This is a genomic window from Pseudomonas sp. GX19020, from assembly GCF_023371075.1.
GTDB lineage: Bacteria > Pseudomonadota > Alphaproteobacteria > Rhodobacterales > Rhodobacteraceae > Pseudogemmobacter.
On the sequence record NZ_JAMCCR010000001.1, the window covers coordinates 279603 to 508832 of the forward strand.

A 229230-nucleotide genomic window follows, 5' to 3' on the forward strand; every position below is an offset into this window, starting at 1 on the left:
TCGTCAAAGCCGAGGAACTGCGCCGCCCACATCTGATGCTGACCGACCTCGGTGGTGATATAGCGGTCCATGCCTTTGGTCAGCGCTTCGAGCCGCTCCAGCGCATATTGCGGTTTGATCGTGCTCGAAGACGGCGTGTAGGAAAGGCAATTGACCGCCCGCCATTCATTAAGCTGCTTCCACCATTTCGCGAGGCCCTCTTTATTGACCTTGCGCCCGCGCGCCTTCCAGATCTTCAGCGCATCTTCCAGGATATGGCCGACATCGCCCAGGATCGGCACATCGACCCGGATCACCTTATTGATGGATGACGGATCAATATCGATATGCACTTTCTTCGATTTCGGCGAGAAATCGGCGACGCGACCGGTGATACGGTCATCGAAACGGGCGCCGACATTGATCATCAGATCGCAGCCATGCATCGCCAGATTGGCCTCATAAAGACCATGCATCCCCAACATCCCGAGCCAGGCCTTACCGCTGGCCGGATAGGCGCCAAGCCCCATCAGCGTCGAGGTGATCGGGAAGCCGGTCGCTTCGACAAATTCACACAGCAGCTGGCTCGCGCCCTTGCCGGAATTGATCACGCCGCCACCGGTATAGAACAAAGGCCGCTCGGCGGTTTCCATGAGTTCCACCATCCGGGTGATGGCGTCGATATCGCCCTTCACCCGCGGCTGGTAATGCGAGACCTTTGCTTTCTCCGGCGCGGTATAGGGGCCGGTTGCGAATTGCACATCCTTGGGGATATCCACCAGCACCGGGCCCGGACGGCCCGATTTCGCGACATGGAAAGCCTGGTGGATCGTGTCCGAGAGCTTTTCAGTCTCTTTCACCAGCCAGTTCATCTTGGTGCAGGGACGGGTGATGCCGACGGTATCAGCCTCCTGGAACCCATCGGTTCCGATCATGAAGGTCGGCACCTGGCCCGACAGGACGAGGATCGGGATCGAATCCATCAGCGCATCGGTCAGCCCGGTCACGGCATTGGTCGCACCCGGCCCCGAGGTCACCAGCGCCACGCCCACCTTACCGGTGGACCGCGCATAGCCTTCGGCCATATGGACCGCGCCCTGTTCGTGACGGACAAGAATATGACGGATGTCGTTTTGCTGGAAAATCTCGTCATAGATCGGCAGGACTGCACCGCCGGGATAGCCAAACACCACCTCGACGCCCTGATCCTTCAGAGCCTGCACCACCATCTTCGCGCCGGTCATCACCTTTGCCGTCATCGCTGCACCGTCATCCTCTCGCCGGCTCCTGCCGGCCGTTCCAAAACAAAAAGCCCCCGAGGGTTAATCCGGGGGCGCATGGGAGACCATTATGGCAACCGTTACCGGCCCATGCGCCTGTCCCTTACTACGACAATAATCCTGCCCATACGCATCTCCTCAGCGCAGCGGCCTGTGAAAGCCCGCGCGACTGACGGGAACCTAAGGCAAGCTGTTAAGGGGCGTCAACCGTAAATCTGCACTGAATATGTCTCGGTTGGTGTGAAAATCGCAATATTATTTCGGCCGCTTGTCGCGGCGGGCAATTTTCGTGTTTTACTGCCCCGAATCTTTGGCGGTTCGCGCTTATGACAGAGAGCAGAGTGCACCGCTTTGCAGTTTCGCGCGGCAGTTTTATCCTCCAGGCTGAAAGCTCATTCGCAACAGGTAGTCGCAACAGGGCACAGAAGCGGACGGGTGACCGCCGGTTTCCTCATGGCACTGATACGCCCGGCTGATGCAGGTGCGATCAGGCGAAGGCGCGAGGTCTGTTCAGGCACCACGCGCCTCCGGCAGACTGATCTTTGCGACCTGTTCGGCGATCGGATCAACCGAGAGCGGGTGAAGCTCGGCCTGGTGATCAGCGGGCGAGCCCAGATCGGTCCATTGCCCGCCCTTGAAAATCTCCAGCGCGTCAAAGCTGGCCTTATACCCCATCTTGCGGCTGCCAGGCACCCAATAGCCAAGATAGACATAGGGCAACCCGGCCTCGCGCGCGATCTCGACATGATCAAGGATGATATAGCTGCCGAGCGAGCGCGCGTTCATCGCGGGGTCGTAAAAGGAATAGACCATCGAAAGCCCGTCATCGAACACATCGGTCAGGCAGACGGCCGCGAGACGGCTGTCGCGGTCCGAGCCATAGCGATCCGACCTGCCAGGATCCGCGCGGTCTGCGGGGTGGGTGTATTCGATCACCCGCGACCGGATCGGGGTTTCCTCGATCATGGCGGCGAATTCGAAAATATCCATATCGGCCATCCCCCCATCGGCGTGACGGGTGTCGAGATAGCGGCGGAACAGCTGGAACTGGTCTTCCGTCGCCCAGGGGCTGGTTGCGTTGCGGGTCAGATCCTCGTTCTTTTTCAGAACCCGCTTCTGGGTGCGCGAGGGTTTGAAATCGGCAACCCGGATCCGTGCCGAGAGACAGGCTGAACATTCCGCGCAGGACGGGCGGTAAAGCACATTCTGGCTGCGCCGGAAGCCCTGTTTCGACAGCGCGTCATTCAGCCTCTGCGCATGTTCGCCCTGCAATGCCGTGAACAGTTTGCGCTCCATCCGCCCGTCGAGATAGGGGCATGGCTGCGGAGCGGTCACATAAAATTGTGGGGCGATGGGAAGGGTATGGCGCATCTGGCTGTCGGGGGCGTTACGGGTCTCTGTCGGTTGGCTTGTCTCAGTCAGGGTATGGGAAGGGCGCCCGTTTGGGGAATCTTATGCAGGACGCAGGCAATTTTGCTGGCAGGCCTGGCGGGTCGGGAAAGAAACCCGAACGCGCCAACGGTGGTCAGGCGAGACCCTAGCAAGGGCAATCCCATCCGACAACAGCACATATTCGGCAAAACGGCGCCCCGGCCACTGGCCGGAGCGCTCATGTTTTCCTGCATGTCATGCGGTGGAAACCCTTCGCCGGGCACCAATCAGCAGCCACCGTTCAGCGGGTACGGCTCACCGGCTGCGGCTTTGCTAAGGGCGGCTTTGGTAGCGCGGGGCCTCAGTATTCGCCACGTCGCGGCGCTTCGCCGGTTTCCGGCCCGGGTTTTGGCGCGGTTTCAGCGGCGGCTTCAGATCGGGCTGCGGCGGCCTCCGAGACGCCCCGGGCGCGTTCTTCCATGAAATGGTCGAATTCCTGCTTGTCGCGGGCATCGCGCAGGCGTTGCAGGAAGGATTCAAATGCGCCCTGTTCATCTTCCAGGCGGCGCAGGGTCTCATCGCGGTAAGAGTCGAAGGCCGCATTGCCGGTGGTGCGGAACGGCGCGTGACGGTCAAAGCCCCGGTGGCCAAAGCCATTGCGGGCGCTGCGGTTATGTCTGCGGTTGCTGCAGGCGAATCCGAACATCTGTTTTCCCCAGATCATCCAGGCCAGAATTGCGAGGCCAAGCGGAAAGAAAATCACGAACCCCGCCACCATGGCGACAATCCAGGCCCATTTGCCACGGGCATCAAGCCAGGCCTCAACCTGGCAAAGCCGGTCGGTAATCCCGCGAAAGGCCATCATGCCAGTGCGGGAACCAGCTGTGCTGTTCATCTCGAAATCACTCCCTGTTCAGATGTAAATGTCGTTCACATGGATAATTTGCGGCCGGCTTCCGGTTCTTTCAAGGGGGATGTGAATGATATTTACATGGCCGGAGCCGCGCAGCCCGGCGGTTCAGCGGCTTTTCGCCTGGGCCAGTCGGGACAGTCCGGGCAGCCCCGGGCGGGGCCTGATGGCCGGAAAGGCGGAATTCTTTGTCAAAGCCGCGCCGCCCGTAATCAGGGGAATTGACCCCCCCGTCACCGCGCCGCATTTTGCGCCCATGTCAGATCACGCCTTTGCCGCCCGCATCACCCGACAGCCCATCGCCTTTGATCCCGCAGCCGGGGCCGGGGCCATGGCTGAATTTGCCGATCTCGGGCCTCTGGTCGCGGGGCTGATCGGGGGCATAGCGGGCTGCTCGCCCTATCTCGGCGGCCTGCTGGAACGCGAGGCCGTCTGGATCCGTCAGGCGCTCGCGGGCGCACCGGAACATGCGCTTGCCTCACTTCTGGCCGAGCCGCGAGAGGCCGGGCTTGATACTCTGGGCGCGGCGCTGCGCCAGGCCAAGCGTCGTGCCGCGCTCCTGACGGCGCTCTGTGATCTGGGCGGCGTCTGGCAGCTGAATGAGGTGACGGGTGCGCTGACCGCCCTTGCCGATCTCGCCGTCGATCTCAGTGTCAAATGGCTGGTGGCCGAGGAAATCCGGCGGGGTAAACTGCCGGGCGCTGGCCCGCAGGATGCGGAAACCGCCGGTGGCATGACCGTGCTTGCCATGGGCAAAATGGGCGCGGGAGAGCTGAACTACTCCTCGGATATCGACCTCATCTGCCTTTTCGACCAGGAGCGCTATGGCGAGGACCAGGCCGAGGCCCGCGCCAGTTTTATCCGCGTGACCAAGAAGATGACGGCGATCCTCTCGGATGTGACCTCCGAAGGCTATGTTTTCCGCACCGATCTGCGGCTTCGGCCCGATGCTTCGGTGATGCCGGTCTGCCTCTCGATGGGGGCGGCGTATAATTACTATGAGGCCGAAGGCCGAACCTGGGAACGTGCCGCCTATATCAAGGCGCGGCCCTGTGGCGGCGATCTGGAGGCCGGGCGGCGCTTTTTGCAGTCGCTGACGCCCTTTGTCTGGCGCAAACATCTCGACTATGCCGCGATCCAGGACGCACATGACATGCGGCTGAGGATCCGCGAACATCGCGGGCTGAACGGGCCGCTGACGGTCGAAAACCACAATATCAAGCTCGGCCTTGGCGGCATCCGCGAGATCGAGTTTTTCACCCAGACCCGCCAGCTGATCGCAGGGGGGCGTGACCCGGATCTGCGCGATCCCACAACTGAAGGCGGTCTTGCCGCGCTGGCGGAAAAGGGCTGGATCCCGGGCGCTGTGGCCACCGAACTGACCATGCTTTACCGCGCGCATCGCGAGCTGGAGCACCGGCTGCAGATGGTCGGCGATGCGCAGACCCAGACCATGCCGCCGACTCCCGCGGGCGTCGCGCGGATCGCCGCCTTTATGGGCGAAAGCGAGGACCAGTTCCGCGAGGGGCTGATCACGCGTCTGCAACGCACCGATGATCTGACCGAGGGCTTCTTTGCCCCCGACGAGCCGGTGGAAGAGGGGCCACAGCTTTCCGATCACGCCCGCTCGATCGTCGAAGGCTGGCAGCATTATCCGTGTCTGCGCTCGGATCGCGCCCAGACCATTTTCCGCCGCCTCCGTCCGCAATTCCTGAAATCGCTGACCGCAGCCGCCAATCCGGATGAGGCGCTGGTGGCGCTGGACGGGTTTCTGGCGGGCCTGCCCTCGGGCGTGCAGATCTTCTCGCTCTTCGAGGCCAATCCGCAGCTGGTGGATCTGATCATCGACATTGCGGGCACCGCGCCGGAGCTTGCCCGGTATCTTTCACGCAATGCGGCGGTCCTTGATGCGGTGATCGGGGGGGCGTTCTTCGAGCCCTGGCCCGGCGCGCGCGGCCTGACGGCGGCGCTGTCGCAACGGCTTGGGGACCTCGCCGATTACGAACGTCAGCTCGACGAGGCGCGGCGCTGGATGAAGGAATGGCATTTCCGCGTCGGCGTCCATCATCTGCGCGGGCTGATCGACAGTTTCGAGGCCGGCAAACAATATTCCGACCTCGCCGAGGCAGTGGTGGCCGCGCTCTGGCCCCGGGTCGTGGCCGAATTCGCGACCAAGCATGGTGAGCCGCCGGGCCGGGGGGCGGTGCTGCTGGGCATGGGGAGCCTTGGGGCAGGGCGGCTCAATGCCTGTTCAGACCTTGACCTGATCCTGATCTATGATGCCTTTGGTGAAGGGGGCGAGGCCGAGCAATCCGAAGGACGCCGCCCGCTGCCGGTGCGCACCTATTATGCGCGGCTGACCCAGGCGATGGTGACGGCGCTGTCGGCCCAGACCGCGGGGGGCAGGCTTTACGAGGTCGATGTGCGGCTGCGCCCCTCGGGCCGCCAGGGGCCGGTTGCGACCGCGCTGGCGAGCTGGCGCGACTATCAGATGACCGAGGCCTGGACCTGGGAACATCTCGCGCTCACGCGGGCGCGGGTGTTGGCCGGCGATCCGACGCTGGCCGTCGCGGTCGAAGAGGCCCGACGCGAAGTGATCGCGCTGAAAGGCGCGGGGGGGGGCGTGGTCGCCGATGTCGCCTCGATGCGGGCGCGGCTGCAGGAGGCCAAGCCCGCGCGCGGCGAGTGGGAGACCAAGAACGGGCCCGGCCGGCTGATGGATATCGAGCTTGTCGCCGAAATGGCGGCGCTGATCAGCGCGAACCCGGCCCGAACCATTGAACGCCAGCTTGCCGGCGCGAAACAGGTGCTGGAGAAGTCCGATCAGGAGAGCCTGGCAAAGGCCTGGCGTTTCCTCTGGTCGCTCCATTGCGCGGCGCGGCTCCTGAGCGAAGGGCCACTTGATCCGGCCATGATCGGCGAAGGCGGGCGCGCGTTTTTGCTGCGCGAGACCGGGGAAAGCGACATGGAGACGCTTCTGGCACAGCTTCGGTCGGTGGTGGTGCTTGCAGACGGGGTCTGCGCGCGGCAATTTGCGGCAAAACAGAACGGGTAAGGCGATGGGGAGGCTGGCAGTGCGGCTGGAAGAGGCAGATCCGAAAGGGCTGGTGCGGGAAAGCTACCGGATCGAAGGGATTTCGCCGGGCGAATGCCGGTCGATCTTCATGGACTGGGCGCTGAGTGTCGCGGATAATCGCAAGATCCCCGATGCGCTGCGCACGCTGATCGCGGAATACAGCGCCGGCGCGCCGGATCATCCGATGAACGACGTTCTGGCCGCCGGGCTGATGCCCGCCGCAGAGCCAAAGCGCCGCGGCGGTCGTCTTGGAAGGTCAGCCTGAGAAGTCAGCGGCGGGCGAGACCTGTGGCTTCAGCGGCCAGCCGGGTGACCTCGGCCCAGGCGCCGGCCGCAAGCGCGTCTTTCGGCGCAACCCAGCTGCCGCCCACGCAAAGCACATTCGGCAGGGCAAGATAATCGGCGGCGTTTTTCAGGCTGATGCCGCCGGTCGGGCAAAACCGCACCTGGGGCAATGGCGATGAAAGTGCCTTGAGAAACCCGGCGCCGCCGGCCTGTTCGGCGGGAAAGAATTTCTGCACCGTATAGCCGCGTTCAAGCAAAGCCATGGCCTCCGAGGCCGAAGCCGCGCCGGGCAGCAGCGGCAGCCCTTCATCTTCGCAGGCCTCAATCAGCGCCGGAGTGGCCCCGGGCGAAACCCCGAACCGCGCGCCGGCCGCCTTGGCCGCCTTCACATCCGCACGGGTCAGGAGCGTTCCGGCCCCGACCACACCGCCCTCGATCTCGGCCATGGCGCGGATCACATCGAGCGCGGCCTTCGTGCGCAGGGTCACTTCAAGCGCGGGCAGGCCGCCCGCGACCAGGGCTTTCGCCAGCGGCGCAGCCTGGGCGACATCTTCTACGACCAGAACCGGCACAACCGGCGCCAGTCGGCAGATTTGTTCAGCGGCAATGGATTGCTCTGCAGGGGTCATGTCTTTTCCTCGGACAGGGATCTGCCAGCGGCAGTGTTAAGATCTGAGTATTCAGATCAGGGGGAACAAAGCGCCGTCCTCCTGACCTGAACACTCCCGCCGGAGATATCCGGCAAAAGTCGGGGGCGCGGCGGCGGATCAGACGACCACTGCCGCACCATGTTCTGCATTGCCGACCGAGCGGCGGAACATCTCGAAAAGCTCCCGCCCGGTGCCAAAGCCGTTGGCGCTCAGATCGGCCACGACCGGGGCGCGGGTCGCAAAATCGGGGGCGAGGCAGGTCAGCTCCCCCCTGACCGCGTCAAGGCGCAACAGATCACCATCCTGCAACCGCGCGAGCGGGCCGCCACAGGCGGCTTCGGGTGAGACATGGATTGCAGCCGGCACCTTGCCACTGGCGCCCGACATGCGGCCATCGGTCACCAGCGCCACTTTCAGCCCGCGATCCTGCAACACGGTCAGCACCGGCGTAAGCGAATGCAGCTCTGGCATGCCATTGGCCTGCGGCCCCTGGAAACGCAGCACCACGATCATATCGCTGGTGAACTCGCCGCGTTTGAACGCCGCTTTAACGCTTTCCTGGTCATGGAACACCCGCGCAGGCGCTTCGATCACATGGCGCTCGGGCGCCACGGCAGAGATCTTGATCACCGCACGCCCAAGATTGCCCTCCAGCTGCCGTAACCCGCCGGTCTGCGCGAAGGGATCGGCGGCCGGGCGCAGGATCCTGTCGTTCAGTGTTTTCACCGGGCCTTCGCGGTAGCGGAAGGTGCCCTCATGCAATTCGGGCTCGCGAGTGTAATGTGTCAGCCCGTCGCCTGCGACCGTCTTCACATCCTCATGCAAAAGCCCCGCGCCCAGCAGATCGCGGATCAGGAACTGCAAGCCCCCCGCCGCGTGGAAATGGTTCACATCCGCCAGCCCGTTCGGGTAAACCCGTGCCATCAGCGGGACGGCGCCCGACAGATCGTCAAAATCCTCAAGATCGAGCAGCACCCCCGAGGCCCGCGCCATCGCCGGCAGATGCAGCACAAGATTGGTCGATCCGCCTGTGGCCATCAGCCCGACGATCCCGTTCACATAGGCGCGCTCGTCAAGGATCTCGCCCGCCGGGCGGAAGTCATTGCCCAAAGCGGTGATCGCCGCTGCACGCGCCACGGCGGCCTCTGTCAGAGCCTCGCGCAAAGGGGTGCCTGGATTGACAAAAGTGGCGCCGGGGAGGTGGAGGCCCATCACCTCCATCAGCATCTGATTGGTATTGGCGGTGCCGTAAAAGGTGCAGGTGCCCGGCCCGTGGTAAGAGGCCATCTCGGCCGCCATCAGCTCTTCGCGCGTTGCCTTGCCTTCTGCGAAAGCGGCGCGGGTTTTGGCTTTCTGGTCATTGCCAATGCCGCTGGTCATCGGGCCTGCGGGGATGAAAATCGACGGCATATGACCAAAAGTGGCGGCGGCCATGATCAGCCCGGGCACGATCTTGTCGCAGACCCCGAGCCACAGCGCCGAGTCGTAACAGTCATGGCTGAGTGACACGCCGGCCGCCAGCGCGATCACATCACGCGAGAAGAGCGACAGCTCCATCCCGGGCTGGCCCTGGGTTACGCCGTCACACATCGCGGGTACACCGCCTGCGACCTGGGCCGTGGCGCCGAACCTGCGCGCGGTCTCACGGATGATCTTCGGGTAATCCTCATAGGGTTGATGCGCCGAGAGCATGTCATTATAGGCGGTGATCACCCCGATATTCGGCGCCCGGCCAAGCGCGAGATCTGTCTTATCAGCGCCCATCGCCGCATAGGCATGGGCCTGGTTGGAACAGCTCAGATGCGCGCGGACCGGGCCTTTGGCGACTGCCGCCGCCATCCGCGCCAGATAGGCGGAGCGCGAATGCTCTGAGCGCCTGCGGATCCGGTCGGTGACGCGGGCGATGATCGGGTTCAGGTCTGGCCTCGATGTCATGTTGGTCTCTCGGTCCTGGCTTTGGGGATCTCCGTGGCGGGGGTCTGGGGCCTGCCTGTCGGAGAAGCTGGGGCGGAAATCGGGGTCGGCAGGGATATTCTGTCTGAAGATAGATCTGTTAGCGCTAACATTAAAGGGGGAAACCCCATTTTGCAAGAGCTTTGCCATGGGAACAGCACAAAACGGCGGTGGCGTCAAAGGCCGCGTATCGCGATCCTGCGCGAGAGCCGGGCGATACGTTATTCCGCTGCCGCAAAGAGACCATGCCACTTTCACAAAGCAGCCGGGTTGAGTAAGAGAAGGGCATGACAGAGACAGATATCCCCACCGCCGCGTATAAATATCCAACTGTGCGGCTGCGGCCCAAAGCCGAGGCCCGTGCGATCCGCCACGGCTACCCCTGGGTCTATGCCGACGAGCTGGTGATGGACCGCCGGACCTCCGCGCTGGCGCCGGGTGCGCTCGCGGTGCTGGAAGATGCCGAGCGCCGGCCGCTTGGCCTTGTGACCATAAACCCCGCATCGAAGATCGTGGCGCGGATGCTCGACCGCGATCCGGAGGCGGCGATTGATGAGGCCTGGTTCAAAACGCGTCTGACGCGGGCGCTGGCTGCGCGGGCGCGGCTTTACCCCGAGCCCTTCTACCGCCTGGTTCATGCCGAGGCCGACGGGCTTCCCGGCGTGGTGATCGACCGCTTCGGCGATGTGGCGGTGGTGCAGCCCAATGCCGCCTGGGCCGAAGGGCATTTCGCGACCCTCGTCTCGGCACTGGCAGCGGTCACCGGCGTGACAACCGTGATCAAGAACGGCTCGGGCCGGGCACGGGGGCTCGAGGGCCTTTCCGAAGAGATCGTGACCGTGCTGGGCACAACGCCTGCCGCGCCGATTGCTGTACCGATGAACGGTGCGACCTATCTTGCCGACCTGACCGGGGGGCAAAAGACCGGGCTCTTCTTTGACCAGCGCGAGAACCATGCATTCACGGCGCGGCTGGCGCGCGGGGCGCGGGTGCTCGATGTGTTCAGCCATGTCGGTGGCTTCGCGCTGGCGGCTTTGGCCGGGGGCGCAGAAAGCGCGCTGGCAGTAGACGGATCGGCGCCGGCGCTGGCGCTGGCTGAGGGCGGTGCAAAGGCCTCCGGCGTTGCTGACCGGTTTTCGACGCGGCAGGGCGATGCGTTCCAGGTGCTCGAAGCGCTTGGTGCGGAAGGGGCGCAGTTCGATCTGGTGATCTGCGACCCGCCGGCCTTTGCGCCGGCCAAACCGGCGCTTGAGGCGGGGCTCCGGGCCTATGAACGGGTGGCAAAACTGGCAGCTGCCCTGGTTGCGCCCGGCGGCTTCCTGGTCCTCTGTTCCTGTTCCCATGCCGCGGATCTCTCGTCCTTCCGCAATGCTTCGGCACGCGGGATCGGGCGCGGCGGGCGGCGCGGGCAGCTGATCTATACCGGCTTTGCCGGTCCCGACCATCCGGTGCTGCCGCAGCTTGCGGAAACGGGCTATCTCAAGGCGCTGGCCTTCCGTCTGGACGGCTGAGGTGAAGGCCGTTCTCGACGCCTGTGTCCTTTTCCCGACGGTTTTGCGGGAGATTTTGCAGGGCGCAGGCGAGGCGGGCCTTTATGAGCCGGTCTGGTCGGACCGGATCCTCGGGGAATGGACGCATTCATCGGCCAAACTCGGCCCCGGTATGCAGGTCGTGGCCGAGGGCGAGGCCGCGCTGTTTCGCGCGGCTTTCCCGCGCGGGCGGGTTGCGCCACAACCGGCCATCGAGGCGCGTCTGGTGCTGCCGGATTCCGGCGATCTGCATGTGCTGGCGACGGGTATCGCCGGCCATGCCGATGCGATCGTGACCTTCAATGCCTCGGATTTTCCCGGTCACGTTCTGGCCGCAGAAGGCATTTCCCGAAGAGATCCGGACGGCTTTCTCTGGGAGCTGCAATCGCGTGCGCCGGAAAAGATGGCGGCGATTGTCGGGCGGGTGCGCGCAAAGGCCGAAAGCCTGTCGGGCCAGCCGGTCGACCTGAAACCGCTTTTGAAACGCGTGCGGCTCTTTCGTCTCGCCAAGGCACTGGCCGGCTGATCCTGCATCAAAACGGGCGCCCTGAGGCGCCCGCAAATTTCGTCTGCGAAATTTGAGCCGGATTTTTTCTGAAAAATCCGGCTTCTGGCCGAGGTCAGCCCTTCAGGATCGAACGTCCCGCATATTCTGCGGTTTCGCCCAGCATTTCTTCGATACGGATCAGCTGGTTGTATTTCGCCATCCGGTCCGAGCGCGACAGCGAGCCGGTCTTGATCTGACCGCAATTCGTGGCCACGGCGAGATCAGCGATGGTGCTGTCTTCGGTCTCGCCCGAACGATGCGACATCACATTGGTATAGCGCGCACGATGCGCCATATCGACGGCCTCAAGCGTCTCGGTCAGGGTGCCAATCTGATTGACCTTCACCAGCATCGAATTGGCGATGCCCTTGCTGATCCCCTCGGCCAGGCGGCGCGGATTGGTCACGAAAAGATCGTCGCCGACCAGCTGCACCTTATTGCCGATCTTGTCGGTCAGCAGTTTCCAGCCCGCCCAGTCATCCTCGGCCATGCCGTCTTCGATCGAGATGATCGGATAATCCGCCGCCAGTTTCGCCAGGTATTCGGCATTTTCTTCCGAGGAAAGCGAAATGCCTTCGCCCTTCATCTCGTATTTGCCACCCTTGAAATATTCGGTCGCGGCGCAGTCGAGGGCGAGATAGATATCTTCACCCGGTTTGTATCCGGCCTTTTCAATGGCCTTCAGGATGAAATCCAGTGCCACGCGGCTCGAAGACAGATTCGGCGCAAAGCCACCCTCATCGCCGACATTGGTGCCGTAGCCCGCCGCCGAGAGCTCTTTTTTCAGCGTGTGGAAGACTTCCGATCCCATGCGGACCGCGTCACGGATGTCATCCGCGCCGACCGGCATGATCATGAATTCCTGGATGTCGATCGGGTTATCGGCATGTTCGCCGCCATTGATGATGTTCATCATCGGCACCGGCAAGACACGCGCCGAGGTGCCGCCGATATAGCGGTAAAGCGGCTGGGTCGTGTATTCCGCCGCAGCCTTTGCCACCGCCAGCGAGACGCCGAGGATCGCATTGGCGCCAAGGCGGGATTTGTTCGGCGTGCCATCCATCTCGATCATGGTGCGGTCGATGCCGGTCTGCTCGGTGGCATCATAGCCGACCAGCTCTTCGGCGATCTCGCCATTGACGGCAGCCACCGCCTCCAGCACGCCTTTGCCGAAATAGCGGGATTTGTCGCCATCGCGGCGCTCATTCGCCTCATGGGCGCCGGTCGAGGCTCCCGAGGGCACTGCGGCGCGGCCCATGGCGCCGCTTTCCAGCACCACATCGACCTCTACGGTCGGGTTGCCGCGGCTGTCGAGAATTTCGCGGGCGTGAATGTCAATGATCGTGCTCATCGTAAGCTCCGGGTCAGACGTTTCTGTTTCAGTCGGGCGGGATGGGCCGATCCCGATCTCCGTTTAGCGGGAGCGGCCGCCCTGGGGAAGGGCGGCAATCCCAGGACCTGCGTGTTTTTTGTCGGGCTAGGTCTGCACCCGCTTTCTGGCGCGGCCGAACATATAGAGACCGGACAGGATCACGAGGCCCGATCCGATCACCACATTGACGCTCAGATCTTCGCCAAGGAAAAGCACCGCCAGTATGAAAGCGAATACCAGGCGCGTGTAACGGAATGGTGCCACGGCCGAGACTTCGCCGATCCGCATCGACTCGACCACCATGTAATAGCCGATCAGCCCGGCCAAGACCGCGCAGACCAGCACCACACCCTGTTCGGGGGCGGGTGCCTGAAAACCCTCGCCGCGCACCAGCATCAGAAGCACGCCCGCCGGGACCGAGGCCAGCACCCCCCAGGAGGAAAGGCTCATCGTTCCCAGATGCGGCGGCAACCGGCGCGTCACAAGGTCGCGTACCGACAGCGCGAGGACACAGCCGACCATGGCGAGGCCGGCAATGTCGATCCCGGTCTTCCAGGGTTCCAGAATGATCATCACACCGACAAAGCCGGTCAGGATCGATATCCAGCGCCGCCAGCCGACGGTCTCGCCCAGAAACAGCGCGGCACCTGCAGTGATCATCAGGGGCGACGCCTGCAACAGCGCCGAGGCCATCGCCATCGGCACCAAGGCAAGCGCCAGCAGATAGGTGAAAGCCGCCACCCCTTCCGAGACATTGCGAATCAGCGCCATGCCGCGCAAAGCGGCCATGCTGAACACCGCCTCGCCACGACGCAGCGCCAGGAGCGCGAAAATACCGCCCCCCGCAAGGCCGTTGATCACCAGGACCTGACCCGGCGGCATCGAGACTGCGGCATGTTTGAGAAAGGTATCCTCGATGGCAAAAGCGGCCATGGCGCTGACCATCAGGACAGCGGCCCTGCGGTTTTCAGTCACGCTTGCGGCCGCGCGTTCTGCGGCGCTGTCCGGGGCGGCATTCGGGGCACTCATTCGCTAAACTCCTTCACACCGCCTGCCGGCCCCTGGGCCGGTTTTGCCATCAGGGACGCGCTTGCGCCCGGCATATGGTGGTGACTTTCCTGCTCTTAGCCGGAGTTTTACGCAGGGGAAAGTGACACAGCCGTCTCACCTGCGACAGAATGAGGCAGCGGCGACCCCTGTTTGCGATTTCGCGCGGTTGCGACATTTTTGCCCGACAGCACATACGGCGTTTTGGGGAATCGGTCGCAGGACTGTTTTCCACAGGGGAACGCAGTGCCCCGCATATCTGGCCAGGCTTCATCCGCAATGTGAAGCTTTCGGGCCAAACCGCCCGGATCGGAGGGAAAAGCCGGCGCAGGCCAGAATACATCCCTGGATCGTCCACAGATTTGCCCACATCTGTACGCTGCAAAACCCGGGCCGGAACTGGCCCGGTCCCGGCGCATGGCCCCGTGACGTCAAGATGACATTGCGGAAAGGGGCCGAAATAAATCCGTTGAAACTGCCGTTTTCCTACGACACGTTGCTCGCGAGGCAAGTCAGGCCACCATATGTTGTATCCTTTGCACCAATACCTTTCGACGCCGGCTCTTGTCGGCTGAACCGGTCCCGGTGTGGTGGTTCAGGCCCGGGATGTCACGACCAGTGCTGCATCCGCAAAAACAAGGGCCGCAAATGGCCCACAGGGGACAGAGCAATGAAAATCGAGCGCAGATTTACCAATGCCACCGGCGGTGCCTGGGGCGCGGTGCATTTCACCACCACCACTTCTGAAATCCGCAATCCCGATGGCCGCATTGTCTTTCGCAATGACGCGGTCGAGGTGCCCGAGGGCTGGAGCCAGGTTGCATCGGATGTGATCGCCCAGAAATACTTCCGCCGCGCAGGCGTTCCGGTGCGGCTGAAGCGGGTCAAAGAAAAGGGCATGCCCGAATTTCTCTGGCGCTCGGTCGCTGACGAAGAGGCGCTGGCCCTTTTGCCTGAGGGCGAGCGCTATACCGGCGAGACCTCGGCAAAGCAGGTCTTCGACCGCCTTGCCGGCGCCTGGGCCTATTGGGGCTGGAAGGGCGGCTATTTCACCCGTGAGGAAGACGCGCAGCATTATCTTGACGAGATGCGCTATATGCTGGCGCGGCAGATGTCCGCGCCGAATTCACCGCAATGGTTCAATACCGGGCTGCATTGGGCCTATGGGATCGACGGGCCGGGGCAGGGCCATTTCTATGTCGATCATGTCAGCGGCAAACTGGTGCAATCCACCAGCGCCTATGAACACCCGCAGCCGCATGCCTGTTTCATCCAGTCGGTCTCGGATGATCTGGTGAAAGAGGGCGGCATCATGGATCTCTGGGTCCGCGAGGCGCGTCTGTTCAAATATGGATCTGGCACCGGCACCAATTTTTCGTCGCTCAGGGGCGAGAATGAAAAGCTGTCGGGCGGCGGCAAATCTTCGGGGCTGATGGGGTTCCTCAGGATCGGCGACCGCGCGGCAGGGGCGATCAGATCCGGTGGCACCACACGGCGCGCGGCCAAGATGGTGATCTGCGACATGGATCACCCCGATGTCGAGCAGTTCATCAACTGGAAGGTGATCGAGGAGCAAAAGGTTGCTTCGCTGGTCGCCGGATCCAAAGCGCATGAGCGCGAGCTGAACGGCATTTTCGCCGCCATCCGTGCCTGGGACGGGTCCGAAGCCGATGCCTTTGATCCCGCCAGGAATGCGCGTCTGAAAGCCGCGATCCGTTCGGCAAAAAAGGCTCTGATCCCCGATACATACACCAATCGCGTGCTGCAATATGCAGCCCAGGGCTTCGACAGTATCGAATTCCCCACCTATGACACCGACTGGGATTCCGAGGCCTATTCCACCGTCTCGGGCCAGAATTCGAACAATTCGGTGCGGGTGACGGATGCCTTCCTCGCGGCGGTGCGCGACGATCTGCCATGGGAGCTGGTGCGCCGTACCGACGGGACGGTGGCGAAAACCGTTTCGGCCCGCGATCTCTGGGATCAGGTCGGCCATGCCGCCTGGGCCTGTGCCGATCCCGGGATCCAGTTCCATGACACGATCAATGCCTGGCATACCTGTCCGGAAGATGGGCCGATCCGGGGCTCGAACCCGTGCTCGGAATATATGTTCCTGGATGATACCGCCTGCAATCTGGCGTCTTTGAACCTTCTGACCTTCTGGAAAGGCCGGAGGTTCCAGGCCGAGGCCTTTGTCCATGCCTGCCGGCTCTGGACGCTGACGCTGGAAATCTCGGTGATGATGGCGCAGTTCCCGTCGAAGGAAATTGCGCAAAGATCGTATGAATTCCGCACCCTGGGTCTGGGCTATGCCAATATCGGCGGGCTTCTGATGACCATGGGGCTTGGTTACGATTCCGCCGAGGGCCGCGCGCTCTGCGGTGCGCTGACTGCGATCATGACCGGCATTTCCTACGCGACATCGGCCGAGATGGCGGCAGAACTGGGGGCTTTCCCCGGCTATGCGAAGAACCGTGACGCCATGCTGCGGGTCATCCGCAACCACCGCGCGGCGGCGCAGGGCGGCGGGGGGTATTCCGGGCTGAACGTGGCGCCGGTCCCGCTTGATCATGCGAATTGCCCCGATGCCGCACTGGTTGCGCTGGCCCGGCTCGCCTGGGATGAGGCTCTGTCACTGGGCGAGGTGCATGGCTTCCGCAACGCCCAGGTTTCGGTCATCGCGCCCACCGGGACGATCGGACTGGTGATGGATTGCGACACCACCGGCATCGAGCCAGATTTCGCGCTGGTCAAATTCAAGAAACTCGCCGGCGGCGGTTACTTCAAGATCATCAACCAGTCGGTGCCGGCGGCGCTTGAGGCCCTGGGCTATCCCGCGCATCAGGCGGCCGAAATTGTGGCTTACGCGGTCGGGCATGGCAGCCTCGCCCAGGCACCCGCAATCAACCATACCGCCCTGATCGGTCATGGCTTTGGTGCCGCCGAAATCGCGAAAGTCGAGGCGGCTTTGCCGACGGCTTTCGATATCCGCTTTGTCTTCAACCAATGGACGCTTGGCGAAGAGTTCTGCAAGGGCACGCTTGGCATTCCGGAAACCGAGCTGATGGATCCGGGTTTCGATCTGCTGAAACATCTGGGCTTTACCCGCGCTCAGGTCGAGGCGGCGAATGACCATGTCTGCGGCACCATGACGCTGGAAGGCGCGCCGCATCTGAACGCGGCGCATCTTGCGGTCTTCGACTGCGCCAGCCCCTGTGGCCGCAAGGGAGATCGTCTGCTCGGCGTCGAAAGCCATATCCTCATGATGGCCGCCGCGCAGAGCTTTATCTCGGGCGCGATTTCCAAGACGATCAACATGCCGTCCTCGGCCAGGATCGATGAGGTGCTGGCGGCTTACGCACTGTCCCACAGCCTCGGCGTCAAGGCCAATGCGATCTATCGCGACGGATCCAAACTGTCGCAGCCGCTGGCAGCGGCACTGATCGAAGGCGATGACGAGGCCGAAGAGGTGCTGGAAACAGGCTCACCGCAGGAAAAGGCGCGGGTGATCGCTGAAAAGATCATCGAGAAAGTGGTGGTCAAAGAGATCGTCCGCAGCCATCGCGAGAAACTTCCCGAGCGGCGCAAGGGCTATACCCAGAAGGCGCTGATCGGCGGCCATAAGGTCTATCTCAGGACCGGCGAATATGCCGATGGGGCGCTTGGCGAGATTTTCATCGACATGCATAAGGAAGGTGCGGGCTTCCGTGCCATGATGAACAACTTCGCAATCGCTGTGAGCGTCGGCCTGCAATATGGTGTTCCGCTTGAGGAATTTGTTGATGCCTTCACCTTCACCCGGTTTGAACCGGCGGGGATGGTGCAGGGCAATGATTCAATCCGTAACGCGACCTCGATCCTCGACTACATCTTCCGCGAACTGGCGATTTCCTATCTTGATCGCACCGATCTGGCGCATGTCGCCCCGAAAGGCACGGCTTTCGATGATCTCGGCCGTGGTGATGATGAGGGCAAGCCCGACCAGCGCGCTGCAGCCGCGCCGGTGACGCGTTCGGTAGAGCTTCTGAAATCGATCAGTTCGACCGGCTATCTGAGAAATCGCCTGCCGCAGGATCTCCTTCCCGGTAATGACAAGGCAGCCGCCGGGATCGATCCGGTGACGGCGCTGAATATGCTGATCCCGGGCACCAGAACGCCCGGCAGCAGCCTTGCTGCGCTGAATGCCGGGTCAGATGCGCGGAGCCGCGCGAAACTGCAGGGCTATACCGGGGATTCCTGCACTGAATGTGGCAATTACACGCTGGTCCGCAACGGAACCTGCCTGAAATGCACCACCTGCGGCGGCACAACCGGCTGCAGCTGAGAGCGCGGCGGGGTGTCGTTGGAGCATAAGAGCCAGGGGCTTACCCCTAAGCCTGCACCGAACCTGTCAGGACCTGCGTTCCTGCACATGAGCCGACATTGAATGGAAGGGCGCGGATCGACATGGATCCGCGACTTTCCTTTTCCAGATCAGTTAGTTGCATCGCTTTTCTGCTTCAGGGTCTGAGCAATCGCATCCGATCCCCCATCCCGCTGCCGTTCCATTATTGCCCGAGGAGACAATGCTGCCCTTTGCCTCGCGTCTTCCGGCGGCGAATGGCGTGGGTCGGATGGGCAGCCCGGGCTGGATCTGAAGGCCCTGGTTCGCGGTGATGCAGATCAGACAGACCGCCTGGCCGGTTGTGGTGGCGCAGAAGCGTGCGATCTCTTCCGGCCTTCGGAGGATGGGTTCGTCCGGCTCGGGTCAGAACGGCAAGCTCGTTCGGAGATATAGCGGCGGTGGATGCGCGCCTGCCCGGAATGCGTTTCTCAGGATCGCGCCCCGGGGGGCGGGCAGCGTCTCGACCGCTATGAGCCCTTGTTAAGGCCAGGCGCTTTTGCTGCCACGGCCTGCATCTGGCCGATGCCTCGCCATGCCTACCCCATGATTTTTCGGCAACCTGGCACGAGCATGACGGCCGGGCACAGCTGGCAGCCGGCCCCCATATTTCGGGATCTGGGCGCGAGACCGCCTCAAAGAACGGACCTGCAACGCATGGATCGACGAGCTTGATATTGATGTGGTGGGGGAATGTGCGGGGATGATCGCTGTCTCCCTGCTGTTCGGCAAGAACCGAGGCGTCTGCTTCGCAAGGGCAACGCCGCGGGGCGAAACCACGTTCTTACCGGTTTCTCCCGATTCTGTCCGGATCACTGTGGCTCATAAGTGCTGTCAGGAGAGGCGAGCCAGGCGATCATCACTGATCGGTCGCTGTATCAGATCAGTCGCGCATCCGGCCGCCATCATCCCAGACCGGTGCCAGATGTACCCGGGCCGGGCGGCGCTCGCCGAGGATTTCGACCTCCAGCTCCAGCCCGTCTTCGACGCGATGGGCGGGGATGAAGCCCAGTGCCAGTGACTTTCCGGTCCAGTGGCTGTAGCCGCCCGAGGTACACCAGCCGACGACCTTGCCGTCCAGCCAGACCGGTTCCCAGGCCACGACATCGGCATCGCTGACATCGACTTCCATCGTCACGAGGCGGCGAGACGGGCCGGTTTCGCGTTCCTTCAGCGCGGCCTCTTTGCCGATCCAGTCGACAGGTTTGGTCCAGGCGATAAACCGGTCAAGCCCGGTCTCGGCAGGGGTGTAATCGGGCGAGAATTCGCGCCCCCAGGAGCCGAACCATTTGTCGAGCCGGAGGCTCATCATCGCCCGCATCCCGAAGGGGGTGATGCCCAGATCCGCGCCGGCCTTCATCAGCACGTCCCAGAGATGGCGCACAGACATCTGGTCGCAGAAGATTTCGTAGCCCAGATCGGCGGTGTAGCTGACGCGCTGCACAAGGCAATTCGCCATGCCGACGGTCATCGGCTTTACATCCATGAATTTGAACGATTTCGCCGAGACATCCGTGCGGGTGACGCGCGCCAGCAGCTTGCGGGCATTCGGCCCGGCGATGGTGAAGCCGGATCGCGTATCCGAGATGTTCTCAACAGTGACACCGGGCGTGGCATGGTCCTGGAACCAGCGCAGATGCCAGCCCTGCGCGCCATAGCTGGCGGTCAGCTGGAACTCGGTCTCAGACAGGCAGGAGACCGTGAAATCGCCGATGATCTTGCCCGAGACCGCCAGCATCGGGGTCAGCGAAATGCGGCCCGGTTTCGGGATGCGGCCTGCCATAATCCGGTCGAGCCAGGCACGGGCGCCCTGGCCTTTCACCAGATATTTTCCGAAATTCTGCAATTCATTGATGCCGACGCCTTCGCGCAGGCCTTTGACCTCGCGCGCGGTGGCCTCCCAGGCGTTGGAGCGTTTGAAGGTCGGCGTCTCATAGCGCGGCTCGCCGGGCAGGGCGAAGTAATTCACCACCTCAAGCCCGTATTGGCTCCCCCAGACTGCGCCCATCCCGTCAAACACGTCATACATTGGCGTGGTGCGGAAGGGCCGGGCCGCCGGGCGTTCCTCGTTCGGGTATGAGACGTTGAAGCGCATCTGGTAGTTTTCGATCACCTTCGGCACGGTATAGCCGGGGCTGGTCCAGGTGCCGAAACGCGCCACGTCAAAGCCGCGCGGGTCACGTTCGACCTCGCCTTCGATCATCCATTGCGCCAGGGCGAGACCCATGCCGCCGCCCTGGCTGAAGCCCGCCATCACCGCGCAGGCCGACCAGTAATTCTTCAGGCCCGGCACCGGCCCGATCAGCGGGTTGCCGTCCGGGGCGAAGGTGAAGGGCCCGTGGATCACGCGTTTCACGCCCGAGCGTTCCAGCACCGGGAAGCGGCGCCAGGCAAAGGCGATGGATTCTTCGATCTTGTCGTAATTCTCGTTCAGAAGCTCATGGCCGAATGTCCAGGGCGTGCCGTCCAGCGCCCAGGGCTCGCAGGGCTTCTCATAGAATCCGATACACAAACCGCGCCCTTCCTGGCGCAGATAGCTCTCGCCGCCCGGATCCATCACATGCGGGAATTCGCGGCCCTGGGCCAGGATATCCATGATCTCGGGGATGTCCTCGGTCACCAGATACTGATGCGCCATCGGCAAAAGCGGCAGGTAAACCCCGGCCATGGCGCCGATTTCCCGCGCCCAGAGGCCGCCGGCGTTCACCAGATGCTCGCAGGTCACGGTGCCTTTCTCGGTCACAACTTCCCAGCCGTCTTTCACCGGGCGGGTCTCCAGCACGCGATTGTGCAACACGATTTCAGCCCCTGCCATGCGGGCGGCTTTGGCATAGGCATGGGTGGTGCCGGAAGGGTCGAGGTGGCCGTCCAGCGGATCGTAAAGACCGCCGATGATGCCGTCGAGATTGACCATACCATCGGTCAGCTTCGAAATCTCGGCCGGTGAGAGGATCTCGGTATCGAGCCCCATATAGCGGTGTTTCGCACGCTCGGCCTTCAGCTGTTCAAACCGCGCCGGGTTGTCGGCCAAAGTCACGCCGCCGACATGGTGCAGCCCGCAGGACATGCCGGTGATCTCTTCGAGTTCCTTGTAGAGCCGGATCGTATAGCTCTGCAGCGCCGCCATATTGGTGTCGCCGTTCATAGTGTGGAACCCGCCCGCCGCGTGCCAGGTCGATCCGGAGGTCAGGTCAGAGCGCTCGATCAGCATCACATCCGACCAGCCGAGCTTTGTCAGGTGGTAAAGCACCGAACAGCCAACCACCCCGCCGCCAATCACTACAACCCGGACAGATGTGCGCATAGCCAACCCTTTCAGATCATATCTGGATTATCGGGCGCACCTGGCGGGATTCTTGTTCACGGGCGACTTTGAGTGTCGTTTATACTGCTGGTCTCGGCGATACGGCGGCAGGCGCGGGCCAGTTCCGGCCAGACCGCGCCGATTGTCGCAGGAGACCAGACCCCTTTGCGGCCGCGCCCGTCGCGGATCGGGCTGCCCGTTTCCAGCCGGCCCAGTTGTTCGGATTTGACCTCTGGCCCGTTCATCGTCACCACCGCGATATGGCGGCGCCGGGCGGCGATCCAGGGCAAAGCGGCCTTTATCCCGGGCCAGAAGGGCAGTTTTGACATGAATTCGCGCCGCAACATCACGGCGCAATCCTCTGGCACCGCCCGGATGATGTCGCGTGCGAGTGAGGAGATGATGACATCATCAATATACATGTCGCCTGCGGTCCTATCCTGCGGATCTTGCAAACTGGCCGCGTAGAGGCAGGCCGGATTGGGGGTGACGCCTGCATGAAACGCAAGGACCGAGGAATTCCCGACCGGGAAATGCGCCCCCGGGCGCAGCCGGTCGATCAGCCGGCGCAACCGCGAAAAGCCAAGCCCGGTGGGGGGCAGCATGAAGAGGCTGGTTTCATCCCTGACCAGGGCAGCCAGCCGTCCCAGATCACCGATCACCGCAGAATCGAGGTCAATATAGATGCAGCGCAAATCGCGGGGCGTGATTTCGGGCGAGAGCACTGCGACCTTTGCGCGGTAGCCGCGCGAAAAGAAATCCGGCTGGTTGAAGGGGGCAGGGAACAGGCATTGACGGATTCGGGGATCCAGATCCGGGCGCGGGCGGTCGCTGACCAGCACCGCCTCGCGCATCCCGGGCGAGTGATCAAAAGCTCCCCGGACGATGCCATTGATATGTGCGGCACCATAGCGCTCTCCCCAGATGGCCAGGATGAGCGCGAAGGGCAAAGGGCCGGGTTCCGGGTTCATTTCTCGGGGATCAGCCCGCGCGGCGCAAAACGCAGCACCAGGAGCAGTATCACCCCAAGCATCAGAAGCCGCATATGAGCCGCAGATTCCGCCAGCTGGGTTTTCACCGAACCTGCCGGCAGAACCGAGGTCAGCCAGCCCATGATCATCGGCCCAAAGGATTCCGCTGCAAGATAGAGCCAGCCGATCAGGATACCGCCCAGAATGGCGCCCTTGTTATTGCCCGAACCGCCGACGATCACCATCACCCAGATCAGGAAGGTAAAGCGCAAAGGCGCATAGCTTGAGGGTGTCAGCTGACCATCGAGCGAGGTCATCATCGCCCCGGCCAGACCGACCACGGCAGAGCCGAGGATGAAGATCTGCAAATGGCGGTATTTGACATTCTTGCCCATTGCCGCGGCCGAGATTTCATTGTCGCGGATCGCGCGGGTCATGCGGCCCCAGGGGCTGTTGAGCGCGCGCTCACACAGCCACAACAATACCAGCACAATGATGGCAAACAGGCCCGCATAAAGCAGTTTCACCGCAATGGCCGAGGCCGGAACCGGATCGGCATTCACCAGCCCGATCCAGTCAGCGAAATCCGGATTGCGCTGCAGTTCCAGCTCATAGGGCACCGGCCAGGGCCGGGGCAGGTCGATCAGGTTCTTTACCCCGCGCGCCAGCCAGTCCTCATTCCTCAGCGCGGCGATGATGATCTCGCCGATCCCCAGCGTTGCAATGGCGAGATAATCCTCTCGCAGACCAAGCGCCACTTTGCCGATCACCCAGGCCACGGCCCCTGCCAGAACCGCACCCACCGGCCAGGCCCAGAGCGAATTGATCCCGAGACCGCCGATATGCCCGGCTTTCGACGAGTCATTCGCTTCGACCGCCATGACGGCGGGGTCAAGCAGCGCGCGGTAGATGAAGAAGCAGACCAGCAGGAAAGCGATGGTCGCCAGCGTTCGCGTGCTGCCCTTTGGCAGCTTTTTCTGCATCCAGACCGCCAGCACGATTGCAATGGCGCCAAAGACCAGCGCCGAGAGGATCTCGGGTGTGCCGGCTTCCCAGGCGCCGGCGACGGGTTTGCCCGAGACCAGCGCTACCCCGACGCCGCCAAGGGCGACAAAGCCGACGATCCCCGCCGAGAACAGCCCGGCCCAGCCCCATTGGATATTCACGCCAATCGCCATCACCGCCGAGATCAGTGCAAGGTTCAGGATATTGAGCGCGAGGTTCCAGCTTTGAAAGAAGCCGGTCAGCAGGAAGAGAGCCGCGACGCCGGCAAAGAGAAGGGTATTGCGCATCTTATTTGCTCCCCATGATGCCATTGGGCTTCACCAGAAGCACGATGATCAGGATCACGAAACTCACCGCCACTTTGTAATCGGTCGAGAGCGCCTGGTAGAGCCCGTCTCCGAGCCAGCCCTCCGGCGTCAGATAGCCGAGGATCTTGCTCCAGGCGTTGGTGATCAGAATTTCCGAAAAAGCGATGACAAAGCCACCGATGATCGCGCCGATGGGCGAGCCGAGCCCTCCGACAATGGCGCTTGCGAAGATCGGCAGCAGCATCCCGAAATAGACGAAGACACGGTAGTTTTTATCAAGCCCGTAAAGCGTGCCGGCAATGGTCGCCAGCGCCGCCGCGATGATCCAGGTCACCGTCACCACGCGGTCCGGATTGATCCCGGACAGAAGCGCCAGATCTTCATTGTCGGAAAAGGCCCGCATCGACTTGCCGGTGCGGGTGCGGTTCAGAAACCAGAACAGCGCCACAACGCAGATCACCGCCACGATCACGGAAACCGCCTGCGAGGTGCGGATCGCCAGGGGCTCGGCCAGACCGGTCGCGGCGCGGAAGGCGGCGGGCGGCAGCAGGAAACGCTCGCCATCGGCAAATTGAATCTCACGTGTGCCGAGGATCATCCGCACCAGGCCATTCATCACGAACATGACGCCGATCGAGGCGATCATCAGGATGATCGGTTTCGCTTTGGCGCGGCGGTAAAAGCGGTAGACGGCGATATCAGAGCCCAGCACCAGAGCCGAGGTCGCGATGATCGCGAAAGGCAGCGCGATCAGTGCTGTCGGCAGCGGGCCGGCCGAGACGCCCCAGCTTTGCAGCATCCAGGTGAAAAGGATCGCCATCACCGTGCCAAGCGCCATCGTATCGCCATGCGCGAAATTCGAAAACCTCAGCACCGCGAAAACCAGCGAGACCCCGAGCGCGCCAAGCGCCAGCTGGCTGCCATAGGTCAGCCCCGGCACCAGTATGAAATTGGCAAAAGCCACGAAGGCATTCAGAATATCCATCAGCCCGTGGCCTCCGTGCAAATCAGCATTTCGGTCTTGTTTTCCGACCAGCCATTGACGCCCTGCAACATCAGCTGCGCGCCATTCGACGGGGCAAGAAAGAAGACACCATAGAAATTCGGGCCGATCTGGCCCCCGTAAACAAGATCGCCGCTCGAAGTTTTGTCGAGCATCACAAGATCGGTCGCGTAGCCCTGGCTCTGGACCCCGATCTTTTCCGGGCCGGCATGGGTGCGGTAATGGCGGCTCGTTTCCTTGCAGCTTCCGCCGGAACATTCATACCGGACGACGCAGTCGAGATTGCGCGCGCTTACACTTAGGGGGGACAGGGTGCAAAGGACTGCGATAAACACCACCGCCTTCCTAATTGACAGGGGCAGAGCGGCGAGGGACGCGCGCATATAGGTCATCAGCTGATCCCTTCCGAAGCACATGTGCCACTGAACGCAATCGATGTGGACTGACCTGCATCAGTTTCTGTGTGAAAGGACAAAGAGAAGCCGCCATCAGACGCAAAGGTCACGAGGCCAACAGCGCCGCCGGGGTCCTCGACCTGAAACCTCCGCCCGAACCGGGGCATGGCCCTTGTCAGAGCGATCAGCTTCGCCTGCGGAGGCTCAGGCCCAAGCACGCCCCCGCTGCCGTCATCTGAAAGACGGAAATCGAATATGTGATGCTCGAGCTTTTCGCAAAAATGCGCGAAAGTATCACATCTGAAAACCGCATTGCAGCTGAGATGCTCGACCGCCAAAGCGGGGCCGGGAGAAAGCAGCATAAGGACCAGCGGAGGGATGCTGCGCACCGTTTCAGCCCCCGAGGAAGGACTTGCGGACTTCGGGATCCGCCAGCAGCGCCGCACCGGTGTCGGTATAGCGGTTCGCGCCCTGGACCAGCACAAAGCCCTTGTCCGCGATCTCCAGCGCCTGGCGGGCATTCTGTTCAACCATCAGGATCGAGATGCCGGTGCGGGCGATCTCGATGATCCGGTCGAACAGCTCGTCCATCACGATGGGCGAGACCCCGGCGGTCGGCTCGTCAAGCATCAGCACCTTCGGCTGCGTCATCAGCGCGCGCCCGACCGCGACCTGCTGGCGCTGGCCGCCCGAAAGCTCGCCCGCCGCCTGATTGCGCTTTTCCTTCAGGATCGGGAAGAGGTCATAGATCTGCGCCATTGTATTGCGGATCCCCTCATCCTCGCGGATGAAGGCGCCCATTTCGAGGTTCTCTTCCACCGTCATCGTGGTGAAGATGTTATGGGTCTGCGGCACGAACCCCATCCCTTTGCGCACCCGCGCTTGGGGGGAGAGCTTCGTGATATCCTCGCCATCCAGCCGCACCGTGCCCGAGCGTAAGGACAGCATGCCGAACACCGCCTTCATCGCGGTGGATTTTCCGGCGCCATTCGGGCCGACGATCACCGCGATCTCGCCCTTTTCCACGGCCAGCGTGCAGGAATGAAGGATATCAACCGGGCCATAGCCGCCGGTCATGTTTTCGCCGATCAGAAAAGGATGCGCCATTACGCCTCCCCGAAAGTAAGAATGTTGAAATTACCCTGATGCGCGGGGGAGATCCCGACCCACCGCCTCATGCGCCGGCCTTCAGCTTGTTCTTCAGGCCGCGGCCCAGATAGGCCTCGATCACGCGCTCATCGGCGCGGATCTCGGCTGCGCTGCCTTCGGCCAGAACTTTGCCCTCGGCCATGACGATCACCGGGTCGCAGAAGCGGCCGATGAAATCCATATCATGCTCGATGACGCAGAACGTATAGCCGCGTTCCCTGTTCAGTCGCAGGATCGCATCGCCGATCGTGTTCAGAAGCGTGCGGTTCACCCCGGCGCCGACCTCATCCAGAAAGACGACTTTCGCGTCGACCATCATGGTGCGGCCCAGCTCCACAAGCTTTTTCTGACCGCCGGAAATCTGGCTCGCCTTGTTATCGGCGATATGGCTGATGGTCAGGAAGTCCAGCACCTCATCTGCTTTGGCGCGAAGCCGCTCTTCCTCTTCGCGGATCTTGCCGCGTGAGAAGAGGGCGTTCCAGAGATGCTCGCCATGTTGGCTCCCCGGAACCATCATCAGGTTCTCGCGCACCGTCATCGAGCCGAATTCATGGGCAATCTGGAAGGTGCGCAGAAGGCCTTTGTGGAACAGCTCATGCGGCGCAAGGCCGGTGATCTCTTCGCCATCCATGAAGACCTTGCCCGATGTCGGCGGCAGCCGGCCGGCGATCACATTGAACAGGGTGGATTTCCCGGCGCCGTTCGGACCGATCAGCCCGGTGATCGTGCCCTTGCGGATCTCAAGACTGGCGCCATCGACAGCATGAAAGCCGCCAAAATGCCGGTGAAGGTTCTCGACCCGGATCATGCACTTCCCCTGATTGCCCCCGCTGATACTGCCGTCAGACGCGGCCGGGTGGCGCTTTGTTTGTCACAGGCCCGCGCGGATGCACGGGCCTGCAGGGCCTGTCAAGGCAGAGACCGGGGCAATTGCCCCTACGTCAGCCGGAAATCAGTGATATTTCACCGTTTCCCACTTGCCGTCCTTGATTTCATATTCGCGGTAGCGCCCGGTGACATCGCCATTCTCCAGGAAGGTCACGCCGGTGGCGCCTTCATAGTTGATGGCTTTGCCGGCCGCGATCAGCTCCAGCGCCTTGCCCAGCTCGCCGGGGTTGATCACCTCGCCCGAGCCATCGGCGGGGCCATTGGCGACTTCCATGATCTTGTCTTTGTAGACCTTGGGGTCGGTCGACCCGGCGGCCTGCATGGCAAGGATCATGATCGCAGTCGCGTCATAGGTGTTCGGCGCAAAGTTGGTGGTGCCGTCAAAACTCGGGTCATTGGCGGTGGCCAGGTCCAGATAGGTCTGGTAGCCGGCCGCGTCTGACGACGGGTGCTGGCCGTAAGACCCTTCCAGCGGGGCGCCAATGGCTTCCGTCAGGGATTCCCCGAACATACCGCCCGGCAGGCCGAAGGTCGTGAAGGCGCCGGTATCGACTGCGGCCTGGATGATGCCTTTGCCGCCCTGGTCGACATAGCCCGCAACCACGAGCACATCGCCGCCCGCTGCTGCCAGTGCCGCGACTTCGGCCGAGTAATCGGCTTTGCCGTCATCATGCGATGCGTTGATGGTGACCTTGATCCCCTTGGCTTCGGCAGCCGCAGCAATCGCATCGGCCTGGCCCTTGCCGTAATCCGAGTTGGAATAGGAAATCGCGATCGACTTCACGCCACGCTCGGCCAGGATGTCGCCCATGATGATGCCTTCGCGGGCATCCGAGGGCACGGTGCGGAAGAAGAGACCTTCATCCGGATCATCCGACAAGGCCGGCGAGGTGGCCGAAGGCGAGATCATCACGATCCCGTTCGGGATGGCCACATTGGTCAGAACGGCGCGGGTCACACCCGAGCAGTCGGCACCGATGATGCCCTTGACGCTTTCCGAAGTGATCAGGCGTTCGGCTGCTGCCGTCGCGAGAGCCGCGTCAATGCAGCTGCTGTCTGCGCGCACGCCCGAGAAAACCCAGCCATTGGCGGCCTTGCCGGAGTCGTTCACTTCTTTGATCGCCATTTCCGACGCCAGCGCCATATTCGGCGCGATGGTTTCGATGGGGCCGGTAAAGCCGAGCAGGATGCCGAGTTTCACATCCTCAGCCGAGGCCGAGCCAGCCGCCAGCGCGCAGGCCGCAGTGGCCAGCAGAAACTTTTTCATTGATATCTCCCTGATTGGACCGAGATCCTTTCCCGACCCTAGCCGGGCCGATTTCAAAAGAAAAGCGCCGAAAAATCCAGTTATGAGGGATAAATTCCTTATCCGCCCTCGCAGCGCGGGAGAGCCGCCCCTATCTTTTCTCCCGGAGACTTAATCTGGAGATCTGGCCGGAGATTCTGCCCGGGGCTTTGGCGGCAGCCTTGCCCGAAGCTCTGGCAGTGGGACGCGGAAGCAAGGGGCGCGTGATGATCAAATCCGTAGTGAAGACGGCTCTGACCGGCCTGGCGTTTGCGCTGCTGGCCGGTGCGGGCGCCGCCGGGGCGCAGGGCAGGGTTGAGACCTCGGCTGGCCCGATGGAGATCACCCGGGTGGCAGCGGGGCTAGATATGCCATGGGGCTTTGCCTTTTTGCCCGATGGCAGCCTGCTGGTTACCGAAAAGGGCGGCAGGCTTTTGCGCCTTGCCGAAGGCGGGACGCAGGCGATCAGTGGCCTGCCGGAGGTGGCCGTGCTGGGGCAGGGCGGGCTCCTGGATGTGATGGTTCCCGCCGATTTCGCCACCAGTCGTGAGGTCTGGCTGACCTGGGCCGGCCGGAGCGGCGAGGGACTTGCGACCATGGCCGGGCGGGGGCGGCTCTCTGCGGATAACAGCCGGCTTGAAGATTTCGAGACCCTGTTCACCGGCGATACAGCCGCCGCAAGCCGGCATTTTGGTGCGCGTATCGTCGAGGGGGCCAGGGGCAATATCTTCATCACCACCGGCGACCGAGGCACCGGCCCGGCGGGGCTTGAGGCGCAGGACCCGGCCCTGAGCCATGGCAAGGTGATCAGCATCGCGCGCGATGGCAGCCCCGATGTCACGCAGACCGGCTGGCGGGAAGGGATCTTCTCGATCGGGCACCGCAATATCCAGGGCGCCGCAGCCATGCCCGATGGTGGCCTGCTGGTCTCGGAACATGGGGCGAAGGGCGGGGACGAGATCAACCTGTCACAGCCGGGCGAGAATTTCGGCTGGCCGGTGATTTCCTACGGGGTGAATTACAATGGCACGAAAATCGGCAGCGGCACCCATGCGGATGGTATGAACCAGCCTTTGCATTACTGGGATCCCTCGATCGCGCCTTCGGGTCTGATGGTCTATTCGGGTGCGCTGATCCCTGCATGGAAGGGCGATGTCTTCACAGGCTCGCTCAAGCTCGATTTCATCTCGCGCCTTGATCCCGAAACGCCCGCCGCCACCGGTTGGGCGGAAGAACGCATCACCGCCCCCGAGACCGGCCGGGTGCGCGACATCCGGGAGGGGCCGGATGGGGCGATCTGGTTCCTGGCGGAAACGGCAGGCGCGATCTATCGCCTGGCTCCCGCCGACCAGGGGTAAATCCCGGCAAAACAGGGCTACTGGCGGTCCCGCGCCCCTTGCGCCGGGACCGGGCAGTTCAGGGTCGTCGCTTTTTCCCGCCGCGTCACATCATGTTGAAAAATGGCGGAGCCATAGCCCCTGTCGGCGACCAGAATGGCGGGCTGTGTCAGGTTGTAGGCCCTTACGAAATCATAAACTGGGCAATCGGCTTCTTGCCCGTGCGTGATCTCGGCCCCCATCGGGCGGCCAGCGCCATTGACGAAGGGCGAAGGATCCTGGTCGATAAGCCACCTCCCGAACGTACAGGAGCCTCCTGTCAGCAGCACCACTTTTACACCCGCTGCATGAGGTTCGGCGCGAATTATGGTGCTTTCGACCATCCGGAGCTTGTCCGGTGTGATCCCAGCCTGGGTCGGGCACCGGTTCTTGCGATCCGGAAAATATCCTCCGGAACAAGGCGATGATCCGCTGGATTCCGCAAATTCGGGTGTCAGACGGCACGAATGAATCCCTTCTGTCAACACGACCTGGCGATGCAGTGACAGCATTGGCGCGGGTGAGGCTGGGCTGGAAAACACCCTTTGGCGCCATAAGATGCATCTGTGTTATCCGATTTCAGATTAATGCTGCTGGACCTGTCCCCAATCCAGAAAGACCCTGCGATAGAAACCGCCCGCGATACTGGGATCGCGGAGAAATTTGTGCCGGTCGCGGCTGATCTGAAAATTGTGTGCCGGGCCGTAAATTCGGGGGCATGATGGCGCCACGGAATGTTGTTGCACTTATCGGTAAGACGGATTTATGCTGTGAAACCTGAATCTTAGCATTGCTTCAGGCTCGCGCCGCCCCCATCCGTATCGCCATCCTGCATGAGACGCGGCGCCTGGCACGGGCCAGCTGCAAGCGTTCAGCCGGCTGTCATATCCGTAACAGGGGCGACGCATGCATGCATTGCCTCAAGGCCAACGCCAAGGGCATCGCCTCGCGCAACTCCGATCGGCGGACCGCAGAAATCCTGATCCGGATCGCCATCACGAACAGATAAAACGCCCTCGGAAGCATCGGGAGTAAAGCCGTCGGCCGAACGAATAGCAAAAAGAGAGCATATCGTTCTGCCGGATCGCGCAATGGAACAGGCCCATTCTCTTCGGGGCGAGGAGTATCACTGGTTCAACAAGCTCGTGTCAATCTCTGCCAATAGGATCCGGGGCGGCGGCAAGGTCCTTTCTTCACCTGCAGGGCACGGGCTCCGGAAGGGCTTGAAGCAGGCCCCGCCTCCGGGATAGGGTTCGGGCAGATGCCAGCCATCCGGCAAGCCGACCGACCTGCCGGAGAGTGAACCATGGGCGCCAGCGCCATCACCCCGCGCCGCGTGCCGATCAATCAGACCGCCGCCGCGCCTTTCGATGCCCGCCAGATGGCGCGTGATCTCTTGCGCAGCTGCCGCAGCATTGCGCTGGCGACGCTGGATCAGCACAGCGGCTATCCTTACAGCACGGTGACCAATCTCTCGATCGAACCCGATGGCAGCCCGCTGTTCTATGCGGCCGGGATCTCGCTGCATGCACGCAATATCCTCGCCGATCCGCGGATCTCGATGACGCTGGCGCAGGCCGAGGGGCTGGATGTGGTCAGCGAAAGGCGGATGACGCTGGTCGGGCGCGCGCTGCGGCTGGAGGGCGAGGCCGCGCGCATCGCGGGGGAACGCTACCGGCGCCGCTTTGCCAAGGCCTCGGCCTATATCCCTCTGAAAGATACCATGTTTTTCCGGGTGGCGGTCGAGGGGATCCATTTCAATGGCGGGGCTGCGCGCAATACCGATCTGCTGACGGTGGCGGATCTGCGCTGCGACCTCACCGGTGCCGATGATCTGATGCGCCATGAGGCCGAAGAGATCATCCGCCTCCAGGCCGACCGCGAGAGTTTTGCCTTTCTGACCGCGAAGGCGGGCGGCGCGCGCGGGCGCTGGCGGATCGCGACCATAGACCCCGAGGGGATCGACCTGGCGGCTGAACGCGCCCTGCACCGGACCTGGTTTCCGCAGCGCGTCACCAGCCGGGCAGAGCTGCGCGCGATGCTCGCGGGGCTGAGCGTCCAGGCCCGGGGGGTACTGCCTGCCGTGGCAGCGATGCCGCAATTTCGGGGGAAACCTTAATCTCTGTTTAATAATTGCACGCTGCCGCATTGCCCCGGGCGTGACTATTTCCTAAAACGCTGGCGCCCGGGCGTGATGCGCCGGGCATCCGACCAGATCCGAGACAGTTGGGCCAGGATATCCGTGGCTCCGGCGATCCAGGGGACGTCATTTCCCTGAGACAGATCCGGAGACAGCAATGTCCTATCATCATGGCGCATATCCGCGCCTTTTCTCGACCCGATTCCTCGCGCTTTTGTTGGGCAGCAGCATACTGGCGCATTACCCGCTTTCCGTCACCGCGCAGACCACAGGTGAAGACGAGACCAGCACGGCAACGCCGCATAACCTGGGCACCATCTTCCTGACCGGCGAAGGTCTCACGCTCGGCGTCGCGGGTGATGCGGTCTATGACACGCCCGCGCCGGTCAGCGCGATTTCCGGTGCCGATATCCTCGGCCGCTATTCCGGCAATGCCCAGACAGCCTTGCGCGCAATCCCAGGCGTTTTTTCCCGCCAGCAGGCCAACCAGCCGGGGATCGAGGTCAATATTCGTGGCATGAGCGGCTATGGCCGGGTCACCGCCATGATCGACGGCGTGCCGCAGACCTTCAAGAATATCGGCGGCCATGAGGCGTCTGGCGGCTCGATGCTCTATGTTCACCCCGAGCTGACCGGCGCGGTCGAAGTGGTGCGCGGCCCCGTTTCGGGGGCGCATGGTTCGGGCACCCTGTCCGGGGCTGCGAATTTCCGCACGCTCGCGATTGATGATGTCGTGCTTGAGGGCGAGACGCGGGGCGGGATGCTGCGGCTCAAGGGCGGCTCGAACGGCTATGACCAGTCGGGGATGCTGGCTTACGGGCAGCGCTTTACCGGCCTCTGGGGCGGCGAGGGTGAGGTCAATGTGATGGCCGCGATCGCCCATACCTCGCAAAGCGATTACGAGAATGGCGACGGGATCGTGGTCGCGGGCAAGGGCGCCTCGAATTCGCCGAAGGGCGGGCTGGTGAAATTCGAGGTCAAGCCGAATTCCGAACATACATTCGCGTTCGGCACCCGCTGGTATCGCAACCAGTTCATCAACTCGAATTACAATTGGGATATCGACAATCAGACCGACACGCTGTCCTGGAAATGGCGGCCGGACAATCAGTGGATCAACCTTGATCTCGAGCTGTTCCATAATGAGGAAGAGCTGAATTACCGCCCCGGCTCGACTGGTGGCTATACCGGGCGGCGCACCGCGGATGTCACCAAAGGCGCGAGCCTGACGAACCACGCCAATGTCGATCTGTCGAATGGCGTGAACCTTGATCTGACCTTCGGCGTCAGCTGGCAGCAAAACGACTTCAGAACCTATGAGCGGCGCGGTGGCAACCATCCGGGAACGCTCGATAAATCTTCGCTGTTTTCCGAAGCGGTGACCGATTTTGGCCGCTGGAGCCTGATCGGTGGTCTGCGCTATGACCATTGGGAAGTTTCGGGCACCCGGACGGCGCCGGCGAATGAATATGTTGAACGCTCGGGCGGTGAAGTGCTGCCGAAGCTCGGGCTCTCCTTCGATCTGACGCCGGAGATCGAGCTTTACGGCACCTATTCCCACACCTTCCGGCCGCCAAGCTCGCATGAGGTGTTCTATGCCAATGTGCCGTTCAACACGGGTGTCGGCAGCTCGAACAATAACAATCTGGATCTGAAGCCGGAACTGTCGAAAGGCGTTGATCTGGGCGTGAACTGGCGGCGTGACGGGCTGTTCAGCGCCGACGATCAGGTGCGGCTGAAGGTTGGTTACTTCAACAACCGGATCAAAAACTACATCGTCAATGATCTGCAGGGCGGCGTGGTTCGCTGGGTGAACACCGATGGCACGGTGAAAAGCCATGGCGTCGAAATTGAGGGCTCTTATGATGCCGGGCTCTATTACGCCAATATCGGCTATTCCGACAGCAAGACCGATGATGTGCCGACGGGCTTCGGCACCGGTGGCGGCAATGGGGAGGGCTCGATCCAGCCTGACCGCGTGGCGACCGTCGATTTCGGCGTGCGGCTTCTGGATCAGCGGCTGCAACTGGGGGCGCAATATCGCTATGTCGGCACCGGCAAAGAGGCCGAGTTCTTCAATGGCTGGCAGGAGACCGCTGCCTATGACCTCTGGGATCTCTATGGCAGCTATAAGATCAATGACACGGTTCAGGCCTTCTTCTCGGTCGAGAATATCACCGACAAGACCTATGGCTATGCCGGTTCGGGGCTGAACAATTACCGGTCTGAATCCGGGCGTGGCCGGACCTTTATCGTGGGGATGACCGCGCGGTTCTGATCAGTTTTCAGGACAGAAAACGGGCCGGCCCTGTCATGCGGGGCCGGCCTTTTCACAGGCTGGTATCAGCCCAGCGTCAGGCGCTGACAGGTTCCAAGCGCCTTTGGTTCATCATGTGAGACACAAAGGATCGTCGCCTCCGGCAATTCACGGCACAAAAGCGCCAGCATCTCCTCGGCTGCGGCCGCATCAAGGGCGCTGGTCGCCTCGTCCAGGATGACAAAACCAGGCCGCGCCAACAAAAGCCGCGCAAAGCCGAGCCGCTGCCGCTCGCCGCCCGACAGCGCCTTTAGGGGCAGCTCGGGCGCGACAGTGCCAAGCCCGGTCAGGCGCAGTGCGGCTTCGATCTGCACAGGGTCGCACTTTGCCGGGTCCAGCGGGTAGCAGGCGGCGGCAGCGAGGCTTTCCGGGAAGAGGCGCGGTTCTTGCGACAGGACGGTCGGGGCATCGGCGGGCAGCCCGATCTGCCCTTCGCCATATGGCCAGAGGCCGGTGATCGCGGCGACGAGTGTGCTTTTGCCCTGGCCGGACGCCCCCGTGATCCAAAGCCGTTCCCCGCGTGTAAGCGTCAGATCCGGAACCGGTGCCAGCGCGCGTCCCTCAGGGGTGAAAAGGCGCAGCCCGCGCAGATGCAACGTGCCATCCTCTGTTGCGGCGCGGGTGATCGCCTGGGGTGGTTCCGGGCGCAGTTCTGGCTGCGCCGTTGCGGCGAAAAGGCCATCAAGACGCTCGGATACGGCCACGAACTGCGCCAGATCGCGGTAGGAAAAGATGAACCAGCTCAGCGTTGTGACGACATTCGAGAACGCCGCCGCAAGTTGCATCAGCCCGCCAAGGGTCACCGCCCCCGCGAAATAGGCCGGCAGGGCAAAGAATGTCGGCACCCGCAGCACGGTCTGGAAATAGCTGCGCGAGAAAAGGCCGAAGATGAATTCGCGCCGGATCAGCTGGTTCCAGTTGACACGCAATACGCCGAAAAGCCGCAAGAGCCGCCGCGTCTCTGCCGCTTCGCCCCCCGATTGCGCGATCGGGCTGGCCTCTTCCCGCAGCTGGACCAGGGCATGGCGGAAATCGGCCTCGCGTTTTTCCTGGGTGAAAAGCAGGGTCTTCAGCGGCCTTCCAAGGAAATGCGTCGCAAGCGAAGAAATGGCCACATAGAGAAAGGCAAGAATTACCATATATCTATGAAGTTCAATATCATATCCGGCGATGCTGAAGCTGAGAGTGAAGTCTGAAAGGGTCCAGAGCAGGGCGACATAAGAGACCAGCGCCACGATGTTCGAGATCAGATCAAGCGTCTCGATCAGCAGCTTCTCGGCGAAAAGCCGGCAATCTTCGGCCACGCGCTGGTCAGGGTTGTCGACCGGCACTGCCGAAAATCCCGGCCTCAGATACCAATAGGCACGGCGCCCGACCCAGAGGTCCAGGGCGCGCGCGGTCAGCCGGCTGCGCAGCCGCATCAAAAGCCGTTTGCGCAGCCATTCTCCGACGAGGAAAATCGCAACCGAAGTCATGGTGAGCGCGAAGAACACCCCGATCTGACGCATCGCCTCGGGGGCGTTCATCTGTTCGAGCGCATCGAAAAAGGCCTTGTTCCAGGCGATGGTCCGGAGCGAGATCCAGACGCCGAAAAATTGCAGCCCCAGAACGATGGAATAGGTGAAAAGGGCAATCGATGTCCCCGGGCCGGAGAGCGCGATTTTGGTCAGCCGCCAGATGCGGCCTGCGAGCTTTTTCATATTTGTCCGCTTTATATGCGCGCCGCAGGTCTCAACGTTGGCGCGGCAGGGCGTCAGCGCGAGAGGATGCGGATCTGTTGCAGGGGCCGCTCGGGGCTCGCGCTTATGTCGCGGTCACGGGGGCTTCGTTTCCCGAAGACCCCGCCCGGACCGGCTGGCGGCAAGGGACTGGCTCTGCGCTAGCAATTTGTCGCAGGGGTCGCAATATGGTCTTTCACCTGTGGCGCAGGCTGGCTATCGTCCGCCGCGCCGTAGCCCGAGTTCCAGCCAGCGGATTTGTGACCAAAGGCTATGCGGAGACCTCCAATGCCAGCCAGTGAAGCCGCCATCACCCCGCGTGATATCGAAATCAATCCGGCCGCAGCTGCGGAATTCGATCCGCGAAGGGCGGGCCAGGGGCTTTTGCAGGAAAGCCGCAATGCCGCGCTCTCGACGCTGGATCCCGGCGGTTTTCCTTATGGCGTGGTGACCAATATCCTGCCCGATTACGATGGCAGCCCGGTGTTTTTCACGGCGCGGCTGGCGCTTCATGCAAGAAATATCGCAGCCGATGACCGGATCTCGCTGGCGCTGGCGGGGTTTGACAGGCCGGATGCGCTGACGCAGCCGAGGATGACGCTTGTGGGTCATGCAAAGCGGGTCGGGCCGGACCGGATGGAGGCCTTGAGCGCGCGCTACGCGGCGCGGTTTCCGAAAGCGAAGCTCTATCTGCAGCTCCCCGATGCGGCGCTGTTCCGGATCGAGGTTCTGGGCGTCACTGTCGGCGGCGGTCCCGGGCGCAATGCCTCGGATATCGGGTTCGACGCCTATCGCATTGATCTTGCCGGGGCAGAGGGGCTGATCGCGGCTGAGGGCGCGGTTCTGGCGGAGCTGAATGCCGTGCCGTCCCGGCTTGGCGCGCTGGCGGTTGGCGTCGGGGCAGCGGCAGGGCGCTGGAAGGCGATTGCGCTGGATCCGGCGGGGCTGGTCCTCGCCTCGGGCGAGCGGCTTTTGCGGCTCGACCTCCCGGAGCGGGCGGTGACGGCAGAGGCCTTATTGGCCGCAGTCGCGCGGATGGCCGGCGGCTGACCTGCGAGGCCGGTCGAGGGTGAAGGGGCCAGCCCCCTAAAACCCCGGGCGCGTTCAGATCCGAAGGAAGATCACAGCGCGAGAAGCGTATTCGTGAGCGCGGATCCCGGGTCGGCGAGGGCGTCGAGCACGTTGAAATGGTGTTTGCCCCCGCCTGTGGACCAGGGGCAGGACCATTCCTCTGCGAGCATACGGGCTTGGGCGAGGAAGGCGGGGCGCTCATCTGCGCCGACATGGATATGGGCAGAGATGCCGGGGGCGAGCCGGAGGCGCGCGGGGCTTTCGCGGGCGGCCTCGTCTTCGGTGATCCGCAGCGTCTCATTCATTTTCGTGGCCATCAGCGGGCCGAGTTCGCTGAGAGGCGAGATCGGGACAGTGCGGGCGATGGGCAAAGCGAGATCGGTGCAGGCGAGGCGTGCGGCAAGCTGCCCGCCGGCGGAATGACCGGTTGCGATGAGCGGGCCGGGATGGTCTTGCAGTATCAGCCGGGTGAGATCGGCCATCTCCTGCACCATCTGTGTGATGCTTGCATCGGGGGCGAGGCTGTAGGACGGCATGACCACGCGCCAGCCCCGTGCAAGCGGGCCGGCGGCCAGATGCGACCAGCTCTCGCGGCCAAAGGCCATCCAGTAACCGCCATGAATGAAGAGGACGGTACCCCGTGCCGTGCCTTCCGGTTCGAAGAAATCATAGAACTGGCGTGGCCCGGTTCCATAGGGCAGATCAGGGTGTGCCCGGGCGCCAAGGCTGTCGCGGAAGGCACGGGCCATTTCTGTCCAGCGGGCGGGGAAGAGCGCGGCATCTGCGATAAAGGCACCATTGGCATAATCACGGTCAGGATCGGGCCAGGCATAGGGCGGGCGCGTCATTCAGCTCATCCTCTCCGGAGCTCTGCCCGTTATCGGGCGAAAGGCGTTTTCTCCGGTATAGACTGGCTGTTGCAGCAGGGACAGGAGATCGTCGGGTGCATGCTGCCGCCGATTAACGCCATCTGGTCGGAGCAGCCCGTCTGGTCGGGGGCGACAGCAGTCCGGCCCCGCTTCGTGGCGCGGTGTATGAGAAAAGGGGCAGGGCGTCTGGCCCTGCCCCTTTGGGAGTGGATTTACCGATACTCAGGCGCAAGCCCGCGATCAGTCTTTCGCGCGTTCCACATAGGAATTGTCATCGGTATTGATGACGATGCGGGTCTCGGCGCCGATATGGGCCGGCACCATCACCCGCAGCCCCGAGGTGGTCATCGCAGGCTTATAGGAGGAAGAGGCGGTCTGGCCTTTGACCACCGGCTCGGTCTCGGCGATTTCGACGGTGATTTTTTGCGGCACTTCGATGGCGATAGGCGCGCCTTCATAGGTCTTGACGTAGCAGCGCATGCCTTCGGTCAGATAGACCTTGCTGTCGCCCATGACATCGGCGCTGACCACGACCTGGTCATAGCTTTCGGGCTGCATGAAATGGAAGCCTTCGCCATCCTCATAGAGGAAGTCGTAATCGCGCTCGTCCACGGTGGCCTTTTCGACCTGGTCGGTGGTCTTCCAGCGTTCCGAGACCTTCACCCCGTCCGAGATGCGGCGCATATCGACGGAGGTGGTGGGGGTGCCTTTGCCGGGGCGGTAGGTTTCGGCCGAAAGGACGGCGTAGAGCTTGCCGTCTACCTCAACCACATTGCCCTTGCGGAGCGATGACGCGATGACTTTCACGGGTGAATATCCTTTGATATGCGGATGCGCGACCGGGAAGGCTGAAGGCTCCGGCCAGCGATTGCGCTCCGGTTAGCGCATGATGTGTCAGATTTCCAGCAGGAATGGCGAAGATGGGCGGCAGAGACGGCGAAATGCGTAATCCGGGCCAGGATCAGTGGTGGCAGCCGTTGCATCATGCGGACCGGCGCCCGGCCTTGCTGGAGCGCAACCGCATTCAGGCGCGGATCAGGTCCTGGCTGGCGGAGGAGGGGTTTACCGAGATTGACCCGGCGGGCCTGCAGGTCAGCCCGGGAAATGAGGCGCATCTGCACGCGTTCCGCACCACCGCCATCGGCAATGATGGCGGCATGCGCGAGATGTATCTGCATACCTCGCCGGAATTTGCGATGAAGCGGCTGCTGGCGGCCGGTGAAACCCGCATTCACGCCTTTTCGCATGTCTGGCGCAATCGCGAACGCGGGCCATTGCATGAGCCGGAATTCACCATGCTGGAATGGTACCGGGTCGGCGAGGATTACACCCGGCTCATGGAGGATATCGCGGCCTGGGTGCGGCTTGCGCAGCCGGACGGGGTTTTGCGGTTTCGCGACCGGGTCTGTGATCCGGCACTGCCCTTTGAGCGCCTGAGCGTCGCTGAAGCGTTTTCGCGCCATGCCGGGATTGAGCTCATGGCGACGATGGATGCCGCTGGCGTCACCAATGCCGCGGCATTGGCGGCGCAGATGGACCGCGCAGGGATCCGCCATATGGCCGGCGAGACCTGGTCGGATCTGTTCAGCCGGGTGCTTTCGGAGCGGGTCGAGCCGAATCTGGGGCTGGGGCGGCTGACGGTTCTCGATCATTATCCGGCCTGTGAGGCGGCGCTGGCACGGCGGGTGCCGGGGGATGCGCGGCTGGCCGAGCGGTTCGAGGTCTATGCCTGCGGGGTGGAACTGGCCAACGGGTTCGGCGAGCTGACCGATCCGGTCGAACAGCGCGCGCGCTTTGAGGAAGAGATGGCGATCAAGGCGCGGGTTTACGGCGAGACCTATCCGATTGACGAGGATTTTCTGGCGGCGCTGGCATTGATGCCGCCGGCCGCGGGCTGCGCGCTTGGGTTTGACCGGCTGGTGATGCTGGCCCTGGGCGCGCCGCGGATAAGGGATGTGATATGGGTTCCGGCGGGGTGATCCCCGGCTGGCCGGGTCAGGGGGGCGCTGCCCCCGTCTGCCTGCGGCAGCCCCCCCGGGATATTTTTGGACAGTTGAAAGCGGCAGTTGGCGCGTGGAAGGGCCGCGTCGCTTGAGGTGGGGGCACTTCTCCTGTATCGGCGGAGGGAAAGTGCCATACGCCCGTTCGGAAAGATGCCCAGATGAAATTCCTCGATCTTGCCAAAGTCTATATCCGCTCGGGCGGCGGCGGCGCGGGCTGTGTCTCGTTCCGGCGCGAGAAGTTCATCGAATTCGGTGGGCCGGATGGCGGCGATGGCGGGCGCGGTGGTTCGGTCTGGGCGGTGGCGGTAGAGGGGCTGAACACGCTTATCGATTATCGTTACCAGCAGCATTTCTTTGCGAAGAATGGCCAGCATGGCATGGGCAGTCAGAAGACCGGCAAATCCGGCGATGATATTATCCTGAAAGTGCCGCTGGGGACCGAGATCCTTGACGAGGATGAGGAAACCGTGCTCGCGGATCTGACCGAGCCGGGGCAGCGCGTGCTGCTGGCCCAGGGCGGCAATGGCGGCTGGGGCAATCTGCAGTTCAAATCCTCGACCAACCGCTCGCCGAACCGGGCCAATCCGGGGATTCCCGGGGTGGAGCGGACGATCTGGCTCAGGCTGAAGCTGATCGCGGATGCGGGGCTGGTGGGATTGCCCAACGCGGGCAAGTCGACATTCCTCGCCGCCGTGTCGAATGCGCGACCAAAAATCGCGGATTACCCGTTCACGACCCTGGTGCCGAACCTTGGTGTGGTTGGCATTGACGGGCGCGAATTCGTGATGGCCGATATTCCGGGGCTGATCGAGGGGGCGTCAGAAGGACGTGGCCTTGGGACGCAGTTCCTCGCCCATGTCGAGCGCTGCAAAGTGCTGCTGCATCTGGTCGATGGCACGTCATCGACCATCACCAAGGATTACCGCACGATCGTCACCGAGCTGGAGGCCTATTCCGAAATCCTCGGCGACAAGCCCCGTATTCTGGCGCTGAACAAGACCGATGCGATGGATACAAAGCAGATCTCGGATCGCAGGCGTGCGCTGGAAAAAGCGAGCGGCGGCCCGGTCTATGTGATTTCGGGCGCAGCACAGAAGGGGATCACCGAAGTTCTGCGGGCGCTGATGGCAGAGATCCGGATGACCGGCGTGGAAGAAGAGGAAAGCGGGCCGTGGCAGCCCTGAACGACAGAGTGAGCGTTTTGCAGGCGCCCGATATCCGGGCCGCGCGTCGTCTTGTGGTGAAGATCGGCTCGGCCTTGCTGGTCGACCGCGCCAAAGGGCTGCGCCAGGCCTGGTTGTCTGCGCTGGCGCTGGATGTGGCAGAGGCGCGGGTTCGCGGCACCCAGGTTGTGCTGGTGTCATCGGGCTCGATCGCGCTTGGGCGGATGGTTCTGGGGCTGCCGGCCTCGGGCGAGCTGTCGCTGGAACAGGCCCAGGCGGCGGCGGCGGTCGGGCAGATCCGGCTGGCGCGCGCTTATGAAGAGGTACTGGCACCGCATGGCATCACCACGGCGCAGATCCTTGTGACGCTGGAAGATACCGCCGACCGGCGCCGTTATCTGAATTCCCGCGCGACGATGGAGACGTTGCTCGGGCTTGGCGTCGTGCCGATTGTCAATGAAAACGACACAGTCGCGACCGATGAGATCCGGTTTGGCGACAATGATCGGCTGGCGGCGCAGATCGCGGTAACGGCCGGCGCGGATCAGCTGGTGCTTTTGTCGGATGTGGACGGGTTCTATTCCGCCAATCCGAAAGAGGATCCGACGGCGGTGCGCTTTGATCTGGTCGATCACATCACGCCCGCGATTGAAGCGATGGCAGGGGATCCGATTTCGGGCCTTTCCAAAGGCGGCATGAAGACAAAGCTGATGGCGGCGAAGACTGCCGTTGCCGGGGGCTGCGCCATGGCGATCATGGAGGGCTCGCCCTTGCGACCGCTGAAAGCGCTGGCCGAAGGGGCGAACCGGACCTGGTTTGTCGCCGAGGCCGATCCGCAGGCGGCGCGCAAGCGCTGGATCAATGCGATGAAGGAAAAGGGCCGGGTCCGCGTGGATGAGGGCGCGGTGAAGGCGCTGCGTCTGGGCAAGAGCCTGCTCCCCGCCGGGGTGGTTGCGGTTGAGGGGCGGTTCGGGCGCGGGGAGCCAGTGGGGATCATCGGGCCCTCGGGCGAAGCGCTTGGCAAGGGCCTGATCCGCTATACATCTGACGAGGCGCGGGCGATTGCCGGGCATCGCTCGGGCGAGATTGAGGCGATACTTGGCTATCAGGGCCGGGCGGCTCTGGTGCATCGCGATGATATGGTGATGTAACACGGTGCGGGGAAGCCGGGGGCTCTGCCCCGATGCCGCCGCTGCGTTGGATCGGCGGCGGAAACGGCGGCAGACCCGGTTTTTGCGTCAAAAGGAAGAGCTTAAGGCGAAGAGGTGAGGCGATGGATGGTCAGTTTTCGGATCTGATGACACAGATTGGATCGGCGGCGCGTGAGGCTGCGGCGGAACTGGCATTTGCTCCACCAGAGCAGAAGGCGGCGGGTTTGTTTGCGGCTGCCGATGCGATTGACGCAGGCGTTGACCTGATCCTGGCGGCCAATGCGAAAGATATGGATTTCGCCCGCGAGAAGGGGATTTCACCCGCCATGCTTGACCGGCTGCGGCTGGACAGCGCCCGCGTGGCGGGGATCGCCGCCGCGCTGCGCGAGGTGGCACAGCAGCCGGATCCGGTGGGCCGCGTGCTTGAGGAATGGGAAAGGCCCAACGGGCTGCAGATCCGGCGGGTGGCGACGCCTTTGGGTGTTGTCGGCGTGATCTATGAAAGCCGGCCCAATGTCACTGCGGATGCAGGGGCCTTATGTCTGAAGGCCGGCAATGCCGTCATTCTGCGCGGCGGATCCGAGAGCTTTCATTCCTCGGGCGCGATTCATGCCTGTATGGTCCTCGGGCTGAAAAAGGCCGGTCTGCCGGAGGCCGCGATCCAGCTGGTGCCGGTCAGGGACCGCGATATGGTTTCTGCCATGCTGACGGCGGTGGACTATATCGACGTGATTGTGCCGCGGGGCGGCAAGGGTCTTGTCGGGCTTGTGCAGCGTGAGGCACGAGTGCCGGTTTTCGCGCATCTTGAAGGCATTTGCCATGTCTATGCCGATGGCGCGGCGGATCTGGAAAAGGCGCGGCGTGTGGTGCTGAACGCGAAGACCAGGCGGACGGGGATCTGTGGCTCGGCTGAATGCCTGCTGATCGACCGGGCGTTTTACGCGAAACACGGGCCGGTGCTGATCGAGGATCTGGTGAAGGCCGGGGTCGAGGTCAGAACCGAGGGTGAATTGCTGCAGGTCACTGGCACGGTCGCGGCGCAAGCCGATGATTTCGGGCGTGAATTCCTTGATATGATCATCGCGGCCAAACTGGTTGACGGGGTGGACGGCGCTATTGCCCATATCCGTCGCTATGGATCGAACCATACCGAAGCGGTTCTGACCGAGGATGATGCCGTGGCCGCGCGGTTCTTCCAGCGGCTCGATTCGGCGATCCTGATGCGCAATGCCTCGACCCAGTTCGCCGATGGCGGTGAGTTCGGGATGGGCGGCGAGATCGGGATTGCCACCGGCAAGATGCATGCGCGCGGGCCAGTCGGGGCCGCACAATTGTGCAGCTTCAAATATCTTGTGACCGGCGACGGCACCATTCGCGCCTGACCGGCTGGCGACGGGCGCTCTGTGGGCGTCAGCCTGCCGGAAGAGCCCTGGCATTACGGCAACATATTGCCCGCATACCCTGGTATGCGGGCTTTGTGCTGGCGGTATCGGTTCTCCCGGGCGTAACCCGGCCTGATCTCAACTTATGAGCGAAGATATGCCTCCTGTGACCGACCATCCGCTCCGTTATGCCACGGTGAATGAGCTTCATGCCCGGCCTTTCCCGGCGCTGGATCTGCCCTGTACCGCTGTGATGATGGCCTTCAAGGAGCCGGTGGAAGCTGCAGGGCGCGACCGGGCCCGCGACCGGGATCACCTGATCGACCTGATCGACCGCAATGGCGGCGCGCATCCGCAGCCGGACGCCACGCATTTTTCGGGCCCGATTGGCCGGACCGAGCTGAAATGGGAAAGCCATACTGAATTCGTGACCTATTCGGCCTTTACGCCCGGTGTCTCGTCGCGCCCCTTTGACCCGGTCGAGACGGAAGTTTTCCCGGAGGACTGGGTGCAGGCGGCGCCGGGCGGGCGGATTGCCTCGGTGCTGATCCGCATCGAGCATATGCCCGCGAGCATGGGGGAGCTTTTCGCCCGCTGCGAGGACTGGTTCGTGCCGGAAAGCCTTGCCTTGTCGAAAGTGGTTGACGGGGCTGCGGTGATCGCCGGTGATTTCCGCATCGATCCGGCGGGCAATATGCGCTTCGCGGTCTTCATCCGCCCCGGCACCGGGCGTCGGCGCATCGGGCGGATCGTGCAGCGTCTGTGCGAGATCGAGGTCTACCGCGCCATGTCGATGCTGGGGCTTTTGCGGGCGCGTGATCTGTCGGGCAAGCTCAACCAACTGGATCCGCGGCTTTCCGCGCTGGTCTCGGGGCTGGATACGACCGGGGGCAAGGGGCCGGCGCCTGAGGCGGCTTTGCATGATCTGTTGTCGATTTCCTCCGAGCTGGAGCGGCTGGCGGTACGGGTCTCATTCCGCTTTGGCGCGACCGCCGCCTATGAGGCGATCCTGAACCAGCGCATCCAGGTGTTGCGCGAAGAGCGGCTTGAAGGGCGGCAGACCTTTGGCGAGTTCATGATGCGCCGCTATGATCCGGCGATGCGGACGGTGAAATCGGCCCAGGCACGGCTGGAAACGCTGTCGACCCGGGCGGAACGCGCCGCAGAGCTTTTGCGCACAAGGGTTGATGTTGATCGTTCGGCGCAGAACCAGCGGCTTTTGGAAAGCATGGACCGCCGCGCGGATCTGGCGCTCCGGTTGCAGCATACGGTCGAGGGGCTTTCGGTGGTGGCGATCAGCTATTACGCGGTGAGCCTTGCGTCTTACGCACTCTATCCGTTGGGGAAACTCGCCGGGCTGTCGAAAGAGATGATGACGGCTGTGCTGGTTGTGCCGGTGCTTGCGCTGGTCTGGCTGGGCCTGCGCCGGATCCGGAAGAGCTTTCACTGAAACCAGGCTGGCCCGGATCAAGGCAGCCATCCCGGGGGCGCGGTTGAAATCAGTGATGAGGTGGGGTCACGCCGTCCATTTTCCGGAACATGAACCTGTCGGCGCCAGTACCATCGCAGATCGTGTCATTCCCGGCGCTGCAGATCACCGCTTCCAATGCACAGATGTTGACCAGGTCACGTTCCGTGGATTTGGTCCGGCCGCCAGGTAAATCGATCCACAGATCGCTGGTGAAGGCCGTCCTGGTGGTGACCTGCCTCCTGTCTGCGGGAGCGGTCAGGATGACGGTATCTGCGTTATGACCGCGCCTGAACATCGAGGTTTCGCCTGAACCGAGGGTCACGGTGTCATTACCGCGCCCGGTGTCTGTGGCGCCGAGCCACGCGGTGTTGCCCCTGACCCGGTCATTGTTCTGTCTTTCTATGCGCCTCTGAACCGGGTGCCATCATAGCCCCGGTCAACAAGCGACAATTCCGCCTTCGATAAATTGCCGACGAGCGCAGCAGCTCCCGTATAGTCGCTGAGCCTTTCCAGCGATCATGAAGAGGCGGGCAGGGCGGATATCGGCATCAACGGCTTCGGAACCGCCGCACTGGACTTCCGAGCGTGCATCATCGGGAAAATACACTTTTCTCGCTCCATCGCTGCCAGCAAGTGCAGAGGGGCCCAGGTCCGTCACTGTGAGGGAGTTCTGAAAACCAGAACGCCCCCTTTCCTGGCTTCGAAAATGCGGTCCTGTGGATTAGGTCCGGGGTCAGCTTCAGATGCCTTGCACAAAATCGATCAGGCAGGGATGAATTCGTCTGGTGCTGCCGGAGGAATTGAAATCTTGTGCGATTCTGAGGATCGATTGCCGGACCTGCAGATCCGGAATAAAGGCGCATCGCATTTCTCGTCATTTCTGTGGCCGGCGGATAGGCGGTGCAGAACTCCGGCCCGGGCATTGCCGCAAAGGCGCCCGCCGGAACACCTGGGTCTGGACGTTTGCGGAGAAGCAGAATGAGTTTTCCCATCCACGAAAACAGCCCCCTCCGGCATCGGGGCCGGTTGCCTGCGGGCTGTGATACGGTGGTGATCGGAGGCGGTATCATCGGGGTGATGACCGCGTGGGCGCTGGCGAAAAAGGGCCAGCGGGTGGTTCTGTGTGAAAAGGGGCTGATCGCGGGCGAGCAGTCCAGCCGCAACTGGGGCTGGATCCGCCAGCAGGGGCGCGATCCGGCGGAACTGCCGATCATGATGGAAAGCCTCGCGCTGTGGCGCGAGCTTGCGGCCGGGACGGGCGGGCGGCTCGGGTTCCGGCAAACCGGTGTTCTGTATCTCGCCAATAAAGAAGGCGACATGGCGGGGTTCCGGTCCTGGCTCGATTCGGTCGCGGGCTCGGGCGTGGACAGCCGGATGCTGAGCGCGCGCGAGGTGGCGGATCTGGTCCCGTCGGCCAGAGCGGGCTGGACCGGCGGTCTCTGGACGGCCTCGGATGCGCGGGCCGAGCCATGGGTTGCGGTGCCGGTGCTGGCAGATCTGGCGGCCGAGGCGGGGGTGGTGATCGTTGAGCATTGCGCAGTCCGCTGCCTTGATCTTTCGGCGGGCCGGGTCGCGGGCGTGGTGACCGAGGCCGGGCGCATCGCCTGTGATCAGGTCGTGGTTGCCGCCGGCGCCTGGTCGCGGCTTTTCCTTGGCGCGCATGGTGTCAGGATCCCGCAGCTTTCCGTCCGCGCGACCGTGGCGGCGACCGAGCCTCTCCCGGATCTTTTCCCGGGCGCGGCTGTGGACAGCCATTTCGCCTTTCGCCGCCGCGAGGATGGCGGCTATACGCTCGCCCCCGGTGACCACCAGAATTTCTGGATCGGCCCCGATGCCTTCCGCGAATTCGGCACCTATTGGCCACTGCTGAAACGCACTTTCGGCCAGACCAGCCTGCAACCGATGGCGCCGAAGGGCTATCCCGACGCCTGGTCGACGCCACGCTGGCTGAAGGGCGATGTCGAAACCCCGTTCGAGCGGATGCGGATCCTGAACCCCGCGCCCGATCGCAGGGCGCTGGAGCGGCTGCGGACCCGCTTTGCCGAAGCCTTCCCGCAGATCGGCAAGCCGCGCCTGACCGCCAGCTGGGCCGGGATGATCGAGACCATGCCCGATGTTGTTCCGGTGATTGACCGGACCGAGAAGCTGCCGGGCCTGGTGATCGCGACCGGGCTTTGCGGTCATGGATTCGGCATCGGGCCGGGCATGGGCCGGGTGATCGCCAGCATGGTTCTTGGCGAAGAGATCGGCCATGACATGCGCCGCTTCCGTCTGTCGCGGTTTACTGACGGATCGAAACTGGTGCCGGGCCCCAGTCTCTGACGGATCCCGGTCCTGATCTGCCCCGGTCTTTGGACAGTGGCGGAATGGCACGCGGCGGGGGCTTGCCCTTCTGCGCGCCGGAGATCAGACTCCGCGCCGAAGGAGACGCATATGCCCGTCAAGAACCGTTTCGCCGAACTCGCCCCCGAGATCAAAGCCTGGCGCCAGGATTTTCACCGGCACCCCGAGCTGAATTATGACCTGCCGCGCACCGCCGGGCGTGTGGCAGAGCTGTGCCGGGCCTTTGGCTGCGACGAGGTGACCGAGGGGATCGGCCGTTCTGGCGTCGTCGCCGTGATCCGGGGGCGCTCGGACAGTGCGGGCCGGGTGGTAGGTCTGCGCGCCGATATGGATGCGCTGCCGATCCATGAAAAAACCGGCCTCGAATATGCCTCGGCGACACCCGGGATCATGCATGCCTGCGGTCATGACGGCCATACCGCCATGCTGCTCGGCGCTGCGAAATACCTTGCCGGGACGCGCAATTTCGATGGGTCGGTGGTCTGTATCTTCCAGCCGGCTGAAGAGGGCGGTGGCGGCGGTCTTGCTATGGTCAAAGACGGACTGATGGAGCGCTGGAGCATCCAGGAAGTCTACGGGCTCCATAATATGCCGGGGATCCCGGTTGGCCGTTTCGCGATCCGCCCCGGCGCGATCATGGCGGCGTCGGATGAATTCTCGCTGACCCTGACCGGGCGCGGCGGTCATGCCGCAAAACCGCAGGAGGCGATTGATACCACAGTGGTCGCGTCGCATCTGGTGCTGGCGCTGCAAAGCATCGTGTCCCGGAACACCGATCCGCTGCAATCGGCGGTGGTCTCGGTCGCGACGATCCACAGCGATTCGACCGCCTATAATGTGCTGGCCGAAGAGGTGGTGATGAAGGGCACCGTGCGTACGCTGGACGAGGGCGTCCGGGCGATGATCGAAGCGCGGCTGCGCCAGATCTGCGCGGGCGTGGCCGGGACCTATGGCGCGACGGTCGATGTCCATTTCCGTCGTGGCTATCCGGTGACGGTGAACCATGAGGATGCCACCGCCCATGCGGCGGCGGTGGCACGGGCGATCTCACCCGAAGTTGATACTGAAACCGCGCCTTTGATGGCGGCAGAGGACTTCTCCTATATGCTGCAGGAGCGCCCGGGTGCCTATATCTTCCTCGGCAATGGCAATACCGCGCCGCTGCACCAGGCCGGGTATAATTTCGACGATGAGGCCGCGCCCTTTGGTGCAAGCTGGCTTGCCGGCATGGCCGAGGCGCGGATGCCGGTCGCGTGACATATCGCGCGTGAAAGGAGAGACAGATGACTGAGGAACGTGCCGTTCTGGCCGGGGGCTGCTTCTGGGGGATGCAGCAGCTGCTCCGCCGCCTGCCGGGGGTGGTGAACACCCGTGTCGGCTATACCGGCGGTGAGGTGCCCAATGCCACCTACCGCAATCATGGCCGCCATGCCGAGGCGATCGAGGTGATTTTCGACCCCGCCCGGATCAGCTACCGCCAGATTTTGGAGGCGTTTTTCCAGATCCATGACCCGACCACCCGCGACCGCCAGGGGAATGACCTTGGCCCGAGCTACCGCTCGGCGATCTATTGGGCGAGCGAGGATCAGCGCGCGGTGGCGCTTGAGACGATCAAAGATGTCGATGCCTCCGGCCTCTGGCCCGGCCCGGTGGTGACCGAGGTGGAGCGCGTCTCGGAGTTCTGGGAGGCCGAGCCCGAACATCAGGATTATCTGGAACGTCAGCCGAACGGCTATACCTGCCATTTTCCGCGCCCGGGCTGGGTCCTGCCAAAACGCGCGGCTGAGTGATCCGCCCGGTCTTTATCTGGCGCGGGGCCGATCCCAGACCATGCCGCTCAACCGTGGGTCCGTGAAGCTTTCCCGTGGAAAATCAATCCCCTGGCGCGGATGTTCGCGCAAGGCCATCGCGCCGGTGGGGCTGAGGCGGATGCGCCATGTCTGGCGGTCCTGGATCCCGGGTGCAGCAAAGGCGCTGCAGCTGAGCACCGCCAGATTGGCGCCGCCTTTCGGGTCGCGCACCGATCTGTAGCGGATGATCTCTGCCCCGGCCTCGCGGGCCGCCTCGGCCAGCGTCTGGCAGGGCACGTAATCGATCGGATGGCTCCAGGCCGGGTCGGCCATCGGCGGCGCTGTCAGATCAACCGCCCTTGCGGTCGCGAGTTTGGCCGCAAATGCGGTATATTCCGCCGGCCCGTCGGGAAAGGGCGTCGCCGGGCTCTCGGCGTAAAACAGGAAACGGTAGAATACCATTTCCGCCAGGGCGGTCTGCACTTTCTCGGCGCCATACCAGACACCCGGCGTCAGCCCGGCGCGACGAAAGCGCGAGCCATGCGGGTAGGGGCGGTAGCGAAAGGGTGTGGCCAGCAGGTAATCAAGCCCCTGACAGGCGGCGGGCATCGGCGGTTTGGTGGTTTCCAGAATGTCTTCCAGCAGCGCCTGTTCCGCGAGGCTGTCCACCAGTTTCAGGGTCGAGACCAGGTGCTGTGCTTCGACCAGGCGCCAGCCGCGCCCCTGAAAACCCCGGCATTCAGAGCCGAGCGCGGCGGCTGTCCAGATAGGCGCAGACATCAACAAGTCCCTGAACTGAGGTAATCTTTTCTGCCGGTGTCGCGCCGAGCACGTCATTCGGGGCCGAAATCCAGGCCCGCGCCACCGCTTCATCGCCGCCAGTGATCGCATCAAGCGAGCGGTAGAGCCGCACGAGCATCGCCGCGAGTTCAAAGGACTTGCTGCCTTCCTCGATCCCGGCAGCGCCGCGTTTCAGCCGCGATACACCCGGTTCTGAAAGGCCGGTCACCCGGGCGAATTGCCGCGCCGAAAGACCAAGACGTTCGGCTGCGCGCAGGGCGGCTTTGCCAAGCACCTGACCCCGCGAGGGCTGGCCCGGCGTGAGAACGGGGAATGAAATCATCTGCCATCTCCTTTCATGTGAAAATATAGGTGCACTTGATTTCATATGAAAGGGGGGTCCTGCCAGACAGTATCGAAACATCGGGCCTTATTGAAGCAAAGCCCGGCAATACCTATAGTCTGTAGAGATATCGGAGGCGCGCATGCTCACCATCGGCAAACTCGGGGACCGTACCGGCGTCAAGGTGCCCACAATCCGCTATTACGAACAGATCGGCCTCTTGCCCGAGGCGGAACGGTCCTCCGGCAATCAGCGCCTTTATAGCCAGGTCGCCGAAGAACGGCTGCGCTTTATCCGCCATGCGCGCGATCTGGGCTTCCCGCTTGAGGCGATCCGCGACCTGCTTTCGCTTTCCGATCAGCCGGATCAGTCCTGTGCCGCCGCAGACAGCATCGCGCGTACCCAGCTTGGGGCGGTGCGCGAACGGATCTCGCGGCTGAAAGCGCTGGAACATGAGCTTGAGCGGATGATCGTACAATGCGCCCATGGCACCATCGGCGATTGCCGGGTGATCGGGGTCTTGGGGGATCACAGCCTGTGCAATAACGATCACCGCGTGGCGGAAGGCGAGACGGGACCGGGACAGCGTGAGACGGCGGTCACCGGAAAAATCGACAATTTCTGAAGACCTTAACCAGAAGATGCGCCCGCCTGGCCAGGGCCTTGCAGGGCCGGAGCGCCTGGTCGCTGCCCCCGGGGACCAGGGAGCCGAGATGTAACCGCGCTGTCAGAAAGAGAATCCTCTTCCTTTCCTGGAGGCATCTTTAGAATCCTCAATCACGATAAATCATGTAGTCTTTTCCTGTGAGCTCGGGAAAGGAGCATGGTAATGATCAACACTCTTATCGTTCCGGGCCTTGACGGGTCGGCTGCACCCCATTGGCAACATTGGTGGGCGGCCAGTGACCCTCATGCGCTGACAGTGGATCTCTCGAACCCGCATCGCCCTGTAGCGGCGCTTTGGGAAGTAGAGCTGGCCTCGATGATCATTGCGCATCCCGATTGCGTTCTTGTTGGTCACTCGCTGGGGGCGATTTTGATCGCGCGGCTTCTGACGCAATGGCCGCATCTGCGGGTGGCAGGCGCCCTGCTGGTTGCCCCGGCCGAGACCGCAGGTGCCGACCGTATCGGCCATTTCGGCCCGATCCCGGAAGAGGTGCTTGACCTGCCGGTGATCGTCGCGGCCAGCCGCAACGACCCCTGGATGGGCTTTTCGCGCGCGGCGCAACTTTCCCGCGCCTGGGGGGCGGAGCTGGTCGATCTCGGATTCGCGGGCCATGTGAATGCCGCAGCCGGCTTCGGTCCCTGGGAAGAGGGCCGCGGTTTGCGCAATCGTCTTCTGGCGGGGGCGCTGCCGGAGGCTGCCGCACCATCGCGGTTTCGCAGGCCTGACGGCTATGAGACGCCGGACGCGCGCAAGCGTGCAGCCCGGACCAGGACGGGAGCGGTGCTGTGAGCGCGCGGGACACCTCGCGCGTGACGCTGCGCCGGGGGCAGGAAAGGGCGGCGATCCTGCTGGCCAGCCTCGCGATGGCGGCTGTGCTGGCGCTGACCCTGACGCCGAAAGATACGCTCGGCTTCCTCTCCGCCACACCGGCACATGCCTATGACGGCCTGCCGGTCGAGGAACCCGCCCGCTGAGGCAGGGCAGAGGTCGCTGGGGCGACACATAACCGGAATGGTGCGGCGATGCTGCTGCCCGACAATCTGCCGTGATCCGGCCTCTGACGGGGGCATCCAGAGAACCACGGGCATCCAGAAAACGGAGAGACAGATGATTTATAATGGCTTTGATCCGGGCGTGCTGGCGGTCCTGGCAGGCGAAGACCGAATGGTACAGGGCGCAATGGCGAAAGGCGGGGCAACAGAGGAGAGTGACGAAAACGCACAGGCGAACCCGGGCCCCGGCGATGGCATTCTGATCTGTGTCGCAGCGACTGTCTTGCTGGCAGCGGCGATTCTTCTCAGTGGAATCGGGGCCTGAACAGATATCCTGACGGAGGCGCGAACCGGCGCGGGGCCGGATAAATTCGCCGCCTGAGCTGACGTAGAGCGGTGCGCGCGCCCCGGATCACGCGGCGGTTCAGTGCGGAAACGGCGCAAGCCATGCCTGTCTTTGGCGGTATTTCACTTTCTCGCGCAGCTGTGTGACGGCGGGGCTTGACCAGGCCCTTCGGATCATGGCGCATGGCCGGATTGGTTCCTCGTGTCTGGTGCTCTGGCATCTCAGCACGGCGGAGATGTGCAAAGCCGGCGGCAAGCATCCCGTGATCCTGCCAGATCCGGGGCGTGTCTGCTCCTTCCCGCCGGCGGGAAAGGACAGTTTTATGAGCGTTGTGGTCAGTCGTCGTGCGGCTCTTCTGATGACTCTTTCGGGGTTGGTGTCGGCCTGTGGACCAAAGGTGCCCGAGTCCGGATCGCAACCTGATCCTGCCGCCAATGTCCCTCCGGAAATCCTCGCGATGTATGGCGAGCTCGAGGATAACGGGTTCCACATCCCGGCCGTGAACCCGCGCTATCTGATTGCCGAAAACACCCGCACCGAAGTGGATCTTGCGATCACCGAAGCGCCCGGCGCGATCATCGTCGATCCCTGGCAGCGCTATCTCTATCTGATACGGGGCGGCAATCGCGCGCTGCGCTACCGGGTCGCGGTGGGCGATCAGGGCCGGTCCTTTGAGGGCGCCGCTGTTGCGCAATATGACCGGGTCTGGCCGAGCTGGCGTCCAACCGACAATATGATCCGCGAGCGTCCGGATATGTATGCCGCCTATGCCGCCGGTCTGCCGGGCGGGCCGCAAAACCCTCTGGGCGCGCGGGCGATCTATCTGTTTCGGGGCGGACGTGACACCTATTACCGCATCCATGGCACCAATGAGGTCGCCTCGATCGGCCATGCCACATCGGCGGGCTGTATCCGCATGTACAACCAGGACGCCATTCATCTGGCGGCGAACTATGTCAAAGGCGGGAAAGTCCTGGTCCTGAGCCCGGAACAAAGCGCCGGTGCCTTCGGCTCCTTTGTGCCCGCGACCACGCCCTATAGCGGCGCCTCGTTCAACCAGCCGGCGACAGCGCCGGAGGTTGCGGGCGCCGATCCGGCCTATGGCTATCCGACCGGCTTTCCCGAAAGCCCTTACACCAGCAGCCTGAACTGAGACAGCGATGAAAAGACGCGATCTGATCAGGGGCTCTCTCGGGAGTTCGCTTGGGGCATTGATGCTGGCAGGGGCTGCGCTTCCCGTTCAGGCTGAAGAGATGCTGGCGGGGGAAGCCCCGCACGAGCTGACACATGACCCAGATCAGCCTGTGCTGGGCAATCCCGATGGCTCGGTGACCATCGTAGAATACTACGATTACCAGTGCCCCTTTTGCCGCGACTCGCATCCGGCATTGCTGGATTATGTGCGCTCTGACGGTGATATCCGTCTGGTGATGAAAGACTGGCCGATCTTTGGCGCGGCTTCTGTGCGCGGCGTGCAGCTTGGCCTCGGTTCGGTGGCCCTTGGCCGCTATGCGGAGGTCAATGCCGCGCTGATGGCCGGAAAAGGACGCCGGGTCGATGCGTTGCGAATGGATGCGGCCGTGCGCGACGCCGGGCTGGATCCTGAGGCTGCCATCGCGAGCTTTGAGCGTGAACGCGACAAATGGGTCGCCCTGATTGACCGCACCAGGGCCGAGGCCGATTTCTTCGGCCTGCCCGGCACACCCGCCTATCTGGTCGGGCTGAACCTTTTCCCACGTGTCACCGAAATCGCGGAACTGCGCGCGGCCGTCGGGGCAGTCCGGCGGGGGTGAGCGGTGAGGGTGACCGGCGGGCCGGGGCAATGGCCGGGAAAGGACGCCTCCGGGAGGGGGCGGACGGAACAGCGGGCAGGGGCCGCGTGCGCCGTTCCGTCATGACCGCTCTCGACACTGGCGGCGGGATCGGCAAAATGGGCGGGCACCCGGAACCTTTGAAGCGGCAATGCCACCGGGCTGCAAGCTGCCCTGATTTCGGACCTGATCCTTGACTTCCCTCCTGTCCTATCTGCCCGCGCTCGGTCTCGGCACTGCCGGAGGCTTAGTCGCCTGGGGGCTTGGCCTCCCGTTGCCCTGGATGCTTGGCGCGCTTTTTGTCACCATGATCGCCTCGGTCGCCGGTCTGCGGATCGAGGGGCCCAATGCCATCCGCCCGGCGGTGGTGGCGGTGATCGGCGTGCTGCTGGGCTCGCGTTTCGCCCCCGAGGTGCTGGGCCATATGGTCACCTGGATCGGGACGCTGTCGCTGTTGCTGGTCTATCTGCTGGTCGTCGGCCTGATCAATGTGCCCTGGTATCGCTATGCCGGCGGCTATGACTGGCGCACCTCTTTCTTTGCCGGCATGCCGGGCGGGCTGGCCGAGATGATCGAATTGGCCGAGGCCAAAGGTGGCAAGCCCGAGCCCGTTATCCTTGCCCACAGCCTCAGGATCGTGGTGACCATCTCGCTGATTGCGCTGTGGTTTCGGGTTATCATGGGCCATGATGTCGGCGCGGGGGCGGCAAGTGGCGCTGGCCTGCCGGAATGGCGGGAGGCGGGGCTTTTGCTGGCCGCCGCCATATTCGGGAGCCTGATCGGCCGCGCGCTGAACTGGCCGGCGCCGACCTTCCTCGGGCCGATGGCGCTTTCGGCGGCCCTGCATCTGAGCGGCATATCCGAAGCCGCGCCGCCTGCGGTTCTGGTCAATGCGGCCCAGGTGATCCTCGGCACCGTGCTGGGCTGCCGCTTTCGCGGCGTGCCACTTTCGGAACTGCGCAAGGCGGGGGGGCTCAGCATCGGATCGACCGTGCTGGTCCTGGGCGTGGCGCTTGGTTTCAGTCATCTGATGCGGATCCTGACCGGCACCAGCCCGGAACAGGCCATGCTTGCGCTTGCGCCGGGCGGGCTGACCGAGATGGGGCTGATCGCGCTGGCGATCCATGCCGATGTTGCCTTTGTCGCGCTGCATCACGTGGTCAGGATCATTGCAATCATTGTCGCGGCCCCGGTGGTCTTTGCCCTGTTCGAGCGCCGTCTCGCGGCGGGGGGCTCCGGGAAGGGCGGATCCGGGGATCCGCCCTGATCTGCCTTATGGCAGGATCGCCGTCACGGGATGCGGTGTGGTTGCGGTTTCCGCCGGCAAGACCGGCAGCACCACCTGGGGCATGGTGCCGGTCAGACTGTCGAGAAAGGCCACGATCTGCGTGGTCTCTTCGGGGTGCAGCGCTTCGCCAAGCTGGCTTTCGGCCATGATCTCGACCGCCACGCGCAGATCCCAGACCTTGCCCGAATGGAAATAGGGCGCAGTCAAGGCGATGTTGCGCAAGGGTGCTGCGCGGAAGACATATTCGTCATCCACCGTCGCGGTGACCGCGAAGCGACCCTTGTCATCGGGCGGCAAGATCTCGGCCCCGGGCTTTTCGATCAGGCCGAACGGGTAATAGCCATGCCCGCCGACATTGACGCCCGAATGGCAGGAGGCGCAGCCCTTATCCATGAAAAGCTGCAACCCGGCCAGCTGATCCGCCGTCATCGCGGCATCATCGCCGTTGAGCCAGGCATCAAAGGGCGCGGGCGTGATCAGCGTCGCCTCGAACACCTCGATCGCTTTGGCCATATTGTCAAAGCTCAGCGGTTCGGCATCGTCAGGAAAGGCCGCGTCGAACCAGGTCACATATTGCGGCATGGATCCCAGCGTGGCGATGACATTGTCGGGCGTATTCGCCATCTCGACACCGGCCTGGACCGGCCCCTTGGCCTGGGCTGCGAGGTCATCGGCGCGCCCGTCCCAGAACTGCGCCTCATTGAGCACCGCATTCAGCACCGTGGGCGCATTGCGCGGCCCTTTTTGCCAGCCATGACCGACCGAGGTTTCCATATTGTCATCGCCGCCGGTGGTCAGGTTATGGCAGCTGTAGCAACTGAACACGCCCGAGGCCGAGAGACGCGGATCGAAAAACAGCGCTTTGCCCAGATCGAGTTTCGCCGGGGTCGAGGGGTTGCCCGCGATGGCGGGAACCGTCGAAGGCAGGGCTCTGAAGGTTTCCAGCGCGAGATCACGCAAAGTTTCGGCAGACGCCGCCGTCCCGGAGAAAAGCGCCGGGACGAGGAGGGAGAGGAGGATTGGTTTCATGCTTGCTCCTGAGGGTTGAGCTGGCGTTCGCGCGGGATCAGTCTGGAGCCGGGCGCAGGCAGGGCGCCATGATCGGGATCAAACCCGAAGCTTTCAGATAAATTAATTTAAATAATTAATTGAAAATACTAGATTATTTGTGAAATCTTATGGCGTGCGGTGCCTTGCGTTCATGCATCGCCATGACCAGCGCGACCGGTCCCCGGAAGCGAGCGGAGTCCGATCACGCTATTGCCTGTTTTTCCGACAGCTCTGCTCTCTGATCACGCAGGGGAAAGATAAAATTGCGGCAGGGGCAGCGATTTCTCTTGCCCGATCGCATTGGCTGCCCGCAATATGATCAAAATATAATAATACTGAGAACCACACCACAGGGGTGATCTTTTGGCTGTTACTGCTGCCATTATGGCGAAAGACGTGACCAAGGCGTTCGGTCAGGGCGAAACCGTGGTCAGGGCGCTGGACAATGTGTCCTGCGAAATCAGAACCGGCGAATTCTTTACGCTTCTCGGGCCATCGGGCTGTGGCAAGACCACGCTTTTGCGCCTGATCGCGGGGTTCGAAATGCCAAGCGCCGGGCAGATCCTGATCGATGGTCAGGATGTGACCGGCCAGCCCCCGAACAAACGGGCGGTGAATACGGTCTTCCAGTCCTATGCTCTGTTCCCGCATCTGAGCGTGGCCGAGAATATCGGCTTCGGGCTGAAGATGAAGGGCATCGCAAAGTCCGAGGTCGACCGGACAGTCCAGGAGATGCTGGCACTGGTCCGGCTCGAGGCAATGGCAGGGCGTAAGACCAGCCAGCTTTCGGGTGGTCAGCAGCAGCGCGTTGCGCTGGCGCGGGCGCTGGCACCGCGGCCCAAGGTTCTGCTACTTGATGAGCCGCTTTCTGCGCTTGACCTTAAGCTGCGCAAGGAGATGCAGGTCGAGCTGAAACGGCTCCAGACCGAGACCGGCATCACCTTTGTCTTCGTCACCCATGACCAGGAAGAGGCGCTGACCATGTCGGACCGCATCGCGGTCATGTCGGCGGGCAGGATCCAGCAGCTTGGCGCCCCGCGCGAGATCTACACGAAACCGCGCAACCGTTTTGTCGCCTCCTTCATCGGCGAGACGAATTTCCTGACCGCAACCGGTGTGCCGGGCGGGGCGAAGCTCGCTTCGGGTGAGGTGATTGCGGTCGATACCGGCGGCAAGGGCGGGCAGATCACGCTGGCGGTAAGGCCCGAACATGTCGAGATCACGCCGCCGGATGCGCAGGGCGCGATTTCGGCCGAGGTCCGGGGCTCGGTCTATTTTGGCACCGATATGAATTACCAGATCGTGCTGCCCGACGGGACCGGGATCGAGGCCTGCGTGCAATCGGGCGTCACCGGCGAGGCGCTGATCGGGCAGGGGGCGAAGGTGGGGATCCGGTTCGCGCCGGGCTCTGTCCTCATGCTGGAGGACTGAGCGATGGCCCGGACACATGGCGCGAGCGAGGCCGAGCGCCTTCAGGCCGCAAGCTCGACCCGCAATGCCTGGGCGCTTTCGGCCCCGGCGCTGATCCTTTTGTTCTGCGCGGCGGCAGGGCCCCTGCTGATCGTGCTGATCTATTCCTTCCTCACGGCTGGCCCGACCGGCGGCGTGGTGTGGGACTTCTCGACCGAGGCCTGGGTTGGGGTTCTTTACACCCGCGACATCTTTGATGATGGCAATCTGGTGCTCGCCGATGCGCATCTGACGATCTTCTGGCGTTCGGTGAAGATCTCGATCCTGACCACGCTGATCACCTTCGCGCTTGGCTTTCCCACCGCCTGGTTCATCGCCACGCGCCCGCTGAAAGAGCGCGCGCTCTGGCTGTTCCTGATCACCATTCCCTTCTGGACCAATCTGCTGATCCGCACCTTTGCGATCACCGAAATCATCCGAAATGAGGGGCTTCTGAACAAGATCCTGCTGGGGATCGGGCTGATTTCCGAACCGATCCGCATCATGAACACCGATACCGCCGTGCTGATCGGCATGGCCTATGTCTATCTGCCGCTGATGGTGCTGCCGCTGTTTGCGGCCATCGACCGCTTCGATATGCGGCTTTTGGAAGCGGGCTATGACCTTTACGCCTCGCGCCTCCAGGTCCTGCGCCATGTCGTGCTGCCGATCGTGAAGCCCGGTATCATCGCAGGCTCGATCCTTGTCTTCATCCCCTCGCTTGGCGCCTATGTCACGCCGCGCGTGCTGGGCGGCGGCAAGAATATGATGATCGGCAATTTCATCGAACTGCAATTCGGTCAGGGCCGCAACTGGCCGCTGGGGGCCGCACTTTCCATAACGCTTTTGCTGATCGTGATGCTGGCGATGATCTTCTATGTCCGCGCCGCGACCAAAGGGGGCAAGAGCCATGGCTGAGAAAAGCTTTGAAGTCTCGCGCCTGCCCGGTTTCGCCACTGTTGCGATCCTGGTCTTTATCGCGCTCTACCTGCCGATCTGCACGCTGGTGTTCTTTTCCTTCAATGCCGGCACCACGCTTTCGGTCTGGCAGGGCTTTTCCTGGCGCTGGTATATCGAGGCCTGGGAGAATGATGTCGTGCAGGCCGCCGCGCTGCGCTCGCTGCAGATTGCGGTTTCGGCCAGTTTCATCGCGACCGTGGTGGCGACCATGGCCGCTCTTGCAACCACCAGGCGCCGCGCGTTTCGTGGCCAGACGGCGATCTATGCCTTCATCAACCAGCCACTGATGGTGCCCGAGATCGTGACCGCGGTGGCGCTTTTGATCGTCTTCGGGGTGATCAAGGCCTGGACCGGCTATCAGGGCCTCTGGTATCTGATCCTCGCGCATTCGGCCTTTTGTGTGCCCTTTGCCTATCTGCCGATCCGGGCAAGGCTGGAGGGGATGGATCTCTCGCTGGAATCGGCGGCGGCGGATCTTTACGCCAATCCCTGGCAGACCTTTCGCTTTGTCACGCTGCCTCTCCTGTCCCCCGGGATCGCCGCCGGCGCGATGCTCGCCTTCGTCATCAGCCTCGATGATGTGGTGATTACCGAGTTTGTGAAATCCGCAGGCCAGGATACGCTGCCGACCTATATGCTCGGCCAGCTGCGCCGGACGCTGACGCCCGAGGTCAATGCGATCTCGACCGGTCTTCTGGTACTGACAGTGCTGCTGCTGGTCGGGTTCTCACTTATCAACCGCAAGAAAAACTGAACCGAATGGTTCTTGTCCAAAGTTTCACAGGGAGACGGATATGAAGAAATTCCTCAGCACGGTGGCCATTCTCTGCGCCACCGCCGCCATGGCCAGCGCCGATGACAAAGTGCTGCAGCTTTACAACTGGGGCGATTATACCAGCGCTGAACTTCTGCGGAAGTTCGAGGCCGAGACCGGCATCAAGGTTATCGTCACCGATTACGATTCAAACGACACCGCCCTGGCAAAGATCCGCGCCGGCGGCCATGGCTTCGACATGGTGGTGCCTTCGGCCAATTACGTGCCGATTTTCGTCGAAGAGGGGCTGGTGGCGGAGCTTGACCATTCCAAACTGCCCAATATCGGCAATATCGCACCAGAGTGGCGCGATGTGTCCTGGGATCCGGGCCGCGCCCATACCATTCCCTGGCAGTGGGGATCGACCGGGATCATGGTCAACAAATCGGTCTATAGCGGCGACATCAACACCTCGGCGATCTGGCTGGACGTGCCTGATGAGCTGAAGGGCAAAATCAATGTGACGCCCGAGATGAACGATATCGTCTATATGGCGGTGTGGTATGTCGGCGGCGAGCCGTGCACCGAAGACACCGAAGTGCTGAAAAAGGCCCGTGATGCCCTGATCGCAGCCAAGCCCGACTGGATTTCGATGGATTATGGCGCCACCGAAAAGATGTCGAGCAATGACTGGGCGGCGACCGTCTACTGGAACGGGGCGGCCCTGCGCTCGCGCATCAACAACCCCGATGTGCATTTCGGCTATCCGAAAGAGGGCTATCCGCTGTTCATGGATTCGGTGGGGATCCTCTCGGATGCCAAAAACCCCGAAGGTGCATATAAGTTCCTGAATTTCATCATGGAGCCGGAAAACGCGGCGCTGATCTCGACCCATGCCAAATATGCCAATGGCATCACCGGCTCTGAGCCGTTCATGCCCGAAGAAATGAAGGGCGCCCCGGAGATCGAGATCCCGGAGGCCTCGAAAGCCGCCGGTCATTTCCTGCAACGCTGCCCGCCCAAGGCGCAGGAATATATGACTGCGATCTGGACCGAGCTGATGAAATAAGCGGCATCCCCGCTTTCTGAAATCCAGGGCGGCCCGCTTCGGGCCGCCTTTCTGCCGAATGGAGCCTGAAATATGCCCGCCGACCTGATTTTCTTCAATGCCAAGGCCCTGACCATGGATCCCGACATGCCCCGGGCCGAGGCCGTGGCGATTGCCGCGGGGCGTATCCTCGCCGTGGGCTCCAATGCCGATATCACCGCGCTGAAGGGGGCGGCCACGAAAGTGGTGGATGCGGGCGGGCGGATGCTCTTGCCGGGCTTTGTTGAAAGCCATCTGCATCTGGGGCTTGGCGGCTCCGAGCTGAGCGATCTGCAACTGACGCATGTTCATGGCATAGATCAGTTGCGCGAGGCCTTTCTGGCCTATGCAGCCGCCAATCCGGATCTGCCCTTCCTGATGGCGCAGGGCGCCGATTATGGCCTTATCGAAGGTGGCGCCAATCGCCATATCCTCGACAGTATCATCGCGGATCGCCCGATCGCTATGACCTCGCATGACCACCACACGATCTGGGCCAATACGCTTGCGCTGGAACTTTCCGGCACGCTGAACGGGCTGGAATGCTCGCCCGGCCATGAGGTGGTGATGGGGGCGGACGGGCTCGCCACCGGCGAGCTTCTGGAATTCGAAGCTTTCGGCCGGGTGGTTGATCTGGCCGGGCGCGGGCGGCTGAATCTGGGCATCGCGACCGGGGGCGAGCCGGTCAATCCAAGCCAGGCCGAGCGCGATCTGGACAAGGATATGTTCGAGCGTGGCCAGATCCATTGCGCGCAATATGGCATCACCTCGATGGTGATGATGGATGGCAACCGATACACGCTGGAATGCCTGCGCGAATTGCAGGAGGAAGGCCGGCTGCTGGCACGGGTCAAGGTGCCCTTCCATTACAAACCCAATATGGATCATTCCGAGCTCGACCGCGCCGTCGAGATGACCGAGAGCTTCAATGATGAATGGCTCAGCTCGGGCTTTGTGAAAATGTTCATGGATGGTGTGCTCGACAGCTATACCGCCTTTATGCTGAACGATTATCCGACAAAGCCCGGTCATAAATCGGTCGCGCTTTTCCCGCCGGATCAGTTCAACCCGCTCGCGGCCGAGATTGATCGCCGTGGCCTGCAGATCGCGGTTCATGCCATCGGTGACGGGGCGGTCAGGACCACGATTGATGGCTATGAGACCGCGCAGATCCAGAATGGCAAACGCGACTCGCGTCACCGGATCGAACATATCGAGCTGATCGACCGTGCCGATGTGCCGCGTGTCGGTGCGCTTGGAATTGTCGCGAGCCTGCAACCCTCGCATCCGCCGGGCGCGATGGATTTCGGGATGGAACCGACGCTGACCAATATCGGCGCCGCGCGCTGGCCGGATGCCTATCTGCACAAAACGCTGGCCGATCACGGCGCGCCCGTTGCCTATGCCTCGGACTGGGCGGTGACCGATGTGGCGGTCTTGCGTTCGGTCCAGGCGGCGGTGACGCGGCTGCCATACAGCGATGCCTGCACCGATGAGCGCCTGAGCCTTGAAGAAAGCCTTTACGCCTATACGGCAGGTGGCGCCTGGGCGGCGCATACCGACCATATCACCGGTCGGCTGAAACCCGGTCTCGCGGCGGATCTCGTGCTGTTGCAGGAAGATCTGGAACAGGTTGCACCCGATCATATCGGCAGCGTCCAGGTCGCGCTGACCATCTGCGGCGGTCGGGTGACCTATGCGGCTGAAGGCCAGGCCATCTGATATCTGAACCAAAAGACGGTGACGTTACGGCACCTGAAGCAAAACTGAGACAGTCGCCGGCGGGGAAATACGGAATTCCGCCGGCGTCGTCATTTGTTAACTTGCCTGTGGAAATCTTTCGCCTAAGTTGCCGCTCTTCGAGAAGACAGATCATCCCTGCCCGGCGGGCATGTCAAAGGTCCCGGTCATGTTTCCATTCCTGCCCCCCAGCGCCGCACAGATGATGCGCCTCGGCCTGCGATCTTCGGTCATGATGGCCGAGGCTCAGGCGGTTATCGCGATGCGGATGGCCGGGATGATGGGGATGTGGCCGGTTTCACCGGGTGAGAATGCGCGGATGGTGTCGGAAAAACTCGCAGCCCTGCAAGAGGCGCAGATCGCGGTGATGAAGGCCGCGATGAAGGGGGCCTCCCCCGCGACAATGGCCGAGGCCGCATTGCGCCCGGTCCGCCGCCGTACCAAAGCCAATGCCGAACGGCTGGCGCGTGAAATCACCCGTTAAGCCACCCGTTAAACCGCTGGCCGATCATTCGGCGGCGATGCGGATCACCGGCTCCATCGCGGCAAATTGCGCGGGCGAAAGGTGGCATTTGATCTGATGCCCGCCGGCAAGCTGCAGAACCGGCGGCATCACGCGATCACAGATCCCGCCCTCGATCTGGGATTTCCAGCGGCAGCGCGTCTGGAACGGGCAGCCCGGCGGCGGGTTCATCGCCGAGGGGATCTCGCCCTCCAGCACGATATGTTTGCGCGTCACCGTCGGATCGGCAATCGGCACTGCGGATAAAAGTGCCTCGGTATAGGGGTGATAGGGGGGTGCGAAAACCTGATCCGTCGTGCCCATCTCGACCACATGGCCAAGATACATCACCATCACCCGGTCGCTGAGATAGCGCACGATGGAAAGATCGTGGCTGATGAACAAAAGCGTCGTGCCATTCTCGCGCTGGATATCCATCAGAAGATCGGTGACTGCGGCCTGGACCGAGACATCCAGCGCCGAGACCGGCTCATCCGCGACCACCACTTTCGCACCACCCGCGAAGGCACGGGCGATGCCGACGCGCTGCTTTTGCCCGCCTGAGAGCTGGCGCGGCATCCGTTCGGCGAAAGCGCGCGGCAGTTTCACGAGGTCAAGAAGCTCGAGCATCCGGGCCTGACGTGCGGCGTCACTGTCGCCGTAATGAAAGACCTCCAGCGCGCGGATGATCTGGCGCCCGACCGTCATCGAGGGGTTCAGCGTGTCGAACGGGTTCTGGAACACCATCTGCAGTTTTGAGACAGTATCGGCGCCGCGTTTCTGGATCGGCGTGGATTGCACGTTTTCATCAAACAGCATGATCTTGCCCGAGGTCGCGGTCTCCAGCCCCATCAGCACCCTGGCAAAGGTGGATTTGCCACAACCCGATTCCCCGACGATTGCAAGGGTCTCGCCTTTCCGGGCCTCGAAACTCAGCGTCTCATTGGCCTTGACGACTTTGGTCAGACCGCCACCGAAGGCCCCCGAGGAAACCTGGTAATATTTCCTCAGATCATCCATTTTCAGAACGATCTCACCCGGCGGCAGTTTTTTACGGGCTTTGGCCACCCCGGGCGGCGCGCGCCAGTCGATCTCCTGCCACTTCAGGCAGCGGGTCGCGTGGCGGTCGCCGCCGGGAACCGGCTCCATGGCGATGTCACCGGTATCGCAGCGCCCGGCCTCGAAATAGTCGCAGCGCGGGCCGAAATTGCAGCCATTGGGGCGTTCATGCGGCAGGGGGAAATTGCCGGGGATCGAGATCAGCGGGCGGGCGTTTTTGTCAGCTCCGGGCAGCGGGATGGCGCGGAACAGGGCCTGGGTATAGGGATGGCGCATCTCGGTGAAGACCTCGGTGACATTGCCGGTCTCGACCGCTTCACCGGAATACATCACGCAAAGCCGGTCGCAGACATCGAGGATGAGGCCGAGATTGTGGCTGATGAACAGCATCGAAGTGCCGTATTTCTCGCCGAGTTCTTTGACCAGGGCGACAATGCCGGCCTCGACGGTGACATCAAGTGCAGTGGTCGGCTCATCGAGGATCAAAAGCGCCGGTTTCGCCATCAGCGCCATGGCGATGACGATGCGCTGTTGCTGGCCGCCGGACAGCTGATGTGGATAGGAATTCAGCATCCGGTCCGGATCGGGCAGCCGCACATCGGCGACGATCTGGCGGGCGAGCGCCCAGGCTTCCGCGCGGCCCATCCCACGATGAATCATCGGGACTTCCGCCAGTTGCGCGCCGATCTTCATCGCGGGATTGAGCGAGGCCATCGGCTCCTGGTAGATCATCGCGATCTCAGAACCACGTATACGGCGCAGGTCTTCCTCGCTCATGGTGGTGAGGTCCTGGCCTTTGAAGAGGATGCGCCCGGCAGTGATGCGGCCGTTTTTGCCGAGGTCGCGCATCACCGCGAGCGCCACGGTGGATTTGCCGCAACCGGATTCTCCGACAAGGCCCACGGATTCGCCCGCCATCACCCTGCAGGAGAAATCCATCACCGCCGGGATCTGACGCAGGCGGGTGAAAAAGGTGATCGAGAGCTTCTCGATTTCGAGGATCGGCTGTGAAGGGTCCCAGGTGCTCGGCTTCGCGGTCATATGGGTTTCCTTTGGCTGCTGGCCGGGGCGCTGCCCCGGACCCCGGGATATTCAGGGACAGATGAAATCAGTCTTTCAGGCTTTCTTCGCGCAACCCGTCGGCGAGGAGGTTGAGGCCGAGAACTAGGCTCATCAGGGCGATGGCGGGAACGAGGGCGGCATGGGGGAAGATTGCGAGGAGGCGGCGGCCATCATCGATGGTGGAGCCCCAGTCGGGGCTTTCCGGCGAGACGCCGAGGCCGAAGAAGCCGAGCGTGCCGAGGAGGATGGTGGTATAGCCGATCCTGAGGCAGAAATCGACGATCAGGGGGCCGCGCGCATTGGGCAGGATCTCCCACAGCATGATATACCACGGTCCCTCGCCGCGGGTCTGGCCGGCGGCGACGTAATCGCGGGCTTTGATGTCCATGGTCAGGCCGCGCACGATGCGGAAGACGCCGGGGGAGTTCACGAAGACCACCGAAACAAAGACGTTGAGCATATTGGGGCTCATCGAGAAGAGGCCGGTCGGGTCTCTGTTGAAAGCGAGCCCCGCCCAGGCCCAGAGCCCGATCACGAGCGTCAGGCCGACATAGAGGTTGCGGCGCGCGGGCAGCATGTGGAAGCGCGAGTTGAAAAGCACGGTGAAGAAGATCACCGGGAAGAGAAACAGCGCTGCGGCAAAGTAAATCGGGATCCCGGTCTCGACGATTTCAGGTGTGACCAGCAGGTAGAAGAGCAGGATCACCGGGAAGGCCAGCACGAGATTAGCGACGAAGGAAAGGAGCGTGTCGAACTTCCCCGCGAAATAGCCGGCGGGCAGGCCCAGCGTGATCCCGACCATGAAGGCGAAGACGGTGGCGGCCGGGGCGATTTTCAGCACCTCACGCGCGCCCATCACCATGCGCGAAAACACGTCACGGGCGAGGTTGTCGCCGCCGAGCAAATACCATGGGTAGACCCCTTCGGCCGCGGTGGCGAGGGCCGTGCCGGGGAGTTTGTTTTTCATCCCCGACAGCTGCACGAGGGGGTCATGAGTGATGATCAGATCGGCGAATATTGCCGTGAAGATCCAGAACATCACCACGGCAAAGCCGATCTGACCCACGAGGGAGTCGAAAAGCCTGCCGTAAAGGCCGAGGCGGCGGCGGTACCGGATCGACAGGATGAATGTGGCGATCAGGGCGATCCAGACCGGCGCGAAGGCGAGGCTGGATTTCAGGACAATCTGGAGCCAGGAGAGGTCTTGCATCTGTCTCTCCTCAGCTCAGCCGGATGCGGGGGTTGAGGAAGACATAGCCGATATCCGAGATCAGCTGCGTGATCAGCACGACGATCACCGCGACAACGGAACAGCCGAGCAGGAGCGGGATGTCATTGTTCCCGGCCGCCTGCACGAGTGTCCAGCCGAAGCCTTTGTAATTGAACAGGGTTTCGACAATCACCACGCCATTCAGCAGCCAGGGGAATTGCAGCATGATCACCGTGAAAGGTGCGATCAGCGCGTTTCTCAGCGCGTGTTTCATGACTACCTGGGCAAAGCTGACGCCCTTGAGGCGCGCGGTGCGGATATATTGCTGGCTCATCACCTCGGTCATCGAGGCGCGGGTCATGCGGGCGATGTAACCGATGCCGTAAAGCGCGATGGTCATGACGGGCAGCGCAAAATTCCAGAAGGTGATCTTATCCATGGCGCTGGTGGCGGTGCCCTGGAAAAGCGTCTTGCCCTCGATCCAGCCCATCTCGGCCAGCACCGGCGAGATGCCAACCGTGGCCGAGGCAAAGACCACGATGAAAATCACGCCCGAGACATATTCCGGCGTTGCCGTGGTTACGATGGCAAAGCCCGAAAGGATGCGGTCGGTCCAGGACCCTTCGCGCATGCCCGAGAGCACGCCAAGGGTCAGCGCGGTCGGCACCATCACGATCATCACCCAGAGCATCAGCCAGGAGGTCATCGACAGCGCGCGTCTGATCACATCGGCCACCGGCTGTTTGAACACGGTGGAAAAGCCCCATTGCCCCTGGAGAATGCCGCAGCGGGCCGGGATATCGTCAAGGGTCGCCACCGTCCCGGTGATGCAGCGGCCGGTAAAGCGGCCATCTTCTTCGCGCGTCCAGCCTGGCATGACGCCAAGCCATTGCCCGTAGCGATGCAGCGTCGGGGCGCCATAGCCGTTGCGGTTGAGCCAGCTTGCGACTTCTGCATCGCTCATCCGCACTGAAGCCTCGGATTTCGCAAGCTTTTCCAGATTGGGCGGCAAATTGGTCAGCCAGAAGACAATAAAGGTCAGCGCAAGGACAGTCAGGAACATCACGCCGATACGGCGCAGGACAAAGGCGAACATGGCTTCTCCTCTTCCGGGTCAGGGAAGGCGGCGGCTTGTTGGCTGAAGGCCCAGGGGCGGGGCGGAAACGGGGCAGGGCGGTGCTGCCCCGGGAACCGCATCAGGCGGCGATCCACCACTTGTAATGATGGTGTTCAAAGGTTGCGTGGATGCCGCAATCCTTCACCTTCGGATCGGTATGGCGATAGAGCGAGCGCCAGTAGGATTGCACGAGCACGCCCTGCTCCTGCATGATTTCCTCGACCCGTTTCATGACCTTGCTGCGCTCGGCCGCGTCGTTGATCGCCAGGGCCTTGCCAAGTTCAGCATCGAACTCCGCATTCGAAAAGGCGGATTCGTTCCAGGCCTCGCCGCTGCGATAGGCGACTGACAGAACCTGGACGCCAAGCGGACGCATATTCCATTCGGTGGCCGAGAAAGGATATTTGGTCCAGTCATTCCAGAAGGTCGAACCCGGCAACACGGTCCGTTTGATCTTGAGACCGGCATCGCGGATCTGGGCTGCGATGGCGTCGCAGGTTGCAGCCTGCCAGGCGTCATCAAGCGAGATCAGTTCGAATTCGAAATCACCATAACCGGCCTCAGTGACCAGCGCCTTGCCGGCGGCCGGATCGGTCACCACCGGCGGCAGCTGGAAATATTCCGGATGGATCGGGCAGACATGGTGATTTTCGGCAACCGTGCCAAGGCCGGAATAGCCCAGTTCAAGCACCACGGCATTGTCGACGCATTTGATCAGGCCGGTGCGGGTCCTGACATCCTTATATTCCTCGGCCAGCTGGTTGAACCGGACCGCCAGCGTCGCAGAGGTCACCGCTTCGGATTTGTCCCAGCCCATCGCGTCGAGCACTTCAATGAACTCGCCAACTGACTGATATGTCGCATCAATCTCGCCCGAGCCTGCTGCCGCAACCTCGGCCGCCGGGTCGGTGCCGAGATCGTAATATTCAATCCGGTCCAGCCAGGGCCCGCCATAAACTTCGGTCCCCCACCAGGGCTGATCCGATTTCACCAGCGAGGCGCGCACGCCGGTTTCAAAATTATCATATTTGAACGGTCCGGTTCCCGGTGTCTGGGTCGGATCACCATTCTCATAGCTTTTATGAACGACCATGCCGGGATAATCGGCCAATGCCGCGATCAGGGCGATATCGGGGGCGCTCAGCACCAGTTTCACGGTCGAGACATCGACCACGGTGACCGCACCGTCGCGCATCTTGCCGCCCTCGCTGCCGTCCCGCAGACCGACACAGCGCGCCGCCATCGAATTGCCTTCGACCGAACCATCGCACCAGCGTGCGAAGTTATGCGCCACGTCTTCGGCGGTGAAATCGTCACCATTCGACCATTTCACGCCCTGACGCACCTTCAGGGTATATTCGGTCGCATCGTCATTGGCCTCCCAGCTTTCCAGCAACATGCCGCGGATCGAGCCGTCATTGTTGTACTCGACCAGATATTCCAGCCAGCCGCGCATGAAATTGGCGATCTGGCTCCAGTCAGAGGTGCGCGGGTCTTTCAGCGCTTTCAGCTCCATCGACATGCGCAAAGTGCCGCCGGGCGTCGGCGTGCCTTCGGCATAGGCCGGGGCGTCCAGCCCCAGCAGCCCCCAGGCGACCGGTGCCGCCACGCCAAGCGCGGTGGTACGGGTCAGGAATTCACGGCGGCTGAGCTGGCCCGCGCGATGCTCTTCGGCATACATTGTTGCGGCGGGGTGCAGACGGGTATCGGTATCGGTATCGGTATCGGTATCGGTATCGGTATTCCGGGTCATTCATCATCTCCCTGTCAGGCTCGGACGCGAGGCGGAAAGCGTCGCGCAAACGAGGTCCGGGACGTGCTGTTCTCTCCCGGCTGCAGTGCCCTTCCAGAGCCTGTCCGGGCTTATGCCGGAACGGCCGGAACTGCCTGGCCACGCAGGAACTGCGCCGCGAAACAGGATGGCGGGATCTGCGTTGCGGGCCGGATTTGTTCCGCCAGCTTCATTCCCTGGTCCGTCCATTGCGCATGTTTTCCGCTTTCGCGTCAATGCTTTTGACAGACCAGTCGCAGGGCTTTTGCGATATCGGGACTAAGGAAATGTTAACGACGCTTTGCAGGTTCAGCCGCCGGTGCCCGGCAGTCGCGGGCCCGGCAGCAGGCCCCGCAAGGCGCATGGGCCAGGCGGGCCGGCTGAACGTGTTGATGCGCCTTGCCGGCCTCTGGCCCCCGGCTCAGCCAGCGCGGCGGAATGCCGTCGGCGACTTGCCGGTCATATGGTGGAAGGCGCGGGTGAAATAGGCCGGCGAGGCAAAGCCAAGGCTGGCTGCGATATGGCCCACCGGGATCTTCGTCTCGCTCAGAAGACGCTGCGCCTCGAAGATACGGCGGTCCTGCAACAGAACCGAGGCCGGTTTGCCGCAGGACTGTTTGCAGCAACGCGACAGATGAGTGGGCGTGACATTCAGCTTTGCCGCAAAATCCGCAACACCAAGACCAGAGCGGTATTCCCGTTCCAGCAGGCTGGAATAGCGCGCGGCAAGCCGGCGGCTGGCATCGGGACGGGTGGTTTCCGGCTCGGCCCGGGCAGCCTGGCGCTCCAGCCAGACCCCGAGAAGCCCCAGATAATGGCCGGTGGCACGATCATGGGCCGGCACATCCGAACTCATCTCGCGCGAAATCGAATCAAGCAAGACGTTGATTTCCTGCTGCGCATGGACTTCGCGGATCCGCAGATGCTGCGGCGATGCGGGCAATGGCAGCCCGCAATTACGCCCGAAAAAGACCGCCGTGCCGAAAACCGAAGGGCCGGCATCAAAGCCATGCATAACACCCGGCGGGATGAAAACCACATTATGTGCGGTGTAGCCGCGCGTCTGCCCCTGGACCGTGATACGGCCCTGGCCTTTGGTGAACCACAAAAGGCAGGATTCCGACAGAGATCGCATCGCCTCCACACGCCAGCGGCCGGCGGCGGCAAGGCGTGGAATGGCGAGGACCCGGAGGTTTGAAATCGCGGTAAAGTCTTGCATAGTCTTCTTATCTTTTCTGCCGATGGCCGAAAGGTAAGCGGCACGACTGCAAAAATGAAACCAAAAAGATTGTATTTCAGATAAGTTATCCACAGAGCTTGCGGAAAGCTGGGGGTAAATTTGTGGATTTCCGCAGGCCACCGGCAAAGCCGCAGCAGTCGGAAAGGGCAGGGCGCGCCTCAGGGCAGGGCCAGCCCCTGCCAGTCGCGCATCCGGTTGCGAAACCAGGTGCGCTGACGTTTTGCATATTGATGGCTGGCGATTTTCGCTGCCGTGATCGCATCGTCCAGGCTGGTTTCGCCACGCAGATAGGCGACCAGTTCCGGTGCCCCGATCGCCCTGGCCCAGGGGCGTGCCGGATCCCAGTGCGGCAGCGCGGCGCGCGCTTCCTCCAGCGCTCCGATCCCGATCATCTGGTCGAAACGCAGGTCGATGCGGCGGTTCAGCCAGTCGGTTTCCGGCTGGATCACGATGGCCTCGCTGCGCGCGCGTGGCAAAAGCGCGGGGCCCGTCTGCGCCTGCCAGAAAGCCAGCCCGCGCCCCGACGCCTGCAAGACCTCCCAGGCGCGCTGCACGCGGGCGGGGTTGCGCAGGTCGATCCGCGCGGCGGTCTCGGGGTCGAGCCCCGCCAGCATCGCGGGATAATCCTCCAGCCGCAGCCGGTCCGCCTCGGCCCGTATCGCGGGCGGCACCGGTGGCACCCCGGCCAGACCTTCCGTCAGCGCCATGAAATACAGCCCGGTCCCGCCGACGATCACCACCGGGCGCGACAGCAAAGCCGTGATCTCCCGCAGCCAGTGGCCAACCGAATATTCCGCATCGCGCCCGATATGACCATAAAGCAGATGCGGCGCCGCCGCCTCCTCGGCCAGAGAGGGCCGCGCCGACACGACCCGCCAGCATTCATAGACCTGAAGCGCATCGGCATTCACCACCGCACGCCCGTCCCGCGCCGCCAGTTCCAGCGCCAGCGCCGATTTTCCGCTCGCCGTCGGTCCGGCGATCAGCACAGGCAGCTCCCTTGAAATTGCAGAGAGATCCGGCATTGAATGTCCTTTTGATCCAGGTATTCCGGGTCAATCCCGGCTTTGCCGGGATGGGGGCCACGCCCCCTTTCGCGCTCTCTTTCGCGCCTGTGCGGATCCGCCGCAACCCCGGTTGATCCCGGCCCGCTTTTGGACCATTTTGCGCGCAACTTCAAAATCAGAACAAGACCAGGGGATTCCCATGTCCAGCGCAAGCACAAAGCCAGGGCCAGTCACGGCCTCGGCGGTGAAATATTCTCGCGTGATGCTCAAAATCTCGGGGGAGGCGCTGATGGGCGACCAGGGCTTCGGCCTCAATCCGCCCACGGTTGCGCGTATCGCCCAGGAAGTCAAAGCGGTGCAGGAGCTTGGCGTCGAGATCTGTATGGTGATCGGCGGCGGCAATATCTTCCGCGGCCTTGCCGGTTCGGCGCAGGGGATGGAACGCACCACCGCCGATTACATGGGCATGCTCGCCACGGTGATGAACGCGCTCGCGATGCAATCGGCGCTCGAACAGATCGGTGTCTTCACCCGGGTGATTTCGGCCATTCCGATGGACCAGGTCTGCGAGCCCTATATCCGCCGCCGCGCCGTCCGCCACCTGGAAAAGAAACGCGTCTGCATCTTTGCCGCCGGCACCGGAAACCCCTATTTCACCACCGACACGGCTGCGACTTTGCGGGCCAATGAAATGGGCTGCGAGGCAGTGTTCAAGGGCACCAAGGTCGATGGCGTCTATGACAAAGACCCGAAAAAACACGAGGATGCCAAACGCTACGAGACCGTCTCTTATGACGAGGCGCTTGAAAAGCATCTCGGCGTGATGGATGCGACCGCCATCGCGCTGGCGCGCGACAACGATCTTCCGATCATCGTCTTCTCGCTTGATGAGCCGGGTGGATTCCGCACCATCCTCGCAGGCGAGGGCACCTATACCCTGGTGAATGCAAAGGGCTGAGATATCTCAGTCGTCGCCAGAATTACCCGGGGCGGTCCTTTTATTCCGACGTGAATGTCAGGGACCGCCCGTTTCCGGGCCTGCTGACGCAGGGTTTCAGCGCCGCCGCGACCGGTGCACTGCCTGTCGGCCTGCTGCGCCGTCGCATCATGTCGGGACAGGCCGCGGGGCATGAGGAGCAAGGGCGCAGAGAAACCGCCCGCGCCATGCCGGCGCTAAGGGAATTTCCGCGCAGGTCCCGGTCGGGGGCGGCATTCCATGCCACAAGCTTCTATACCGCGGGCCATCTTTGTCCTATAGGAAACCAGATTTCCCCGCATCTCTCGCGGGCCAGCCTGAGGAATATGCCAGATGTCGAACGAAGAGTTCATGCTCGACACCGATGATCTTGTTCGCCGCATGGAAGGGGCGATTGCCTCTCTGCGGGTCGAATTTGCCAGCCTGCGTACCGGCCGTGCCTCCGGCGCGATGCTGGAGCCGATCATGGTGGATGCTTACGGCCAGATGACGCCGATCAACCAGCTTGGCACCGTCAACGTCCCCGAGCCGCGGATGGTCACGATCAACGTCTGGGACAAGGGCATGATCAACAAGGTGGAAAAGGCGATCCGCGAATCCGGTCTGGGCATCAATCCGCAGACCAATGGCCCGATCATTATGCTGCCGATCCCCGAGCTGAACGAGGAACGCCGCCGCGAACTGACCAAAGTCGCCGGCTCCTATGCCGAACATGCCAAAGTTGCGATCCGCAACCTGCGCCGTGACGGGATGGATCAGATCAAGAAAGCCAAGACGAAGAACTCGCTCTCGGAAGACGACCAGAAATTCTGGGAAGAAGAGGTCCAGGAGCTGACCGACAAGCATATCAAGCTGATTGATCAGACGCTTGAGACCAAACAGGCAGAGATCATGCAGGTCTGATCCTTCGGGAGGAGCCGCGCATGGTCGCCGCTAAAACCCCCGATGCCGCAGGGCCCCGCATTTCGGGATCTGGCAGTTCCGGATCTGGCACCGCCATATCCGGCCCTGATGCGGCCGCGCAGGTGCATCAGGCGCAGGCAGGTGCGGGGGCGGCGCGCCATGTGGCGATCATCATGGACGGCAATGGCCGCTGGGCGACCAATCGCGGCTGGCCGCGACTGGTCGGGCATCGGAGGGGCGCGGAACGGGTGCGTGAAATCGTCCGCGCCGCGCCGGATATGGGGCTGCGCTGGCTGACGCTTTACGCATTCTCGACAGAAAACTGGAAACGATCGACCGAGGAAGTCCTTGGTCTGATGGGGATTTTCGCGCATTTCATCCAGCGCGAGGCCGCAGCCCTGGCACGCGAAGGCGTGCGGTTGCGCTTTATCGGGGACCGCTCGCGTCTGGCGCCAAAGCTGCAACGCCTTATGGCGGGGATCGAGGCCAAGACCGCGCATCTCACGCGACTGAACCTGATCGTTGCGATCAATTACGGTGGCCGGGACGAGATCCTCCGCGCCGCGCGCCGGATCGCGACCGAGGCGGCCGAGGGGCGGTTCAACCCCGCAGACCTGACCGATGCCGCGTTTTCACATGCGCTCGACACTGGCGACGTGCCCGATCCGGATCTGGTGATCCGCACCTCGGGCGAGACCCGCACCTCGAATTTTCTCGTCTGGCAGGCGGCTTATTCGGAATATGAATTTACCGAAACACTCTGGCCCGATTTCACGCCGGAGGAACTGGCCTCGATTCTTTCACGTTTCGGCAATCGGGAGCGCCGGTTCGGCGGAACAAAACCATGACCGCAAAATCCGCAGGCGAAAAATCGGCAAGATGGGGTGATCTGGCGCCGCGTATCCTTTCGGCCATTGTCATGCTGGCGGTCGGAGGGGTTGCAATCTGGCTTGGCGGGATCTGGTTTCTCGCGCTTGCGGTGCTCTCTTCGGCGCTGATGATGTGGGAACTGGCGCGGATGACGCGCGGGCAGGGGTTTGATGCCTCGATCCTGCTCGGGGGGCTCACGGCGGTGGTGCTGATCATGGGGATCACGCTGCCCTGGGCATTGCCCATTCTGCTGCTGCCCTCGCTGATCGGGGTGCTGACGCCGCGCCGCGACATTCTGGCCTTCGGCCCCTATGCGCTGGTGATCGTGGTGACGGCGATGGCGCTGATCATTCTGCGCAGCGACACGCATGGGGTGGTCGCGATTGCCTGGCTTATTTCGGTGGTGGTGGCCTCGGATGTGCTGGGCTATTTCGCGGGGCGTATCCTCGGCGGGCCGAAATTCTGGCCGAAGATCAGCCCGAAAAAGACCTGGTCCGGTACGGCGGCGGGCTGGATCGGGGCGGCCCTGGTGGGCTTTGCCTTCTGGCATTATGCCGGCTTTGGCGCGGCCGTCCTGTGGGTCTCGCCTCTGATCGCTTTCGCGGGCCAGCTGGGCGATATCGCGGAATCGGCGATCAAGCGGCGGGCAGGGGTCAAGGATGCCTCGAACCTGATCCCGGGCCATGGTGGTCTCCTGGACCGCTTCGATGCGCTGGCTTTTGCCGCGGTTCTGGCGGTGATCCTCAATCTCGGGCTGCATTTCCTGCCCGTTGCCGGCGATCTCGCGCCCCTGGCGGCCAACCTGCCGCTCACTGTGACGGAGTAAGGCCTTGCGCAAGATATCCATCCTTGGCGCGACCGGCTCGGTCGGCACCCAGACTATTGACCTCGTATCCCGAGCCGCTGAGGGCACCTTTGCCGTCACCGCCCTGACCGGCGGGCGCAATATCGCGCTTCTGGCCGAACAGGCGCGGGCGCTCCGGCCTGAAATCGTGGTGACATCCGAACCCGTGCTGCTGCGGGATCTGCGCGATGCACTTGCGGGCAGCGGGATTGCTATCGCCGCCGGGCGTGAGGCGATCCGCGAGGCCGCCGCACGCCCCGTCAGTCTCACGCTGAATGCGATCATCGGCGCGGCGGGGCTTATTCCGGGCCTTGCCGCACTTGAGGCCGGTGCCACGCTGGCGCTTGCGAATAAGGAAAGCCTGGTCGCCGCCGGCCCGCTGATGATGCGGCGGATGCGCGAGACCGGCGGCCATATCCTGCCGGTCGACAGCGAGCATTCCGCGATTTTTCAGGCACTTGCCGGAGAAGAACCCGATACGATTGACCGTATCATCCTGACCGCTTCGGGGGGCGCTTTGCGCGACTGGCCGCTGGCGCGGCTGGAGACCGCCACGGTGGCCGAGGCGCTGGCGCATCCAAACTGGTCGATGGGGCAGCGGATCACCATCGATTCCGCTTCGATGTTCAACAAGGCGCTTGAGGTGATCGAGGCGCGCGAGCTGTTCGGCGTCAGGCCCGATCAGGTCGAGGTGATCATCCACCGTGAAAGCATCATCCATTCGATGGTCGGCTTTCAGGATGGCGCGGTGATGGCGCATCTGGGCGTGCCGGATATGCGCCACCCGATCGGCTATGCGCTGAACTGGCCTGAGCGTGCGGCGCTGCCGGTGGCGCGGCTTGATCTTGCGAAACTGGCGAAGCTGAGTTTCGAAGCCCCCGATGAGACCCGTTTCCCGGCCCTGCGGCTGGCGCGTGAGGTGATGGAGGTGCGCGGCCTTGCCGGTGCCGCCTTCAATGCCGCGAAAGAGATCGCGCTGGATCTTTTCCTCGCGGATAAGATCGGGTTCATGGATATGGCGCGGCTGGTCGAGGCGACCTTGACCAGGCTTTCGTCAGATTCCGGCCTTCACAAAGACGCAGGCTCTCTTGAGGATGTGCTCGCGATGGACCATCTCGCAAGGATCCGCGCGGCAGAGATCGCGGCTGACCCCGCGCGCGCGGTCTGAAAGACGCGGTCTGAAAAAAAAGCAGACAAACAGACTAAAAGCAGACGAACAGGCATAAGGAACGGCTGATTTATGGATATCCTCGGATTGCTCACGGGGGCCGCCTGGTCGGTCGTCTTCTTCATTGTCGCACTTTCGATCATCGTGGCGATCCATGAATATGGCCATTACATCATCGGACGCTGGTCGGGGATTCATGCCGAAGTCTTCTCACTGGGCTTCGGGCCGGTGCTGCTGTCGCGGCTGGATAAGCGCGGCACGCGCTGGCAGGTCGCGGCGATTCCCTTTGGCGGCTATGTGAAATTCCTCGGTGATGCCGATGCGGCCTCTGTCCGGTCCGAGGTGCCTTCGGGGCTGAGCGCGTCTGAACGCCGCCATACGATGGCGGGGGCGCCGCTCTGGGCGCGGGCCTCGACCGTGCTGGCCGGGCCGGTGGCCAATTTCATTCTGACCTTCGCGATCCTGTTGGGCACGGTGTTGTTCAACGGCATAGCGCTGGACCGGCCCAGCGTGGGCAAGCTGGTGCCGGTGCCCGGGGTGCAGACGCTGCAGGAGGGCGATGTCATTCTCGCGCTTGGCGGGCGGGCTACGCCGGACAATAAGAGCTTTGGCGAGGCGATGCGGGCCTTGCCGCGCGACGCCGAAGTGGAGTTCCGCGTCGAGCGGGACGGTCAGGAACTGACGCTGATGGCGCCGCATCCGCAGCCCGGCCTGATGGGCGGCGTGCAGGTGAAATCGGCCGCGATTGATGCTGGTCTACAGGCGGGCGATGTGGTGGTCAGGGCCGATGGCAAGGATATCAACGCGTTTGAGGATCTGGCGGATATCGTGCGCGGCTCGAATGGCCGCACCCTGCCGCTGACGGTCTGGCGCGATGGCCGTACTTTCGATCTGGAGCTGACGCCGCGTTCGCGCGATGTGCCACGTGCGGCGGCTGATGGCGGCGGTTTCGAGACCCGCTGGCTGCTCGGTGCCTTTTCCGGCATGACTTTTGAACCCGCGAGCCGCCCGGCCGGCGTCTGGGAGGCAGTCACAACCGCCGCCAGTGCGATGTGGAATATGACCACCACCACCTTCTCGGGCCTGTGGCATATGATCGTCGGGCAGATTTCGACCTGCAATATGTCGGGCGTGATCGGCATGGCCGAAACCATGGGAGATGCGGCGAAAACCGGGACCATGGGCTTCCTGAGCATGCTCGCGGTGCTGTCACTGGGGGTCGGGATCCTGAACCTTCTTCCGATTCCGGTGCTGGATGGCGGCCATCTCGTGTTCCACGCTTTTGAGGCCGTGACGGGCAAGCCGCCCTCGGACGGGGCGCTGCGGGTTCTGATGACGGTGGGGCTGACGCTGCTTCTGTCGCTGATGGCCTTTGCGCTGTGGAATGACGTCACCTGCGTCTGACGTTGACGGCGGTGGCCGGGGCGGTTTTCCCGGCACCGCCGGATCTTGCGCGGTTTGCGCCTTAGTCTCGCCAGATTCACGGCCTATCCCTCTGCCTAACAAGAGGTGATGCTATGCAGCTGGTTGAACGCACTTTCCCGGGTCTTGTCCTGCTTGCCAGGATCAATTTCGACCGGATTTTCACCATGGGAACGATTGTGGCCGGTCTTCTTGCGGGGGCATTTCTTGGCTCCGCCATTCTGGGATATTACTCGGCGCCCGTGCACATCACGCCCTGAGGCGTCGTAACGTGGTCCGCGCCAGGCAGGTTTCCGCCGCTTGCTGACCGCGCTGTGGTTTTGTGACACCTGTGAGAAACAACCCGAACCCGGCTCATTCGTGCCGGGTTTTCGCTTTTTCGGCTATCAGGCCGCGGGGTACGTGGCGGGAAGCCCCCGGTCCGGGCGCGTATTTCTGCTGATTTCACGGCATATCGGTGCATTCGCCCTGGCCGCAGCTTCCTTCGGGTTGTGCCGCGCTTGTGTCGCCTGTCTCGTATGCGGCGATCAGCAGGGTGACATACTATATCTGCCAGACTTATCCACAAGGACCGCAGGCTTTTGACAAGGGCCAGCTTTGTCGTTAGTCAGACACAGGGAAAATTGTACTGCGGAGCGCGTGGCAGGTCATGGTGAAAAGCTCGATCCGGAAACAGCAGCGCGCCGGTGGTATTGCCGGTGGCCGCAAGAGGGTTGCCGGGGTCACGCTTGTGACTGCGGTTTTGCTCGGATCGGTGGCCTCGACGCCGGTTTGGCTCAAGCCCGCCTTCGCCCAGGTTTTCGCCTTTTCAGCGGTGAAGGTCGAAGGCAATGAGCGCGTCGATGCCTCTACCATCCTGTCTTATGCGGGAATCAGCCGTGGCCAGGAGGTTTCGGCCGGGGCGCTGAATGACGCCTATCAGCGGATCAATGGCTCGGGCCTTTTTGAGACGGTAGAGATCGTCCCCCAGGGCAATACGCTCGTGATCAAAGTGAAGGAATATCCCTTCATCAATGTGATCAGCTTCGAGGGCAACAGGCGCATCAAGGATGACGACCTCGCCAAACTGGTGAAATCGCAATCGCGTCACGTCTTTTCTCCCTCGACCGCCGAAGCCGATGCGGCGACCCTGGCCGAAGTCTACCGCCAGCGGGGCCGTATTGCTGCGACCGTCAACCCCAAGGTCATCCGTCGCGATGGCAACCGGGTCGATCTGGTGTTCGAGATCACCGAGGGCAAAGTCGTCGAGATCGAGCAGCTTTCCTTTGTCGGGAACCGCGCCTTCTCGGACCGCCGGCTGCGCCAGGTCCTGCAGACCAAACAGGCGGGGCTTTTGCGCCAGATCATCCAGCGCGACACCTATGTCTCGGAACGGATCGACGTCGACAAACAGCTTTTGACCGAATTCTACCGTTCGCGCGGCTATATCGATTTCCAGGTGCTTGACGCCTCGGCCGAAGTCTCGCGCGAACGCGATGCAAGCTTCGTGACCTTCACCATCCGGGAAGGCCAGCAATATTCCATCGGCGCGATCTCTACCGTGTCCGAGGTCGAAGGCGTTGCTGCCGACGATTTCGCGGCGGTGCAGAAGATCCGGGCAGGCCAGACCTGGAGCCCGGCGCTGATCGACAACAATATCGCCCGGATGGAAAATCTCGCCCTGAAGAAGGGGCTGAATTTCGTCCGCGTCGAACCCCGTATCACCCGTGATGACCGCAATCAGCGCGTCAATATCGAATTCGCGGTGGTGCGCGGCGAGAAGATTTTCGTTGAACGTATCGATATTGAAGGCAATGCCACCACGCTGGACGAAGTCGTCCGACGGCAGTTCCGCAGCGTTGAAGGCGACCCCTTCAACGCGCGCGAGATCCGGCAATCGGCGGAACGGATCCGCGCGCTCGGCTTCTTCTCGGATGCGCGGGTGAATGCTGAACCGGGCTCGGCCCCGGATCAGGTGGTCGTGAATGTCGATGTCGATGAACAGCCGACCGGCTCGCTCGGCTTTGGTCTGAGCTATTCGGTTGAATCCGGGGCAGGGATCTCGGTCAACTTTTCGGAATCGAACTTCCTTGGCCGTGGCCAGTCGATCGCGGCCAGCGTCGCAACCACTTCGGACAATCAAAGCTCGAGTTTCTCCTTTACCGAACCTGCACTGTTCGGCCGGGATCTGAGCCTTTCCTTCGGGTTGTTCTATCGCACAACCGATTCGGATTATGCGCTCTACAACACCCGCAGCGCCGGGTTCTCGCTCGCGCTTGGCTTCCCGCTGGGTGAACAATCGCGCCTCAGCCTGCGCTATCGGCTCAGCCGGGACGATATCTTCGATCTCGATGCGGATGAATACGATAACAGCACCGTGCCGCCGACGCCGATCTCGCTGCGGTCGCCGATCCTGAAGGATGAAGTCAGCCGCGGTGCGCTGACCTCGTCGTCCATCGGCTATACCTATGAATATGACAGCCGCATCACCGGGCTTGATCCGACGCGCGGCCTGTTGTTCCGCTTTGGCCAGGATATCGGCGGGCTTGGCGGCGATACCAAATTCCTCACCACATCGCTTTTCGCCATGGGCGAACAGAAGATCTGGAATGAGGAAGTCACGATTCGCGCGATCTTCGAAGCAGGGCATCTCCAGGATCTTGGCGATACCGGCACCCGCGTGACCGACCGCTTCTTCCTGCGCGGCAAGATGCGCGGCTTTGAACCCAACGGGATCGGCCCGCGTGACGGCACCGATCTCGAAGATGCGCTCGGCGGCAACGTCTTTGCCGTGGCGCGGTTCGAATCGGAATTCCCGGTCGGCCTGCCCGAAGAATACGGCATCATGGGCGCTGCCTTCCTCGATATCGGCTCGGTCTGGAGCCTTACGGACAAAGCCGGCCTTGCCGGGACCATCGATGACAGTTTCAAGCCGCGTGTCGCTGTCGGTGTCTCGGTTCTCTGGGATACGCCGGTGGGGCCACTGCGCTTCAACTTTGCCAAGGCGCTCAAGAAGGAAGACTACGATAAAACGCAGTCCTTCGACCTGACCGTTTCGACCAAGTTCTGAGATGGCGGCGCCTGCGCTCCGGGGGATGATGCTGGCGGGTCTGGCACTGCTGCCGGTCTGCGCTGGCGCAGCTTTTGCGCAGGACGCCGAAGTCCCTGCGGCCCCCCAGGGGGCAGAAACTGCCCCCGCTGCGGCTGCGGGCGACGCTGCAACGGGCGGCTCAGGTGCGGACGCCTCAGGCAAGCGCGAGACTTTCGCACTTTTGACCCTCAACCAGGCGGAGCTTTTCGAGAAATCCGCCTGGGGGAGGGCTGCAACGCAAGCTGCGGAACAGGCGGCCGCCGAAGTCAGCGCCGAGAACCGCGCCATCGAGGCCGCGCTGGAACAGGAAGAGCGTGATCTGACGGGGAAACGCGCCGGGATGACGCCGGAGGCCTTCTCGGTTCTGGCGCGCGATTTCGACACCAAGGTCGAGGAGTTCCGCCAGTCGCAGGATGCGAAAGTGCGCGCGATCAACCGCAAGCTGGACGAGGATCGCAAGGTTTTTGTCGATCTCTCGGTGCCGCTGATGGCCGAATTGCTGGATGAATATGGCGCAGTGGCGATCATTGGCGATGATGTTCTGATTCTCTCGCGTTCCTCGGCGGATGTGACGCAGCGTGCGATTGCCCTGATGGATCAGCGTCTGCCGGCGCCCGAAGCCGCGCCTGCGGATGGGAAGGGCGATGGGCAGGGCACAGAGGGCGGTGCAGACCCCGTGCCTGCGCCGGTTCAGGATCCCGCAACCGGAACACCTGCGCCTGCACCGTGAACGCCGCGCCCGCAGCCGAACCGGCGCGGGTGGTTTCGGCGCTCTTCGCCGGTGCTGTTCGCCGGAACTTGCCCCGCAGCTATCAACTTGGTAGCAGTCGGAAAACCGCGCGAAACCGCTGCGGATTTCAGCCCTATGTGACAGGAGGAGGATGCGCCAGATGGATGCCAATACGGAAGCCAGGGCCGTCACCAATGCCGATCTGGATCTGATCCAGAGGATTATCCCGCATCGTTACCCGTTTTTGCTGATCGACAAGGTCCGCGATGTGGTGATCAACGAATCCTGCGTTGGTGTGAAATGCGTCACCTATAACGAGCCGCAATTCACCGGCCATTTCCCGGGTATGCCGATTTTCCCCGGTGTGATGATCATCGAGGCGATGGCACAGACCTCCGGCGTGCTGGTGGGGCTCTCGATGGATCTCGTCGACAAGAATGCGAAAGTGTTCTTCATGGGCGTTGATGGTGTGAAATTCCGCCGCAAAGTGGTGCCCGGCGACGTGCTGGAACTGCATGTGAAAGCGCTGCGTGGCGGCGGCAAGGTCTGGAAATTCTCGGGCCGCGCCACGGTCGATGGTGAACTGGCCTGCGAGGCTGAATTCACCGCAATGTTCGACCTGCCAAAGGCCTGATCCATGTCCATTCACGGTACCGCCGTCATCCACCCTTCCGCCGTGATCGACGACGGCGCCGTGATTGGCCCGGATTGTTTTATCGGCCCGTTTTGCGTGGTCGGCCCCGAGGTTACGCTGCAACGCGGGGTCGAGTTGAAATCGCATGCCGTCGTCACCGGCTGGACTGATATCGGCGAAGAGACCACGATCTGGCCCTTCGCGAGCGTAGGCGAAGTGCCGCAGGATCTGAAATTCAGGGGCGAGCGCACCCGTCTGGAGGTCGGCGCCCGTTGCCGCATCCGCGAAGGCGCCACGCTGAACACCGGCACCGAAGGCGGTGGCGGGGTGACACGCGTCGGCGATGATTGCCTGCTGATGACCGGGGTTCATATCGGCCATGACGCGATTGTCGGAAATCGGGTGGTGATGGCGAATAATGTCGCCATAGCGGGCCATTGCCATATCGGCGATGATGTGGTGATCGGCGGCCTGTCCGGCATCCATCAGTTTGTCCGCATCGGGCGCGGCGCGATCATCGGCGCGGTCACCATGGTCACCAATGACGTGATCCCCTATGGCCTCGTCCAGGCCCCGCGTGGCGAGCTGGACGGGCTGAACCTTGTCGGGCTGAAACGACGTGGGGTCACCCGGGCCGAAATCACCCAGCTGCGCGCCGCCTTCCAGATGCTGGCCCAGGGCGAGGGCACCTTCCATGACCGCGCCGAGCGTCTCGCGGAGGATTTCGACGCCGTCCATGTGCGCGAGATCAGCGAGTTCATCCTCTCGGCCAGCGACCGGTCGTTCCTGACGCCGAAAGGCGCGAAATGAGCGTCGCGATCATTGCCGGGCGTGGTGCACTCCCTGCCGCGCTGGCGCAGGCTGCGCCCATGCGCCCCTTTGTGGCCGCGCTGGATGGCTTTCCCCCCGAAGGGCTGGTGCCCGATCTGACCTTCCGGATCGAACGGCTCTACCCGTTTTTTGCCGCCTTGCATGAGGCGGGGGTCACCGCCGTCTGTTTCGCCGGTGCGGTGCAGCGCCCGCGGCTCGATCCGGCGCTGTTTGACCCGATCACCGCCGGTATCGTGCCGCGTCTGATGGCCTCACTGGCCCAGGGCGATGACGCGACTTTGCGCGAGGTGATCGCACTCTTCGAGGAAGACGGGTTTTCGGTGATCGGCGCCTCCGATCTTGCGCCCGCCCTGGTGCCGCAAGCCGCGTTTTATGCCGGCGAGGTTCAGCCCCGCGACCGTCAGGATGCGGCCCGCGCTGCGCTGATTGCCGAGGCGCTTGGCCGGGTCGATGTCGGCCAGGGCTGTGTCGTGCAACAGGGGCTCTGCCTTGCAACCGAGACGCTCGCAGGGACCGATGCGATGCTGGCTGGCGTGGCTGCCCTGCCGGCCGGGCTGCGACCCGAGGCCCCGCGCGGACGTGGGTTGCTGTATAAGGCGCCGAAACCGCTGCAGGACCGGCGTATCGATCTGCCGGCGCTTGGGCCGGTCACCGTGGCCCAGGTGGCGCAGGCCGGTCTGGGTGGCATCGTCTGGGAGGCAGGTGGCGTGATCTGCCTCGATCTGCCGGCAATGCAGGCCGCTGCGCGTGACGCGGGGCTCTTCCTCTGGGCGCGTCAGCCCGGAGAACCTTCGTGAAATTCATCCTGATTGCCGGAGAGCCCTCGGGCGACCGGCTCGGGGCCGCGCTGATGGCAGGGCTGAAGGCGCTGGTGCCTGAGGCGCGCTTCGAAGGGGTTGGCGGCCCGGCCATGCAGGCCGAGGGGCTGGAAAGCGCCTTTCCGATGGAAGAGCTCTCGGTCATGGGCATTGCCGAGATATTGCCGAAATATTTCCATCTCAAGCGGCGGATCCGCCAATGCGCTGACCTGGTGCTGGCTGAGCAGCCGGCGGCCCTGATCACCATCGACAGCCCGGATTTTTGCCTGCGCGTGGCGCGGATTGTCAAAGAGGCCGCGCCGGAAATTCCGACGATTCATTATGTCGCCCCCTCGGTCTGGGCCTGGCGCCCGGGCCGCGCCGCTAAGATGGCGGGGGTGATCGACCATGTGCTGGCGCTTTTGCCGTTTGAGCCGCCCTATATGGAAGCCGCCGGGATGAGCTGCGATTTCGTGGGCCATCCGGTGGTCTCTGAGCCTGTGGCCGGTCCGGCCGAGGCAGAGGCCTTCCGCGCCGCGCATGGCATTGCCCCCGATGCACCCTTACTTACCGTGCTGCCCGGATCGCGCCGGGGCGAGGTCAGCCGGCTTTTGCCGCCATTTGGCGAAACGGTTGCCGGTCTGGCCGCGTCTTGCCCTGGCCTGAGGGTGATCCTGCCAACGCCGAGCCATCTGATGCCGGTCGTGTCAGAGGCGGTTGCAGGCTGGGCCGCTGCGCCGGTCATCCTGAAATCCCCAGATATCGCAACCCGCACTGCTGCCTTCGCCGCCGCCGATGCTGCACTGGCCGCGTCCGGCACGGTCAGCCTGGAACTGGCGGCACAGGATTGCCCGATGGTGATCGCCTATGACATGGCGCCGCTAACGCTCTGGCTGATGCGGCGGATGATCCGGATCGATACCGTGACCCTCGTCAATCTCGTCTCCGAGACCCGGACAGTGCCGGAATTCATCGGCCGCGATTGCCGGCCGCCAAAGCTCATCCCGGCGCTGACCGCACTTCTTTCCGGAAAATCGAAAGGGCAGGAGGCGGCAATGCGCCTGACCATGGAGCGCCTTGGCCGTGGCGGCGAAGCCCCCGGGCTGCGCGCCGCGCACTCTGTTCTGACCTTTTTGCAGGTTGATACCGCGAAACTGCGCTGACGCGCATGCCTCCGGCGGGGATATTTAAGGACAGATGAAAATGTCAGCCTCTTTCATCTGTCTCTAAATATCCCGGGGGTGAGGCTCCTTCAGGAGCCGAGGGGGCAGCGCCCCCTCTCTGTTTAACGCCCGCGCCAGATCCAGCCGCCGCCATAGATGCGGCTGCCCTCATTCGCGTAGAACACGCAGGCCTGGCCGGGGCTGACGCCATCTTCCGGTTCGATCAGTTCCACTTCGGCTTCTGTTGCTGAGATCGGCCGGATGATTGCCGGGCGCGGCGCACGGGTCGAACGCACCCTGGTCAGCACGTGCCATTCCGGCTGGCTCTGAAAGGGCGCATCGCCCAGCCAGTTGATTTCCCGCACCGGGATCACCCGGGTCGAGAGCGCCTCTTTTGGCCCGACCACGACCCGGCGGTTTTCGGCATCGAGTTTCACCACATAAAGCGGCTCGCCGAGCCCCCCGATCCCCAGCCCCTTGCGCTGACCGATCGTGTAATGGATCACGCCACGATGCTCGCCCAATACCCTGCCTGCGAGATCGACGATCTCACCGGGTGAGGCGGCATCGGGCCGCAGTTTCTCGATCACGCTGGCATAATTGCCATTCGGGACAAAACAGATGTCCTGGCTGTCGGGCTTGTCGGCCACCGGCAGACCATATTTTGTCGCCAGTGCCCGGGTCTCAGCTTTGGATTGCAGATGGCCCAGCGGAAAGCGCAGGTAAGAAAGCTGGTCCGGCGTGGTCGAAAAGAGGAAATAGCTCTGATCGCGGTTCGGATCGGCGGCTGAATGCAGTTCTGGCCCGGCGCCGCCCAGTTTGCGCTGGATGTAATGGCCGGTCGCCATACAATCGGCGTCCAGCTCCTTCGCGGTGGCGAGCAGGTCCTTGAACTTCACCCTCTCATTGCAGCGGATACAGGGGACGGGGGTCGCGCCGGCCAGATAGGCCTCGGCGAATTCCTCGATCACCGCCTCGCGAAAGGTGTTCTCGTAATCCAGCACATAATGCGGAAAGCCCATGGTCTCGGCCACGCGCCGCGCGTCATGGATGTCACGCCCCGCACAGCAGGCGCCCTTTTTCGCCAGCGCCGCCCCGTGATCATAAAGCTGCAGCGTGACGCCGACGACATCATAGCCCTCTTCCTTGAGCATCGCCGCCACGACCGAACTGTCGACGCCGCCAGACATGGCAACGACAACACGTGTATCTTGCGGGGCCCGGTCAAAGCCGAGCGAGTTGAGCCTGGTATCAAAGGGCATGGGAGGGTCGCCGATGGGGAACAGTTCCGGATTAGCCCGGAATATATGAAAATCTTTCCTACTCTCAAGGTGCGGGTTCAGCAATGTTTAAGCGTAAGTGGTCAAATCTGGCTGAACCAGACAGCGAACGGAAACTGCGATGTATCTCAGACGAGTTCACGGCCCGAGGCAGGTGACGCTTCCTGACGGCTCAGTCCTGACCCGGGCGGATCTGCCTGCTCCAGAGACGCGACGCTGGGTTGCCAGCCGTAAGGCGACGGTTGTGCGGGCTGTGGCACATGGGCTGATCACTGCCGAAGAGGCACGGGAGCGATATTCTCTGTCGGAAGAGGAATTCCGGCTTTGGTGTGACGCTGTGGAAAAACACGGAGAGAAGGCGCTGAAAGTGACGTCTATTCAAAAATTCAGACAACTTTAGATTGTATTGGAATTTCTCTCTGGCACTCTGTGCGTGGTAACCATGCATTAACCAGGGGATGCGAGTGTCGTTAACGAAAATGACCTGACAGCCCGGACCGGAGATTTCATATGCGTATTTTACTTGTCGAAGACGATCCAACAACATCGCGCAGTATCGAACTGATGTTGACCCATGCCAACCTGAATGTCTATTGCACCGATATGGGCGAGGATGGGATAGATCTCGCCCGACTTTATGATTACGATCTGATCCTGCTTGATCTCAATCTGCCCGATATGAGCGGGCATGAGGTTCTTCGCCAGATCAGGCTCGCGCGGGTGGAAACGCCTATCCTGATCCTGTCCGGATCGGACGATACCGAAAGCAAACTCAGGGGGTTTGGCTTTGGCGCCGATGATTATCTGACCAAACCTTTCCATCGCGAAGAACTGGTGGCACGGATCCATGCGATCATCCGCCGCTCAAAAGGACATAGTCAGTCCACAATCCGGACGGGCCTGATCACGGTTAATCTCGATGCCAAAACCGTTGAATCCGAAGGCAAAGCCGTTCATCTGACCGGCAAGGAATACCAGATGCTTGAGCTGCTTTCGTTGCGCAAGGGAACCACTCTGACAAAAGAGATGTTCCTTAAGCATCTTTATGGGCATGCGAATGTGCCGGAAGAGAAGATCGTTGATGTCTTCATATGCAAGTTGCGGAAGAAGCTGTCAGAGGCAACAGGTGGTTGTAATTACATAGAAACTATCTGGGGGAAGGGTCACGTGATGCGAGATCCATCCAAAGCGATGGGCGCAGAGCGGCTCGTCGAGCTCGCTTAGCGTTTCAAAGCCGTTTCAACTTTCATGTTTCGTATTCGTTCCGTTCCCGCGCGCTTTTTGGGCCTCTGCCGCCCGTGCTTTCTGCATGGCCGGACCTGCATATAGGCGCACCATGGCCGCCTCGGCGTGACCTGTGATCGCTTTCACGTGCTCAGATGTCATGCCAGGGATGGATGCGATTTCGCTGGCGGCTGTATAGCGCAAGCCGTGGATGTCGTATGCTTCCGCCCCAACAGCCCGGCGGGTCGCCATCACGTCTTTCCATGCCAGGTTATAGCCAACGCGATTCCCGTTATCCTGCGCCACGATGAACAGTGCGCGGCGTGGTGTAGCAGCAAGGATGGCGCGCAAGCGGTCGGTGAGTGGAATGTATAGCCGGGTCTTCGTCTTCCCTTGCGTTAAGGTGAAGCCGTCGCTGTCCAGATCGGACCAGCGCAGGGACAGAACGTCCGTGATACGCTGCCCGGTGCCGATCAAGAGCTCGAATAGGAGAAGAGTTCGCGGATTTGCTGCCTCGCGAAATGCCTCGATCATGTCTGTCGGCCAAGGTTGACGCTGCCTTCCGGTCGGATCCAGTTTTCTCACACCTTTTGCCGGGTTCGCAGTCAACCAGCCGATATCAATGCCGTGCTCAAAAAGAACGGAAAGGGTGCTGATTTTACGATTGGCATCTGTGGGGCGGTCAGCAAGGGCATCGCGCATCTGATTAATGTGAACCCGGCGCAGAGTGCTCGGGTCGATCCGTCCGGCGACCTCGTCGAAATAAGCTAGATTCCGTTCATAGCCGATCCGCGTGTTTCGGGCCAGCTTCGCCCATCTCGGCGAAGTACGATAGTGCTCGATCAGTTTAGAAATCGTTTTGCCAGCAGGCTGCACTCTGCCCTTCATAAGAGTGGCATATTCTACTGCAAAATCAGCAGTTCCGGGCGAACTCTTAATCCTTTGACAGAGCTTCCCTCGGACAAAATAGATGTATCCGCGCTTGCCCTTGCGATAGCAGTGTGCGGGCAGATCTCTCTTCGTCATCGTGGTCTCTTCCAGTCAATCAGATCTGCGTCATCGCGGTTCTCCATTGGCGGTGAGACATCGACAGTGCCATCAGGTCCGATCTTCACTCTGCAGCCAAGAGCAATCCACTCGGGCACCGCCTTGCGGAGGTCTAGCGCACGGATAAGTGATCGCGCTTCTCCCATCACGAATCGCCTCCATTGCCTCGCATCGCGGTCATGCCGCTTCCTCCCTCACCATCAGATGGGCGCAGTTGGCCCGGGTCATTTCGGGATCTCCGGATTGCAGTCCGGGCACTGCTCGAGGATCACGTGGCTATCCAGAAACCGCGTGTCCTCGCAGCGCGCGCAATTCGGCGCCGGCTTCGCGAGCTGGCGTGTGCCGGTCAGAACGCGGGCGGCTTCCTCCATGCGGATGACGTGCTGGGCGAGTTCACCGATGGTGATGCCGGCTTTCAGCGCTGCAATGATCGCGGCAAAGGCGAGAACCTGCGCTGCTGAGGCAGGATCGTCCCAGCAGGCTTCAATGGTCTCCTCGGCTATGGCGAGGCTGCCTTTGCAGGTGTGAGGCGCCGTAAGCTCACCCATTGGCGATCTCCATCAGCGTTTCGGCATGGCAGGGCGATCCCGGCTTGCACCAGCAGGCGAAGCTATGACCGCGCAGGGCGGGCAGGCGCTCCAGCACAGCGATGCGCAGCTCTTCGATGGCGTCAATGCAGCGGGTCACATCGGTGTCGCTCAGGCCAGCCGGCAGAGACGGGTTCTCGGTGAGGAGCCATTCGGCGTGAAGCGCTACTGCGCGCTCGACCGTGAGGATCTCGGTCGTGGGGATCGGCGGGTACCAGTCCATTTTGCCCTGCAGCGATCCGTTTGGCAGGCGCAGACCACCGTTCTCTCCCGGCACCCATGGGTTGCCGAATATGGTGGATCGGTCGCAGCGCACGGTATTTGCCGGCAAGCGCGAGCCTTTGGCGCGCGACAGCTGGATGCGGGAGGAGGGGGTATGGTCACGCATGATCAGCCCATCTCACCGCAGCCGCGACCAATTTGGCCATGCTCGACCGGCGCGACGAAATCCTGCCAGTGGACCCAGCCCTTGGGGCAATGGAAGCCCCATTCGCGAACCTTCGGGCCGGTGATGAACAGCGTCTCGCAGGGCTGGTTGTCGATCAACTCGAGCCTGTGTGCGAAATCGGGACCGCGGTAAACGCATTCCCCTGCGCGGATGATGCGAGGCCCGTCCGGTGTGATCTCGCGCAACTGGCCGAGGATCATCACCGAGAAGCTCGGCCAGGGGTGATCGTGCAGGGCGCGGTCGTCATCATCGCGCAAAATGCGGTGGTAATAGACGTTGAAGACGTCATTGCGCGGGATCATCCACCAGCGAAGCATGTAGGGGCTGTCGGCTGTTCCGATGATGAAATCGGGTTCGCGGCCCGGGCGGCAGGCTAGACGCGGAGATTGGTCCAGCATCACTCGATCCCCCGCGTCACAGGATGGCGCGGGCGGGCGCGCATTTCAGAGACGGTCTCGCGCATGGTCGCAGGGGTGGTATCGCCCTGGCACCATGTCCAGTCGGTCAGGCCAAGGTTTGGGGCCATACGCACCGCCTGCGAGAAGCTGTCGCAGGGCCAGTGGCGGCCGGTTTTATCGCAATGCAGGGTCATATCGGTTCCTGGAAAAGGCTCCCGGCCTTCGATCTGGCCGGGAGAAGTCCAACAGGGAGGTTGGGGCGGATTACCCGCCGCCCCGGTCGGGGTAGAAACCCCGGTGGTCACCTGGCAGAGCGCCACCGGGGGAAGTAGACGCGGGGCAGGCATGCCGCTCGCGCCTGCGAAACTGGTCAGCTCATCCCGAGCGCGGTCATATAGACCTCGAGGATTGCCTCGGCCTCCTGACGCTCATCGGGATCCTGTTTGCGAAGCGACACGATCTTGCGCAGGGCCTTGGTGTCGAAGCCGCGCCCCTTGGCCTCGGCGTAGACCTCTTTCAGCTGCTCGCTGATGTCCTTCTTCTCGGCCTCGAACTGCTCGATGCGCTCGATCAGCTGGCGGAGTTCGTCACCGGTGACACTGAAGGCGTCACTGGTCACCTTCTTGTCGGCCTCGGTTTCCTTCATTGGTGTGCGCTTCGATTTCCTGGCGACCTTGTCGAGGGCCTTGTTGATCCCGGCCACGGCGCCCATCGTCGTTTGGATTTCCTCTCCGCCAGCCCGGATGGTCATGCGCGTATCGCCGTCCATGTCGGATCCTTTCAGCAGCATCCCGGCGGGGTGCCGGGGAAGTTGTGGTTGAGAAGGGCGATGATCACGCTGCGCGCGATCACCGCACCACCAGTGGCGAGGGCAATCACCGCTGCGATCGCGGTCAGGCCTTCAAAATGCAGCAGGAGGCTGCGGCGGCGCATGTAGCGCGCAAGTGGCGTGGCGTAGCTGGCGCGGGGGATCACGCGGCACCGCCGGGGTGCTGGTCGAGGCGACGGTTGTTCAGACCGGCCTCAAAGACGCAGCGCGGCACCCGGACCACGGTGTGGTCGCGGGCGATCTCGATGGATTTCAGGACGTGGCGCGCCTTGCGCTCCCGAAAGGCCTGTTCAGCGGGAGAGAGCGAGGGGTCGGGCTGCGCCAGCATGCGCCTTGCGGCCTCGATCTGGGAAGGGCGATAGCTGGGCACGGCGTGGCCTCCATCGGGTTGCGATGGGGTGAGTTTATCAAGGGGACGTTTGTCCCTGTCAATATTATAATGGGGACTACTGTCCCTTTTTCATTGCGCCACCATCTCCACAGTGGCAAGAATCACCCTGCCAGCACTCCGCTGGCGGACAGCAAAAAGCCCGCCGGGGTGCGAGCTGGGGAGGGCCTATGGCAAGGAAGTCGCGGTTTGAGCGAAGGATGGATGCCATGTCGCATAGCGATAGGCTTGAATACAGTCGCCGCGTGATGAGGCGTGTGTGGTGGCTTAATATGATAGCGTTCGCGCTGTCCGTGGTTGCGATGGTGCTCGCAATTTCGGCTGAGTTAAAAACATACTAACGTTTGGTTCCGTCAACCCAATGCCAGGAAAACTCCAAATCTTTGGTTTCAAGCTCGGCGTTGGCGATGAGATACACAGCCATGCCTCCTGCCGCTTGGTCTGGTGACGGCATAACGCGGATGTTGACCGGGCGCTCTCTGCCGAAGTCGTTCTCGCTGGAAATTTGGTGTTTGCGAGGGTCCATCTTGATCAGAGTGGCTCTTTTCTTGCTTCGAATTTCCGTCAGTCGTGCTTCGTGAGGCTCAAGATTTCGGATGCTGATGCGAACATAGCGCAGGCCATCATCTGTTGGTTTTCGGGTAATGTAAGGAGCGATCGCGAGCTCTTTGCGTTTCAATGCTGCTTTTGCGTGGGCGCTTTGGCGCCACGTAAAAAACGCCGCGACGGATGCGGCGAGGAATGACATCGTGGAAATAATGAGCGCAAGTCGCGCCTCGGAGAGCCAATCCGGCCAGTTCATCCCTCTCCTCTCAATCTCTCCGCCACCTTCCGTGCGATGATTGCCGTCACCCGGCTCCGGTGGCGGCCGTCTGCAATTTGCTCCAGCGCGACCGCGATAGCCTGTCGCTGTTCGGGCGTGGCCTGCATGGCGGTGATCGCTGTCACGACCAGCGAAGCGCCGGCGTCCTGCGCCTCGATCAACTCGGATTTCAGGTCGGAAATCTTCTCTTCTGGTGTGCGGGTCATTCACTGTCTCCGCTGGTTGTCCATGGTCCGTTTGTGATCAAATTCAATGCGGCGGATCAGTTTTTAAGTGAAAAACATCTTTTGTTTTCCGGCCCTTGATCACCTCTGGATTGTGCGGGCAGCATCTTCAGATTGCGGGCATGGGGGCAGAGATGGGTTCGAAAATTGATCTGGTTCTATCGGTTATGAGGGAGTTGGAGGTGATGCAGGTGGGTCGGGATCCGAGAGATCACCTTCGCCAGCTTTCAGCATCCGAATTACTCTCGGTGGTAGAGATTTGTATATCCGAACTATCTCAGCTCGGTCTTCGATCTGGGGCGCGGAAAGCAGTTCTTCGAGGGAGTAGCCGAGCTCACGAGAGATGAGGATGGCGTCCGACACCTCAACCTTGCTCTTTCGAGATCTTGCTTTCTTTACTCGATCATAATCGACACCTGCGCCCTCGCATATACTGCGAAGGGTGCGACCACCAGCCTTCATGGCATCCGCAAGGGCGTCCCAAAAATCTCTCATGACAGCGAGAGTAGCGGTAGGAGGGCATCGCGTGAATGGTGACGAATGTCCCTTGACAGAATGGGGACTAATGTCCCTATATCTGGCGTATGACCAGCAACGATCTCATCACTTGCATAGAAACCTGCGCAGAGCGTCATCGGATTGCTCCGGCAACCGTGACCGCTCGAGCAGTAGGCAACAGCAGGCTGTATGCGCGACTTAAAGCGGGCAAAAGCTGCACCCTCATTGTTGCGGAGCGCATTGTAGCGTTCGCTGATGCACTTGATGCGGCTTCGTCTGAAACCAAAGGCGCTGCGTGATGAAGCACGCAGCGCCCTCGTCCCTTTCCCAGCCAAACCACGTTGATCGCCTGTCATGCGTTCAACATGGGGAAGGACCCACTCAAATGTCATGGTCAAAAGTTTTTGAGCCGCGTGCTTTCCGCGCGCGGTTTGCTGGTTTCTGGGCGGATTTTCTTCATGAGAACTACCGCAACCCCGAGGAGGTCTCGGTCGCGTTCGGGGTCCGGTATCAGACCGCGCTGAACTGGTGGCAGGGCGTCAACCGGCCATCTGGAGATGTAGTCGCGTTGGCCGGTCGCCCGTTCCAGGACTTTCTGGAGGGCCGGGGATGATCTGGGCTCTGGGGGCAATCCGCATCGTCGTGAGCGGCGTGATCATCACGCTGACCGGGATTGCCTTCATCCCGAGGGAGACAGCCTGCTGGCTGATCCCGCTGCAAAAGTTTTTGACCAGAGAAATTGAGCGCCGGAGGGCAGGGCGATGACCGCCGCTGCGCCCAAGGGGCAGAACGTCTCGACGGCTGTCATGCAGCGCCGGGTCGAGCCACATGACAGCCTCGACGATTTCCCGACACCTCCTTGGGCAACGCGCGCCCTGTGTGAGTGGCTCAAGATGTCCGCTGAGTGTGCTGAGGATCACCCTTTGGTACTGGCCGCTCGCGAGCCCTGCGCCAACAGGGGCCACATGGTGCGGGTGCTGCGAGAGCATTTCGCGACAGTCGATGCCGCTGATGTGCATGACTATGGCGCTGGCTTCCCGGTGCGGGATTATCTGTTCGGGCCAGATCCTGATCTGGTTGACTGGACCGTGATGAACCCGCCTTTCCGTTTGGCCGAACAGTTCATCCAGCGCGGCCTGCGCACCAGCCGCCACGGTATCGCGGTCATCGTGCGCAGCGCCTTCCTGGAGGGCATTGGCCGATACCGCGATCTGTTCTCGGTCATTCCCCCATCGGATATCCTTCAGTTCACCGAACGGGTGCCGATGCATCGCGGCAAACTGGCAGGCCTGGGCGGCACAACTGCCACAGCCTATTGCTGGATTGTCTGGCGCGCGCAGTTTCAGGGATCTGTGACCCGGTTTCGCTGGATCGCACCCTGCCGCAGTAATCTGGAGCGGGCCGACGATTATCCAGTCGAGGAGGGCGTGGCTGCGCCGTTCGATGCTGGGGCGGTGCTGATATGAGCCATACCGCCCGCAAGCGCCCGGAATGGATAGGTAAGACACCTGACACGGCTGTGCCGTCCTGGGTCAAATCCCGGGTTCTGGCCTCTCAGGGAGACTGCTGCGCCAACTGCCGCAACGCTTTCAGCGCGCGGCTGCGGCCGGAGTTCGATCACATCACGGCCCTGATCAATCTGGGCGAGAACCGCGAGAGCAACCTGCAGGCTCTTTGCGGCCCGTGTCACAGCCAAAAGACCGCCGCCGATGTGGCGCTCAAGGCGAAGGTCGCCCGGGTTCGCGGCAAACATCTCAATCTCAAGCCGAAGTCAAGTCGCCCGGTCGGCGGCTGGCTCAATGAGCGCTTCATCAAGATGCCGGGCGGGGAGGTCCTCGACCGGGCCACCCGTCTGCCCGTGACCAGGCAATAGGGGGCCGATATGACCGGATCTCAGGATAATGACGCAGGCGCTGCGGATCTCGCTGCGCGGGGGCAGGGCTGCGCGGGCGGTGCTGTCGGGGCCTCCGCCATCCCCGGCCACCACCCTGGGGCGCTCGCCGCTGCGGCGTCCTCGGCCGGACGGGCTGAGGGTGGGGCTGGTGCTGCGCCCGCCGTTCCAGACGTGGTTGCAGATCAGGGCGCGGTAACGGATCGCATGTCTGCGCGCCGATATGGTGCCCCCCCCGCCACGCCCGAGGGCGATGCGATCAGCATCCCGCGCCACCTGATTTCGATCTGGTATGACGCGGCAGGCGAGTTGTTGCAGGAGTGCTATGACTGGCTCAAGCTGAAGCACGGCAACCATCCATCCGCCGCCGGCCTGAACTTCGGTGAGACCGAGCGACGCCGTGAACTCGCACGCCTCCTTTTTCTTGATCTTGCATGGCTCTCTGGCGGCAGTGATCTCGACGCCGCGCCTGATCGTGTCGCCTCTCTCCCCCCTCAACCCGCTGATCTGCGGGGGGAGAAGCTGCAAGCCTTGCTGGCCGCGAGCGATGATCGGCTGCGCACTACGGAAATGCGTTTGATCGATGCCACGAACGCATATCGGATGACGCAGGTGGAGCGCGATGCGGCACGGGAGGAAATCGCCACACTCAAGCGCACCTATAACCAGCTTTTCGATGCCTGCTCCGCCGAACAGGCCCGCGCCGAGAAGGCGGAGGCCGCCCGTGAGGCGGGCCATTGCGCGACCTGCGGCACCGCAGGGCATTACTGCTTCGGTCAGGACGATACCGGCCCGGACCATGCTGACTGGATCGGCGCGACCGGCGGGAAGGCATGCTGTCACGCCTGTCACAAGGGCGGCGCCGGGAAGGTGAGGGCGCTGGTGGAGCAGATGGACGCTGCGGCGATCTTTGTCGATGGCGATGATTGTGCCGGCGGCAACCTGTGGCGCGAGCTGCGCGCCGCCCTCCAGCCGGGTGACGGGTGGCAGGGGAGTGCGCGATCGGCTGACGAATGGCACGAGGATATGGGCTATTGCGTCTGGTGGTCATGGACCGGCACCGAATGGGCCGGCGAGCCAGCGTGGATCGGATCGCCGAATTGCAGCGACTGGCCGGGCTATCACACCCATTTCACACCGCACCCGGATATGCCCGCCTCTCTCCCCCAAGGGGAGGAGACGAAGTGAGCGACAGAGCGGACATTATCGCCAAGGTCAGGAACTTGCGCGCCAGGGCGGGGGATAGCGCCTCGTCCGAGGGGGAAGCCGCCGCAGCGGCGCGGATTGCCGCCAAGATCATTGCCGAAAATCAACTCACGGAAGCGGAACTGCGGCAGCGTGGCACTGGGGGCGTTTCTGAGGCCACGCACAATGACGGGCGGGCGAAGAAGCACCCCGCACTTGACGCGGCGGCGGCAGCGATTGGCCTCCTGACCGAATGCACTGCGCTTGTGCGGCGCGGCGCAAATATCTGGGTCGGCCAGCCAGACGATGTGGCCTTTGCGATCTACCTCTGCGAGCTGATTGAGGGAGCTTCCGAAAGGGCATATCGCGCCCACTGGACACGCAATTTCATGTCTGCACCCCGGCCATTCTATAGGCAGTCATTCATGACTGGGTTTGGGCACGGGGTGGCGCAGCGCATGATAACCCTCACGCGTGAGCGCGAAGCGGATAGGAAGCGCGCGGCAGAGAAGAAGGGCGGCACCGATATTGTTGTCCTGAAGGATGCTTTAGTCGCTGATTATCTGGCGGAGACGCGCCCGATGTTGCGCAAAGAGCGCTCCAGGGCAGGAAAAGAGCCGGATCTCATGGCGCTCTTGAGCGGGCTGCAAGCCAGCAAGTCTTTACAGCTGGTCCGTCCGATTGAAGCCGAACCCCCGCCCTCCGCTCTCTCTCAGGAAGGGAGGGAGTGATGGATAGCATCTGGATCTGGATTTACGTCGGCATAGCCTATGGCTGCAATGATGCTGGCTGGGGGTTCTGGCGTTCCATGGCATGGCCTGCCGCCCTGGGTCGCATGATCGCCCGCGCCACCCCTCACAGGGAGGGCGAGTGACATGGGGCAGGTTGCGGATCGCTACATCACCCCGGGCGGCCGGACTGACGCCTATGATAAGGCCGCGCTGACGGACGACATCATTGATGCCGCGTCCTTCCTCGTCTGGGCAGAGCATGATCGCGAGATGTTTGGAGGGGTTCGGGCCGCAGATGCCTATCAGGCGTTCTGCAGGCTCCTCAATCTCGATGGCGTTGCCCTGCGCAACATCGTCATGGGGCGCGAAGCCCGCGCCGCCTCTCAGGACAAGGGGAGGGGGACATGACCCGAGGCGAACAATTCCGCGCGGCTGAATTTCTGCAAGCCGCCGCTCGGAAGCGCCTTCGTGAGGCGAAGGCGCTTCCTCCTCACCATCCTATGCGGATTGATGCGGGTGCGGAGGCTGCGGCATATCTGGTTGCGATGCGCCTCTTCATCGGCTGTGCGGATAACACCGATAGCGCCACCCCTCAGGACGAGGGAGAGTGATGGCATACGCACATTGCCCGCGCTTCAGCATCGCCGCATTGCGCGAAATCTGGGCCGATGATCGGCTGACAAATCGTCAGGTCGGGGCCGCAATAGGCCGCACTGAGCGAGGTCTGCAGGATATCGCGTCCCGGCTGGGTCTGCCGCCTCGCAAGCTTGGCCCGAAGCTGAAGCTGGATCAGGGCCTGTTTTCGAGGATGTACCAGGCGGGCGTGTCCATGGCGGAGATCGCAGGGTTCATGGGGATGCACAGATCCAGCCTTCCCTATGTTGCCGGGCGCCTGGGTCTTGCCTCGCGCGGAAGAGGGTGGGTCGCCACCATGACGCTTGCCCAGTTTTGGGAGGCAGAGCTGGGGCGCGCTATGGCTGAAACCGCTGTTGCCGAGCGCGCCGCTCATGCCGCACGGGCTCAGTTCATCCGTGCCGGAACAGGAGGGGTTTGAAATGATCGCCGCACAATTTGCACCGGTCGATTCCGCCGCACTGTTCAAATACCCGATCCCGGTCGGTGTCCGGCTGGAAAGCCATGGCTGGTTTCAGTTCCACCATTCCTGGTGGCGCACCAGTGACTTCCGCCGCGATGCAGACCGCGAGGTGCGGGCCGTATGGTTTGATCTTCTGAGCGGCGCTCAGGATGAGGATCCGGTCGGGACGCTGCCGGTCGCGCCAAAGGATCTGGCGTGGATTGCGCGGGTGTCACTCGAGGACTGGATGCGGCTGATGGAGCGTCCGATCAACCCGCTCTATGGCTGGCATAGGTGCATCTGCAGTGACAATCGGGTGCGCCTTTATCACCCGAAGCTTCTTGAGGTGACGAAGGGTGCGGCCCGGTCCAGCGTCGTGGCAGAGGAAAAGCGCGAGCAGGACCGCGAACGCAAAAGGCTCAAAGACTTGCCGGACAAAATAGTCCGTGCGGGCGGGTCGCAGCGCATGGCTGGCGATCAGGGCTATGTGCTGCGTCTGGATCAGTTCCTCATCGAGAACAGTGATGGGGCAGGAACCCGCACTATCTCGCGGGTCCGGGCCGCGATGGAGGCGCTGGAAACCTTCGTGTGAGCGTTGAGAAAGCTTCCCAAAAGTTTCCGCCGGAAAGTTTTTGGAAGGATTGCGGAAGGTTTTCAGCTGATCGGGCGGGCACGCCCGTTTTTAAAGCCCCAAAACTTTCCGGACTGAGAAGAGATGAGAGAGAAATTAAAACCTTAGACCAAAACCAGAGCGGTGAGGGTGGACAGGTAGCAGGCTGAGAAAAGAAAGGGGGCAGAGATGGAAAGCGATGCACTGAAGGCAGGCAAGGAACGGGTCAGGAAGCACCTGATCGAGCCATTGACCGCCCGGGGGCTGAAGCGGGCCGGCGGGTCGACCGTCGCGCAGCATGAAGCCACGATGGAAGGGCTGGCCGCGCGTCTGGCCTATATGTCTTCCGAGAACCTTGGTGCACTGGCTGATGTGGTCGAGCGGCACGGGCAGGGCAAACACAAGGATCGCTGGCCGTCTGAGGTGGTGATCTGCAACTGGGCGCGACAGCTTCAGGAGCCGCCGCCCTCTGACAGCCGGTTCGTCACCACTTATCTGCGCAGCCGTGTCGGGCGGCAGGCGCTGGCCGAGGGGTGGGCGGTCGAGCTTTACCTCTCCATCAAGAAGTTTGGCCAGCCACCGAATGGGTTCGTGATCAGAACCCTGAAAGAAGAGGCTGATGCGTCGAAGCGCCGCCGGGGAAGGATTGAGACAGAAAGCCGGTTCGGCACCGTGGCACCTGCGGATCGCCAGTGGCTCGAATGGTATCATCTGGTCGAGGCGCGGGTCGCGGCCATCATGGATGCGCAGGATGCGGAAGGGGATGCGGCATGATGATGTCGGGGAATTTCAGAGTAGGAGACGTGGTGCCCGTTTCTGGCCCAAAGGCTCCGATTTTCGTGCCCGGCCAGTCACGCTGGCATGCGCTTCGTGTTGCGCCCCAGCGTGAAGATCAGGTCGAGGCCTGGCTTAAGATGCGTGAGGTCTATGGGTTCCATCCGGTTCTCGCTCGGCAAACGCGTCGGTGCGGTGTGGTTCGCGAATATCATCGCAGGTATCTGCCCGGATATGTTTTTGCCTTCTTCAAGGGGGAGCCGCTGGTCCATCAGGTGATGTCCTGCCCATGGATCACCGGTGCGCTTTGCCGGTCAGATGGGGAATGGGGTGTGCTTCCGCGCCCGGGCCTTCGCAAGATCCATGCGATGCGCAAGGTTGATGCGGAGCAGCGTGAGGCTCAGGCCGCGCTCAGGGCGCGCCGGATGGCTGATGCTCGTTTACGGTCAGGAGATGGCGTCATGTTCCGCGCGGGGCCGCTCACCGGTTTCCGGGCTGAGGTCGTCGAGCTAAAGGCGGACGGTGGAACTGTGGTAAAGTTCGAGATGTTCGGTCGCGAAACGCTGATCTCAGCAACGGACGACGACCTTTTGCCTTTGAAGCCCCGTTGACAGGAGAGAATCACCCCGTCTATCTTGCGTTCTTATAGCCTCACGCTGACCGGCCCTCTGCCATTGCAGACAGCGCCCCAGCTGCTGGGCGGCGAGGATAGGTTGAACGCCTGTCTGACACGCCTGAATAGCGCCCGGAGCAAATGCTCCCGGGCGTTTTGCTTTATCCGGGGTGGCCATGAGCAAGAGTGAATGGTCCTACCTCTACAAGAACAGCGCATGGCGCAACGCGCGGCTCGCCCATCTCTCTGCTGAGCCGATCTGCCGGTACTGCAGGCAGGCGGGCATCACCAATGACGGATCATTGACAGCGGGCGGCGCGCGTCAGGCAGATCACCGGCGCCGCTTTCTTGTGGTGGATCACATCGTCCCGCATCGCGGTGACCTTGGGTTGTTCTGGGATCGGCTGAACTGGCAGACCCTGTGCCCCGATCACCATGACATCGTGAAGCAGCGCGAGGAGGTTCGTGGCTTCTCGAACGCCCGGGGCCCGGATGGCTGGCCCCTTGACCCGGCGCACCCGGCCAACCGGTGACCAGCCCCCCCCAGGGGGGGTGGGGGGAAACCTGAATGGGTCACGTCAGCGGACCGGGCGTAGGAGCTTTCTGTGCGCAAAGCTGGAATTGAAGACAAAAAGCCACGGGGTTGATGATGGCAAGAGGCAGAAGGCCTGCGGAAAGCGCCGTCATCCCGATGCGGGGCGATGGCGCTGAGGGTCACAATCTTCAGGAGCGCGCGCTCGCCCGCGCCGCGCAGCTTCGGCCCGAGGGGCTGGTCGACAAGGTCCGCTGGATCTACGACCGGCTCGCGCCGGCGCTCTGCCACCCGACAAAGGACCGGCTGAACGAGGTGAACGTCTTCATGTTCATCCAGCTGTGCCGATCCATCGAGCGCTATGAGGCTTACACCGTCCTGATTGAAGAGGTCGGGGAGACCTATGTCTCTGAGGGGCGGCATGGCGAACAGATCAAGGCACGCCCGGAGGTCGCCCAACTCAATGAAACGTGGCGCCAGATCAGGGCGCTGGCCAGTGATTTCGGCATGACGCCGGCGGCTGAGCGTGCCCTTGGGGCTTCCGGTCAGCTTGGATTCAACTTCCCGGGGGAGGGCGATGGCGACTTCACCTGACCTCGACCGTGATCGCTACGACGCGGATCCTGTCACTGCCTGGGCCGAGGATGTGGTTGCGCGCAAGATCGTGGCCGGACCGCATGTCAGGGACGCGGCGGCGCGGCACCTGCGCGATCTGACCGAGGGGCCGGGCCGGGGATTGCTCTGGGATGTGGCCACCGCAAAGAAGGTCATCGGATGGTTTGAGCGGAACCTTCGACTGAACGGCGGTCAGTTCGAGGGTATTCCCTTCGTGCTGCATCCCAGTCAGGCCTTCCGCGTCGGATCGCTCTTCGGGTGGAAAGTGAAGCCGACGGGCCTGCGTCGGTTCCGGCGCTTCTATGACGAAGAGGGGAAGGGCAACGGCAAGAGCCCGATGCTCGGTGGGATTGGCCTCTATCTCATGGTTGCCGATGGCGAGCCGCGAGCCGAGGTCTATTCCGCTGCGGCCAAGAAGGATCAGGCGCGCATCCTGTTTCAGGATGCTGTTGCCATGGTCGATCAGTCGCCGGAGCTGTCGAGCCGGATCACGCAGCAAGGCCAGAACCCGGTCTGGCAGATGTCATATCGCGGCAAGGATGGCGGGCAGCGGTTCTTCAAGCCCATCGCAAATGAGGCCAAATCGGGCGGCCAGTCTGGCCCGCGTCCGCATGCCGCGCTCTGCGATGAGGTTCACGAGCATCCCAGTCGCGACACCATCGACATGTTGGAGCGGGGTTTCAAGTTTCGCCGCCAACCTTTGCTCTGCATGGCGACCAACAGCGGATCGGACAGGAAGTCGATCTGCTGGGAAGAGCATCAGCACGCGGTCCGGGTGGCCGCCGGGATCGTCGAGGACGACAAGACATTCTCGTTTGTCTGCTCGCTGGATGAAGGTGACGACTGGGAGAAAGACCCGTCCTGCTGGGTCAAAGCTAACCCGCTTCTGGACGTGACGATCACCACGGAATGGCTTGCCGCCCAGGTGGATCAGGCAAAGAAGATGCCAGGCAAGCGCAATGGCATCGCCCGCCTGCATTTCTGCGAATGGACGCAGGCGCAGACAGCGGCGATCCGGCGCGAATCCTGGCTTGCCTGCGTCGGGGATGTCGACCTGAAGGCCATGAAGGAGGGGGGCTATCCCTGCTTTGGCGGCCTTGACCTCAGCCAGACGCGGGACTTCTCGGCGCTGACATTTGTCTGGTTGCTTGACGCCACGCGCGATGCTGAGCGGTTCGCGGCAAAGACATGGTTCTGGACGCCGAAGGATACGCTTGCGACCCGCGCGGCGCATGACCAGACGCCGTATGAGGACTGGGCGCGGGCCGGGCACATGGAGGCGGTGCCGGGTGAGCGCCTGAAATATGCCTGGATGGCAGATGCGATCGCGCGCCTCAACGCCGAGTTTGAGCCGCAGATGATCGGCTGCGACCAGTACGGCCTTGAGCGCATGCAAGAACACCTGACCGATATCGGTGTGGTGCTGCCTGTCGAGACCCATCCTCAGGGCTTCCAGAAACGGATACTCGAGACTGACAAATCCCTGCCCGAGGGGCAGCAGGAAATCTACCTCTGGATGCCTGACAGCATCAACAAACTGGAGGCCGGCATATACGACAAGCGGTTCCTGATCGACAGGAATCCTCTTCTCGACAGCATGGCTGCCTCTGTCGTTTACGCCGAGAACCGCACGGGGCACCGCATGTTTGACAAGCCGAACGCCTTCGGGCGCATCGATGGCATGGTGTCGCTCGCGATGGCGACCGGCATGGCGCTGTGCCGCTCGCCCAAAGAGCAGCAGAATAAGCGCCGTGATAGCTTCTTCCGGAGCCTCGTCTCGGCATGAAGTTGTTCCGCAAGATGTTCGGACGCCCTGAAGCGCGCCAGTTGGACCTGCGAAATCATGCAGATCTCAGCAGCGTTCCTGGCGCGATGGATGCTGGCATGCCGGTTTCGGCGCGGGGAAGCCTGGCACTCTCGGCGGTCTGGGGCTGCGTCAACCTGCTGTCTGGCACGATCTCCTCGTTGCCGCTTCAGGTGTTCCAGTCCCGTGATGACGGTCAGCGCGACATGCGCCGGGGCCATTCGCTCTATCAGGTGCTGCATGACAGCCCAAACGCCGATCAGACGGCGCTGGATTTCTGGGACTTCACCACGATGTCGATCGAGATCTGGGGCAACGCCTATGCCCGGATCGACCGGCTGGGCGGCAAGGTTGTCGCGCTGACACCGATTGTGCCCGATGCGGTTTCGGTGCGTCGGGAAAGCGACGGTGGCCTGCGCTACCGCTGGACCTCGAAGGGCAAGAGCTATGATCTGCCCGAGACTGAGGTGTTTCACATCCGAGGGCCGGGCGGTGATCCACTGGGCGGAATGTCCACCCTGGCGCATGCCCGCGCCACCTTCTCGCTTGCCATAGCGGTCAACAGCGCGGCGGCCGGCGTGTTCCGCAACGGCATGCGGCCTTCGGGCGTCTTGCAGTTCAAGGAATGGCTGTCTCCGGAAAACCGCGAAATTGCGCGGACCGAGATGGTCGAGAAGTTCCTTGGTGCGGCGAATGTAGGGCGGCCGTTCATTGCTGAGGGTGGGGTCGAGTGGAAGCCGCTGACGATGAACCCTGCCGATGCAGAGATGCTGGCATCGCGCAGCTTCTCGATTGAAGAGATCTGCCGCTTCTTCGGCGTGCCGCCGGTGATGATCCAGCATGGCGAAAAGCAGAGCAGCTGGCCCACCAGCGTCGAACAGCAGGTTCTTCTGTTCCAGAAGTTCACCCTGCGCCGCCGCCTGAAGCGGATCGAGCAGGCGATCAGCAAGCAACTGCTGACACCGGCAGAACGCCGGGCGGGCTATGCAGCCGAGTTCAACCTTGAGGGTCTGTTGCGCGGTGACAGCGCGGGCCGGGCCAGCTTCTACGGATCCGGCCTCGATAAGGGCTGGCTGACCATCAATGAAGTGCGGGCCAAAGAGAACCTCGGTCCGGTCGAGGGCGGCGATGTGCCGCGCGTCCAGAAACAGAACGTGCCGATTTCCGATCTGGAAAAGCTGATCAACGGAGGCTGACATGCAGGTCAAGCAGGGGGCGGCGCTCCTCGATATCAAGGCGCTGGAAGAGAAGGGCCAGTTTGAGGGCTATGCCAGCACCTTCGGCGGCGAGCCTGACAGCTATGGTGACATCATCGCGCCCGGCGCCTTTGCCGAAAGCCTGAAGGCGCACGCGAACCGCAACTCCATGCCGAAGATGTTCTGGCAGCACGACGCCCGCGAGCCCATCGGCAAATGGCTCGGGGCCAGCGAGGACAGCAAGGGTCTGCTGGTCAAAGGCCAGCTGAACATGGGGGTGCAGCGCGCCCGCGAGGCCTATGAGCTTCTGAAGGCGGGCGACATTGACGGCCTCTCCATCGGCTACCGGATCCGGGGCTATGAGGTGGATGAGGAAAAGAACACCTGGACGCTGACGAAACTGGATCTGCATGAGGTCTCGATTGTCAGCATCGGCGCCAATGAGAGTGCCACTATCGAGGCGGTCAAATCTGGCCGCCTCATCCATGAGGTTTCTGAAAAGCTCCGGGCCGGGGTCCGGCCTTCGGAGCGCGAGCTCGATGCATGGTTCAAAGGGATTTTGGACTGCTCGAACTCACAGGCGGAGCGTGCCGTGCGCGTCCTCCTGAAGGGTCAGGGGGAACCTGACAAAGCGGCAGACGGGCTTGCGCTGTTGCGGGCTCTCGCGGGCTGAGGCCCATTCCACTCATATTGGAGGTTCCCCATGTCGGGAGACACGAAAACGGCCGAGCAACTCGCCGTCGAGATCAAGGCTGCGCATCAGAAATCCATCGATGAGGTGAAAGCCATCGCTGAGGATGCGCTCGGCAAAGCGAAGTCTGGCGAGGAAATGACCGCGAAGGTCAAGGAAGTCGCCGACGATGCGCTGGTTAAAATGAACGAGCTGACCGGCCAGGTGACCGAACTTGCGCAGAAGCTGGCTCGCGAGGGCGGGCAGGGCGGCGATGACGTCAAATCTCTCGGCCGCCGGTTCGTCGACAGCGAGGACTTCAAATCCTGGGCAGAGGACGGTCGCGCCCGCAAGGGTAAAGCGGATCTGGCGATCAAGGCCACGATCACCACCGCCACCACCAATGCGGCGGGTTCGGTCGGTGCGGCTTCTGAGCGCACCCGTTTGCCGGGCGTCCTCGAGCTGCCGCAGCGTCGGCTGACCGTGCGTGATCTGATCTCGCAGGGCCGGATCGACAACGCGGCAATCGAGTACATCCGCGAGAAGGGCTTCAACAACAATGCCGGCATGGTGGCGGAGGGCGCGGTCAAGCCGTCGTCGGATATCCAGCTCGAATTGGTCTCGACCACCGCCAAGGTGATCGCGCATTGGATGAAAGCCTCTAGGCAGGCGCTTTCGGATGTGTCGCTGCTTGCCTCGCTGATCGACAGCCGACTGCTGTTTGGCCTTGATCTGAAAGAAGAGCAGCAGCTGCTGCTCGGCGACGGCACCGGCCAGAACCTGCTGGGCATCATCCCGCAGGCAACCGCCTATGCCATCCCGACTGGCATCCCGACGGAAGGCCTCACCGTGATCGACACCCTGCGCATTGCCATGCTGCAGGCGGTTCTCGCTGAGTTCCCGGCCACCGGTCATGTTCTGAACCCCATCGACTGGGCCGCCATCGAGCTGCTCAAGGATGATATCGGCCGTCACATCATCGGCGCGCCGCAGGGTGAAACGCCGCCCAGCCTCTGGCGTCTGCCGGTGGTGGAGACGCAGGCAATTGCACAGGGCAAGTTCCTGACCGGCGCCTTCCAGATGGGCGCACAGGTCTTTGACCTCTGGGACTCGCGCGTCGAGACTGGCTTCGAGAATGACGACTTCACGAAGAACCTCGTCACCATCCTGGCGGAAGAGCGGATCGCACTCGTGGTCTATCGTCCGGAAGCCTTCATCTATGGCAACCTCGCGCCGCCCAGCGGCGAGTAATCGCCTTCCGGCAATCGCTATCAGGGCGCGGCTTCGGTCGCGCCCTTTCTTCAACGGAGGATTGACCATGAAATTCAAAGTCCTGCGCGAACATCACGGCGACAAGGATTACAAAGCGGGGGATGAGCGCGATGCAGATCCGGCCGATGTCGCGCATCTTGTCGAGAAAGGCGTTCTCGCGGCTTCGAAGACCAAGGCAGAGCCGGCACCGCAAAACAAAGCCGCGCAGGCGGGCCAGAATAAGGCCGCGCAGTGAACCTTGTTCGTAAGGTTGCTCCGGCAGACCCGTTGGTTTCGCGCGAAGATCTCAAGCTGCATCTTCGCGTCGATGGTGATGATGAGAACAGCCTGATTGATGGGCTGTTCGCAGCGGCCATGTCTCATATCGACGGGCCGCGCGGGGTGCTTGGTCGCTGTATCCAGCCGCAGACCTGGGCGTTCGAGACTGAGGCATGGTCCGGCTTCCTGCGGATGCCGTTCACCGGCGTGTCGCAAGTTTCAGCCTCGGTGCAGGTCGACGGCGATCGGGTGTCAGTGGCGCTGACCAGCCGTTCCTGCGGGGTCTGGACTGAAGTCCGGCTTGACGATGTGGTCACTGGCCAAGTGAGTGTCGAGGTCGAGGCATCGACCCCAGATGATGCCTGGCCTGCGATCATCGCCGCGGTGACGCTTCTGGTGGGCCACTGGTATGAAAACCGCGAGGCGGTTGTGACCGGCACCATCGCGACCACGCTGCCGCTTGGCGTCGAGCGCTTGCTGTCGCCCCTCAAGGTGAAATGGATCTGAGATGGGACAAGCGGGGAAGCTCGATCGGCGCGTGCAGTTCCAGCGCGCGACGAATGTGGATGACGGACTTCAGCAGAAGGAAGTCTTTACCAATCACGGCGGCCGGGTCTGGGCCGGGCGCCGTGATGTCTCTGATGCAGAGCGGGCAGTTGCTGGCTGGATCGAGGCGACGGTTGCCTGCCGGTTTACCATCCGGTCCAGCAGTTTCAGCCGGGGCCTTACTGCGAAAGACCGGCTGATCTGTGAAGGCCTCAGCTTTGATATTCAGGGCATCAAGCAGCTTGACCGACGCGATTATCTGGAAATCACCGCAACGGCGAGGGCAGATCTGTGAGCAGGAACACCGTTCGTTTCAGCATCGATGGTCTGGCTGATCTGGAGAAGTCGCTCGACAATCTCTCGAAGGCAGTTGGCCGCAATGTGTTGCGCAGATCCTTGCGGGCTGCGGCTCAGCCCATGGCGGACAAGGCCAGATCTTTGGCTCCGGTCGATGAGGGTGATTTGCGCGACAGCATTATTGTCGGCAGCAAACTGAACGGCAGTGAGCGCAAGAAGCATCGCAAGCTCACTGCGGAGGAGAGATCTTCTATCGAGCTTTTCGTCGGCCCCTCGTATCTGAAGGGCGCTGGTGGCCGGCATGGTCACCTCGTTGAATTCGGTACTGCGCCGCACATCAATAAAGGCAGATTCGCTGGATCTGAGCATCCCGGCACTGCGCCTCAGCCCTTCATGCGCCCGGCATTCGATACGGAAGCACAACCGACCATCGAGCGCCTGAAGCCCATCCTCGCCCTTGAGATCGAAAAGGCCGCAAAGCGCACGGCGGCAAGAGCGGCGCGGGCAGCCCGCAAAGCTGCAGGGGGTTGACCCATGGAAGCCGCACTTCGCGCAATGCTGGTGGCCGATCCCTCGCTGCCGGTGAAAGAGCGCATCAACTGGGGCATTCATCCGCAGGGCACGCCCCTGCCGGCGCTGGTGCTTAACGTGATCAACGACCGGGATAACAGTCTGCACATGCAGGGCACTGGCGGCCTGTGGCAGGGCCGCGTCCAGATCGACTGCTATGGCATGACCTATACCCCGGCAGTGGAATTGTCGAAGGCAGTGATCAAGCTGCTGCACGGCTACCGCGCGGGGGATTTCCGGCTCATCCAGCTGGATACCCGCCGGGACCATCACGATACCGGCGCGGCGGATCGCCCGTACCGGATCGGCCTTGACTTCATCATCAACTATCGGAGGGCCTGAAATGGGCGTCGAAGTTTCGTCCCAGGTGGACATCAGCTATCAGGAAGAACTCTGGATCTGGCGCAACAGCGGCACGCCCGCAGCATGGTCGGCAACGCAGATCCTCGGCGTCGAGACTGTCGCCATGCCCGAGCGCACGCCTGATGCAGTCGATGTGACGCATCAGCAATCGCCTGGCCGCACCCGCGAGGAAATCCCGGGGCTTATGTCGTCGGCAGACATGTCGCAGGAACTGCAATTCTGGCCCGATCATGCCAGCCAGATCGCCTTGATGGCGCTGGCCGACCTGACCGAGGCCGGCACGCCCGAGAGCATCCGGGTTACCATGGTGGTCGGTGGCATCCAGCGCACATATCGCGCCCATGTGCAGGCCTTCATTCCGACCGGCACCGTGGGCGACAAACGCATGGCGAGTTGCTCGATCAAGATCTTCAACCGCATTTCCCCGGAGCCTGAGCTCCCGGAAACCCCGTAAGGAGGGCTGACCCATGGCTGACGTAACCGGTGCGCTGCACCATGATTTCCGCGGTAAATCCTACACCCTGCGCATGACCATGCGGGGCCTTGCGCAGATGCAGGAAAAGCACGGCAACGACCTCGGCGGGCTGCTCAGTGAGGGCGGGGATAAATCGGCGGTGCCGCCGCTCGCCCCGGCGCTGGATCTGATCTCCATCGCCCTCCAGCGTGGCGAGGGGCTGGACGCGGAAGAGGCGGATAATCTGGCAGACGAGATGATGACGGCGGATCGAAATCTCGGCGGCCGTGTTCTTGCTGCAGCATTTCCTGATGTGAAAGCAGCACAGGAGGCGGCGCCGGGAAACGCCAGGACTCCGGCGACAAAGCGCAAACCGCGCTGAGCCTGCTGGAGCTTTATTCCTCTTACATTGCGATTGGGCTGGATCCGGCGCGGTTCTGGGAAATCACGCCGCGCCTGATGATCGAGGAATTGAAAGGCGCGCGCGCCCGGCGGCGCTACGAGCGTGAAATGATCTGGTGGGGCGCAATGCTACCCTACCTGAAAAAGCCCTTCCCGCTGGAGAAGTTCGCCGGCACGGACCAGAGCCCGAAAGAGCGGGCGCAAGCGTTCCACGACGCATGGGGCAAGATCGACAGGGCCTTGGAGCGCGGGCGGCGGGCCTAGTTCAGTGACTCGCCGTCTGGACCGTATGCGGTGATCTCGGTGATTTCTATCAGCAGATTTTCTGTTGCCGCCCGACTTGATAGTCGTCCGAGAGAAAAAAACTCGCGGATTTTTTCTTTAGGTTCAATGCCGCCAGAAAAGCTCCTCACTCCACGATCTCCCTCAATCCATGGGATCGTACGAGAGGGGTCTGAGGCAGAGTAAGTGAAGCGAATTTGGCTGATCGCAACCTCTTTCAGATTTGTGACGCTGCACTCAATTGAGAGCATCGCTGCGTCCACAACCTGACAATTCTCGATTTGAACCGGCGCCCCGCCGATGCCGACGATCACGCTGAACAACATCCCTAAAAATGACATTCGAATCTCCGAGAGGTTGCAATGGCTGCATCGTCAATCATCGGCGCGCTCCGCGTCAACCTTGGGCTGGACAGTGCACAATTCAGCAATGGGCTCGATAATTCTCGAAACAAGATGAAGGGTTTCCAGAACGAGATCCTTGCGCTCGGCGCCAAGATCGGGGGGGCGCTCGCGGCGGTATTCTCTGTTCGGGCCATCGGCCAAGCCGCCGATGCCTGGTCGGATATGTCGTCGCGCGTCGGGATAGCCATTGGCGACATGGAGCGAGCTCCGGCAGTGATGGAGCGCATCCAGAGCATTGCGCAGATGACTTATTCGCCGCTGCAACAAACCGCAGACGGTTTTGTTGAAAACGCGGCCGCCCTGAAAGAGTACGGGTATTCTATCAGCGACTCCCTGGACTATACCGAGGCGCTGAATAACGCCCTTGTGGTTTCGGGAGCCAAGGGTGAGCGAGCCGCCTCGGTTGCGAGGGCGCTCTCGGTGGCGATGGCGACGGGCAAGCTCAGCGGTGACGGACTAAACTCCATCCTGTCGAACGGTGGCCGCATTGCTGAAGTGCTGGCGAAAGAGCTTGGCACCACCCGAAACGGCCTGATTAAGATGGCACGTGAAGGGAAGATCACTGGGAATGTGATTGCGAGTTCCCTTCTGAAAAATATGGAAGCCTTGAGCGACGAGGCAGCAGAAATGCCAGCCACCATAGCAGATGGCTTCCAGCGGATCGGCAATTCCTTCACCGGCCTGATCGGACGCATGGACAAAGCCTCGGGCGCATCAGCTACAGTCGCGGCGGCTCTGGTCGGAATTTCGGATGTGATTGATTCTGTCGCCGGCGGGTTCATCATCATTGCCCAGAGCATCGGCGCCGCGCTTACCTTCATGACCGATTTCGCGAGGACCGTTGCCACCACCATTGGGCAAATCACGGGCCTTTCCACCGTTGGGTCTGTGTTGGGCGGGATTTTCAACGATGCACGCGGGTTTATCGTGGCTGCAGCGCTGGCACTGACGGTCTACTTCACTCCCGCGATCATCGGCGCGGTGTTTCAGGTTGGTGCGCTGACTGCCGGCCTGATCACGCTGAAAGGTGCTCTGATCGCATCAGGTATTGGCGTTTTTGTCGTGATCGCAGGGACGCTCATTAATAAAATCCTTGAGCTGGTCAAGGCGACAGGGGGTCTCGGCAATGCGTTCTCTTTGCTTGGCGAAGTCGCAGAGGGCGTCTTTGACGGGATGGTGGAGGCGGCGAAGGGTATTCCGGATGGACTGCGTGGGGTCTGGGCATCCGTTAAGTCGGGCTTCATGACTATACTTGCTGAGATGATCGGCGCATGGGTTTCCTTTCTCAATACGATCCAAGGTTTTAACCCGGCGCGCGCGCATGACATGATGCCTGGAAATGGCACTACTGGCTCGTTTTTGGTCGGCGTGCCTGAGTACGAAGAAAAAGCCGATGCCGCACACCAGGAGCGCATCAAAGGGCTCACGGATCTCGCGGCGGAATTCAAAGCTTCTGCGGACGCTTCGGCTGAGACTGCTGCGGGCTTCTACAGCAGTGCAGGAGGTTCTCTATCAGAAGGCGCTGCAATCGCTTCGACCGCTCTGGCTAAACTGAATGTCACGGTTGATGAGACCACTGACACCCTCGGCGGCGATGGCGGCGGCTTGCCAGCGGCGCTTGACGATACCGGCAAGAAAGCCGGCGGCGCTGGCAAGAAGCTCTCGAAGTTTCAGGAGATCATGAAGGCCCTGCGCGAAGAGGCCGACCTCCTGCGCGCGACCTTCGGCATGTCCGATCTGGATGCCGAAATCTGGGCCAAACAGCGAGAGGCCGGAGTTCAGGCGACCAGCATTCAGGGCCAGCAGATCGCGGGCACCATGACAATGATCGACCGGATGAAGAGCCTGAAAGAGGCGACCGAACAATGGCGCGACAGCATCAAGGGCGCGTTCGCGAGCTTTGTGACCGGGGCCAGCAACTTCAGGGACATGCTATCCCAGATCATCAGCAAGCTGGCCGAGATGCTGGCGAATGCCGCCTTTGACGGGCTGTTCAATGCCATTGGCGGCAACAGGCTGCTTGGCGGGTTCATGGGCATGCTTGGCTTTGACGGCGGAGGCTACACCGGCAATGCGCCACGCACCGGGGGCCTCGACGGCAAAGGCGGGTTCCTGGCCATGATGCACCCGCGAGAGACGGTGATCGACCACACCAAAGGGCAAAGCCCCGGCGGCGGATCAATGAGCGTGCAGGTGATCCCGAGCCCATATTTTGATACGGTTGTAGATGGCCGGATCCAGCGGGCCACCCCCGGCATTGTTGGGCGGTCGGTCGCGGCGACAGTCCGGACCTCGCGCCAGTCAAAGTCGGTTCTGGGGCAGCGCTGATGCCGATCGATGTTTTTGCCTGGCCCCCGGTTGGGGTGAAGGGGCGCAGCTGGAAGGTTGAGGAACCTGTCGCTGCGCTGCGTTCTGCCCTGACCGGGCGGGATCAGATGCAGGCCAGCCAGCGTCCGCGCCGCTGGGTCTCGCTGGAAGTGTCGGCACTGGCCCGGGGCAGGATCGGCGGCGGCTACATGGAGATTTTGGGGCGCCTCCTGAAAGGCGGGGTCAATGGGGTCCGGCTCGCGAGCTGGTCGCCAAACTGGCACCTCGACGCAGATCCCGGCCATGGCTTCAACTGGTACTCGCTGCCTATGACCGCGACCGCGATCACTTCGGCAGGCTTCCCTGCCTGGCGGATCGTGGATCTGCCCCCTTACATGCAGGTGATCCGGCCCGGCGAGCGGTTTGCGGTCAATGGTGCGCTGTTTCAGGCGGTCAACAATGCGCAGGCGGATGCCTCGGGTGTGGCTGTAATCCGCGTCATGAGTGCTGTCAGCGGCTCGGGCGTGGTGAATTTCGACGCGCAAGAAAGCGCTGTGTTCCGCCCGCAGGGTATCCCGACGGGTCAGCAGCCGCTTGGCGCAGACTGGTCTTATAGCTGGACCTTCCGCGAAGTCTTTGCCGATGAGGTCGGCGGTTTTACGGAGCTTGACCCATGGACCTGATGCGCGTCATCCATCCCGAGACGCTGGCCGCCTTGTCAGGCCCCTCGTTCCATCCGGTGGTGCTGGTCTGGCTCGACTGGCCGGATGCCACCATGTTCGCCCATAGCGGCACCGGGCCGATCACCTGGGACGGGCATATCTGGCAAGGGGTCGGTAAGTTCGGCCAGGTCGATCTGCCGGAAGAAAGCACCTCCGGGGTGCCTGTGGATCTGTCTTTGTCGCTGGTCTGCAATCTGGAAGAGCTGGCGGATTATGCCGATGCGCAGATCCGGCAGCGCCCCGGGGCGATCTGGCTGGGCGTCACCACGGAACCGGGCGGCAATTTGCTGATCGGCGAGCCGGTTGAGCTGGGGCGCGGCACCATGGATACTCTGGTGCTGTCGGTCACGGTTGAAGGCGAAGATGGGGCAACTCTGATCCTTTACCGCCTGACGGTCGGGCTGACCACCGGGCCGGGCTATCGCACGGCGGCTGCGATCTCGCACAGCCATGAGGATCAGTCGCGGCAATATCCTGCAGACACGGCCGGCAAGAAACTGGTGCTGGCCTCGGCCCGCGCCCAGAAGACGCTCTGGCCCGAGCCGTGACCCCGGAAACAGTGCTGGAGACCGCGGAGGCGGTCATGCTGCGGCCCTTCGAATGGGGGCCGTGCGATTGCTGCTCTGCCGCTTGTGATGTGTTCCTGCGGCTCTGGGGCTTTGACCCCATGGAGCCGGTGCGCGGCTATGTCGGCGCGCGGGAGGCGGCACGGGTGATTGGCGGGGATCTCGGCACCCTGGCGGATCGGCTGGCGGCTGAGGCCCGGCTGACCACCGGCCACGCGACCGGCGGGCTGGCGCTTTCGGTCGATGGCCGCTCGCTTCTGATTTGCATCACACCCGGCCAATGGGCCGGAAAGACAAAGGACGGTTTCGCAATCCTGCGGGCCGCTGATCGGGGATGGCATGCGTAAACTCCTGCTGGCAACCACGGCCATCATCGGCATCCTGACGGGCGGGCCTGCTGCGGCAGAGCCGGTTTCGCTGGTGGTGGCGCTGATGTCGGGCGGCGCGACCTTCGGCGCGGCTATGACCGCCGTATTCGGTACGGTTGGCATGGCGGCGATCCAGCTGGGCCTTTCGGTCATTCTGAGCGCGGGTGCTGCGGCTCTGGCAGGCAAGCCAGACCAGCAGGTCCAGCGCGGCGAGTTGACCCGGCCCACATCTCTGCCGCCTTATCGCTTTATGTACGGTACGGGCTGGTCGCCCGGAACGCCGGTCGCATGGCATGTCTCTGGGCGCGGGCTCTATGTCTGCTGGCTGCTGAATTCCCGGCCCTCGGCGCTGACCAGTCATACCGTGCTTCTGGACAAGAGACCGGTGCCTGCGGTCGGTAATCCCTTCGACTTTTCCGGGCCCGGTGCCAGCGGTACCGGCGACACCTTCGGGAATGGGCATTTCACCTATTGGATCGGGCGCGGCGATCAGACCTCTTGCCCCGATTATATCGTGGCCACGACCGGCGGCGCCTTCCTTGCGACCGATGCCTGGCAGGGTCGCACGGTGATCTGGGCCATCATGGACAGCGGCAATCCGGATCAGCGCAACTGGCGCTGGCCCGCGACCCCGCCGGAGCTGAATGTCGAGGGCGACTGGTCGCTGATCTGGGATCCACGCGATAACAGCTATTCGGCCAGCAGCAATCAGGCGCTGGTCACCCTCGATGCGCTGATGAACAACCCGATCCGACCCTATCTGCCGGACTATCTCCGGATCGATACCTTTGCCTGGGCGGCGGATGTGGCGGATCAGCGGGTCGCAGTAAAGGCTGGGGGTACGATCCCGCGCTACCGCGCCGATGGGGTGCTGGTCTGGTCCAGCGGTTCAGAGCTTGAGGACCAGCTTCAGCCGCTTCTGGCGGCCGGCGCCGCGCGCCTTGTGCGGATCGGCGGTCAGCTGGGGATTGTTCCGGCAGTGGCGCGGCCAGCGGTTCACACCATCCGGGATTTCACAGACGGGCAAGAGATCAGCCTGACCAGCCTGCAACCCGGCGACAGCATTTCCAGCGAGGCAGTGGCCTCCTATGCGGCGGCGGATCGAGCCTATGAACTGGCCGAGGCGCCGGTATTCATCGTGCCAGGCGCGGCGGAAGCGGATGGAGGCCTGCCGCGCCGGCTCGATCTGCGGCTCGACTTCGTGAACGATCACCGGCAGGCGCAGCGCCTGGCCAAGATCGCGGTGATGCAGTCGCGCATGCAGCGCTCGATTTCCTGTGAACTTTTCCCGGATGCCTTCGTGCTGGTCGCCGGATCGGTGGCCGAGGTCGATCTGCCGGCGCCGTTTTCGCGCTGGAATGGGCTCTATGACGTCTCGCAGATCAGCCCGGCTGCGGGCTTGAACGATGACAGCAGTATCACGCTGCGCCTGCCGGTGGTTCTGCAGCAGACCTCTGCAGAGATTTTCGCCTGGGACGCGGCCACCGAAGAGCAGGTTGTCGAGGGCGCGGCGCTGGATCCATGGGTTGCCACGCTGCAGCCGCCCGAAGGGGTGACGCTGGTGAGCGGTGGCGATGCCGCCGATATTACCGAGGCGGGCGCCATCACCCCGCGCGTGATGTTGTCCTGGTCGCGCCCCGGCAGTTCCTCGCTGCTGCGCTATGAATGGCAATACATGACTGAGATCTGGCGCTCGACCGGCGGCGGCAGTGAAGGCAGCGGCGGCGCATGGGTCTGGCCGGGCCAATGGACCTCGGGCGGCACTGTCGGGCCAGAGGATGGGTCTGAGGCGAGGATCCCGGTCTATGTCGTGCCGGTGGCCCTTGGGCGCCAATACCGCGCCCGCGTGCGGGGCATCGGGGTTTACGGCGAGAGCGACTGGGTTGAGGTGGGACCGGTCATCGCAACTGCGCCCACGCGCATTGTCGCGGTCCCGTCGATCCTGATGGCTATCGGCGGCATCGGGCGCGTGGATCTGACCCTGCGGCAGGCCAATGACGCAAACGCCGTCCGGATCGAACTTGCCGCAAACAGCGTCAACCTGATCGGCGGCGCGGCAATCATCGCCGATATCCCGCTCGGCGCGAATGTGACGGTCGCCAGCTCTGAGGGCAGCCTTGGTTCCGGCGTCACCCGCTATTATTGGCTGCGCGCCCGCGACAGCCTCGGCAATGCCTCGGCCTGGTCGGCCGTCGCGAACGCAACCACCACCTGACAATTTGAGGGCCTGACATGGCTGTACTTCGCACCCGGGTCACCGGGCCTGTAATGTTGCCCGATGGGTCGCCCGCACCAAACGGCGGCAAGGTGATTTTCCGCCTGCGGTCCTGGGATCGCCAGGGGGGCGCCCTGATCATGAAAGGGCCGGAAGAGGCCGTGGTTGTCGGGGGTGTTATTGATAAAACACTGAACCGGACCTCAGCCAGCGAGCGCGGCACGCTTTACGATGTGATCTACACCTATCCAAACGCAGCCGCCCGTGGGCTGTGGCTGGAAGAGCCGCTGGGCTCGATCTCGTTGACCGGCCCCGGTCCTGTCGCCCTTGCCGACCTTCTGGCAATCCCGGCCCCTGTACCGATCGTGCCGGATGCGCTGGCCCAGGCACTTGGGGCTGCGGCGAGCGCGCAGGCCGCGGCTGAATCGACGGTGCCCGTGCTGGAAGACAGGCTGGCTGCCGAAGCTGCTTCAGTCGCAGCCGCAGGATCTGCCGCACAGGCTCAGGTTGCTGCAGGACTGGCTGCCGCCGAAGCCAGTGCTCAGATCGCCCCGGCTGTCGCCGCCGCAGGTTCTGCTCAGGCCGCAGCCGCAGCATCTGCCGCACAGGCGCAGGCGGCGCTTGAAGCCGCCATCGCGGCTGGAACATGGAATTACACCCCGGTCGATAATGCCGCTCTCGCTGCGATCACCGGCATGACCTCCGGACAGACCGCTTATGTCCGTCAGACCATGCATGTCTGGAGCTACAACGGCAGCGCATGGGTGGATACCGGGGAAAGCCCGCTGGCGGCGAAGGCTGACAAAACCGCACTTATGGAGAAGCAGGAGCTGATCTTTGGTGCAACGGTGTCGAGAGTTGACTTCGCTCCCTACCTAATGGTGGGCAGCATCAACGCGACAACCGGTGAGTTGGAAGGCACTACCTTTGGAAATCGACGCAGCATCGTCAAAATGCCGCTCAATCTGGCGCTCACCTACCGCATCCAGAATTCGGCTGATTTGCTCTCGAACCTGCGTATCGCCTACTTCAACAGTGCTGGCGCGCTGATCACCCCGATTGTCTTGCGCACGGCTGGCCAGATGGCAGACTACACGCTGGTGCCGCCCTCCACTGCAGCGTCTGTGTCCATCGGGCTTAAATCGGGCAACACCGACTTGGTTCTGTTCGATCCGGGCAGGGTGAACTTCTTTTCCTCCACGGACGGGACGTTCTCGGTGAACAAGGTCAACGGCTTCCCACTGATGGATACCCGTGCCGACAGGATTGCTGTGCTGGATGGGGAAGTGTTCCCGGTCAGCCATTTTTCTGCCTGGCTACAATACGGCATCAGCGGCACGGGCGGGTTGAACGCAATTACTACGCAATCCCACTCGCCCAAGCTGCCTGTCTCTGGCGGCGACGTGCTGACGATCAGTGGCGCATTGCCCATCTATCGGGTTAACCATTTCGACGCGGCTGGAGCGTTCATCTCGCAGGCTCCTGCATCACCGGCCTTCAGCTATACCGTGCCTTCCGGCCTCGGCATCGCCAGCGTGATGATCTCTGTGCAAGCGGCATATGATGTGAATGCCGCCATCCTCACGACAAGCCATGCCAGCTCGGCAATCACCCGGCTCAATGAACGGATGACGGCCGTAGAAGAGGAACTTGCCGATGTTCCCGGGCTGGACGCTCTGACAGGGCGGGTGACGGCGCTTGAGGCGAACGGGGTCACCGATGTGATCGCGGGTGGATCGGCATCACCGAAATCCGGCAATCAGGTCACGCTCCTCAATTCGACCGCAATGCGCTCGGGACTGATGAGTGCTGCCGATAAGGCCAAACTCGACAGCCTGGTACCCGGAAGCATCACCATTGAGGGCAGCGGAGTCTACAAGAATGCGGCGGCGTTCGGGTTCTTGCCGACCAATAATGCGACAGAGAACGTGGCAGCGATGCGCGCGGCAGTGGCGGGCGGGGGGCTGATCTTTGTCGACATCCCAGGCACCTATGATGTGAACGCATCGATCCTGCTGGACAGCGGCACCGGCATTACCTTCGGGCCGGGTGTCGTCATCAACAAGGTCAGCCTTGCGGGGCGCACCCCGCGCTACACGTTCATCAACCGCGGGGCCTTTACGAAAGAGTGGAACGATAGCATCGGGCTGTATGGCCTGCGGATCAAATGCAACGGGATCGGTAATGGTGCTGATGACACCACCGCCATTCCTGGCCTGCGCGGTCACGTGGCGTTCCACTACATCCGCAACCTCTTTATCAATGATTTCTATATGAATGACGGCGATGCGGTGAGCTACGTCATCCATATCTGCACCTTCCTCAACATTGCGGTCACGCGCAGCTATATCGAGGGCTGGAAGGACGCGGTTCATCTCGGCAATGGTGATTGCTACCTGATCCGGGACTGCCGGTTCATGACCTATGACGATCCAATTGCGCTCAATGCGCATGACTATGCCACCGGGCAGCCTGAGCTGGGCTGGCTGACAAACGGGCTGATCGAGAATTGCTATGATCTGGCTGACCCTGTGCGCGGCACAACCGGCTTCTTCGCCCGTATCCTTGCCGGTGCATGGGTTGACTGGTTCGCGGGAATGCAGGTTCGCCAGTCTGACACGATAGTGGCCAGCAACGGCAAGATGTACCGGGTCTTCAATGCCAATGACGGTACCGTCTACACCTCGAACACTGAGCCCAGCCATGCCAGCGGAACGGTCACCATCGACGGCATCAACTGGCGGATGATCCAGGAGAACGGGGTCACCTATTCCGTGGGTGTGCGAGATGTGACGTTCAGGAACATCTATCTGCAAAAGCCGCGCGGGACAGGGTTGTCGATCCATTTCGACAACGACAACTTCAGCCGCAGCTACTATCCGGGAGCGGTTGCGCCGGTGCAGGATGGGATCATTCTGGACGGCATCCATATGCAGGCCGATATTCCGACGCTGATTTCTGCGATCACACCGATTGGGGTTCTGAAAATCCTGAACTCGGACCTGCGCCAAACCCGCATCAACCTGACCAATATCGGCACGGCGGGTATCGCCTACAATCCGGTCAACATCCTCATGATGGGCAACACCTATCTGGCGGATGCGCCCGGGGCGCTCATCTCGACGGCATCGGGTCGCACCGCAAGGGCGAAGATCCTCGGATCGGTCAAGCTTAGTGACGCCTATGTGCCGACGTTCGGTGCAGGTGTGACGGTTCTCGCGTCTGACCTGGCTGCCTAACCTCATGCTGGTGACTGGTCCCGTCGATCCTCGGCGGGGCCGCCATGTGGGAGACGGTGATTGCATGCACAGCCTTGCTGTCAGGATTGGCAAACACCTCGGCGGGTAGATCAGATCGTGACAGGTAATTTTTTGTGCAGAAGGTAACCGCTTTTTGTGCAGAAGCTGGCGCGGCGCAACACCTACGAGATCGTCGCGGGCACCACCAGAAATGATCAATGGACGCTTGCTCTGCGCAACGCCAGCGGGTTCAGCGTGATCGCATGTTTGGGGGTCACCTCGGCCAACGGCGACAAGGTCGCAGGTTTGATGTCTGGCAGTGCCCTGAATGTGCTGATCAATGATGTTTCGGTCTACACCGGCACGATGACTGATCACCTGGCTGCCATGTCCTGCGGCTTCGCATTCGGTGATGCCGACAGCCGGTGGGATATCGCGGTTTTTGCATGATCACTGTCATGTTGGCTGATCGGAAATAACGCTTCAAGCAGATCTCATGAAAGGGTGAGACACCTCACGCCCCCGCTGAGAATGCTAAAAGTCAGGGCAAACGTGTCCATTTCCATGCCAGGGGAGGTTTCGCCACAAATGTTTGTCGCGCTGTTGCGGTAATGTATTGAAGCCCGCGCGAAAACTGCTAGCCATCACCACAACCATGAGCTGAGCTTGGCAGGGGGCCACGATGTCACTCAACTACCGACCGGATATCGACGGATTGCGCACGCTTGCGGTGGTGCCCGTAGTGCTTTTCCATGCAGGGATCCCGGGGTTCTCAGGCGGTTACGTCGGGGTTGACGTCTTCTTCGTAATCAGCGGCTACTTGATTACGAGCATACTCCTTCGCGAAATGTCTTCTGGCCAGTATAGTCTCGCTCGCTTCTACGAGCGCCGGATCCGGCGGATATTTCCCGCGCTGATCGCGATGTTGACCTTCGTGATTGTCTTTGCGCCACTTTCGCTACTTCCAAGCGAGCTGCGCACTCTGCCCAGGGAGATTCTTGGGACCATCCTTTTCCTTGCGAACATCGTGTTCTGGCGAGAGGCAGACTATTTCGCGACTGCTGCCGAAGAGAAGCCATTACTGCATATGTGGTCTCTGGGGGTGGAGGAGCAGTTTTACATCTTCGCGCCGTTGGCGCTTTGGCTCGTGTTCCGTTACGCGCGCCGAGCGATCCATATCGTAATCGGTATCACCCTGATAACCTCACTGGCATTAAGTATTATATTCACGCCTTCATCACCCAGCATGGCCTTCTACCTGCTTCCGACACGAGCGTGGGAGCTTCTTGTCGGTGCGCTTATCGCTGCTGGCCTGCCTAAGGCACGAGATCAGAGGGTTGCCGAGGCACTGGCAGCGTTCGGACTGGTGCTGCTGCTTTACGCGATTTTTGCCTTCGATCCTGGCATGGAGTTCCCTGGCTACGTCGCGATTGTACCTGTCCTCGGATCGGCATTGATCATTCAGTTCGCCAAAGGGACGGTGATCGGGAAGTTCCTCTCACTTAGGGCATTTGTCGGGATCGGATTGATATCCTACTCGCTATATTTGTGGCACTGGCCTCTGACAGTCTTTTTTCGAGATTGGGGAGCGCTATCGGAACTTTCCGGCAAATTTACTGTCGTCGCGCTCTCAGTGATCGCAGCGTGGCTCAGTTGGCGCTTTGTTGAGCGCCCATTCCGTAATCCGGAAAAGTGGCCTTCGCGTCGCCTTACTATAGCGGCGGCGATGGCCGCATCTACGCTGTGTGTTGCAGCCGCAGTTATCCATTTAACGAATGGTTGGCCGTCGAGGTTTTCGGCAGAAGCTGTTGCGTTCGATGACGCGCGCGGCGACGTCAGCCCTGATCGGGCTGCCTGTCATATTAGCGGCGGACTTCGGTCGCCCGAACGCTGGTGCAGATTAGGGGGAGAACCAAATGTCGCGCTATGGGGGGATAGCCATGGTGTCGAGATGGCCCGCGCGCTTTCTGATGGGGGGACGCCGATCCTTCAAATCACATATTCTGCTTGCCCGCCTGCACGAGGATATGCGCCGCTGAACCGGCCGGACTGTGGAGCACATAATCAGATAGTTCTGAAAGCCCTGCGGGATGATAAATCTATCGATCAAGTGGTCTTGGTGGCTAACTACAGGCTCTACAGTGACGATGCGCTCCGCGGCATCACTGAAAGCGCAGAAGCGTTGCGATCCGCTGGCAAGACGGTTTTAGTTCTGGAACAGGCGCCAAGCCCGGGACACAATGTTCCGAGCATGCTGGCAGCCGGTGTGCGTGAACCTTTCCCTTCGAGCGAAACGCCGATCATAATCAGTGGTATGAGTGGTATGCTTCGCTACACCGAAAGCCTATGTCCGGGAGGCTTATGCCCACTTCAAATTGCAGGGATGCCTATTCTTTTCGATGATGGGCACCTCAGTATGACAGCAGCCCGCGCTGTTGCTCCGGTTATAGCGAAAGGGCTTTCAGGGCAATAATCGCCTCACCCTTGCTCCGGGGCGATAGTCGGCGGGGAAGTGCAGTGTTTGTTCAACCGTTAGCGCCCGTGATGGCGCTTACCATCGGGCAGAGAGACTCGTCGTCTAGGTAGGAGAAATGTGCGCAATCTTTAGACGGAAGGTTTCCTGGTTGTTCATGAGGCATTGCCCTGCGTCAGAGCGGCCGGGCTGGCCTACAATGTCCGATTCTAATCAGATGGACCGCACAAAACCCTGCGATCTTAATGCCGAAGTCGACTTCAGGGGTGGAATTGCTCGAGTACAACCCACGCCTTTCGATTAAAGCCAGCTCAGACTGACGTCAGCGCGATTCTTGCTCCGTGTCTAATCATCGCTGTTATTAAAATCGAGCATTAGTGCTTTCGACGTGTAGATGGTTGGGAAGTTTGAACTCTGTGTCTTGTGCAAGCGTTCGTATTGAATTCAGGGAGAGTTCCTATTGTGGTAAACTTCATTGGTGATAGGTCAAAGGTGGAAGAGTGCTTGAATTCGCAAATGATTGCACTGTAATCGGTGATTGTTTGAGGCCAGCTTAGGCTGGACTGTCGGAAAATCTCGAATATGTCGCAAAATGAGGCAGGCGGATGAATTTACACAACAGAGATATTCGCTTGGACGCGATACGCGGGATAGCTATCCTACTTGCAATGGGGTGGCATTTTAATGTCGTTACTGGCGTATATTGGTTTGATATCGCTCTTTTTCCAGGGAGATACGTTGGGTGGGCAGGTGTTGACTTATTCTTTGTTTTGAGTGGATTTCTTGTTGCACGGCTAATTTTCTCTGAAATTCAGAGGACCGGCTATTTTGATAAGAAGAGATTTTTTATTAGGAGAATTTACAGGCTTTGGCCTGTTCTTTACGTCTACGTAATCGCGCAAGCTGTCTTGGGTTCAAATCCATTATCTGAATTTGTGCCGCAGACTTTTTTTCATGTTCAGAACTACTTTCCAACCCCATTTTCTCATCTGTGGTCACTTGCCGTTGAGGAGCACTTCTATTTTATTGCGGCATTCTTGATCCCAACTCTCATGATCGGAAGATCTGCGGTCGATCGTGCCATGTTGCTGATTTGTGTTGTTCTAATGCTGACATTGTTGCTCCGCATATTTGCTGTTTCCCAAGGGGTCCCAGACGTAAAGGTGCAGACATACACTCACTTTAGAATGGATTCTCTCTCAGTCGGAGTGCTTCTGGCAATTCTTTACGTCTATAAACGTCCATTTTTCGATTCCTTGGTGTCGATTAGGGCAATAAATGTACTGGTATTGGTTATCTCCTTGGTTGCACTCGTTTCCCTTGAGGAAACAACCTACAAGTTTTCGTTTTCATATGTCGCAGCATATTTTGCTGGTGCGAGTATGATTTTTCTGGTGCTTTCTATTGAGGTTAAGGGAGTTATTTCAGCGGGACTGTTTAATGTCCTGGCGTTTTTCGGGCTTTGGTCATACTCGCTTTACATTTGGCATAATGCACTCGGAAAGATCGGAAGATCAGTCCTTTCAAGATTTGTATTTGAAGCATCGCCAGCGCTGATCGTTTTTGTGGAATATGTAGTTGCTGTGATTGGTAGTATACTGATTGCAAGGATGATCGAGCGTCCTGCGATAGCGTTGCGTGATAAGATGTTTCCTCGCAGATAGCGGTGAAAAGGTAGGGCGACCGTTACTACGTTCGCCTAATTTTCAGTCTATACAGGAAGGACCACGCTGCTACGAGTGAGATGGCAACTGCGGGTCCACCTATCACGCTAATGAGCGACCCCCGGGCAAGTATTGGTACAAAGCCTGCGATAAGTATTGAAATTGAACTGAGTGGAATTGACCCCAGTGTCATTCCTGGCGAGGAATAGATGCTGTCGAGTGTGCCAATCAGGCGGCCGATCGCAAAAAGGACAATCGCAGTGATTATGATGCCGCCGTCGGCGTAAATTTCGCCAGGAAGAGGCATGCTGATATTCAGGTATAAATATCCTGCAGAATCGGCAGCTTCAGCTCCCGTTCTGTCATATTTCCCACTCCATATCGATCGAGGGACGAAGAATAGTACTGTTGAAATTATTCGCCCTCCGAACGCAAAGCCCTCATTTTGCACTAAGACAACAACGTTAATCATTGACTGATATCCGTCGAAATCGCCATGCAGGAGATAATCGAACGGGTTCTTTATTTCAAAGCTAGCATCTAGATTCTCACCTCTGCGTAAGCTGCTCAGGAATGGAAACAATGAGAAAAGTGCAATTGGTCCGGACGCAAAGAATATCCCCTTTTTTCTTCTCAATACGTTTGGAATTAAAACGAGACCTACAGTCATCGCGAGTGCAATCATCCAGAAGCGTGGAAGAGACGTTGGGAAACATGCAATCGAAAGTGATGTCACTGAGGCGATGATACTGACTTTCGTTAACGAGTTTTTGATGCCCGCCCAGTATCTGACGATGCCCGTGATCGTGAAGGAAGTTAGAGCCATTGCGCTGCATATTGTTTTCACAAAGGCGGAACCGGAATCCCCATCTTTTCCAGAAAGCAATAAGTTTGCCATTTCGCGAGTTCCGAAAAAAACTAGAGGTCCTTTTTGCGCTAGTTGCAAAATGATAAAAGCGAGGCAAATAGCTGAAATAACGAAACTTGCAATTGATGCGCGTTTTCTATCATAACGCTTGGCGGGCATTGGCCTTGCTGTGCTTGCGCCTGTGCTTCCAAATGAAGTTCCGAATAGGCGGCCAAGTTTAGTTGTTGATATGCCAGCCATTAGGGCGAGTGTTCCCGTAAATGTTATAAAGGCTGCATCAATCAGAAGATCTCGTCTAACTGAATTGTTGTACCAGTAAAATGTATCCGTGCGAAGTTGATAAATGCCCGGGAGTGTGAATGCATAGACGAAGTACATGGTTGTTAAGTAAGATACTGGGTCAAGTTGCTTTCGATATACTATTATTGAATGAGTAAGTAGAGAAATGAGAAATGCACCTCCAAGCAATAGGCTTGGGGTTGTATTTTCATTACCTGAAGCCAGCACAGAGATGAAGGATATCATCCCGAATGTGAATACTGCGATTGTGGCGGTAGGATGCTTCATAATATCTATCGGGTTCTTAGCGCTAGACGTTTTGCAATTTCACTTCCAAAAATCTTCATGCCTTCAGAATTTGGGTGAATTTGGTCTCGGTAAAGATTTTGTTTCCATCCCGGTATTTCTCGAATACGATGCACGTCTGCTCCCTCGGGTAGTAGATCCTCTATTTTGGCAAAGTTTATTTCTAAGGCAGTTTGGTCCGGATGTATTCTCATCTCAGATTTCATTGGATGAAGCCATATTTCTGCTCTACATGAGCATGCAGCTAAGGCAGCCGCCAGTGCTTCGCCGGCCGGTTTTGACGGTGCGGTCAGGTCTGCTTCGATAGGCGGGGCTTGGGGGGGAAGGATGTACTTTTTGGCAAAATAAGCGAGGGCTGAGATGGGCCGCTCCCTCGGGTGCGTGAATGGGTTGCGCCAGGATGCAGGTTGGCCGAAGTCTTCGCTGTTAAGCACAAAGATCATTGTTTCCGCCGCTGAAACCACGGCAGGATGATCTTCGAGCCAGTTCGCTTCATTGACGATTGTCCAGCTGCCCGCGCTGTTTGGCCAAACTTTAGTACCCGCGCCGTAAGCATCCAAAGCGAATTGAAGTTGAGGGCCAAGTTTGTCCGCTTGCTTGTAAGCGTTTCCGCCCCGAACCAAGTTGTCGCCAATCAACAGGATATCAGTCTCTGTATTTTCGAATACTCGCGCTACTCCCATACTTAAGTCGTTAGTATAGAAGTCAATTTTTCCCATGAAACTGCCAGATTGGTTGGGTAGCGGAAGATATCCTACCCGATTGTTTGCTTCATATAGTGGGAAGTCGATCACGCCAGCGTACCGAGCTCCGATTTCGCTAGCCACTGCAAGCGCTACAATAGCGATGCCGGCAACGGCTATTTTGCGCATCTGATACTCGCCTTGAAAGTGAATCGATGCGGACAGCTACTCGCATCGCGCCGTCCTCCGCAACCATCCGTTAACCTCCCGGGCGCGCAGCGGGCCTCCGTAGCACGAGTGCCTCAGGTTTCTCATGCCTAGCGTAGCATGAGGTGAGTTGCCGCCTATCCAATCTTCCTCAATTTCCGCCCCAGGAGGCGCCTTTGACTGATATTCCTCCGCCCGATCCCGGCCTGATCGCCACCATCAATCAATTCATCGGCGGAGCCGCGACTGCGCTGCTGGCCGCGTTCTCTGGCCGCGCGATGTATCACGCGGGCGAAGTCCGGGCCCGACGCCGGCCGATCATGTCCTATGATCTGATCTGGGAAATTCCGACCGCTGTTGGCATGGCCATCGCCGGGGATGCGCTCGGCGCCTACATGGGGCTGTCGAGAGAGGTTACCGTGGGGCTGATCGCCGTCCTGTCCTATCTCGGCCCGCGTGGTGCCGGGGCGATGGTGGAGAGATGGGCCAGCCGGAAGGGGTGAGCTGGCCGGGCGGAGATCATTCCTGAATGGCAGGCGGCTTGACCCCGTCGCCCATCATCCGGGCGATTTCACTCTCGATGATGTCTAGGGCCGAAAGATCCCCGGCGCGTGCGGCTTGCACAGCCTCCTCGATCCTCGCCCAGCTTGGGTGGTCGTCTGCGATCAGCCGGCCTGACATGTGCGCCACCATCAGCGCGTGAGCATAAACCGTCCGGTAATCCGGCTGACGGATCGTCCGGTCTCTCATGTCTCTCAGCCGCTTATGGAAGGGTATCGCGAACATGCCCCGCATATGGGGCTGATCCAAGGAAATTCAAACTGACCATGCCCCGCCAGTCAGCGGGCCTTTTCACATCCATGGAGATCGACATGATCCAGTTCCTGACCGGGCTTCTGGCCCGGATCGGTGCGCTTTTCCGTGCGCGCCCGAAATCCTCAGCCACCGGCGGCCTCACCGCCATTTTGGCCGCAGCCGCCATCTTCGTCGCGCCCTGGGAGGGTGAGCGGACAGAGGCCTATCTCGACCGCATCGCCAGCCCGCCGGTCTGGACCGTCTGCTATGGCGAAACCAAAGGTGTGCAGGCGGGCGACAAATACACGCCCCAGCAATGCCTCGACATGCTCAGCGCCTCGCTGGCCGGTTACCACGCCCAACTGGCCAAATGTATCCCGGCGCTGCCACAGCAGCCTCAGGGCGTGCAGGTGGCGCTGACCAGCTGGACCTACAATGTCGGCGCCAGCGCGGCCTGCAGCTCCACCTTGGCAAAGCGGGCCAATGCCGGCGACTGGCTGGCTGCCTGCAATGAGCTTCCGAAATGGAACAAGGCCGGCGGCAAGGTGGTCAGAGGCCTGACCAATCGGCGGGCTGATGAGCAGCGCCTTTGCCTCGCCTCTCTGAAAGGAGCCTGACATGCGTCCGATCTTCATTCTCTGGACCCGCAGCTTTTGGTTCGGGATCTTCCCCTCGCTGCTGATCGTGCTGGATCTCGCCGTGAACATCGTGGCGGCCGTCGCCTCCGATCCCGGCCTCGTGCCGCCGGTGGCCACGCTGATCGGCTGGCTGTTCGGCGGTGATCCTGTGGTGATCGAGGGATGGATGCTGCGGCTCGCACCGCTGCTGGCGCTGGTGATCGCTCAGCAGCGTGCCGGATCGGCGCGGCCCTACACCGCCAATCCGAGGGCGCGGCCGTGATCCGCGCCATTCTCGCCGCGCTCTGGAAGCCCGTCGCCGTGCTGCTTGCCATGCTTGCGGTGTGGCTGCGGGGCCGGGCGAGCGCAAAGCAACAGACCGCGCTTGAGGCCGCAGAGGCCTATGCGAGAACCCGCAGGAGGATGGATGATGCGGACACTGAAATTCATGGCGCTGATCCTGATGCTGCCCGCCGGCTCATGCGTGAGCGTGACGCCAACCACCGGTGATGCGCTCTGCGACGGATCTCGGGCGGCGCGGGCCGATCATGCGGCGGCACTGGCGGTATCACCGGATGACCGGGCTGTGGTGAGCGGGGCCCGGCTGATCGCACTGATAGATGCGGGGTGTCGCTGATTCTGTGATTTGCAGAATCGGCAAATGTTCCGCAAATGTTCCCGCATGACAAGACGATCCCCACCCCAGAAGAAAACCGATGAAATCGCATTCCCGGTGCGGGTGCTGCTTCACGGCCTCGGGGGTGGCTTCCTGAGGGATCTGGGTTCGGACCGTGATCCCCATGCTTGGATCCGGATCAACCTCGGCCTTGGCAATGCGGAGCTTTACCCCTGGCACACACCCTACTGCCAGGACGGTTTTCAGTTCCTGTGTCGTTCGCCTCTGGCTGCCGGGCAGTTCCTCGCTGCCTTCCCTGAGTTCCTCGTTGCCGATGGAACCGCTACGGAATTTTACAACTCGCCCTATGTGACAGCCGGCCGGCGGCGGGGCGAATAAGGAACCAACACCATGATCATCCTCTACACCTCGCCGGGCTGTGGCCCGTGCGTTGCGACGAAACGCGCTCTGGACCGGGCTGGGCTGGCTTATGAAGAGCGGGCAGGAGCTGACTGGCCGGAAGAGGTCGAGCGGCTGGCCTTGATCGTCGGGGCGCGTCAGGGTCCGCTGGTGGTTGCTGGTGATCAGGTCTGGTCGGGGTTTCGGGCGGATTTGATCGCAGCCGTATCACTGCGTTGCGCCGCGACTCAGGCCTGACTAACAGTTCTCGCGTAGTGGCTGGTAGCCCTTTCAAAATTCCCGATATGTTCGTGCTATGTCCTGATACCTAAAAAAACTCAACCCACTGATAACGCTCAATTGTATTTCTGATCCTTAATCATCTTTATGGCGGCATGGATGAGCCGGAGCTTAAAATCATTGACGTTTTTATTTGTAAATTGCGCAAGAAACTGAGCGAAGCCACCGGCGGCGAAAGTTATATCGAGACCGTCTGGGGCCGAGGATATGTGCTGCGTGATCCGGAAGGGGACCGCGGCGGCGGGCGCCTCGCGGCAACGGCCTGATCAGGCTCGCATCGGCTTTGCCCCGGCAAGGCCGATGTCCTGCGCTTTCGGTGTGACCGGGTCCGGCATGGCTGTGCCGCTGCAAGGCGCGTGTGGTGCTTTACCTCCTGGTGGTCAGGTCCTAGGTTTGGGCCGAACCGGGCGGAGGGGGCAATGGAAGCCAGAGCAGTCGAAGATCTCAGTGAAGCAGAGGCCCGGGCCGAGCTGAATATGCTGGCGCAGAAGCTTGCCGGCGCGAATCATGCCTATCACGCCGAAGATGCTCCGGTGATCAGCGATGCGGAATATGATCAGCTGAAGCGCCGCAATGCGGCGATCGAGGCGCGCTTTCCCGCGATGAAACGGGCTGACAGTGCCAGTGATCAGATTGGCGCTGCGCCGGTGGAGGGGTTCGGCAAGGTTGCGCATCGCGTCGCAATGCTCAGTCTCGAAAATGCGTTCGATGACAGCGATGTCTCGGATTTCGACGACAGGGTACGGTCCTTCCTCAACCATTCCGGCGGGGTGAGCTATACTGCAGAGCCGAAGATAGACGGGCTCTCGCTTTCCTTGCGCTACGAATCGGGGCGGCTGGTCCAGGCCGCGACCAGGGGGGATGGCGCAACGGGGGAGAATGTGACCGCGAATGCGCTCACGATTGCCGATATCCCGCATATGGTTTCCGGGGCGCCGGAGATTATGGAGGTGCGGGGCGAGGTCTATATGTCCCATGCGGATTTCGCGGCGCTGAACAGCCGCCAGGAAGAGCTCGGGGAAAAAACCTTTGCCAATCCGCGCAATGCGGCCGCTGGCAGCCTGCGCCAGCTCGATGCGCGGATCACCGCGAGCCGCCCGCTCAAGTTCTTTGCCTATGCCTGGGGGGAGGTGTCGGCGCCCCTCGCGAACAGCCAGTCGGGCGCGATCCGGCGCCTTGCGGAACTGGGGTTCCAGACCAATCCTCTGACACGGCTTTGTGCGGGGCCAGAGGAAATGCTGGCGCAGTATCGCCATATCGGTGAATTGCGGGCCGGGCTTGGCTATGACATCGACGGCGTGGTTTACAAGGTTGATGATCTGGCGCTGCAGGCGCGGCTGGGGTTTCGCTCGACCACGCCCCGCTGGGCGATTGCGCATAAATTCCCGGCCGAACTCGCCTGGACCTGGCTTGAGGCCATCGACATTCAGGTCGGTCGCACCGGCGCGCTCTCGCCGGTTGCACGTCTGGTGCCGGTGACGGTGGGTGGTGTGGTGGTCTCGAATGCCACGCTGCATAATGAGGATTACATTCATGGCCGCAATTCGGCCGGGGAAGAGATCCGCGGCGGCAAGGATATCCGGATCGGCGATTTCGTCCAGGTCTACCGTGCCGGTGATGTGATCCCGAAGATTGCGGATGTCGATCTGGCGAAACGGCCCGAAGGCGCGATCCCCTATGTCTTCCCCGAGACCTGTCCGCAATGCGGCAGCCCGGCGATCCGTGCCCCCGAAGATTCCGTGCGTCGCTGCACTGGCGGACTGATCTGTCCCGCGCAAGGTGTTGAAAGGCTGAAACATTTCGTCAGTCGCAATGCATTTGACATTGAGGGCCTCGGCGCGAAACAGGTTGAGCTGTTCTATCTCGATGATCTTCTGCCAGTGAAAACGCCGGCTGATATCTTTACGCTTGAGGCTCGTGACACCGCTAACCCGCTGCAAAAGCTGAAGAACCGCGATGGTTTTGGCGAGACCTCGGTCAGGAAGCTCTGGGCCGCTATCGACGAGCGCCGGACGATAGGCTTTGAACGCTTCCTCTTCGCGCTTGGCATCCGTGATGTCGGTGAGGTGGCCGCGCGGGATCTGGCGCGGCATTACCAGTCCTGGACCTTCCTGGCATCGGCCATCGACATCGCCCATCCGGCCGCCTTGCGCCAGATCGCGGCGGATGAGGCCGAGGCGGAAGAGCGTATCGCCGCCCGTGATGCGGGGCGGCGGGCGCAGCCGGCAAAGGCCCGTGCGGTGATCTGGGATCAGGATGCGCTGGACCCGGCGACGCTTGCCGCCTGGCAGGAGCTTTTGTCAATCGACGGGATCGGCGCGGTTCTGGCGGTCTCGCTGGTGACCGCGCTGGCGCCTGGCGGGCATGAGCGCCAGGCGGTCGATGATCTCGTGGCGCAGCTTAAAGAGATCACTCCGCCAGCTAAACGAGCGACCCAAAGCCCGGTGGCGGGCCTGACCGTCGTTTTCACCGGCTCGCTTGAGAAAATGACCCGGGCCGAGGCCAAGGCCCGCGCAGAATCGCTGGGGGCGAAGGTTGCGGGTTCGGTTTCAGCCAAAACCGATCTTCTGGTGGCCGGGCCCGGCGCCGGCTCCAAGCTGAAGGAAGCGGCAAAGCTGAACATCCGCACGCTCGATGAGGATGGCTGGCTCGTGTTGATCGGCGATCTGGCGGCTGGTCAGCCAGGAGAGACCGGCGCATGAGCCGTCCTGAGGCGCTCTTTCCGCTTTTCGCGGATCTGGAGACGCTGGACGGCGTCGGTGCAAAAAGCGCGAAGGCGTTTGAAGGGCTGGCGGTCAGCCGCCCGAAGGATCTTTTGTACCTGCTGCCTTACAGCGGCATCGATCGCAGTCTGCGCGCCGGCATTCGCGACTATGTTTTGCCCACAACGGTGACCATCGCGGTCGAGGTGCTGCGCCATCAGCCGGGGCGCACCCGCTCGGCGCCGACAGTGGTGCATTGCCGCGATGATGAGGGCGCGGCGCTGGAACTGGTCTTCTTCCATGCGCGCGGTGATTATCTGCAGCGCATCCTGCCGGAGGGCGTGCGCCGGGTGATTTCCGGCAAGGCCGAAGCCACTGATTTTGCGATCCGCATCGTGCATCCCGATCACGTGCTGGCACCGGAAGAGGCGGGATCGCTGCCGGGATGGGAACCGGTCTATCCACTCACGGCAGGCATCACGCAGAAAACGGTGCAGAAAGCGATGGTTTCGGCGCTGGCCCGGTTGCCGGATCTGGCGGAATGGATCGACCCCGGGCTGATGGCGCGCGAGGGCTGGCCTGCCTGGTCTGCCGCGATCACCCAGGCCCATCGTCCCACAAGCACGCAGGATCTGGCGGCGGAAGATCCGGCCCGGGCGCGGCTCGCCTATGATGAACTATTCGCGCATCAGCTGACGCTGTCACTTGCGCGGGCGCGGATGCGGCGCGGGCGTGGGATTCAGAGCCGGGGCGATGGAGGGCTGCGCGCGCGGCTTTTAGCCGGTTTTCCCTATCGGCCGACAGCCGCGCAGCAGCGTGCGGTTACCGAGATCGCCGCAGATATGGCCGCGCCGTTGCGGATGAACCGGCTGTTGCAGGGCGATGTCGGTGCCGGAAAAACGCTGGTGGCGCTGATGGCACTGGCGGTGGCGGTCGAGGCGGGCGGGCAGGGTGTGCTGATGGCTCCGACCGAGATCCTCGCGCGCCAGCATTATGAGGGGCTGGCGGATCTCGCAGGCAAGGCCGGCATCCGGATGGAACTCCTGACCGGGCGCGACCGGGGCAGTGACCGGGTGGCCAAACTGGCGGCTCTTGCGGCGGGAGAGATCCAGATCCTGGTCGGCACCCATGCCGTTTTCCAGAAGGACGTGGTTTTTCATAATCTGCGTCTCGCAGTGATCGATGAACAGCATCGCTTTGGCGTGGCACAGCGGATGGAACTGGGCGCCAAGGGCGAGGCGGCGGATGTGCTGGTGATGACCGCGACACCGATTCCGCGCAGCCTTGCCCTGGCCTCTTACGGCGATATGGACGTCTCGGTGCTGGATGAAAAACCGCCGGGCCGCAAACCGGTCAGGACGGTGCTGGTGACCACAAGCCGGATTGACGAGGTGGTGGCCCATCTGGCCCAGGCGGTGGCAGCCGGGCGTCAGGCCTATTGGGTCTGCCCGCTGGTCGAGGAAAGCGAGCTTGTTGATCTGGCCTCGGCCGAGGAACGGTTTGCCCATCTGCGCGCCGCTTTGGGTGAGGGTCGGGTCGGGCTGGTTCATGGACAGATGCCGCCTGCGGCCAAGGATGCCGCTATGGCGCGGTTTGTGGCCGGAGAGACCGGCGTTCTGGTGGCGACGACGGTGATCGAGGTCGGGGTCAACGTGCCCAATGCCTCGATCATGGTGATCGAGCGCGCCGAGACCTTCGGCCTTGCACAACTGCATCAGCTCCGGGGGCGGGTCGGGCGAGGGGCCGCGGAATCGACCTGTCTGATGATGTATCAGCCGCCCTTGAGTGAAAGCGGCGAGCGCCGTCTCAAGACGCTGCGCGATACGGAAGACGGCTTCCGCATCGCCGAGGAAGATCTCGCGATGCGCGGTGCCGGGGATCTGATCGGCACCGCGCAATCGGGCCTGCCCAGGTTCCGCGTCGCCGATCTGGAACGGCAATCGGCGCTGATGGCGGTGGCGCAATCGGATGCGCGCAAACTTTTGCACGATGATCCGACGCTCGACAGCCCGCGCGGTAAAGCGGCACGACATCTTTTGTGGCTGCTGGATCAGGATCGGGCGATCCGGCTTTTGACGGTCGGCTGAACCCGTATTCGGCGGGCGTGGAGGCGTCCGCCGCATAAGGAGAACACCTGCAACCTGTTATGTTCTCAAATGTTCCACTTTAGTTCTTTACAACTCATGAATCATGTGAGAACAATATGGCAACAAAACAGAGAGCAGGAGGAAGTGAAGATGATCGCCCGACTGAAAGCCGTTCGCCGCAGCGCAGATATCCGCGCGGCCGAGGATATTCTTGGCGTCTTTGCCCTCTTCGCGCTTTTGTTTGTTGCCCTCGCGCTGCCCGTCGCTGGCTGAGCGCATACGAGTTTCTGCCTGCGGTCTGACCCCAGACATGCACCGGCCTTCTCTGTCCCGATCCGAAGGCCCCTGATCTGCACCTGTCCCGCAGATCCCCGCATGTCCCAGACACGCTTGACTTCCGCCGCCGTCATATCCCGACGCGCGGCGGTTTTTTTTAGGCCTGCCGGGCTTTGTCGACAGCTTCGCAGGCGGCGTCGAGCACCAGCAGGATCGAGGCATGACGATTGCGGAAGTCCCGCGCCGGGATCAGCACCTCGTAAAGATCGAAAGGCGCGGGCGGCGGTTCAGCTCCGTCTTTCAGCATGGCGGCAACGGCGTCGCGGGCCTGATGCAGGTCCTGCGCGCTGCGCCCGATCACAGCACGGCCAAAAATCGCGGCAGAGGCCTGGCCGAGGGCGCAGGCCCGCACCTCTTGCGCATATTCCGCAACCCGTCCGTCCTGCAGCGTCAGGTCGACCGTCACGGTCGATCCGCAGGTGGGAGAGCGCTTTTTCGCGCTTCCCTGTGGCGCATCAAGCCGTCCGGCCAGCGGGATATTCGCCGCCAGTTCGAGAATCTTACCGGAATATAGCGAGATCAGATCGCTGTCGCTCATCGCCGTCGCCTTTGCCGATAGGCTGCCCTTGTGGCCTGCCTTGCCTGACGTCTATGTAATCGGACGAAGCGTCCGCGCCAAGGAGAAGACCATGAGCTTTGATCCCGCCAGTCTGAAATTCGATGCCAATGGGCTGGTCGCCTGTATCGCTCAGCAGCATGACACAGGCGAGGTGCTGATGCTGGCCTGGATGAACGCAGAGGCGGTGGCGAAGACGCTAGAGACGGGCAGGGTGACCTATTGGTCGCGCTCGCGTCAGGCGTTCTGGATCAAGGGGGAAAGCTCGGGCCATGTGCAGCGGCTGGTCGGGCTCCGGGTGGATTGTGATCGCGATTGTCTGCTGGCGCTTGTGGATCAGACCGGGCCGGCCTGCCATACCAACCGGCGGTCGTGTTTTTATACCGGGGTAGAGACCGGGGATGAGATCGAGCTGATGAAGCCGGTAGTCTGAGGCTTGCCTTCACCTCTGGCGGGAGTGCTCAGTCTCCGGGAAGAGACATGCCGAGCATCCGGCGGATATCACCGGGCGTAGCGCCGTCCTCGCGGTATTTTGCAAGCGCACGGGCGTCATCGCGCTTGGCAAGACGCTTGCCGCTGTCGTCACGGATCAGGCGATGATGATGCCAGAGCGGCTGGGGCAGGCCGAGCAGGCGGATCAGGAGGGCGTGGATGAAGGTGGCCTCGAACAGGTCTTCGCCACGGGTGATTTCGGTGATGCCCTGGGCGGCGTCATCGGTCACGACAGCAATGTGATAAGAGGTCCCGATGTCGCGGCGCGCCAGAACAATATCGCCGATCTCAGCGACCATCTGTTCAGCATCGCGACGATGAAGGCCCGGCTGACGACCTGTATCGGTGAAGGTGACGTCGCCGGCGCGCGCCATGGCTTTCGCCATATCGAGACGGATTGCGCCGTCCCGGTGGCCGGCATGGCGGCAGGTGCCGGGATAGACCGGTCCATCCGGCCCGATCACAGGCGCGCCTTCCTGTGGCGCCGAAAGGGCGGCGCGAATATCGCCCCTGGTGCAGGTGCAATGATAGGTCAGGCCGCTTTTTTCAAGACTGTCAACTGTTTGCCGGTATAAGTTAAGGCGCTCTGACTGCCGCAGAACCGGGGCTTCCCAGTGCAGCCCCAGCCAGCTGAGATCATCATATATGGCGGTCTCGTAATCGGACCGCGCGCGGGCGGTATCGATATCTTCAATCCTGAGAAGAAAGCGATCACCGCGCGCGGCTGCGGTCAGCGCCGCGAATGCATGGCCCAGATGAAGCGGCCCGGTTGGCGATGGCGCGAAACGGGTTACCCGAGCCATTCTGTGAAAGCGTCTTTCGCGCGGTCAGTATAGGCCTTGTAGCGATCCTTGCGACCGCGGCGCCCGCCTTTGGCATCAATCGGGGGGAAGAGGCCGAAATTGACATTCATCGGCTGGAAGGTTTTTGCCTCGGCGCCACCGGTGATATGGGTGATCAGCGCGCCCATCGCGGTATCGGCAGGGGGTGGCGGCAGATCCTGGCCCTTAATCTCAGCTGCTGCCATACGGCCGGCGAGCAGGCCCATCGCAGCAGATTCGACATAGCCCTCGACCCCGGTGATCTGACCGGCGAAACGGATATTCGGACGAGACTTCAGCCGCATCCGGCCATCGAGCAGCGTCGGCGAGTTGATGAATGTATTGCGGTGAATGCCGCCGAGACGGGCAAACGAAGCATTCTCAAGTCCGGGAATCATTTTGAAAACAGCGGTTTGTGCGCCGTATTTCATCTTGGTCTGGAAGCCCACGATATTATAGAGCGTCCCGAGCGCATTGTCGCGGCGCAGCTGAACCACCGCATAGGCTTTGGTTTCGGGATCATGTTCATTGGTCAGGCCGACCGGCTTCATCGGCCCGAAGCGCAGCGTCTCGCGCCCGCGTTCGGCCATGACCTCGATCGGCAGGCAGCCGTCGAAATAGCCGGCCGTTTCGCCTTCATGGAATTCGGTTTTCTCGGCGGCCAGCAGCGCGTCGATGAAAGCCTCATATTGCTCCCGCGTCATCGGGCAGTTGAGATAGGCCTTCTGTTCCTCTTCGGTCTCGCCCTTGTCATAGCGGGACTGGCGCCAGGCGACCGACATATCGACCGATTCCGCGTAAACGATGGGTGCGATGGCGTCGAAAAAAGCGAGGCTGTCCGCCCCGGTCTCGGCGCGGATTGCTTCGGCCAGGGCGCCGGAGGTCAGCGGGCCGGTCGCGATGATCCAGTGACCGTCTTCGGGAAGGGCGCGGATCTCGCCGGGGTCGAATGAGATCATCGGATGTGCGCGCAGCCGTTCCGTCACCGAAGCCGAAAAGGCGTCGCGGTCAACGGCCAATGCGCCACCTGCCGGCAGACGGTGGTGACGGGCCATTTCCATGATCAACCCGCCCGCCGCCTGCATTTCCCAATGCAGCAGGCCGACGGCATTCCGCTCATCATCATCCGAGCGGAAGGAGTTCGAACAGACCATTTCGGCGAAATCGCCGGTGCGATGCGCGAATGTGCCCACAGAGGGGCGCATTTCGTGCAGGACGACCGGGACGCCGGCCTCAGCCGCCTGCCAGGCGGCCTCGGATCCGGCCATGCCGCCGCCGATGATGTGGAGCTTTTCCATGGCTCGCGATGTAGCCCTGCCTTGCCGACAGTTCAACTCCTCAGATCAGGGCGATGCGTTCGCGTTGCGCAGGATCGGGCCAGTTCCGGTAGAGGCCGACATCGGCATGGGCGATCATGCCATGCATCTGGTCGTAGCGGCGCAGCGCCTCATCATCGCTGGCGGCGAGACCTGCGAAAGCGGTGTCGAGGCCGGCAAGGCCAGGCAGCTCAATCTCCAGCAGGAAATCGGTATGCTGCCCCGAAGCAAGCCCCAGTTTGCGACGCAGAAGCCGCCAGTCGCTCACCAGGCCCTTGCCGTGCAGATGATCCATCCAGGCGGCGACGGCGGCCGCGAATGCCAGGGCCCGTGCCTCCGGCCGCAGTTCGATCAGGCAATGGTAAAGATGCACCGTTTCCTCCCTCGGGCCAGCCGCCCGGAGCAAGTGAAACAGCGAAAATTTACCATCGGGTTAAAATGAAACGGCCCGCCACAGGGGCGGGCCGTCACATCATTCCGGGGCGGTCTCGGGCGGCACGTCAGGCGCCGGCGTGTCAGAAGACGCTGTATCGGGAACCGTCGTGTCCGCCGCGCCGACGCCCTCCTGCTCGGCGATGCGGGCGACCGAAACCACCTCTTCCTCGCCGCCGGTATTCAGAACCTTCACGCCCCCAGCCGACCGCGAGCGGAAAGAAATCTGGTCCACCGGCACCCGGATCGACTGGCCGGAAGAAGTCGCGAGCATGATCTGATCGGAAAGATCGACCGGGAAGGAGGCCACCAGCGGCCCACCAGGCATGGATTTGGCGAAGGCGGTCACGCCCTGACCGCCACGACCGCGCACCGGGTAGTCATGGCTGGACGAGAGCTTGCCGAGACCGCGCGCGGTGATGGTGAGGATCAGATCCTCGGCCGCTGACATTTCAGCATAACGCTCGGTCGAAAGCTGGCCCGCTGCGGCCACGTCCTCATCATCCGCCTCGATCTCTTCGGTCACACCCGCGACAAGGCGGCGCTGCTTCAGATAGGCGGCACGCTCGGCCGGATCGGCTTCGAAATGGCGGATGATCGACATCGAGACGACCTTATCCTCGCCGTTCAGCCGGATGCCGCGCACGCCGGTCGAGCCGCGCGACTTGAACACGCGGATCTCTTGCGTCGAGAAGCGGATGGCGCGACCCGATGCCGTCACCAGCATGACGTCATCATTCTCATCGGCGATGGCTGCGTTCACAAGTGTAACGTTTTCAGGCAGTTTCATCGCGATCTTGCCATTGCGCATCACATTGGTGAAGTCCGACAGATCATTCTGCCGCACATCGCCATCCGAGGTTGCGAAAACGATCTGCAGCTTGTCCCACTCGTCTTCCGGCACATCGACCGGCATCAGCGCGGCGATAGAGACGCCGGGATCGATCGGCAGGATATTGACCAGCGCCTTGCCTTTGGCATTGCGGCCCGCCACCGGAAGCCGCCAGGTCTTGAGTTTGTAGACCATACCGGATGTTGTGAAGAACAAGAGCCAGGTATGTGTATTTGCTACGAAAAGCGTTGTGACGACATCATCTTCCTTGGTCTGCATGGAAGACAGACCCTTGCCGCCACGGTTCTGCTGGCGGAATTCGGCCAGCGGCGTGCGCTTGATATAGCCGCCCGAGGTGATGGTCACGACCATATCCTCACGCTCGATCAGATCCTCGTCATCCATATCGCCTTCCCAATCGGCGATCTGGGTGCGGCGCGGCACGGCGAAGAGCGAGCGAACTTCGGTCAGCTCATCGGAAATGATCCCCATGATCCGATCACGGGACGAGAGAATATCAAGGAAATCCTTGATCTTGCCGGCAAGTTCTTCCAGCTCGTCGGTCACTTCCTTGACGCCGAGCGCAGTCAGGCGCTGCAGGCGCAGTTCAAGGATCGCCCGGGCCTGGGTCTCCGAGAGATTATAGGTCCCATCCTCGTTCATCTTATGGCCGGGATCGTCGATCAGCCGGATATAGGCCGCGATATCATGCGCGGGCCAGTTGCGGGTCATCAGCCGCTCGCGCGCCTCGGCCGGATCGGCAGAGGAGCGGATCGTCGCCACAACCTCATCGACATTCGACACCGCAACCGCGAGACCGCAGAGAATATGGCTGCGCTCGCGCGCTTTCCGCAGTTCGAAAGCGGTGCGGCGTGCGACAACTTCTTCGCGGAACACAAGGAAATGGCTGAGAAAATCCCGAAGCGTCAGGGTCTCGGGCTTGCCGCCCACCAGCGCCAGCATATTGCAGCCGAAATGCACCTGCATCGGCGAGAACCGCCAGAGCTGGTTCAGCACCACATCGGGTGTGGCGTCGCGTTTCAGCTCGATCACCACCCGCACGCCGACACGGTCCGACTCGTCGGCAATCGAGGAGATCCCGTCGATCCGCTTGTCGCGCACCGCTTCGGCGATCTTCTCGATCATCGAGGCCTTGTTGACCTGATAGGGGATCTCATCGACGATGATTGCCCAGCGATCTTTGCGCAACTCTTCGACATGGGTTTTCGCCCGGATGATCACCGAGCCGCGCCCTTCGAGATAGGCCTTGCGCACGCCCGAACGACCAAGGATCAGACCCCCGGTCGGAAAATCTGGCGCCGGAAGCATTTCCATGAGCGATTCCATGGAGATATCCGGGTTTTCTATCATCGCCAGCGTGGCGTCGATCACCTCGCCGAGGTTGTGCGGCGGGATCCGCGTCGCCATGCCGACCGCAATCCCTTCGGTGCCGTTGACCAGCATGTTCGGGTAGCGGGAGGGAAGCACCGTCGGCTCGCGGTCCTTGCCGTCGTAATTGTCCTGGAAATCGACCGTATCTTTGTCGATATCGGCCAGCAGAAAGGCGGCGGGCTTGTCCATCCGGACTTCGGTATAGCGCATCGCGGCTGGCGGATCGCCATCCATCGACCCGAAATTCCCTTGCCCATCAAGGAGTTTCAGCGACATGCTGAAGGGCTGCGCCATCCGAACCAGCGCGTCGTAAATCGAGCTGTCGCCATGCGGGTGGTATTTGCCCATCGTATCGCCGACCGGACGGGCCGATTTGCGATAGGGCTTGTCATGGGCGTTGTTGCTTTCGTGCATCGCGAACAGCACGCGGCGATGCACCGGCTTCAGCCCGTCGCGCAGATCGGGGATTGCGCGCGAGACGATGACCGACATCGCGTAGTCGAGATAGGCGGTCCGCATCTCCTGGGTGATATCGACCTGCGGGCCGTGATAGACCGGCTTTTCAGGGATTTCACCAGCGTTTTCAATATCTTCCGGAGTGTCTGACACGGTACGCCTTCTTTGTCTCGGCCGGGTCTTTCGGGAACGTGTCCCCTGGCCCGCATTTAGTTGAGCAGAAGTTACACCATACCAGCCATTGGGTGCAATGGTGGCCGCAATGGTCGGGGCGGTCTCCTGTCATCTCTGCTGTCATCACAGGGGCAGGGCGAGTGACAGGTCGTTGATTTTATTGACCTTATATTCATATCTGTCATGCTTTCCTGAACGGGAGGATGAGCGGAGGCACAGAACATGAAAGAAGGCGACAGGCGGATCGGCGACAGGCGGGCAGGTGAGGGGCGGGCAGGTGAGGGGCAGCACAACGAAACCAGCCTCATGCTGCAAGGCTACGGGCTCACCACGGCCGAGATTTTCTACCGGATGCCGGATTACAGGTCGGTGCTCAACACGTTCATCTGGCAGACTTATGATCTGGCGCCGGATTACCCCGAACTGTTTCGCTTCATTGAATACTGGCAGACGAATATCGAAGGGCCGCTGCATTCCGTGCGCTTCACGCATCGCCGGCAGATCGGGCCGGCGGAATGGCGCAGGGTGACGGCGGAACTGAGGCTGCAGTAAAGCCCGCGCTTGCCGGGAGGCGCGGGTGAGGTTATTGCCCGCGCCATGAATGACCAGTCTCCCCCCGGCAAGGCGCAGGCTCAGGGCGCGCTGACCACTGTTGACGGGCTGATCCGCGAGGGTCTGAGCCCCGGGGCCCAACGGGCAGAGCTTGAGCAGGTCGCGGCGGAATTCCGGGTGCGGCTGAGCCCCGCGATGCGGCAGATAGAATCTGACGGTGTCAGAGCGCAATTCCTTCCCGACCCGCGCGAGCTGACTATCCTCCCGGAAGAGCTGATCGACCCGATTGGCGATGACGTGCATCGCCCGGTGCCCGGCCTGACGCATCGCTACCCCGACCGCGTGATCCTGCACACGACGCAGATCTGCGAGGTCTATTGCCGTTTTTGCTTCCGACGTGAGGCGGTGGGCGAAAACGGTCAGCTGGAGGAGGCGGAATTCACCCGCGTGCTCGACTATCTGCGCGACCATCCGCAGATCTGGGAGGTGATCCTGACCGGCGGCGATCCGCTGACCCTGTCCGCGCGGCGCCTGAAGGATATGCTGGCCCGACTGGCAGAGATCCCGAGTGTCGAGGTGATCCGCTTCCATACCCGCATCCCGGTCGTGGCGCCGGAGAAGATCACCGAAGACCTGACGCAGGCGATGCAGATCCGGCCGGTGGTCTGGCTGGTGCTGCATACGAACCATGCCGATGAGATTACCCCTGCGGCCAGTGCGGCACTCGCGCGGCTGACCCGGGCGGGCGTGCCGCTCCTGTCGCAGACCGTGCTGCTGAAGGGGGTCAATGCCGATCCCGACACGCTGGAGCAGTTGTTCCGTACTTTGATCCGCAACCGGGTGAAGCCCTATTATCTGCATCACCCCGATCTCGCGAAGGGCACCGGCCATTTCCGTCTGAGCCTGCACGAGGGCCAGGAAATCTTTGCCGCTTTGCGGGGACGGCTCTCCGGCACGGCGCTGCCGACCTATGTCCTGGACATTCCCGGCGGTTTTGGAAAGGTTCCGGTTGGCCCCGGCTATCTGCAAGACCACAGGGATGGCAGCTGGACTGTTACCGATCCGCAAGGACGCGCGCATTCCTACTGGGATCTCTGAATTCGGGCCGCGAATGCCCATGGCGGCGGCAGATGCAGTCACGCCTGTTTGTGCAATGGAGCCAACGTGATGGATCGGCGGCGCGCCCCGGGGCAACACAGCGACGTGGCACATATTCGTCGTCAAAGGATTTGGAACAGGCGGCCTAATTCTGGCGCGAAGGGCAGCGTCTGACCGGTTTCAGATCATGCGGCCTTGGGCTGATGGTTCAAGCGGCGGTTTGAGGTAATATGCAGTTTGATGCATCTCCTTTTGGCCAGGATGTTCTCGTCACCACCACAACAGCCGTTGCCGGGCTTAGGTTGCCGGCACTCTCATGGCAGCGGTGGTTGTTGTAGCGGTTGATGAGGGCGGCCCGGACGGCTGCTGCCGAAAGCCACTCAGAATGACCCGCCTTGCCGTTCGGGGCCGCGAACCATGACATTCCCGGGTCAAGCCATACTGGCAGCGAGCCACGGCGCTTCTGAGCCTGGCTGTAGCCGGACCAGTTCGTTGTGCGGAAGAGGGGAGCGGGCTTGCTCGTGGCGCCGATCTGACCTGCTGACTGACAAACATGAAACCGAAGCTCACAGGGATAGCGCAACAAAGTCATCGAGAGGTGATCTGTTCTGCCGCAACATCGCGATCGGCGCGCCGAAGGGCCGGCCACGCTGACACAGGAGTGCGGTCCGGTACAAGGCCCTGCTGCGCCGCTCCGGATTCTGCCCTGCAGCAGGCCGGTTGACATGCCCCCGGCGGTGCCGTGTATTGCGCCAAAACCTCCGGGGGCAATTCTATGGATCGCAGACGCCTGCCCCTAAACGCGCTTCGGGCCTTTGAGGAGGTCGCGCTTCAGGGCAGTTTCCGCGCCGCAGCCGACAGTCTGAACGTCGCGCAAAGCTCGTTATCCCGCCATGTCGCAACCCTCGAACATGCGGCGGGTGTGTCTTTGTTCGAGCGCCACCCGCGTGGCATCGAGTTGACGCCTGCGGCGGAAAAGCTGCTGAGTTCGGTGCGGAAATCCTTTGACCGGCTGAGCCTGACGCTCGACGAGATTGGCGCACAGAGCACCGAAATGCGCGTGCTGCGCATCTATTTCGCCCCGAGCTTCGCGAGCCTGCTGGCAGTATCTGCGCTTAAGGATTTCCGCCAGCTCTGCCCGGGGATCACGCTGGACATCAGTTGCCTGACACTGCCACAGCATCAGAGCAACCCGCCCGATGCTGCTGTAATCTACTCCCGCCCGATCATCAGCGATAAGGTGATCAATCTGCTCTGGCAGGTTGAAAGCACCCTGATCTGTCATCCCGACCTGGTAAGCGAGGGTCCGCTGGACAGCAGCGAAGCCCTGGATTCATTCCTCAGCCGCAACGAGCTTTTGCACGTCCGCGTCGATGACGGTGACCGTTTTTCGCTCTGGAAGCAGTTTGCCGGCGTGCACGGTCTGCGCGGCACTGTTGCGCGAGGACTGACCTTTGACACGGCCGAGCTCGCGATCCGTTATGCGCAGAACGGCAATGGGATCGCATTGCTGGACCCGACCCCGTTTCGGCCGGAGATCGCTTCGGGAAACCTGATCTGTCCTTCGCCGCTGCGGCTGACACCGGGCTATGGATACTATCTGGTCTGTGATGCCGAAGCGTTGGAGGACACGGCCGTTGCGCTGTTCCGGAACTGGCTGATCCAGCAATTCTGCAAATCCGACCGGGAAGCAGGTCAGTAGGCAGAGCCGGGCCGCGGCCCGTCTGGGCCAGCACCTGAGGCAACAGAGTGGCCCGGATCTGCCGGTCACAAGACGGGCGGGTCAGGTCCAGATTTTGACGGAGCGCGCTCCGACCTTGCCGACCGACAGGGGTGGCCGGCAGGGCCTCGCATGCCAGAATTTCGTGTAATTTATTGTTTTAAAATACATAAGCATGACCTGCTTTTTATAGATCCCCCGATCTCATTACTCTGCTTGTGGCAGCGCAAATGTTGCACCTAGGTTGCAGCAATAAGCGGGGGCGCTGCATCCATCCCGGATTTCGCAGCGGCGACCGACCGCAAATCAAAAAATAATTCGCCAACAGGAACGTCATGACCATTCTCAAAATGAACAGCGGCAAGCCCCTTCACCCGGAGGTCGAAGATCTGTGCCGGAAATACAGCGATAACGGCCTCGACCGGCGGGCGTTCCTGCGCACGATGTCCTGGCTCGGGGTCTCGGCGGCTTCTGCGGCGGCCTTCACCGGGATCACCGGCGGGGCGGCACGCGCTGATGACACAAAGCTGCCGGTGGCGGGCGGCGAATTGCGCTTTGGCATGACGGTCCAGGAAATCACCGACCCGATGCTGACCAGCTGGACAGAGGCCTCAAACCTTTTCCGCAACAGCCTTGAATACCTGACCTATGTCGACAGCGAAAACATCACGCATCCCTATCTGGCCAAAAGCTGGACGCCCTCAGATGATCTGAAAATCTGGGATTTCGAGCTGGATGACCGCGCAAAATGGTCAAATGGCGATGCGTTCACCGCCGATGATGTGGTGTTCAACATTGCGCGCTGGATCGCGCCTGAATCGCAATCCTCAAACAAAACCGCCTTTTCGGCGATCGAAAAAGTCGAAAAGACCGGTGAACACTCGCTGCGCCTGACGCTGTCACGCGGTGTCGTTTCGCTGCCCGAACAGCTTTACGCTTATAATTGCCCGATGCTGCATCGCGATTTCGAAAAGAACGGCGCCAATTGGCCGGCAAATCCGGTCGGCACCGGTCCCTTCGCGCTGAAAACCTATGAAGTCAGCCGTCAGGCGGTCTTTGAAAAGCGCGCCGATTACTGGGGAGAACCGGCCTATCTTGACCGGATCATCTATGTCGATGTCGGCGCAGATGTGACCACACAGCTTGCGGCGCTGGCCAGCGATCAGATCGATGTGATCTTCCGCGCCGCGATCACCGATGTCGATATCATTTCCAAACTTCCCGGCGTCCGTCTGCTGCGGTCTGAACCTGCGCATACGATCGTGATGCGGATGAAGACCGATGAGAAACCTTTCGACGATATCAGGGTGCGCCAGGCGGTGCAGCTTGCCGCCGACAATGATCAGATGCTGGCAATTGCCTATCGCGGAGAAGGCGTGGTCGGCGGCAATTATCATGTCTCGCCCAAACACCCCGATCATTTCCCGCTGCCCCCTATTGCGCGTGATGTCGAAAAGGCGCGGGCGCTGCTGGCCGATGCCGGCTACCCGAACGGCATCGATCTGGAACTGGTGCTGGGCAATACCCAGGGCAAATGGGAACAGGATACCGCCCAGGTTCTGCAGCAAAATCTGGCAGAGGCGGGGATCCGGCTGACGCTGAATGTCCTGCCCTCGACGCAATACTGGCCGGTCTGGAACAAGGTGCCTTTTGGCCTGACCTATTGGGCGCACCGGCCCCTGGGGGTGATGACGCTCAATCTTGCCTATCGCAGCGGCGGTGCATGGAATGAGAGTGCTTTTGCCAGCCCCGAATTTGACGCAGCCCTCGACAGGGCAATGACGATCATCGACCCGGAGGAGCGCGCGGCCGCCATGCAGGAGGTCCAGACCATTCTGCGCGATGCTGCCGTTATCGTGCAGCCCTTCTGGCCCAAGGAATTCTCGGCCTGCACCGAACGGGTACAGGATTATGATTTCCATCCCTCGCATTACTACCGGATGGACCGGGTCTGGGTCACTTCCTGAGACCACCACGCCCGCATCAGACGCAATGATCTGAACCCCCGGAAAGAACAGGACGCGAATGACTGCTTTTTTACTCCGCAAGCTCGGCTGGGCTGCGGCAACAATGCTGACCGTCTCGATACTGGTCTACCTTGCGCTGGAGGTGAATGTCGACGATGTCGCCGCCAAGGTGCTGGGGCAGTTCTCGACCGGAGAACAGCGGGAGGCCTGGCTTTTGGCCAATGGCTATCGTGACCCGCTTGTGCTGCGCTACGGCCGCTGGCTTGTCGCGTTCCTGTCAGGTGACTGGGGCCTCTCCAGTCACTTCCGGGCCCCGGTGATCGAGATCATTCCGGCAAGGCTGGGCGCCTCGCTGCTGCTGGGCGCCTGTGCCCTGCTGGTGATGGTCCCGACCGCGCTTCTGCTGGGGGTGATTGCCGGCATGCGGCCCAATTCGGTGATGGACCGCGTTGTTTCGGTATTTGCGATCCTCTCGACCTCTGTGCCCGATTTTGCCTCGGCGGTCCTGCTCTCGGCCATCTTTGTGTTCTGGCTTGGGGTATTGCCCGGCACCAGCACCATGCTGACCGGATTTTCCCTCAGCGAGTTGGTGCTGCCGGTCGCCGTTCTGGCGCTTTACTCGACCGGTTATCTTGCACGCATCACGCGCACCGCGATGGCCGAGGTAATGGCCTCGCATTATGTGCGCACTGCCCGGCTGAAAGGGGCCGGCACCTTCCGGATCGTGTTCCGCCATGCATTGCGTAATGCGCTGATTGTGCCCGCTACCGTGGTGATGATGCAGGTGCCCTGGCTGCTTTCCGGCGTGATCGTGGTCGAGGTTTTCTTTGCCTATAAAGGCTTCGGCTCGCTTCTCTACGATGCGGCGCTGAACAGCGATATCTACCTGATCGAGGCCTGCGCCATGGTCAGCGTCGTGGTTGTCGTGCTGTCTCAGATCCTCTCTGACCTCGCCTATGTCTGGCTCAATCCCCGCATCAGCCTCTCTGGTGCTGAACGCAGCGCGGGGGTGACAGATGCCTGACAGCAAACTCAAAGCCTATCTGCGCCACCCAATGGTGCTTATCGGGGGCGGCATCTCGCTCGCCTGGCTGCTCATCGCCCTGCTGGCGCCGCTGATCGCCCCCTATGATCCGCTGCGCATGCTGCAACCACTGGCACAGCCGCTGACCCCGGATCCGGCCGGCGGAATGTTCTGGCTGGGCACCGATCTCGTGGGACGCGATATCCTGTCGCGGCTGATCTACGGCGCCCGAACCGTGGTGGTCTATGCGACACTGGCCACCCTGACCGCCTATGCTGTGGGGATCAGTGCCGGACTTGCCGCAGGCTATCAGCGCGGGCGCACCGATATGGTCCTGTCTTTCATCGCCAATGTCGTGCTCTCGTTCCCGGTTCTTGTGCTTTACATCCTGATCATCGTGGTCATCGGGCCCTCGCCACTCAACATCATCCTCGCGGTGACATTCGCGAGCGCCCCGGCAATCTTCCGCATCGTGCGGGCCATCAGTCTCGATATCTCCAGCCGTGATTTCGTGGCCGCTGCCCGAACCCAGGGCGAAAGCCCCTGGCGGATCATGCTGGTGGATATTCTGCCAAATGCCACTGGCCCGCTTGCCGTCGATTTCTGCCTGCGGATCGGCTATACTGCGATCAAACTGGGGACCCTCGGATTTCTCGGGCTTGGCCTGCCTCCTCCTACACCAGACTGGGGTTCCATGGTCAATGAAGGCCGCGCGATGGCCATGGCATTTCCCTATCTTATCATCTTTCCATGCCTCGCGATCTCTTCGCTGATGCTTGGTCTCAGCCTGCTGGCCGACGGTCTGAAAGACGTGTCCGGCCGGATGGAGCGCCAGTCATGACCGATCCTGTCAATCCCGGCGACACCACCGCCCCCCGGCCGGTTCTGAAGCTTGAAAATCTCAGCATCAGCCTGCCAGAGGGTGCAGACCGTTCGCTGGCGGTCTCGGGCGCCAGCCTTGAGCTGTACCCGGGCGAGATCCTCTGCCTTGTCGGGGAATCCGGCTCCGGCAAATCGGTCCTTTCCGCTGCGGTGATGGGGGCAGTGCCACGTGGTCTTGACGTTGTGGCGGGGCATATCCTGCTGAATGGCACCGATCTGACCGGGCTGAGCGAGTCACAGCTGCGGCAAATGCGCGGCCGCGATATCGCGATGATCTTTCAGGAGCCGATGTCCTCGCTCAACCCGGCAATGACCGTCGGGGAACAGATCGAGGAAGTCTTTCTGCTGCATTCCGATTTTGACGCAGCCGAACGCCGCAAGCGCGCCCGTGCCCTGGTTGAGGCAATGCATCTGCCGGATCCCGACCGCATCCTTGCCTCATTCCCGCATTGCCTGTCCGGCGGTCAGTGTCAGCGGGTGGTCATTGCGATGGCCCTGGCGCTGAACCCCAAAGTTCTGGTCGCCGATGAGCCGACCACCGCACTTGATGTGACCACCCAGGCGCAGGTGCTGAAACTGATCCGTGAATTGCGTGACGTCTATAACCACGGGATCCTCTTTATCACCCATGATTTCGGTGTGGTCGCCGATATCGCGGATCGTATCGCCGTGATGAAAGACGGGGTGATCGTCGAACTTGGCCCGGCGCGCGACGTGCTGGAGGCGGCAAGCCATCCCTATACGCGCAGTCTGATTGCCGCCATCCCGGGGCTGGCGCCACGCCTGCGCCCGGCGCCGGAACGCAGCCTGATCGCACTGAAGGCTGCCGGGCTCTGCCACAGCTTCGGGGCCATGCGCGCGCTTGATGAGATTAACCTTACGCTGTTTCGCGGCACCGTTCTCTCGGTTGTCGGAGAATCCGGCTCGGGCAAATCTACCCTTGCAAAGGCGCTGATCCGTCTGATCGAACCGAAAGCGGGCCGGGTCGAGGTCGGCGGAACCGATATCCTTGCGCTGCACCCGCGTGATCTGGCGCAGTGCCGGCGCCGCATTCAGATGATCTTTCAGGATCCTTTCGAATCCCTCAACCCCCGACGGCGGGTCGGCGATATGATCGCGCGGGCGGCCATTCTCGCGGGCACGCCGCCGCGTAAGGCGCGCGCGGTTGCCGAAGAGCTTTTGACCCTCGTCGGGCTGCAGGCCTCAGCTTACGCGCGGCGTCCGGCGGCCTTTTCCGGCGGGCAGCGGCAAAGGATCGGTATTGCCCGGGCGCTGGCGATGCGGCCCGATGTTCTGATCGCCGATGAAAGCCTCTCGGCGCTGGATGTATCGGTGCAGGCGCAGGTGCTGGAACTGCTGCGCGATCTCCAGGCCCGGCTGGATCTGGCGATCCTCTTCATCACCCATGATCTGCGCGTCGCGGCCCAGATCAGCGATGACATCATCGTCATGCAAAAGGGCCGCATCGTCGAGCAGGGGCGGGCCTCCGCGATCCTCAGCGATCCGCAGCATCCCTATACAAGGGAGCTGCTGGCGGCAGCGCCGGGTCGCACCACGCTAAGCACTCTTTCTGCCGCAAACTGACCCTCAGGACCGAAATGCTCAATATTACCTTCATTCAGCCCGATGGAAGCCGCCGCGAGATCGAAGCCATGCCGCATGAAAGTGCGATGGAGGCGGCGATGCGGCATGATGTCGGGGGGATCGTGGCGGAATGCGGCGGTTCCTGCATGTGTGCCACCTGCCACGTCTATCTCGACGCAGCCTTTCTCGGCATTGCCGGTGCCCCCGGCGAAATGGAGCAGGGCATGCTGGAAATGGCGGCGGCTGAGCTGCGGCCCGAAAGCCGGCTGGCCTGTCAGCTGATCATGGAACCGGCACTGGACGGGCTGATCCTGCATGTCGCCGAAAGGCAGATCTGATGGCTGCCGGGACGATCATCATCGGCGCCGGCCATGCCGGCATCCAGGCTGCCGCCAGTCTGCGGCTCGAAGGCTATGACGGGCCGATCCGGGTGCTGACCGATGAGCACAGCTTGCCCTATCACAAGCCGCCACTGTCAAAGACCTTTCTGAAACAGCCGGAACCCAGGCCCCAGCTGCTGCGCGCTGAAGGCTTCTACACCTCCAACAACATCACACTGGAACGCGGTGTGCGTGTTGCAGAGATCCGGCCCGATGCGCATCGGATACGGCTGAGCTGCGGCCGGGAAGAGCCATATGACAAGCTGATCCTTGCAACCGGCGCCCGCCCGCGCCCGCTCTCGTTGCCGGAGGGTGGCGGGCTTCAGGACGCGCAGATCGCTGCGCTGCGCACAGTCGCGGATGCCGAAGCGCTGCGTGCGCAGATCGCCGCCAGCCGCAGCCTCGTGATTGTGGGGGCCGGATTCATCGGGCTGGAACTGGCAGCCACCCTGGCCGCTCTGGGCAAGACCGTCACCGTGACCGAGATGTCAGACCGGGTGCTGGGCCGGGTCGTGGCACCGGCGGTTTCATCCCATATCCTGGCGACCTTGCGGGCGGCAGGGGTGACCATTCATCTGAATTCAGGCCTGAGCATGATAGGCCCGGGCCGCGAACACCACCATGAGATGCGTCTGACGGGGGGCGAAAGGATTGAGGCTGATCTGCTGGTGAGCAGCATCGGGGTGGAGCCTGATACGGGGCTGGCCCGCGCGGCGGGTCTGAACTGTGATAATGGCATCCTGGTGGACGGGCTGATGCAGACCTCTGATTCCGACATCCTCGCGATCGGTGACTGCGCCCGATTTCCGCACCAGGCCAGCGGCCGGCTGCTGCGGCTGGAATCGGTTCAGGCGGCAACCGATCAGGCCAGAACCGCTGCCGCAACCCTCTGCGGGCGCGTGACCCCCTATGTGGCCCTGCCATGGTTCTGGTCCGATATCGGCGATCAGAAGCTGCAGATGGCGGGCATTTCAACCGGTGCCGATCAGCAGATCCTTCTTCCCGCCGGGCAGGATGGTGCGTTTTCCGTCTGTCATTTCGCGGGATCCCGGCTGCTGGCGGTCGACTCGGTCAACCGGCCTGCCGACCATCTTCTGGCGCGTAAAATGCTGAACGCTGGCTTCTCTCCACGCCCCGAAGATGTTGCCGCCAACCGCCTCGCCGAAGCTTTTGCCACCTGGCAGAGCATGCCGGCCATACCGGCAGATCAGTAGAAATTTCGGAAATACAAAGAGAGTTCGACGCTCATGACTGAGGTTCAGCCCCCGGGAAACCCGCTCCCCCCTGAAAGCGTGGATTGTGATGTTCATCATCCCAATCCGACCACCGCTGATCTGCTGCCCTATTTGCCCGAAGTCTGGCAGGATCTGATAACGGCGCGTGGTATTCTGCAATTCGACAGCATCGCCTATCCGAATAACGCTCCACTGACCTGCCGTCCGGACTGGCGCGACAGTGCGGGCGGATTGCGCAACCATGCCGCGCGACTTGGCGCTACCGTATTGGCAGGTTTCGGGGCAGGAACCGCTATCCTGAACAACCTCTGCGGTGTGCATATGATCTATGACACCGATATGGCGATTGCCCTGACCCGCGCAATCAACGACTGGACCCGTGCCGAATGGCTGGACCGCCATCCGGGGCTGCGGGCCTCGATGCTGATCCCGCTGCAGGACATGGAGGCCGCAGTGGCCGAAATCGAGCGTTGTGCCGCGGATCCGCGCTTTGTGCAGATCCTGCTGCCTGCGGCCGCGCATATGCCCTATGGCAACCGCTCGTTCCGGCCGCTTTATCGCGCCGCCGTCCGTCACCGGCTGCCGGTGGGCATCCATGCCGGCAGCGCCTATCACCACCCGGTGACCTCGGTCGGCTGGCCGAATACGGTGATCGAGGATTACGCCGCCCAGGCGCAGATCCTGCAATCGCAGCTGGCAAGCCTGGTCTCAGAAGGCGTTTTCGCTGAATTCCCCGAGCTCAAAGTGGTGTTTCTGGAATCCGGCGTGAGCTGGCTTCCGGCCTTCATGTGGCGCTTTGGGAAATTCTGGAAGGGGCTGCGCTTTGAGACGCCCTGGGTGGACCGGCTGCCCGCTGAAATCATCCGCGACCATATCCGCTTTACCACCCAGCCTTTCGATGCACCTGACGATCCGGACATCCTCGCCCGGCTGATCGATCAGATCGGCTCTGATCAGGTTCTGCTCTATGCCTCGGATTATCCGCACTGGCAGTTCGACGGAAATAACCCGCTGCCGAAGTCCTTCGATGCGGCGCTGATCCGCAAGATCGCGCTGGAAAACCCCCTTGCCACCTATCCCCGCCTTTCGGAGAAAAGTTCATGACCGTGCCGGCTGGAAATATGACAAAAGATCAGGCCGTTGTGCAGAAGGTGATCGACTGCGATGTGCATCCGAAACTGTCGTCGGCGGATGATCTGAAGCCGTTTCTCAGTGCCGAATGGGGGGCGCATCTCTCCACCTACGGGCTGCGTTACCGTATGGGTTATCAGGACGGTAATCCGTTTCCCAAGGCGGCGCCCGCCTCATCGCGCCGCGACACCTGGCCCGAACAGGGGCTGCCCGGTTCCGATGTCGGGCTGCTGCAAAGCCAGCTGCTCGATCTTTACAATATGGAGTTCGGCATCATGAACCCGCTCTGGCCGACGGGGCAGGGCGTGCTGGGCGATGCTTTTTCCGCCGCGCTCTGCCGTGCCACCAATCTGTGGCAGCTTGAGCTTTACAACCGTCCTGAGCCGCGGCTGAAATGTTCGATCTGTGTGCCCTATGAGAATGCTGATCTGGCCCGCCAGGAGATCGAGCATTATGCCGGGGATCAGCGTTTCGCCCAGGTTCTTCTGCTCAGCCGCACGGCGGAACTGCTGGGCCAGCGTCGTTACTGGCCGATCTTTGCCGCAGCCGAGGCCGCGAACCTGCCGGTCGGCATCCATGTTTTTGGCTATTCCGGCCATGCGATCACCCCGACCGGCTGGCCATCCTATTATATGGAAGAGATGACTGAACATGCGCCCTCGGCCCAGGCCATGCTGTCGAGCATGATTTTTGAGGGTCTGTTCGAGGCCTGTCCCGGCACAAAGATCGTGTTGCTTGAGGCCGGTTTCGCCTGGCTTCCGGCCCTCGGCTGGCGGCTGGACCGGCTTTGGGAGCGGATGCGCAGCGAGGTGCCGCATGTGAAACGGCCCCCTTCTGAATATTTGCGCCAGCATGTCTGGGTGGCAACGCAGCCGATGGAAGAGCCGGAAAACCGGCGCCAGCTCGTCGATGTGCTCGACTGGATCGGTCATGACCGGGTTGTTTTCTCATCGGATTATCCACATTGGGATTTCGATGATCCGCGCTTCTCATTGCCGCCGCATCTGAGCCCGGAGCTGAAACGTGCCATTCTCTACGAAAATGCAAAATCCCTTTACGGAGCACGCGGATGACACGGTTCCGGGTTGGCACAACCGACTGCATTGCCGAAGGCGGCCGTCTGAAGATTGACATCAACGGCAGGCCGGTGGTGATCTTCAATGTTGAAGGGCGCTTCTATGCCCTCTCGGACCGTTGCCCGCATCAGGGCGGGCCACTGTCCGCCGGCGATCAGATCGGCGAGCTGCGGGCAGAGCGGGTAGGGGAGCATCAGTATTGCCGGCGCAATATGACGGTGCGCTGCCCCTGGCATCATTGGGAATTCGATATCGAGACCGGCCGCTCACGGATCGACCCCACCCGGCTGAAAGTGCGCTCCTATGAAACGGCGGTGGAGAACGGTCCGGACTGCAATGAGAATGTGGTGCCCGACGCGACCACTTATCAGACTATAGCCGAGCAGGGCGTGCTATACGTGATCATGTGAGCCTGCCTACGCTGTCTGCCGCCTGTCGCACAGAACTTCGCGCGCGCTATTTGTGCGGGGCTCTGTTGCACAAATCGGCTGATGGTCGGAGCCTCTCTCTCCCCGGGCAGACTTATGCCACGGCTTCTGTGAGGGGGGGATCACGGTCATACCTGTGAGCATGGCAACACGAACCTGGAACTCCGCGACCTGACGATCAAGGTGCCGCACCGCGCTGGCCCAAGAGCTTGACACAGTGCATTTTGATCTCTGCCCGGCTTCGGCGGTGGTGTCCGCTCCATCCTCGCCAGATGGTTCGCGCCTCATGGTGCTGCAGATTGTGCTCGATAAGAACGACCCATCGATCCGGGAACTGCTCGATTGCACGATCACGGAGCGGTTGCCAATCGAGGCCAGGGCGGCCAGAATGCGGAGCGTGGATCTGGAACGATGAAATGCTGAATTTAAACGGAAAAATTGCGGTCATCACCGGCGCGGGTCGAGGACTTGGCGCGGCTTTCGCCCTGTCACTGGCATCGATGGGCTGTGCCCTTATCCTTTGCGGAAGACGTGAGGCGGACCTTCTTGCCATCTCGGCACGCGTGACTGCACAAGGCGGGATGGCGCCGAAAGTCGTGGAACTTGATCTTGCTGATGCGGTAAGCGTTGAGCAGGCGGCGGCCAGGATTGCGGCTCTGGCACCGAAGGTCGACATCCTCATCAACAATGGGGCGATGTGGCTGGAAAGCCGCGACATGCCTTATTCAGATGCGGAGGTTCTGGGCGTAGTAAACGCGGCGATCACCGGCACATTTCTGCTCGTACAAGGCATCAGGCCGCTGATGCAGGCATCCGATGCGCCGGATATTGTTACAATCGGTTCGATCAGCGGCCTGCCGAATGCGGCATTGCAATCGGTTTCGGTGCCTTTCTATGCGGCAAAACGCGGGCAGGTGGCACTGGCCGAAGGCTTACGGCAGGATTTCATCGGCAGCAAGTTCCGCTCGATCCTGATCAATCCGCCCTATCTGGATGACGCGATACCGGATCAGCCGGACTGGGCAGAGGCCGCCCTTCGTGACAAAGGCCAGCGCGGCACCGGCCGGGATGTGGTCGAGGCAGCGGTTTTTGCCCTGAGCCGCCCCCGCCATGTCTCGCTGACGATTGATGTCGATGCCGATGAGGGCGGCCTGTTTTCCTGAAGCCGGATCATGAGGCCGAAGGGGCATGGCGGGTTTGGCCGAAACACGTGCAGCGTGATTGCGCCCGAATTGGTCTGATCAATGCAGGAGTTGGCTCGATGCCAGTTCTCCTGCATTTGCCGTTCCGAAGCGCGTCACTGCGAAGGGCGGAAACTGCCGCCCTTCATGATCGAAACGCCTAGACCGGCCAGCAAAATGGGTATCAAAGCCCAGGGCAACAGATCGACACCCCAGCGATCAAGCAGCAGCCCTCCGATCATGCCGCCCCCTGCGACGGCGATGTTCCAGACCGTGACGATCATGGACTGGGCCAGATCGGCATTCTCTCCCGCCACTCTGGCCGAAGCGGTTTGAAACAAAGTGGCCGAGCCGCCGAAGGAGAGCCCCCAGATCACGATGAAAACCACGATCATCAGCGGGGCATCACTCCAGATGCCAAGGCCAAGACTTGCTACGGCAAAAGCCGCAATGCTGAAGCGGATCAGCGCAGAGAGCCTCTGATCGACGAGCGCCCCGATGACCCAGATCCCGATGAGCGATGCAATTCCAAAGGCCAGCAGCACGGCGTCGACACGGCCGCCGAGGCCACCCTCACGCAGGAAGGGCGCGATATAGGTGTAAAGGATGTTGTGGCCCAGGACGAAGGTCAGGGTCATGAACAGAACCGCTCGCATTCCGCGCGTGGTAAGCACATGCCTTAGAGGCACGCGTATCTGACGCTCCGATCCGGGATAGTCAGGCACCTCTGCCAGGACCCAGAAGATCAGCACCAGCGCCAGCAGGCTCATGATGCCAAAGGTGATGCGCCAGCCGAGAATACCACCAAGCGCCGTCCCGAGCGGCACCCCCAAGGCCAGAGCCAGGGGCGTTCCGACCATAGCCACCGCGATGGCACGGCCCTGCAGTTCCGTCCCCACCATCCGTGCGGCATAGCCTGCAAGCAAAGACCAGACCAGGCCTGCCGCAACACCGGCAAGAAACCTTGCCGCGAGCAGGATCGGAAAACTGTCGGTCAATGCGGTGATGGTATTGGCGATGGCAAAGCCGGTGATCGCCAGTATCAGAAGCGGGCGGCGACGCCAGCTTTGGGTCGCGGCAGTAAGCGGGATTGCAGCCAGCAGCGAACCTACCGCATAGATGCTGATGCTCTGGCCGATCAGCGCCTCGGATACACCGAGGTCGGCGCTCATCAGGGTCAGCACGCCAGCAGGAAGCGCCTCGGTCAGAATGGTGATGAAGCCCGCCATTGCGAGCGCGAGCAGGGGGGGCAGGGGCAACCGGTTGCTGGCCTTGCGCGACCCGTCAGAGAGGATGGTCATAGTCGATCCTTGAAAGCGTTGGCGGAGGCCCGCCCCTTTGCAGGGACAGGCGTTCTGCCAGAACGGGGTGCAGGAAAAGCTGGGAAGGCGGATCAGCCCGCCGCCTCGGCATGCGGTTTCGGCAACACCAGATCGCCGACCGTGTAGGTGTGAAACGCGCTGGATGAGACGCTGTCCAGCTTTGCAAATTTCTCGAGAAACACCGGATCGGAAAAGAAGATCGCCACATCGCCCGGGTCAGAGATCGCCTCGATGTTTACAACCGTCAGCCCATCGGTGCTTTTGGACAGGTTGCTCCACAGGAAACCCGGTTTCCGCTCGGCCACGTAATGAACAACATCCTGGATCAGCCGAAAGGCCTCGTCCTGCTTGCCTGGATGGGCGTGGATCACATTGACGATGAAGGTCGTTGGGGCAGGGGTCAGGCTGAAGGCGGGGGTCATCACAATCTCCGTGGCTGATGAGGCCCGAGAGATAGCGCTGCGCATCTTCCCGAAAAACAGGCGGCATTTCCGATGACTGCAGAATAATATTCCGCTATATCCCCGTGATGGACAAGCTCAGTGCATATGAGGCCTTCACCCAATCCGCCGAAACCGGCAGCTTCGTTGTTGCCGGGCGCAATCTCGGCATTTCGGCCTCGGCGGTTGGCAAAGCGGTGGCGCGTCTGGAACAGCGGCTGGATGTGCGGCTTTTCCATCGCAACACCCGCAATATGACCCTGACCGAAGAGGGGCGGCGGTTTCTGGAACGCTGCCGCCGGATTTTCGAGGAGGTCGAGGCGGCCGAGGCCGAGCTTGCGCAATTGAGCCGCACGCCGAAGGGGCGGCTGCGGGTCAGCATGCCACTGGTCGGCATGTTGCTGACGCCGGTCATGGCCGAGTTCATGCGGGCCTGGCCTGAGGTGCAGCTGGAGCTGGATTTCAACGACAGGCTGGTCGATATCGTCGAAGAGGGTTTTGACGCAGTGATCCGCACCGGCACACCGTCAGACAGCCGCCTGATGGCGCGCAATCTCGGGCGTTTCCGAATGCACATTGTCGCCGCGCCGGACTACCTGGCGCAGCACGGCACGCCACAACGCCCCGAGGATCTGGAGGCGCATCACTGTCTGCACCAGCGATCGCCGAATACGGGCAAGATCCGACCCTGGCCGCTTGCCCCGACCGATGGTGCCCGCAAGCTGGTTCTGCCCGAAAGGATGAGTGCCAGCGCCGTTGATCCGCTGATCGAACTTGCAGTGCGCGGGTTCGGGATCGCCTGCCTGCCGCCTTTCGCCATTCGGCGCGAACTGGCTGAGGGGTTGCTCGTGTCGATCCTTGCCCCCTGGATCGAGGACATGGATCAGTTCCATGTGCTTTGGCCCGCCAGCCGCAAAGTCACGCCGAAGCTGAGAGCATTTATCGATTTTATGGCCGAGCACCTCCGGCCTGGGGATGTGGCAGCGCAACAGACGGATTGACGGGTCACCACCGCAAACCGGATTGCGCGCGCGCCGCCACGCTCTGGCAAATGGCGAGGTTATCCCGGGCATCAGCAACACAAGGGTTTATGTTCAGAACCAGTCTGGCCCAAGCATGCATGAAATCCAGGATCGCGAAGTGCTCCCCGGCAATCAGATCCTGTCGAAGACCGACCCCATCCGCGGTGAGAACAGGCGCTCGTAGGTTTTCATCAGATGGCCGTCAGTCATTGCAGCGACATGGTCACAGATGACACGCAGGTAACTCCCCTCCGCCACATATCTCGCCTGAACATCCAGAGGAAGAAGCCGCTCCGGATCCGACTGCAAAGCCTCGAATACGGCCACCACCATCTGCTGGCCCTTGAATTCAAGATGCTGCACGGAAGGGCTGCGGATGACATCCGCCATCACAAAGTCTTTCAGCGCGGAGAGCAGGCTCGCCTGGGCGGGCGGAAGGCTGACACGCCAGCGCAGGAGCGGCTCCGAGAAGCAGCCCAACTCGCTGAAGCCGATGGCATTGATGAAGAAGCCTACCAGCGCATTGATGACCTTCTTTCTGTCACCCGCCGGGCCAAACAACCGGCCAACCAGTTCTGAATAGCGGTCATTCCCGGATGCCGGGCCGGAGGATCGGCGCTCATTCAGGAAGGGGTCCCAGAGCGCTTCCGGAATGGCCGTACGCAGTCTTTCGGCGCTCACCAGCCCCATGGCCAGGGCGTCCTCAAAGTCATGGATGCCGTAAGAGATGTCGTCCGCTATATCCATGAGACTGCAGTCGAGGGATTTATGGATCGTCTTTGCGTGTTTCTTGCCGGTCTTTATGCGGGTGAACTCACTGCGGTCAGCGTCTGAGAGGTCGCGCAGGATCCAGTCGACAGCACCTTGCTCGCTTGTCAGATATCCCTTGGGCGGCTTGCACGCCTCGACATCGAGGGTCTGGAAAACGGATGTTCCTCCCTTGAGCGCCGGGCTGAGTACTGAGTTGGCAAGCGAGGGCAGGGCGGCCGGATATTTGAGGACGCCCAGCAGCGACCGCCGGGTAAGATCCGCCCCGTCTTTTTCCGAGAAGGTTTCCAGTCTGGTCAGGATCCGAAGGGTCTGGCCGTTTCCTTCGAACCCGCCAGCGTCGCGCATGCAGTAGTTCAGCGCCACCTCGCCGCCATGACCGAAGGGCGGATGGCCAAGGTCATGGGCGCTGCTGATCGCCAGGATCATGCTTTGACAGGGGAGATGAGGCACTGCCGGATGACCCGGGTGCTTCTGTGCCAGCTGGCGCACCAGCCCTGTCGCGATCTGGGCCACCTCAAGCGAATGGGTCAGCCGGGTTCGGTAGAAGTCGCTGTCCCCGATGCTCAGGATCTGCGTTTTGCCCTGAAGCCTGCGGAAGGAGGCGGAATGGATGATCCGGCCGTAATCGATGTCGCCCGGCGTGCGGGCATCATTGTCGCGGGGAATGAAATTGCTGCGCCTGTCTAACCAGCTCATATCCGGGGATCCTGTTGTTCAGAATAACAAATGCCGGACGGACCGGTGCTGCGCAAGGCGCAGTGACCAGATCATGCTTGCGGCGTATCCTGGAGGCGTCGAAACTCGAATATATATCCGTCCAGAGATCGCGTAGTCGGACCGAATTGAGCCTAAAACGGGGTGCGCTCAATCTGCCTTCAATGCCAGTTCCGCCCCCACGCCCGTCGTTCTGCGGATCAGGAAACTGGGTTGGCCCAAAAGCAAAAGCCGTGAGAGGGCTCACGGCTTCAACAATATACAGATGTAGATGGCTCAGCGCCCGATCTGACCGATCTCGCCACGATGCAGACCGATGTCTGCCAGCTCACGATCGCTCAGGACGCTCAGCGCCTTGCGGGTCAGCCGCAACTCGTTCCACTCCCGGACGCCAGCGATCAGGCGGGCAAAGAAAGAGGGCTGCGAAGCAGCGCTCGAGGCGGAGACACGGGTCTGACTGATGGCGGTCATGGAGGTTTTCTCTTCTCTGAAAGCAAATCGAAGCGGTATTCGCTTCGGTTGACGATCAAATAGTAGGCTACTCGCAAAGCTGCTAGCCGCAGTGCAGCATTGCCGTCTTGCGCTACGCGCATAGCGTCTCGTGCAGCCGCACAGATGGGAGGCAGCGGCCCCAAGTTCTCGGCGGGCTCCGTAGGCCGATGCGATGCGCGCGTTCCCGTGCTATTGTTGGCATGGTTTTGCGAACCTCTCGGCATGAGGGGGCCGGCCCGAAAAGTGGTGGCATTCCGGTTGCGGTGGCCGGGTTGGCGCATCAAAGCTTGCCGGAACATTCTCGAGTGAGCCAAGCCGAGCGGCTGCCAAGGTAGCCGGCAATAAGGGGCAGGAATTCGCTCGAGGTCGCCTGGGAAGCGGTCGGATTAAGTTGTTGATATTATTAACATACGCTGGAGGCGCTCGTAAAGTGGAAGTTATATGTCCACAAAGTGGTCGCCAAAACCCCGAAAGTGGCGTCTTTTTGGCTGCCGTTTAAGTTCGAAGGCTTCCAGAATGCACTTATCCCATTTGTCGGCACACTCATTATTTTGCGCCTCAGTCTCAAAATTCCTTCACAGCCCATTGGTTCTAAACACACAAAGCAACTGCCCTGGAAGCAATTTTCTTCCTTTTCTGGAACCTATCGCGAGCTTCTCTACACAAAAAAATTAGGCCGGGCGAGCCATTATTCGAGGAAGGAGGACTTATCGCCACCGGGGTCGCCCGCGGCTTCAGGAAGCTTTGAACATGAACATGGGCGTCAGCACATTCGCCGGTATTGTCGGCCAGCGGAGGTGCCAGGAAGCGCGCTCTGCTATGCTCCAGAAAAGAGGTTGCAAAATCTTTCTGGCCGTCGAAAACTGAAGTGTTTCCATGAGTATGTGCGTTTATTATGAGTATTTTGTATTTTAATATCAGGCAATATGAAATCTGCATAATACGGAGAAGTTATGACTGTTTACGATATTATAATTTCCAACTGCAACAGCATCGATCTTGCCAATATCGCCCTCAGGAAAGGTGCGCTGAATATTAAATACGGCCCTAATGGGATTGGCAAGAGCACGATATCAAAGGCGATCGCTCGGCAGATAAACCCGGATCTTGATTTATCCGATTTGACGCCGTTCCGAAATAGCGTCAACTCATCTGCTCCGGCACCAGAGGTCAGTGGCACAGGTGATTTGAGAACTGTCGCCATATTTGATGACAGCTATGTGCAGCAGTTCGTCTTCCAGAAGGACGAAGTCCTGAAAAATAGCTTCGAAATCTTTATAAAGACGACTGAGTATCTTGCCGAGATGGCTGAGCTTGACAGGCTTCTGCATGGTATTCGACAAGCATTTAGTGACAATGCGCAGATTGAATCCACGCTGAAGGATCTAAAAGAGTTACGTGATGCATTTGGGAAGTCGAAGAGTGGTGATATTCCGAAAAGCAGCAGGGCCTACAAAGGACTCGTGTCTGTCAATAAGCTTGAAAATATCCCCGAGACGCTGCTGCCTTATGCAGCCTACCTGCAAAGCGATGAGCCATCCAAGTGGATAACCTGGCAGGTCCAGGGGAACGGGTTTCTTAATCTGGCAGACAACTGCCCGTATTGCTCAAAAGATATTTCCACGCCGGAGCATAAGGAGGTAGTCCAGTCCGTTGAGAAGGAATACGACGCGACTACAGCCGGACATATCAGTGCCCTGAAGTCTGTGCTTGATAAACTTGGGGATTACCTGAGTGAAAAGACAAGGGATAACCTCGCAAATATCATAAAATCTAAGGTTGAGCTCCAGCCAGACGAGCAAGCATTTTTGACCGGCCTGAAGGCCCATGCTGAAGCGCTTGTAGCGAAGATGGAAGGTCTTTGCTCGCTTTCATTCTTCTCGCTTCGTGATCAGGTTGAAATTTCAGAGAAACTCACTCCTCTAAAGATCGATCTGGCCATGATTGATACGATGGATTCAGAGGAAACCAGGAGAACTGTGGATCCGATCAACGCTCAACTGGATGATTTGATTGGAAAAGCCGCGATCCTGAAGGGGATGATCGATAAGAATAAGGCGAAAATCTCCAAAACTATCAAGGATAATCAGGAGAGCATTAACGCCTTTCTGAAGTCAGCTGGCTACAGGTATGTTGTTGAGATAGTCCCGGAAGCTGACTCGTATAAGATGAAGCTGAATCACATTGATCAGCCGGGGCACATTGAAACCGCCTCACGTCATCTGAGTTATGGAGAGAAGAATGCATTCGCGCTTGTGCTCTTCATGTATCAGGTGATGAGGGACAACCCTGACCTCGTCGTCCTGGATGATCCGATATCCTCGTTCGACAAGAACAAGAAATTCGCTATTCTACACGAGCTGTTCAACGGTCGTGCCAGCTTGCGGGGGCGGACGACACTGCTGCTCACGCATGACATTGAACCTGCGATCGATGTCATAAAAAGCATCACGGCTGTTTTGAGGCCGCCAAACCATCTGCATGCTTCTTGTCCTCCCGGTCAGGTGTCGTTACTGAGGTTGAAATTGAAAGAGATGATCTTCAGACCTTCGCAAAGATATGCAGAGAGAACATTGCCACACTCAGAGATGACATAATTCGATCTATTTATCTGAGGCGGCACTACGAGCTGATTGATGATAAGGGGCGTGAATATAATCTGCTTGCCAGCCTCTTTCACGGTCGGACGATCCCAACCATGCAGTCCAGAGATGGATCCATTGACATGTCAGACGACGACAAGGCCGCGGCCCAAGCCTCTATCCGTAGCTACATCGATAGTTTTGACTATGACAGGCTCGTGGCGGAGGTCAATGACAGTATTGTCATCATCAGGAAATTTCATGCCACAAATGTCGGATATGAGAAAATTCAGCTCTTCCGAATTATTAAAAATGACCACGATAACAGCGTTATTCGAAAGTTTATCAATTAATCCTATCACATTGAGAATGAATATGTGATGCAGCTGAATCCGCACAGATTTGAATATATACCAGAATACGTCATTGAGCAATGTGCTGCCATACTGGCAGAAATTCGAGGCCCACAATAACGGGAGTCCGCATCCGTGTCGCAGTATACCAGATGGACGCGCCATCGTCTGAACGATGGCCACGGAAACGATTATCAGGACCTGACCCCCATCAATCTGATGTGGATTGCATCAGCGGCGGCAGAGGAAACGCTGCAAGGCTCGCCGCTCGCCGGTGCCTGGCTTAACTTGTTCTCCGCTCAGTTGAGTCAGGATGATCCGTTCTGGCTGAGGTGGAGTGGTGATATGGCAGAGAGTGCGGAGCTGCGCCGGGCTTATTCAGGCCTTTATGGCCGATTTTTCGCACGTGCTTTGCTGCAGCAGCACCTTGGCTTCACAAGTTTTTTGTCGCTTGGCCGTAACGGCCTTCAGATCCCAAATTCCGTTAACGTCAAGAGGATACGTAAAGGGGACATTCCAGACTGGATTGCCTGGTGTCCTAGCCGAAACAGGCATGTGCTTGGGGAAGCGAAAGGAACACTGACAGCAAAGGATTTTCTTGGCCAAACAATCCCGAAATGCGTGCAGGAGGGCAAAAAGCAGTTTCAGAGGGTAAGAGTTCTTGACGGAACGATTGTCAGATGACCGCTTAAATGGGGCGCGGCGTCTCGCTGGGCCACGGATCTCAGAACTGTAGAGCCCGTCACGGCGTTGTTCGATCCTCCGGAGGACGATACGCCCTATAACGAGCATGAAGCGCATCGGCACAGGGAGGCGATGCGCCGGGCCTGGCTTGACAGTCTTGCTCCAGGGTTCGGCCTTCGGGGCGCTGATGATTTCACATTCGAGGCGAACCGTGATCGCCGCATGCTGATCATTGCAGAGCCTGGAGGCATGGAACACGAGGCTGACGTCAAACCCTCACAAGAGGAGGCGCTTCCGGACGAAGTTGTCGACGGACGTCTTGCTAACAATGCTGACTTCAGACAGCGCATGAGAGCTAACCCTCCACCTGATGGAACTCCGCGAGATCTTCGTGAGCACGAGGACTACGCTGACGGCCGTCTCCTTGTGCCTCACCCTGGAGAGAAGACGGCCCACATCGGTCTATATGTATCAGTCGCCATTACACGCTTCGGCATTCAGCCGCTTCATGCCGGCAACACAGACAGTCTGCGGCGACTGCAGGACCGCGCAAGGGAGGGGACGGAGCCTGCGAAGGTTGTCGGCATCCCGATCTGGACAGATGCGAAGTTACTCGGCTTTCCGAAGATAACGTGGTTGGACGCTGCGGGCATTGTGGACGTGGGGAGGCTGGCAGTGTTCGATCTGCGCAAGATTGCGATTGATTTTGATGAGGGCTCGGGTGACCGGGTTCTGTGACGGCTCGCGAATGGCTAGTGTCTAACTCAGTGTCCAGTTGAAATGGGCCGGAATTATCGGCTGTCACTGGGATCGCGTAAGTGCTCCACATGGCCGTGCCAGTTAGCCGCTTCTCAGACATTGTGGGCCTGAAGAGCTTCAGCAGGACGCCTGGCCGGCGTCCTGACCGTTCTCAGGACTGAACTCCTGGAAAAGGCGCACCTATGCCCGGCAGCTCAGCTTTCAAACGGCGCACTGCCTTTGCTTGCCAAGGCCATTCCCTCCCAGTTCAACCACATCTCCTGCCGCCAGGTAGACCGGGTCGGGACGCATCCCCATGAAAGTGTCCGACAGATGCCCGTTGAGGATACCAAGAATTGTCACGGAACAGGGCAGGGGGACCTCTGCCTTGATGTCAAAGCGGCCAGCGCGCAGAACTGCCGGGTCAATGCGGGAAGGGTCGTTGCACGCCCCAACAACGATGACGCCTTCTTCAACCGCAATGCTGTTCATTGCCTGCAGAAAGCCGTTGATGACCTGATGCCGGTAATCGCTGTTCCGGTCCGCCCCTCCTCTCGCGCCTACAGAGTCGATCTCGTCGATAAACAGGACAGCAGGTGCGAGCCGCCGTGCAGTTGCAAAGCTGGACTGCATGGCTTTGAGCATATCGCCAAGGTGGCCCATGGCCTGCCAGTCTGCAAAACTGGCGGATACAAAGCCGACGCCAGCGCTGTTGCCCATTGCATGTGCAATGTAAGTTTTGCCGGTCCCTGGCTCACCATAAAGCAGCAGCGATCGGCACATCTCATCCCAGCGGAGCTCACCTTCGCGCCATGACTGAAGATCCGCGATAATACGTCTTGCTGTTTCCAGCGCTCGGCCGCCGCCCTTGACCTCTGAGAGCTGTGGCCCTTTGGGTTTCGGGGTTTTCATAAGAAAGCTACGCAGTTGCCTGACAACTTCCCGGGCGTCTGGCGCCCGCGTTGCGATACGAAGTGCGGATACCGGCAGAGATGCCAGTTCGGCGTTATCGGGAAGTGCTCCGGCGAGTTCGGCAGCCTCGTCTTCCGCCTCGCGATATACGATGCGCAAAAACTGAAGCAGGATCTCACTATTGAATGAAGGGTGGGAAAGTCAGGGCAGGGGGCAGATACTGACCAATATCGTCCGGAAGATCTGCTCCTGTGGCAGTCAGGACAATCAGTGGCACATGAAATGCCAGTGCCGCCCTGACACGGCGATGGAAGGCTCCGACACCAGTGGGTGTGAAGTTATCTTCCAGCGACAGCAGGAGGGCATCGCAGTTGCCTGCATCTCTCGGCTGAAACCCGATCCTCATAGCCTCCGGCGCAAAGCCAACGGAAAGCAGTTCACGGACAGTCGTCATCTGGTCTGAAGGAATACCGGTTACGACGGTGACCGCCCCGGCTGCAGGCACAACTGGGTCACATGCAATGGCACCGGCAGATCGAATGGGTCATCCGGAGCGGTCTCGAAGCGATCGGGCCTGGACTTCTTCGGCAGTGCCGAAGGCGCGACACCCGGCAGCACGGTCGGAACATCGAGCACAGAATTGCGCGAGAAATCACAGGAATGGATGTGCCAGGTCTCGTCCAGCCGCCTGAGCACGGTGGCTGCAAAGCTGGCCCAGGCGGGTTTGGGATGGGAATTCATGGGCAGCATCCTTTACGCATCAGCTCTCTGATCGCGAATGCAGAGCTGTCGCGAGGTGAAAGCAGAAATTCGGGGATCCGGACGGCGGTGCCGGTGGTTCCGGAACGGTTCTTCGGACCATGCGCAGGGAAACTGGAGGCGTCAACGCGGGCGGTGATGGGCGGTGAGTTGGTCAGGGGGTGAGATATCATGTTGTTTTTAAATGTAAAAAATCGAAGAAACGCTTGTCGGTGGCAAAATAATGGGTGTAAGCGCAAAATATTGGGTGTGCTGACACCATTGTATCAATTGATCAAGTATTTTATCGCATAATCAGTATTATGTAACAAAACTGCCAAAAGCCGAGCCGGATTCGCTGGAGGAACTGATATGAATCCAGGCGGTACTTTTGTCTTTATCCATTCGTCTCGAGCGACCGGCTGATTTATAAGGCGCTGCAAGTGACTCCACCGCCTGGGCCACGCTGCTCTTGGCCTGGCGAAGCAAAGCTGTGATCTGTTCATCGGGGCTTACACGGTCCAGCTCCAGTCACGGTTGCCTGTTAATCAGAGCAACAGCACTTTCTCGCTTGAACCGCCTCAGGTCGCATCAGGAGAAAGCTCCGCTTAAACAGCCCTTTAATCATTCAGCCTGTCCTCCCCAGGCTCACAGAACCTGATCTGTCAGTTTCAGGCACTCGGCGATCCTGCCGCTGCGCAGCCCGGTGTTGAACCACTGAGCCCGCTGCGCCGAACTGCCATGGGTAAAGGTATGTGGCATCGGGCGCTGGCCGGCATTCTTTTGCAGCGTATCATCCCCGATCTGGCGCGCCGCGTTCAGGGCCTCGTCGAAATCGCCGCGCTCGACGGTGCCAAGCGTCGTCGCGGCCTCATGCGCCCAGACGCCGGAGAGACAATCGGCCTGAAGCTCGATCAGCACCGAGACCTGGTTCGAGTCGGTCGCGCTCAGCTGGCTGCGCAGCGTATTGGCGCGGCCCAGAATGCCGAGTTCGTTCTGGACGTGATGGCCGACCTCATGCGCCACGACGTAGGCTGCGGCGAAATCACCCTTTGCGCCGAGCTGTTTTTCGAGCGTCACGAAGAAACCGGTATCAAGGTAAACCTTTCGATCGGCCGGGCAATAAAACGGCCCGGTAGCCTCGGAGGCACCGCCGCAGGGCGACTGGGTGCCTCCCTTAAACAGCACCAGCGTCGCGGGCTTATAGGTTTTGTTCAGCTGGCTGCGGAACAGATCGGCCCAGATCACCTCGGTATCGGCCAAAACGACCGAGACGAATTCCCCGGCCTCCTGGTCCTGGGCGGTCAGAGGCTCACCCGCGCGGCCGCTGTTCTGGCCTGCATCCAGCCCCACCTGGTTCAGCAACTGGCTCGGATCGACACCCAGCACCAGCGCGATCACAAAAACCGCCACAAGACCAAGGCCCCCGACCCCGGCTGCGCTGCCCCCACGGATCCCGCTGCCCTGCGCGCGGCGATCTTCGATATTATTGCTGCCGCGGCGGCCTTTCCATTGCATTGCGGGCGCTCCCCTGTCCTGCGGCGCCCCGGCGATGAGGCCACACACGGGTGGCAATCTACCCTGCCCCGCTATTTCAGAAAAGCCCTGACGAAAGGTCCAGGCGGCCGGCCTGCACAGCGACTGATCGCGGGCTGATCGTCGACGCGCGAAGGCGTTACTTTCCCTTTCGTCACACCGGGCCTAAACCTGTCACCGTATCGCCAGGGAATCGGAGCCCGCCCTATGATCCTGAAAACACCGGCAATCCTGATCGCGGGCCTCGGATCGGCCGCAATGCTGGCCGCGGCCTTTGGTTTTCAGCTGATTGGTGGGCTGGCGCCCTGCCATTTGTGCCTGCTGCAACGCTGGCCGCATGCCGCTGCGGTGCTGTTTCTGGCGCTCTGGCTGGCGACAGGCTGGCGGATCTGGCCCTGGCTGGGGGCTGCCGCAGCGCTGACCACTGCCGGGATCGGGCTGTTCCATGCGGGTGTCGAACTGGGCTGGTGGGAATATATTTCGACCTGCACGCAAGGGTCGATTGCGGGGCTGTCAGCATCTGATCTGATGAACCCGGCCACGGCGGCCCCTGCCCCGGTGCGCTGTGACGCGATTCCGTGGTCCTTGTTCGGGATCTCGATGGCGGGGTGGAACGCGATTGTCTCGCTGGTCCTGGCGCTGATCTGGGTTTTCGGCGCCACCCGTCGGGACTGAACCGGCAGAAAGCCTCTGGCGGGAAGGTTTCAGTCTGGGAAAACGGGGCCCCACCCTGACAGGGAGGTCAGGCCCCGTCGGTGACCGGCGCGCAATTGAAAAGGCGCGCATGTTCCTGGATCGCGAAACGGTCAGTCATCCCTGCCACATAATCCGCAACTATGCGGGCAAGTGTGGTTTCATCCTGACCGGCATCCCGGATGTCTTCCTGCCATTCAGCGGGCAAAAGCTCCGGCTGGTTCAGAAACAGCGGGAAGAGATCATCCATCACCCCCGTCACCCGCGCCCGCACCTCCATCACCGAGGGCGCGCGATACATCCGGTGGAAAAGGAAGCTGCGCACCGCCTTCAGCTCCTGGTAAAGCGGCTTTGAAAAGCGGATGATTGTCGTCCCCATATGGCGGATCTCGTGCACCGATTGCGGCTGTGCCGCCTCAAGCCGGTTTTGCGCCACATGGATCACGTCTTCGACCATGCGGCCAAAGACGCGGCGCAGCGCCTCATGCCGGCGGCGCATCCGGTCGAGCCCGGGGTAAAGCTCGTCGACCTTACGGAAGGCAGGACCGGCAACCGGCAGCTCCATCAGGTCATCCTCGGTGAAAAGCCCCGAGCGCAGCCCGTCATGCAGGTCGTGATGCGAATAGGCCACGTCATCTGCGATGGCTGCGACCTGGGCCTCGGCGCTTGCATGGGTCGACAATTCGAGATCCCAGGCGCGGTTCACCTCATCCAGCGCATAGGGCAGATGGTCGGGGTGGTGCTTGTGTTTGTCATCGGCGTTGGGGCCGATCACCGGACCATTATGTTTCGCGATGCCTTCCAGCGTCTCCCAGGTCAGGTTCAGCCCGTCAAAGCCGGCATAATGGCGTTCCAGCCGCGTCACGATGCGCAGGGCCTGAGCGTTATGGTCAAAGCCGCCATAGGGTTGCATCAGCCGTGCCAGAGCATCTTCGCCGGTATGGCCAAACGGCGTATGACCCAGATCATGCGCCAGCGCGATCGCCTCGGCCAGATCGGTGTTCAGCCCCAGCACCCCCGAAATCGTGCGCGCCACCTGTGCGACCTCGATCGAATGGGTCAGGCGGGTGCGGTAATAATCGCCCTCATGTTCGACAAAGACCTGAGTCTTATGTTTCAGCCGGCGAAAGGCCGAGGAATGAATGATCCGGTCGCGATCCCGCTGAAAGGGCGAGCGGAATGTGCTCATTCCTTCGTCAAACAGCCTCCCACGCGACTCTTCTGGCTGACAGGCAAAAGCGGCAAGCATCACGATCCGGTTCCCAATTCAGTGCGGCGGCTTGTTCGGCGCGGCCCTGCCCCCTATATTCCGGGAAAGCGCTGAATGATACCGGAACAGCCATGGAACTTGTGCTTCCCCCCGATGCCGCCCCCTTTGCCGATGCGCTGCCGCGCGTCACCGACCGCGCTTTCGCGCGGCTGGCCGAAATTGCCGAGATCACCGGCGCGCCACAGCCTTTGCGCGTTGGCGTGCTGGGCGGCGGCTGTTCGGGCTTTCAATATGAGATCGTGCTGGGCCAGGCCGGCCCCGAGGATCTGGTTTTCGAAAAAGACGGCCAGCGCGTGCTGGTTGACCCGGTTTCGCTTCCGTTCCTGCAAAATGCGGTGATCGACTTCACCGAAGAGCTGATCGGGGCGCGTTTCGTGATCGAGAACCCGAATGCGTCGAGCTCCTGCGGCTGCGGAACTTCATTCTCGATCTGACGCCTCAGGGCCGCGACTGATGGGCCGGATCCCGGCAATCGGCTGACGCCGGAGACAGGCCACATCCGGCGGAACAGCCGAAGCTGCGGGTGACATGTTCGCGACAACGCAGATGGCAGAGCGACTGTCTTTTAGTCGGGACGGCCAGACATCTCATTGCTGAGCGATGCAACAGCCGCTTTTCGGGATCACGGCGGCATGGCACTATGGCGCCATGTCCCGCATCATCCTCCTGAACAAACCCTTTGATATGCTCTGTCAGTTCACCGATCTGAAGAGCCCATCGCCCCGCCCGACCCTCTCGGCGGTGCTTGACCAGCCCGGTGTCTATCCGGCGGGCCGGCTGGATCGCGATTCCGAGGGGCTGGTGGTGCTGACCGATGACGGGCGGCTGCAGGCGCGGATCTCGGACCCAAAGCACAAGACCGAAAAGACCTATTACGCCCAGGTCGAGGGTGCGCCTGATGCGGCCGCGCTGGCGGCGCTTGAACAGGGTGTCATGCTCAATGACGGCCCTGCCCTGCCCGCACGCGCCAGGCTGGTGGCGGCGCCCGACTGGCTCTGGTCGCGCGAGCCGCCGATCCGGGTCCGCAAATCGGTGCCCGATGCCTGGATCGAACTGACCATCCGCGAGGGCCGCAACCGCCAGGTGCGGCGTATGACAGCGGCGGTCGGCCTGCCAACCCTGCGCCTGATCCGCTGGCGGGTGGGCGACTGGACACTGAAAGGCCTCGCGCCGGGACAATGGAGAGATTTGTGAGGAGGAATTTGTGAACACTGCTGCACAAGAAATCATCGCCCATCTCGATCTGAGACCGCATCCCGAGGGCGGCTGGTATCGCGAAACCTGGCGCGGCCCGACCCGTGAAGCGCGCGCCTGCGGCACCTCGATCCTCTTCCTGCTCCAGGCGGGAGAGAGAAGCCACTGGCACCGGGTCGATGCCGATGAGATCTGGCACTGGCATGCGGGGGCGGCCCTCGACCTCGCAATGGGGGAACGTGCGGCGCGTCATTACACGCTCGGGCCCGATATACTCGCGGGGCACCACTGTCAGATGATTGTGCCCGCCGGCTGGTGGCAGGAAGCCGTGAGCCGCGGCGACTGGACACTTCTGTCCTGCACGGTCAGCCCGGGCTTTCGGTTTGAGGGCTATGAACTGGCCCCGGCGGGCTGGAGCCTGCCTGCTGAGCCGGCCCGGGCGTAAACTGAAAATTGCCCCCGCTGGCCGGTCATGGCAAATCTTGTATCCATCACAAGATGCGCCCTCGCCGCCAGGGGTGCCCCTGGATAAACCTGTCCCATGGAACACAGCCCCTCCCCCAAACCACAGCCCGCCGGTTCGCAGGAAGGAGACAGCCTTTCCGGGTTTCTCTATGCGCTGTCCGCCTATCTTCTCTGGGGATTTCTGCCGCTTTATATGAAGGCGCTGGATCATGTCTCGCCGATCGAAGTGGTGGCGCATCGGGTGATCTGGGCGCTGCCGGTTGCGCTGCTGATCCTGGCCCTGACACGCCGGACCGCAGATCTGAAGGCGGCTTTGCGCAATCCGGCGATGCTCGGGATGACGCTGGTGACGGCGGGGCTGATCTCGGTGAACTGGGGGTTCTATGTCTATGCGATCACCTCCGGTCGGGCGCTGGATGCGGCGCTTGGCTATTACATCAACCCGCTGTTCTCGATCCTTCTGGGCGCCGTGTTGTTGGGCGAGCGTTTGCGCGGTGTACAATGGCTCGCAATTCTCGCGGCATCCATCGGGGTCGCGATCCTGACCCTCGAAGCCGGGCGCCTTCCGGTCCTCGCGCTGGCGCTGACGCTCACATGGGGTTTTTACGCCTATTTCAAGAAGAGCCTGCCGATCGGTCCGAACCAGGGATTCACCCTGGAGGTGATGGTGCTGTTGCTTCCGGCGCTGGCGGTGATCGGCTGGCTCGCCACATCGGGGGAGATGCAGTTCCTGCACGGGCCTGGCTGGCAGAGCGCAATGTTGTTCCTGCTGGGGCTGGTGACCGCGGGGCCGCTGATTCTCTATGCCAATGGCGCCAAGAAGCTGCGGCTGACGACCATCGCGATCATGCAATATATCGCGCCGACGATGATCTTCCTGACTGCGGTTTTTGTCTTTGACGAGCCGTTCAGCCGGCAAAAACTGGTCGCTTTCGGCTTCATCTGGCTGGGACTGGTGATCTATTCCCTCTCAATGCTCCGCCGGACAGGTACAAAGCCGGAGTTTTGAAAACTCCGGCACGGAGCCTTTCCAAGGCTCCGGCGCGAAATCTGTGCAGATTTCGCCAGCGTCCGATTGCCGAAATCTCCCCGGTTACCGAAGTTTCAGTGGGCAGATCCTTTCTTGCCGCTGACAAGGCGCCAGAGCGGCGCGATCCCCCTTGTCGCCACCGGGATCAGCAGCGTCCCGACAATCAGGCCGACCACGCCATCAAGCGCGGCCGTCACCAGCCATTGCACCAGCCCTGCCGCCTGGGAAACAGCTGATGCCGCAGAGGTTGAAATATGGTGGATGGTCTCATAGGGCCAGGCCCAGAGATGCGTCGCCTCGAGCCCATGCACGACGATATTGCCTCCGACCCAGAGCATCGCAGCCGTTCCGACCACGGACAGCACCCCAAGCAGCACCGGCATGCCCTTGACCAGCCCGCGCCCGAAGGCCCTTGTCACGCCAATCCGCCCGGTCGCCGCCATATGCAGCCCAATATCATCCATCTTCACGATCAGCGCCACCGCGCCGTAAACCGCCACCGTAATCAGCGCGCCAACCACCGCAAGAACCACCGCTTTCATCCAGAAATCCGGGCTGTCGATCACCGAAAGCGCGATGGTCATGATCTCAGCCGAAAGGATGAAATCGGTCTTGATTGCCCCGGCGACTTTCACCTCCTCAAGCTGCGTCTCATTCCCTGCCGCGTGATCCGCTTCCGCCGCCTCCCCATGCGGGAACAGCGCATGGAACAGCTTTTCCGCCCCTTCAAAACACAGATAGGCGCCCCCCAGCATCAGCAGCGGCGTGATCGCCACCGGGAGGAACGCCTCCAGCGCCAGCAGGACCGGCAACAGGACCAGCAGTTTGTTGCGCATCGATCCGAGCGCGATCCGCCAGATGATCGGAAGCTCGCGTTCCGGCCTGAACCCGGTCACATATTTCGGCGTCACCGCGGCGTCATCGATCACCACGCCTGCAGCCTTGGCCCCAGCCTTGGCGGCCGCCGCCGCAACATCGTCGACCGATGCGGCTGCCACTTTGGCAATCGCCGCGACATCATCCAGCAAAGCCAGCAAACCACTCATGTCACACCCCGTTTAAGCGCCTCCTAGCACAATGGCAGGGAATCACCCGATCAAAGCAAGGGGGAGTTATCCCGGCCCTGGCGCCTTCTGGCTGCCCGGGCCCGCAACTGTTACCGCAAGCGCTAGCGCAAACAGTCGGGGTTTGCGCTAACACAATGAAAATACGTATCTTTTATGCTTTGAAAAGCTGCAGGGCAGCGCTAACCAGCCTGAGACCCGGGATAATTTCGTGCAGCGGAGACACAGGATATGACCATCACAGTCGGTATCAACGGATTTGGCCGCATCGGCCGCTGCACCCTCGCCCATATCGCGGAATCGAACCGCAATGATGTGCAGGTCGTGGCAATCAATGCGACCGGCCCCATCGAGACCAATGCGCATCTGCTGAAATACGACTCGGTTCATGGCCGCTTCCCGGGCACCGTGAAGGTCGAGGGAGGCGCGCTGGATCTCGGGCGCGGTCCGATCCGGGTAATGTCGACCTACAATCCCGAGGAGTTGGACTGGGAGGGTGTGGATGTCGTTCTGGAATGCACCGGCAATTTCAATGACCGCGCAAAAGCCGCCGTGCATCTGGGGCGCGGCGCGAAACGGGTGCTCGTCTCGGCCCCCGCGAAGAATGCCGATCTGACCGTGGTCTATGGTGTCAATCACCGCTCGCTGCTGCCTGAGCATCTGGTCGTCTCGAACGGGTCCTGCACCACGAACTGCCTCGCGCCGCTGGCCAAGGTGCTGAATGACACGATCGGGATTGAATCCGGCATCATGACCACGATCCATTCCTATACCGGCGATCAGCCGACGCTGGACCGCCGCCATTCTGACCTTTACCGCGCGCGTTCGGCGGCGATGGCGATGATCCCGACCTCGACCGGCGCCGCAAAAGCGCTTGGCGAGGTCCTGCCCGAGCTGAAAGGCAAGCTCGACGGCTCGGCCATCCGGGTGCCGACCCCGAATGTCTCGGCGGTGGATCTGACCTTTATCGCCGCGAAATCGGTCACCGCTGACGAGGTGAACCAGATCGTGCGCGAGGCGGCCAATGGCTATATGGGCATGGTCATGGCCTATGACCCGGAGCCCAAGGTCTCGATCGACTTCAACCATACCCCGCAATCATCGATCTTCGCACCGGATCAGACGCGAGTGGTTGGCCGTTCCGTCCGCGTTCTGGCATGGTATGATAATGAATGGGGCTTCTCCTGCCGCATGGCCGATGTGGCCGGCGCCATGGGGCGGCTCGCAGGCTGAGACCGGGCGCTCTCCCCGGCCAAACCCGGGGATTTCGCGTGACGGATCGTGTCGCACTCTACATCGCTTTGACGCTGGCTGTGGCAATCGGCCTGGATCTGCTCCTCACTCAGGGGCAGATCCTGATGTTTCTGGCGAAAAAATTCCTCCATCTTGTCGACTGGGTTCAATTCTGGCGCTGATGCTGGCAGGATTCGATTGCATTTCCGCGCGTTCTGCGGTTGTTAGCGCTAGCAGTCCGGCATCATCGTGCCGGCATGAGGGCGCTCTCAGCTTTGAAAGCGCAAAAGACACCGCAGCACCGGAGGAAGGTCATGGCTGTCAAGGTTGCAATCAATGGGTTCGGCCGCATCGGGCGCAATATCCTGCGCGCGATCATCGAATCGGGACGTACCGATATCGAAGTGGTGGCGCTGAACGATCTCGGCCCCGTCGAGACCAATGCGCATCTGCTGCGCTTTGACTCGGTTCATGGCCGTTTCCCGGCCGAAGTGACGACCGGTCCGGACTGGATCGATGTCGGCCGCGGCCCGATCCGGGTGACCGCACTGCGCAATCCGGCTGAACTGCCCTGGTCGGATGTCGATGTTGTTCTGGAATGCACCGGCATCTTCACCTCGAAAGAGAAATGCCAGGCACATCTGGAAAACGGGTCAAAGCGCGTTCTGATCTCGGCCCCGGGAGAGGATGCCGACAAGACCATCGTCTTCGGCGTGAATGACGACACATTGACCGCAGAAGACCTGATCGTCTCGAATGCCAGCTGCACCACCAACTGCCTCTCGCCGGTGGCAAAAGTGCTGCATGATGCCATCGGCATCGAAAAAGGCATGATGACGACGATCCACTCCTATACCGGCGACCAGCCGACGCTGGACACGATGCATAAGGATCTCTACCGCGCCCGCGCCGCGGCACTCTCGATGATCCCGACCTCGACCGGTGCGGCAAAGGCCGTGGGTCTGGTCCTGCCCGAGCTGAAGGGCAAACTGGACGGCTTCGCGATCCGTGTGCCGACCCCGAATGTCTCGGTCGTTGACCTGAAATTCATCGCGAAACGCGCGACTACGGTCGAAGAGATCAACAATGCCATCATCGCGGCGGCGGACGGCCCGTTGAAAGGCATCCTGGGCTATACGAAGTTCAAGAATGTCTCTTCAGACTTCAACCATGACCCGCATTCGTCGATCTTCCATATCGACCAGACCAAGGTGATGGACGGAACCATGGTCTCTGTCCTGAGCTGGTATGACAATGAATGGGGCTTCTCGAACCGGATGGCGGATACCGCCGTCGCGATGGGCAAGCTGATCTGACACCGGTCAGGCCTTCCCGGATTGCAAAGGGCGCGGATTTTTCAGAAAATCCGCGCCGATTTCTTTCAAGAAATCGGCTTCTTGTTCAGCCGTATTTCGCCTTCAGGGCCGTGGCGACCGGGGCCGGCACGAACCGGCTCACATCGCCGCCCAGTCTGGCGATCTCTTTCACCAGTTTCGAGGCAATCGCCTGGCGGCGCGCATCCGCCATCAGGAAGACCGTCTCGACAGAATCGTCCAGTGCCCGGTTCATCCCGACCATCTGGAATTCATACTCGAAATCCGCCACGGCCCTGAGCCCGCGCACGATCACATTCGCCCCCACATCGCGGGCGCAGTCGATCAGCAGATTCTCGAACGGATGCACCAGAATTTCACCGCCGGTGATGTCAGTGATCGCGGCACATTCCGCGCGCAGCATCGCAACCCGGTCATCCAGGCTGAACAGGGGCCCCTTGTCCCGGTTGATCGCCACCCCGATCACCAGCCGGTCAACCAGCACCATCGCCCGCCGGATGATATCGGTATGCCCCAGCGTTACCGGATCAAAGGTGCCCGGATAAAGGCCGATGCGCATGGGTAAATCCTCCCTGATCCCTCCGCTGCAGGCGCACGCAACAATATTGCCTGCGCCTGCGCAAGATCAAAACCGCCGCAGCGCAGCAAAAGCCGGCGCAGTGGTCACTGTGGTCAATGACCCATGATCATGCCTTCAAGGGCATCTTTCTCAGCATTCAGCTCCTGCAGTCGCGCCTTCACCACATCGCCCAGGGTGATGATCGCCAGCATCTCGCCATTTTCGATCACCGGCATATGGCGGAACCGGCCATCGGTCATGGTTTGCAGGATATCCATATTCAGATCGCCGCTGGTACAGGAGACGAGCTTTGACGTCATCAGCTCGGTCACCCTTGCCGAAAGGCAGGTCACGCCGGTGCGCCCCAGTTCACGGACGATATCGCGCTCGGAAAGAATCCCGAGGGCCGTCTTGCCGTCGGATGAGACGATGATCGCCCCGATCCGTTTCTCGGACAGCAATGCGGCAGCTTCGGCAACAGTGGCCTCGGGGGCAATCGTGATCACCCCTGCCGGTTTTGTCTTCAGGATCTGGCTGACAAGCATGGGCTGTTCCTCACTTTCCCGCGTCTGTCAGAGGAAGGGTCTTTGAGCCACAGGATTCTGTCAAGCCCCGTGGCCGTAAGTGCCAGTTGCTGCGGTCTTTTCATGCCTGGTCATCTCGATCCTGGTCTCGCGCACAAGGCTTTGCGCAAAGCGGTTCAACCGCTGAACCCGCCCGTCATCGGCGTGACGGATCAGCCAGAACGACCGGGTCAGCCCTACCTTATCGGACAGGAGCTGCCGGAGTTCGGGCGCCGCCGGCAGGGCAAAATCGTGAACAATGCCGATGCCCGCCCCCTGGCGCAGAAAATTCAGCTGCACCGAGACCGAGTTAGAAGAAATCGCCACCTGGGGCGCACCAAGCTCGGCCAGATAGTCCAGTTCCTTGTCGAAAATCAGATCCGGGATATAGCCGACGAATCGCAGATCGCGCAGATCGGCCAGATCCTGCGGTTCGCGGTTGCGCGCGAGCCAGGCCTCGGATGCCGCCAGCACCAGCCGGTAATCAGTCAGCTTCTGCACCGTGAGACGCCCGGTTTCAGGCCGCGAGACGCCAATGGCCATATCGGCCTCGCGTTTCGAAAGGTTAAAGACGCGCGGCAGCGCCACCAGCTGCACCTCGAGCCCCGGATTCTGGTCGCAGATCCGCGCGATCACCGGCGGCAGCAGGTAATTGGCGCAGCCATCGGGGGCGCCAAGCCGGATCAGCCCGGTCAGCCCCTGCCCCGGCCTGTCGCCACTCAGCGCCTCGCCCGCTGCCAGCATCGCCGCCTCGGCACGTTCGGCAGCCGGCAAAAGCCGCTCTCCGGCCTGGCTCAGCTGATAGCCCTGCGGGCTGCGGGCAAAAAGCCGCTGGCCAAGCGCCTCTTCAAAGCGCTGTACCCGCCGCCCGACCGTCGCCGCATCGATCTTGAGCCGCTTGCCGGCGCCAGACAGGCTTTCATGGCGCGCAACTTCGAGAAATATCCTGAGATCGTCCCAATCCATTCCGTCCCCGCCTCTCCGCACCCTTTTGCAAAAATGCAAAACGCCTTTGGTCTATTGGCGCTTTGATCCGCGAATTCGCAAGGGTAAAAGCGGTATATGCAATTCCATATGGGAGGTTCTGCCATGGTCGCTGAGATCGGTCACTGGATCGACGGCAAGCTGGTGAAGGGCACGTCGGGCCGCTTCACTGATGTCTTCAACCCCGCCACCGGCGAAGTCCAGGCGCGCCTTGCGCTGGCCACGCCGGCAGAGCTTGACGCTGCCATCCAGTCGGCAGCAGCGGCACAGCTGAAATGGCAGGCGGTCAACCCGCAGCGCCGCGCCCGTGTGATGATGGCCTTTGCGGCGCTCATCAACCGCGACATGGAAAAGCTCGCAGAACTCGTGTCGCGCGAGCATGGCAAGACCATTCCGGATGCGAAAGGCGATGTGCAGCGCGGTCTGGAAGTTGTCGAGGTCTGCATGGGCGCGCCTGCGCTTCTGAAGGGCGAATATACCGACAGCGCTGGCCCGGGGATCGATATTTATTCGATGCGTCAGGCGCTCGGCGTTGTCGCAGGCATCACGCCCTTCAACTTCCCCGCAATGATCCCGCTGTGGAAAATGGCTCCGGCTCTGGTCGCGGGCAATGCGATGATCCTGAAGCCGTCCGAGCGTTGCCCCTCGACCGCACTTTACCTTGCGGAACTCCTGAAAGAAGCAGGCCTGCCCGACGGCGTCTTGCAGGTGGTGAATGGCGACAAGGAAATCGTCGATGCGATCCTTGATCACGAGGTGATCCAGGCGGTCGGTTTCGTCGGCTCGACCCCGATTGCGCAGTACATCTATGGCCGTGCCGCGACCAATGGCAAACGCGCGCAATGCTTTGGCGGCGCGAAGAACCATATGGTCATCATGCCCGACGCCGATCTCGACAAGGCGGCAGATGCTCTGATCGGGGCTGGTTTCGGCGCGGCTGGCGAACGCTGCATGGCGATCTCGGTCGCGGTGCCGGTCGGTAAGGAAACCGCCGATGCGCTGATCGAAAAGCTGGTGCCGCGCATCGAAAAGCTGAAAGTCGGCCCTTATACCGCCGGTGATGATGTCGATTTCGGACCGGTCATTACCTCGGCCTCGGCACAGCGGATCCGTGGCCTGATCGATTCAGGTGTGGAACAGGGCGCGAAACTGGTCGTCGATGGCCGGAATTTCAGCCTGCAGGGCTATGAGAACGGCTTCTTCGTCGGCCCGTCGCTCTTTGACCATGCGACCCGCGATATGGAGATCTACAAGCAGGAGATCTTCGGGCCGGTTCTGACCCAGGTGCGCGCCGAGACCTATGAGGATGCGCTGCAACTGGTGATCGACAATGAATACGGCAATGGCACGGCGATCTTCACCGCCGATGGCGACACGGCGCGTGACTTTGCAAGCCGGGTCAATGTCGGGATGGTGGGCGTGAACTTCCCGATCCCGGTGCCGCTGAGCTACTATACCTTTGGCGGCTGGAAGAAGTCGTCCTTCGGTGACCTGAACCAATATGGCCCGGATGCGCTGCGTTTCTACACCAAGACAAAGACGGTGACGGCGCGCTGGTTCTCGGGGATCAAAGAAGGCGCGGCGCTGAACTTCAAGGCGCTGGACTGATCAGGCTGACGGAGGAGCCGGGGGTTTCACCCCCCACATCCCCGTGGATGTGTTTTCATTAAAAGGAAAGGGCACCTGCTTTGGGTGCCCTTTTTCTATGCGGCTTCTTTGAGGCTGCAGGGCAGGAAGGGTTGGGTTCTGACATCGACGGCGCTGAAGGTGCAGAAGGAATTGGCCGGGACTTCGGTCCAGTCGCCCTCTTCGGCCTCGAGCGGCTCTGAGACGACGGCCATGCCTTTGCGGCTGTCGGACCAGCGATACCAGAGCGAGGGTGCCAGCTCATCGCTGGCATAGCGCACCGCATAAAGTGTTTCACCATCTGACAGCGCGGCGGTCATCCTGAGAAAGGGCGCTGCGCCTTTGCGGCGGGCAAGCGAGATGAAGCGGGCGCAGGCGCGTTCAAGCGCTGTGCGCGGATCGGTTTCGAGGCCTTCGGCGAGGGCTACAAGGAAGAGCGCTTCGCTGTCGGTGGCGCCCTTACGTTGCGGGTAAAGCCCTTCGGGGATCAGCATTTCGGCATCGCGACGGAAGGCATCATAGCCGCCGACCTGGCCGTTATGCATGAAACTCCACCGTCCGGCGGTGAAGGGGTGGCAATTGTTGCGGCTGGTGGCGGTGCCGGTCGAGGCGCGGACATGGGCGAGGAAAAGACCTGATTTCACCTGGGCCGTGAGGCTTTTCAGGTTCGGATCTGACCAGGCGGGCATGACATCGCGGTAAAGCCCGGGTTCAGGCCGATCCCCATACCAGGCGATCCCGAACCCGTCGGCATTTATCGCGGTGCGGCATTGGGTGGCGCCATGGCTTTGATGGATCAGCGAATGACCGGGGCGTGAAACGATATCTTCAAGAAAAATCGGCTCGCCCGTATAGGCCGCCCAACGACACATGATCACTGTCCTCTGCCCGATCGCGGGTTACTGCCCCACTTTGCCATTTTGTGCCAGAATAGCGAAAGGCCCGGGGCATGATAAGCCCCGGGCCGTTCACGAAAGATTACCAAAAGCAGAGAATTGCCTAGAGATTCGGCGGCTACTCTGCCGCTTCGACCACGACGAGATCACGGACCGCAGCGCCGCGGGCGTGATCCAGCGCAGCCTGATAGGCGGGCGAATTGTAGCAGGCGACCGCCGTCTCGAGATCGGGGAAACGCGCCAGAACATTGCGCGCGCGGTCATTGCCTTCAAGCTGCACATAGCGGCCACCTCTTGCGAGGAAGCTGCCACCATGCGCCTCAATCGCCTCGGTCGCGCCTTTGGCATAGCGCGCATAGGCTTCGGCATCGGTCACATGGACATGGGCGATCCAATAGGCTGCGGGCATGGCTCAGCCCCTCAGCACGGCTTCGGCCGCCGTGATCGCAGCCTCGGCGCCGGCAATGTCATTGCCGCCGGCCTGAGCCATATCCGGGCGACCGCCGCCACCTTTGCCGCCAAGCGCTGCCGCTGCCGCCTTGACCAGATCCACGGCCGAGACTTTGCCGGTAAGATCCTGGGTCACGCCTGCTGCCACCGCCGGTTTCGCGCCGGTATCGGCAATCAGCAGCACCGCACCCGAACCGATGCGGGTTTTCATCTCATCGATCAGGGTCGGAAGGTCCTTGCCCGAAACGCCTTTCAACACCTGAGCAATCAGCTTCACGCCGTTGATTTCTTTGGCTTCCGGGCCAGCAGAGCCGCCACCGCCCATCGCAAGCTCCCGCCGAAGGGTGGCGACTTCATTCGTGAGGGTCCTGCGCTCTTCGGCCAGCGCGCGCACCCTTTCGACCACCTCAGCGACCGGTGCTTTCAGAACCGAGGCGACCTCTGCAAGGCGTTGCTCATGGGCACGCAGATGTGCGAGCGCCGCATCTCCGGTCAGCGCCTCGATCCGGCGCACGCCGGCCGAAGACGCGGAATCGCCCAAAAGCACGAAGGCCCCGATATCGCCGGTGCGCCTGACATGCGTACCGCCGCAAAGTTCGAGACTATAGGTCGCCCCATCGGCCCCCTTGCCCGAAGCGGCAAGCTGACCCATCGAAACGACGCGGACCTCATCACCATATTTCTCGCCAAAGAGCGCCTGGGCGCCGATGCCGCGCGCGTCATCCGGCGTCATGATCCGGGTCTCAACGGCGGTGTTCTGGCGGATATAGTCATTCACCTCGGCCTCGACCTGCGCCAGTTCGGCAGCACTCAGCCCCTGACCATGCGAGAAGTCAAACCGCAGCCGGTCGGGCGCATTAAGCGAGCCCTTTTGCGCCACGTGATCCCCAAGGGCCGCGCGCAGCGCTTCATGCAGAAGATGGGTGGCCGAATGGTTCGCGCGGATCGCCGAACGGCGGGCATGCGAAACTTCAAGCCGCGCGGGCTGCCCCCGCGAGATGCCACCCTCGACCACCTTGCCGATATGGATGAAGATGCCGGCCGCCTTTTTGGTATCCGTCACCTCAACCACGCCGGTATCGGTGCGGATAAAGCCGGTATCGCCGACCTGACCGCCGCTTTCGGCATAGAACGGGGTCTGGTTGACGACGACCTGCACGGCCTCGCCGGTCTGTGCCGCGCCCATCTCGGCCCCATCGCGCACAAGCGCCTGAACAACACCTTCTGCGGCCTCGGTCTCATAGCCGAGAAACTCGGTTACGCCTTTCGATTCAGCCAGTTCGAACCAGATCTTCGCGTCCTTGGCCTCGCCGGTGCCGGACCAGGCGGCGCGGGCTTTCTGGCGCTGTTCGGCCATGGCGGCCTCGAAACCGGCCACATCGACATTGCGGCCCATCTCGCGCAGCGCGTCCTGGGTCAGGTCCAGCGGGAAGCCATAGGTGTCGTAAAGCTTAAACGCGGCGCTCCCGGGCAGATCGGCGCCTTCCGGGATACGGCCAAGTTCTTCGTCCAGCAGTTTCAGCCCGCGATCCAGGGTCTGGCCGAATTTGGTCTCTTCCAGCTTCAGCGTTTCCTCGATCAGGCTCTGGGCACGGGTCAGTTCCGGATAGGCCGCGCCCATCTGCCGCACCAGTGCCGGCACCAGGCGGTGCATCACCGGATCCTTGGCGCCCAGCATATGCGCATGGCGCGCCGCACGGCGCAGGATGCGGCGCAGCACATAGCCGCGCCCTTCATTGGAGGGCATCACCCCATCCGCGATCAGGAACGAGGTCGAGCGCAGATGGTCCGCTATCACCCGGTGATGCACTTTGCCGGTGCCATCGGGGTCAGACGAGGTCACATGTGCCGAGGCCTCGATCAGGCTCCGCATCAGATCGGTGTCATAATTGTCGTGCTTGCCCTGCAGCAGCGCGCCGATCCGCTCCAGCCCCATGCCGGTATCGATCGACTGCATGTCGAGCGGGCGCATCGTGCCATCCTCGAACTGCTCGTTTTGCATGAAAACGTTGTTCCAGATTTCGATGAAACGGTCGCCATCCTCATCCGCCGAACCGGGCGGGCCACCCCAGATCGAAGGACCGTGGTCGTAGAAAATCTCGGTGCAGGGGCCGCAGGGCCCGGTCGGCCCCATGCGCCAGAAATTATCATCCGAGGCAATGCGGATGATACGGTCATCCGACAGACCCGAGACCTTCTTCCAGATATCCGCCGCCTCGTCATCGGTATGGTAGATCGTGACCAGCAGCTTGTCTTTCGTGAGGCCAAAATCTTTCGTCAGCAGCTCCCAGGCGAAAGCGATGGCCTGATCTTTGAAATAATCGCCGAAAGAGAAATTCCCCAGCATTTCAAAGAAGGTATGATGGCGCGCGGTATAGCCGACATTGTCGAGATCATTGTGTTTCCCGCCCGCCCGCACGCATTTCTGCGCGGTGGTGGCACGCTTGTAGTCGCGGTGCTCGGTGCCGGTGAACAGGTTCTTGAACTGCACCATGCCCGAATTGGTGAACATCAGCGTCGGGTCGTTGCGCGGCACCAGCGGCGAGCTTTCCACAACGCGGTGCCCGTTCTTCTTAAAGAAGTCGAGATAGGTGGTGCGGATGTCATTCAGCGACGCCATGGCCGGGCCTCTTCATGGAGGATGATCAGTTTTCGGCCTTCCATGTAACGGCGCCTTCCCCCCCTGTCCACGGTGGGATGCATCGGGACCGAAAAAAGGCCGCAAGTGAGCGGATGCCGGTATCGGGGAAAGCAGGTGAAGCTGGTATATCGCGGGCCTCAAACTACATTGCCCCGCGCACGACCGGCACGGGTGTCTTCGGCGCGATTTGCAGACGCGCCCAGCGAAGTCGCAGTTCTTGGTACCTGCTTCCTTGCGGGTTTGACAGAGCCTGCTGGCCGCCCCTTCGGCCTTCTGCGTTGCGAAGATGCTTTCTGGTGCCGTGTCAGCCATGGGTTTGCGGGTCAGCGGGAAGCTCATAGCCCGTAAACTGGGCGGGTTGACCCGGCCATCGCAACCGCCGGGATTTGGCTGTTGAGATGAAGACAGGACGAAGCAGCTCGGAACCGTTCTATGGGTGAAACCTGTGCAGGCCAGGAAGGCCGCCTGTCTTCAGGCCTGTCTGGCTGCCTTTCATCCCGCGTGAGACCCTGCGTCGGTTCTGTCGCGCGATCTCCTCTCCTGTTGAATGCCCTTGGTTCCGGAGCGCTGGCATCAACACCAGGTCGATTTGCACCAGATAAAAGCAATTCTCGCGGCAACCGAAGGTGACCTGACAGGACGATGCGCAGGCAGACGCGATCCGCGGGTTCAAATGTAATTTTGCGCGGGTCACGGAGGAGCGGGATCCTCCGGAGAAAGGCAACGGTGGGTTCGCCCGGTCAGGACAACATTACGCATATTCTTGTGTTCTGAGGCAGAGTACCGATGACGCGACAGGTGCGTCGGGGAGTATCGACCGACCATAAGGTCGGGCTGTGGCAGCGGTAGAAGGCCAGTGTGATGCACAGCGAAATCGGGTGTGCGCCTGGCAGGCCTGCCGCGTGATCTGAAGCTGGGAGAATCGACGATCAGTCGCCAGCGGGGATCCACGCACCGGAACCGACGGCGGTATCGGCCGTCCCGGGCCTCGGGCGCTTATCGCAAAAGACCCTGCCACCCGAGGCTCTGTCTGTTTGCGACTGATCCCGCGCTCTGTGGCATCGTCACGGCCAGGCGCGCGAGCGGCCGCGGCAATAGTACCAGTTGTCAGCAAGAGGCATTTGATATCCAGTTTCGGTTGTCGCGCAGGAGCGCGTTGGCCAGGACATTCAGCTTTCGCATGACCGCGGTGATGGCGATTTTCGCGGCTTTCCCGCCTGCATGCAGCTTCCGGTATTTTTCCCAGAGTGGCGCGTTGGCGCGCGTGGCGACGGGAGCGAGCATGTAAAGAGCCCTTCACTGAGCGGCCCGTCAGGGCTGCCGCCTGTCTGGCCTCCGACTGCCGGGGTTCCTGCATCTCTAACAGCATGCGTAGGCTGCGATCTCCCCGATCCCCGGAATGCTGGTCAGGATGTCAAAGCGTTGCGATGGGGTGAGCCGGAATCGCTGCATCCACCCGGTCCGCCCTGGTAAGGAGATCGATGGCTTCGGCAAAGCGTCGTGCCTGCCGCAGGCTCACCTTGACCATGGCAATGGACGCCGCTGCCAGCGTCTTTTCCGATATCGATTCCGATCGTATGGTTCATTTGCCCTTACATCCTCTGCGCTTCTCATGCGGGACTTTCCCCCGGCTATCCGTTCCGGTCACCTGAAAAGGCGGGGATGATCTGACTGCTGCACGCCCCCCCCAACACAGCCCAGCTTAATTCGATCCAGCCTCGCTGCTGCCCGGCAGAAATGCCGTGCCGGCACTGCAGGTCAGACCAGAGAGCTGACCCAGGGAGCAGATCCGGGGGCAGATCATCGGCGAGATGTGGATCAGGAAACGCCCAGCCGGAAGCGAGGACCGCGCCGTGCCATTGAAAGGGGACCTGTAGAGCGGCACGCGCTGCAGCCACATTGCCATACGGGTTGAGCGCCGATCCCGCTTTGTCATGCCGGTGCGGGTCGGCAGTAGGGAGCCGCGCAGTATCGTCGAGGCCCTGGTGCGCAAGGTCGGTCGCTTGCCACAGGGATTGATGGCGTCTCAGTTCTTGGAGCGCGGCGCCGGGCAGGCATTCCTCCGTCGAGTAATCCCTATGTCACCTCGCCCTGGCAACAAATTTCGCAGGCTGTTTCAGCGACCAGAAAACTCCCTGCCTGTGTGGCAGCAACGAGACCACCAACCGCCCCCACCGGCAATATTTCCAGCGGGACATGGACCTGTCAGGCCTGCCCCGCGACTATCCCTATTCAGTGGCTCTGAGCCTGAAGACAGAGCCCCGAAAGATCCCTGGTTACAGGACACCGCCTGACACTCGGGGCGGAGCCGTTACCCTGACCGGCGTAACCCAACGCCCTATTTTTCAAGGCGTCTCAAACTCCGCACGCGACCGGGTCATCGCATATCTGCCCGTTTCCCGTAAGTGCTGCGCAAGGCCTCGCTGCCAGCACTTGCCTCCACTGCCGCCGCGCGCATTCATATCGGGGGCGCACCCGGTCTGTGTCTCGGCGATACTGCCCCCGGTCGCCAGCAGGACCGCACAGTTCCTGAGCGCACAGCCTGACTTCCGGCTCGTCATAAGCCCGCTCCGGTTTGCCCGTCACGATCTTATCTTCGTGTCCGGGAAACCGGCAGCAGCAGAGTCTCAGGGCTTCCGGCCATCTTCTTATGGCCAGGTCCAGACCGCCATCTCAGACCCAGACCTCAAATCCAGCCAGCTGTCGGATCAGGCGTCATCCTCGACAACGCTTTCCTCGGGGGACATGTGGAAATCAAGCCCATTGGCCGCCCGGATCTTTTCTTCAATCGCATGGGCGGTGGCCGGGTTGTTCTTCAGGAAGGTTTTGGCGTTTTCACGCCCCTGGCCGATCCGCTCATCACCGTAAGAATACCAGGCGCCCGACTTCTCGACCACGCCGGCCTTGACGCCGATATCCACCAGCTCACCGGTTTTCGAGATCCCCTCGCCATACATGATGTCGAATTCGACCTGCTTGAACGGCGGCGCCACCTTGTTCTTGACCACTTTCACGCGGGTCGAGTTGCCGACCACCTCTTCGCGGTCCTTGATCGCGCCGATGCGGCGGATATCGAGCCGGACAGAGGCGTAGAATTTCAGCGCATTGCCACCGGTGGTGGTTTCGGGCGAGCCGAACATCACACCGATCTTCATGCGGATCTGGTTGATGAAGATCACCATGCAGTTCGATTTGCCGATCGAGGCGGTAAGTTTGCGCATCGCCTGGCTCATCAGACGGGCCTGGGCGCCGACCGTCGCGTCGCCCATATCGCCCTCAAGTTCCGCCTTCGGCGTCAGCGCGGCGACCGAGTCGACCACGATCATCGAAACCGCGCCGGAGCGCACCAGGGTATCAACAATCTCAAGCGCCTGCTCGCCGGTATCGGGCTGCGAGATCAGGAGTTCATCAAGATTGACGCCGAGCTTTTTGGCATAGCTCGGGTCCAGCGCGTGTTCCGCATCCACAAAAGCGCAGACGCCGCCCTTTTTCTGCTCTTCCGCAACGGCATGCAGCGTCAGCGTGGTCTTGCCCGAGCTTTCCGGCCCGTAAATTTCGATGATCCGCCCTTTCGGCAGGCCGCCAATTCCAAGCGCGATATCCAGACCCAGCGAACCGGTCGAGGTCGCCTCGATCTCCATCGCAGGGCTGTCGGCGCCGAGCTTCATGATCGAGCCCTTGCCGAATTGCCGTTCGATCTGCTGGAGGGCGCTTTCCAGCGCCTTTTGCTTATCCATGTCTTTCTTGCTCCCGAAGTCCAGCAGGCTGGCTGTTGCCATGGCTTTTTTCCTTTATTTCACAGCCGCGCCGGAGCGGCAATCCCGAGGCATGTTTGCATTTTGTTCTTGTCGCTTATGAGAACAAACAGGGAAAATATCAACACATTTCTTTAAGAGATCCTGATCGCAGAAAGCTTAACGTCCGGTTTACAACGGAAGGGGGAATTTTGCCTCGTGAGGCTGTTTTCAGCGCCCCATTCCGCGCTAGAAGCGAAAAAGCCGCCAAAAACCGAAGAGGTATCCGCAGGTGCTGGTATTCTGGGACCAAAAGCTCGTTCTGCTCGCCACGCCAAAGACCGGCTCGACCTCGCTGGCGACTGCGCTCGAATCGCTTGCCTCGGTCTCGGTCCAGCGTCCGCCGGTGCTGAAACATACCACCGTCCATCGCTATCGCCGCTTTGTCGGCCCCTATCTCGAAGCCACATCAAAGACCGGCTGGACGGTTGTGGCGCTGATGCGCGAGCCGCGGGACTGGCTGAATTCCTGGTACCGGTTCCGCTCGCGCGAGGATCAGACCGATCCGGAGAAATCGACCAAAGGCATGAGTTTCGACGATTTCGTGCGGGCCTGGTGCTGCGATCCGCGCCCGGCCTTTGCCGATGTCGGCGCCCAGGAGAAATTCCTGCGCCCGCGTCAGGGTCAGGGGGTAGACCGGCTGTTCCGCTATGACGAGATTGATGTCTTTATCGATTTTCTCGAAGACCGCCTTGGCTGTGAAATCATCCTGCCGCATGTGAATGTCTCTCCTCCCGGGGAAACCTATCTGACGCCGGAAACCGAAGCGCTGCTGCAACAGGTCGCCAGAGCCGATTTCGCGCTTTATGAGACGCTGAAACATCCCGAACAGGCCTGACACCTGATCCGGGCCATCGATCCTGTCCGGCCAGTATCAATGCAACTGGCCCTGAACCGTCGCAGTCAGATCATTGAGCGAGAACGGTTTCGGCAGGAAAACCGAGTTCGGGATCTGTGACTGATCGGCGGCGAGGTGATCTTCGGTATAGCCCGAAACGAAGACCACCCTCGCATCGGGGCGGTCTTCCAGCGCGCGTTTTACCCAGGTCGGGCCGTCGAGGCCAGGCATCACCACATCGGTCACGAAAATATCGACCACCAGTGAAGGATCCTGCAACAGATCCAGCGCCTCTTCGGCATTGGCGGCCTCGATCACGGTATAGCCTCGCATCTTCAGTGCACGGCTGGCGAAAGCGCGTACCGCCGCCTCATCCTCGACCAGCAGCACAACACCGGCGCCATTGCGCAGCATCAGCGGGCGCACGGGCTCCTCGGTCTGGATTTCCCCGGCGGTCTGGCCCTCGCGGACGGGGAACAGAATCTCGAATGTGGTGCCCTGATCCGGTGCGCTTTCGACAAAGACATAGCCGCCGGATTGTTTGACGATGCCGTACACCGTCGAGAGGCCGAGCCCGGTGCCCTCGCCCGGGCGTTTGGTGGTGAAAAAGGGTTCGAAAATCTTGCCGATCCGGTCAGGCGGGATGCCGCAGCCGCTATCCGTAACCCGGATCACCGCCCAGCGACCCGCCGGGACCGTCGCGCCGTCGCGGCTGACCGGCTGCGAGAGGCTGATATCTTCGGTCTCGATCAGGATCGTGCCCTTGCCCGACATCGCATCGCGCGCATTGACCACCAGGTTCATCAGCACCTGTTCCAGCCTCCGTCTGTCGGCCCGCACCTCACCCAGATCAGGGTCGCTTTTCAGGCTCAGCGTGATGCGCTCGCCAACCAGCCGGTTCAGGAGATGCGCGACCTCACTCAGCACATCCGAGAGGTCGAGCCGCTCTGGCTTCAGCGTCTGTTTGCGCGAAAATGCCAGCAGCTGGCTCACGAGTGCCGCCGCGCGATTGGCATTCTGGCGGATCTGTTCCAGGTCCGAGAAATCGGTGTCCTCATGGCCGTGGCGGAGCAAAAGCAGATCGCAATGGCCGGATATCGCGGTCAGCAAATTGTTGAAATCATGCGCAATACCGCCGGTGAGCTGGCCGATCGCCTGCATCTTCTGGCTTTGATCGAACTGTGCCTCCATCTTCTTCAGCGCCGTCACATCTGAGAGGATCGCGAGCGCCTGCGCCCTGCCCTTTTCAACGAACCGGCTCAGCTGGACCTGAACGAAATTTTCTTCGTCCCCGCCCCCCGATGTGCTGCCTGAACTGCCGCGCAGCCGCAACATCTCGGCCCCGGCCGGCAGGCGCTGTTCGATCACATCAGCCAGCCAGTCATTTACCGGACGGCCAAGATCTTCGAACAAATCATGCAGGGTCAAGGTCTCGACCGCGCGCTCGCCAAGGAGATCGCGCGCTGCCCTGTTCGCCAGGCGCAGCCCCCCATCAAGGCCGAACTTCATCAGCGCGACCGGCACGTTTTCAAAATCGACCTGCACCGTATCATCTTCGCGCTGCGCAGGCGCGGGAAGCAGAAATATCTCGCGCCGGTCCCCCGGCCCGTCCAGCTCGGCCACGATGGCACGCATCGAGCCGGTGGCCGTTGCAACCTCGACCTCTTCGCCGCTGGTCACCTTCGGTTGCAGGAAGATACGGTCCAGCCGTTTGGGCCGCTCGCCCAGCACCCGGCGCATCGCCTCGTTGGAAAACAGCACGACTCCGGCGCGGTTTGCGACCACCATCGGCAGGCTGAGCCCCTCGGCGCCGCGCCCGGCGGGGCTGCGATCTTCGAATTCCTCGATCCGCCACAGGAATTTATCGCTGGCAATCCGATGGACCGAAAGCCGCAAATGCCCGCGCCGGGTCACGATATCCTCATGCACGCCGCCATGATGGGCCGCCCGCGATTGCAGCCGGTACATGACCGCCGAAGGCGAGGCGATCTGTTCATGCAGGTGTGCCGCGAGCGTCGCCGGGGTCTGTTCGCCGAACCGCGCAACAGCGGCGCGGTTGCGAAACAGGATCTGCCCCATGATATCAGTGGAAAAACAGGGGGCTACATCCTCGCCGATCAGCAGGGACAGCCGGGCATTCATCTGCTCTTCCTCGCGCCGCGCGATCCGCGCCATCGCCCAGAGCGCGCAGGTCAGCAGCAAAAGCGCCAGCCCCGTCACCGCGAGCGTAAAGCGGAAGCCGCTTTCCCCCACCAGGATTGCAAGCGCCAGGCAGACGGCAGCGACCGCAACCAGCCAGCCGGCACGAACCGCAAGGCTGCGTGCGCCGTTCAGGATCCCGCCGCCTTCATACCCCGGAGATTGCACCCATTCCTCCGCTTCCCCACCATTGCACCTGGCGAGCAAAGACCGGAATTCGTTAACGTCGTCTTAACCTCGATGACGTGAGCGCCACTTTCCGGGCAGGATGCAGCCCTGACACCACCTTTTCAGGCGGGCAAAAATGACCGAAGCGGCGGATCAGTCCCGCGTCAACAGCGCCGAGAAGAACCCGTCGCCCCCCTCAAGCGGGCCGTAGCGGCGGCTGGAAACTCGGGTCCAGCCGGCATGGCGGGCCAGAAAGGCCTCAACCTGGTCTTCGTTTTCCGCGCGCAGGAAAGAACAGGTCGCATAGGCGAGCCAGCCGCCGGGGGCGGTCATCGCCGCCGCGCGGTCAAGAATTTCCGCCTGGAGGCTGGTCAGCGCGGCCAGGCGCTCCGGTGTCAGCTGCCACTTACCTTCCGGGTCACGCCGCCAGCTGCCCGAGCCGGAACAGGGAACGTCGGTCAGCACCAGATCATAGGGCGCAGCCTCCTCGGGCCTTGTGCTGAGTCGGACCTGCAGACCCGCACGGGCGGCACGGGTTTTCAGATCTTCCATACGGCGCGGGCTGGCGTCATGGGCGGTCAGCGACAGCCGCGCCATCGCCCCCATCGCCAGGGTTTTGCCGCCGCCGCCGGCACAAAGATCCAGAACCTTCATTCCGTCTTTCAGCGGCAGACCCAGCACCACCGCCTGCGAGGCGGCATCCTGCAATTCGACCAGCCCATCGGCAAAGACCCTGCCCGAGGCGATCAGCCGCTGGCCGGAGCGCGCCTCCAATGCGGTTGCGGCCAGCGGATGCGGCAGGGTCTCGATCCCTTCGGCCGCAAGCGCCGCGATGGCGGCCTCACGGCTTATCCGGGCGGTGTTGACGCGCAGGATAACCGGCGCGCGCAGCCGCATCGCCGCCATGACCGGCACAAAATCGGCGCCGAGCGCTTCACGTAACGGGGGCTCAAGCCAGTCGGGAATGTCAAACGCCTCGGCCCCTTCGGCGGAACGCGGCGTCTCGGTCTCGCCCAGAGGCGCCGGTGCGTGGTCGGAACCGTCAAACCAGAGCCCGATATCCTCGCCCCTGAGCCGCAAAATGCCCAGAACCAGTGCCCGGCCGCTGGCCGCTGCCGCATCGGTTCCAGTGCGCCCCCCCGCTCCGGCCATGGCAAGCGCCGAACGCCGCTGGCGCAGCGCATCGAATACAAGATCACGCACCGCTGCGCGGTCTTTCGAGCCGGCAAAGCGTGAGGCCCTGCCCCATGCGATCAGCGCCTTTTCGGCCGGGGTTCCGGCCAGGATCTGATCGAGGATCTCGATTGCTGCGGCGGCGCGGCCCGGGGAACGCATGTCGGTTTCCTTCCTGTGATCGAACGGCCCTGTGACGGGGATCACGTCATAAGTCTGGCCTGGTCCTGATCGGATGAAAGCGCGCCCAAGGCAAGACCATCGCCATCAATGGATCATCTGGTCGCGTTGAAGACGTGTCTGGCGGACCATTTTTCCGCGCGTAAAATAGATTTTGAACATCAGTAACTTATGAAGCCCCGCGCAAGACATCAGAAGGTTGGCCTGAACTGCGGATGGAAAAAAGGCGACCCCGCAGGGTCGCCTTTTCCACATGTCTGTCTCCGGCTCAGCCGACGCGGTAATTCGGGCTTTCGCGGGTGATCTGCACGTCATGGACATGGCTTTCCTTAAGCCCTGCCCCGGTGATGCGGACAAAGTCGCAGCCATTGCGCATATCGGCCACCGTGCCATTGCCGGTATAGCCCATCGCGGCGCGCAGCCCGCCCACCATCTGATGCAGCACCGTTGCAACAGGCCCCTTATAGGGCACCTGGCCTTCGATCCCTTCCGGGACCAGCTTGTCCGAGGCCGCATCCTTCTGGAAGTAGCGATCCGCCGAGCCACGCGCCATGGCACCAAGGCTGCCCATGCCGCGATAGCTTTTATACGAGCGACCGTTCCACAGGATCACCTCGCCCGGGCTCTCATCCGTGCCCGCAATGGCCGATCCGACCATGGCGCAGCTGGCGCCTGCCGCGATGGCCTTTGCGAAGTCGCCCGAGAATTTGATGCCGCCATCGGCGATCACCGGAATATCCCCGGCCGCTGCCGCCGAATCCATGATCGCGGTCAGCTGCGGCACGCCCACACCCGCGACGATCCGCGTGGTGCAGATCGAGCCCGGGCCGATCCCCACCTTGACCGCATCCGCGCCGGCCTTGATCAGCGCGGCGGTCGCCTTGCCGGTCGCCACATTGCCCGCGACCACCTGCACCGCGTTCGAGAAATTCTTGATCCGCTCAACCGCGATCGCCACGCCTTCGGAATGGCCATGCGCGGTGTCGATCACCACCATATCCACCCCGGCCTCGATCAGCGCTTTCGATCTGGCAAAGCCTTCCTCGCCAACGGTCGAGGCCGCAGCCACCCGAAGCCGCCCAAGATCATCCTTGCAGGCCTGGGGGTTCAGGACCGATTGCTCGGTATCTTTCAGGGTCAGAAGGCCGGTCAGTTTGCCACCGCCATCGGTGACCAACAGCTTTTCGATCCGGCGCGCCTTCATCAGGCTGATCGCCGCCTCACGGTCGACCGGCTCCCGCAGGAGCGCCAGATTGTCAGAAGTCATCATCACCGAGACCGGCGTTTTGTCGTCGGAGGCAAAGCGCATATCACGGTTGGTCACGATGCCAACGACGCGGTTATCGCCATCCACCACCGGGAAGCCGGTGATATTATAGCGCTCCATCAGCTCTTTGGCGTCTGCCAGGGTCTGATCTGCGCGCAGCGTGATCGGCGCATAGACCACGCCAGATTCGAACCGCTTGACCCGGCGAACCTCGCGGGCCTGGGCCTCGATATCAAGATTGCGGTGGATCACCCCGATGCCACCGGCCTGGGCCATGGCAATCGCCATCCGCCCTTCGGTCACCGTATCCATCGCGCTCGACAGAAGCGGGATGTTCATCCGGATGGATTTCGTCACAAAAGTCGAGGTATCTGCCGTGCTTGGCAGAACCGAGCTTGCCGCGGGAACAAGCAGGACATCGTCGAAGGTGAGAGCCTCGCGAATCTCCATAGGAATCTCCTCAGGGATCGTCGTTTGGCGGTTCCCCTTTTCACTTCCCCGCCGGTTGCGCAAGGGGGTCTGCCCGGCTTTTGTGAAACAGATCCGTGAAATACGTCATTCACCCGCTTTGCCCCCTTGCCTGTTCGCGGGCGCCCTGACGATATGGCAGGAATAATTCTTTCCCAGGGACCGGCCCATGCGCGTCACCATCGTCGAAAACACCCCCAGCACCCAGCACGGCCAGGTCGGTATCGCGCTGCATGAGGCGGGCGCCGCGATCAACCTGATCAAGCCGCGGAATGGCGAGGCACTGCCGCTCGCGCCCGATACCGATGCGCTGGTGGTGTTTGGCGGCGAACAATATGCCGATGACGTAGAGACCCATCCCTATCTCGACCCGCTGGCCGATCTGATGCGCGCCTATAGCCTGGCCGATAAGCCGGTTCTGGGGATCTGCCTCGGCTCGCAGATCCTTGCACGCGCCTTTGGCGGGCAGAACCTGCGCGGTGTCGCGCCCGAGGCCGGCTGGTGCGAGGTCACGCCCTTGCCAGAAGCCGCGGAGGATGCGGTGATGCGGGCAGCGGCCGTGCCTTTCCGCATCTATCAGATGCATACCGACACCTTTACCCTGCCCGAAGGCGCGGTACGGCTGGCCTCGTCCCCCATGGCGGAAAACCAGTGTTTCCGGATCGGTCGCGCCACTTACGGGATGCAGTTCCATTTCGAGGTGAACCGCAACGTCGCCGCCGCCTGGAACCGCGAATTCCCCGAGGTTGTCGAAGCCACCCGCAAGGGCTGGGTTCAGGACATGCCGGCCGAGGCCGAAAAATGGGGCGCGGCCGCCGATCAAACCGGGCTCGCCCTGGCCCGCGCCTGGGTCGCCCTGATCTGAGCGATCAGGCCTCGCCGGTATTGGTCATATCGGCGAGCCTTCCCTTTGGCCAAAGCCTGAAGATCCGCCAGCAAACCACTGCTGAAAATCCAGAAACTGCCAGCAAGACAGCGACGGATGTCGCTGTTGCGCCGCCTTGGGCCATACTGTCTGCCACCAGGACGACCGGCCAGATCGCACAGCCCCAGATCGGCGTGAATCCCGCCCGTCCCAGCCAGCCGGCTGCTGCAACAATCAAGAACAGCATGACGAGAGCGGCCAGTCCCAGAACCGCAGCCAGGGTTTCCTGACCAAAATTAAGCGCAGCAATGGCGCAAAGCGCAACCGGCGCCAGATGCAGCACCAACATTGGCCGCAGAGGTGCCGGGGTCTGCTCGCGCAACAGCCCGATCAGCGCGGCCAGCAAAGCAAGACCTGCCGGCACCAGACAAATCACACTCAGAACAAGGGCTGCGCCGGTCCAGCTTTGCCCAATCAGCGCAGGCACCGCCACCAATGGCCCCGCGTAAATCAACTGCATCCCCGGATCAGGCCAGGCCCAGGAACGAGGACCGGATTCGCGACGCCTGCGCCAGGCCAGGGTGAAAAAGACCAGCGCCAGAACCAGATGCGCGACCAGTGCGACCAGGGTCAGTCCGAATGATGACACCGGCCAGAGGGGCCGGATCAGCTGGCCCGCTATCATCCCCGAAATCGTTGCCGCAAACAGCCCGTTTCGGGAAACGATAACCCGAAAATCATCTTTGATTACAGAAGGTCGCCGGACTATTCTCACAGCCAGAGCGAAGATGCAGAACAGCCAGAAGGCCAGTAAGAGCCCCGCTGCCATATCTGCCGCCGCCACCGGCAGATCGGTGGCCACCAGCACCTCCCGCAGAACCAGGGCCAGCGACATCAGCCCGGCCAGCGCGGTAAAAATCACCGGTGGCGTCCGGGCAAAAAGCCGGGTCTGGCGCGGCGGAAACTCCGGCGCCGGAAAGCGTTTGGGGCGAAGCCCTGCAGGATCCTGGGACATGGTAACCTCCTCTGCGCAGCAAAGCGCGGAATTGCGGTCGCCTCAAGGCGATCCGATGTCGCGGCCGGGCTTGCCATTCCGCAAACTCGGCACCAATGTCGCGCCAAAACGGGGAGAGAGACCATGACTTCGAACACCGCAAAGCCCGCCCGGCTGAACCTGCCCTTCGTGGGAATTTCCACTTTCGGCAAAAACGCTTACCAGCCGGACTGGGATAAGATCGACGCCGATGTGGCCGTGATGGGCGCGCCTTTCGACTTCGGCACACAGTTCCGCGCCGGCGCCCGTTTCGGACCGCGCGCGATCCGCGAAGCCTCGACGCTGTTTTCCTTCGGACTGGGCGGCGCCTATGATCACGAAGACGACGCGACCTATCTGGCCGAGGATGTACGGATCGTCGATATCGGAGATGCGGATATCGTTCATACCGATACCGAAACCAGCCACGCCAATATCGAGGCGGGCGTGCGCGCCATGCTTGATGCCGGCGCGCTGCCGGTGGTGCTGGGCGGCGATCATTCGATCAATATCCCCTGTATCCGCGCCTTTGAAGGCCGCGGCCCGATCCATATTCTTCAAATCGACGCGCATCTCGATTTCGTCGATATCCGCCACGGCGTGCGTCATGGCCATGGCAACCCGATGCGTCGCGCCGCCGAAAAGGACTATGTCACCGGGATCACCGCGCTCGGGATCCGCAATGTGTCCTCTACCGCGAAAGACGGCTATGATGCCGCGCGCAGGATGGGTGATGACATCATCTCGGTGCGCCAGGCCCGCAAGCTGGGAACCGAGGGCGTATTGGCCCGCATCCCTGCAGATGCCCGCGTCTATGTGACGATCGACATTGACGGTTTCTGCCCCTCGATCGCCCCGGGGACCGGCACGCCCTCGCATGGCGGCTTCCTCTATTATGAAGTGCTCGAGGTGCTCCAGGCCGTCGCCAACCGCCATGAGGTGGTTGGTATGGACCTGGTCGAGGTGGCGCCGGACTATGATCATTCCGGCTCGACACAGATCCTCGCGGCGCAGGTGCTGCTGAATTTCCTCGGTTTCATCTTCCATGCGCGCGGGAAACGCGGCTGAGGCTTGCCGTGACCGGGTCTGACCCGGTATCAATCGGCAGATGATAGCGATAACGGCAGCGGGAATATCCCGCTGTCTGGTCTTGTGATGGAGTGACCTATGGCCCTGGCGATCCTTGCCGATATCGGCGGCACCAATACGCGGGTCGCCCTCGCTGAAGGGTCACAGGTGGTCGAAGGGTCGATCCGGCGCTTTCCGAATGCAGAGTATAAGGCGCGCGGCCAGGATATTGCCGCGATCCTGCGCGACTATCTCACAGATGCCGGCGTGGCGGTTGAGGGCGTCTGTGTCGCCGCCGCCGGCCCGGTGCAGGATGGGGTCGCGACCATGACCAATCTCGACTGGGTGATGGATGAAAACAAGCTTCGCAGCGCCACCGGAGCGCATCGGGTCTCGATCCTGAACGACCTCCAGGCCCAGGGGCACGCGCTTGGCCATATCGCGCCCGATTGCCTGAGGCCGCTGATCGACGGCGCGGCGGTTCCGGGCCAGACCATGCTGGTTGTGGGGCTGGGGACCGGGGTCAATGCCGCGCCGGTCTATGGCCACGGGGCCGATCGCGTGGTGCCGCCTTCGGAAAGCGGCCATATGAATATGCCGGTCCGCAGCGAGGAAGACCTCGCGCTTTTGCGGTTCATCGAGGCGCTGCTGCAGGGTCGCGGTGAGGTCGCACATTGCGGCGTCGAGGAAGTCCTCGCCGGGCGTGGCCTGGCCAATCTCTACAGTTTTGCAAGCCATCAGGCCGGCAGCCGGGACGAGAAATCCTCTGCCGAAATCCTCGGGTTGCTGGCGGCAGGAGCCCCGGTCGCCGCAGATGCCGCACGGCTTTACAGCCATATCCTGGCCGGTTTCCTCTCTGATCTGGCGCTGAGCTATCTGCCCTGGGGCGGCATCTATCTGATCGGCGGCATGGCCCGGGCGATGACGCCCTGGTTCGAACAGCATCACCTCGCCGCGCAGTTCCGCGAACCGCGCCGGGTCGATCTGCTGACCCATGCCTTCCGCGTCTCGGTGGTGGAAGATGACTACGCCGCCCTGACCGGCTGCGCCGCCTGGCTTGAGGCGCTGCGCCCGCATTGAAATGGTGCGCGTCTGGCTGATTGAGGAAGCCTCCGGCGGGGATATTTAGAGACAGATGAAATCAGCTGAGGAATTTCATCTGTCTCTAAATATCCCGGGGGAGTCCCGGAACGGGACGGGGGCAGCGCCCCCAGCCCGACCAGTGAAAATCACCCCGGCAGGCGTTCTTTCAGGAAGCCGAGCGCCGCGCCAAGGCCGTCGGGTGCGATACCGTGACCGGTTCCCTGCATCACATGCGCATAGGTCTCGAATCCGGCGCCGACCAGCGCGTCTCCTGCAAGGGACATATCCTCAAAGGGGACCACCGGATCCTGATCGCCATGGATCAGCAGCACCGGGGGCTTCACCTTCGCCTCGGCTGCGAGCAATTCCGGCGCGAGCAAGCGTCCGGAAATAGCGACAATACCCGCCAGTGGCAGGCTGCGGCGGGGGGCGACATGCAGGCTCATCATCGCGCCTTGTGAAAACCCGATCAGCGCAAGGGCAGATGGCTCCAGCCCCTCGTCCTTCAGCCTCGCATCCAGAAAGCCGTTCAGGTCTTCTGCCGCTGCAAGCAACCCCTGGCGCGCCGCGTCTTCGGACGAGCCGTCGAGCCATGGGATCGGGAACCACTGCCGGCCAAAGGGCGTGCCGGCGCAGGGTTCCGGCGCGTCGGGCGCGGCAAAAGCCGTATCCGGCAGATGCGGCGCCAGCGCATCGGCAAGGCCCAGAAGGTCATTTCCGTCGGCGCCGTACCCATGCAGGAACACGATCAGCGATTTCGCCCGACCCTGCGCTGCACCCTTGCGTCCGAATTTCAGCTCTCTCATCCCATGATCCCTTCACGGCCCCTGTCCACCCGGTAGTAGGACCACAAAAGCCGTGCCGCAACCGATCTCCAGGGCGCCCAGGCGAGTGACATGGCGCGGAGATCCTTTTCGGAGGGGCGTTCGTCGAGGCCAAACAGCCGGCGTGCGGATTCCTGCAAGGCCAGATCCCCGGGCGCGAAGACATCGGCATGGCCAAGCGCGAACATCGCATAGATCTCGGCGGTCCAGCGTCCGATCCCGGGCAGCGCCACCAGCGTTGCAATCACCCCATCGGTCGGCGCCTGCCTGAGCCCCGCATAATCCAGCCGCGCCGCCGCCAGCGCTTTGGCATAGCGCGCCTTTTGTCGCGACAGCCCGGCCGCGCGCAGATCCTCTTCGCCGGCCGCGTCAATGCGGTTCTCATCGAGATAGCCCGCCGCCGCCATCCGCGCGCGAATCGCTGTGGCCGAAGCGACCGAGACCTGCTGCGAGATGATCGCATCCAGCAGCGCTTCGAACCCGTCCTGGCGCAGCCGCAAGGGCGGCATCCCGGTCAGTCCGGCGGCATGGGCAAAGCGCGGATCGAGGCGCGAGAGCCAGTCGATCCCTTCGGCGAGACAGGGCTCACCCAGAATGATGCGGGGTGTGGTCATGCGCGCAACCTGATCACGCGCCGCTGCCAATGGCAATCCGCCGCAGTGCCTCGGCGCCGTCAGCCCCTTGACCCTGCCCCCCGGGAAGCTCTTACCTCACGCCATGACCGCGACTCATCTCTCTCCCGCTTCCGACGCGCTGGCCAGGCGCAATGTGGTGATCCTGATCATCGCTCAGGCGATGCTGGGTGCACAGATGCCGTTGATCTTCACCGTGGCGGGGCTGGCGGGGCAGAGCCTTGCCTCGAATATCTGCTGGGCGACGCTTCCGGTCACGCTCACCGTGCTGGGTTCGATGCTGAGCGCCACGCCGATATCGGCCTTCATGCAGCGCCATGGGCGGGCGGCGGGATTTATCCTCGGTGCGCTTGGCGGCGCGCTTGGCGGGGCCTTTGGCGCCTGGGGCCTGTGGGTGGGCAGTTTCACCCTCTTTTGCGTCGGAGCCTTCTTTTCCGGCATCTATATGAGCGCGCAGGGCTTCTACCGTTTCGCCGCGGCGGATACCGCATCAGACAGCTTCCGCCCACGCGCCATTTCCTGGGTCATGGGGGGCGGGCTGCTTTCAGCGATGCTGGCGCCGCTGATCTTCCGCGCGACCTCGGATGCGCTGGTCATCACCTTTACCGGCAGCTATCTCGCCATTATCGCAATCAACCTGATCGGCCTTTTCCTGTTCTTCGCGCTGAAGATCCCGCGCCCTGTTGCACGTGTCGACACCGGCCAGGGCCGCAGCCGGGGCGAGCTGATCCGCACCCCGGTGATCGCAGTCGCGATGATCTGCGCCACGGTCTCTTACGCGCTGATGAACCTCGTCATGACCTCGTCCCCACTGGCCGTGGTGGGCTGCGGCTTTGAGAAATCCGACGCCTCGAACATCGTCTCGGCCCATGTGCTGGCCATGTATCTGCCGAGCTTCTTCACCGGCCATCTGATCGCCCGTTTCGGGGTCGAGAAAGTCATTGCCCTCGGGCTGATGATCCTTGCAGGCGCCGGCGCGGTCGCGATGACCGGTGTCCAGCTTGAGCATTTTTATGCCGCGCTGATCCTGCTGGGTATTGGCTGGAATTTCGGCTTCATCGGCGCGACCACAATGCTGACCGCCGCACAGCGCCCGGAAGAGCGTGGCCGCCTGCAGGGGCTGAACGATCTGGTCGTATTCGGGGGCGTGACGCTGGCGTCGCTCTCCTCGGGCGGGCTGATGAACTGCTCGGGGGGATCGCCCCAGACCGGCTGGCAGATGGTCAATCTTGCGATGCTGCCCTTCCTCGTGCTGGCCGGTGGCGCGCTGATCTGGCTCTGGCTGCGCCCGAAAGAAGCGTGATCAGAACCGCCCGCTGAGCGCCTGCCATAACAGCCCGCCGCGCCGGCTGAATTCCGCAAGTGTCAGCCGGCCCTCGGCTATTGCTTCCGGATCAGCCGAAGCGCGCACCAGAACTGCCCCGGCCTGCCAGCCTGGCAAAAGTGCCGCCCGTGCCACCCGCGGAACACTGCGTCGCCCTGCCCTTGCGGCCTTCAGCCATCCGAGCCCCTCACGCGCCAGAACCTCCGGCGCGGCCTCGGGCAAGGGGTGGCGGCCCCGCGCGCTCAGTTCCGGCACCGCGCGGAAATAGCCCGCCATCGCCGAGGCCCGGCCATAAAGCCGCACTGCCTCCTCTGCCGCAGGCCCTGCCCCAAGCGCCAGCGCCGAAAGCCACATCAGCCCGCCGCCGGTCGCGCCCAGATAGCCGTAAAAGGCGCTCTCCGAAGTGAAGACCCCGCCCCAGGCATCGTGGCGACGCGCCTCGATCATCTGGTCAAAGGTCTCGAAGGGCAGTGACTTCTTGCGGATCAGCTCGTTCAGCGGCCCTGCCACCTCATGGGCGCGCGCGGGCTCTCCGGCGATCGCGGCCTCGACCACCTCGCGCCACCATTGCAGCCGCATCTCGGCGATCATCGGCTCTTTCGTGGTCCAGGGGATACGCGCGAGTTCCAGATTGAACGCGTAAAGCGGCAGGAGATCAGCCCGCGCCTGAACCGGCGCCGCCATCAGCGCCTGCCAGCGGTCGGGGTCGCCACGCGCAACCAGCGCGGCACAGGCGTCAAGGCTCACGACGCCGCCTCCGTATCGCGGGTCAGCTTCCAGCGCACCGCATCGAGCAGCGCCTCGAATGACGCATCGACTATGTTGGGCGAGACGCCGACCGTCGACCAGCGCCGCCCTTTGCCATCCTCGCTGTCGATGATGACGCGGGTGACGGCCTCTGTGCCGCCCTGCGTGATCCGAACCTTGAAATCCACGAGCCGCATATCCCCGATCAGTGCCTGCCAGGGGCCAAGATCTTTCGCCAGCGCTTTCCACAAAGCATTGACCGGGCCGCGGTCATTCCCTGCCCCGTCTTGGCTTTCCGAAACCGAAAGCATCCGCTCGCCCCCGGCATCCACAACCACCACCGCTTCCGAGAGGGTCCGGCGGCTGCCATCGGGTTCATCGCGCCGCTCGACCGTCACCCGGTAGCGCAGCACTTTGAAGAAATGCGCGGCCAGACCCAGCTCGCGCCGCGCCACCATCTCGAACGAAGCCTGGGCGCCATCATAGGCATAGCCCTGATCTTCGCGGCGTTTCACCTCTTCAAGGATCAGCGCGAGGCGCGGGTCTTTTGGATCGACCATGATCCCCGCAAGCGCCAGCTGTGCCCGCAGGTTCGACTGCCCGGCCTGGTTCGACATCGGGATCTGGCGGGTATTGCCGACAAGGCCGGGATCCATATGCTCATAGGTCGAGGGATCCTTGAGGATCGCACTGGCATGCAGGCCTGCCTTATGGGCAAAGGCCGAGGCCCCGACATAGGGCGCCGAGCGCAGCGGCACCCGGTTCAGGATATCGTCAAGCATCCGGCTGGTCTTTACCAGCGTGGCCATAGCCTGATCGGTGACCCCGGTTTCAAGTGTGTCCACAAAGGGCGCTTTCAACTTCAGGGTCGGGATCAGCGTCACCAGATTGGCATTGCCGCAGCGCTCGCCCAGCCCATTCAGTGTGCCCTGGATCTGACGGCACCCCGCCTCGACCGCCGCAAGCGAATTGGCGATCGCATTGCCAGTATCATCATGGCAATGGATGCCAAGCCTTGCCCCCGGAATGCCGGCCGCGATCACCTCGCGCACCACGCGACCAACCTCCCCCGGCAATGTGCCGCCATTGGTGTCGCAAAGCACGATCCAGCGCGCCCCCGCAGCCTCGGCTGCGCGCAGACAGGCGAGCGCATAACCGGGATTGGCGCGGTAGCCATCGAAGAAATGCTCGGCATCGAACAAGGCCTCACGCCCCTTCGCCACGACATGGCGCAGGGACGCCGAAATCGCCTCGAGGTTTTCCTCCAGCGTCACGCCGAGCGCGGTTGTCACATGAAATTCATGCGTCTTCCCGACCAGGCAGACTGCAGGCGTTTCCGCATCAAGCACCGCCGCCAGCACATCGTCATTCTCGGCTGACCGTCCGACCCGCTTTGTCATGCCAAAAGCGGTCATCACCGCCCGGGTCTGTGGCGCCTCGCGGAAGAAATCGCTGTCGGTAGGGTTCGCGCCCGGCCAGCCGCCTTCGATGTAATCCACCCCGAGCCGGTCCAGGGCCCGCGCAATCGCCACTTTCTCTGCGGCCGAGAATTGCACACCCTGGGTCTGCTGCCCGTCGCGCAACGTGGTATCAAAGAGATAAAGACGCTCTTTCATTCTGGCGCCCCTTCTTCCTGACGCAAATACTCCCGGGGGGGGTGGGGGGCAGAAAGCCCCCCGCTGCCTGCCGCATCCATCAGTCCAGCGCCTCCAGCTTTGCCGCATCGAAACCAGGTCCCGGCATCAGCTCGACCCCCGCTTTCGACATCCGTACCTCAACGCCAGCCGCCAGCAGGTTTGCTTTCATCGCATCAACCGGCGCGAAATCTTTCGACAGCATCGCCGCATCGCGCAAGGATGCCAGCCGCGCCGCCCAGGGGGCAAGGTCAACGCCAGCCTCTGTCCAGGCCCCCATGTGATCCTCCAGAAGACCCAGCATCCCGGCCGAGGCCTTCAGCGCCGCCGCATCGCCCTCGCGGGCCAGATCATGCAAGACTGCAATCGCGCCCGCGGTGTTCAGATCATCCGAAAGCGCCTCGACCACCCGCGGCGCAGGCTCGCCCGCCGGCACGCCATCCACCAGCTGGCGCCATTTGCGCAAGGTTCCCTCGGCCTGGACCGCCTTTTCATGCGTCCAGTCCATCGGCTTGCCGTAATGGGTGCCCAGATAGACCATCCGGATCACCTCACCCGGATAGCCCTGGTCCAGCAGATCGCGCACGGTGAAGAAATTGCCCAGGGATTTGGACATCTTCTTGCCTTCGACCTGGAGCATCTCATTATGCATCCAGACCCGTGCGAAAGACCCATGCGGATGGGCGCAGCAGCTCTGCGCAATCTCATTCTCATGATGCGGGAATTGCAGGTCGAGCCCGCCGCCATGAATGTCAAAACTCTCGCCGAGCAATTCATAGGACATTGCCGAGCATTCGATATGCCAGCCGGGCCGCCCGTAACCCCAGGGGCTGTCCCAACCTGGGACACCCTCGTCCGAAGGCTTCCAGAGCACGAAATCCATCGGGTCTTCTTTATAGGGCGCGACCTCAACGCGGGCGCCGGCGATCATATCATCGACGGAACGCCCCGACAGCGCGCCGTAAGCCTGGTAGCTGCGCACCCGGAACAGCACATGGCCTGCGGCTGCATAAGCATGGCCGCTTTCGATCAGCCCTTCGATCATCGTGATCATCGCGCCAATATATTCGGTCGCGCGCGGCTCATGCGTCGGGCGCAGCGCGCCAAGCGCATCCATATCCTCGTGATACCAGCGGATCGTCTCATCGGTGATATCGCGGATCGGGCGGCCGGTCTCGGCGGCGCGGGCGTTGATCTTGTCATCAACATCCGTGAAGTTCCGCGCGTAAACCACTGAATCCGCGCCATAAACATGCCGCATCAGCCGGAAAAGCGTGTCAAAAACAACCACCGGGCGGGCATTGCCGATATGGGCGCGGTCATAGACGGTCGGGCCACAGACATAGATCTGCACCCGATCGCTGTTGATCGGCTCAAACACTTCCTTGCGACGCGTCTTCGTATTGGTCAGCCGGATGGTCACCCGTTATGCTCCTCGCGCGATGCTTCTCCCCCGCGCGGGGCTTACCGGTTCTGTCTGGGATAAGACGAAGCCGCCCGCGCGATCCTGGATCAGCGGGTAATGCAGCAGATGAAGGTCATGCGCAATCTTGTCATTCGACCGGCCCCTTCGCTTCGGGGCCCTGCGCCCCCGTTTCACTCTTGTCTTCGTGGTGCTCTGTGCCATGGCTGCGCGGCGAGGCCAAGACCTTTCCTGCGCACAGAGTTGCGGCCCGGCACAAAAAAGGCGCCGCCAATGGCTGGCGGCGCCCGTATTACAGATGGATCAGTTCCGGATCAGAAGCGGTAGTTCGCCCGGATCGCGAAAGTGCTGCCGTCAAGATCGACGCCGGAATTGTCGAAATTGTCGTATTTGTTGTAGAGGTATTCGGCACCTACGACCCAGTTATTGCCGAGGTCATAGTCATAGCCGAGACCGGCGACCCAGCCATTATCCGAGTAATTGGTACCAGCGATGCTGGCCTTGGCCCAGGAAGCACCGGCGGTCGCATAGATCAGCGACTGGCCGAGGTCATAGCCGAGCTGCAGCTTGAGGTCGGTTTTGTTCTTCAGCTTGGCATCGACCGCATCATCCTTGATGTTCGAGCCCGCGAAAGCCCCTTCGACACCGATCACGGTATTGCCGAGGTCCCAGCGATAGCCGAGCTGCACGCCGCCGATTGCGCCGTCGCCATCCAGCACTTTCACGCCGGAGGTTTCACCGTCGAAATTGCCATAGCCAAGGCTGGCACCGCCATAGAAACCTGCCCAGTTGCCTTGCGGGGCCGAGATCACAACCGGAGCCGGGGCGACCACCACCGGTTCATCGACCACGACGGCCGGGCCACCGGCGAAAGCAGGGGCTGCCACTGCACTGAAAGCGAGGATCGCTGCGATACGTTTCATTCGTTAACTCCTTTGTTCCGCATCCCCCCGGTCGGGCTACGGACAGTGCCTTAAAGGAAAGGCGCCTCGCTGGTCGGTGAGGAGCAGGAAGGCCGTTCCCTCGTCACTTGCCAGGCGGCATCCGGTGACCGGAATCCGCCTCCGCCGGGGATGTGCTGCCCCAGACATCGGAGCCTTTGTGCCTCTGCGCAACCCGACCTCACCATGGCGTGAGCAGCGCGCGATCAATTGTGAACGGATCGGTTCAAATCTGGCTGAAAACTGCCTGGGCCAGATCGGCAAACGGCTTAATCCCGCCCGTCTTGCCGGGCGGAAAACCTGTCAGGGCAGATCAGGGCGCGTTCAGCCCTGGTCTTCGGCCCGTTCCGCGAGGCCGAGCCATTCCTCTTCCGCCGCAGCCAGAGCCGCCTCCCGCTCGGCCAGCATCTCACTGGCCTTGCGGAATTTGACGGGCTCGCGCTCAAAGAGATCGGCCTGGGCAAGAAGATCGCTCAGCCGGGCAATCTCGGCTCCCAGCTTTTCCAGCTGCGATGGCAGATCCGCGAGCCGCTTTTTCTCTGTGAAAGACAGAGCAGAACCGTTTGATACAGCTGCGGTTTCTTTCTCGACCGCCTTTGGGGCAGACTTTGGTGCTGCGGTCAGTTGTGCCTGCCGTTCAGGACGCTGTTGCACATAATCCGACCAGCCGCCGGGATAGGCCGTCACCTGGCCATTCCCCTCCATCGCAACGGTCGCAGTCGCCACCCGGTCAATGAAATCACGGTCATGGCTGACCAGCAGCACCGTGCCGTCAAACTCGCCCAGGATATCCTGCAACAGATCAAGCGTTTCGACATCAAGGTCATTGGTCGGTTCGTCCAGGATCAGAAGATTAGACGGTAAGGCCATGATTTTGGCCAGCAAAAGCCGCGCCTTCTCGCCGCCTGACAATGAGCGCACCGGCGCACGCGCCTGTCCCTCATCAAAGAGAAAATCCTTCAGATAGCCGACCACATGTTTCGGCTGCCCCCGTACCATGACCTGGTCGGAAGCGCCGGAAACCGCCATCAGCGGATCACCGGTCAGGTTTTCCCAAAGGCTCGCCTCCGGATCAAGGCGCGAGCGCGTCTGGTCAAACACCGCGATCTCAAGGCTGGTACCAAGCGTGACCGTCCCGGCATCGGGGGCGATCTCGCCGGTCAGCAGTTTCAGCAGCGTGGTCTTCCCGACCCCGTTCGGGCCGACAAAAGCCACCCGGTCGCCGCGCTGCACCCGCAGGTCAAAATCCCTGACGATCGTCTTGTCGCCGAACCCCTTGGTCAGTCCGACCGCCTCGATCACCCGCTTGCCCGAGACCGGCCCGCTTTCCAGCGCCATCGCCGCCGTTCCCTGGCGGCGGATCTGCGAGGACCGCTCCTCGCGCAAAGCGGCAAGTGCCCGGACCCGGCCCTGGTTGCGCTTACGCCTGGCCGAGATCCCCTCGACCGCCCATTTCGCCTCGGCCTTGATCTTGCGATCCAGCTTGTGGCGAGCCTCGTCTTCCTCGGCCCAGACAGTCTCGCGCCAATCCTCGAAACCGTCGAAACCTGCTTCGCGCCGCCTCACTTCGCCGCGATCAATCCACAAAGTGGCGCGCGTCAGCGCTTTCAGAAACGCGCGGTCATGGCTGATCAGCACGAAAGCCGCCCGCGTGTCGCGCAGCTCGTTTTCCAGCCATTCAATGGCCTGAATATCCAGGTGGTTGGTCGGCTCATCGAGGAGCATAAGCTCCGGCGCCTCGGCCAGCAGCTTCGCCAGGGCAGCCCGGCGTTTCTCGCCGCCCGACGCCGTCGATACCGGCACATCCGGGTCGAATTTCAACCCATCCGCCACCGTGGCAAGCCGCCAGGCCTCATCTTCGGGCAGTTTCGACGCGGCAAATTCGCCCAGTGTCGCAAAGCCGGACAGATCCGGATCCTGCTCCATATACCCCACAGTGACGCCAGACGGCACCACGACCTGGCCCTTGTCTGCCTCAACAATCCCGGCCATCACCTTCATAAGTGTGGATTTTCCGGTGCCATTGCGCCCGACCAGCGCCACCCGGTCACCCGGCTGAACGGTCAGCGAAAGATCATCGAATACCGGATTGCCGCCGAAAGTCAGCGAAATCCCCGAAAGCTGAAGAAGAGGTGCGCGTGCCATGCGCCTCCGCTATGCGCAGCATTGAATGCCGTCAACTCCCCCTTTTCTTCCTCAGACAAATACTCCGGGCCTCGGCGGCCGGCTCCCGACCGCTTTGCCTCAGCTCAGGGCCCGGATGTCGCGCCCGCTCATGTCGCGATTACGCCGCGAACAGGTCGCAACCTGACGCTTCCCGCCCTTGCCCCGCCGCCCATTCCCGCTAGAACCAGGGTTGCGCGAGAGGACCAGAGGCCAAACCCATGTCAGAAGACGCACTCGTCATTTTCACCCCATCGGGCAAGCGCGGACGTTTCGCGCATGGCACTCCGGTCCTCCAGGCCGCACGCAGCCTTGGCGTCGATCTCGATTCAGTGTGCGGAGGGCGCGGCATCTGCTCGAAATGCCAGATCACCCCGGGATATGGTGAATTCCCGAAACACGGCGTCACGGTCGAGCCGGGCGCGCTTTCGGAATGGAACGCGGTCGAGGATCGCTACAACCGTATCCGTGGGCTGAAGGAAGGCCGCCGCCTTGGCTGCCAGGCCAAAGTGATGGGCGATATCGTTATCGACGTTCCCCCCGAGAGCCAGGTTCATAAACAGGTGATCCGCAAATCCGCCACCGAGCGTGACATTGCCATGGATCCCGCCACCCGCAGCTTTTATGTCGAGGTTGAAGAGCCCGACATGCATATCCCCACCGGTGATTTCGAACGTCTGAAGCGCGCCCTGCAGGATCAGTGGAAAATCAAAGATGTAACAGCTGATCTTACCATATTGCGCAAGCTCCAGACAGTCTTGCGCAAGGGCGAATGGAAGGTCACCGCGATCCTGAACCAGGGCAATCACGACGAGGCGCATCGTATCCTCGACCTCTTCCCCGGCTATGCAGAAGAGCCGCTTTACGGTCTCGCCGTCGATCTCGGCTCCACCACGATCGCGGCGCATCTTTGCGACCTGTCGACCGGCAAAGTTCTGGCCTCTTCGGGGCTGATGAACCCGCAGATCCGTTTTGGCGAAGACCTGATGAGCCGGGTCTCCTATGCGATGATGAACCCGGGCGGCGATGTCGAAATGACCAGAGCCGTACGCGAGGCGATCAACAATCTGGTGCTGTCTATCTCGGAGGAAGCCGGCATTTCGCCGGGGCAGATCTATGAAATGGTGATTGTTTTCAATCCCGTGATGCATCACCTCTTCCTCGGGATTGATCCGGTGGAACTCGGCCAGGCGCCTTTCGCGCTGGCAACCTCGGATTCGCTCTCGCTCGACGCGCGCGCGCTGGATCTGACAGCGATGAACCACAATGCCCGGGTCTATGTCCTGCCCTGTATCGCCGGCCATGTCGGTGCCGATGCCGCAGCGGTGGCACTATCCGAGGAACCCAATAAATCCAAAGACATGGTGCTCATTGTTGATGTCGGCACCAATGCCGAAATCCTGCTTGGGAATGAAAGCCGGGTTCTGGCCTGTTCCTCGCCCACAGGCCCCGCTTTTGAAGGGGCGCAGATTTCCTCCGGCCAGCGCGCCGCCCCAGGTGCGATCGAGCGCATCACCATCGACCCGATCACGAAAGAGCCGCGCTTCCGGGTGATCGGATCCGAGCTGTGGTCGGATGAGCCGGGGTTCATCGAAGCCACCGCAACAACGGGCATCACCGGTATCTGCGGCTCCGGCATCATCGAAGCCGTGGCCGAGATGCGGATGGCGGGCCTCGTCGATGCGAGCGGATTGATCGGCGGCCCCGATCAGACCGGCACGCGACGCGCCGAGCCGCATGGCCGTACCTTCTCTTATCTGATCCATGATGGCAGCGCAGAGGGCGGCCCCCGGATTACTGTAACACAGGGCGATATCCGCGCGATTCAACTGGCAAAATCGGCACTCTATGCCGGGGCCAAACTCCTTATGGACGCGATGGGCATCGATCATGTCGACCGCGTGACCCTGGCTGGCGCCTTTGGAGCTCATATCTCGCCGAAACACGCAATGGTGCTGGGAATGATCCCGGATGTGCCGCTCGATCATGTCAGCTCGGCCGGGAATGCCGCCGGCACCGGCGCGCGGATCGCGCTTCTGAACCGTGCGGCGCGCGATCAGATCGAGGCGACTGTACACGAGATCCACAAGGTCGAGACCGCGATTGAGCCGCGCTTTCAGGAGCATTTCGTCAATGCAAGCGCAATTCCCAATGCGGTCGATCACTTCCCCGAACTCGCAAAAGTGGTCACCCTGCCCGATGTCTCCTTCAACACCGGAGGATCAGGCGGAGGAGAAGGCCGCCGGCGCAGGCGCTGATACGCAAAAATCGCAATCGGCCGCAGAGCCACGCTTGACCTTACATCGCTACTCGCGTAGCTGAACGGCTATGCGGGTGTAGCTCAATGGCAGAGCAGCAGCTTCCCAAGCTGAATACGAGGGTTCGATTCCCTTCACCCGCTCCAGATCTCCACACGGTTTTTCATGTTTGATTTCAAGACCATGGTAGCCATTGATGGCATAGGCTTTCACCATCCACCCCGGCTCTCAAAGGGAACAAAACCGCAATAAAAGGCAATTGATCCCCAGACTATGTTCCCGATTCGACCTGTCTCACGCCAAGGCCCCCGGCCACAGACCGAGGACTTTGCAATCGGGATGCCTGCGGTGATCAGCCCGCGCAGAGCCAGGAACTGACAGTGCGCGCAGCAACTGCACATCTGAAACAAATGGTGAACACGTGAAATTCCGGCCCATCCGAGTCGCCCATGTCCCGTACAACCATGCCGCTACCCGATACAGTCCACCTCATCTGTGACAGATGTGCCGATCAGGCAGATACAGCCGCGCGCGCTATGTCGCACTGGCCGGCACCTAAGACGCGCCGTCTGCACTGCAGGAGTTTGCCCGGGCCGCCGGGTGCGAGGTCGCGCTCAGGCAGCACAAATGGGAATGGAGTGACCGCTGCCAGATTGTATACGATCTGGCTGCACGAAAGCGGGATCAAGCCTGACACCCTGCATCGATCAGCGCCATCAGCCGGGCTCCGCTCACCACGGCCCGGTCATCCGGTGGGCGGGAGCGCTACATATAGCTTCAACCGCCGGATCCAGCTGTTAAACAGTTGTATAGCAATTGACACACCAGACAGAATCGCGCTTAGAGTGTAGCGTTGTTTTCAGTAGCCTTCGCCTCTTTGGCACCTTGGTTTTTGGAATTTTTCGTTTGAGCGCAGAACATTTCTTATTGATTTCCAGCATCCTGGACTGGCTCCAGCGCCACTCTGAAGGCAAGATCACGGACGACAGCAAATCCGCATCAGCCATGTTTAATCTGCTTGGCTCCCAGAAGATCGAGCTTGAACACATCTACGCACTGTGCGTGTCTGACTTCTGCGAAGAGCCCATCTCAACTTCAACCGGTGGTCATTTCGGCCGCGGCGCCCGGGGGATTAAATCCTTTCGTAGCTAGCTTCTTCAGAGGTTCTCTCTTTGTGCCTGCTTGGGTTGGTCGCATACCACCGCCCGCTCTCACCGCAGGCTCACCGGATCGATACGTGACGCAGCAGCATTCCGGGCGCGACAAGTGACCAGCGCAGCGCGGTCCTGCCCCCCACAGACTGACAACCTCCGCCCGGGTGATGTCCCGCTCAGGGATCAGCACCGGGCGATCGCAGTCAGCGAAGGCGGTTGAGGCGCTCCGCGCCCCGCAGCCCGAGAGCGCAATTATCAGAATCAGGATCAGCGGTCGCATCGCGGACGATCTCCCCGAAAGTATAGGTTGCAGATTGCTGGACTTCGCTGGCGCTGGCTGCGTATTGCAGGGCGACCGTCGCGGCGGCTGCCAAATTCTCTGCCCCCGACCGGCGCTCCCAGGTAAGGCCGGTCCAGACGCCGGCCGAGAAAACGATACTGGTTGCACCGGCATAGATCAGGCCTTTTTCAAACATAGCGCGCGCTCCTCAGCCCTCCGAACCACCAGCCCGCGCACCGCTCGCCCGCCGGCCTTGTTGAACCACGTCAGGGCATCACAGGCACCGGGAATGTCGTCGGCATTCAGTCGCCGGGTGGCGGTGGACTTCCCAGCCCCTGCGATCCCGATGTTGAAGGCCAGCGAGGTGAATGCCGCATCACGAGGCGCAGGCAACCTGTCCCGGATGGTCTCGTTGGTGAAATACCGGTGCAGGCCCGCCCGGTACTCCGCGACCTCCAGGCACGCGCTATTGGCACGACGATTTCCAAATCCGGGTTCGTAGATTTCATGGTTCTTGTGGGACCGAGGACGTCGAGGAAGCCAAAGCCGCAGAGGCTGAGAAAGGGTCGCGGCATAGTCGCAGGCCACAGCCAGCAGCAATGCTTCTCCTTGGGTCAAGCATTGGGCATACAGGCGCAACCCTGGCAATATGCCCGACCATCTGCCGCGCATCGAACAGCTGGGGGCATTCAGGCAATGAACGCAAATTCGCTTATTCTGCGGGAATTGCGCAGCGCCTCAGGATGATATGTTTTTCGTCTAAATCTACATATAACTCATTGATTATATTTCTATATATCTCATTCATGAGACTGATCACGCCTCGGTAAGCGACAACACAGCGAGAAATATGACATCTTCCGTCACATTTTTCTGCAACGCTCACCAAGGCTCGACAGGTTGCGGGCGTCTGCATAGGTAGAAGAAAGTTACCAGTAGCAACTGGCCTGGCGGCTCATATACCGCTACGCCGAAGGAGGCCCAAATGACCCGCAGTTCAGTCCTCGAGCTTCTTGGCGATATCGCGCAATCGGCGAGCATTGACGAAACTTGGGAGGTCGCGACCCGGCATTTCGCCGCTATGGGCTTTGCCCGGGCGAATTACGGCTTTACCCGCTTTCGTCACCTGAAGACGATCGGCGACCCGGATGATGCGCTGTTTCTCAGCACGATGAACCAGGACTATGCCCGCCGCTACTTTGAAAGCGGTCTTTTCAGTCGCAGCCCCGTTTTCCGCTGGGCCGAGCGAAATTCCGGAATCCGCACCTGGAAATGGGTGCATGACGCCTTTGCCGCCGGCAAACTTACGCCGGAGGAAGCGGAAATTGTACGTCAGAACAACGCCCTCGGCATCAAAGCTGGTATTACGGTCAGCTTCCCGGAAGCGTCGAGCCGTGCCAAAGGGGCGCTTGGGCTGATCGCCGATGCCAATCTCGACCATGTCGATGTCGAGCGCATCTTTACCGATCGTTGCGATGAAATCACCGCCATCGCGCATATGATGCATCTGCGGATCGTCCAACTGCCGCAGCTCTCAAAGGCGCGCACGCTCAGCCCGCGCCAGCGTGAAGCGCTGGAATGGGTGGCAGATGGCAAGACGACCCAGGATGTGGCGCTGCTGATGGGGGTTTCACCGGCGATGGTTGAGAAACACCTGCGCCTCGCGCGTGATGCGCTGGCGGTTGAGACCACGGCTCAGGCGGTTGCGAAAGGCGCGCTCCTGAACATGATCTTCCAGCAGTTCCCCGAGCCACTGGCCCAGGCTGCCGGCTGACCCGCCTGCCCTGTCTGTTTGCCGGATAGTCACCGGATTAATCAGTAAAGGCGAAGAGATGCCAGCCAGCTTGCCAGCATGTCAGAGCCATTGAATGGAAAAGGGCCGCACCTTGCGGTACGGCCCCGGAGCAGATGTATCCCGGAAAGGATCCGGAAGATCAGCTGCCAGCCAGCGTCTTGGCGACTTCTGCGGCGAAATCTTCTTCTTTTTTCTCGATGCCTTCGCCAACCGCCACACGGGCATAGCCGGTGATCTCGACGCCGGCTTCTTTGGCCGCCGCTTCGACGGTCAGGTCGGGATTGATGACGAATGCCTGACCCAGAAGCGTGTTCTCGGCGAGGAATTTCTTCATCCGGCCCGGGATGATGTTGTTATGGATCACCTGCTCGGGCTTCGGCTTGTCCGAGGTCGAGTTCTCTTCCAGCGCCTTGGCGGTCTGCACCTGCAGCTCGCGCTCGACGATGACCGGGTCGAGGGTCGCTTCCGACAGCGAGAGCGGGTTCGTGGCCGCGATATGCATCGCGAACTGCTTGCCGATCTCTTGCGCCTTGGCGGCATCGCCTTTCAGCGCGACGAGAACGCCGATCTTGCCCATGCCGTCAGCCGCCGCATTGTGGACATAGGAAACGACGGTATCGCCTTCCAGCACATGCATCCGGCGCAGCGTCATGTTCTCGCCGATACGGGCGATGGCATCCGTCAGCACTTCCGAGACGGGCTTGCCGTTCAGATGGGTGGCTTTCAGAACTTCGACATCATTCGCAGTGGTCAGCGCAACTTCGGTGATCTCGCGCACGAGCTTCTGGAAGTCAGCGTTTTTCGCCACGAAGTCGGTTTCCGAGTTGATCTCGATGGCGACGCCCTTGCCGGTGGCCACGGTCACGCCGATCAGACCCTCTGCGGCAACGCGGTCAGCCTTCTTGGCCGCTTTCGCAAGGCCTTTGGTGCGCAGCCAGTCAACGGCGGCTTCCATATCGCCATTCACTTCGGTCAGCGCCTTCTTGGCGTCCATCATGCCTGCGCCGGTCGATTCGCGCAGTTCTTTCACCATTGCTGCGGTGATGCTCATAGCTCAGCTCCTTCGGAAAGGTAGAAACGGATCACGGCGGGGCTATCCCCGCCGTGCAACAACCCGGTGACGGTCGGGGGCACATAAAGCGCCCCCACGCCCGATCAGGCCTCTTCGGCGGTGGCTTCTTCTTCCGGCGCCGCTTCCAGCGCGCCGAGGTCAACACCGGCAGCGCCGAGCTGAGCCGACATCCCGTCCAGAGCAGCGCGGGCAATCAGGTCGCAATAGAGCGCAATCGCGCGGGCCGCGTCATCGTTGCCCGGGATCACATAGTTCACGCCTTTGGGCGAGTTATTGGTGTCGACGATGCCGACAACCGGGATGCCCAGTTTCTGTGCTTCGAGGATGGCGAGATCTTCTTTACCAACATCGATGATGAACAGCAGATCCGGCACGCCGCCCATTTCACGGATCCCGCCCAGCGAAGCCTGCAGCTTGGCCTGGTCGCGTTCCATGTTCAGACGCTCTTTCTTGGTCAGGCCTTCTGCGCCTGCCGCAAGGGTCTCGTCGATTTGCTTCAGACGCTGGATCGACTGGGAGATGGTTTTCCAGTTGGTCAGCGTGCCACCGAGCCAGCGGTGGTTCATGTAATACTGAGCGCATTTCTCTGCGGCTTCAGCGATCGGCTTCTGAGCCTGGCGCTTGGTGCCGACGAAGAGGATACGGCCGCCTTTGGCGACGGTATCGCGCACGACTTTCAGAGCCTGGTCCAGCAGCGGGACGGTCTGGGTCAGGTCGACGATATGGATGCCGTTACGGTCGCCATAGATGTACTCAGCCATCCGCGGGTTCCAGCGCTGCGTCTGGTGACCGTAGTGAACGCCAGCTTCCAAGAGCTGACGCATGGAGAAATCGGGGAGCGCCATGTCCAAATACCTTTCCGGTTTGCGCCTGAGCGGAGGATTTCAGAGCATATGCCCCAACCGGTGGACCTGTGCAGGATGTCTCCCCGCATAGGCCCGCCTCCGCCTGTGAAGTGCCGCGCGTATAGCTGCACGTTCAGAAATGCGCAAGAGCTGCCCCCGAGATTTACCGCGGATCGCGCCGCACGGGGTGTTTCAGTCAAGAGGAAGACCGGAATTCGTCCTGATCCGGCTATGCCCGCCAGTGGCGCAGGTCAGGCAGAGGCGTCCCGGCCTGCCGGTCTGCACAGTGCAGTGATAACGGAGTAGTTGCGGAAACCAGGGCGCTCGCCCCGGTTTCCGATTATTTCTGCCGCACCCGGTTTCGCCGGTTCCAGATCTTTCAGCCCTTGCAGGATGCCCCTGCATTGCGATCCGGTTCGGCGAAGCCTTTGCGGCTCCTCAGCAGCGCTCAGAAATGAATGGCGCGCCCATAGGCATCCAGCACCGATTCATGCATCATTTCTGAAAGCGTCGGATGCGGGAAAACCGTTTCCATCAGCTCTGCCTCGGTCGTCTCAAGGGTGCGGCCGATCACATAGCCCTGGATCAGCTCGGTCACCTCGGCGCCGACCATATGCGCGCCCAGCAGCTCACCGGTTTTCGCATCGAACACGGTTTTCACGAAGCCCTCGGGCTCACCCAGAGCAATCGCCTTGCCATTGCCGATAAAGGGGAAGCGACCGACGCGGATCTCATAGCCCTGCTCTTTCGCACGCGCCTCGGTCAGGCCGACAGAAGCCACCTGCGGATGGCAATAGGTGCAGCCGGCAATTGAACCCGGTTTGATCGGATGCGGATGCTGACCCGCGATCAGTTCCGCGACCATGACGCCTTCATGGCTCGCCTTATGTGCAAGCCAGGGCGCGCCGGCGATATCGCCGATGGCATAGAGGCCCGGCACCCCGGTGCGGCAATATTCATCGGTCACGACATGGGTGCGGTCGATCTTCACGCCCAGTTCTTCCAGGCCAAGATTTTCAACATTGCCGACGATCCCCACGGCCGAGATCACCGTATCGAAGTCCTGGGTTTCCACTTTGCCGGCGATTTCGATATGGGCGGTGACGCCCTTGCCCGGATGGCGGTCGAGCTTTTTCACTGCCGCTTTTTCCAGGATCTTCATGCCTTGTTTGACGAATTGCTTTTTCGCGAAGGCGGCAATTTCGGCGTCTTCGACCGGCAGAATGCGATCCATCACCTCGACCACGGTGGTCTCGGCGCCGAGCGTGTTGAAGAAACTCGCGAATTCGATGCCGATGGCGCCGGAGCCGATGACGAGCAGCTTCTTCGGCATCCGTTTGGCGACCAGCGCGTGGCGGTAGGACCAGACCAGATCTCCGTCGGCCTCAAGCCCCGGCAGCTCTCTTGCGCGTGCGCCGGTGGCCAGGATGATGTTTTTCGCGACCAGCGTCTCGGCGCCCTTATCGGTGGTGACCGCCACCTTGCCGCCGCCGGCAAGTTTCGCGGTGCCCATGATGACGGTGACCTTGTTCTTTTTCAAAAGGTGCCCGACGCCGCTGGCAAGCTGTTTCGCCACCCCGCGCGAGCGGGCGACCACGGCTGGCAGATCATAGGAAATCCCCTCGGCCTTCAGCCCGAATTCCTTCGCGCGGTGCATCAGATGGAAGACCTCGGACGACCGCAGCAGCGCTTTTGTCGGGATACAGCCCCAGTTCAGGCAGATGCCACCTAGGTTCTCGCGTTCCACCACCGCAACTTTCTGGCCCAGCTGCGCCGCCCTTATCGCCGCCACATAGCCGCCGGGGCCGGAGCCGATCACCACCACGTCGAAATTCGAGTCTGCCATTTCCGCCTCCCTCAGAAGAACTGGCCCTGGGAAAACGCCCCCGGGAAAACTGATTTACCCTTAAACAATCTCGTTTAACGGAGCAACAAAGCTGGCGCCGCAGCCCTATGCGTCTGATGCATGGCTGCCACGGATCTCTGCCACCAGCGCGGGATAGGCCCCTGCTGCGAGGAATTCGGCCTCTGCTGCCGTCGTCTCGCGCCCGAGGGCCGCATTGCGGAAGGGAAAACGGCCAAAACGGCGGATAATTTCCTGATGCGCGCGGGCATGGAGGAGGCTTTCGGGGTTTTCCGGCATACGCTCTGTAAACAGCTGCACCGCCAGCGCCTGGTCATCCGGATCCTCGGAATGCTCAAAAGGCATATAGAAGAACTGGCGCTCGGGTTCGGGTGCGTCGAGATCCCAGCCCTCATCCAGCGCACGGCGCGCAGCCGCCCGCGCCTGCGGGTCGGTCGCGAAAGCCTCTGCCCGGCCCCGGTTGATGTTGCGGGCAAACTGATCGGCGATCACCAGATAGGCCAGGGTTCCGGCCGCGCCATCGACCCAATGTTCCAGCCCGCCATCCTGCAGTGCCTGCCACAGCTCGCCGAACCGGCTGGCGCAGGCATCGTCAATCTCTTCGCCACCGGCATACCAGCCCTGCGGGCCGATCTCTTCGATCCAGAATTGCAGCACTTCGATCGGGTCGGACATCTTCACCTCCGCTGACGGCCAGTCTTGCGGCCAGAGTGTCAGCGGGGGCGTCGGGGCGCAACCTCAGGCATCGCGCTGACCGGGATTTTCCCGATCTTCTGCCACCTGGTCGCCCTGCTGCTGCGGCGCGCTCTCCTCCGATGCCGGCGGAACAGGCTGATCGCGCTGGATGACCAGCGCCTGCGCGGCTTCGGCGGCGGCTTCGGGGTTTTCGGGCGAGGGATTGATTTCGATTGCATTCTCAACCGCCGCGACCGAGGCGACCGCAGAGGCCATAGGCGCGATATTGGCATAGGCGCCGGTCATCACCGGGGTTGCGCGCTTGGTCATCCGCCAGGCGGCATAGCCCGCCAGCGCGGCATAAAGCAGGCCGACGAAGAAGAAGAAGCCGCGCGGCCCCATCACATCGCGCCCCATCAGCCAGCCTACGATCAGCGGGCCAAAGATCGAGCCAACGCCATTGATGAACAAAAGCCCTGCCGAGGCAGCTGCCATCTGCTCTTTCGACAGATAGTCATTGGTATAGGCGATGATCAGCCCGTAGATCGGATAGGTGATGCCGCCCAAAAGCGCCGCCACCACCAGATAGACCGGGAAGGGCAGCGGGAACACTGTCGCCACTGCCATGATCACCGTTGCCACGACCGAGAGCCACACGATGATCTTGCGGCGGTCAATCCGGTCTGAAAGCCGACCGATCGGATATTGCAGGATCAGCCCGCCGATATAGAGCGCCGAGGTGAAAAGGGCGATCTGCCCCACCGACAACAGGCTCACCGAGCCCCAGACCGCCGCCATCCCGAACATCGCCGAGAACACGCCGCCGATCAGGAAAATGCCGACGCAGCCGAGGGGCGAGATCCGGTAAAGTTCACGAAAGCCAAGCCTTTGGCCGGTCTCGAATTTCGGGCTGGGATAGGTGGCCAGCAACAAGGGCAGGAAGGCCAGCGAGACCAGCACCGAGGGGATCAGGAAGAGATCATAGCCAAAGGGGTCGCCAATGGCCAAAAGCCCCTGGGCCGAGATGATGCCGATCATTTGCACGATCATATAGGCCGACAGCGCCTGGCCGCGCGTCTCATTGGTTGCCGTATCGTTCAGCCAGCTTTCCGCCGTGATATAGACGCCGGCAAAGCCAAAGCCGATGATCACCCGCATCAGCGCCCAGGCCTGCCAGTGGATCACCATCGGATAGACCACCAGCACCGCCGAGATCAGCGAGCCAAGCGCCGCAAACACCCGGATATGGCCGACATGCTGCAACATCGCGGGCACATAGCGCGAGCCCAGCAGGAATCCGAGGAAATAAGCCGACATCACGAAGGACAGCTGGAAGGTCGTAAAGGCCTCCATCGTGCCCCGGATGCCCAGAAGCGAGCCCTGAACACCATTCCCCACCATCAGCAGCAGCACCCCCAGAAGCAAAGGCCAGGTGGTGTAAAGGACTCTCAGCATCACATGCTCCGGTCAGGCATTGGCTTGTGCTCCACCGGTCGGGCCGGAGGGGCTGGCGGGCGGTGTTAAGGAACCAGCAGCGACGAGTCGCCGTAAGAGAAAAAGCGATATTGGTTCACGATGGCATGATCATAGATTTCGCGCATCCTGTCCTGTCCCATAAGCGCCGAAACAAGCATCAGAAGCGTCGATTTCGGCAAATGGAAATTGGTCATCAGCGCATCCGACACGCGGAAGGTAAAACCCGGGTAAATGAAGATATCCGTCCAGCCCGACCAGGGCGCGATTTCGCCACACTCTCGCGCGGCGCTTTCGATCAGCCTGAGCGCCGTGGTTCCGACCGGAATCACCCGCCCGCTTGCGGCTTTTGTGGCGGCGATCTCGGCCGCGGCCCGAGCCGATACCTCGCCCCATTCGGAATGCATCTTATGGGTTCTGACGTCTTCGACCTTGACCGGCAGGAAGGTGCCCGCGCCGACATGCAGCGTTACTTCGGTGAAAGTCACACCTTTGTCGCGCAGCGCCGCCAGCAACGGTTCGTCGAAATGCAGGCTCGCGGTCGGGGCCGCCACCGCGCCGGAATGGCGGGCAAAGACGGTCTGGTAATCATCATTATCGGCGGCATCGGGCGCGCGTTTTGCGGCAATATAGGGGGGCAGCGGCATGGTGCCGGCCGCAAGCAGCGCCGCATCGAAATCGGCGCCGGTCAGGGAAAACTCCAGCCGCAGATCCGTCTCGCCCTTTTCCGCCACCACAGCTGAAAGCTGGTCGGAAAAGCGGATCACCTCGCCCGGGTTCACCTTGCGCAAAGGTTTCGCAAGCGCCCGCCAGCCACCGACAGCCGAAGGCTCCATCAGCGTGATCTCGATCTTCGCCACCGCATCACCACGCGCGCGGCTGCCGGTCAGCCGCGCCGGGATGACTTTGGTATTGTTCAGAACCAGCCGGTCGCCGGGGCGGAAAATATCGACCAGGTCGCGCACATGCAGATCGCGGATCCCGCCGCCCTCGGCCAGCAAAAGCCGTGCTGAAGACCGCGGCCGCGCGGGCCGGGTCGCAATCAGCTCTTCTGGCAGGTGAAAATCGAAATCGGACAGCTGCATCTGCCTCGCCCCTCAGCCGGCGCCCTTCAGCACCGGCGCGGGCCGGCGGAAGATGTCGCGAAACATTCCCGGCGTCAGAATCGACAGCGGATTGACGCTGATCTGCGGATTTTTCGCGGCGCCCGCAAGCCGGTAGTTGAAGCCGAACAGACCCTCACCCTTACGGCTGAAGATCTGGCCGATGCCATTGAGCAGATAGATCGGCGAGATGGTGCCCTGGATGTCGATCGAATTGCTGGCGGAATGATAAAAGCCTGCGAAGGAAATCCCCATCGAGGCGCCGACTGCCGCGCCCTGGGCGATCTGAACGCCTTCAGGCAGGATGATAAACGACACATCGCCTTCGGAAAACTGGATGCCGCCGCCCTGAAGCTGCTCGAGCAGGCCCACGACCGAGGCCGCCGAAAGCAGTTCGGCCAGGACCGGGGCATTCTGGATCGAAAAGCTGCTGACACTTGCCACGCCGCTATACTGGCCCGGTATATCCCTTGGCTGGATGGTCATATCGAGCGAGCCACCACGCCCCATGTCGAACAACCCGGCCGCCGCCATCACCCGGCCCGCGTCATCCGAGGTGATCCGCACCGCCGTGCCGCCCTTATAGGGCATGGTCGCACCGGAAATCCGGCTTTTGCCGTTGACCGAAGCCACGAACCCGCCATCCAGCCCGCCCTGGCGCATGGTGAACCTGCCCGAGAGCCCGGTCAGGGATATTCCGCCCGTGACCACAAGCCTGTCGAGATTGACCTCTATCGCACCAGACCCGGCATCCGCGCCGCCCACACCCGATCCCGGCTTGCTTTTGGGCAATTCGCGCAGATCCAGGGTGCCGCCTGTCAGTTTGACCGCCACATCAGCGCCCTTGCCGCGCCCGGTAAGTTCGACCGCCGCATCCAGCCAGCCGCCCACTTTCAGCTCCTGGAAACTGGCGCGGTCCAGCCCGGCATTCACCTTTGTCGTCAGCCGCCCCTTTGCGCTGAGGCCCGGCCCGTTCAGTTCCAGCCTGGTGACTTCCGGGGCCTGGCCCAGCACCGCCTCGACCAGCAGCCGCCCGGTGCTGTCGCGCGCTTTGCTCCAGCCGACCGGCGGCAGCGAAAGGCCGAGCCCCTTGAGATCGCTTTTCAGGACCAGCCTTGCGGGCTCCCCCTTTGGCAGCGCGAGTTCAATCGCGGCCCGCGTCTCGCCCGAAATCCATCCCATTGGAAGCTGCACCCCCAGCCGCCGCAGACCTTCGTCGCTGAGCCGCGCCGTGCCGGATACACTCGCCTTGCCCGCCGCATCCTTGCCAAACGGCTGCGTATAGCGCGCAACGACCGGGACGCCGGCAATAGTACCCTCACCCGAAACCGCCATCCCCGCCGCAGTGACCTTTACCGCCAGATCGGGGCTGCGGATCTCTTTGCCCGCGACCAGCCGGTCGGAACGGAAATCGAGAATGCGGCCGGTGACGTCATAGGCAATGTCCTCGGTCAAAAGCTTTGGCTTCAGCGGAAAGCGCAGCTCGGCCACCAGAAGCGCCCGGCCCTCGCCCAGATCGACCTGACGCCCGGCTTTTGAAATAAAGCGGAACGGCTCCTGATCCAGAAGCGAGAGCGTCGCGGTCAGCCCGGCATCGACAATCAGCCGCACCTCGGCATCGGCGGGTTTCTTGCGGATATCAGGCACCCGGAACATCGAGCCATCGACATGCATCCGTGCGCCATCGGCGCCGGCCTCGGGCGCGGTGATCTCGCCCTCTTCGATCACCAGGGTATAGCTGTTGTCCTGGATCGCCGCGCGGCCACTGCCATTGCGGATCGGCGGCAGCGATTTCACCACCCGCACTTCGGCGCCGGAAAATTCGTAATCCAGCGCGAAACGCGGCTCCTCGCCGCTGCGAAACCGCAAGGCGGCAGCCACATCGGTCAATTCGCCCTGGCCAACATTCTCGGAAAGCCAGGATCGCGTGCGCGGCACCGCCATCAGCGGCCAGAGCCGGATCAGCCGCTCGGTCGAGATCCGGTTCAGCGCCACATCGACCGCCCCTGCCCAGGTGCCATCCGTATTGGCCCGTGCATGGCCCGAGAGAACCAGCCGGTCCTCTCCTTCGCTTAAAACCACCTCGCCGATCTCGACCGCAAAGGGATCAAGCCGCAGCCGCCAGACCGCCGAGCCCGAGGAAAACCGCGCCGGTGCCTCGAACAGCCCGTCGGGATCGACCTTCATCTCGCCAATGCGCAGCTGCGTCACCACCGCTTTCGGCAAGGCCCCCGCCGCGACGGGCTGGCCCTGATCATCCATCAGATCCGACGTTCCGCTGGCCGTGACCCGCAGCGAGGGGCTCTGGACATTGACCTCATCCAGAAACACCCGCTGCAATCCGGCATCATAGCGCAGTTCGACCACGGCGCTTTCAAATTCAAACGGGCGCGGCGGCGCCGGTGGGGCATTGCCTTCTGTGCCATCAGCCTGTGCCGGTTGATCGCGGTCTTCACCCGCCGCCTGCGCAGGCCGGGCACCCTCTGCGCCAGCCGGGCGCAGGACGCCCGGATCCAGCGCCCCGGGCCCGAGCGCAAGCCGCCCCTCCAGCAATCCGGGCTTGCCTTCGGCATCCAGCGTGCCACTCAGCCGCCCGGAAATCGGCGCATCCAGCACCGCAAAAGCCGCGAGCGGTGCCGCCTGAACCGCAAGATCGCGCGCGGCCACATGGTCCACCGTCGCGGAAAACCGCGCCGAGCTGTCAGCTTTCGAGGTTTCGACCGTCAGCATCGCCCGTGCGGGATCCGCGCCGGTCAAAAGCGTCAGGGACAATTCCCCCGAAAGGCTTTCCGCCTTATTGGCAATCACCAGCCTGCCGTCACCCAGCTCCCATTTCCGCCGCGCCCGCGCATCATCCATCGTGAGCGCCAGCCCGTCGATCTCGACCAGCGCCAGATCGCTCAGCGTGCCGGTCGAGAACATGCGGTCCAGGGCATCCAGCACCTCGGCGGGCGTTCCCATTTCAGGGCTGCCCGAAAGCCCGGCGAAGCTGAGCGCGATCCGGCCATCGGCATCGCGGGCTACGGCAATCTGTGCCCCCGTCATCCGCACAAGGCGGGGCCGGATCTGGCCGGTCAGCAGCGGCGCGGGTGCCAGTTCGATCCTGAGTTCCGGCAGCGTCAGCACGGATGCGCCCTTGCTGTCGATCAGCCGCAGATCGTGCAGGAAAAAGCTTGGCGACAGGTCGCGGGCGACCATTACCGTAACTTCTCCTAGCGAGATCGCGCTGCCTTCTGGCAAATGGCTCTGGCCCAGATGATCGTTCAGCCGCTGTTCGATCGAGGCCACCGCCCAGACCGGCAGCGCCAGGCTGCGCCCGAGCAGAACAAATCCCGCAAGCCCGACAAAGGCGACAAGCCCGAGAAGGACGATGGCAAGGCGCAATCCGATCCTGGCGCGGGGTTTCCTGTAGCCTGCCCTCCTTGCCTCGGCCCTGCGGGCCAGAAAGCCCTTTCGGCCAGGGGTTTCAGGCGCAGGCCCGGCCTCGGGTTCCGGCTGCAAAAGATGTTCTGGCCGCCCGCCATTCATGGCTGTGGCAAGCCGCCCCGCAACCAGCGGCTGCGCCGGCGGCACCGCTGTCTGGCCGTCTTCCGCCCACAGTGTCGGATCGGGGGGCCAGGCGCCGGGATCAGCCATATGGGGCGACGTATCGCCCGGGCGCTCGCTGCCCTCAGATGCTTCAGACGTGTGAGAAACCGCCGAAAGGGCGCCAGCCCCAGCCTCATCCCCGGTCTCATCGGGAGCGACAGGTACAACAGTCTCAGAGACCTGGTCCGGGGATGCCCGGTTCGCAGCACTTTCTCCGGTGCTGTCCCGCTCCGTCCTGCTTTCCACGGTCACCGACTCTTCGCCCTTCATTCCTGCGGCTTCTTCCAGAGGTCCGGGTCTTCCCCGGCACCTCACCGCCTGCAACCTGGTTACCCCTCTGGAACCGGCAGCCGCTTAGCCCTATCCTGGCGCGAAGCCCGGGGAAACACAAAGCCTTGTGAGTCCACGGGCCTCCGCCCGCGCGGGGAGTTGCCTGGTCATAATGGCTGGTCGCGCGCCGGGCCTGACCTCAGAGCCGGGCAGATGCCGGAAAGGACCGAAATGACCACGACCCTGACTGAAGGCGACAAGGCCCCGGATTTCACCCTGCCCCGCGATGGCGGCGCCACGGTTACGCTGTCGCAATTCGCACCGGGCAAAGTGGTGCTATATTTCTACCCGAAGGATGACACGCCCGGCTGCACGCTTGAAGCGCAGGATTTCACCCGCCTTGCCGGCGATTTCGCAGCCGCTGGCACTACGGTGATCGGGATCTCGAAAGACAGCGTCGCCGCGCATGACAAATTCTGCCGCAAACACGGGCTGGGGATCATCCTGGCCTCGGATGCAGAGGGTCAGACCTGCGAAGATTATGGCACCTGGGGAGAGAAGAAGAATTACGGCAAGACCTACATGGGCATCACGCGCACGACCTTTCTGATCGGCGCCGATGGCCGGATCGCCAGGGTCTGGCCGAAAGTCTCGGTCAAGGGCCATGCCGAAGAGGTGCTGGCCGCCGCCCGCGCCCTGCAGGGCTGAGCCCGCGATGGCGCTGACGCTGTCAGAGATGGCGGTCGAGGTTCTGACCACGGCAGAGGGGCGTGCGAAAGCGGCGATCAGCCGTCGCCATGCCGCGACCTGGTTCGCCGCGCGCGCGGCGGGCCAGGCGCCGGATATTGGCCGGGCCGAGCCGCCTTTGCGACCGGTCCGGCCGGAAAAGCCCGATCTGCTGGCCCCGCGCGATGTGCCGCGCCGCCGCACGGGCAGCCCCGAAGGCCGTGCCGCGCTGCTTCATGCGCTGGCCCATATCGAGCTGAATGCGGTCGATCTGCACTGGGATATCATCGCCCGCTTTGCTGCCCATCCGATGCCGCCCGGCTTCTATGATGACTGGGTGAAGGCCGCAGATGAGGAAGCGAAACATTTCACGCTTTTGTCGGATGTGCTTGAGGAAATGGGCAGCTTTTACGGCGCTATGGCCGCACATGCCGGCATGTGGCGTGCCGCCGAAGACACCGCCGATGATTTCCTCGGGCGTCTTGCCGTGGTGCCGATGGTGCTGGAGGCGCGGGGTCTGGATGTGACGCCCGGCATGATCGCGGTGTTTCAGCGCGCCCGGGATCAGGGCGAGAAAACCGGCGCGCTGGAAGCGCTTGAGGTGATCTATGCCGAAGAGGTCGGCCATGTTGCCTATGGCTCGAAATGGTTCAACTGGCTCTGCGGTCGCGACGGGGCCGATCCGAAAGACGTGTTCCATGCCCTGGTCCGGCGCTATTTCCACGGCCAGCTGAAGCCTCCCTTCAACGAGGAAAAACGCGCCGAAGCCGGGCTGCCGCCGGATTTCTACTGGCCGCTGACCGAGGATGATGCGGCAGACAGGGACTGAGGCAGCGGGCACCGCCCTGAAACAGCCCCTGCACAGCCCTGACGCCGGTGTCTGTCCGGCTCAGATCGGCAAGTTTCCGCCGGGATCAGGCAAGGCTCAGCCGCTGCGGCGCGGACACATTGCGGAAATATTGCGAGCCGGGCCTTGCGCCGCTAATCACGTCTGACCCAGGGGCGCGGGTGCGACTCACACTCAGGCGTGCCCGGATGTTCTTTTTCGGATGGTGTTGTTTTCTCCGGACCCTCCGGCCCTGTTCCAGGGTGGAGCCAGGCTTCCGGCCCGCATGACCACACCTCGCCCGTCTTTCGCGCCAGCAATGCGGAAATCGGGGCAGACTGACACCAGCCCCTCCGGGCCCCGCCTTGTGCCGGGGCAAAAGGCGGAACGGGCGCTCTTAAAGATGGAATGCCGCGTGCTCGCAAGACTGGCCATCCGGATCAATACGGCGCTTGAATCGGTGTTTCCCGAGCAGCGGCTCTATCTGAAATCTGATCACGGCACCCATTACCTGCGGCTCAGACCCGCCACCCAGGCCTTTGTGGTGGTCTTCGGCGCCCTCGCCATTGCCTGGACCATCGTCGCGACCTCGATTTTCATGATGCAATCGATCGGTGCCGGTTCCTCACGCGAACAGAGCCAGCGCCAGGGGATGATCTTCGAAGAACGGCTTGCCATCCTCTCGGCAGACCGCGATCTGCGGGTGACCGATGCCGCCCAGGCGCAGGAGCGGTTCAATTCGGCCCTGGAGCAGGTTTCCAGGATGCAGGAAATGCTCCTCGCCTCTGAAGACCGCCGCCGCGAGCTCGAGACCGGCATTGATGTCGTGCAGAACAGCCTGCGCGGCGTGATCCGCGAACGTGACGAGGCGCGGGCCGAGGTTTTGAAACTGACCGGGATGCTTGGCGAACAGAGCGGCGCCACCACCGAAATCGGCCGCATCCGCGATACCGGCGAGACGCTTGATTTCCTGACCACCAAGCTGGAGGCCACCGCCCGCGAACGCGATACCCGCCTGGCCGAGGCAGAGACAGCGCGCGAAGACCTGGCGCTGGCCCTGGAAGACCGCCGTGCGCTTGAGCTGCGCCATGACGCGATCTTTACCAAGCTGGAAGACGCGGTGACGGTCTCGGTCGAGCCGCTGGAAAAGATGTTCCGCGCCGCCGGCATGAACCCCGCTGACATGATCGCCACGGTCAGAAAGGGCTATTCCGGCCAGGGCGGGCCGCTCTCACCGATCAGCGCCTCAACCATGGGCGGACCGCTGAGCGATGGCGAGAAACGCGCAAATGCGATCCTGAAAGATATGGAAGAGATGGATCTCTACCGTCTTGCAGCCTGGAAAGCCCCCTTTGCCACCCCGATCACCGCAGGAAATGTGCGCTGGACCTCAAGCTTTGGTCGGCGCGAAGATCCGTTCGGGCGCGGCGGGCGGATGCATGAAGGCACCGATATCGCCGGCCCCTATGGCACGCCGATCTTTGCCACCGCCGAAGGCACCGTCATCCATGCCGGCTGGCAGAACGGTTATGGCCGTCTGATCAAGATCCGACATGCCTTTGGCATCGAAACCCGCTACGCCCATTTGTCACAGATCCGTGTGCAGGTCGGACAAAAGGTGTCGCGCGGCGACCGGATCGGTGATATGGGCAATTCAGGCCGGTCGACCGGCACTCATCTTCACTACGAAGTTCGCATTGGGGGCACAGCCGTGAACCCGATGACCTTCATAAGGGCAGCGAGAAATGTTTTCTAAGAGCCGCATCAACGAGACGGGCGCGAAGCCCGAAGCAGATAAACCCAAGGCGCCGGAGGCCCCCGTGTCGAAACCTTCCATGGATTTCACCCCTTCCGCCCCCAAGGGCAAGGCTGTGGCCTCGGTCCTTTCCTCCGACCTTACCGTTGTGGGCAATCTGCGCACTTCGGGCGACATTCAGGTCGAAGGTACCGTTGAAGGCGATATCCGCGCCCATCTGCTGACGGTCGGCGAAAGCGCCACCATCCGCGGCGAAATCGTGGCTGATGATATCGTCGTCAATGGCCGTGTGATCGGTCGTGTGCGCGGCCTCAAGGTCCGCCTGACCTCGACCGCGCGGGTCGAAGGCGACATCATCCATAAGACCATCGCCATCGAATCGGGCGCCCATTTCGAGGGCTCGGTTCAGCGTCAGGAAGACCCGCTGGCAACCGGCCGCGCCGCTGCGGCCGCTGCGCCTGCGGCCCCGGTCACCGCGCCGGCTGCCGCTGTCGAAGCGCCCTGAGACTCGCCCGGTCTCGATCACCGCGCTGAACGAATCGCAACGGCCACCCGCAATTGGGTGGCCGTTTTGCTTTGCCCGTCCCTCAGCCACATCTTGACGGCTGTCTCACCCCGGTTTTAGCCTGAAAACCGCATTCATTGCCGTTTCACGCCGATTTGGTATGCCACAGCCGGGAGTAACTGCTTTGTATTCTCTCCGATCCCTCATTGCCGGGCTGATCCTCGCGCCCCTCTTTGCCCTCTCTGCCCAGGCGCAGGACACAGATGCGCCCGGATCCTCTGATTTCCCGCTGATCCCGCGCTATGAGGGGGCGGTGATCAAATTCTGGGAAACCAGAGCCTATGACGCCTATACCTTGCCGCTGGGCCCGGTTGGTCTTGCCGCGGATGGCGAACCAGCACCGGAAAAGACCCAGGACCTGGAAGGGAAATTCACCGAGATCCTTTATCGTGGCCCCGAACAACGCTCTGCGCTTGAGGTGTTTCGCAACTATGAGGCCGCGCTTGCCAAAGCCGGGTTCGAAACCCTTTACACCTGCAGCAAGAAAGACTGTGGCCCGCGGCTCCGGCAGCTGATCAATCCCGGTGCGCGGTTCAACGGGCTGATCTACGATGACGAGCGCCGCTATATCGCCGCCAAAATCAGCCGTCCTGAAGGCGACGCCTATCTCGCGCTCTATATCACCAGCTTCGAGCCTGAGAACCGCCCCTATATCTACCTCGCCATCACCGAAATCGCCCCGATGGATGAGAAGATGGTGGTGGTAGAGGCCTCTGAAATCCAGGAAACCATGGCGCGGGATGGCAGGATCGCGATCTATGGCATTCTGTTCGACTTTGATCAGGCCAGTATCCTGCCGGAATCGAAAGATCAGATCGACCAGCTTGCGGCAATGCTTGCGGCGGAACCTGCGCTCTCGGTGCTGATTGTCGGCCATACCGATGGCCAGGGGGCGTTTGACTATAACCTCTCACTGTCGCAACGCCGGGCGCAGTCTGTGGTTGATGCGCTGGTTGCGCTAGGCATTGCGAAGGACCGGCTCACCCCGGCAGGCGCCGGAATGGTCGCCCCTGTCGCCACCAATCGCAGCGATGAGGGGCGCGCGAAAAACCGCCGGGTTGAGATCGTCGAACTGGTCCGGAACTGATCCCAGACAAAGTAAAAGGCCCGCTAAGTGAGCGGGCCTTTTCATGTCAGATGTCAGAGCGCGATACGCCGGGTTTCTTCGCGCTGACGCGTCAGCTCTTCAGCGACAAGGAAGGCCAGCTCCAGCGATTGCGAGGCATTGAGGCGAGGATCACAGGCGGTGTGGTAGCGATCCGCCAGGTTCTCATCCGAGACTGCGCGCAGACCGCCGGTGCATTCCGTGACATCCTGACCGGTCATCTCGAAATGGACGCCCGCCGGCACCGTGCCCTCGGCCTTATGGATCGAGAAGAACTCCCGTACCTCGCGCAGGACCGAGTCAAAGGGCCGCGTTTTATAGCCCGAGGCCGCCTTGATCGTATTGCCGTGCATCGGGTCGCAAGACCAGACGACATTGGCACCTTCCTCCTGCACGGCTTTGATCAGACGCGGCAGATGGTCGCCCACTTTGCCCGCCCCGAAGCGCGCGATCAAAGTCAGGCGGCCCGGCTCATTCTCCGGGTTCAGCTTCGCCATCAGAACCCTGAGGTCTTCGGCGGTGGTCGAGGGCCCGCATTTCAGCCCGATCGGGTTCAGCACGCCACGGCAGAATTCGACATGCGCGCCATCGGGCTGCCGGGTGCGATCGCCGATCCAGATCATATGGCCCGACCCCGCCACAGGCTGGCCCGAGATGGAATCGATGCGGCAAAGCGCCTCTTCATATTCCAGCAGCAGCGCCTCGTGGCTGGTGTAGAAATCCACCGCCGACAGCTGATGTGCGGTTTCCGAATTGACCCCGGCGGCGTTCATGAAATCAAGCGCGTCGGAAATGCGCGCGGCCATGGCGCGATATTGCTCGGCCTTGTCATGTTCGGCGAAACCCAACGTCCAGGAATGCACGCGGTGGATATCGGCAAAACCGCCGGTCGAAAACGCCCGAAGCAGGTTCAAAGACGCCGCCGCCTGAGTATAAGCCTGCAGCATCCGGTTCGGATCGGGCGTCCTGGCGTCAACGGTCGCGTCAAAGCCGTTGATAATGTCACCCTTATAAGATGGCAGCTCGACCCCGTTGATCACCTCAGTCGGAGCCGAACGCGGCTTGGCAAATTGCCCGGCCATCCGGCCCACCTTGATCACCGGCACTTTCGCGCCCCAGGTCAGCACAACCGCCATTTGCAGCATGACGCGGAAAGTGTCGCGGATGTTATCGGCGCTGAATTCTGCAAAGCTTTCGGCGCAGTCGCCGCCTTGCAGGAGGAACGCCTTGCCCTCTGCCGCCAGCGCCAGTTGCTTTTTCAGGCGCCGCGCCTCGCCCGCGAAAACCAGCGGCGGGTATTTCGACAGCTGCGCCTCGGCGGCATTCAGCGCGGTCTGATCCGGATAATCGGGCATCTGGATCCTGGGCAAAGCGCGCCAGTCGGTTTTCGTCCAGCTTCCCTGCATCTTCCTCGCTTCGCCCATAACATTCCTCCGAACGGCTCAACCCGTGCTGACAGCGGTAACAAGGACCGCATATAGGCCCTCCGGGCGCCGGATGCAAAGCCCGCGCCACAGGCCAGGATTCGGGCCGTCTTCTTAAACACCATCCGGCAACAAAGGCCCGCCCGGGCAGAAATGCCGGGCGGGTGTCGCGATCAGGTGATCACATCAGGCGAGCTTCGCCCGGTAAAGCCCTGAATATTGGCAATTTCATGTGCGGCGCTAATAACGTTTTCCAGCGCTTCCTGCGGATCCCTGTCAAGCCCCTCGGGCCCGGGCGCAAAGGCTTCAAGGTAAAGCCGCAGCGTTGCTCCCTCGGTGCCCGTGCCCGAAAGCCGGTAGACCGCCCTGGTCCCATCGCCGAACTGCACCCGGATGCCCTGCTTTTGCGACATCGAGCCATCAACCGG

218 protein-coding genes, 1 tRNA gene and 5 pseudogenes (2 of these 224 running past the window's edge) are annotated in these 229230 nt (G+C 61.8%); 133 read left to right on the top strand and 91 right to left on the bottom strand.

Translation table 11 applies throughout. The annotated features are described in order from the left end of the window. The 3 genes from M3484_RS01415 to M3484_RS01425 form a co-directional block, all read right to left on the bottom strand. Window positions 1–1238 carry the 5' portion of an acetolactate synthase 3 large subunit gene (locus M3484_RS01415; protein ID WP_249495440.1) on the bottom strand. It extends 511 nt beyond the left edge of the window, so the window shows 1238 of its 1749 coding nt (coding positions 1–1238); its start codon is at window positions 1236–1238; the stop codon falls past the left edge of the window. A gap of 531 nt (window positions 1239–1769) precedes the next feature. Beyond that, the gene (locus tag M3484_RS01420; protein ID WP_249495441.1) at window positions 1770–2630 is read right to left on the bottom strand and encodes an arginyltransferase; all 861 of its coding nucleotides are present in this window, start codon (window positions 2628–2630) and stop codon (window positions 1770–1772) included. Window positions 2631–2991: 361 nt separating this feature from the next. Continuing rightward, a complete protein-coding gene (locus M3484_RS01425; RefSeq protein ID WP_249495442.1) occupies window positions 2992–3525 on the bottom strand; it encodes a DUF2852 domain-containing protein in 534 nt (177 codons plus the stop codon). Window positions 3526–3610: 85 nt separating this feature from the next. Between M3484_RS01425 and M3484_RS01430 the strand changes: the two genes are divergently transcribed. Together M3484_RS01430 and M3484_RS01435 are read left to right on the top strand one after the other, a co-directional pair. Continuing rightward, a complete protein-coding gene (locus M3484_RS01430) occupies window positions 3611–6595 on the top strand; it encodes a [protein-PII] uridylyltransferase family protein (protein ID WP_249495443.1) in 2985 nt (994 codons plus the stop codon). A 4-nt stretch (window positions 6596–6599) separates the two neighbouring features. Then, entirely contained in the window at window positions 6600–6881 is a 282-nt protein-coding gene (locus tag M3484_RS01435) for a hypothetical protein (RefSeq protein ID WP_249495444.1), read from the top strand. A gap of 4 nt (window positions 6882–6885) precedes the next feature. Here M3484_RS01435 and eda read toward each other — a convergent pair whose 3' ends face one another. Together eda and edd are read right to left on the bottom strand one after the other, a co-directional pair. Continuing rightward, window positions 6886–7530: a bifunctional 4-hydroxy-2-oxoglutarate aldolase/2-dehydro-3-deoxy-phosphogluconate aldolase gene (gene eda, locus M3484_RS01440; RefSeq protein WP_249495445.1), complete on the bottom strand. Its 645-nt coding sequence runs from the start codon at window positions 7528–7530 to the stop codon at window positions 6886–6888. Window positions 7531–7668: 138 nt separating this feature from the next. Further along, window positions 7669–9468 (bottom strand): phosphogluconate dehydratase, encoded by a 1800-nt coding sequence (edd, locus tag M3484_RS01445; RefSeq protein WP_249495927.1) that lies wholly within the window; start codon window positions 9466–9468, stop codon window positions 7669–7671. A gap of 323 nt (window positions 9469–9791) precedes the next feature. On the opposite strand from edd, the gene M3484_RS01450 reads away from it, so the two are divergent. Beyond that, window positions 9792–11015 carry an RSP_2647 family RNA methyltransferase gene (locus M3484_RS01450; RefSeq protein ID WP_249495446.1) on the top strand — a complete coding sequence of 408 codons (1224 nt, stop codon included), beginning with the start codon at window positions 9792–9794 and terminating at the stop codon, window positions 11013–11015. A 1-nt stretch (window position 11016) separates the two neighbouring features. Then, window positions 11017–11559 (top strand): RSP_2648 family PIN domain-containing protein, encoded by a 543-nt coding sequence (locus M3484_RS01455; protein ID WP_249495447.1) that lies wholly within the window; start codon window positions 11017–11019, stop codon window positions 11557–11559. A 94-nt stretch (window positions 11560–11653) separates the two neighbouring features. Here M3484_RS01455 and eno read toward each other — a convergent pair whose 3' ends face one another. Together eno and M3484_RS01465 are read right to left on the bottom strand one after the other, a co-directional pair. Beyond that, window positions 11654–12931: a phosphopyruvate hydratase gene (gene eno / locus M3484_RS01460; RefSeq protein ID WP_249495448.1), complete on the bottom strand. Its 1278-nt coding sequence runs from the start codon at window positions 12929–12931 to the stop codon at window positions 11654–11656. 126 nt (window positions 12932–13057) lie between these two features. Continuing rightward, complete coding sequence (locus tag M3484_RS01465) at window positions 13058–13981, bottom strand: DMT family transporter (RefSeq protein ID WP_249495449.1); 924 nt, start codon at window positions 13979–13981, stop codon at window positions 13058–13060. A gap of 688 nt (window positions 13982–14669) precedes the next feature. On the opposite strand from M3484_RS01465, the gene M3484_RS01470 reads away from it, so the two are divergent. Continuing rightward, entirely contained in the window at window positions 14670–18323 is a 3654-nt protein-coding gene (locus M3484_RS01470; RefSeq protein WP_249495450.1) for a vitamin B12-dependent ribonucleotide reductase, read from the top strand. A gap of 940 nt (window positions 18324–19263) precedes the next feature. Here M3484_RS01470 and M3484_RS01475 read toward each other — a convergent pair. The 8 genes from M3484_RS01475 to M3484_RS01510 form a co-directional block, all read right to left on the bottom strand. Continuing rightward, complete coding sequence (locus M3484_RS01475; RefSeq protein WP_249495451.1) at window positions 19264–21684, bottom strand: GcvT family protein; 2421 nt, start codon at window positions 21682–21684, stop codon at window positions 19264–19266. 56 nt (window positions 21685–21740) lie between these two features. Next, window positions 21741–22655, bottom strand: a complete 915-nt coding sequence (locus M3484_RS01480; protein ID WP_249495452.1) for a hypothetical protein — start codon at window positions 22653–22655, stop codon at window positions 21741–21743. Further along, window positions 22652–23947 carry a branched-chain amino acid ABC transporter permease gene (locus M3484_RS01485; protein WP_249495453.1) on the bottom strand — a complete coding sequence of 432 codons (1296 nt, stop codon included), beginning with the start codon at window positions 23945–23947 and terminating at the stop codon, window positions 22652–22654. Before M3484_RS01485 ends, M3484_RS01480 begins: the two co-directional genes overlap by 4 nt. Before the next feature lies 1 nt (window position 23948). Next, the gene (locus M3484_RS01490; protein WP_249495454.1) at window positions 23949–24953 is read right to left on the bottom strand and encodes a branched-chain amino acid ABC transporter permease; all 1005 of its coding nucleotides are present in this window, start codon (window positions 24951–24953) and stop codon (window positions 23949–23951) included. Further along, on the bottom strand, window positions 24953–25306 hold the full coding sequence (locus M3484_RS01495; protein WP_249495455.1) for a hypothetical protein: 354 nt from the start codon (window positions 25304–25306) through the stop codon (window positions 24953–24955). Before M3484_RS01495 ends, M3484_RS01490 begins: the two co-directional genes overlap by 1 nt. 453 nt (window positions 25307–25759) lie before the next feature. Continuing rightward, entirely contained in the window at window positions 25760–26473 is a 714-nt protein-coding gene (locus M3484_RS01500) for an ABC transporter ATP-binding protein (RefSeq protein WP_249495456.1), read from the bottom strand. Window positions 26474–26540: 67 nt separating this feature from the next. Continuing rightward, the gene (locus tag M3484_RS01505; RefSeq protein WP_249495457.1) at window positions 26541–27323 is read right to left on the bottom strand and encodes an ABC transporter ATP-binding protein; all 783 of its coding nucleotides are present in this window, start codon (window positions 27321–27323) and stop codon (window positions 26541–26543) included. Between the two features lie 144 nt (window positions 27324–27467). Continuing rightward, the gene (locus tag M3484_RS01510; protein WP_092897755.1) at window positions 27468–28670 is read right to left on the bottom strand and encodes an ABC transporter substrate-binding protein; all 1203 of its coding nucleotides are present in this window, start codon (window positions 28668–28670) and stop codon (window positions 27468–27470) included. Window positions 28671–28915: 245 nt separating this feature from the next. On the opposite strand from M3484_RS01510, the gene M3484_RS01515 reads away from it, so the two are divergent. Then, window positions 28916–30046 carry a PQQ-dependent sugar dehydrogenase gene (locus M3484_RS01515; protein WP_249495458.1) on the top strand — a complete coding sequence of 377 codons (1131 nt, stop codon included), beginning with the start codon at window positions 28916–28918 and terminating at the stop codon, window positions 30044–30046. 17 nt (window positions 30047–30063) lie between these two features. Here M3484_RS01515 and M3484_RS23885 read toward each other — a convergent pair whose 3' ends face one another. Then, complete coding sequence (locus M3484_RS23885; protein WP_502942416.1) at window positions 30064–30408, bottom strand: hypothetical protein; 345 nt, start codon at window positions 30406–30408, stop codon at window positions 30064–30066. Between the two features lie 33 nt (window positions 30409–30441). Then, window positions 30442–30533: pseudogene (locus M3484_RS23890) on the bottom strand (IS5/IS1182 family transposase); the annotation flags it as partial. Between the two features lie 837 nt (window positions 30534–31370). Here M3484_RS23890 and M3484_RS01525 point away from each other — a divergent pair. Together M3484_RS01525 and M3484_RS01530 are read left to right on the top strand one after the other, a co-directional pair. Beyond that, the gene (locus M3484_RS01525; RefSeq protein WP_249495459.1) at window positions 31371–32183 is read left to right on the top strand and encodes a HugZ family pyridoxamine 5'-phosphate oxidase; all 813 of its coding nucleotides are present in this window, start codon (window positions 31371–31373) and stop codon (window positions 32181–32183) included. 178 nt (window positions 32184–32361) lie between these two features. Further along, on the top strand, window positions 32362–34482 hold the full coding sequence (locus M3484_RS01530; RefSeq protein ID WP_249495460.1) for a TonB-dependent receptor domain-containing protein: 2121 nt from the start codon (window positions 32362–32364) through the stop codon (window positions 34480–34482). 65 nt (window positions 34483–34547) lie between these two features. On the opposite strand, the gene M3484_RS01535 is transcribed toward M3484_RS01530, so the two are convergent. Then, window positions 34548–36221 (bottom strand): ABC transporter ATP-binding protein/permease, encoded by a 1674-nt coding sequence (locus tag M3484_RS01535; RefSeq protein ID WP_249495461.1) that lies wholly within the window; start codon window positions 36219–36221, stop codon window positions 34548–34550. A gap of 306 nt (window positions 36222–36527) precedes the next feature. On the opposite strand from M3484_RS01535, the gene M3484_RS01540 reads away from it, so the two are divergent. Beyond that, window positions 36528–37289: a HugZ family pyridoxamine 5'-phosphate oxidase gene (locus M3484_RS01540; RefSeq protein ID WP_249495462.1), complete on the top strand. Its 762-nt coding sequence runs from the start codon at window positions 36528–36530 to the stop codon at window positions 37287–37289. Between the two features lie 71 nt (window positions 37290–37360). Here the strand turns inward: M3484_RS01540 and M3484_RS01545 are convergent, their stop codons facing one another. Further along, the gene (locus tag M3484_RS01545) at window positions 37361–38158 is read right to left on the bottom strand and encodes a hormone-sensitive lipase (RefSeq protein WP_249495463.1); all 798 of its coding nucleotides are present in this window, start codon (window positions 38156–38158) and stop codon (window positions 37361–37363) included. Between the two features lie 261 nt (window positions 38159–38419). Beyond that, window positions 38420–38986, bottom strand: a complete 567-nt coding sequence (gene efp, locus M3484_RS01550; RefSeq protein WP_092897741.1) for an elongation factor P — start codon at window positions 38984–38986, stop codon at window positions 38420–38422. A 113-nt stretch (window positions 38987–39099) separates the two neighbouring features. Between efp and epmA the strand changes: the two genes are divergently transcribed. The 5 genes from epmA to M3484_RS01575 all read left to right on the top strand — a co-directional run bounded on the left by epmA (window position 39100) and on the right by M3484_RS01575 (window position 45328). Continuing rightward, window positions 39100–40158, top strand: a complete 1059-nt coding sequence (gene epmA, locus M3484_RS01555; protein WP_249495464.1) for an EF-P lysine aminoacylase EpmA — start codon at window positions 39100–39102, stop codon at window positions 40156–40158. Between the two features lie 182 nt (window positions 40159–40340). Further along, on the top strand, window positions 40341–41366 hold the full coding sequence (obgE, locus tag M3484_RS01560) for a GTPase ObgE (protein WP_249495465.1): 1026 nt from the start codon (window positions 40341–40343) through the stop codon (window positions 41364–41366). Next, on the top strand, window positions 41354–42496 hold the full coding sequence (proB, locus tag M3484_RS01565; RefSeq protein WP_249495466.1) for a glutamate 5-kinase: 1143 nt from the start codon (window positions 41354–41356) through the stop codon (window positions 42494–42496). The genes obgE and proB overlap by 13 nt, the downstream gene beginning before the upstream one ends. Before the next feature lie 122 nt (window positions 42497–42618). Next, window positions 42619–43878, top strand: coding sequence for a glutamate-5-semialdehyde dehydrogenase (locus M3484_RS01570; protein ID WP_249495467.1), 1260 nt, complete (start codon window positions 42619–42621; stop codon window positions 43876–43878). 157 nt (window positions 43879–44035) lie between these two features. Then, entirely contained in the window at window positions 44036–45328 is a 1293-nt protein-coding gene (locus tag M3484_RS01575; protein WP_249495468.1) for a DUF3422 family protein, read from the top strand. Window positions 45329–45377: 49 nt separating this feature from the next. On the opposite strand, the gene M3484_RS01580 is transcribed toward M3484_RS01575, so the two are convergent. Next, on the bottom strand, window positions 45378–45671 hold the full coding sequence (locus M3484_RS01580) for a hypothetical protein (RefSeq protein ID WP_249495469.1): 294 nt from the start codon (window positions 45669–45671) through the stop codon (window positions 45378–45380). 80 nt (window positions 45672–45751) lie between these two features. Continuing rightward, window positions 45752–45899 (bottom strand): annotated as a pseudogene (locus M3484_RS01585) (IS5/IS1182 family transposase); the annotation flags it as partial. 428 nt (window positions 45900–46327) lie between these two features. On the opposite strand from M3484_RS01585, the gene M3484_RS01590 reads away from it, so the two are divergent. From M3484_RS01590 to msrA, 3 genes are all read left to right on the top strand, one after another. Then, the gene (locus tag M3484_RS01590; RefSeq protein ID WP_249495470.1) at window positions 46328–47671 is read left to right on the top strand and encodes an NAD(P)/FAD-dependent oxidoreductase; all 1344 of its coding nucleotides are present in this window, start codon (window positions 46328–46330) and stop codon (window positions 47669–47671) included. Window positions 47672–47782: 111 nt separating this feature from the next. Next, complete coding sequence (locus tag M3484_RS01595; RefSeq protein ID WP_249495471.1) at window positions 47783–48949, top strand: M20 aminoacylase family protein; 1167 nt, start codon at window positions 47783–47785, stop codon at window positions 48947–48949. A gap of 26 nt (window positions 48950–48975) precedes the next feature. Beyond that, entirely contained in the window at window positions 48976–49482 is a 507-nt protein-coding gene (gene msrA / locus M3484_RS01600) for a peptide-methionine (S)-S-oxide reductase MsrA (protein ID WP_092897729.1), read from the top strand. A 12-nt stretch (window positions 49483–49494) separates the two neighbouring features. Here the strand turns inward: msrA and M3484_RS01605 are convergent, their stop codons facing one another. Together M3484_RS01605 and M3484_RS01610 are read right to left on the bottom strand one after the other, a co-directional pair. Further along, entirely contained in the window at window positions 49495–50262 is a 768-nt protein-coding gene (locus M3484_RS01605; protein ID WP_249495472.1) for an RES family NAD+ phosphorylase, read from the bottom strand. Beyond that, window positions 50222–50605: an MbcA/ParS/Xre antitoxin family protein gene (locus M3484_RS01610; protein ID WP_249495473.1), complete on the bottom strand. Its 384-nt coding sequence runs from the start codon at window positions 50603–50605 to the stop codon at window positions 50222–50224. The genes M3484_RS01605 and M3484_RS01610 overlap by 41 nt, the downstream gene beginning before the upstream one ends. Before the next feature lie 142 nt (window positions 50606–50747). Between M3484_RS01610 and M3484_RS01615 the strand changes: the two genes are divergently transcribed. The 7 genes from M3484_RS01615 to M3484_RS01645 all read left to right on the top strand — a co-directional run bounded on the left by M3484_RS01615 (window position 50748) and on the right by M3484_RS01645 (window position 55688). Further along, complete coding sequence (locus tag M3484_RS01615; RefSeq protein ID WP_249495474.1) at window positions 50748–51230, top strand: MerR family transcriptional regulator; 483 nt, start codon at window positions 50748–50750, stop codon at window positions 51228–51230. A 204-nt stretch (window positions 51231–51434) separates the two neighbouring features. Next, window positions 51435–52061, top strand: coding sequence for an RBBP9/YdeN family alpha/beta hydrolase (locus tag M3484_RS01620; protein WP_249495475.1), 627 nt, complete (start codon window positions 51435–51437; stop codon window positions 52059–52061). Further along, window positions 52058–52246 (top strand): hypothetical protein, encoded by a 189-nt coding sequence (locus M3484_RS01625; RefSeq protein WP_249495476.1) that lies wholly within the window; start codon window positions 52058–52060, stop codon window positions 52244–52246. The genes M3484_RS01620 and M3484_RS01625 overlap by 4 nt, the downstream gene beginning before the upstream one ends. A gap of 133 nt (window positions 52247–52379) precedes the next feature. Beyond that, on the top strand, window positions 52380–52589 hold the full coding sequence (locus M3484_RS01630; RefSeq protein WP_249495477.1) for a hypothetical protein: 210 nt from the start codon (window positions 52380–52382) through the stop codon (window positions 52587–52589). A 343-nt stretch (window positions 52590–52932) separates the two neighbouring features. Continuing rightward, on the top strand, window positions 52933–53763 hold the full coding sequence (locus tag M3484_RS01635; RefSeq protein ID WP_249495478.1) for a L,D-transpeptidase: 831 nt from the start codon (window positions 52933–52935) through the stop codon (window positions 53761–53763). 7 nt (window positions 53764–53770) lie between these two features. Continuing rightward, window positions 53771–54403, top strand: a complete 633-nt coding sequence (locus tag M3484_RS01640; RefSeq protein WP_249495479.1) for a thioredoxin domain-containing protein — start codon at window positions 53771–53773, stop codon at window positions 54401–54403. A gap of 211 nt (window positions 54404–54614) precedes the next feature. Next, window positions 54615–55688, top strand: coding sequence for an AbrB family transcriptional regulator (locus M3484_RS01645; RefSeq protein ID WP_249495480.1), 1074 nt, complete (start codon window positions 54615–54617; stop codon window positions 55686–55688). 6 nt (window positions 55689–55694) lie between these two features. On the opposite strand, the gene M3484_RS01650 is transcribed toward M3484_RS01645, so the two are convergent. Further along, on the bottom strand, window positions 55695–56738 hold the full coding sequence (locus tag M3484_RS01650) for a cytochrome-c peroxidase (RefSeq protein WP_249495481.1): 1044 nt from the start codon (window positions 56736–56738) through the stop codon (window positions 55695–55697). 405 nt (window positions 56739–57143) lie between these two features. Here M3484_RS01650 and M3484_RS01655 point away from each other — a divergent pair, with 405 nt between their 5' ends. The 6 genes from M3484_RS01655 (at window position 57144) to M3484_RS01680 (ending at window position 63233) form a co-directional block, all read left to right on the top strand. Next, window positions 57144–58190 (top strand): ABC transporter ATP-binding protein, encoded by a 1047-nt coding sequence (locus tag M3484_RS01655; protein WP_249495928.1) that lies wholly within the window; start codon window positions 57144–57146, stop codon window positions 58188–58190. 3 nt (window positions 58191–58193) lie between these two features. Next, a complete protein-coding gene (locus M3484_RS01660; RefSeq protein WP_092897707.1) occupies window positions 58194–59126 on the top strand; it encodes an ABC transporter permease in 933 nt (310 codons plus the stop codon). Continuing rightward, window positions 59119–59922 (top strand): ABC transporter permease, encoded by an 804-nt coding sequence (locus M3484_RS01665; protein WP_249495482.1) that lies wholly within the window; start codon window positions 59119–59121, stop codon window positions 59920–59922. The genes M3484_RS01660 and M3484_RS01665 overlap by 8 nt, the downstream gene beginning before the upstream one ends. Before the next feature lie 40 nt (window positions 59923–59962). Then, window positions 59963–60991: an extracellular solute-binding protein gene (locus tag M3484_RS01670; RefSeq protein WP_092897703.1), complete on the top strand. Its 1029-nt coding sequence runs from the start codon at window positions 59963–59965 to the stop codon at window positions 60989–60991. A gap of 72 nt (window positions 60992–61063) precedes the next feature. Continuing rightward, window positions 61064–62731: an amidohydrolase gene (locus M3484_RS01675; protein WP_249495483.1), complete on the top strand. Its 1668-nt coding sequence runs from the start codon at window positions 61064–61066 to the stop codon at window positions 62729–62731. Between the two features lie 187 nt (window positions 62732–62918). Next, the gene (locus M3484_RS01680) at window positions 62919–63233 is read left to right on the top strand and encodes a hypothetical protein (RefSeq protein WP_249495484.1); all 315 of its coding nucleotides are present in this window, start codon (window positions 62919–62921) and stop codon (window positions 63231–63233) included. Between the two features lie 24 nt (window positions 63234–63257). Here the strand turns inward: M3484_RS01680 and M3484_RS01685 are convergent, their stop codons facing one another. The 6 genes from M3484_RS01685 to miaA form a co-directional block, all read right to left on the bottom strand. Further along, on the bottom strand, window positions 63258–65351 hold the full coding sequence (locus tag M3484_RS01685) for a dipeptide ABC transporter ATP-binding protein (RefSeq protein WP_249495485.1): 2094 nt from the start codon (window positions 65349–65351) through the stop codon (window positions 63258–63260). A 67-nt stretch (window positions 65352–65418) separates the two neighbouring features. Continuing rightward, window positions 65419–66582, bottom strand: coding sequence for an ABC transporter permease (locus M3484_RS01690; protein ID WP_249495486.1), 1164 nt, complete (start codon window positions 66580–66582; stop codon window positions 65419–65421). A gap of 10 nt (window positions 66583–66592) precedes the next feature. Continuing rightward, the gene (locus M3484_RS01695; RefSeq protein ID WP_249495487.1) at window positions 66593–67678 is read right to left on the bottom strand and encodes an ABC transporter permease; all 1086 of its coding nucleotides are present in this window, start codon (window positions 67676–67678) and stop codon (window positions 66593–66595) included. A 100-nt stretch (window positions 67679–67778) separates the two neighbouring features. Further along, entirely contained in the window at window positions 67779–69452 is a 1674-nt protein-coding gene (locus tag M3484_RS01700; RefSeq protein ID WP_249495488.1) for an ABC transporter substrate-binding protein, read from the bottom strand. Window positions 69453–69891: 439 nt separating this feature from the next. Continuing rightward, a complete protein-coding gene (locus tag M3484_RS01705; RefSeq protein WP_092897689.1) occupies window positions 69892–70689 on the bottom strand; it encodes an AraC family transcriptional regulator in 798 nt (265 codons plus the stop codon). Window positions 70690–70868: 179 nt separating this feature from the next. Further along, window positions 70869–71699: a tRNA (adenosine(37)-N6)-dimethylallyltransferase MiaA gene (gene miaA, locus M3484_RS01710; protein ID WP_249495489.1), complete on the bottom strand. Its 831-nt coding sequence runs from the start codon at window positions 71697–71699 to the stop codon at window positions 70869–70871. Window positions 71700–71916: 217 nt separating this feature from the next. Here miaA and pyrH point away from each other — a divergent pair, with 217 nt between their 5' ends. The 13 genes from pyrH to lpxB all read left to right on the top strand — a co-directional run bounded on the left by pyrH (window position 71917) and on the right by lpxB (window position 85125). Further along, a complete protein-coding gene (gene pyrH, locus M3484_RS01715; RefSeq protein ID WP_092897685.1) occupies window positions 71917–72675 on the top strand; it encodes a UMP kinase in 759 nt (252 codons plus the stop codon). Window positions 72676–73026: 351 nt separating this feature from the next. After that, on the top strand, window positions 73027–73596 hold the full coding sequence (frr, locus tag M3484_RS01720) for a ribosome recycling factor (protein WP_092897683.1): 570 nt from the start codon (window positions 73027–73029) through the stop codon (window positions 73594–73596). 20 nt (window positions 73597–73616) lie between these two features. Beyond that, complete coding sequence (gene uppS, locus M3484_RS01725) at window positions 73617–74444, top strand: polyprenyl diphosphate synthase (protein ID WP_249495490.1); 828 nt, start codon at window positions 73617–73619, stop codon at window positions 74442–74444. Next, window positions 74441–75292 carry a phosphatidate cytidylyltransferase gene (locus M3484_RS01730; protein ID WP_249495491.1) on the top strand — a complete coding sequence of 284 codons (852 nt, stop codon included), beginning with the start codon at window positions 74441–74443 and terminating at the stop codon, window positions 75290–75292. Before uppS ends, M3484_RS01730 begins: the two co-directional genes overlap by 4 nt. A gap of 4 nt (window positions 75293–75296) precedes the next feature. After that, on the top strand, window positions 75297–76478 hold the full coding sequence (dxr, locus tag M3484_RS01735; protein ID WP_249495492.1) for a 1-deoxy-D-xylulose-5-phosphate reductoisomerase: 1182 nt from the start codon (window positions 75297–75299) through the stop codon (window positions 76476–76478). Window positions 76479–76550: 72 nt separating this feature from the next. Further along, window positions 76551–77882, top strand: coding sequence for an RIP metalloprotease RseP (gene rseP / locus M3484_RS01740; RefSeq protein WP_249495493.1), 1332 nt, complete (start codon window positions 76551–76553; stop codon window positions 77880–77882). Window positions 77883–77995: 113 nt separating this feature from the next. Beyond that, entirely contained in the window at window positions 77996–78160 is a 165-nt protein-coding gene (locus M3484_RS01745) for a hypothetical protein (RefSeq protein ID WP_249495494.1), read from the top strand. 392 nt (window positions 78161–78552) lie between these two features. Continuing rightward, entirely contained in the window at window positions 78553–80949 is a 2397-nt protein-coding gene (bamA, locus tag M3484_RS01750; protein ID WP_249495495.1) for an outer membrane protein assembly factor BamA, read from the top strand. A gap of 1 nt (window position 80950) precedes the next feature. Continuing rightward, entirely contained in the window at window positions 80951–81700 is a 750-nt protein-coding gene (locus M3484_RS01755) for an OmpH/Skp family outer membrane protein (protein WP_249495496.1), read from the top strand. 160 nt (window positions 81701–81860) lie between these two features. Then, on the top strand, window positions 81861–82334 hold the full coding sequence (gene fabZ / locus M3484_RS01760) for a 3-hydroxyacyl-ACP dehydratase FabZ (RefSeq protein ID WP_092901673.1): 474 nt from the start codon (window positions 81861–81863) through the stop codon (window positions 82332–82334). Between the two features lie 3 nt (window positions 82335–82337). After that, window positions 82338–83144 (top strand): acyl-ACP--UDP-N-acetylglucosamine O-acyltransferase, encoded by an 807-nt coding sequence (gene lpxA / locus M3484_RS01765; RefSeq protein WP_092897669.1) that lies wholly within the window; start codon window positions 82338–82340, stop codon window positions 83142–83144. Beyond that, window positions 83141–83962 (top strand): LpxI family protein, encoded by an 822-nt coding sequence (locus M3484_RS01770; protein WP_249495497.1) that lies wholly within the window; start codon window positions 83141–83143, stop codon window positions 83960–83962. Before lpxA ends, M3484_RS01770 begins: the two co-directional genes overlap by 4 nt. Beyond that, a complete protein-coding gene (gene lpxB / locus M3484_RS01775) occupies window positions 83959–85125 on the top strand; it encodes a lipid-A-disaccharide synthase (protein ID WP_249495498.1) in 1167 nt (388 codons plus the stop codon). Before M3484_RS01770 ends, lpxB begins: the two co-directional genes overlap by 4 nt. Window positions 85126–85247: 122 nt before the next feature. Here the strand turns inward: lpxB and mnmA are convergent, their stop codons facing one another. Next, window positions 85248–86387, bottom strand: a complete 1140-nt coding sequence (mnmA, locus tag M3484_RS01780) for a tRNA 2-thiouridine(34) synthase MnmA (RefSeq protein WP_249495499.1) — start codon at window positions 86385–86387, stop codon at window positions 85248–85250. Window positions 86388–86526: 139 nt separating this feature from the next. On the opposite strand from mnmA, the gene sciP reads away from it, so the two are divergent. Together sciP and ctrA are read left to right on the top strand one after the other, a co-directional pair. Next, window positions 86527–86805 carry a CtrA inhibitor SciP gene (gene sciP, locus M3484_RS01785; protein WP_249495500.1) on the top strand — a complete coding sequence of 93 codons (279 nt, stop codon included), beginning with the start codon at window positions 86527–86529 and terminating at the stop codon, window positions 86803–86805. A gap of 110 nt (window positions 86806–86915) precedes the next feature. Next, window positions 86916–87629 (top strand): response regulator transcription factor CtrA, encoded by a 714-nt coding sequence (gene ctrA, locus M3484_RS01790; protein ID WP_249495501.1) that lies wholly within the window; start codon window positions 86916–86918, stop codon window positions 87627–87629. A 15-nt stretch (window positions 87630–87644) separates the two neighbouring features. On the opposite strand, the gene M3484_RS01795 is transcribed toward ctrA, so the two are convergent. From M3484_RS01795 to M3484_RS01840, 10 genes are all read right to left on the bottom strand, one after another. After that, on the bottom strand, window positions 87645–88655 hold the full coding sequence (locus tag M3484_RS01795; protein ID WP_249495502.1) for a tyrosine-type recombinase/integrase: 1011 nt from the start codon (window positions 88653–88655) through the stop codon (window positions 87645–87647). Window positions 88656–88900: 245 nt separating this feature from the next. Next, complete coding sequence (locus M3484_RS01800; RefSeq protein ID WP_249495503.1) at window positions 88901–89224, bottom strand: hypothetical protein; 324 nt, start codon at window positions 89222–89224, stop codon at window positions 88901–88903. After that, window positions 89217–89651 (bottom strand): DUF4326 domain-containing protein, encoded by a 435-nt coding sequence (locus tag M3484_RS01805; protein WP_249495504.1) that lies wholly within the window; start codon window positions 89649–89651, stop codon window positions 89217–89219. Before M3484_RS01805 ends, M3484_RS01800 begins: the two co-directional genes overlap by 8 nt. Window positions 89652–89653: 2 nt before the next feature. Next, window positions 89654–90109 (bottom strand): hypothetical protein, encoded by a 456-nt coding sequence (locus tag M3484_RS01810; protein ID WP_249495505.1) that lies wholly within the window; start codon window positions 90107–90109, stop codon window positions 89654–89656. Continuing rightward, window positions 90109–90303, bottom strand: a complete 195-nt coding sequence (locus M3484_RS01815) for a hypothetical protein (protein ID WP_249495506.1) — start codon at window positions 90301–90303, stop codon at window positions 90109–90111. Before M3484_RS01815 ends, M3484_RS01810 begins: the two co-directional genes overlap by 1 nt. A 176-nt stretch (window positions 90304–90479) precedes the next feature. Further along, the gene (locus tag M3484_RS01820) at window positions 90480–90878 is read right to left on the bottom strand and encodes a DUF2312 domain-containing protein (RefSeq protein ID WP_283258262.1); all 399 of its coding nucleotides are present in this window, start codon (window positions 90876–90878) and stop codon (window positions 90480–90482) included. An 11-nt stretch (window positions 90879–90889) separates the two neighbouring features. Continuing rightward, window positions 90890–91084, bottom strand: coding sequence for a hypothetical protein (locus M3484_RS01825; RefSeq protein ID WP_249495507.1), 195 nt, complete (start codon window positions 91082–91084; stop codon window positions 90890–90892). Further along, window positions 91081–91308: a hypothetical protein gene (locus M3484_RS01830; protein WP_249495508.1), complete on the bottom strand. Its 228-nt coding sequence runs from the start codon at window positions 91306–91308 to the stop codon at window positions 91081–91083. The genes M3484_RS01825 and M3484_RS01830 overlap by 4 nt, the downstream gene beginning before the upstream one ends. A gap of 355 nt (window positions 91309–91663) precedes the next feature. Beyond that, the gene (locus M3484_RS01835; RefSeq protein ID WP_249495509.1) at window positions 91664–92128 is read right to left on the bottom strand and encodes a hypothetical protein; all 465 of its coding nucleotides are present in this window, start codon (window positions 92126–92128) and stop codon (window positions 91664–91666) included. Beyond that, window positions 92125–92355, bottom strand: a complete 231-nt coding sequence (locus M3484_RS01840; protein WP_249495510.1) for a hypothetical protein — start codon at window positions 92353–92355, stop codon at window positions 92125–92127. Before M3484_RS01840 ends, M3484_RS01835 begins: the two co-directional genes overlap by 4 nt. A gap of 901 nt (window positions 92356–93256) precedes the next feature. On the opposite strand from M3484_RS01840, the gene M3484_RS01845 reads away from it, so the two are divergent. The 26 genes from M3484_RS01845 (at window position 93257) to M3484_RS01975 (ending at window position 108993) form a co-directional block, all read left to right on the top strand. After that, entirely contained in the window at window positions 93257–93484 is a 228-nt protein-coding gene (locus M3484_RS01845) for a hypothetical protein (RefSeq protein ID WP_249495511.1), read from the top strand. A 148-nt stretch (window positions 93485–93632) separates the two neighbouring features. After that, entirely contained in the window at window positions 93633–94337 is a 705-nt protein-coding gene (locus M3484_RS01850; RefSeq protein ID WP_249495512.1) for a hypothetical protein, read from the top strand. Further along, window positions 94334–94744 carry an HNH endonuclease gene (locus tag M3484_RS01855; RefSeq protein ID WP_249495513.1) on the top strand — a complete coding sequence of 137 codons (411 nt, stop codon included), beginning with the start codon at window positions 94334–94336 and terminating at the stop codon, window positions 94742–94744. Before M3484_RS01850 ends, M3484_RS01855 begins: the two co-directional genes overlap by 4 nt. A 9-nt stretch (window positions 94745–94753) precedes the next feature. Further along, window positions 94754–95950: a hypothetical protein gene (locus M3484_RS01860; protein WP_249495514.1), complete on the top strand. Its 1197-nt coding sequence runs from the start codon at window positions 94754–94756 to the stop codon at window positions 95948–95950. Beyond that, window positions 95947–96678: a DUF7168 domain-containing protein gene (locus M3484_RS01865; protein WP_249495515.1), complete on the top strand. Its 732-nt coding sequence runs from the start codon at window positions 95947–95949 to the stop codon at window positions 96676–96678. Before M3484_RS01860 ends, M3484_RS01865 begins: the two co-directional genes overlap by 4 nt. After that, the gene (locus M3484_RS01870) at window positions 96678–96821 is read left to right on the top strand and encodes a hypothetical protein (RefSeq protein WP_249495516.1); all 144 of its coding nucleotides are present in this window, start codon (window positions 96678–96680) and stop codon (window positions 96819–96821) included. Before M3484_RS01865 ends, M3484_RS01870 begins: the two co-directional genes overlap by 1 nt. Window position 96822: 1 nt before the next feature. Continuing rightward, window positions 96823–97086, top strand: coding sequence for a hypothetical protein (locus M3484_RS01875; RefSeq protein WP_249495517.1), 264 nt, complete (start codon window positions 96823–96825; stop codon window positions 97084–97086). After that, window positions 97083–97289, top strand: a complete 207-nt coding sequence (locus M3484_RS01880; RefSeq protein ID WP_249495518.1) for a hypothetical protein — start codon at window positions 97083–97085, stop codon at window positions 97287–97289. The genes M3484_RS01875 and M3484_RS01880 overlap by 4 nt, the downstream gene beginning before the upstream one ends. After that, on the top strand, window positions 97289–97732 hold the full coding sequence (locus M3484_RS01885) for a hypothetical protein (protein ID WP_249495519.1): 444 nt from the start codon (window positions 97289–97291) through the stop codon (window positions 97730–97732). Before M3484_RS01880 ends, M3484_RS01885 begins: the two co-directional genes overlap by 1 nt. Before the next feature lies 1 nt (window position 97733). Next, a complete protein-coding gene (locus M3484_RS01890; protein WP_249495520.1) occupies window positions 97734–98345 on the top strand; it encodes a hypothetical protein in 612 nt (203 codons plus the stop codon). 207 nt (window positions 98346–98552) lie between these two features. Continuing rightward, on the top strand, window positions 98553–99137 hold the full coding sequence (locus M3484_RS01895) for a hypothetical protein (protein WP_249495521.1): 585 nt from the start codon (window positions 98553–98555) through the stop codon (window positions 99135–99137). Between the two features lie 140 nt (window positions 99138–99277). Beyond that, the gene (nusG, locus tag M3484_RS23895; protein ID WP_502942426.1) at window positions 99278–99748 is read left to right on the top strand and encodes a transcription termination/antitermination protein NusG; all 471 of its coding nucleotides are present in this window, start codon (window positions 99278–99280) and stop codon (window positions 99746–99748) included. 178 nt (window positions 99749–99926) lie between these two features. Beyond that, window positions 99927–100283, top strand: coding sequence for an HNH endonuclease signature motif containing protein (locus tag M3484_RS01910; protein ID WP_249495524.1), 357 nt, complete (start codon window positions 99927–99929; stop codon window positions 100281–100283). Between the two features lie 116 nt (window positions 100284–100399). Continuing rightward, window positions 100400–100876, top strand: coding sequence for a P27 family phage terminase small subunit (locus tag M3484_RS01915; RefSeq protein ID WP_249495525.1), 477 nt, complete (start codon window positions 100400–100402; stop codon window positions 100874–100876). Beyond that, window positions 100860–102683, top strand: a complete 1824-nt coding sequence (locus M3484_RS01920; protein WP_249495526.1) for a terminase large subunit — start codon at window positions 100860–100862, stop codon at window positions 102681–102683. The genes M3484_RS01915 and M3484_RS01920 overlap by 17 nt, the downstream gene beginning before the upstream one ends. Window positions 102684–102781: 98 nt before the next feature. Beyond that, complete coding sequence (locus M3484_RS01925; RefSeq protein WP_249495527.1) at window positions 102782–103897, top strand: phage portal protein; 1116 nt, start codon at window positions 102782–102784, stop codon at window positions 103895–103897. 1 nt (window position 103898) lies between these two features. Beyond that, the gene (locus M3484_RS01930; protein WP_249495528.1) at window positions 103899–104570 is read left to right on the top strand and encodes an HK97 family phage prohead protease; all 672 of its coding nucleotides are present in this window, start codon (window positions 103899–103901) and stop codon (window positions 104568–104570) included. Between the two features lie 30 nt (window positions 104571–104600). Then, window positions 104601–105818, top strand: a complete 1218-nt coding sequence (locus M3484_RS01935; RefSeq protein WP_283258263.1) for a phage major capsid protein — start codon at window positions 104601–104603, stop codon at window positions 105816–105818. 67 nt (window positions 105819–105885) lie between these two features. Further along, entirely contained in the window at window positions 105886–106074 is a 189-nt protein-coding gene (locus M3484_RS01940; RefSeq protein ID WP_249495530.1) for a hypothetical protein, read from the top strand. Beyond that, a complete protein-coding gene (locus M3484_RS01945) occupies window positions 106071–106604 on the top strand; it encodes a head-tail connector protein (protein WP_249495531.1) in 534 nt (177 codons plus the stop codon). Before M3484_RS01940 ends, M3484_RS01945 begins: the two co-directional genes overlap by 4 nt. Before the next feature lies 1 nt (window position 106605). Further along, a complete protein-coding gene (locus tag M3484_RS01950; RefSeq protein WP_249495532.1) occupies window positions 106606–106938 on the top strand; it encodes a phage head closure protein in 333 nt (110 codons plus the stop codon). Then, the gene (locus tag M3484_RS01955) at window positions 106935–107471 is read left to right on the top strand and encodes an HK97-gp10 family putative phage morphogenesis protein (protein WP_249495533.1); all 537 of its coding nucleotides are present in this window, start codon (window positions 106935–106937) and stop codon (window positions 107469–107471) included. The genes M3484_RS01950 and M3484_RS01955 overlap by 4 nt, the downstream gene beginning before the upstream one ends. 3 nt (window positions 107472–107474) lie before the next feature. Then, complete coding sequence (gene gp17 / locus M3484_RS01960; RefSeq protein ID WP_249495534.1) at window positions 107475–107852, top strand: tail completion protein gp17; 378 nt, start codon at window positions 107475–107477, stop codon at window positions 107850–107852. 1 nt (window position 107853) lies between these two features. Beyond that, complete coding sequence (locus M3484_RS01965; RefSeq protein ID WP_249495535.1) at window positions 107854–108327, top strand: phage tail tube protein; 474 nt, start codon at window positions 107854–107856, stop codon at window positions 108325–108327. A 13-nt stretch (window positions 108328–108340) separates the two neighbouring features. Beyond that, complete coding sequence (locus M3484_RS01970) at window positions 108341–108709, top strand: hypothetical protein (RefSeq protein WP_249495536.1); 369 nt, start codon at window positions 108341–108343, stop codon at window positions 108707–108709. A gap of 77 nt (window positions 108710–108786) precedes the next feature. After that, window positions 108787–108993: a hypothetical protein gene (locus tag M3484_RS01975; protein ID WP_249495537.1), complete on the top strand. Its 207-nt coding sequence runs from the start codon at window positions 108787–108789 to the stop codon at window positions 108991–108993. Here the strand turns inward: M3484_RS01975 and M3484_RS01980 are convergent. Then, window positions 108990–109352 (bottom strand): hypothetical protein, encoded by a 363-nt coding sequence (locus M3484_RS01980; RefSeq protein ID WP_249495538.1) that lies wholly within the window; start codon window positions 109350–109352, stop codon window positions 108990–108992. The two genes, M3484_RS01975 and M3484_RS01980, sit on opposite strands and share 4 nt — an antisense overlap. A 21-nt stretch (window positions 109353–109373) precedes the next feature. On the opposite strand from M3484_RS01980, the gene M3484_RS01985 reads away from it, so the two are divergent. From M3484_RS01985 to M3484_RS02025, 9 genes are all read left to right on the top strand, one after another. Next, window positions 109374–111743 (top strand): tape measure protein, encoded by a 2370-nt coding sequence (locus tag M3484_RS01985; protein ID WP_249495539.1) that lies wholly within the window; start codon window positions 109374–109376, stop codon window positions 111741–111743. Beyond that, window positions 111743–112405 (top strand): hypothetical protein, encoded by a 663-nt coding sequence (locus M3484_RS01990; RefSeq protein WP_249495540.1) that lies wholly within the window; start codon window positions 111743–111745, stop codon window positions 112403–112405. Before M3484_RS01985 ends, M3484_RS01990 begins: the two co-directional genes overlap by 1 nt. Continuing rightward, on the top strand, window positions 112396–112992 hold the full coding sequence (locus M3484_RS01995; protein WP_249495541.1) for a hypothetical protein: 597 nt from the start codon (window positions 112396–112398) through the stop codon (window positions 112990–112992). Before M3484_RS01990 ends, M3484_RS01995 begins: the two co-directional genes overlap by 10 nt. Window positions 112993–113003: 11 nt before the next feature. Beyond that, window positions 113004–113357: a DUF6950 family protein gene (locus tag M3484_RS02000; protein WP_502942427.1), complete on the top strand. Its 354-nt coding sequence runs from the start codon at window positions 113004–113006 to the stop codon at window positions 113355–113357. Beyond that, window positions 113350–115593, top strand: a complete 2244-nt coding sequence (locus tag M3484_RS02005) for a phage tail protein (protein ID WP_249495543.1) — start codon at window positions 113350–113352, stop codon at window positions 115591–115593. The genes M3484_RS02000 and M3484_RS02005 overlap by 8 nt, the downstream gene beginning before the upstream one ends. Before the next feature lie 140 nt (window positions 115594–115733). Further along, window positions 115734–118832, top strand: coding sequence for a hypothetical protein (locus tag M3484_RS02010; protein ID WP_249495544.1), 3099 nt, complete (start codon window positions 115734–115736; stop codon window positions 118830–118832). A 156-nt stretch (window positions 118833–118988) separates the two neighbouring features. Beyond that, window positions 118989–119282, top strand: a complete 294-nt coding sequence (locus M3484_RS02015; protein ID WP_249495545.1) for a hypothetical protein — start codon at window positions 118989–118991, stop codon at window positions 119280–119282. Window positions 119283–119514: 232 nt separating this feature from the next. After that, the gene (locus M3484_RS02020) at window positions 119515–121305 is read left to right on the top strand and encodes an acyltransferase family protein (RefSeq protein WP_249495546.1); all 1791 of its coding nucleotides are present in this window, start codon (window positions 119515–119517) and stop codon (window positions 121303–121305) included. A gap of 605 nt (window positions 121306–121910) precedes the next feature. Beyond that, window positions 121911–122969, top strand: coding sequence for an acyltransferase family protein (locus tag M3484_RS02025; protein WP_249495547.1), 1059 nt, complete (start codon window positions 121911–121913; stop codon window positions 122967–122969). Between the two features lie 25 nt (window positions 122970–122994). On the opposite strand, the gene M3484_RS02030 is transcribed toward M3484_RS02025, so the two are convergent. Both M3484_RS02030 and M3484_RS02035 read right to left on the bottom strand, forming a co-directional pair. Beyond that, entirely contained in the window at window positions 122995–124404 is a 1410-nt protein-coding gene (locus M3484_RS02030) for a hypothetical protein (RefSeq protein ID WP_249495548.1), read from the bottom strand. 5 nt (window positions 124405–124409) lie between these two features. Then, window positions 124410–125294, bottom strand: coding sequence for a hypothetical protein (locus tag M3484_RS02035; RefSeq protein ID WP_249495549.1), 885 nt, complete (start codon window positions 125292–125294; stop codon window positions 124410–124412). Between the two features lie 194 nt (window positions 125295–125488). Between M3484_RS02035 and M3484_RS02040 the strand changes: the two genes are divergently transcribed. Further along, window positions 125489–125815, top strand: coding sequence for a phage holin family protein (locus M3484_RS02040; RefSeq protein ID WP_249495550.1), 327 nt, complete (start codon window positions 125489–125491; stop codon window positions 125813–125815). Window positions 125816–125831: 16 nt separating this feature from the next. Here the strand turns inward: M3484_RS02040 and M3484_RS02045 are convergent, their stop codons facing one another. Next, window positions 125832–126062 (bottom strand): hypothetical protein, encoded by a 231-nt coding sequence (locus M3484_RS02045; RefSeq protein WP_249495551.1) that lies wholly within the window; start codon window positions 126060–126062, stop codon window positions 125832–125834. A gap of 77 nt (window positions 126063–126139) precedes the next feature. Between M3484_RS02045 and M3484_RS02050 the strand changes: the two genes are divergently transcribed. The 9 genes from M3484_RS02050 (at window position 126140) to M3484_RS23545 (ending at window position 133101) form a co-directional block, all read left to right on the top strand. After that, window positions 126140–126724, top strand: a complete 585-nt coding sequence (locus tag M3484_RS02050; protein ID WP_249495552.1) for a lysozyme — start codon at window positions 126140–126142, stop codon at window positions 126722–126724. Window position 126725: 1 nt separating this feature from the next. Beyond that, entirely contained in the window at window positions 126726–127007 is a 282-nt protein-coding gene (locus tag M3484_RS02055; RefSeq protein ID WP_249495553.1) for a hypothetical protein, read from the top strand. A 144-nt stretch (window positions 127008–127151) separates the two neighbouring features. Beyond that, window positions 127152–127361 (top strand): hypothetical protein, encoded by a 210-nt coding sequence (locus tag M3484_RS02060; protein WP_249495554.1) that lies wholly within the window; start codon window positions 127152–127154, stop codon window positions 127359–127361. Window positions 127362–127406: 45 nt separating this feature from the next. Continuing rightward, on the top strand, window positions 127407–127739 hold the full coding sequence (locus M3484_RS02065) for a hypothetical protein (RefSeq protein ID WP_249495555.1): 333 nt from the start codon (window positions 127407–127409) through the stop codon (window positions 127737–127739). A gap of 12 nt (window positions 127740–127751) precedes the next feature. Next, entirely contained in the window at window positions 127752–127997 is a 246-nt protein-coding gene (locus tag M3484_RS02070) for a glutaredoxin family protein (RefSeq protein ID WP_249495556.1), read from the top strand. A 113-nt stretch (window positions 127998–128110) separates the two neighbouring features. Then, entirely contained in the window at window positions 128111–128305 is a 195-nt protein-coding gene (locus M3484_RS02075) for a winged helix-turn-helix domain-containing protein (protein ID WP_502942428.1), read from the top strand. A gap of 153 nt (window positions 128306–128458) precedes the next feature. Next, entirely contained in the window at window positions 128459–130741 is a 2283-nt protein-coding gene (ligA, locus tag M3484_RS02080; RefSeq protein WP_249495557.1) for an NAD-dependent DNA ligase LigA, read from the top strand. Then, on the top strand, window positions 130738–132828 hold the full coding sequence (gene recG / locus M3484_RS02085) for an ATP-dependent DNA helicase RecG (RefSeq protein ID WP_249495558.1): 2091 nt from the start codon (window positions 130738–130740) through the stop codon (window positions 132826–132828). Before ligA ends, recG begins: the two co-directional genes overlap by 4 nt. A gap of 150 nt (window positions 132829–132978) precedes the next feature. Next, a complete protein-coding gene (locus M3484_RS23545) occupies window positions 132979–133101 on the top strand; it encodes a hypothetical protein (RefSeq protein ID WP_283177946.1) in 123 nt (40 codons plus the stop codon). Between the two features lie 160 nt (window positions 133102–133261). Here the strand turns inward: M3484_RS23545 and M3484_RS02090 are convergent, their stop codons facing one another. Further along, window positions 133262–133702: an iron-sulfur cluster assembly scaffold protein gene (locus M3484_RS02090; protein ID WP_249495559.1), complete on the bottom strand. Its 441-nt coding sequence runs from the start codon at window positions 133700–133702 to the stop codon at window positions 133262–133264. Between the two features lie 91 nt (window positions 133703–133793). On the opposite strand from M3484_RS02090, the gene hisI reads away from it, so the two are divergent. Beyond that, window positions 133794–134153 (top strand): phosphoribosyl-AMP cyclohydrolase, encoded by a 360-nt coding sequence (gene hisI / locus M3484_RS02095; protein ID WP_249495560.1) that lies wholly within the window; start codon window positions 133794–133796, stop codon window positions 134151–134153. Between the two features lie 28 nt (window positions 134154–134181). On the opposite strand, the gene gluQRS is transcribed toward hisI, so the two are convergent. From gluQRS to gyrA, 4 genes are all read right to left on the bottom strand, one after another. After that, window positions 134182–135015 carry a tRNA glutamyl-Q(34) synthetase GluQRS gene (gluQRS, locus tag M3484_RS02100; RefSeq protein WP_249495561.1) on the bottom strand — a complete coding sequence of 278 codons (834 nt, stop codon included), beginning with the start codon at window positions 135013–135015 and terminating at the stop codon, window positions 134182–134184. After that, window positions 135003–136331 (bottom strand): methylenetetrahydrofolate--tRNA-(uracil(54)-C(5))-methyltransferase (FADH(2)-oxidizing) TrmFO, encoded by a 1329-nt coding sequence (gene trmFO / locus M3484_RS02105; RefSeq protein ID WP_249495562.1) that lies wholly within the window; start codon window positions 136329–136331, stop codon window positions 135003–135005. Before trmFO ends, gluQRS begins: the two co-directional genes overlap by 13 nt. Window positions 136332–136371: 40 nt before the next feature. Further along, window positions 136372–136722 (bottom strand): DUF6614 family protein, encoded by a 351-nt coding sequence (locus M3484_RS02110; protein WP_092897645.1) that lies wholly within the window; start codon window positions 136720–136722, stop codon window positions 136372–136374. Between the two features lie 99 nt (window positions 136723–136821). After that, on the bottom strand, window positions 136822–139614 hold the full coding sequence (gene gyrA / locus M3484_RS02115; RefSeq protein WP_249495563.1) for a DNA gyrase subunit A: 2793 nt from the start codon (window positions 139612–139614) through the stop codon (window positions 136822–136824). A gap of 243 nt (window positions 139615–139857) precedes the next feature. Here gyrA and M3484_RS02120 point away from each other — a divergent pair, with 243 nt between their 5' ends. Further along, a complete protein-coding gene (locus M3484_RS02120) occupies window positions 139858–140187 on the top strand; it encodes an usg protein (RefSeq protein WP_249495564.1) in 330 nt (109 codons plus the stop codon). A gap of 45 nt (window positions 140188–140232) precedes the next feature. Beyond that, complete coding sequence (locus M3484_RS02125) at window positions 140233–141285, top strand: lysine-2,3-aminomutase-like protein (protein WP_249495565.1); 1053 nt, start codon at window positions 140233–140235, stop codon at window positions 141283–141285. A gap of 346 nt (window positions 141286–141631) precedes the next feature. Here the strand turns inward: M3484_RS02125 and M3484_RS02130 are convergent. Beyond that, a pseudogene (locus M3484_RS02130) lies at window positions 141632–141817 on the bottom strand (IS5/IS1182 family transposase); the annotation flags it as partial. Between the two features lie 243 nt (window positions 141818–142060). Between M3484_RS02130 and M3484_RS02135 the strand changes: the two are divergent. The 10 genes from M3484_RS02135 (at window position 142061) to M3484_RS02180 (ending at window position 152694) form a co-directional block, all read left to right on the top strand. Beyond that, window positions 142061–142987 carry a LysR family transcriptional regulator gene (locus M3484_RS02135; protein ID WP_249495566.1) on the top strand — a complete coding sequence of 309 codons (927 nt, stop codon included), beginning with the start codon at window positions 142061–142063 and terminating at the stop codon, window positions 142985–142987. Between the two features lie 353 nt (window positions 142988–143340). Next, on the top strand, window positions 143341–144972 hold the full coding sequence (locus M3484_RS02140) for an ABC transporter substrate-binding protein (RefSeq protein WP_249495567.1): 1632 nt from the start codon (window positions 143341–143343) through the stop codon (window positions 144970–144972). 58 nt (window positions 144973–145030) lie between these two features. Next, window positions 145031–145996 carry an ABC transporter permease gene (locus M3484_RS02145; protein WP_249495568.1) on the top strand — a complete coding sequence of 322 codons (966 nt, stop codon included), beginning with the start codon at window positions 145031–145033 and terminating at the stop codon, window positions 145994–145996. After that, on the top strand, window positions 145989–146837 hold the full coding sequence (locus tag M3484_RS02150; protein WP_249495569.1) for an ABC transporter permease: 849 nt from the start codon (window positions 145989–145991) through the stop codon (window positions 146835–146837). The genes M3484_RS02145 and M3484_RS02150 overlap by 8 nt, the downstream gene beginning before the upstream one ends. After that, entirely contained in the window at window positions 146834–148462 is a 1629-nt protein-coding gene (locus M3484_RS02155; protein ID WP_249495570.1) for a dipeptide ABC transporter ATP-binding protein, read from the top strand. Before M3484_RS02150 ends, M3484_RS02155 begins: the two co-directional genes overlap by 4 nt. Window positions 148463–148476: 14 nt before the next feature. Beyond that, window positions 148477–148800 carry a 2Fe-2S iron-sulfur cluster-binding protein gene (locus tag M3484_RS02160; protein WP_092897627.1) on the top strand — a complete coding sequence of 108 codons (324 nt, stop codon included), beginning with the start codon at window positions 148477–148479 and terminating at the stop codon, window positions 148798–148800. Then, window positions 148800–150056, top strand: coding sequence for an NAD(P)/FAD-dependent oxidoreductase (locus tag M3484_RS02165; protein ID WP_249495571.1), 1257 nt, complete (start codon window positions 148800–148802; stop codon window positions 150054–150056). Before M3484_RS02160 ends, M3484_RS02165 begins: the two co-directional genes overlap by 1 nt. A 33-nt stretch (window positions 150057–150089) precedes the next feature. Continuing rightward, window positions 150090–151181, top strand: coding sequence for an amidohydrolase family protein (locus tag M3484_RS02170; RefSeq protein ID WP_249495572.1), 1092 nt, complete (start codon window positions 150090–150092; stop codon window positions 151179–151181). Further along, window positions 151178–152281, top strand: a complete 1104-nt coding sequence (locus tag M3484_RS02175) for an amidohydrolase family protein (protein ID WP_092897621.1) — start codon at window positions 151178–151180, stop codon at window positions 152279–152281. Before M3484_RS02170 ends, M3484_RS02175 begins: the two co-directional genes overlap by 4 nt. Further along, window positions 152278–152694: a Rieske (2Fe-2S) protein gene (locus tag M3484_RS02180; RefSeq protein WP_249495573.1), complete on the top strand. Its 417-nt coding sequence runs from the start codon at window positions 152278–152280 to the stop codon at window positions 152692–152694. Before M3484_RS02175 ends, M3484_RS02180 begins: the two co-directional genes overlap by 4 nt. Before the next feature lie 138 nt (window positions 152695–152832). Here the strand turns inward: M3484_RS02180 and M3484_RS02185 are convergent. Further along, window positions 152833–152992 (bottom strand): annotated as a pseudogene (locus M3484_RS02185) (IS5/IS1182 family transposase); the annotation flags it as partial. Between M3484_RS02185 and M3484_RS02190 the strand changes: the two are divergent. Next, on the top strand, window positions 152930–153127 hold the full coding sequence (locus M3484_RS02190) for a hypothetical protein (RefSeq protein ID WP_249495939.1): 198 nt from the start codon (window positions 152930–152932) through the stop codon (window positions 153125–153127). The pseudogene M3484_RS02185 and the gene M3484_RS02190 sit on opposite strands and share 63 nt — an antisense overlap. A 1-nt stretch (window position 153128) precedes the next feature. Next, a complete protein-coding gene (locus M3484_RS02195) occupies window positions 153129–153875 on the top strand; it encodes an SDR family oxidoreductase (RefSeq protein ID WP_249495574.1) in 747 nt (248 codons plus the stop codon). Between the two features lie 134 nt (window positions 153876–154009). On the opposite strand, the gene M3484_RS02200 is transcribed toward M3484_RS02195, so the two are convergent. Together M3484_RS02200 and M3484_RS02205 are read right to left on the bottom strand one after the other, a co-directional pair. Next, window positions 154010–155194 carry an MFS transporter gene (locus M3484_RS02200; RefSeq protein WP_249495575.1) on the bottom strand — a complete coding sequence of 395 codons (1185 nt, stop codon included), beginning with the start codon at window positions 155192–155194 and terminating at the stop codon, window positions 154010–154012. Between the two features lie 92 nt (window positions 155195–155286). Then, window positions 155287–155637: an antibiotic biosynthesis monooxygenase gene (locus tag M3484_RS02205; RefSeq protein ID WP_249495576.1), complete on the bottom strand. Its 351-nt coding sequence runs from the start codon at window positions 155635–155637 to the stop codon at window positions 155287–155289. A 107-nt stretch (window positions 155638–155744) separates the two neighbouring features. Between M3484_RS02205 and M3484_RS02210 the strand changes: the two genes are divergently transcribed. Next, a complete protein-coding gene (locus M3484_RS02210) occupies window positions 155745–156656 on the top strand; it encodes a LysR family transcriptional regulator (RefSeq protein WP_249495577.1) in 912 nt (303 codons plus the stop codon). Between the two features lie 153 nt (window positions 156657–156809). Here the strand turns inward: M3484_RS02210 and M3484_RS02215 are convergent, their stop codons facing one another. Next, a complete protein-coding gene (locus M3484_RS02215) occupies window positions 156810–158144 on the bottom strand; it encodes an anti-phage deoxyguanosine triphosphatase (protein ID WP_249495578.1) in 1335 nt (444 codons plus the stop codon). Window positions 158145–158438: 294 nt separating this feature from the next. Next, window positions 158439–158633, bottom strand: a complete 195-nt coding sequence (locus M3484_RS02220) for a DUF1127 domain-containing protein (protein WP_249495579.1) — start codon at window positions 158631–158633, stop codon at window positions 158439–158441. A gap of 473 nt (window positions 158634–159106) precedes the next feature. On the opposite strand from M3484_RS02220, the gene M3484_RS02225 reads away from it, so the two are divergent. From M3484_RS02225 to M3484_RS02240, 4 genes are all read left to right on the top strand, one after another. Continuing rightward, window positions 159107–159553 carry a hypothetical protein gene (locus tag M3484_RS02225; RefSeq protein ID WP_249495580.1) on the top strand — a complete coding sequence of 149 codons (447 nt, stop codon included), beginning with the start codon at window positions 159107–159109 and terminating at the stop codon, window positions 159551–159553. Between the two features lie 54 nt (window positions 159554–159607). Then, window positions 159608–161251 carry an AAA family ATPase gene (locus tag M3484_RS02230; protein ID WP_249495581.1) on the top strand — a complete coding sequence of 548 codons (1644 nt, stop codon included), beginning with the start codon at window positions 159608–159610 and terminating at the stop codon, window positions 161249–161251. Window positions 161252–161724: 473 nt separating this feature from the next. Next, complete coding sequence (locus M3484_RS02235) at window positions 161725–162273, top strand: hypothetical protein (protein ID WP_249495582.1); 549 nt, start codon at window positions 161725–161727, stop codon at window positions 162271–162273. A gap of 222 nt (window positions 162274–162495) precedes the next feature. Beyond that, a complete protein-coding gene (locus M3484_RS02240; RefSeq protein ID WP_249495583.1) occupies window positions 162496–163011 on the top strand; it encodes a hypothetical protein in 516 nt (171 codons plus the stop codon). Window positions 163012–163233: 222 nt separating this feature from the next. Here M3484_RS02240 and M3484_RS02245 read toward each other — a convergent pair whose 3' ends face one another. The 3 genes from M3484_RS02245 to ypfJ all read right to left on the bottom strand — a co-directional run bounded on the left by M3484_RS02245 (window position 163234) and on the right by ypfJ (window position 166179). Next, window positions 163234–164082 carry an ATP-binding protein gene (locus M3484_RS02245; protein ID WP_249495584.1) on the bottom strand — a complete coding sequence of 283 codons (849 nt, stop codon included), beginning with the start codon at window positions 164080–164082 and terminating at the stop codon, window positions 163234–163236. A gap of 315 nt (window positions 164083–164397) precedes the next feature. After that, complete coding sequence (locus tag M3484_RS02250; protein ID WP_249495585.1) at window positions 164398–164664, bottom strand: hypothetical protein; 267 nt, start codon at window positions 164662–164664, stop codon at window positions 164398–164400. Window positions 164665–165309: 645 nt separating this feature from the next. Then, complete coding sequence (gene ypfJ, locus M3484_RS02255; RefSeq protein WP_249495586.1) at window positions 165310–166179, bottom strand: KPN_02809 family neutral zinc metallopeptidase; 870 nt, start codon at window positions 166177–166179, stop codon at window positions 165310–165312. Window positions 166180–166404: 225 nt separating this feature from the next. On the opposite strand from ypfJ, the gene M3484_RS02260 reads away from it, so the two are divergent. Next, window positions 166405–166872: a disulfide bond formation protein B gene (locus tag M3484_RS02260; RefSeq protein WP_092897603.1), complete on the top strand. Its 468-nt coding sequence runs from the start codon at window positions 166405–166407 to the stop codon at window positions 166870–166872. Between the two features lie 67 nt (window positions 166873–166939). On the opposite strand, the gene M3484_RS02265 is transcribed toward M3484_RS02260, so the two are convergent. Beyond that, the gene (locus M3484_RS02265; RefSeq protein ID WP_249495587.1) at window positions 166940–168079 is read right to left on the bottom strand and encodes a deoxyguanosinetriphosphate triphosphohydrolase; all 1140 of its coding nucleotides are present in this window, start codon (window positions 168077–168079) and stop codon (window positions 166940–166942) included. A gap of 152 nt (window positions 168080–168231) precedes the next feature. On the opposite strand from M3484_RS02265, the gene M3484_RS02270 reads away from it, so the two are divergent. From M3484_RS02270 to rarD, 4 genes are all read left to right on the top strand, one after another. Next, window positions 168232–168594, top strand: a complete 363-nt coding sequence (locus M3484_RS02270) for a HesB/IscA family protein (protein ID WP_092897599.1) — start codon at window positions 168232–168234, stop codon at window positions 168592–168594. Between the two features lie 166 nt (window positions 168595–168760). Next, on the top strand, window positions 168761–169354 hold the full coding sequence (locus tag M3484_RS02275; RefSeq protein ID WP_249495588.1) for a pseudouridine synthase: 594 nt from the start codon (window positions 168761–168763) through the stop codon (window positions 169352–169354). Between the two features lie 10 nt (window positions 169355–169364). After that, complete coding sequence (locus tag M3484_RS02280; protein ID WP_249495589.1) at window positions 169365–169799, top strand: cupin domain-containing protein; 435 nt, start codon at window positions 169365–169367, stop codon at window positions 169797–169799. Between the two features lie 96 nt (window positions 169800–169895). Then, the gene (gene rarD / locus M3484_RS02285) at window positions 169896–170828 is read left to right on the top strand and encodes an EamA family transporter RarD (protein ID WP_249495590.1); all 933 of its coding nucleotides are present in this window, start codon (window positions 169896–169898) and stop codon (window positions 170826–170828) included. 95 nt (window positions 170829–170923) lie between these two features. Here the strand turns inward: rarD and M3484_RS02290 are convergent, their stop codons facing one another. After that, window positions 170924–171895, bottom strand: coding sequence for a DUF808 domain-containing protein (locus tag M3484_RS02290; protein ID WP_249495591.1), 972 nt, complete (start codon window positions 171893–171895; stop codon window positions 170924–170926). Between the two features lie 249 nt (window positions 171896–172144). On the opposite strand from M3484_RS02290, the gene gap (M3484_RS02295) reads away from it, so the two are divergent. The 3 genes from gap (M3484_RS02295) to gap (M3484_RS02305) all read left to right on the top strand — a co-directional run bounded on the left by gap (M3484_RS02295) (window position 172145) and on the right by gap (M3484_RS02305) (window position 174462). Next, complete coding sequence (gene gap / locus M3484_RS02295) at window positions 172145–173146, top strand: type I glyceraldehyde-3-phosphate dehydrogenase (RefSeq protein ID WP_092897591.1); 1002 nt, start codon at window positions 172145–172147, stop codon at window positions 173144–173146. A gap of 38 nt (window positions 173147–173184) precedes the next feature. After that, on the top strand, window positions 173185–173328 hold the full coding sequence (locus M3484_RS02300) for a hypothetical protein (protein WP_092897589.1): 144 nt from the start codon (window positions 173185–173187) through the stop codon (window positions 173326–173328). A 132-nt stretch (window positions 173329–173460) separates the two neighbouring features. Continuing rightward, window positions 173461–174462 (top strand): type I glyceraldehyde-3-phosphate dehydrogenase, encoded by a 1002-nt coding sequence (gene gap, locus M3484_RS02305; protein ID WP_092897587.1) that lies wholly within the window; start codon window positions 173461–173463, stop codon window positions 174460–174462. 85 nt (window positions 174463–174547) lie between these two features. On the opposite strand, the gene coaD is transcribed toward gap (M3484_RS02305), so the two are convergent. From coaD to M3484_RS02320, 3 genes are all read right to left on the bottom strand, one after another. Beyond that, window positions 174548–175039, bottom strand: a complete 492-nt coding sequence (gene coaD, locus M3484_RS02310; protein WP_198838737.1) for a pantetheine-phosphate adenylyltransferase — start codon at window positions 175037–175039, stop codon at window positions 174548–174550. Between the two features lie 113 nt (window positions 175040–175152). After that, a complete protein-coding gene (locus tag M3484_RS02315; RefSeq protein ID WP_092897583.1) occupies window positions 175153–175584 on the bottom strand; it encodes a CBS domain-containing protein in 432 nt (143 codons plus the stop codon). A 60-nt stretch (window positions 175585–175644) separates the two neighbouring features. Further along, window positions 175645–176568, bottom strand: a complete 924-nt coding sequence (locus M3484_RS02320) for a LysR family transcriptional regulator (protein ID WP_249495592.1) — start codon at window positions 176566–176568, stop codon at window positions 175645–175647. Window positions 176569–176691: 123 nt separating this feature from the next. On the opposite strand from M3484_RS02320, the gene M3484_RS02325 reads away from it, so the two are divergent. After that, window positions 176692–178194 (top strand): CoA-acylating methylmalonate-semialdehyde dehydrogenase, encoded by a 1503-nt coding sequence (locus tag M3484_RS02325; RefSeq protein ID WP_092901667.1) that lies wholly within the window; start codon window positions 176692–176694, stop codon window positions 178192–178194. 95 nt (window positions 178195–178289) lie between these two features. Here the strand turns inward: M3484_RS02325 and M3484_RS02330 are convergent, their stop codons facing one another. The 4 genes and pseudogenes from M3484_RS02330 to recA form a co-directional block, all read right to left on the bottom strand. Continuing rightward, window positions 178290–179084: a class II glutamine amidotransferase gene (locus M3484_RS02330; RefSeq protein WP_092897579.1), complete on the bottom strand. Its 795-nt coding sequence runs from the start codon at window positions 179082–179084 to the stop codon at window positions 178290–178292. Between the two features lie 142 nt (window positions 179085–179226). After that, window positions 179227–179517: a DUF1330 domain-containing protein gene (locus tag M3484_RS02335; RefSeq protein ID WP_249495593.1), complete on the bottom strand. Its 291-nt coding sequence runs from the start codon at window positions 179515–179517 to the stop codon at window positions 179227–179229. 3 nt (window positions 179518–179520) lie between these two features. After that, window positions 179521–182178 carry an alanine--tRNA ligase gene (alaS, locus tag M3484_RS02340; RefSeq protein WP_249495594.1) on the bottom strand — a complete coding sequence of 886 codons (2658 nt, stop codon included), beginning with the start codon at window positions 182176–182178 and terminating at the stop codon, window positions 179521–179523. A gap of 2792 nt (window positions 182179–184970) precedes the next feature. After that, a pseudogene (recA, locus tag M3484_RS02345) lies at window positions 184971–185978 on the bottom strand (recombinase RecA); the annotation flags it as partial. 247 nt (window positions 185979–186225) lie between these two features. Between recA and M3484_RS02350 the strand changes: the two are divergent. Continuing rightward, window positions 186226–186831: a hypothetical protein gene (locus M3484_RS02350; RefSeq protein ID WP_249495595.1), complete on the top strand. Its 606-nt coding sequence runs from the start codon at window positions 186226–186228 to the stop codon at window positions 186829–186831. A gap of 36 nt (window positions 186832–186867) precedes the next feature. Here M3484_RS02350 and M3484_RS23755 read toward each other — a convergent pair whose 3' ends face one another. The 3 genes from M3484_RS23755 to guaB form a co-directional block, all read right to left on the bottom strand. Further along, window positions 186868–189198 (bottom strand): hybrid sensor histidine kinase/response regulator, encoded by a 2331-nt coding sequence (locus M3484_RS23755; RefSeq protein ID WP_249495596.1) that lies wholly within the window; start codon window positions 189196–189198, stop codon window positions 186868–186870. A gap of 153 nt (window positions 189199–189351) precedes the next feature. After that, entirely contained in the window at window positions 189352–190533 is a 1182-nt protein-coding gene (locus tag M3484_RS02360; RefSeq protein WP_249495597.1) for an RsmB/NOP family class I SAM-dependent RNA methyltransferase, read from the bottom strand. Window positions 190534–190819: 286 nt separating this feature from the next. Further along, window positions 190820–192268 (bottom strand): IMP dehydrogenase, encoded by a 1449-nt coding sequence (gene guaB / locus M3484_RS02365; protein ID WP_092897567.1) that lies wholly within the window; start codon window positions 192266–192268, stop codon window positions 190820–190822. A 187-nt stretch (window positions 192269–192455) separates the two neighbouring features. On the opposite strand from guaB, the gene M3484_RS02370 reads away from it, so the two are divergent. After that, on the top strand, window positions 192456–193151 hold the full coding sequence (locus M3484_RS02370) for a type 1 glutamine amidotransferase (RefSeq protein ID WP_249495598.1): 696 nt from the start codon (window positions 192456–192458) through the stop codon (window positions 193149–193151). Window positions 193152–193155: 4 nt separating this feature from the next. On the opposite strand, the gene M3484_RS02375 is transcribed toward M3484_RS02370, so the two are convergent. After that, the gene (locus M3484_RS02375; protein WP_249495599.1) at window positions 193156–194166 is read right to left on the bottom strand and encodes a TDT family transporter; all 1011 of its coding nucleotides are present in this window, start codon (window positions 194164–194166) and stop codon (window positions 193156–193158) included. Window positions 194167–194289: 123 nt separating this feature from the next. Here M3484_RS02375 and speB point away from each other — a divergent pair, with 123 nt between their 5' ends. Together speB and M3484_RS02385 are read left to right on the top strand one after the other, a co-directional pair. After that, on the top strand, window positions 194290–195252 hold the full coding sequence (gene speB / locus M3484_RS02380) for an agmatinase (RefSeq protein ID WP_092897561.1): 963 nt from the start codon (window positions 194290–194292) through the stop codon (window positions 195250–195252). A gap of 99 nt (window positions 195253–195351) precedes the next feature. Further along, a complete protein-coding gene (locus tag M3484_RS02385) occupies window positions 195352–196332 on the top strand; it encodes a glucokinase (RefSeq protein ID WP_249495600.1) in 981 nt (326 codons plus the stop codon). A gap of 149 nt (window positions 196333–196481) precedes the next feature. On the opposite strand, the gene M3484_RS02390 is transcribed toward M3484_RS02385, so the two are convergent. Together M3484_RS02390 and M3484_RS02395 are read right to left on the bottom strand one after the other, a co-directional pair. After that, window positions 196482–197141: an alpha/beta hydrolase gene (locus M3484_RS02390; protein WP_249495601.1), complete on the bottom strand. Its 660-nt coding sequence runs from the start codon at window positions 197139–197141 to the stop codon at window positions 196482–196484. Further along, a complete protein-coding gene (locus M3484_RS02395; RefSeq protein WP_249495602.1) occupies window positions 197138–197773 on the bottom strand; it encodes a DNA-3-methyladenine glycosylase family protein in 636 nt (211 codons plus the stop codon). The genes M3484_RS02390 and M3484_RS02395 overlap by 4 nt, the downstream gene beginning before the upstream one ends. Before the next feature lie 103 nt (window positions 197774–197876). Here M3484_RS02395 and M3484_RS02400 point away from each other — a divergent pair, with 103 nt between their 5' ends. Beyond that, window positions 197877–199094, top strand: a complete 1218-nt coding sequence (locus M3484_RS02400) for an MFS transporter (protein WP_249495603.1) — start codon at window positions 197877–197879, stop codon at window positions 199092–199094. Here the strand turns inward: M3484_RS02400 and M3484_RS02405 are convergent, their stop codons facing one another. The 5 genes from M3484_RS02405 to M3484_RS02425 form a co-directional block, all read right to left on the bottom strand. Then, on the bottom strand, window positions 199095–199862 hold the full coding sequence (locus M3484_RS02405) for a phytoene/squalene synthase family protein (protein ID WP_249495604.1): 768 nt from the start codon (window positions 199860–199862) through the stop codon (window positions 199095–199097). Further along, entirely contained in the window at window positions 199859–201478 is a 1620-nt protein-coding gene (cimA, locus tag M3484_RS02410) for a citramalate synthase (protein ID WP_249495605.1), read from the bottom strand. Before cimA ends, M3484_RS02405 begins: the two co-directional genes overlap by 4 nt. Window positions 201479–201557: 79 nt before the next feature. Next, window positions 201558–202919 (bottom strand): cysteine--tRNA ligase, encoded by a 1362-nt coding sequence (cysS, locus tag M3484_RS02415; protein ID WP_249495606.1) that lies wholly within the window; start codon window positions 202917–202919, stop codon window positions 201558–201560. Between the two features lie 314 nt (window positions 202920–203233). Beyond that, window positions 203234–203842: an outer membrane protein gene (locus M3484_RS02420; RefSeq protein WP_092897549.1), complete on the bottom strand. Its 609-nt coding sequence runs from the start codon at window positions 203840–203842 to the stop codon at window positions 203234–203236. Window positions 203843–204184: 342 nt separating this feature from the next. After that, on the bottom strand, window positions 204185–206005 hold the full coding sequence (locus M3484_RS02425; RefSeq protein ID WP_249495607.1) for an ABC-F family ATP-binding cassette domain-containing protein: 1821 nt from the start codon (window positions 206003–206005) through the stop codon (window positions 204185–204187). A gap of 239 nt (window positions 206006–206244) precedes the next feature. On the opposite strand from M3484_RS02425, the gene M3484_RS02430 reads away from it, so the two are divergent. The 3 genes from M3484_RS02430 (at window position 206245) to M3484_RS02440 (ending at window position 209433) form a co-directional block, all read left to right on the top strand. Then, window positions 206245–208281, top strand: a complete 2037-nt coding sequence (locus tag M3484_RS02430) for an ASKHA domain-containing protein (protein WP_249495608.1) — start codon at window positions 206245–206247, stop codon at window positions 208279–208281. Between the two features lie 72 nt (window positions 208282–208353). Next, window positions 208354–208427, top strand: a tRNA-Gly gene (locus M3484_RS02435). 760 nt (window positions 208428–209187) lie between these two features. Continuing rightward, on the top strand, window positions 209188–209433 hold the full coding sequence (locus M3484_RS02440) for a hypothetical protein (protein ID WP_249495609.1): 246 nt from the start codon (window positions 209188–209190) through the stop codon (window positions 209431–209433). Window positions 209434–209638: 205 nt separating this feature from the next. Here the strand turns inward: M3484_RS02440 and M3484_RS02445 are convergent, their stop codons facing one another. After that, window positions 209639–209911 carry a hypothetical protein gene (locus tag M3484_RS02445; RefSeq protein WP_249495610.1) on the bottom strand — a complete coding sequence of 91 codons (273 nt, stop codon included), beginning with the start codon at window positions 209909–209911 and terminating at the stop codon, window positions 209639–209641. After that, complete coding sequence (locus M3484_RS02450; RefSeq protein WP_249495611.1) at window positions 209893–210315, bottom strand: glycoside hydrolase family protein; 423 nt, start codon at window positions 210313–210315, stop codon at window positions 209893–209895. The genes M3484_RS02445 and M3484_RS02450 overlap by 19 nt, the downstream gene beginning before the upstream one ends. Window positions 210316–210700: 385 nt before the next feature. Between M3484_RS02450 and M3484_RS02455 the strand changes: the two genes are divergently transcribed. Next, window positions 210701–211489, top strand: coding sequence for a helix-turn-helix transcriptional regulator (locus M3484_RS02455; protein WP_249495612.1), 789 nt, complete (start codon window positions 210701–210703; stop codon window positions 211487–211489). Between the two features lie 160 nt (window positions 211490–211649). On the opposite strand, the gene tsf is transcribed toward M3484_RS02455, so the two are convergent. The 7 genes from tsf to M3484_RS02490 form a co-directional block, all read right to left on the bottom strand. Further along, window positions 211650–212561 (bottom strand): translation elongation factor Ts, encoded by a 912-nt coding sequence (tsf, locus tag M3484_RS02460; protein WP_092897537.1) that lies wholly within the window; start codon window positions 212559–212561, stop codon window positions 211650–211652. 104 nt (window positions 212562–212665) lie between these two features. After that, complete coding sequence (gene rpsB, locus M3484_RS02465; RefSeq protein WP_171909500.1) at window positions 212666–213427, bottom strand: 30S ribosomal protein S2; 762 nt, start codon at window positions 213425–213427, stop codon at window positions 212666–212668. 448 nt (window positions 213428–213875) lie between these two features. Then, the gene (gene lpdA, locus M3484_RS02470) at window positions 213876–215273 is read right to left on the bottom strand and encodes a dihydrolipoyl dehydrogenase (RefSeq protein WP_092897533.1); all 1398 of its coding nucleotides are present in this window, start codon (window positions 215271–215273) and stop codon (window positions 213876–213878) included. A gap of 105 nt (window positions 215274–215378) precedes the next feature. Beyond that, on the bottom strand, window positions 215379–215966 hold the full coding sequence (locus tag M3484_RS02475; RefSeq protein ID WP_249495613.1) for a DUF924 family protein: 588 nt from the start codon (window positions 215964–215966) through the stop codon (window positions 215379–215381). 63 nt (window positions 215967–216029) lie between these two features. Beyond that, window positions 216030–217421 (bottom strand): MFS transporter, encoded by a 1392-nt coding sequence (locus M3484_RS02480; protein ID WP_249495614.1) that lies wholly within the window; start codon window positions 217419–217421, stop codon window positions 216030–216032. A 65-nt stretch (window positions 217422–217486) separates the two neighbouring features. Then, window positions 217487–218524: a tRNA preQ1(34) S-adenosylmethionine ribosyltransferase-isomerase QueA gene (queA, locus tag M3484_RS02485; protein ID WP_249495615.1), complete on the bottom strand. Its 1038-nt coding sequence runs from the start codon at window positions 218522–218524 to the stop codon at window positions 217487–217489. A gap of 12 nt (window positions 218525–218536) precedes the next feature. After that, a complete protein-coding gene (locus M3484_RS02490) occupies window positions 218537–222400 on the bottom strand; it encodes a hypothetical protein (protein WP_249495616.1) in 3864 nt (1287 codons plus the stop codon). Between the two features lie 231 nt (window positions 222401–222631). Here M3484_RS02490 and M3484_RS02495 point away from each other — a divergent pair, with 231 nt between their 5' ends. The 5 genes from M3484_RS02495 to M3484_RS02515 all read left to right on the top strand — a co-directional run bounded on the left by M3484_RS02495 (window position 222632) and on the right by M3484_RS02515 (window position 227360). Next, a complete protein-coding gene (locus M3484_RS02495; RefSeq protein WP_249495617.1) occupies window positions 222632–223108 on the top strand; it encodes a peroxiredoxin in 477 nt (158 codons plus the stop codon). Between the two features lie 7 nt (window positions 223109–223115). Then, entirely contained in the window at window positions 223116–223955 is an 840-nt protein-coding gene (locus tag M3484_RS02500; protein ID WP_249495618.1) for a ferritin-like domain-containing protein, read from the top strand. A 412-nt stretch (window positions 223956–224367) separates the two neighbouring features. Beyond that, window positions 224368–225708 carry a M23 family metallopeptidase gene (locus M3484_RS02505; protein ID WP_092901659.1) on the top strand — a complete coding sequence of 447 codons (1341 nt, stop codon included), beginning with the start codon at window positions 224368–224370 and terminating at the stop codon, window positions 225706–225708. 64 nt (window positions 225709–225772) lie between these two features. Beyond that, the gene (locus M3484_RS02510; RefSeq protein WP_249495619.1) at window positions 225773–226213 is read left to right on the top strand and encodes a bactofilin family protein; all 441 of its coding nucleotides are present in this window, start codon (window positions 225773–225775) and stop codon (window positions 226211–226213) included. Between the two features lie 184 nt (window positions 226214–226397). Then, on the top strand, window positions 226398–227360 hold the full coding sequence (locus M3484_RS02515; protein WP_249495620.1) for an OmpA family protein: 963 nt from the start codon (window positions 226398–226400) through the stop codon (window positions 227358–227360). Between the two features lie 53 nt (window positions 227361–227413). Here the strand turns inward: M3484_RS02515 and M3484_RS02520 are convergent, their stop codons facing one another. Beyond that, complete coding sequence (locus M3484_RS02520) at window positions 227414–228784, bottom strand: class II 3-deoxy-7-phosphoheptulonate synthase (RefSeq protein WP_092901656.1); 1371 nt, start codon at window positions 228782–228784, stop codon at window positions 227414–227416. 191 nt (window positions 228785–228975) lie between these two features. Continuing rightward, window positions 228976–229230, bottom strand: the 3' end of a protein-coding gene (locus tag M3484_RS02525) for an alpha-D-glucose phosphate-specific phosphoglucomutase (protein WP_249495621.1). Its footprint extends 1371 nt past the window's final position; the window shows 255 of its 1626 coding nt (coding positions 1372–1626); the start codon falls outside the window, past its right edge; it ends in the stop codon at window positions 228976–228978.

Coding starts and splice junctions, on each gene's coding strand:
- M3484_RS01420 (WP_249495441.1), bottom strand. CDS start 2,630: ATGCGCCATACCCTTCCCATCGCCCCACAATTTTATGTGACCGCTCCG.
- M3484_RS01425 (WP_249495442.1), bottom strand. CDS start 3,525: ATGAACAGCACAGCTGGTTCCCGCACTGGCATGATGGCCTTTCGCGGG.
- M3484_RS01430 (WP_249495443.1), top strand. CDS start 3,611: ATGATATTTACATGGCCGGAGCCGCGCAGCCCGGCGGTTCAGCGGCTT.
- M3484_RS01435 (WP_249495444.1), top strand. CDS start 6,600: ATGGGGAGGCTGGCAGTGCGGCTGGAAGAGGCAGATCCGAAAGGGCTG.
- eda (WP_249495445.1), bottom strand. CDS start 7,530: ATGACCCCTGCAGAGCAATCCATTGCCGCTGAACAAATCTGCCGACTG.
- M3484_RS01450 (WP_249495446.1), top strand. CDS start 9,792: ATGACAGAGACAGATATCCCCACCGCCGCGTATAAATATCCAACTGTG.
- eno (WP_249495448.1), bottom strand. CDS start 12,931: ATGAGCACGATCATTGACATTCACGCCCGCGAAATTCTCGACAGCCGC.
- M3484_RS01465 (WP_249495449.1), bottom strand. CDS start 13,981: ATGAGTGCCCCGAATGCCGCCCCGGACAGCGCCGCAGAACGCGCGGCC.
- M3484_RS01470 (WP_249495450.1), top strand. CDS start 14,670: ATGAAAATCGAGCGCAGATTTACCAATGCCACCGGCGGTGCCTGGGGC.
- M3484_RS01475 (WP_249495451.1), bottom strand. CDS start 21,684: ATGCGCACATCTGTCCGGGTTGTAGTGATTGGCGGCGGGGTGGTTGGC.
- M3484_RS01480 (WP_249495452.1), bottom strand. CDS start 22,655: ATGAACCCGGAACCCGGCCCTTTGCCCTTCGCGCTCATCCTGGCCATC.
- M3484_RS01485 (WP_249495453.1), bottom strand. CDS start 23,947: ATGCGCAATACCCTTCTCTTTGCCGGCGTCGCGGCTCTCTTCCTGCTG.
- M3484_RS01490 (WP_249495454.1), bottom strand. CDS start 24,953: ATGGATATTCTGAATGCCTTCGTGGCTTTTGCCAATTTCATACTGGTG.
- M3484_RS01500 (WP_249495456.1), bottom strand. CDS start 26,473: ATGGCGCATCCTTTTCTGATCGGCGAAAACATGACCGGCGGCTATGGC.
- M3484_RS01505 (WP_249495457.1), bottom strand. CDS start 27,323: ATGATCCGGGTCGAGAACCTTCACCGGCATTTTGGCGGCTTTCATGCT.
- M3484_RS01510 (WP_092897755.1), bottom strand. CDS start 28,670: ATGAAAAAGTTTCTGCTGGCCACTGCGGCCTGCGCGCTGGCGGCTGGC.
- M3484_RS01515 (WP_249495458.1), top strand. CDS start 28,916: ATGATCAAATCCGTAGTGAAGACGGCTCTGACCGGCCTGGCGTTTGCG.
- M3484_RS23885 (WP_502942416.1), bottom strand. CDS start 30,408: ATGGTCGAAAGCACCATAATTCGCGCCGAACCTCATGCAGCGGGTGTA.
- M3484_RS01525 (WP_249495459.1), top strand. CDS start 31,371: ATGGGCGCCAGCGCCATCACCCCGCGCCGCGTGCCGATCAATCAGACC.
- M3484_RS01530 (WP_249495460.1), top strand. CDS start 32,362: ATGTCCTATCATCATGGCGCATATCCGCGCCTTTTCTCGACCCGATTC.
- M3484_RS01535 (WP_249495461.1), bottom strand. CDS start 36,221: ATGAAAAAGCTCGCAGGCCGCATCTGGCGGCTGACCAAAATCGCGCTC.
- M3484_RS01540 (WP_249495462.1), top strand. CDS start 36,528: ATGCCAGCCAGTGAAGCCGCCATCACCCCGCGTGATATCGAAATCAAT.
- M3484_RS01545 (WP_249495463.1), bottom strand. CDS start 38,158: ATGACGCGCCCGCCCTATGCCTGGCCCGATCCTGACCGTGATTATGCC.
- epmA (WP_249495464.1), top strand. CDS start 39,100: ATGGGCGGCAGAGACGGCGAAATGCGTAATCCGGGCCAGGATCAGTGG.
- obgE (WP_249495465.1), top strand. CDS start 40,341: ATGAAATTCCTCGATCTTGCCAAAGTCTATATCCGCTCGGGCGGCGGC.
- M3484_RS01570 (WP_249495467.1), top strand. CDS start 42,619: ATGGATGGTCAGTTTTCGGATCTGATGACACAGATTGGATCGGCGGCG.
- M3484_RS01575 (WP_249495468.1), top strand. CDS start 44,036: ATGCCTCCTGTGACCGACCATCCGCTCCGTTATGCCACGGTGAATGAG.
- M3484_RS01590 (WP_249495470.1), top strand. CDS start 46,328: ATGAGTTTTCCCATCCACGAAAACAGCCCCCTCCGGCATCGGGGCCGG.
- M3484_RS01595 (WP_249495471.1), top strand. CDS start 47,783: ATGCCCGTCAAGAACCGTTTCGCCGAACTCGCCCCCGAGATCAAAGCC.
- msrA (WP_092897729.1), top strand. CDS start 48,976: ATGACTGAGGAACGTGCCGTTCTGGCCGGGGGCTGCTTCTGGGGGATG.
- M3484_RS01605 (WP_249495472.1), bottom strand. CDS start 50,262: ATGTCTGCGCCTATCTGGACAGCCGCCGCGCTCGGCTCTGAATGCCGG.
- M3484_RS01610 (WP_249495473.1), bottom strand. CDS start 50,605: ATGATTTCATTCCCCGTTCTCACGCCGGGCCAGCCCTCGCGGGGTCAG.
- M3484_RS01615 (WP_249495474.1), top strand. CDS start 50,748: ATGCTCACCATCGGCAAACTCGGGGACCGTACCGGCGTCAAGGTGCCC.
- M3484_RS01620 (WP_249495475.1), top strand. CDS start 51,435: ATGATCAACACTCTTATCGTTCCGGGCCTTGACGGGTCGGCTGCACCC.
- M3484_RS01630 (WP_249495477.1), top strand. CDS start 52,380: ATGATTTATAATGGCTTTGATCCGGGCGTGCTGGCGGTCCTGGCAGGC.
- M3484_RS01635 (WP_249495478.1), top strand. CDS start 52,933: ATGAGCGTTGTGGTCAGTCGTCGTGCGGCTCTTCTGATGACTCTTTCG.
- M3484_RS01640 (WP_249495479.1), top strand. CDS start 53,771: ATGAAAAGACGCGATCTGATCAGGGGCTCTCTCGGGAGTTCGCTTGGG.
- M3484_RS01650 (WP_249495481.1), bottom strand. CDS start 56,738: ATGAAACCAATCCTCCTCTCCCTCCTCGTCCCGGCGCTTTTCTCCGGG.
- M3484_RS01655 (WP_249495928.1), top strand. CDS start 57,144: ATGGCGAAAGACGTGACCAAGGCGTTCGGTCAGGGCGAAACCGTGGTC.
- M3484_RS01660 (WP_092897707.1), top strand. CDS start 58,194: ATGGCCCGGACACATGGCGCGAGCGAGGCCGAGCGCCTTCAGGCCGCA.
- M3484_RS01665 (WP_249495482.1), top strand. CDS start 59,119: ATGGCTGAGAAAAGCTTTGAAGTCTCGCGCCTGCCCGGTTTCGCCACT.
- M3484_RS01670 (WP_092897703.1), top strand. CDS start 59,963: ATGAAGAAATTCCTCAGCACGGTGGCCATTCTCTGCGCCACCGCCGCC.
- M3484_RS01675 (WP_249495483.1), top strand. CDS start 61,064: ATGCCCGCCGACCTGATTTTCTTCAATGCCAAGGCCCTGACCATGGAT.
- M3484_RS01680 (WP_249495484.1), top strand. CDS start 62,919: ATGTTTCCATTCCTGCCCCCCAGCGCCGCACAGATGATGCGCCTCGGC.
- M3484_RS01685 (WP_249495485.1), bottom strand. CDS start 65,351: ATGACCGCGAAGCCGAGCACCTGGGACCCTTCACAGCCGATCCTCGAA.
- M3484_RS01690 (WP_249495486.1), bottom strand. CDS start 66,582: ATGCAAGACCTCTCCTGGCTCCAGATTGTCCTGAAATCCAGCCTCGCC.
- M3484_RS01695 (WP_249495487.1), bottom strand. CDS start 67,678: ATGTTCGCCTTTGTCCTGCGCCGTATCGGCGTGATGTTCCTGACTGTC.
- M3484_RS01700 (WP_249495488.1), bottom strand. CDS start 69,452: ATGACCCGGAATACCGATACCGATACCGATACCGATACCGATACCGAT.
- M3484_RS01705 (WP_092897689.1), bottom strand. CDS start 70,689: ATGCAAGACTTTACCGCGATTTCAAACCTCCGGGTCCTCGCCATTCCA.
- pyrH (WP_092897685.1), top strand. CDS start 71,917: ATGTCCAGCGCAAGCACAAAGCCAGGGCCAGTCACGGCCTCGGCGGTG.
- frr (WP_092897683.1), top strand. CDS start 73,027: ATGTCGAACGAAGAGTTCATGCTCGACACCGATGATCTTGTTCGCCGC.
- uppS (WP_249495490.1), top strand. CDS start 73,617: ATGGTCGCCGCTAAAACCCCCGATGCCGCAGGGCCCCGCATTTCGGGA.
- M3484_RS01730 (WP_249495491.1), top strand. CDS start 74,441: ATGACCGCAAAATCCGCAGGCGAAAAATCGGCAAGATGGGGTGATCTG.
- rseP (WP_249495493.1), top strand. CDS start 76,551: ATGGATATCCTCGGATTGCTCACGGGGGCCGCCTGGTCGGTCGTCTTC.
- M3484_RS01745 (WP_249495494.1), top strand. CDS start 77,996: ATGCAGCTGGTTGAACGCACTTTCCCGGGTCTTGTCCTGCTTGCCAGG.
- M3484_RS01755 (WP_249495496.1), top strand. CDS start 80,951: ATGGCGGCGCCTGCGCTCCGGGGGATGATGCTGGCGGGTCTGGCACTG.
- fabZ (WP_092901673.1), top strand. CDS start 81,861: ATGGATGCCAATACGGAAGCCAGGGCCGTCACCAATGCCGATCTGGAT.
- lpxA (WP_092897669.1), top strand. CDS start 82,338: ATGTCCATTCACGGTACCGCCGTCATCCACCCTTCCGCCGTGATCGAC.
- M3484_RS01770 (WP_249495497.1), top strand. CDS start 83,141: ATGAGCGTCGCGATCATTGCCGGGCGTGGTGCACTCCCTGCCGCGCTG.
- mnmA (WP_249495499.1), bottom strand. CDS start 86,387: ATGCCCTTTGATACCAGGCTCAACTCGCTCGGCTTTGACCGGGCCCCG.
- sciP (WP_249495500.1), top strand. CDS start 86,527: ATGTATCTCAGACGAGTTCACGGCCCGAGGCAGGTGACGCTTCCTGAC.
- ctrA (WP_249495501.1), top strand. CDS start 86,916: ATGCGTATTTTACTTGTCGAAGACGATCCAACAACATCGCGCAGTATC.
- M3484_RS01795 (WP_249495502.1), bottom strand. CDS start 88,655: ATGACGAAGAGAGATCTGCCCGCACACTGCTATCGCAAGGGCAAGCGC.
- M3484_RS01800 (WP_249495503.1), bottom strand. CDS start 89,224: ATGGGTGAGCTTACGGCGCCTCACACCTGCAAAGGCAGCCTCGCCATA.
- M3484_RS01805 (WP_249495504.1), bottom strand. CDS start 89,651: ATGCGTGACCATACCCCCTCCTCCCGCATCCAGCTGTCGCGCGCCAAA.
- M3484_RS01810 (WP_249495505.1), bottom strand. CDS start 90,109: ATGCTGGACCAATCTCCGCGTCTAGCCTGCCGCCCGGGCCGCGAACCC.
- M3484_RS01815 (WP_249495506.1), bottom strand. CDS start 90,303: ATGACCCTGCATTGCGATAAAACCGGCCGCCACTGGCCCTGCGACAGC.
- M3484_RS01820 (WP_283258262.1), bottom strand. CDS start 90,878: ATGGACGGCGATACGCGCATGACCATCCGGGCTGGCGGAGAGGAAATC.
- M3484_RS01835 (WP_249495509.1), bottom strand. CDS start 92,128: ATGAACTGGCCGGATTGGCTCTCCGAGGCGCGACTTGCGCTCATTATT.
- M3484_RS01840 (WP_249495510.1), bottom strand. CDS start 92,355: ATGACCCGCACACCAGAAGAGAAGATTTCCGACCTGAAATCCGAGTTG.
- M3484_RS01845 (WP_249495511.1), top strand. CDS start 93,257: ATGTCATGGTCAAAAGTTTTTGAGCCGCGTGCTTTCCGCGCGCGGTTT.
- M3484_RS01850 (WP_249495512.1), top strand. CDS start 93,633: ATGACCGCCGCTGCGCCCAAGGGGCAGAACGTCTCGACGGCTGTCATG.
- M3484_RS01855 (WP_249495513.1), top strand. CDS start 94,334: ATGAGCCATACCGCCCGCAAGCGCCCGGAATGGATAGGTAAGACACCT.
- M3484_RS01860 (WP_249495514.1), top strand. CDS start 94,754: ATGACCGGATCTCAGGATAATGACGCAGGCGCTGCGGATCTCGCTGCG.
- M3484_RS01870 (WP_249495516.1), top strand. CDS start 96,678: ATGGATAGCATCTGGATCTGGATTTACGTCGGCATAGCCTATGGCTGC.
- M3484_RS01875 (WP_249495517.1), top strand. CDS start 96,823: ATGGGGCAGGTTGCGGATCGCTACATCACCCCGGGCGGCCGGACTGAC.
- M3484_RS01880 (WP_249495518.1), top strand. CDS start 97,083: ATGACCCGAGGCGAACAATTCCGCGCGGCTGAATTTCTGCAAGCCGCC.
- M3484_RS01885 (WP_249495519.1), top strand. CDS start 97,289: ATGGCATACGCACATTGCCCGCGCTTCAGCATCGCCGCATTGCGCGAA.
- M3484_RS01890 (WP_249495520.1), top strand. CDS start 97,734: ATGATCGCCGCACAATTTGCACCGGTCGATTCCGCCGCACTGTTCAAA.
- M3484_RS01895 (WP_249495521.1), top strand. CDS start 98,553: ATGGAAAGCGATGCACTGAAGGCAGGCAAGGAACGGGTCAGGAAGCAC.
- nusG (WP_502942426.1), top strand. CDS start 99,278: ATGCGTGAGGTCTATGGGTTCCATCCGGTTCTCGCTCGGCAAACGCGT.
- M3484_RS01910 (WP_249495524.1), top strand. CDS start 99,927: ATGAGCAAGAGTGAATGGTCCTACCTCTACAAGAACAGCGCATGGCGC.
- M3484_RS01915 (WP_249495525.1), top strand. CDS start 100,400: ATGGCAAGAGGCAGAAGGCCTGCGGAAAGCGCCGTCATCCCGATGCGG.
- M3484_RS01920 (WP_249495526.1), top strand. CDS start 100,860: ATGGCGACTTCACCTGACCTCGACCGTGATCGCTACGACGCGGATCCT.
- M3484_RS01925 (WP_249495527.1), top strand. CDS start 102,782: ATGCCGGTTTCGGCGCGGGGAAGCCTGGCACTCTCGGCGGTCTGGGGC.
- M3484_RS01930 (WP_249495528.1), top strand. CDS start 103,899: ATGCAGGTCAAGCAGGGGGCGGCGCTCCTCGATATCAAGGCGCTGGAA.
- M3484_RS01935 (WP_283258263.1), top strand. CDS start 104,601: ATGTCGGGAGACACGAAAACGGCCGAGCAACTCGCCGTCGAGATCAAG.
- M3484_RS01940 (WP_249495530.1), top strand. CDS start 105,886: ATGAAATTCAAAGTCCTGCGCGAACATCACGGCGACAAGGATTACAAA.
- M3484_RS01950 (WP_249495532.1), top strand. CDS start 106,606: ATGGGACAAGCGGGGAAGCTCGATCGGCGCGTGCAGTTCCAGCGCGCG.
- gp17 (WP_249495534.1), top strand. CDS start 107,475: ATGGAAGCCGCACTTCGCGCAATGCTGGTGGCCGATCCCTCGCTGCCG.
- M3484_RS01965 (WP_249495535.1), top strand. CDS start 107,854: ATGGGCGTCGAAGTTTCGTCCCAGGTGGACATCAGCTATCAGGAAGAA.
- M3484_RS01970 (WP_249495536.1), top strand. CDS start 108,341: ATGGCTGACGTAACCGGTGCGCTGCACCATGATTTCCGCGGTAAATCC.
- M3484_RS01975 (WP_249495537.1), top strand. CDS start 108,787: ATGATCGAGGAATTGAAAGGCGCGCGCGCCCGGCGGCGCTACGAGCGT.
- M3484_RS01980 (WP_249495538.1), bottom strand. CDS start 109,352: ATGTCATTTTTAGGGATGTTGTTCAGCGTGATCGTCGGCATCGGCGGG.
- M3484_RS01985 (WP_249495539.1), top strand. CDS start 109,374: ATGGCTGCATCGTCAATCATCGGCGCGCTCCGCGTCAACCTTGGGCTG.
- M3484_RS01990 (WP_249495540.1), top strand. CDS start 111,743: ATGCCGATCGATGTTTTTGCCTGGCCCCCGGTTGGGGTGAAGGGGCGC.
- M3484_RS01995 (WP_249495541.1), top strand. CDS start 112,396: ATGGACCTGATGCGCGTCATCCATCCCGAGACGCTGGCCGCCTTGTCA.
- M3484_RS02005 (WP_249495543.1), top strand. CDS start 113,350: ATGCGTAAACTCCTGCTGGCAACCACGGCCATCATCGGCATCCTGACG.
- M3484_RS02010 (WP_249495544.1), top strand. CDS start 115,734: ATGAAAGGGCCGGAAGAGGCCGTGGTTGTCGGGGGTGTTATTGATAAA.
- M3484_RS02020 (WP_249495546.1), top strand. CDS start 119,515: ATGTCACTCAACTACCGACCGGATATCGACGGATTGCGCACGCTTGCG.
- M3484_RS02025 (WP_249495547.1), top strand. CDS start 121,911: ATGAATTTACACAACAGAGATATTCGCTTGGACGCGATACGCGGGATA.
- M3484_RS02030 (WP_249495548.1), bottom strand. CDS start 124,404: ATGAAGCATCCTACCGCCACAATCGCAGTATTCACATTCGGGATGATA.
- M3484_RS02035 (WP_249495549.1), bottom strand. CDS start 125,294: ATGCGCAAAATAGCCGTTGCCGGCATCGCTATTGTAGCGCTTGCAGTG.
- M3484_RS02045 (WP_249495551.1), bottom strand. CDS start 126,062: ATGAGAGACCGGACGATCCGTCAGCCGGATTACCGGACGGTTTATGCT.
- M3484_RS02050 (WP_249495552.1), top strand. CDS start 126,140: ATGCCCCGCCAGTCAGCGGGCCTTTTCACATCCATGGAGATCGACATG.
- M3484_RS02055 (WP_249495553.1), top strand. CDS start 126,726: ATGCGTCCGATCTTCATTCTCTGGACCCGCAGCTTTTGGTTCGGGATC.
- M3484_RS02060 (WP_249495554.1), top strand. CDS start 127,152: ATGATGCGGACACTGAAATTCATGGCGCTGATCCTGATGCTGCCCGCC.
- M3484_RS02065 (WP_249495555.1), top strand. CDS start 127,407: ATGACAAGACGATCCCCACCCCAGAAGAAAACCGATGAAATCGCATTC.
- M3484_RS02070 (WP_249495556.1), top strand. CDS start 127,752: ATGATCATCCTCTACACCTCGCCGGGCTGTGGCCCGTGCGTTGCGACG.
- ligA (WP_249495557.1), top strand. CDS start 128,459: ATGGAAGCCAGAGCAGTCGAAGATCTCAGTGAAGCAGAGGCCCGGGCC.
- recG (WP_249495558.1), top strand. CDS start 130,738: ATGAGCCGTCCTGAGGCGCTCTTTCCGCTTTTCGCGGATCTGGAGACG.
- M3484_RS23545 (WP_283177946.1), top strand. CDS start 132,979: ATGATCGCCCGACTGAAAGCCGTTCGCCGCAGCGCAGATATCCGCGCG.
- M3484_RS02090 (WP_249495559.1), bottom strand. CDS start 133,702: ATGAGCGACAGCGATCTGATCTCGCTATATTCCGGTAAGATTCTCGAA.
- hisI (WP_249495560.1), top strand. CDS start 133,794: ATGAGCTTTGATCCCGCCAGTCTGAAATTCGATGCCAATGGGCTGGTC.
- gluQRS (WP_249495561.1), bottom strand. CDS start 135,015: ATGGCTCGGGTAACCCGTTTCGCGCCATCGCCAACCGGGCCGCTTCAT.
- trmFO (WP_249495562.1), bottom strand. CDS start 136,331: ATGGAAAAGCTCCACATCATCGGCGGCGGCATGGCCGGATCCGAGGCC.
- M3484_RS02120 (WP_249495564.1), top strand. CDS start 139,858: ATGAAAGAAGGCGACAGGCGGATCGGCGACAGGCGGGCAGGTGAGGGG.
- M3484_RS02125 (WP_249495565.1), top strand. CDS start 140,233: ATGAATGACCAGTCTCCCCCCGGCAAGGCGCAGGCTCAGGGCGCGCTG.
- M3484_RS02135 (WP_249495566.1), top strand. CDS start 142,061: ATGGATCGCAGACGCCTGCCCCTAAACGCGCTTCGGGCCTTTGAGGAG.
- M3484_RS02140 (WP_249495567.1), top strand. CDS start 143,341: ATGACCATTCTCAAAATGAACAGCGGCAAGCCCCTTCACCCGGAGGTC.
- M3484_RS02145 (WP_249495568.1), top strand. CDS start 145,031: ATGACTGCTTTTTTACTCCGCAAGCTCGGCTGGGCTGCGGCAACAATG.
- M3484_RS02150 (WP_249495569.1), top strand. CDS start 145,989: ATGCCTGACAGCAAACTCAAAGCCTATCTGCGCCACCCAATGGTGCTT.
- M3484_RS02155 (WP_249495570.1), top strand. CDS start 146,834: ATGACCGATCCTGTCAATCCCGGCGACACCACCGCCCCCCGGCCGGTT.
- M3484_RS02160 (WP_092897627.1), top strand. CDS start 148,477: ATGCTCAATATTACCTTCATTCAGCCCGATGGAAGCCGCCGCGAGATC.
- M3484_RS02165 (WP_249495571.1), top strand. CDS start 148,800: ATGGCTGCCGGGACGATCATCATCGGCGCCGGCCATGCCGGCATCCAG.
- M3484_RS02170 (WP_249495572.1), top strand. CDS start 150,090: ATGACTGAGGTTCAGCCCCCGGGAAACCCGCTCCCCCCTGAAAGCGTG.
- M3484_RS02175 (WP_092897621.1), top strand. CDS start 151,178: ATGACCGTGCCGGCTGGAAATATGACAAAAGATCAGGCCGTTGTGCAG.
- M3484_RS02180 (WP_249495573.1), top strand. CDS start 152,278: ATGACACGGTTCCGGGTTGGCACAACCGACTGCATTGCCGAAGGCGGC.
- M3484_RS02195 (WP_249495574.1), top strand. CDS start 153,129: ATGCTGAATTTAAACGGAAAAATTGCGGTCATCACCGGCGCGGGTCGA.
- M3484_RS02200 (WP_249495575.1), bottom strand. CDS start 155,194: ATGACCATCCTCTCTGACGGGTCGCGCAAGGCCAGCAACCGGTTGCCC.
- M3484_RS02205 (WP_249495576.1), bottom strand. CDS start 155,637: ATGACCCCCGCCTTCAGCCTGACCCCTGCCCCAACGACCTTCATCGTC.
- M3484_RS02210 (WP_249495577.1), top strand. CDS start 155,745: ATGGACAAGCTCAGTGCATATGAGGCCTTCACCCAATCCGCCGAAACC.
- M3484_RS02215 (WP_249495578.1), bottom strand. CDS start 158,144: ATGAGCTGGTTAGACAGGCGCAGCAATTTCATTCCCCGCGACAATGAT.
- M3484_RS02220 (WP_249495579.1), bottom strand. CDS start 158,633: ATGACCGCCATCAGTCAGACCCGTGTCTCCGCCTCGAGCGCTGCTTCG.
- M3484_RS02230 (WP_249495581.1), top strand. CDS start 159,608: ATGACTGTTTACGATATTATAATTTCCAACTGCAACAGCATCGATCTT.
- M3484_RS02240 (WP_249495583.1), top strand. CDS start 162,496: ATGCTGATCATTGCAGAGCCTGGAGGCATGGAACACGAGGCTGACGTC.
- M3484_RS02250 (WP_249495585.1), bottom strand. CDS start 164,664: ATGAATTCCCATCCCAAACCCGCCTGGGCCAGCTTTGCAGCCACCGTG.
- ypfJ (WP_249495586.1), bottom strand. CDS start 166,179: ATGCAATGGAAAGGCCGCCGCGGCAGCAATAATATCGAAGATCGCCGC.
- M3484_RS02260 (WP_092897603.1), top strand. CDS start 166,405: ATGATCCTGAAAACACCGGCAATCCTGATCGCGGGCCTCGGATCGGCC.
- M3484_RS02265 (WP_249495587.1), bottom strand. CDS start 168,079: ATGAGCACATTCCGCTCGCCCTTTCAGCGGGATCGCGACCGGATCATT.
- M3484_RS02270 (WP_092897599.1), top strand. CDS start 168,232: ATGGAACTTGTGCTTCCCCCCGATGCCGCCCCCTTTGCCGATGCGCTG.
- M3484_RS02275 (WP_249495588.1), top strand. CDS start 168,761: ATGCAACAGCCGCTTTTCGGGATCACGGCGGCATGGCACTATGGCGCC.
- rarD (WP_249495590.1), top strand. CDS start 169,896: ATGGAACACAGCCCCTCCCCCAAACCACAGCCCGCCGGTTCGCAGGAA.
- M3484_RS02290 (WP_249495591.1), bottom strand. CDS start 171,895: ATGAGTGGTTTGCTGGCTTTGCTGGATGATGTCGCGGCGATTGCCAAA.
- gap (WP_092897591.1), top strand. CDS start 172,145: ATGACCATCACAGTCGGTATCAACGGATTTGGCCGCATCGGCCGCTGC.
- gap (WP_092897587.1), top strand. CDS start 173,461: ATGGCTGTCAAGGTTGCAATCAATGGGTTCGGCCGCATCGGGCGCAAT.
- coaD (WP_198838737.1), bottom strand. CDS start 175,039: ATGCGCATCGGCCTTTATCCGGGCACCTTTGATCCGGTAACGCTGGGG.
- M3484_RS02315 (WP_092897583.1), bottom strand. CDS start 175,584: ATGCTTGTCAGCCAGATCCTGAAGACAAAACCGGCAGGGGTGATCACG.
- M3484_RS02320 (WP_249495592.1), bottom strand. CDS start 176,568: ATGGATTGGGACGATCTCAGGATATTTCTCGAAGTTGCGCGCCATGAA.
- M3484_RS02325 (WP_092901667.1), top strand. CDS start 176,692: ATGGTCGCTGAGATCGGTCACTGGATCGACGGCAAGCTGGTGAAGGGC.
- M3484_RS02330 (WP_092897579.1), bottom strand. CDS start 179,084: ATGTGTCGTTGGGCGGCCTATACGGGCGAGCCGATTTTTCTTGAAGAT.
- M3484_RS02335 (WP_249495593.1), bottom strand. CDS start 179,517: ATGCCCGCAGCCTATTGGATCGCCCATGTCCATGTGACCGATGCCGAA.
- alaS (WP_249495594.1), bottom strand. CDS start 182,178: ATGGCGTCGCTGAATGACATCCGCACCACCTATCTCGACTTCTTTAAG.
- M3484_RS02360 (WP_249495597.1), bottom strand. CDS start 190,533: ATGCGTTCCCCGGGCCGCGCCGCCGCAGCAATCGAGATCCTCGATCAG.
- guaB (WP_092897567.1), bottom strand. CDS start 192,268: ATGGAGATTCGCGAGGCTCTCACCTTCGACGATGTCCTGCTTGTTCCC.
- M3484_RS02370 (WP_249495598.1), top strand. CDS start 192,456: ATGCGCGTCACCATCGTCGAAAACACCCCCAGCACCCAGCACGGCCAG.
- M3484_RS02375 (WP_249495599.1), bottom strand. CDS start 194,166: ATGTCCCAGGATCCTGCAGGGCTTCGCCCCAAACGCTTTCCGGCGCCG.
- speB (WP_092897561.1), top strand. CDS start 194,290: ATGACTTCGAACACCGCAAAGCCCGCCCGGCTGAACCTGCCCTTCGTG.
- M3484_RS02385 (WP_249495600.1), top strand. CDS start 195,352: ATGGCCCTGGCGATCCTTGCCGATATCGGCGGCACCAATACGCGGGTC.
- M3484_RS02390 (WP_249495601.1), bottom strand. CDS start 197,141: ATGAGAGAGCTGAAATTCGGACGCAAGGGTGCAGCGCAGGGTCGGGCG.
- M3484_RS02395 (WP_249495602.1), bottom strand. CDS start 197,773: ATGACCACACCCCGCATCATTCTGGGTGAGCCCTGTCTCGCCGAAGGG.
- M3484_RS02400 (WP_249495603.1), top strand. CDS start 197,877: ATGACCGCGACTCATCTCTCTCCCGCTTCCGACGCGCTGGCCAGGCGC.
- cimA (WP_249495605.1), bottom strand. CDS start 201,478: ATGAAAGAGCGTCTTTATCTCTTTGATACCACGTTGCGCGACGGGCAG.
- M3484_RS02420 (WP_092897549.1), bottom strand. CDS start 203,842: ATGAAACGTATCGCAGCGATCCTCGCTTTCAGTGCAGTGGCAGCCCCT.
- M3484_RS02425 (WP_249495607.1), bottom strand. CDS start 206,005: ATGGCACGCGCACCTCTTCTTCAGCTTTCGGGGATTTCGCTGACTTTC.
- M3484_RS02430 (WP_249495608.1), top strand. CDS start 206,245: ATGTCAGAAGACGCACTCGTCATTTTCACCCCATCGGGCAAGCGCGGA.
- M3484_RS02445 (WP_249495610.1), bottom strand. CDS start 209,911: ATGTTTGAAAAAGGCCTGATCTATGCCGGTGCAACCAGTATCGTTTTC.
- M3484_RS02455 (WP_249495612.1), top strand. CDS start 210,701: ATGACCCGCAGTTCAGTCCTCGAGCTTCTTGGCGATATCGCGCAATCG.
- tsf (WP_092897537.1), bottom strand. CDS start 212,561: ATGAGCATCACCGCAGCAATGGTGAAAGAACTGCGCGAATCGACCGGC.
- rpsB (WP_171909500.1), bottom strand. CDS start 213,427: ATGGCGCTCCCCGATTTCTCCATGCGTCAGCTCTTGGAAGCTGGCGTT.
- lpdA (WP_092897533.1), bottom strand. CDS start 215,273: ATGGCAGACTCGAATTTCGACGTGGTGGTGATCGGCTCCGGCCCCGGC.
- M3484_RS02475 (WP_249495613.1), bottom strand. CDS start 215,966: ATGTCCGACCCGATCGAAGTGCTGCAATTCTGGATCGAAGAGATCGGC.
- M3484_RS02480 (WP_249495614.1), bottom strand. CDS start 217,421: ATGCTGAGAGTCCTTTACACCACCTGGCCTTTGCTTCTGGGGGTGCTG.
- queA (WP_249495615.1), bottom strand. CDS start 218,524: ATGCAGCTGTCCGATTTCGATTTTCACCTGCCAGAAGAGCTGATTGCG.
- M3484_RS02490 (WP_249495616.1), bottom strand. CDS start 222,400: ATGAAGGGCGAAGAGTCGGTGACCGTGGAAAGCAGGACGGAGCGGGAC.
- M3484_RS02495 (WP_249495617.1), top strand. CDS start 222,632: ATGACCACGACCCTGACTGAAGGCGACAAGGCCCCGGATTTCACCCTG.
- M3484_RS02500 (WP_249495618.1), top strand. CDS start 223,116: ATGGCGCTGACGCTGTCAGAGATGGCGGTCGAGGTTCTGACCACGGCA.
- M3484_RS02520 (WP_092901656.1), bottom strand. CDS start 228,784: ATGCAGGGAAGCTGGACGAAAACCGACTGGCGCGCTTTGCCCAGGATC.